The sequence below is a fragment of the Methanogenium marinum genome (assembly GCF_028912405.1).
GTDB lineage: Archaea > Halobacteriota > Methanomicrobia > Methanomicrobiales > Methanomicrobiaceae > Methanogenium > Methanogenium marinum.
This window is the reverse complement of the sequence record NZ_JAKELO010000002.1, coordinates 634,156-864,841: the sequence shown is the minus strand read 5'-3', so window position 1 is coordinate 864,841 and position 230,686 is coordinate 634,156. Positions and strand designations below refer to the sequence as shown.

General features: G+C 48.8%; 193 protein-coding genes, 5 tRNA genes and 1 CRISPR repeat array (2 of these 199 running past the window's edge). Of the genes, 107 read left to right on the top strand and 91 right to left on the bottom strand.

Annotation, left to right across the window (positions count from 1 at the left end):
- Positions 1-500 carry the 3' portion of a hypothetical protein gene (locus L0665_RS04540; RefSeq protein ID WP_274924515.1) on the top strand. 109 nt of this gene lie to the left of the window's left edge, so only the last 500 of its 609 coding nucleotides appear in the window; its start codon lies off the left edge, out of view; its stop codon occupies positions 498-500.
- Between the two features lie 269 nt (positions 501-769).
- On the opposite strand, the gene L0665_RS04535 is transcribed toward L0665_RS04540, so the two are convergent.
- Both L0665_RS04535 and L0665_RS04530 read right to left on the bottom strand, forming a co-directional pair.
- Positions 770-1,240, bottom strand: a complete 471-nt coding sequence (locus L0665_RS04535; RefSeq protein WP_274924514.1) for a hypothetical protein — start codon at positions 1,238-1,240, stop codon at positions 770-772.
- Between the two features lie 78 nt (positions 1,241-1,318).
- Positions 1,319-1,391: transfer RNA gene (locus L0665_RS04530), tRNA-Ile, on the bottom strand.
- Positions 1,392-1,540: 149 nt separating this feature from the next.
- Between L0665_RS04530 and iorA the strand changes: the two genes are divergently transcribed.
- The 3 genes from iorA to L0665_RS04515 all read left to right on the top strand — a co-directional run bounded on the left by iorA (position 1,541) and on the right by L0665_RS04515 (position 5,928).
- Positions 1,541-3,310 carry an indolepyruvate ferredoxin oxidoreductase subunit alpha gene (gene iorA, locus L0665_RS04525; RefSeq protein WP_274924513.1) on the top strand — a complete coding sequence of 590 codons (1,770 nt, stop codon included), beginning with the start codon at positions 1,541-1,543 and terminating at the stop codon, positions 3,308-3,310.
- Positions 3,307-3,888, top strand: a complete 582-nt coding sequence (gene iorB, locus L0665_RS04520; RefSeq protein ID WP_274924512.1) for an indolepyruvate ferredoxin oxidoreductase subunit beta — start codon at positions 3,307-3,309, stop codon at positions 3,886-3,888. Before iorA ends, iorB begins: the two co-directional genes overlap by 4 nt.
- 534 nt (positions 3,889-4,422) lie before the next feature.
- Entirely contained in the window at positions 4,423-5,928 is a 1,506-nt protein-coding gene (locus L0665_RS04515) for an META domain-containing protein (RefSeq protein ID WP_274924511.1), read from the top strand.
- Positions 5,929-5,994: 66 nt separating this feature from the next.
- Here the strand turns inward: L0665_RS04515 and L0665_RS04510 are convergent, their stop codons facing one another.
- The 3 genes from L0665_RS04510 to L0665_RS04500 are packed head-to-tail and all read right to left on the bottom strand — an operon-like array spanning position 5,995 to position 8,449.
- Positions 5,995-6,816, bottom strand: coding sequence for a metal ABC transporter permease (locus L0665_RS04510; protein WP_274924510.1), 822 nt, complete (start codon positions 6,814-6,816; stop codon positions 5,995-5,997).
- Complete coding sequence (locus L0665_RS04505) at positions 6,813-7,601, bottom strand: metal ABC transporter ATP-binding protein (protein WP_274924509.1); 789 nt, start codon at positions 7,599-7,601, stop codon at positions 6,813-6,815. Before L0665_RS04505 ends, L0665_RS04510 begins: the two co-directional genes overlap by 4 nt.
- Positions 7,598-8,449 (bottom strand): metal ABC transporter solute-binding protein, Zn/Mn family, encoded by an 852-nt coding sequence (locus L0665_RS04500; protein ID WP_274924508.1) that lies wholly within the window; start codon positions 8,447-8,449, stop codon positions 7,598-7,600. The genes L0665_RS04505 and L0665_RS04500 overlap by 4 nt, the downstream gene beginning before the upstream one ends.
- A 518-nt stretch (positions 8,450-8,967) precedes the next feature.
- Between L0665_RS04500 and L0665_RS04495 the strand changes: the two genes are divergently transcribed.
- A complete protein-coding gene (locus tag L0665_RS04495; RefSeq protein WP_274924507.1) occupies positions 8,968-10,185 on the top strand; it encodes an MFS transporter in 1,218 nt (405 codons plus the stop codon).
- Positions 10,186-10,355: 170 nt separating this feature from the next.
- Here the strand turns inward: L0665_RS04495 and L0665_RS04490 are convergent, their stop codons facing one another.
- Positions 10,356-11,051: a nitrite/sulfite reductase domain-containing protein gene (locus tag L0665_RS04490; RefSeq protein ID WP_274924506.1), complete on the bottom strand. Its 696-nt coding sequence runs from the start codon at positions 11,049-11,051 to the stop codon at positions 10,356-10,358.
- A gap of 145 nt (positions 11,052-11,196) precedes the next feature.
- Positions 11,197-12,396 (bottom strand): M24 family metallopeptidase, encoded by a 1,200-nt coding sequence (locus tag L0665_RS04485; RefSeq protein WP_274924505.1) that lies wholly within the window; start codon positions 12,394-12,396, stop codon positions 11,197-11,199.
- Positions 12,397-12,695: 299 nt separating this feature from the next.
- Here L0665_RS04485 and L0665_RS04480 point away from each other — a divergent pair, with 299 nt between their 5' ends.
- Entirely contained in the window at positions 12,696-12,857 is a 162-nt protein-coding gene (locus L0665_RS04480) for a rubredoxin (RefSeq protein WP_274924504.1), read from the top strand.
- A gap of 130 nt (positions 12,858-12,987) precedes the next feature.
- On the opposite strand, the gene L0665_RS04475 is transcribed toward L0665_RS04480, so the two are convergent.
- A tRNA-Ser gene (locus tag L0665_RS04475) sits at positions 12,988-13,072 on the bottom strand.
- Between the two features lie 390 nt (positions 13,073-13,462).
- Here L0665_RS04475 and L0665_RS04470 point away from each other — a divergent pair.
- Complete coding sequence (locus L0665_RS04470; RefSeq protein ID WP_274924503.1) at positions 13,463-13,714, top strand: hypothetical protein; 252 nt, start codon at positions 13,463-13,465, stop codon at positions 13,712-13,714.
- Positions 13,715-13,883: 169 nt separating this feature from the next.
- Here L0665_RS04470 and L0665_RS10795 read toward each other — a convergent pair whose 3' ends face one another.
- Positions 13,884-15,743 carry an RNA-guided pseudouridylation complex pseudouridine synthase subunit Cbf5 gene (locus tag L0665_RS10795; protein WP_338036415.1) on the bottom strand — a complete coding sequence of 620 codons (1,860 nt, stop codon included), beginning with the start codon at positions 15,741-15,743 and terminating at the stop codon, positions 13,884-13,886.
- An 83-nt stretch (positions 15,744-15,826) separates the two neighbouring features.
- Between L0665_RS10795 and L0665_RS04455 the strand changes: the two genes are divergently transcribed.
- Positions 15,827-17,035, top strand: a complete 1,209-nt coding sequence (locus L0665_RS04455) for a tripartite tricarboxylate transporter permease (RefSeq protein WP_274924502.1) — start codon at positions 15,827-15,829, stop codon at positions 17,033-17,035.
- 159 nt (positions 17,036-17,194) lie between these two features.
- On the opposite strand, the gene L0665_RS04450 is transcribed toward L0665_RS04455, so the two are convergent.
- Positions 17,195-18,124, bottom strand: coding sequence for a calcium/sodium antiporter (locus L0665_RS04450; protein ID WP_274924501.1), 930 nt, complete (start codon positions 18,122-18,124; stop codon positions 17,195-17,197).
- 109 nt (positions 18,125-18,233) lie between these two features.
- On the opposite strand from L0665_RS04450, the gene L0665_RS04445 reads away from it, so the two are divergent.
- The 3 genes from L0665_RS04445 to L0665_RS04435 are packed head-to-tail and all read left to right on the top strand — an operon-like array spanning position 18,234 to position 20,427.
- Positions 18,234-19,091 (top strand): NOP5/NOP56 family protein, encoded by an 858-nt coding sequence (locus tag L0665_RS04445; protein WP_274924500.1) that lies wholly within the window; start codon positions 18,234-18,236, stop codon positions 19,089-19,091.
- On the top strand, positions 19,088-19,693 hold the full coding sequence (locus L0665_RS04440) for a fibrillarin-like rRNA/tRNA 2'-O-methyltransferase (protein WP_274924499.1): 606 nt from the start codon (positions 19,088-19,090) through the stop codon (positions 19,691-19,693). Before L0665_RS04445 ends, L0665_RS04440 begins: the two co-directional genes overlap by 4 nt.
- Before the next feature lie 23 nt (positions 19,694-19,716).
- A complete protein-coding gene (locus tag L0665_RS04435) occupies positions 19,717-20,427 on the top strand; it encodes a DUF1614 domain-containing protein (RefSeq protein ID WP_274924498.1) in 711 nt (236 codons plus the stop codon).
- 657 nt (positions 20,428-21,084) lie between these two features.
- Here the strand turns inward: L0665_RS04435 and L0665_RS04430 are convergent.
- Positions 21,085-21,157, bottom strand: a tRNA-Gln gene (locus L0665_RS04430).
- A 435-nt stretch (positions 21,158-21,592) separates the two neighbouring features.
- Between L0665_RS04430 and L0665_RS04425 the strand changes: the two genes are divergently transcribed.
- The 7 genes from L0665_RS04425 to L0665_RS04395 all read left to right on the top strand — a co-directional run bounded on the left by L0665_RS04425 (position 21,593) and on the right by L0665_RS04395 (position 42,481).
- Positions 21,593-24,127, top strand: coding sequence for an MEMAR_RS02690 family S-layer glycoprotein (locus L0665_RS04425; RefSeq protein WP_274924497.1), 2,535 nt, complete (start codon positions 21,593-21,595; stop codon positions 24,125-24,127).
- A 188-nt stretch (positions 24,128-24,315) separates the two neighbouring features.
- The gene (locus L0665_RS04420) at positions 24,316-25,854 is read left to right on the top strand and encodes an AMP phosphorylase (protein WP_274924496.1); all 1,539 of its coding nucleotides are present in this window, start codon (positions 24,316-24,318) and stop codon (positions 25,852-25,854) included.
- Positions 25,855-25,880: 26 nt separating this feature from the next.
- A complete protein-coding gene (locus L0665_RS04415; RefSeq protein ID WP_274924495.1) occupies positions 25,881-27,269 on the top strand; it encodes a PEGA domain-containing protein in 1,389 nt (462 codons plus the stop codon).
- A 140-nt stretch (positions 27,270-27,409) separates the two neighbouring features.
- On the top strand, positions 27,410-30,454 hold the full coding sequence (locus L0665_RS04410) for a VWA domain-containing protein (protein ID WP_274924494.1): 3,045 nt from the start codon (positions 27,410-27,412) through the stop codon (positions 30,452-30,454).
- Positions 30,455-31,130: 676 nt separating this feature from the next.
- Complete coding sequence (locus L0665_RS04405) at positions 31,131-34,445, top strand: hypothetical protein (RefSeq protein WP_274924493.1); 3,315 nt, start codon at positions 31,131-31,133, stop codon at positions 34,443-34,445.
- Between the two features lie 994 nt (positions 34,446-35,439).
- The gene (locus L0665_RS04400; protein ID WP_274924492.1) at positions 35,440-38,583 is read left to right on the top strand and encodes a VWA domain-containing protein; all 3,144 of its coding nucleotides are present in this window, start codon (positions 35,440-35,442) and stop codon (positions 38,581-38,583) included.
- A 967-nt stretch (positions 38,584-39,550) separates the two neighbouring features.
- Positions 39,551-42,481 carry a VWA domain-containing protein gene (locus tag L0665_RS04395; protein WP_274924491.1) on the top strand — a complete coding sequence of 977 codons (2,931 nt, stop codon included), beginning with the start codon at positions 39,551-39,553 and terminating at the stop codon, positions 42,479-42,481.
- Between the two features lie 31 nt (positions 42,482-42,512).
- Here the strand turns inward: L0665_RS04395 and L0665_RS04390 are convergent.
- Positions 42,513-42,584: transfer RNA gene (locus L0665_RS04390), tRNA-Arg, on the bottom strand.
- A 125-nt stretch (positions 42,585-42,709) separates the two neighbouring features.
- Here L0665_RS04390 and L0665_RS04385 point away from each other — a divergent pair.
- Entirely contained in the window at positions 42,710-43,135 is a 426-nt protein-coding gene (locus tag L0665_RS04385; protein ID WP_274924490.1) for a dCTP deaminase, read from the top strand.
- A gap of 17 nt (positions 43,136-43,152) precedes the next feature.
- On the opposite strand, the gene L0665_RS04380 is transcribed toward L0665_RS04385, so the two are convergent.
- A complete protein-coding gene (locus L0665_RS04380; protein ID WP_274924489.1) occupies positions 43,153-45,441 on the bottom strand; it encodes a tubulin/FtsZ family protein in 2,289 nt (762 codons plus the stop codon).
- Between the two features lie 284 nt (positions 45,442-45,725).
- Here L0665_RS04380 and L0665_RS04375 point away from each other — a divergent pair, with 284 nt between their 5' ends.
- Both L0665_RS04375 and L0665_RS04370 read left to right on the top strand, forming a co-directional pair.
- Positions 45,726-46,724, top strand: a complete 999-nt coding sequence (locus L0665_RS04375; protein WP_274924488.1) for a 5,10-methylenetetrahydromethanopterin reductase — start codon at positions 45,726-45,728, stop codon at positions 46,722-46,724.
- A 70-nt stretch (positions 46,725-46,794) separates the two neighbouring features.
- Entirely contained in the window at positions 46,795-47,826 is a 1,032-nt protein-coding gene (locus L0665_RS04370) for a galactose-1-phosphate uridylyltransferase (protein ID WP_274924487.1), read from the top strand.
- Positions 47,827-48,088: 262 nt separating this feature from the next.
- Here the strand turns inward: L0665_RS04370 and L0665_RS04365 are convergent, their stop codons facing one another.
- Positions 48,089-48,928, bottom strand: coding sequence for a F420-dependent methylenetetrahydromethanopterin dehydrogenase (locus tag L0665_RS04365; RefSeq protein WP_274924486.1), 840 nt, complete (start codon positions 48,926-48,928; stop codon positions 48,089-48,091).
- A 138-nt stretch (positions 48,929-49,066) separates the two neighbouring features.
- Between L0665_RS04365 and L0665_RS04360 the strand changes: the two genes are divergently transcribed.
- The 28 genes from L0665_RS04360 to cmk all read left to right on the top strand — a co-directional run bounded on the left by L0665_RS04360 (position 49,067) and on the right by cmk (position 64,518).
- Positions 49,067-49,471, top strand: a complete 405-nt coding sequence (locus tag L0665_RS04360) for a Tfx family DNA-binding protein (protein ID WP_274924485.1) — start codon at positions 49,067-49,069, stop codon at positions 49,469-49,471.
- A 573-nt stretch (positions 49,472-50,044) separates the two neighbouring features.
- Entirely contained in the window at positions 50,045-51,001 is a 957-nt protein-coding gene (locus tag L0665_RS04355; RefSeq protein ID WP_274924484.1) for a 50S ribosomal protein L3, read from the top strand.
- 5 nt (positions 51,002-51,006) lie between these two features.
- A complete protein-coding gene (gene rpl4p / locus L0665_RS04350; protein ID WP_274924483.1) occupies positions 51,007-51,753 on the top strand; it encodes a 50S ribosomal protein L4 in 747 nt (248 codons plus the stop codon).
- 1 nt (position 51,754) lies between these two features.
- Entirely contained in the window at positions 51,755-52,003 is a 249-nt protein-coding gene (locus tag L0665_RS04345; protein WP_274924482.1) for a 50S ribosomal protein L23, read from the top strand.
- Positions 52,004-52,014: 11 nt separating this feature from the next.
- Positions 52,015-52,728 carry a 50S ribosomal protein L2 gene (locus tag L0665_RS04340; protein WP_274924481.1) on the top strand — a complete coding sequence of 238 codons (714 nt, stop codon included), beginning with the start codon at positions 52,015-52,017 and terminating at the stop codon, positions 52,726-52,728.
- 16 nt (positions 52,729-52,744) lie between these two features.
- Positions 52,745-53,158, top strand: a complete 414-nt coding sequence (locus L0665_RS04335) for a 30S ribosomal protein S19 (RefSeq protein WP_274924480.1) — start codon at positions 52,745-52,747, stop codon at positions 53,156-53,158.
- A gap of 5 nt (positions 53,159-53,163) precedes the next feature.
- The gene (locus tag L0665_RS04330; RefSeq protein ID WP_274924479.1) at positions 53,164-53,619 is read left to right on the top strand and encodes a 50S ribosomal protein L22; all 456 of its coding nucleotides are present in this window, start codon (positions 53,164-53,166) and stop codon (positions 53,617-53,619) included.
- Positions 53,620-53,622: 3 nt separating this feature from the next.
- A complete protein-coding gene (locus L0665_RS04325; protein ID WP_274924478.1) occupies positions 53,623-54,339 on the top strand; it encodes a 30S ribosomal protein S3 in 717 nt (238 codons plus the stop codon).
- 2 nt (positions 54,340-54,341) lie between these two features.
- The gene (gene rpmC / locus L0665_RS04320; protein ID WP_274924477.1) at positions 54,342-54,545 is read left to right on the top strand and encodes a 50S ribosomal protein L29; all 204 of its coding nucleotides are present in this window, start codon (positions 54,342-54,344) and stop codon (positions 54,543-54,545) included.
- Between the two features lie 31 nt (positions 54,546-54,576).
- Complete coding sequence (locus L0665_RS04315) at positions 54,577-54,852, top strand: ribonuclease P protein component 1 (protein ID WP_274924476.1); 276 nt, start codon at positions 54,577-54,579, stop codon at positions 54,850-54,852.
- A gap of 8 nt (positions 54,853-54,860) precedes the next feature.
- Positions 54,861-55,187 (top strand): 30S ribosomal protein S17, encoded by a 327-nt coding sequence (locus L0665_RS04310; protein WP_274924475.1) that lies wholly within the window; start codon positions 54,861-54,863, stop codon positions 55,185-55,187.
- A complete protein-coding gene (locus tag L0665_RS04305) occupies positions 55,184-55,582 on the top strand; it encodes a 50S ribosomal protein L14 (RefSeq protein WP_274924474.1) in 399 nt (132 codons plus the stop codon). The genes L0665_RS04310 and L0665_RS04305 overlap by 4 nt, the downstream gene beginning before the upstream one ends.
- Positions 55,583-55,594: 12 nt before the next feature.
- The gene (gene rplX / locus L0665_RS04300; RefSeq protein ID WP_274924473.1) at positions 55,595-55,960 is read left to right on the top strand and encodes a 50S ribosomal protein L24; all 366 of its coding nucleotides are present in this window, start codon (positions 55,595-55,597) and stop codon (positions 55,958-55,960) included.
- Entirely contained in the window at positions 55,960-56,688 is a 729-nt protein-coding gene (locus L0665_RS04295) for a 30S ribosomal protein S4e (RefSeq protein WP_274924472.1), read from the top strand. The genes rplX and L0665_RS04295 overlap by 1 nt, the downstream gene beginning before the upstream one ends.
- A complete protein-coding gene (locus L0665_RS04290) occupies positions 56,685-57,191 on the top strand; it encodes a 50S ribosomal protein L5 (RefSeq protein ID WP_274924471.1) in 507 nt (168 codons plus the stop codon). The genes L0665_RS04295 and L0665_RS04290 overlap by 4 nt, the downstream gene beginning before the upstream one ends.
- On the top strand, positions 57,191-57,364 hold the full coding sequence (locus tag L0665_RS04285; RefSeq protein ID WP_062396601.1) for a 30S ribosomal protein S14: 174 nt from the start codon (positions 57,191-57,193) through the stop codon (positions 57,362-57,364). The genes L0665_RS04290 and L0665_RS04285 overlap by 1 nt, the downstream gene beginning before the upstream one ends.
- Before the next feature lie 13 nt (positions 57,365-57,377).
- Entirely contained in the window at positions 57,378-57,770 is a 393-nt protein-coding gene (locus tag L0665_RS04280) for a 30S ribosomal protein S8 (RefSeq protein WP_274924470.1), read from the top strand.
- 10 nt (positions 57,771-57,780) lie between these two features.
- Positions 57,781-58,305 carry a 50S ribosomal protein L6 gene (locus L0665_RS04275; RefSeq protein WP_274924469.1) on the top strand — a complete coding sequence of 175 codons (525 nt, stop codon included), beginning with the start codon at positions 57,781-57,783 and terminating at the stop codon, positions 58,303-58,305.
- 6 nt (positions 58,306-58,311) lie between these two features.
- A complete protein-coding gene (locus L0665_RS04270) occupies positions 58,312-58,794 on the top strand; it encodes a 50S ribosomal protein L32e (RefSeq protein WP_274924468.1) in 483 nt (160 codons plus the stop codon).
- Positions 58,787-59,239, top strand: a complete 453-nt coding sequence (locus tag L0665_RS04265) for a 50S ribosomal protein L19e (protein WP_274924467.1) — start codon at positions 58,787-58,789, stop codon at positions 59,237-59,239. The genes L0665_RS04270 and L0665_RS04265 overlap by 8 nt, the downstream gene beginning before the upstream one ends.
- Positions 59,239-59,766, top strand: coding sequence for a 50S ribosomal protein L18 (locus tag L0665_RS04260; RefSeq protein ID WP_274924466.1), 528 nt, complete (start codon positions 59,239-59,241; stop codon positions 59,764-59,766). The genes L0665_RS04265 and L0665_RS04260 overlap by 1 nt, the downstream gene beginning before the upstream one ends.
- 1 nt (position 59,767) lies before the next feature.
- Complete coding sequence (locus L0665_RS04255; RefSeq protein ID WP_274924465.1) at positions 59,768-60,385, top strand: 30S ribosomal protein S5; 618 nt, start codon at positions 59,768-59,770, stop codon at positions 60,383-60,385.
- Positions 60,385-60,846 (top strand): 50S ribosomal protein L30, encoded by a 462-nt coding sequence (locus L0665_RS04250; protein ID WP_274924464.1) that lies wholly within the window; start codon positions 60,385-60,387, stop codon positions 60,844-60,846. Before L0665_RS04255 ends, L0665_RS04250 begins: the two co-directional genes overlap by 1 nt.
- A gap of 5 nt (positions 60,847-60,851) precedes the next feature.
- Positions 60,852-61,277, top strand: coding sequence for an uL15m family ribosomal protein (locus L0665_RS04245; protein ID WP_274924463.1), 426 nt, complete (start codon positions 60,852-60,854; stop codon positions 61,275-61,277).
- Positions 61,278-61,305: 28 nt separating this feature from the next.
- Positions 61,306-62,739 carry a preprotein translocase subunit SecY gene (gene secY / locus L0665_RS04240; protein WP_274924462.1) on the top strand — a complete coding sequence of 478 codons (1,434 nt, stop codon included), beginning with the start codon at positions 61,306-61,308 and terminating at the stop codon, positions 62,737-62,739.
- Positions 62,740-62,747: 8 nt separating this feature from the next.
- Positions 62,748-63,317: an adenylate kinase gene (locus tag L0665_RS04235; protein WP_274924461.1), complete on the top strand. Its 570-nt coding sequence runs from the start codon at positions 62,748-62,750 to the stop codon at positions 63,315-63,317.
- Positions 63,318-63,367: 50 nt separating this feature from the next.
- Positions 63,368-63,991 (top strand): DUF106 domain-containing protein, encoded by a 624-nt coding sequence (locus L0665_RS04230; protein ID WP_274924460.1) that lies wholly within the window; start codon positions 63,368-63,370, stop codon positions 63,989-63,991.
- Positions 63,991-64,518: a (d)CMP kinase gene (gene cmk, locus L0665_RS04225; RefSeq protein ID WP_274924459.1), complete on the top strand. Its 528-nt coding sequence runs from the start codon at positions 63,991-63,993 to the stop codon at positions 64,516-64,518. Before L0665_RS04230 ends, cmk begins: the two co-directional genes overlap by 1 nt.
- A 168-nt stretch (positions 64,519-64,686) precedes the next feature.
- Here cmk and L0665_RS04220 read toward each other — a convergent pair whose 3' ends face one another.
- The gene (locus L0665_RS04220) at positions 64,687-65,121 is read right to left on the bottom strand and encodes a hypothetical protein (protein ID WP_274924458.1); all 435 of its coding nucleotides are present in this window, start codon (positions 65,119-65,121) and stop codon (positions 64,687-64,689) included.
- Between L0665_RS04220 and L0665_RS04215 the strand changes: the two genes are divergently transcribed.
- On the top strand, positions 65,087-66,826 hold the full coding sequence (locus L0665_RS04215; protein WP_274924457.1) for a PEGA domain-containing protein: 1,740 nt from the start codon (positions 65,087-65,089) through the stop codon (positions 66,824-66,826). The genes L0665_RS04220 and L0665_RS04215 overlap by 35 nt on opposite strands.
- Positions 66,827-67,030: 204 nt before the next feature.
- On the opposite strand, the gene L0665_RS04210 is transcribed toward L0665_RS04215, so the two are convergent.
- On the bottom strand, positions 67,031-67,162 hold the full coding sequence (locus tag L0665_RS04210) for a hypothetical protein (RefSeq protein ID WP_274924456.1): 132 nt from the start codon (positions 67,160-67,162) through the stop codon (positions 67,031-67,033).
- 131 nt (positions 67,163-67,293) lie between these two features.
- On the opposite strand from L0665_RS04210, the gene L0665_RS04205 reads away from it, so the two are divergent.
- Positions 67,294-67,569, top strand: a complete 276-nt coding sequence (locus tag L0665_RS04205) for a hypothetical protein (protein ID WP_274924455.1) — start codon at positions 67,294-67,296, stop codon at positions 67,567-67,569.
- A gap of 350 nt (positions 67,570-67,919) precedes the next feature.
- Here the strand turns inward: L0665_RS04205 and L0665_RS04200 are convergent, their stop codons facing one another.
- The 7 genes from L0665_RS04200 to L0665_RS04170 form a co-directional block, all read right to left on the bottom strand.
- Positions 67,920-68,771, bottom strand: coding sequence for a tetratricopeptide repeat protein (locus tag L0665_RS04200; protein ID WP_274924454.1), 852 nt, complete (start codon positions 68,769-68,771; stop codon positions 67,920-67,922).
- A 416-nt stretch (positions 68,772-69,187) separates the two neighbouring features.
- Positions 69,188-70,894, bottom strand: coding sequence for a coenzyme-B sulfoethylthiotransferase subunit alpha (mcrA, locus tag L0665_RS04195; protein ID WP_274924453.1), 1,707 nt, complete (start codon positions 70,892-70,894; stop codon positions 69,188-69,190).
- A gap of 5 nt (positions 70,895-70,899) precedes the next feature.
- Entirely contained in the window at positions 70,900-71,664 is a 765-nt protein-coding gene (gene mcrG / locus L0665_RS04190; protein WP_274924452.1) for a coenzyme-B sulfoethylthiotransferase subunit gamma, read from the bottom strand.
- A gap of 83 nt (positions 71,665-71,747) precedes the next feature.
- Entirely contained in the window at positions 71,748-72,167 is a 420-nt protein-coding gene (mcrD, locus tag L0665_RS04185; protein WP_274924451.1) for a methyl-coenzyme M reductase operon protein D, read from the bottom strand.
- Positions 72,168-72,232: 65 nt separating this feature from the next.
- On the bottom strand, positions 72,233-73,537 hold the full coding sequence (mcrB, locus tag L0665_RS04180; protein WP_274924450.1) for a coenzyme-B sulfoethylthiotransferase subunit beta: 1,305 nt from the start codon (positions 73,535-73,537) through the stop codon (positions 72,233-72,235).
- A gap of 904 nt (positions 73,538-74,441) precedes the next feature.
- Positions 74,442-75,227 carry an energy-coupling factor transporter transmembrane component T family protein gene (locus L0665_RS04175; protein ID WP_274924449.1) on the bottom strand — a complete coding sequence of 262 codons (786 nt, stop codon included), beginning with the start codon at positions 75,225-75,227 and terminating at the stop codon, positions 74,442-74,444.
- A complete protein-coding gene (locus L0665_RS04170) occupies positions 75,227-77,389 on the bottom strand; it encodes an ABC transporter ATP-binding protein (protein ID WP_338036414.1) in 2,163 nt (720 codons plus the stop codon). The genes L0665_RS04175 and L0665_RS04170 overlap by 1 nt, the downstream gene beginning before the upstream one ends.
- Positions 77,390-77,394: 5 nt before the next feature.
- On the opposite strand from L0665_RS04170, the gene L0665_RS04160 reads away from it, so the two are divergent.
- On the top strand, positions 77,395-77,550 hold the full coding sequence (locus L0665_RS04160) for a hypothetical protein (RefSeq protein ID WP_274924448.1): 156 nt from the start codon (positions 77,395-77,397) through the stop codon (positions 77,548-77,550).
- Between the two features lie 81 nt (positions 77,551-77,631).
- On the opposite strand, the gene L0665_RS04155 is transcribed toward L0665_RS04160, so the two are convergent.
- The 4 genes from L0665_RS04155 to L0665_RS04140 all read right to left on the bottom strand — a co-directional run bounded on the left by L0665_RS04155 (position 77,632) and on the right by L0665_RS04140 (position 80,630).
- Positions 77,632-78,081 (bottom strand): universal stress protein, encoded by a 450-nt coding sequence (locus L0665_RS04155; RefSeq protein WP_274924447.1) that lies wholly within the window; start codon positions 78,079-78,081, stop codon positions 77,632-77,634.
- A gap of 12 nt (positions 78,082-78,093) precedes the next feature.
- Entirely contained in the window at positions 78,094-79,422 is a 1,329-nt protein-coding gene (locus L0665_RS04150; protein ID WP_274924446.1) for an ArsB/NhaD family transporter, read from the bottom strand.
- Between the two features lie 9 nt (positions 79,423-79,431).
- Entirely contained in the window at positions 79,432-79,977 is a 546-nt protein-coding gene (locus tag L0665_RS04145) for a universal stress protein (protein ID WP_274924445.1), read from the bottom strand.
- Positions 79,978-80,087: 110 nt separating this feature from the next.
- Positions 80,088-80,630, bottom strand: coding sequence for an archaemetzincin family Zn-dependent metalloprotease (locus tag L0665_RS04140; RefSeq protein WP_274924444.1), 543 nt, complete (start codon positions 80,628-80,630; stop codon positions 80,088-80,090).
- 17 nt (positions 80,631-80,647) lie between these two features.
- On the opposite strand from L0665_RS04140, the gene L0665_RS04135 reads away from it, so the two are divergent.
- Positions 80,648-81,049 carry a UPF0146 family protein gene (locus L0665_RS04135; RefSeq protein WP_274924443.1) on the top strand — a complete coding sequence of 134 codons (402 nt, stop codon included), beginning with the start codon at positions 80,648-80,650 and terminating at the stop codon, positions 81,047-81,049.
- A 26-nt stretch (positions 81,050-81,075) separates the two neighbouring features.
- On the opposite strand, the gene L0665_RS04130 is transcribed toward L0665_RS04135, so the two are convergent.
- The gene (locus L0665_RS04130) at positions 81,076-82,530 is read right to left on the bottom strand and encodes a replication factor C large subunit (RefSeq protein WP_274924442.1); all 1,455 of its coding nucleotides are present in this window, start codon (positions 82,528-82,530) and stop codon (positions 81,076-81,078) included.
- A gap of 223 nt (positions 82,531-82,753) precedes the next feature.
- On the opposite strand from L0665_RS04130, the gene L0665_RS04125 reads away from it, so the two are divergent.
- The 3 genes from L0665_RS04125 to L0665_RS04115 all read left to right on the top strand — a co-directional run bounded on the left by L0665_RS04125 (position 82,754) and on the right by L0665_RS04115 (position 84,918).
- Complete coding sequence (locus L0665_RS04125; RefSeq protein WP_274925715.1) at positions 82,754-83,749, top strand: methanogenesis marker 2 protein; 996 nt, start codon at positions 82,754-82,756, stop codon at positions 83,747-83,749.
- Positions 83,750-83,764: 15 nt separating this feature from the next.
- Positions 83,765-84,508: a methanogenesis marker protein Mmp4/MtxX gene (gene mtxX, locus L0665_RS04120; RefSeq protein WP_274924441.1), complete on the top strand. Its 744-nt coding sequence runs from the start codon at positions 83,765-83,767 to the stop codon at positions 84,506-84,508.
- A gap of 194 nt (positions 84,509-84,702) precedes the next feature.
- Entirely contained in the window at positions 84,703-84,918 is a 216-nt protein-coding gene (locus tag L0665_RS04115) for a histone family protein (protein ID WP_274924440.1), read from the top strand.
- 90 nt (positions 84,919-85,008) lie between these two features.
- Here L0665_RS04115 and hisB read toward each other — a convergent pair whose 3' ends face one another.
- Genes hisB through L0665_RS04095 form a run of 4 tightly spaced genes read right to left on the bottom strand, consistent with a single transcriptional unit; the run spans position 85,009 to position 88,421 of the window.
- Positions 85,009-85,590, bottom strand: coding sequence for an imidazoleglycerol-phosphate dehydratase HisB (gene hisB / locus L0665_RS04110; RefSeq protein ID WP_274924439.1), 582 nt, complete (start codon positions 85,588-85,590; stop codon positions 85,009-85,011).
- Complete coding sequence (hisA, locus tag L0665_RS04105) at positions 85,587-86,300, bottom strand: 1-(5-phosphoribosyl)-5-[(5-phosphoribosylamino)methylideneamino]imidazole-4-carboxamide isomerase (protein ID WP_274924438.1); 714 nt, start codon at positions 86,298-86,300, stop codon at positions 85,587-85,589. Before hisA ends, hisB begins: the two co-directional genes overlap by 4 nt.
- A gap of 8 nt (positions 86,301-86,308) precedes the next feature.
- Positions 86,309-87,187, bottom strand: coding sequence for an ATP phosphoribosyltransferase (hisG, locus tag L0665_RS04100; RefSeq protein ID WP_274924437.1), 879 nt, complete (start codon positions 87,185-87,187; stop codon positions 86,309-86,311).
- Between the two features lie 25 nt (positions 87,188-87,212).
- On the bottom strand, positions 87,213-88,421 hold the full coding sequence (locus tag L0665_RS04095) for a methionine adenosyltransferase (RefSeq protein ID WP_274924436.1): 1,209 nt from the start codon (positions 88,419-88,421) through the stop codon (positions 87,213-87,215).
- A gap of 514 nt (positions 88,422-88,935) precedes the next feature.
- Between L0665_RS04095 and L0665_RS04090 the strand changes: the two genes are divergently transcribed.
- Positions 88,936-89,124 (top strand): DUF7557 family protein, encoded by a 189-nt coding sequence (locus tag L0665_RS04090; protein ID WP_274924435.1) that lies wholly within the window; start codon positions 88,936-88,938, stop codon positions 89,122-89,124.
- The gene (locus L0665_RS04085) at positions 89,121-89,414 is read left to right on the top strand and encodes a type II toxin-antitoxin system RelE family toxin (protein ID WP_274924434.1); all 294 of its coding nucleotides are present in this window, start codon (positions 89,121-89,123) and stop codon (positions 89,412-89,414) included. The genes L0665_RS04090 and L0665_RS04085 overlap by 4 nt, the downstream gene beginning before the upstream one ends.
- A gap of 223 nt (positions 89,415-89,637) precedes the next feature.
- On the opposite strand, the gene L0665_RS04080 is transcribed toward L0665_RS04085, so the two are convergent.
- The 13 genes from L0665_RS04080 to L0665_RS04020 all read right to left on the bottom strand — a co-directional run bounded on the left by L0665_RS04080 (position 89,638) and on the right by L0665_RS04020 (position 99,867).
- Entirely contained in the window at positions 89,638-90,432 is a 795-nt protein-coding gene (locus L0665_RS04080) for a DNA integrity scanning protein DisA nucleotide-binding domain protein (protein WP_274924433.1), read from the bottom strand.
- Positions 90,429-91,295 (bottom strand): succinate--CoA ligase subunit alpha, encoded by an 867-nt coding sequence (gene sucD / locus L0665_RS04075; protein ID WP_274924432.1) that lies wholly within the window; start codon positions 91,293-91,295, stop codon positions 90,429-90,431. Before sucD ends, L0665_RS04080 begins: the two co-directional genes overlap by 4 nt.
- The gene (locus tag L0665_RS04070; protein ID WP_274924431.1) at positions 91,292-92,383 is read right to left on the bottom strand and encodes a succinate--CoA ligase subunit beta; all 1,092 of its coding nucleotides are present in this window, start codon (positions 92,381-92,383) and stop codon (positions 91,292-91,294) included. The genes sucD and L0665_RS04070 overlap by 4 nt, the downstream gene beginning before the upstream one ends.
- A gap of 24 nt (positions 92,384-92,407) precedes the next feature.
- Positions 92,408-92,938, bottom strand: coding sequence for a 2-oxoacid:ferredoxin oxidoreductase subunit gamma (locus L0665_RS04065; protein WP_274924430.1), 531 nt, complete (start codon positions 92,936-92,938; stop codon positions 92,408-92,410).
- Entirely contained in the window at positions 92,935-93,732 is a 798-nt protein-coding gene (locus tag L0665_RS04060) for a thiamine pyrophosphate-dependent enzyme (RefSeq protein WP_274924429.1), read from the bottom strand. The genes L0665_RS04065 and L0665_RS04060 overlap by 4 nt, the downstream gene beginning before the upstream one ends.
- Positions 93,729-94,832, bottom strand: a complete 1,104-nt coding sequence (locus L0665_RS04055) for a 2-oxoacid:acceptor oxidoreductase subunit alpha (RefSeq protein ID WP_274924428.1) — start codon at positions 94,830-94,832, stop codon at positions 93,729-93,731. Before L0665_RS04055 ends, L0665_RS04060 begins: the two co-directional genes overlap by 4 nt.
- Positions 94,829-95,101, bottom strand: coding sequence for a 4Fe-4S dicluster domain-containing protein (locus L0665_RS04050; RefSeq protein WP_274924427.1), 273 nt, complete (start codon positions 95,099-95,101; stop codon positions 94,829-94,831). The genes L0665_RS04055 and L0665_RS04050 overlap by 4 nt, the downstream gene beginning before the upstream one ends.
- Positions 95,102-95,184: 83 nt before the next feature.
- Positions 95,185-95,721 (bottom strand): FumA C-terminus/TtdB family hydratase beta subunit, encoded by a 537-nt coding sequence (locus L0665_RS04045; protein ID WP_274924426.1) that lies wholly within the window; start codon positions 95,719-95,721, stop codon positions 95,185-95,187.
- Positions 95,718-96,560: a fumarate hydratase gene (locus L0665_RS04040; protein WP_274924425.1), complete on the bottom strand. Its 843-nt coding sequence runs from the start codon at positions 96,558-96,560 to the stop codon at positions 95,718-95,720. The genes L0665_RS04045 and L0665_RS04040 overlap by 4 nt, the downstream gene beginning before the upstream one ends.
- An 89-nt stretch (positions 96,561-96,649) precedes the next feature.
- The gene (locus tag L0665_RS04035) at positions 96,650-97,156 is read right to left on the bottom strand and encodes a 50S ribosomal protein L16 (RefSeq protein ID WP_274924424.1); all 507 of its coding nucleotides are present in this window, start codon (positions 97,154-97,156) and stop codon (positions 96,650-96,652) included.
- A 61-nt stretch (positions 97,157-97,217) separates the two neighbouring features.
- A complete protein-coding gene (locus tag L0665_RS04030; protein WP_274924423.1) occupies positions 97,218-97,979 on the bottom strand; it encodes an ABC transporter ATP-binding protein in 762 nt (253 codons plus the stop codon).
- Between the two features lie 10 nt (positions 97,980-97,989).
- Positions 97,990-98,787, bottom strand: coding sequence for an ABC transporter permease (locus L0665_RS04025; protein WP_274924422.1), 798 nt, complete (start codon positions 98,785-98,787; stop codon positions 97,990-97,992).
- Positions 98,788-98,868: 81 nt separating this feature from the next.
- Entirely contained in the window at positions 98,869-99,867 is a 999-nt protein-coding gene (locus tag L0665_RS04020) for an ABC transporter substrate-binding protein (protein WP_274924421.1), read from the bottom strand.
- Between the two features lie 216 nt (positions 99,868-100,083).
- Here L0665_RS04020 and argH point away from each other — a divergent pair, with 216 nt between their 5' ends.
- The 9 genes from argH (at position 100,084) to L0665_RS03975 (ending at position 108,982) form a co-directional block, all read left to right on the top strand.
- Positions 100,084-101,568, top strand: coding sequence for an argininosuccinate lyase (gene argH, locus L0665_RS04015; RefSeq protein ID WP_274924420.1), 1,485 nt, complete (start codon positions 100,084-100,086; stop codon positions 101,566-101,568).
- The gene (gene gatD / locus L0665_RS04010; protein WP_274925714.1) at positions 101,568-102,797 is read left to right on the top strand and encodes a Glu-tRNA(Gln) amidotransferase subunit GatD; all 1,230 of its coding nucleotides are present in this window, start codon (positions 101,568-101,570) and stop codon (positions 102,795-102,797) included. The genes argH and gatD overlap by 1 nt, the downstream gene beginning before the upstream one ends.
- Entirely contained in the window at positions 102,787-104,622 is a 1,836-nt protein-coding gene (gatE, locus tag L0665_RS04005) for a Glu-tRNA(Gln) amidotransferase subunit GatE (RefSeq protein ID WP_274924419.1), read from the top strand. Before gatD ends, gatE begins: the two co-directional genes overlap by 11 nt.
- A 68-nt stretch (positions 104,623-104,690) precedes the next feature.
- Positions 104,691-104,984 carry a DUF5350 domain-containing protein gene (locus tag L0665_RS04000; protein WP_274924418.1) on the top strand — a complete coding sequence of 98 codons (294 nt, stop codon included), beginning with the start codon at positions 104,691-104,693 and terminating at the stop codon, positions 104,982-104,984.
- A 69-nt stretch (positions 104,985-105,053) separates the two neighbouring features.
- Complete coding sequence (locus tag L0665_RS03995) at positions 105,054-105,410, top strand: hypothetical protein (protein ID WP_274924417.1); 357 nt, start codon at positions 105,054-105,056, stop codon at positions 105,408-105,410.
- On the top strand, positions 105,397-105,924 hold the full coding sequence (locus L0665_RS03990; protein ID WP_274924416.1) for a nitroreductase family protein: 528 nt from the start codon (positions 105,397-105,399) through the stop codon (positions 105,922-105,924). Before L0665_RS03995 ends, L0665_RS03990 begins: the two co-directional genes overlap by 14 nt.
- A 13-nt stretch (positions 105,925-105,937) precedes the next feature.
- The gene (locus L0665_RS03985) at positions 105,938-106,279 is read left to right on the top strand and encodes a DUF555 domain-containing protein (RefSeq protein ID WP_274924415.1); all 342 of its coding nucleotides are present in this window, start codon (positions 105,938-105,940) and stop codon (positions 106,277-106,279) included.
- Positions 106,276-107,169, top strand: a complete 894-nt coding sequence (locus L0665_RS03980) for a carbohydrate kinase family protein (RefSeq protein ID WP_274924414.1) — start codon at positions 106,276-106,278, stop codon at positions 107,167-107,169. The genes L0665_RS03985 and L0665_RS03980 overlap by 4 nt, the downstream gene beginning before the upstream one ends.
- Positions 107,170-107,236: 67 nt before the next feature.
- On the top strand, positions 107,237-108,982 hold the full coding sequence (locus tag L0665_RS03975) for a DUF2070 family protein (protein WP_274924413.1): 1,746 nt from the start codon (positions 107,237-107,239) through the stop codon (positions 108,980-108,982).
- 156 nt (positions 108,983-109,138) lie between these two features.
- Here L0665_RS03975 and L0665_RS03970 read toward each other — a convergent pair whose 3' ends face one another.
- Entirely contained in the window at positions 109,139-110,734 is a 1,596-nt protein-coding gene (locus L0665_RS03970; RefSeq protein ID WP_274924412.1) for a response regulator, read from the bottom strand.
- A 509-nt stretch (positions 110,735-111,243) separates the two neighbouring features.
- Complete coding sequence (locus tag L0665_RS03965) at positions 111,244-111,915, bottom strand: hypothetical protein (RefSeq protein WP_274924411.1); 672 nt, start codon at positions 111,913-111,915, stop codon at positions 111,244-111,246.
- Between the two features lie 225 nt (positions 111,916-112,140).
- Between L0665_RS03965 and L0665_RS03960 the strand changes: the two genes are divergently transcribed.
- The 5 genes from L0665_RS03960 to L0665_RS03945 all read left to right on the top strand — a co-directional run bounded on the left by L0665_RS03960 (position 112,141) and on the right by L0665_RS03945 (position 115,064).
- Positions 112,141-112,776, top strand: coding sequence for an Hsp20/alpha crystallin family protein (locus L0665_RS03960; protein ID WP_274924410.1), 636 nt, complete (start codon positions 112,141-112,143; stop codon positions 112,774-112,776).
- A 319-nt stretch (positions 112,777-113,095) separates the two neighbouring features.
- Positions 113,096-113,180 (top strand) — tRNA-Leu (locus L0665_RS03955).
- 311 nt (positions 113,181-113,491) lie between these two features.
- The gene (locus tag L0665_RS10850; RefSeq protein ID WP_420847045.1) at positions 113,492-113,683 is read left to right on the top strand and encodes a type II toxin-antitoxin system HicA family toxin; all 192 of its coding nucleotides are present in this window, start codon (positions 113,492-113,494) and stop codon (positions 113,681-113,683) included.
- A gap of 355 nt (positions 113,684-114,038) precedes the next feature.
- Positions 114,039-114,680, top strand: a complete 642-nt coding sequence (locus tag L0665_RS03950; RefSeq protein ID WP_274924409.1) for a tetratricopeptide repeat protein — start codon at positions 114,039-114,041, stop codon at positions 114,678-114,680.
- Between the two features lie 198 nt (positions 114,681-114,878).
- Positions 114,879-115,064, top strand: coding sequence for a type II toxin-antitoxin system HicB family antitoxin (locus L0665_RS03945; protein WP_274924408.1), 186 nt, complete (start codon positions 114,879-114,881; stop codon positions 115,062-115,064).
- A gap of 91 nt (positions 115,065-115,155) precedes the next feature.
- Here the strand turns inward: L0665_RS03945 and L0665_RS03940 are convergent, their stop codons facing one another.
- The 4 genes from L0665_RS03940 to L0665_RS03925 form a co-directional block, all read right to left on the bottom strand.
- A complete protein-coding gene (locus L0665_RS03940) occupies positions 115,156-115,767 on the bottom strand; it encodes a BatD family protein (protein WP_274924407.1) in 612 nt (203 codons plus the stop codon).
- A gap of 842 nt (positions 115,768-116,609) precedes the next feature.
- Positions 116,610-117,026, bottom strand: coding sequence for a hypothetical protein (locus tag L0665_RS03935; protein WP_274924406.1), 417 nt, complete (start codon positions 117,024-117,026; stop codon positions 116,610-116,612).
- A gap of 15 nt (positions 117,027-117,041) precedes the next feature.
- Positions 117,042-117,569 carry a helix-turn-helix domain-containing protein gene (locus L0665_RS03930; protein WP_274924405.1) on the bottom strand — a complete coding sequence of 176 codons (528 nt, stop codon included), beginning with the start codon at positions 117,567-117,569 and terminating at the stop codon, positions 117,042-117,044.
- A gap of 134 nt (positions 117,570-117,703) precedes the next feature.
- Entirely contained in the window at positions 117,704-117,988 is a 285-nt protein-coding gene (locus L0665_RS03925; RefSeq protein WP_274924404.1) for a hypothetical protein, read from the bottom strand.
- 881 nt (positions 117,989-118,869) lie between these two features.
- On the opposite strand from L0665_RS03925, the gene L0665_RS03920 reads away from it, so the two are divergent.
- Together L0665_RS03920 and L0665_RS03915 are read left to right on the top strand one after the other, a co-directional pair.
- Positions 118,870-119,109, top strand: coding sequence for a DUF2769 domain-containing protein (locus L0665_RS03920; RefSeq protein ID WP_338036412.1), 240 nt, complete (start codon positions 118,870-118,872; stop codon positions 119,107-119,109).
- 110 nt (positions 119,110-119,219) lie between these two features.
- Positions 119,220-119,366, top strand: coding sequence for a hypothetical protein (locus L0665_RS03915; protein ID WP_274924402.1), 147 nt, complete (start codon positions 119,220-119,222; stop codon positions 119,364-119,366).
- A 37-nt stretch (positions 119,367-119,403) separates the two neighbouring features.
- Here L0665_RS03915 and L0665_RS03910 read toward each other — a convergent pair whose 3' ends face one another.
- The 4 genes from L0665_RS03910 to L0665_RS03895 form a co-directional block, all read right to left on the bottom strand.
- The gene (locus tag L0665_RS03910; RefSeq protein ID WP_274924401.1) at positions 119,404-119,883 is read right to left on the bottom strand and encodes a hypothetical protein; all 480 of its coding nucleotides are present in this window, start codon (positions 119,881-119,883) and stop codon (positions 119,404-119,406) included.
- 501 nt (positions 119,884-120,384) lie between these two features.
- Positions 120,385-120,993, bottom strand: coding sequence for an RloB family protein (locus L0665_RS03905; protein ID WP_274924400.1), 609 nt, complete (start codon positions 120,991-120,993; stop codon positions 120,385-120,387).
- Positions 120,994-120,996: 3 nt separating this feature from the next.
- Positions 120,997-122,256: an AAA family ATPase gene (locus L0665_RS03900; RefSeq protein ID WP_274924399.1), complete on the bottom strand. Its 1,260-nt coding sequence runs from the start codon at positions 122,254-122,256 to the stop codon at positions 120,997-120,999.
- Positions 122,257-122,850: 594 nt separating this feature from the next.
- Positions 122,851-123,354, bottom strand: a complete 504-nt coding sequence (locus L0665_RS03895) for a hypothetical protein (RefSeq protein ID WP_274924398.1) — start codon at positions 123,352-123,354, stop codon at positions 122,851-122,853.
- A 496-nt stretch (positions 123,355-123,850) separates the two neighbouring features.
- On the opposite strand from L0665_RS03895, the gene L0665_RS03890 reads away from it, so the two are divergent.
- Together L0665_RS03890 and L0665_RS03885 are read left to right on the top strand one after the other, a co-directional pair.
- Entirely contained in the window at positions 123,851-124,120 is a 270-nt protein-coding gene (locus L0665_RS03890; protein WP_274924397.1) for a hypothetical protein, read from the top strand.
- Positions 124,121-124,284: 164 nt separating this feature from the next.
- Positions 124,285-124,677 carry a Fic family protein gene (locus L0665_RS03885; protein ID WP_274924396.1) on the top strand — a complete coding sequence of 131 codons (393 nt, stop codon included), beginning with the start codon at positions 124,285-124,287 and terminating at the stop codon, positions 124,675-124,677.
- On the opposite strand, the gene L0665_RS03880 is transcribed toward L0665_RS03885, so the two are convergent.
- Positions 124,674-124,946: a hypothetical protein gene (locus L0665_RS03880; RefSeq protein WP_274924395.1), complete on the bottom strand. Its 273-nt coding sequence runs from the start codon at positions 124,944-124,946 to the stop codon at positions 124,674-124,676. The two genes, L0665_RS03885 and L0665_RS03880, sit on opposite strands and share 4 nt — an antisense overlap.
- 113 nt (positions 124,947-125,059) lie before the next feature.
- Between L0665_RS03880 and L0665_RS03875 the strand changes: the two genes are divergently transcribed.
- Entirely contained in the window at positions 125,060-126,304 is a 1,245-nt protein-coding gene (locus L0665_RS03875; protein WP_274924394.1) for an ORC1-type DNA replication protein, read from the top strand.
- Between the two features lie 44 nt (positions 126,305-126,348).
- Here L0665_RS03875 and L0665_RS03870 read toward each other — a convergent pair whose 3' ends face one another.
- From L0665_RS03870 to L0665_RS03800, 15 genes are all read right to left on the bottom strand, one after another.
- The gene (locus L0665_RS03870) at positions 126,349-129,249 is read right to left on the bottom strand and encodes a hypothetical protein (RefSeq protein WP_274924393.1); all 2,901 of its coding nucleotides are present in this window, start codon (positions 129,247-129,249) and stop codon (positions 126,349-126,351) included.
- Positions 129,246-129,602 carry a hypothetical protein gene (locus L0665_RS03865; RefSeq protein ID WP_274924392.1) on the bottom strand — a complete coding sequence of 119 codons (357 nt, stop codon included), beginning with the start codon at positions 129,600-129,602 and terminating at the stop codon, positions 129,246-129,248. Before L0665_RS03865 ends, L0665_RS03870 begins: the two co-directional genes overlap by 4 nt.
- Positions 129,592-129,990, bottom strand: coding sequence for a hypothetical protein (locus tag L0665_RS03860; RefSeq protein ID WP_274924391.1), 399 nt, complete (start codon positions 129,988-129,990; stop codon positions 129,592-129,594). Before L0665_RS03860 ends, L0665_RS03865 begins: the two co-directional genes overlap by 11 nt.
- Positions 129,978-130,115: a hypothetical protein gene (locus tag L0665_RS03855; protein ID WP_274924390.1), complete on the bottom strand. Its 138-nt coding sequence runs from the start codon at positions 130,113-130,115 to the stop codon at positions 129,978-129,980. Before L0665_RS03855 ends, L0665_RS03860 begins: the two co-directional genes overlap by 13 nt.
- A gap of 555 nt (positions 130,116-130,670) precedes the next feature.
- Positions 130,671-136,004: a CRISPR direct-repeat array (repeat unit 28 nt; unit sequence GGTTCATCCCCACGCTTGTGGGGAACTC).
- Positions 136,005-136,088: 84 nt separating this feature from the next.
- Positions 136,089-136,463: a type I-E CRISPR-associated endoribonuclease Cas2e gene (gene cas2e / locus L0665_RS03850; protein WP_274924389.1), complete on the bottom strand. Its 375-nt coding sequence runs from the start codon at positions 136,461-136,463 to the stop codon at positions 136,089-136,091.
- Positions 136,444-137,361: a type I-E CRISPR-associated endonuclease Cas1e gene (gene cas1e / locus L0665_RS03845; RefSeq protein WP_274924388.1), complete on the bottom strand. Its 918-nt coding sequence runs from the start codon at positions 137,359-137,361 to the stop codon at positions 136,444-136,446. The genes cas2e and cas1e overlap by 20 nt, the downstream gene beginning before the upstream one ends.
- Positions 137,362-137,368: 7 nt before the next feature.
- The gene (gene cas6e / locus L0665_RS03840; RefSeq protein ID WP_274924387.1) at positions 137,369-138,061 is read right to left on the bottom strand and encodes a type I-E CRISPR-associated protein Cas6/Cse3/CasE; all 693 of its coding nucleotides are present in this window, start codon (positions 138,059-138,061) and stop codon (positions 137,369-137,371) included.
- Entirely contained in the window at positions 138,051-138,800 is a 750-nt protein-coding gene (gene cas5e, locus L0665_RS03835; RefSeq protein WP_274924386.1) for a type I-E CRISPR-associated protein Cas5/CasD, read from the bottom strand. Before cas5e ends, cas6e begins: the two co-directional genes overlap by 11 nt.
- Positions 138,793-139,893, bottom strand: a complete 1,101-nt coding sequence (gene cas7e, locus L0665_RS03830) for a type I-E CRISPR-associated protein Cas7/Cse4/CasC (RefSeq protein ID WP_274924385.1) — start codon at positions 139,891-139,893, stop codon at positions 138,793-138,795. The genes cas5e and cas7e overlap by 8 nt, the downstream gene beginning before the upstream one ends.
- Positions 139,894-139,912: 19 nt before the next feature.
- Complete coding sequence (gene casB, locus L0665_RS03825; protein ID WP_274924384.1) at positions 139,913-140,425, bottom strand: type I-E CRISPR-associated protein Cse2/CasB; 513 nt, start codon at positions 140,423-140,425, stop codon at positions 139,913-139,915.
- A 14-nt stretch (positions 140,426-140,439) separates the two neighbouring features.
- Positions 140,440-142,029 carry a type I-E CRISPR-associated protein Cse1/CasA gene (gene casA, locus L0665_RS03820; protein WP_274924383.1) on the bottom strand — a complete coding sequence of 530 codons (1,590 nt, stop codon included), beginning with the start codon at positions 142,027-142,029 and terminating at the stop codon, positions 140,440-140,442.
- A gap of 116 nt (positions 142,030-142,145) precedes the next feature.
- The gene (gene cas3, locus L0665_RS03815) at positions 142,146-144,860 is read right to left on the bottom strand and encodes a CRISPR-associated helicase Cas3' (protein ID WP_274924382.1); all 2,715 of its coding nucleotides are present in this window, start codon (positions 144,858-144,860) and stop codon (positions 142,146-142,148) included.
- Positions 144,861-144,927: 67 nt separating this feature from the next.
- On the bottom strand, positions 144,928-145,530 hold the full coding sequence (locus L0665_RS03810; RefSeq protein WP_274924381.1) for a 3'-5' exonuclease: 603 nt from the start codon (positions 145,528-145,530) through the stop codon (positions 144,928-144,930).
- Positions 145,531-146,002: 472 nt separating this feature from the next.
- Complete coding sequence (locus L0665_RS03805) at positions 146,003-147,169, bottom strand: PDDEXK nuclease domain-containing protein (protein WP_274924380.1); 1,167 nt, start codon at positions 147,167-147,169, stop codon at positions 146,003-146,005.
- A gap of 343 nt (positions 147,170-147,512) precedes the next feature.
- Positions 147,513-148,664, bottom strand: a complete 1,152-nt coding sequence (locus tag L0665_RS03800; RefSeq protein WP_274924379.1) for a Fic family protein — start codon at positions 148,662-148,664, stop codon at positions 147,513-147,515.
- 533 nt (positions 148,665-149,197) lie between these two features.
- On the opposite strand from L0665_RS03800, the gene L0665_RS03795 reads away from it, so the two are divergent.
- A complete protein-coding gene (locus tag L0665_RS03795; RefSeq protein ID WP_274924378.1) occupies positions 149,198-149,905 on the top strand; it encodes an HAD family hydrolase in 708 nt (235 codons plus the stop codon).
- A 568-nt stretch (positions 149,906-150,473) separates the two neighbouring features.
- Here L0665_RS03795 and L0665_RS03790 read toward each other — a convergent pair.
- Positions 150,474-152,156, bottom strand: a complete 1,683-nt coding sequence (locus tag L0665_RS03790; protein ID WP_274924377.1) for a cache domain-containing protein — start codon at positions 152,154-152,156, stop codon at positions 150,474-150,476.
- A 462-nt stretch (positions 152,157-152,618) separates the two neighbouring features.
- On the opposite strand from L0665_RS03790, the gene L0665_RS03785 reads away from it, so the two are divergent.
- The 6 genes from L0665_RS03785 to L0665_RS03765 all read left to right on the top strand — a co-directional run bounded on the left by L0665_RS03785 (position 152,619) and on the right by L0665_RS03765 (position 159,373).
- Positions 152,619-153,326 (top strand): HAD family acid phosphatase, encoded by a 708-nt coding sequence (locus tag L0665_RS03785; RefSeq protein WP_274924376.1) that lies wholly within the window; start codon positions 152,619-152,621, stop codon positions 153,324-153,326.
- 322 nt (positions 153,327-153,648) lie between these two features.
- On the top strand, positions 153,649-153,960 hold the full coding sequence (locus tag L0665_RS10845; protein ID WP_420847044.1) for a nucleotidyltransferase family protein: 312 nt from the start codon (positions 153,649-153,651) through the stop codon (positions 153,958-153,960).
- A gap of 261 nt (positions 153,961-154,221) precedes the next feature.
- The gene (locus tag L0665_RS03780) at positions 154,222-154,911 is read left to right on the top strand and encodes a DUF4956 domain-containing protein (RefSeq protein WP_274924375.1); all 690 of its coding nucleotides are present in this window, start codon (positions 154,222-154,224) and stop codon (positions 154,909-154,911) included.
- A complete protein-coding gene (locus tag L0665_RS03775; RefSeq protein ID WP_274924374.1) occupies positions 154,911-157,583 on the top strand; it encodes a CotH kinase family protein in 2,673 nt (890 codons plus the stop codon). Before L0665_RS03780 ends, L0665_RS03775 begins: the two co-directional genes overlap by 1 nt.
- Positions 157,584-157,604: 21 nt before the next feature.
- Complete coding sequence (locus L0665_RS03770) at positions 157,605-158,681, top strand: metallophosphoesterase family protein (protein WP_274924373.1); 1,077 nt, start codon at positions 157,605-157,607, stop codon at positions 158,679-158,681.
- On the top strand, positions 158,678-159,373 hold the full coding sequence (locus L0665_RS03765) for a VTC domain-containing protein (RefSeq protein ID WP_274924372.1): 696 nt from the start codon (positions 158,678-158,680) through the stop codon (positions 159,371-159,373). The genes L0665_RS03770 and L0665_RS03765 overlap by 4 nt, the downstream gene beginning before the upstream one ends.
- 79 nt (positions 159,374-159,452) lie before the next feature.
- Here the strand turns inward: L0665_RS03765 and L0665_RS03760 are convergent, their stop codons facing one another.
- From L0665_RS03760 to L0665_RS03735, 6 genes are all read right to left on the bottom strand, one after another.
- Positions 159,453-162,923, bottom strand: a complete 3,471-nt coding sequence (locus L0665_RS03760) for a PAS domain S-box protein (RefSeq protein WP_274924371.1) — start codon at positions 162,921-162,923, stop codon at positions 159,453-159,455.
- A gap of 325 nt (positions 162,924-163,248) precedes the next feature.
- A complete protein-coding gene (ablB, locus tag L0665_RS03755; protein WP_274924370.1) occupies positions 163,249-164,142 on the bottom strand; it encodes a putative beta-lysine N-acetyltransferase in 894 nt (297 codons plus the stop codon).
- Positions 164,111-165,424 carry a lysine 2,3-aminomutase gene (gene kamA, locus L0665_RS03750; RefSeq protein WP_274924369.1) on the bottom strand — a complete coding sequence of 438 codons (1,314 nt, stop codon included), beginning with the start codon at positions 165,422-165,424 and terminating at the stop codon, positions 164,111-164,113. The genes ablB and kamA overlap by 32 nt, the downstream gene beginning before the upstream one ends.
- A gap of 709 nt (positions 165,425-166,133) precedes the next feature.
- On the bottom strand, positions 166,134-166,646 hold the full coding sequence (locus L0665_RS03745; RefSeq protein WP_274924368.1) for a putative immunity protein: 513 nt from the start codon (positions 166,644-166,646) through the stop codon (positions 166,134-166,136).
- Between the two features lie 449 nt (positions 166,647-167,095).
- Entirely contained in the window at positions 167,096-168,319 is a 1,224-nt protein-coding gene (locus tag L0665_RS03740; RefSeq protein WP_274924367.1) for an MFS transporter, read from the bottom strand.
- A gap of 167 nt (positions 168,320-168,486) precedes the next feature.
- Positions 168,487-168,990, bottom strand: coding sequence for a MarR family winged helix-turn-helix transcriptional regulator (locus L0665_RS03735; RefSeq protein WP_274924366.1), 504 nt, complete (start codon positions 168,988-168,990; stop codon positions 168,487-168,489).
- Between L0665_RS03735 and L0665_RS03730 the strand changes: the two genes are divergently transcribed.
- The 14 genes from L0665_RS03730 to L0665_RS03665 all read left to right on the top strand — a co-directional run bounded on the left by L0665_RS03730 (position 168,989) and on the right by L0665_RS03665 (position 199,877).
- Entirely contained in the window at positions 168,989-169,159 is a 171-nt protein-coding gene (locus L0665_RS03730) for a hypothetical protein (protein ID WP_274924365.1), read from the top strand. The genes L0665_RS03735 and L0665_RS03730 overlap by 2 nt on opposite strands.
- 267 nt (positions 169,160-169,426) lie before the next feature.
- Positions 169,427-170,233, top strand: a complete 807-nt coding sequence (locus L0665_RS03725; protein ID WP_274924364.1) for a PP2C family protein-serine/threonine phosphatase — start codon at positions 169,427-169,429, stop codon at positions 170,231-170,233.
- Positions 170,234-171,091, top strand: a complete 858-nt coding sequence (locus tag L0665_RS03720) for an FHA domain-containing protein (RefSeq protein WP_274924363.1) — start codon at positions 170,234-170,236, stop codon at positions 171,089-171,091.
- Between the two features lie 18 nt (positions 171,092-171,109).
- Entirely contained in the window at positions 171,110-173,479 is a 2,370-nt protein-coding gene (locus tag L0665_RS03715; protein WP_274924362.1) for a protein kinase domain-containing protein, read from the top strand.
- A 98-nt stretch (positions 173,480-173,577) separates the two neighbouring features.
- Complete coding sequence (locus tag L0665_RS03710) at positions 173,578-174,837, top strand: COG1361 S-layer family protein (RefSeq protein ID WP_274924361.1); 1,260 nt, start codon at positions 173,578-173,580, stop codon at positions 174,835-174,837.
- A 13-nt stretch (positions 174,838-174,850) separates the two neighbouring features.
- Complete coding sequence (locus L0665_RS03705) at positions 174,851-175,525, top strand: ABC transporter ATP-binding protein (protein WP_274924360.1); 675 nt, start codon at positions 174,851-174,853, stop codon at positions 175,523-175,525.
- Complete coding sequence (locus L0665_RS03700) at positions 175,522-176,739, top strand: ABC transporter permease (RefSeq protein WP_274924359.1); 1,218 nt, start codon at positions 175,522-175,524, stop codon at positions 176,737-176,739. The genes L0665_RS03705 and L0665_RS03700 overlap by 4 nt, the downstream gene beginning before the upstream one ends.
- A 796-nt stretch (positions 176,740-177,535) precedes the next feature.
- A complete protein-coding gene (locus L0665_RS03695) occupies positions 177,536-187,702 on the top strand; it encodes a PEGA domain-containing protein (RefSeq protein WP_274924358.1) in 10,167 nt (3,388 codons plus the stop codon).
- Positions 187,703-187,868: 166 nt separating this feature from the next.
- Positions 187,869-188,099 (top strand): type II toxin-antitoxin system HicB family antitoxin, encoded by a 231-nt coding sequence (locus L0665_RS03690; RefSeq protein WP_274924357.1) that lies wholly within the window; start codon positions 187,869-187,871, stop codon positions 188,097-188,099.
- A gap of 626 nt (positions 188,100-188,725) precedes the next feature.
- Positions 188,726-194,299: a PEGA domain-containing protein gene (locus tag L0665_RS03685; RefSeq protein WP_274924356.1), complete on the top strand. Its 5,574-nt coding sequence runs from the start codon at positions 188,726-188,728 to the stop codon at positions 194,297-194,299.
- A 427-nt stretch (positions 194,300-194,726) separates the two neighbouring features.
- Positions 194,727-195,206, top strand: coding sequence for a hypothetical protein (locus L0665_RS03680; RefSeq protein ID WP_274924355.1), 480 nt, complete (start codon positions 194,727-194,729; stop codon positions 195,204-195,206).
- 402 nt (positions 195,207-195,608) lie between these two features.
- Positions 195,609-196,481 (top strand): cupin domain-containing protein, encoded by an 873-nt coding sequence (locus L0665_RS03675; RefSeq protein WP_274924354.1) that lies wholly within the window; start codon positions 195,609-195,611, stop codon positions 196,479-196,481.
- A gap of 532 nt (positions 196,482-197,013) precedes the next feature.
- The gene (locus tag L0665_RS03670) at positions 197,014-198,618 is read left to right on the top strand and encodes a hypothetical protein (RefSeq protein ID WP_274924353.1); all 1,605 of its coding nucleotides are present in this window, start codon (positions 197,014-197,016) and stop codon (positions 198,616-198,618) included.
- A 500-nt stretch (positions 198,619-199,118) separates the two neighbouring features.
- A complete protein-coding gene (locus tag L0665_RS03665; RefSeq protein ID WP_274924352.1) occupies positions 199,119-199,877 on the top strand; it encodes a dienelactone hydrolase family protein in 759 nt (252 codons plus the stop codon).
- 201 nt (positions 199,878-200,078) lie between these two features.
- Here the strand turns inward: L0665_RS03665 and L0665_RS03660 are convergent, their stop codons facing one another.
- From L0665_RS03660 to hcp, 11 genes are all read right to left on the bottom strand, one after another.
- Entirely contained in the window at positions 200,079-201,272 is a 1,194-nt protein-coding gene (locus tag L0665_RS03660; RefSeq protein WP_274924351.1) for an Lcl C-terminal domain-containing protein, read from the bottom strand.
- Between the two features lie 15 nt (positions 201,273-201,287).
- A complete protein-coding gene (locus L0665_RS03655) occupies positions 201,288-202,598 on the bottom strand; it encodes an Lcl C-terminal domain-containing protein (protein ID WP_274924350.1) in 1,311 nt (436 codons plus the stop codon).
- Between the two features lie 597 nt (positions 202,599-203,195).
- Positions 203,196-204,734: an Lcl C-terminal domain-containing protein gene (locus tag L0665_RS03650; RefSeq protein ID WP_274924349.1), complete on the bottom strand. Its 1,539-nt coding sequence runs from the start codon at positions 204,732-204,734 to the stop codon at positions 203,196-203,198.
- Positions 204,731-205,021, bottom strand: coding sequence for a hypothetical protein (locus L0665_RS03645; RefSeq protein ID WP_274924348.1), 291 nt, complete (start codon positions 205,019-205,021; stop codon positions 204,731-204,733). Before L0665_RS03645 ends, L0665_RS03650 begins: the two co-directional genes overlap by 4 nt.
- 436 nt (positions 205,022-205,457) lie before the next feature.
- Positions 205,458-205,964, bottom strand: a complete 507-nt coding sequence (locus L0665_RS03640) for a carbohydrate-binding domain-containing protein (RefSeq protein WP_274924347.1) — start codon at positions 205,962-205,964, stop codon at positions 205,458-205,460.
- A 51-nt stretch (positions 205,965-206,015) separates the two neighbouring features.
- A complete protein-coding gene (locus tag L0665_RS03635) occupies positions 206,016-206,630 on the bottom strand; it encodes a DUF4956 domain-containing protein (RefSeq protein WP_274924346.1) in 615 nt (204 codons plus the stop codon).
- Positions 206,624-207,418, bottom strand: a complete 795-nt coding sequence (locus L0665_RS03630; protein WP_274924345.1) for a polyphosphate polymerase domain-containing protein — start codon at positions 207,416-207,418, stop codon at positions 206,624-206,626. The genes L0665_RS03635 and L0665_RS03630 overlap by 7 nt, the downstream gene beginning before the upstream one ends.
- Positions 207,418-209,298: a CotH kinase family protein gene (locus L0665_RS03625; RefSeq protein WP_274924344.1), complete on the bottom strand. Its 1,881-nt coding sequence runs from the start codon at positions 209,296-209,298 to the stop codon at positions 207,418-207,420. Before L0665_RS03625 ends, L0665_RS03630 begins: the two co-directional genes overlap by 1 nt.
- Before the next feature lie 752 nt (positions 209,299-210,050).
- Positions 210,051-210,446, bottom strand: a complete 396-nt coding sequence (locus L0665_RS03620) for a hypothetical protein (RefSeq protein ID WP_274924343.1) — start codon at positions 210,444-210,446, stop codon at positions 210,051-210,053.
- 82 nt (positions 210,447-210,528) lie between these two features.
- Positions 210,529-212,319 carry a cache domain-containing protein gene (locus L0665_RS03615; protein ID WP_274924342.1) on the bottom strand — a complete coding sequence of 597 codons (1,791 nt, stop codon included), beginning with the start codon at positions 212,317-212,319 and terminating at the stop codon, positions 210,529-210,531.
- 183 nt (positions 212,320-212,502) lie between these two features.
- Entirely contained in the window at positions 212,503-214,122 is a 1,620-nt protein-coding gene (hcp, locus tag L0665_RS03610; RefSeq protein WP_274925713.1) for a hydroxylamine reductase, read from the bottom strand.
- 86 nt (positions 214,123-214,208) lie between these two features.
- On the opposite strand from hcp, the gene L0665_RS03605 reads away from it, so the two are divergent.
- From L0665_RS03605 to uvsE, 3 genes are all read left to right on the top strand, one after another.
- Positions 214,209-214,568 (top strand): winged helix-turn-helix transcriptional regulator, encoded by a 360-nt coding sequence (locus tag L0665_RS03605; protein WP_274924341.1) that lies wholly within the window; start codon positions 214,209-214,211, stop codon positions 214,566-214,568.
- A gap of 323 nt (positions 214,569-214,891) precedes the next feature.
- The gene (locus L0665_RS03600) at positions 214,892-215,293 is read left to right on the top strand and encodes a SpoIIAA family protein (RefSeq protein WP_274924340.1); all 402 of its coding nucleotides are present in this window, start codon (positions 214,892-214,894) and stop codon (positions 215,291-215,293) included.
- A gap of 76 nt (positions 215,294-215,369) precedes the next feature.
- On the top strand, positions 215,370-216,269 hold the full coding sequence (uvsE, locus tag L0665_RS03595) for a UV DNA damage repair endonuclease UvsE (RefSeq protein ID WP_274924339.1): 900 nt from the start codon (positions 215,370-215,372) through the stop codon (positions 216,267-216,269).
- Between the two features lie 37 nt (positions 216,270-216,306).
- On the opposite strand, the gene L0665_RS03590 is transcribed toward uvsE, so the two are convergent.
- Entirely contained in the window at positions 216,307-217,665 is a 1,359-nt protein-coding gene (locus L0665_RS03590) for a deoxyribodipyrimidine photo-lyase (protein ID WP_274924338.1), read from the bottom strand.
- Between the two features lie 652 nt (positions 217,666-218,317).
- Between L0665_RS03590 and L0665_RS03585 the strand changes: the two genes are divergently transcribed.
- The 4 genes from L0665_RS03585 to L0665_RS03570 all read left to right on the top strand — a co-directional run bounded on the left by L0665_RS03585 (position 218,318) and on the right by L0665_RS03570 (position 223,903).
- On the top strand, positions 218,318-219,391 hold the full coding sequence (locus tag L0665_RS03585; RefSeq protein ID WP_274924337.1) for an ABC transporter substrate-binding protein: 1,074 nt from the start codon (positions 218,318-218,320) through the stop codon (positions 219,389-219,391).
- 353 nt (positions 219,392-219,744) lie between these two features.
- Positions 219,745-221,634, top strand: a complete 1,890-nt coding sequence (locus tag L0665_RS03580; protein WP_274924336.1) for a PAS domain-containing protein — start codon at positions 219,745-219,747, stop codon at positions 221,632-221,634.
- A 287-nt stretch (positions 221,635-221,921) separates the two neighbouring features.
- On the top strand, positions 221,922-222,407 hold the full coding sequence (locus L0665_RS03575) for a HEAT repeat domain-containing protein (protein WP_274924335.1): 486 nt from the start codon (positions 221,922-221,924) through the stop codon (positions 222,405-222,407).
- 263 nt (positions 222,408-222,670) lie between these two features.
- Positions 222,671-223,903 (top strand): META domain-containing protein, encoded by a 1,233-nt coding sequence (locus tag L0665_RS03570; protein WP_274924334.1) that lies wholly within the window; start codon positions 222,671-222,673, stop codon positions 223,901-223,903.
- A gap of 193 nt (positions 223,904-224,096) precedes the next feature.
- Here the strand turns inward: L0665_RS03570 and L0665_RS03565 are convergent, their stop codons facing one another.
- Positions 224,097-228,626 carry a PKD domain-containing protein gene (locus L0665_RS03565; RefSeq protein ID WP_274924333.1) on the bottom strand — a complete coding sequence of 1,510 codons (4,530 nt, stop codon included), beginning with the start codon at positions 228,624-228,626 and terminating at the stop codon, positions 224,097-224,099.
- A gap of 503 nt (positions 228,627-229,129) precedes the next feature.
- Between L0665_RS03565 and L0665_RS03560 the strand changes: the two genes are divergently transcribed.
- Together L0665_RS03560 and L0665_RS03555 are read left to right on the top strand one after the other, a co-directional pair.
- Positions 229,130-229,981: a hypothetical protein gene (locus L0665_RS03560; RefSeq protein WP_274924332.1), complete on the top strand. Its 852-nt coding sequence runs from the start codon at positions 229,130-229,132 to the stop codon at positions 229,979-229,981.
- Positions 229,982-230,173: 192 nt separating this feature from the next.
- Positions 230,174-230,686: the 5' portion of a DUF6920 family protein gene (locus tag L0665_RS03555; protein ID WP_274924331.1), read on the top strand. The gene runs 348 nt beyond the window's last position; 513 of the gene's 861 nt are visible here — the first part of the coding sequence; the start codon lies at positions 230,174-230,176; its stop codon lies off the right edge, out of view.

The window sequence follows — 230,686 nt, the reverse complement described above, 5'->3', positions numbered from 1 at the left end:
GTGCTCCTGCGACAGATGGTATTGCTGATCCCGTTCAGCATGTTATGGAAGTTCTTTCAGTTTTTGAAGAGCAGGACATTGACGTAACGGAAATCCGCGCTACGCTTGAATCAGGCGACATGGTCGCGGTCCATGCATTAATGGGTGACCTCTGCGATACAAACTTCTCTGATAGTGATGACGGTCAGCACTTCCAGAGCGTAGATGATATCGTTGATGAGATCTGTGCTGGTGAATATGGCCCTGGCGGGGACCGCCTCGGTGAGAGAAAACGTGTAGAGCAGGTGGGGGGACACATCAGCATGTTTGAAGAACAGGATATTGATGTGACTGCTCTCCGCACCGCCTTTGAATTGGGTGATATGGCTGAAGTCCGCGCACTGATGGCAGATATTCATGATGAGTGTATGTCGGAAGGGACTGTGATCTGCTGTGAAGGAGGGAATATGACAGGTTCCGGACTTAATTCATCTGTCTGTGGAGAAGGATCTGCTAAATAAATGAGCAGAATACCGGTAAATGGTAAAGAGTCAGATACCCTGATAATCCATTATCTTTTGGAAAATACCAGCAGGAGTATACCTGATGTATAGCCCACCTGCCCCCTGCCCAACCCACTGGTATCAGAATATTCTGGTATGACGGAGAGAAATTTCATACGTATCCGTAACCTTGGGTGGATTTTTACACCCCCTTTTTTTAAAGCGTTCAAAATAAAAAACCGGATGAGAAAAAGTTTGACAAAAAAAGGGTGATAATATCAGCCGGATTATTTTTTGATATCAAACATCGGAAACATGGGTTTAAGGAAATCGTCTTCTCCTTTGCCAAGAGCTGAAATTTGGCTTTCATGGCTGAATGCATGCCCGTCGTTGTCTTTCCATGTGATGACAACCCTTGCTTCACGGATCATAGCATCGAGAGAATGGGTATGTTCCTCATCTGCAGGAATTTCAGAAATATCATATTCAATATCGAGCGGAACAACTGCAACATGAATTTGTATGGCACTGGTGTTACCTGAGTTTCTAATAATAATGTTTTTTGCATTCGGGCTGAGCTTTGCTGTCAGCTCGGGAATTTCGCCGATCTTTTTTCCAATCATGGTAAGGTAGGCAGTCATGCCGACGATCAGTATGATCATAACACCGATGCTTGCAAAAAACATCCCGATGATTGCAAGATATACGAAGACTGCAATACCAGCGATGAAGACAGCTGCTATCTGTCGTGTGTCCATACACTGTATTGTGAGGCGCTCCTTATTAAGGAAATGAAATGAACCGGATGACTCTCATCATCAAAAAAATAAAGAATATGGGCCCGGTGCGACTCGAACGCACGACCTCCCGGTTATCAGCCGGGTGCACCACCAACTATGCTACGGGCCCACTCGTAGAATTACCTAATTAGATGGGATAGTGAGGTAATTAAGCGTTTTGTTTTGTTTCCGGAGTCTTGCCCCTGTCTTTGTGAAGTGACTGGTGGCGCAGCGGATCAGAATAGTATAAACCCTGTTTTCTCATACCTTTTGTCAGGTATGAATATTCGATATATGCTGGGGAATGAGGTGATTGCCCAGGCGTGCCTGGAAGCAGAGATTGACTTTGCGAGCGGGTACCCCGGGACTCCTTCATCAGAAGTAATAGACTATCTCCGCCATCAGAAAGACCGTGATTTCTACGTTGAATGGTCAGTAAATGAGAAAGTTGCCTTTGAAAATGCCCTTGCCGCGGCATGGACGGGTATCCGTTCTCTTGTCACGATGAAGCATGTCGGGCTCAATGTGGCAGCAGATCCGCTTCTCACCAGTGCCTACACTGGTGTCACCGGTGGGTTTGTGATTCTCTCTGCTGATGACCCGTATGCCCACAGTTCGCAGAATGAACAGGATAGCAGGCGGTATGCCCTCTTTGCAAAGATTCCGTGCCTGGACCCTGCAAGTGTCCGCGAGGCGCATTCGATGATGAGAGCGGCTTTTGCGATTTCAGAAGAAGTGGGTTTGCCAGTGCTCTTCCGGCCGACAACGCGCATATGCCACTCAAAAAGTGATGTTGAACCGGATGTTCCGGGCACCGGACACCGAATCGGATCCTTTGAGCGCAACCCACAGCAGTATGTGGTAATTCCGAAACATACGCGGGTGCTGCACAAAAAGCTCAACGAAAAACAGCCGGCCATTGCGGAGATGTTCGTTGATAGAGGGTTCAACACTGCAGAGGTGCGCGGAACAACTGCCATCATCAGTGGTGGAATTGCGGCCTCCTATGCAGAAGAATTGATCTCTGACGACGTATCGTTTGCAAAGATCGGTGCCTATCCTATAGATGCTGCATGGCTCAAAGCGTTTGTGGACCAGCATGAGACGGTGCTTGTCATCGAGGAACTTTCGCCGGTAATTGAAGAGGCCGTCCGCATGGCAGCGACAACAACTGTGGTGCACGGAAAGATGGACGGTCACCTTCCGTTTGAAGGTGAACTATCTCCTGCTGCAGTAGCGCAGGCGATGACATCGGCAGGATTCGCTCCCACAAAGACATATCCTGTGGTACCCCCTGAAGAAGGAATCCCTGCCCGCCCACCACTTCTCTGCGCTGGATGTGGACATCGTGCGGTCTTCTATGCGATGAAAAAAGTGTTTAAAGATGGTATCTTCCCGAGTGACATCGGCTGTTATACTCTGGGTATTCAGCTCGGCATGGTGGATACAACCATCTGCATGGGCGCGTCCATCACGGTCGGAAGTGGCATCGCACATTCCGGTGAGATGCGGCCGGTGGTATGCACCATCGGGGACTCGACCTTCCTGCACACCGGTATTCAGGGTCTTTTGAATGCGGTATACAATGGTGCCAATATGACAGTGGTTATTCTCGATAATCGTATCACGGCGATGACCGGCCACCAGCCCAACCCAAATACAGGGGTGACTGCCACCGGGGTTGCCTCTCCTCCGGTTTCTATTGAGGCGATATGCCGTTCAGTTGGCGCACCATGGGTTGAGACGGTCAGTTCCTATGATCTCACCGGTCTAATGCAGGCACTGCAGACCGCAAAGGACCGTGAGGGTGTGAAGGTGATCGTTGCCCGGCAGCCATGTGTGATTGCCGCACGCCGTGAGGGCATCCGCCGAAAACCATATGTGGTAGACCCGGAGATCTGTACCGGCTGTGGACTCTGTGTGAAGTTTGGGTGCCCGGCAATTGAATTCCATGACGGGAAGGCGGTTATTACGAGCCTCTGCAGTGGTTGTTCAGTTTGTGCTGACATCTGTCCCGCGGGGGCAATTCATAAGGGAGGTAAACAATGAAAGAATCCTTTGATGTCCTTATTGTCGGAGTCGGTGGTCAGGGGACCATTCTTGCCTCAAACATACTGGGTGAGGCATGTCTGGTTGCCGGGGTGTCGGTTCGTGGCGCAGAGACACATGGTATGGCACAGCGCGGAGGGTCTGTTGAGACACATATCCGGATCGGCGGTGTCTATGGACCCCTCATTTCGCCGGGTACTGCAGATCTCATCATCTCGTTTGATCTCTTAGAGGCACTCCGGTACCGTCATTTCCTCAAGACTGGTGGTACTATCATCACCAGTGATGCAGTTGTTATACCGACGTCAGCCTTCACTGACGGCGCAGAGGTGCCAACAACAGATGAGATTATGGAACGTCTGGGGGATGTCTCATGTACAGCGATTGATGCGGCTGGTCTCGCTGTTGAGGCCGGCACAATTCTCGCACAGAATGTGGTGATGCTTGGTGCAGCGTCTCACGCGCTGCCGCTGAGTGTTGAGGCACTCAGAGAGGCCATCTCCCGGTGTGTGCCGCCGAAGACAGTTGAAACCAATATCCGGGCTTTTGAACTGGGCCGGGCGTGTTTGGAACAATAATCCTGACTCTTTTTTTATTTCCGGCTCTTTAGAAATGCTGCGAAGCGAAAGAAAACATGTGTATGTGTGTAAACCCAGTCAAATAAATATTGGAAACGGGAACTCCTGCCCCACCGCTGTTTTTTGCAACCCTCTATCCACCCATTTTGACCTCCTCCGTTGGGGAATTGGGAGGCAAAATGGACGTATTTTTTGCTCATCTTAACTGCAGGAAAAACACGGTTGTAATGCCTTTTATTTGCTAAAATGGCGATTTATTGTGGAATACTATGGGGTTGCTATTGTTGGATATTTTTGGGGGACGTATAGGTTGCCTCCGGCTGAGAATATCCCACTCCGGGCTTCTGTGTGGATGTGTTTTACCAAGGTGCAGGCCCTTTGGGGGTAATTTATGCGTTGCTTAGCCAGATGCCGGGATTTTTCCAAAGTGATACGAGTTGTGCACCGCAGTTGCAGGGGTGAACAAACGCACAAACCAGTGTTTACTCGTTTTCACCATAGAATATATATTGTCCGGGTGTGATCTAGGGGCATATGAAAAGAGGTGTAGTGGCTGTGGGGGCAGTTCTCTTTATCCTCGTTGTCTCCTTCTGTTGTGGATGTACACAGGAGCCGGCAACGGGAGGGGGAGATCTGACCGGAACAGTCTGGATGCTGGATGAGTATATGAATATAGATGGGGCCATGGCAGAACCCCTTGCCACAGCACCGGTCACCGCAGAGTTCGCAGATGGGTATGTGAAAGGGTCGTCCGGCTGCAACATGTACAATGCGGCATATGTCACTGACGGGCAGACGATCTCGTTGGATCTGCCGGTGGTGACAGTGATGTATTGTGACGGAACAGGTGTCATGGAGCAGGAGGCTCGCTACCTGTCACTCCTTGGTGCAATAGCCGGATACACCATGTCTGATGAAAAACTCACATTCACTGATTCAGCCGGGCAGGAGATTCTTATTTTCCATGCGGTTGAGACGGAACTGAACGGGACGGAATGGATGCTCACTGGCTACAATAATGGATTGTGGGGCTTTGTATCTGTTGAAGACGGAACCTCTGTCACAGCCACGTTCAGCGAAAGTAATCAGATTTCCGGAAATTCCGGGTGCAACAGTTATTCCGGAACATATACGGTGACCGGCGATGCCATCACAATCGGGCCTCTCGCCATGACTGAGATGTATTGTATGGATCCTGAGGGTGTGATGGATCAGGAGGGTGCGTACCTTGCGGCTGTGCAGGCTGCTGCCTCCTATCGTGTTGATCCGGGTGACCTGACCCTCATGGATGCAGATGGTCTGCGGATGGCAGTATTCAGGCAGTATGTCTCAACACCTCAGGGAGAGGACTGGGAGCTGACCGGGTATAACAATGGTCAGGGGGGTGTGGTTTCCCCTGCAGCGCAGACTACCATCTCGGCATTATTCGGTGAGGATGGGCAGGTGACCGGCAGTGCTGGCTGCAACAATTATTTTGCGTCCTATTCTGTGAGTGGCATGGAGGTATCCATTGGTCCTGTGGGTTCGACAAAGATGTATTGTGAATCACCTGCAGAGACAATGGAACAAGAATCCCGTTACCTTACCCTCTTGGGTGAGGTGGCAACGTTTGAACGGGGGCCAGGGACACTCACCCTGCGGGATGTTGACGGAAGCATTCTTCTGGCCTACGCTGTGGCACAACCCAAAATCACAACAGGTGAATGGCACATGGTCTCGTATCAGGATGCGGACGGGAATGCCGTATCCGCACTGGATAGCACAAACGTGACTGCGATCTTTGGGGTGGATGGTCAGGTGACCGGGGATGCCGGGTGCAACAGCTATTTTGGCTCATATACAAAAGATGGTAATTCTCTCTCAATTGGTCCATTGGGACTTACCCTGATGTATTGTGAAACCCCTGCAGGTGTGATGGATCAGGAGAGCGGGTATCTGGCAGCACTGGAGGGAGCAGTCTCATATCAGGTCAGTGGGAATGACCTGACATTATATGCAGAAGACGGCACAGTGTCTGTCTGGTTTATGCAGGCACCCTGATCGTTCTTCTTTCTCTTTTTTTCAGAGATTCAGATTCTCCGCTGCAGAGCATTCATTGGTTTGTATTCAGGCAGATTCCCTGCGGCTCATTATTCGGCTTTGCAGGGGGAGCGCTCCAAAGTAGACGCACGCACTCACAATCACAATTGTTGCACCGGACGGGATGTCGAAAGCATAGGAGAGCCAGATGCCTGTGGTGGTGAAGACGATGCCGAGAAGAGACGCACCGACAATCAGTTCTTTCATGCTGTGTGAAAAGAGCCGTGCGGTTGCGGCGGGGAGCGTCAGGAGGGCGATGACAAGGATGATTCCCACAATCTGGATGAGCATCACGACCGTGAGGCCGGTCAAAAGCAGGAGGATGACCATGATCCTGTCCGGGTGCAGGTCCATCACTGATGCATACTCTTCGTCAAAAGTGACAGCAACGAGACGGGGATAGAGGATGGCTACGATGCCACAGATGCCTGCGGTAAGAATAGCCATCACGAGGAGTGTCTCGCGGGGGACGAGGAGAATATTCCCAAAGAGGTAGCTGAAGAGATCAGGAGCAAATCCGGGAGTGATGTAGATGAAGAGGATACCTGCCGCCATGCCGGTAGCCCAAACTGCACCCACGAGGGTGTCGAGGTGTTGGTGTGCCTTCATCCGAATCCATGCGGTGGCAGCAGAGGTGCCGAGTGCAACCGCCGCTGCACCCGCAAGCGGGTCAATCCCTAAAAAATACCCCAGACCGATGCCGCCGAATGCCGCATGGGAGATGCCGCCTGCAAGGGCCGCCATGCGTTTGACGACGACAAAACTGCCGATGACACCACAGGCAATGCTTGCAAGGAATCCTGCGATGAGGGCGTTCCGGAAGAATTCAAATCCAAGTGCTTCAATCATTTACGGCCTCCGAATACCCGGTTATCATGGTCCGGGACGACCCGGTGCGGGACGCCATGGGCGATGAGTTCCACCGGGCAGGGATAGGCACCTGCAATCATATCATCGGTTATCTGGTTGTCGTGGTGGGTAAAGAGGCGGCAGTTGACACATGAGATGTTAGTGACATCCGGTGAGAGGGCACTGATGTCGTGGGTGACGAGGACAATGGTCATTGTTTCCCGTAACTGGCTGAGAATATCGTAGAATCGTACTGCTGTCGGGCTGTCCACATAGACGGTTGGTTCATCGAGAAGGAGAACAGAGGGTTTTCCGGCAAGGGCACGGGCAATGATTGCCCGCTGGCGTTCACCACCGGATATGTCATGGATGGGACGGTCTTTCAGGTGGGTTATCTGCATCGTCTCCATGGCCTCTGTTGCGGCATCCGTGTCTTCCTGTGAAAAACGCCGGAACGGACTCGTGAGGTGGCCAAGACGACCGGATATTACCATCTCCTGCACTGAGATCGGGAACTGAAAGTCAAATGTCCGAAACTGGGGCACATAGCCGAGATGTACCCGCATTTCATGTGGAGTGCCGCCCATCACCCTGACTGTGCCGGAATCCGGGCGGATGAGGCCGAGGATTACTTTTAAAAGTGTGGTCTTCCCGCCGCCGTTGGGGCCGATGATCGCATGGAATTCGTGTTCATTGATTGTCAGACTGATGTCTTCCAGGACTAAATGGCCGTTCTGCCCAAGATTTACGTGTTCTACTTCGATAACTGGCGTCTTCGTGCTCATACTGCCCATTTCCTGAATGCATCGGTGACTTCCACCAGATTTTCTGTGTAATTTTCTGCGAGGGGACTGATATAGACAACACTCCCCCCGATTTCATCTGCGATGGCTTCGGCATTACGGGTTGGTGACTCCGGTGATGCAAATATTACCGGGATGCCTGCCTCCTCTGCTGATGTGATGATTGCTTTGAGCGAGGCTGGTGAGGGTTCTTTTCCGTCCTCTTCAACCGATGTCATGTCAAGTTCATACTGGTCGGCATAATATCCCCATGCCGGATGGTAGACAAGCACCGTATTTTTAGCGGTTCCTGCGAAGGTATCTTTAATTCCTTCATCAAGGCTGGCGAGATTTTCATCGTATGTTTTAAACTGTGCCTCAAAATATGCGGCGTCACGAGGTGCATACGCGATATAGGCATCGGCAATATTGCGAGCGATGATGCGTGCGTTTGCGGGTGAAAGCCATACATGGGGGTCATAGCGAATAGTATCGTCTGCTGTTGCGGTGTCCTCTGTTTCTGTGCTTAACAAAGTGATGCCGAGAGATGTATCGACGACCTGCATGTCGCGGTTGACTGAGGTGAGGCTATCCATCCAGGAATCTTCAAATTCGATGCCGGTCCCCACTGCGAGATACAGCGGTGTCTTTGAAAGCGCCCTCAGCTGTCCGGGTGTAGGTTCGTAGGTGTGTGGGCTTGCACCGGGTGGTACCATGACCATGACCTCAACCCGTTTTCCTCCGATTGCTTCTGCAAACTCCTGGTACGGTGGGATGGTGACAGCAACAGAAAGGGGTGCTGAGGAATTAATCTCTCCACCTACAGGCGTAACGGGTACTGTGTCATTCATGCATCCACAGCTGAAAACAGCAGATGCCATGATAATAACAATGAAAAGGATGCCTCTCTGCCACAGATCTTGTGCCCGGACAGAATGCGTTGATATTTTTATTTGTGGTTTCTGCGTGGGAAGGTCCTCCCTGTCTCTTATTCCTGCTTAGTGTACATAAATGGTTTGGTGGTGAGAATGCTGGATTTTTTGTCATCGTGCGCAATGCCCGGCGATGAAGCCCGGAAAGGATGTTCGTTCCTATCCGGATGAGTGATAACTCACCGGTAGCAGAATGATGTGGTGAAAACGCGCGTGTTGCAGGTCTCCTGAGGTGGACAGATGGGGGGTATTGGGCCTGCACCCCGTATGTCGTGTTTTTGTGTGAGATTGTTCTGTGATATGGAATACATGGGTTTTGAGCAGCTTATTTCCTGACAGGGGGAGTTAGAAAAAGAACAGGGATCTGTGGCGGATGTGTTTATGTCCTGTCTGGTTTGTTTCATCCGTATTACCCATTGGTTGATTATCTATGGCGTATGAAATTCTCACTGATGGGTTCTGTTTCTCCTCTTTCAGCAGCAAGCAGGCGGAGAGCATATGCAGTTATCCTTCTCTTTGGTATTGTATCTCTTTTTGGGGATATGATTTATGAAGGGGCACGGAGTGTGGCGGGCCCGTACATCTACATACTTGGCGGAAGTGCATTCGTGGTCGCATTTGTCGCAGGTTTTGGGGAATTTATCGGGTATGGTCTGCGTCTTGTCTCCGGATATATTGCCGACTCCACCCGTCATTATTGGACACTGACCTTTATCGGGTACGGAATGCTTATTGCAGTCCCGTTTCTCGCTCTCGCCGGCTCATGGGAAATTGCCGCTGTTCTTTATATCATTGAACGGATGGGGAAAGGTATCCGGGCACCCGCCAAGGACGCTATTCTCTCCAATGTGACGGTGTCTGTTGGAAGAGGGTGGGGGTTTGCTATTCATGAGGCGATGGATCAGGTGGGGGCCATCACAGGGCCGCTTATTTTTTCTGCAGTATTTTTGATGCAGGGGGATTACCGGGGCGGTTTTGTGCTTCTTGTCGTTCCCTTTGTTCTGATGATGGCTGCACTGTGTATCACCCGGATGAAGGCGCCGGTGCCGGAAGAGATGGAATTGGCGTCAGGCACTTCAGGGCCAATTCTCTCCTCCCGGGCACTGGTGCCTTATGGAATATTTACTGCACTGACGATGGTGGGGTTTGCTGTTTTTCCCCTGATTGCATTTCATTATTCATCAACTGAGATTGTCCCGTATGCCCAGATCCCGCTCTTCTATGCAATAGCGATGGGGGCAGATGCAGTGGTGGCGCTTGTAGCCGGACGGCTGTATGATCGCCACGGGCTCATCATCCTTGGTGTGGCACCAGTTCTGAGTATAATTATTCCCTTCTTTGCTTTTGGCACCTCATATTCCTCGGCCCTTCTGGCAGCTCTCCTCTGGGGTTCTGTCATGGGTATTCAGGAGACGATTCTCAGAGCAGCGGTTGCAGACTACACTGCAGTCTCGAAACGGGGGATGGCGTACGGCATTTTCAATACAATATATGGAGCGTCATGGTTTGCGGGAAGTATTTTTCTTGGCTGGGCCTATGAGATTTCGATTCCGCTTGTCATCGGCTTTATGGCGGTGATGCAGTGCATCGCCCTTCCTGTCTTTTTCTATGCACGGAATGTTCTGGAGACGGGAGTCACAAAGACAGCTATGTGACTGGTATCACTCCATTTTATGGGTGGATGACTGGAGAATGGTGTGTTTTTCACGGGCGGTGATGGGTATAGGTAAATGCGTTGTTCTGATTGTTCTGTGAATGAAAAGGATTCTCCTCCTCTCATTTTTGTGTAAAAAAAGTATCCCGGAAATCAGGCCTGATTTCTGGTCTATTTCAGGTTGAGATCTGCAAGAGGGATATATGGCACCTGTGAGAGCACATCGCTTTCAATTTTTTCCATGCCAATCCGTTCGACAAAACGTGCGGTTCTTTCGCCCGGATTTGCTGTATCCCGGTAATACGTAACAAGTCGTTTCACAAGATCTTTTACTTCATCTGCAGAGAGACCTTTTGCAACAACGTCTCCTATACGTGGCCTTCCGCCGGAGTTGCCACCAAATATGACCGTCCATCCCTTTCCGGTGCCCAACACTCCGATGTCTCTCATGTAACTCTCGCCACAGCACCGTGGACAGCCTGAGACACCCATCTTTAGTTTTGCCGGCAGATGCATATCGAGATGCATCTCCTCAAGTTCAAGTCCGAGACCCAGTGAATCCTGCAGGCCGTATTTGCAAACTGCTGTGCCGGGGCATGCCTGAACATAATGAACACAGGGAGCTGTTGCTTCACCAACGGTCATCCCGAGTTCGTTCCAAATTTTCTCCACATCTTCTTCTTTGATACCAACAAGCACCATCCTCTGACCGGATGTGATCTTAATAATCGGGATTTCGTAGCGCCGCACCACCTTGATGATACTCTCCAGATGTTCCGGACTGACCATTCCTGCAGGTGTACGGGGGATAATTGCATAGGATTGTTTATCGCGCTGGAGGATTGCTCCTCGTGGACCTTCTTCCATTTCATTCACCTTCTGTTCCGGCGCTCTATGCTGCCGTGAATGATCCCGGAATATGGTCGCGGGGTATATAATTGTGGTGGCTCTCCCGGAGATCCCGAAGATATGTGAGGGCAAAAAATGAATGGTGTCTATCTTTGTTGGCCGGTCATTGGAGTGCCACTGGCAGAAGTCCCCTGGTAGTACCGGTGAGGCATCGTCCGCCTGCAGGGGTGACGACAAAGGTGTTCTCTGTTCCCACCATGCCAACACCGGGTATTCCTTTCTTTGGTTCAAGGGCGAATACCATACCTTCCTGGATTGGGTCGTCAAAGCCCCGGGCAATAACCGGTTGTTCGTCAATGAGAAGGCCCACCCCGTGGCCGAGGAAGTTTACACGGCGGTTTCCAAATCCCATGAAATTTTCCTGAAATTCGGGGGAGAGGGATTTGGTGATGGTCTGGTATATTTCTGAAGGGATGGCACCGGGTATGAGCATTGCCGCCATTCTTTCCTGAATTTCGACGCACTGGTAGTGTGCCTCTATAGCGTTGTCCGGGAGGGCCTTCCCGAATACATAATTCATCGTCTTGTCAGTATGATAGCCTTCAACTCCACATCCGGTATCGACAAAGACCAGATCGCCGTCCTCTAATGTTCGTTCCCTGCTGCCAAGCAGCGGGACTGCCGGGCAGAGGCCATAACAGCCTCCCGGGCCGTTGAATGCAGTGGGGTAGAGGCTGCTCTCTCCAAACGCTATCTGCCCCATGACGATCTCGGTGTCAAACATACCAAACCGGACAATTCCGTGGTGTCCTTCTTCAATGAATGCCGGGTAAAGGAGTGAGGCAAACTCAGCTTCGCTCATACCTTTCCTGAGAAGTTCGGGTACCCGTTCTTCCAGCACTTTCTGGTGAATCTTCCCTGCTTTTTCCATCAGGTTAAGTTCATACGGACTTTTCACCGCTCTTACTGCAGCGAGATGGGAATCTGCCGCGAGGATGGTTTTGACCGGGAAATGTTTGCGGAACCGTTCGAGAAGGGCCAGTGGTACAACCTCTGTCTCCAGGTGGAGGGTTATGGGCATAACGGGGAGATCCTGCACTGCGTCACGGTAGCTTTGCATCGGTGCAATTCGTGGGAATTCCGATTCGTCACAGGCCCGTTCATAACTGCTTCTGACCCGGAATACGGGTTCGCTGTTCCGGGGGATGAGGAGCATGCCATCCTGCATGGTTCCTGTGAAGTAGTAGAGGTTGATATTGCTGAATATCACCACACATTCCCAATCTGGCTCTTTTATGTCCATTATGTCTCTGAACCGTATCATTCTCTGGTGCAGTTCAGTGAAGGGGACAGGCGTACTCATGGCTGTAATGTATGGTTTCCCATGAAATAATGGGTGTTGACGTGTAATGCCTGTGCAGATATTACGTATATTTTGTCCTTGGAGGAGGGCGATTTCAGTGAAGTTTTTGTGAGTAATAATTGATTGCAGCAGAACACTGTTTGCCATTTAGTGAGTCAAAATGCTCGTGTTTGTATGATGATTGTTCTGCAGAATGCGATAAGGGGGTGATTCGTTTCCTTTCTGAAATCTTCTGTTTCTTTCTTCTCTTCCTCCCGTTCCTCAGAACATATATATGCTCTGCCGGGCATTTCTGGGTCATGCAGCAGTATAAATGTACGAAATGTGGGTATGTCTATCTCCCGGAATCAGGGGATCATACTCAGGGCATCGCGCCGAATACTCCGTTTGAAGAACTGCCCGACACGTGGGTGTGCCCACGGTGTGGTGCTGAGAAGAAGGCATTTGTTATTATTGTGTAAGGAGGCGCATCAGCCCTTTCCTTTCTCTCTTATGTGGTGTGGGGATATGTCTGAAATACGCCGTATTTTCAAAATTTAATTTAGATGCCAGTGAATTGGGAAACACAAAGTGGACAGAAAAAGACTATTACGCTGAGGGGGAGATTTGAACTCCCGAGGGGAAAGTCCCCACAGGCTTTCCAGGCCTGCGCCCTACCAGACTAGACTACCTCAGCACAGCGTACTGCTGCCTTACTATATTCGGGACAACGTTTCTTAATGCTATGGGTTTTCTACTGATGTATTTCTACCAAAACGAGCCATAGAATGGTTTTTTTTGGAGGGGGCAGCATTGGGTGCGCATATTGTCGTGGGGTACACACTGGATCTGTTTTCCTTTTTTTCTTTCCAGTGGATGGGGTGTTTCATTCATGTCAATTTTGGATAATTTCAACATATGATCTAAAAAATAGCCTGGATTTCACATCAGACGCATTTTTGCTCCGGAAATATGCATCCACACAGAAGCACGTAGCAGGCCTTTCTCAGTTGGAACGGTATCTATCCATCCTCGGTAAATATTTGCGAATGACTGCCTCTTAATAGTCTCTAATAATTCGTTTATTTTGGAAATAAGCGTCATTATGTGCGTATTTTTGATCAAATCAAAAAATAAAAAAAATACGGCAGATTTACGTGTATATTCCCTAAAAAAGGGACTTAAAGAGGGTGGAGAAAGGGTGGAGAAAGGGTGGAGAAAGGGTGGAGAAAGGGTGGAGAAAGGGTGGAGAAAGGGTGGAGAAAGGGTGAGGAAAGGATGGGCAGGAGGTGGATATGCCGGGAGGCACTATCACTGTTTCCGAAATTCAACAGGGTGATTTTCACTTAAAATCACAAAACGTTTGTCTGCTCCATTTTAGTGTATAGATTAAAATATATCATGGATGGCACCGGATTCAATATCTTTGGTAGAATATCTGGCCTGACAAAAATGATAATCCTGAAAAAATGAGTGGGATGTGTTTTGAAAGGGATTTGAACCTGTTTTCAGCGGGTTCCCTTCTTTCGCTGGATTGATTTGCTCCCGCCATATTTGCTCTGTCCCTTTTTCCCGCTTCCCTTCCCCTTGGCTGGTTTATCCACCAGATCCCTTCTCCTGCCGTTTTTGCTGTTATTCAGGTATTCTTTGCTGTTACCCGGACGTTTCTTTGGACCGGGGTGTAACGATTTCTGAATATTGGGTGAGACATTCTTTTTTTCCACTTTTACCTCCCTCTCCTCTGTCCGGGAGGTGGGCGATGCTTTTTTCTTTGGTCTCGGTGCAGGAGGTTTTGTGACCCAGCCTTTTGGATAGGTGCCCGCCTGCATGATGACCATCTTTGGCCGGATGACGATGCCCGTTTCACCGGGGACAATCGTGTCTGAGGGTACTGTAGCAGTGCCGATGCAGACCAGTTCGCCCTGTGCGGTCATCACAGCAACTTCTGAATCTTTTTTGAAGGAATCTGTGGCTGTGACACCTACTCCCGCAAGGGATGCACCGTGACAGAGAGCATCTACCGCGGTGTCACGGATGGTGACAGTTGGGATACCTTCCAGCACTGACTCCGGTGTCCGTATGTATGAGGAGAGTTCTTTTGAGTTTCCGTTCTTTGCCTGTTCTACCGCATCCCGGAGTGCATGCAGGGAACAGCACATGGATTCGTCATATCCTCCTGACCGTATCCGCCGGAGTTCGACCATCTGGCCGCCGGTGCCGATGGCAAACCCGATATGCCGGCAGAGGGACCGGATGTAGGTGCCTGCTTCGCAGCGGACACGGAGGAGCACGTCCCTACCATCGATACCGAGCACGTCTATCTCGTACATCGTCCGGATACGGAGTGCCCGGGCGACGGCACTTTTCAGGGGCGGGCGCTGGTAGTTCTTTCCGACAAATTCTCTCGCTGTCTCCCGGATCTGTTCTTCCGTTGCGTCCCCATGGAGCCGCAGGAGGGCAATGTACTCCTTCTCATGACTAAGAATCACTGGTGCCAGACGGGCAGATCTGCCGATCATGACGAGGAGAACACCGGATACATCCGGGTCGAGTGTCCCGCCATGACCACAGGGCATGCCCAGCATATCCCGAACCCATGCGGCCACTTCGTGGCTGGATGGTCCCCGCGGTTTGTCCACGGCAATGATGCCTCCGCGTGGTATGTCAATACCGAGTTCAGCAGATGTATTTCCATTCTCTTCCAGATAGTGATTCAGTGCCGCAAGAGTCCCCGTCAGCGTTCCGTTCCCGACAACAACGGGTTCTGTTCCGTCCTCTCTCATCCGGTCTGCTGTGATCTCACCTATTGCCATGGGGAGAAGACCATCTTTCTGGTATTTGGCATATGTGTAGGAGTTGGCGCTTGTGAAGAGAATTGCATCTGCATCTGTGGTATCAAGATGTACATTTGTGGGTTCCAGCGAATAGACTGGTAACTCACATGCAAGTCCTCCTGCGTCAGTGATGGCATCCAGAAGGACGGGGTTTGGAACATCAGCGCGGGGGATGCCGATCTTCTTTCCTGCTACCCAGTCCCCGAGATAGGGCACAAAATCCCGTGAATAATGGGATGGGAGAATTTCAGAGGTGATTCCTCCCTCTGCCAGATACTCTGCTGTCTGGGGGCCTATTGCGATGATACGTGCCGCCGTCTTCAGGAGTGGCCCGATGAGACGGGCAGGAAGGGCACTCGTGAAGAAGATGCAGTCATAGGTCTCCTCATTTGCGGCAGTGACAAAGGCCTTCACGGCATCTTCATACATCTGTGCCTTCATGGGAGAGACGATGAGGCATTCATGGCCGAATTCCCGGCAAAGTGGCTGGTCCGAGCCTGCCTTCTCCGGAAGCCTGGTGATTGCAATCTTCATGTTAGTATATGTATGCATCCTGAGGTATCATTGCTTTTTGTGTTTCGGATCTTTTTTCCTTCACTACATACCACAGATTATTTGTGGCAACAGAGATCATCGCAGGTATTCTCATTGGCACGATTCTTGGTACGATAAGTGGCCTCATCCCGGGCATCCATGCCAATACCATGGCAGGTATATTGGTGGCAGCCGAAAGCGGGCTTCTTGCCGTCCTCGGTGCACCGGCAGTGGGCATTGCACTTTTCAGTGCACTCGTGGTTCATACCTTTACTGACTGTGTGCCGAGCACATTTTTTGGTGTACCGGATGCAGATACTGCTATCTCTGTTCTCCCGGCGCATGCCCTCTGTATGCAGGGACACGGGGAAGAAGCTGTTCGCCTCTCTGCTATGGGGAGTGCAGTATCGGTCGTGATGGTGATGCCGCTTTTTGCGGTCTTCATGTTCTTTCTGCCTAGTCTGCAGTCCACTATTGACTGGTGGCTGGGTATCATCCTCATCCTTGTTGCGGGGCTTCTCATACTCAGTTCAGAATCACCAGAATGGTCTGCTGTGGTTTTTCTTCTCTCCGGGATTCTGGGGATATTTGCCTTTCGCTATGCATGGCTTATCTCCCATACCTCCGGTGTTTCGTCTGTCCTGATGCCGCTTTTGACCGGACTGTTTGGTATTTCCGTTCTGCTTCGTGCATCCGGCGGGGTTATGCCAAAGCAGGTGCGTTCCGACCCGTCCACCGGGGCCCGCAGTATTGCCTGGCACGCGGGTATGGGCACTCTCGCAGGTGCTGTGGTCGGATGGTTGCCGGGTCTCTCCAATGCAACGGCAAATGCCCTCCTTTCGCCGCTCTTTCAGGCAGGGAGTGAAGGGAAGGGGTACATCATTGCAACCAGTGCGGCGAACACGGCGAATGCTTTCCTTGGTCTTGCGGCACTCATCGCACTGGGGCGGATGCGAAACGGGGTGATGGTCGTTCTGGACACCATTGGTATGCCCTCCCCTCTGCTCATACTGGCTGGTGGTGTGGCCGCTGCACTCTGTGGTTTTGTTATTACGATTCTCTGCGGGCGGGGTGCACAGTTTCTGGGGGGAATTCCTGTGCGGGCGATGAGCTATATGGTGATAGGTGTGGTCACGGTATTGGCCTTCCTTCTGACAGGGGTATTTGGCATGGTAATTTTGGTGTGTGCCACTCTGGTCGGACTTATCCCGTCCCTCGTCAATGTCAGGCGTGTCACGTGCATGGGTGCAATAATGGTGCCTGTGATTCTCTTTTCCCTCGAGATTCTTTGAAGTGAGCATGAAGCATGCGTTTTTCATTTTTTAGTTTTCCCGTTTTTAGAATAGACCAAGAGAAAGTGAGAGTTGACAAAGTGATTGATTTCGTAAAAATATAGTATGCATGGCTGAAAAGCCTGAAAAAAAATGGTGTGGTTTCAGTTCTTCTGTTTTTTAGTACATGACATAGAGGGCTATTACGTAGGCAAAGTAGGCAACCACAAGAAATGAAGCCCATGCCCGGATAACGTGGGGTTTTCCTTTCACAATCGGGATAACCGCAAGGGAGAAGAGCAGCACAATGATGACATCGGTATATGCGGGAATGGGTATAGGGCGGATGATGGCACCGGTACCGAGGACGAGAAGGAGGTTGAATATATTGCTTCCCATCAGGTTGCCTGCCGAGATGCCAAGATCGCCACGCAGGATGGCAACAAGGGAAGTGGCAAGTTCCGGGAGAGATGTGCCGAACGCAACGATGGTCATGCCGATGACAAACTCGGGGATTCCAAATGCCTCAGCAATGGTGATTGCGCCATCAAGAACCAGCTGGGATCCGATAATGACTGCTACAAGACCGCCTGCGGTCAGCACCCAGTCCATTTTTCCGTGTACTTCAATGCGTTCCACAGGTTCAGTGCCAAGTTTTTTCCATGTAATATAGAGGACGACGCAGAATCCTGCAAGCATTAGTATTCCCGAGAGTCGTGTCAATTCCCCCGTCACTGCCAGCAGAGCAAAGAAGACTGTCGCAGCGATCATGAGTATAGTTTCATTTTCCACCCGGCCTTTGCCGGACGGTCCACTCATGAACATGGCGGGGCTGATGATTGCACAGAGTGCGAGTACAAGGGCGATATTTGCAATATTGCTGCCCAGTACATTGCCGAGTGCAACATCTGAGTTGCCGGAGATGATGGCATTGACACTCACCACAAATTCCGGGAGTGAGGTGCCGAATGCAATGACGGTAAATCCGATGGTGGCTGAGGATACGCCATAGCGTGCCGCAAGGCCGCCTCCTCCTTTCACAAAATAGTCGGCCCCTTTGACAAGGAGTGCCATGCCAAACACAAAAAACAGTACTGCAGCAACGATCATGGATATTCTCCGGTGGAACAGGTATTGCGGTCTGGCCTTAAGCCGGTTTGTGTCAGGGGGCCGTCTTCTCCAACCCCTTTATTAGTGCGGATATGCAATGGTAAGGTAGATGCGCAGCTACTGGTTCGGTGACATTGACGACGGTGTATGTACGCCCGCTCAGGGTGATGAAGACAGAATCCTGGAGCGGTGTGATACGATACGGGGAAAGGTGGATACCGGCTTTGTTCCGGTCTCTGTGAAGGAGGCCTGTGACTGCGGTTTTTTTGCAGATCGCGAGGAGTATCTTGCAAAGCTGCGTAATGTTACTATCCGGGATGCCCGGCGTAAGATTGTCGCGGCGTTCAGTGAAGGTGACGCTGAACTTATTCAGATGGTACGGATGCTCGATGAGATTGATGAGGTGGTTAATCTTCTGACTGAAAAGGCAGTAGAATGGTATCTCGTTAAAAAACCCGGGTTTTCCCGCAAGTACAAGTCATTGAGTGCGAAGCGGATGATTGGTGTGATAAAGAAGGAGAAAGGTCCTCTGGGGCGTATATGTGGTGAGATAGATGCTCTGTCTGATCATCGTGTCGCCCTGATGCATGATGTTTCTAAGCGGACCGATGCGGTGATGCCCAACTGTAGTAATCTTGTAGGGGGTCTTGTGGCAGCACGGTTGATGGAACGTGCCGGCGGACTCTCTGTCCTTGCCGGTATGCCCGCGTCAACGATTCAGGTGCTGGGTGCAGAAGGAGCGCTTTTTTCTCATCTCAGGGCAGGGAGCCCCCCGCCCAAACATGGTATCATCTTCCAGCATCGCCGGGTGCATAATGCTCCCCGCAATGTGAGGGGAAAAGTGTCGCGTGCGGTTGCGGGAAAACTTGCGATTGCAGCGAAGATTGACTATTATCGTGGAGAACTGGATCCGGCATTCATTGAAAAAGCTCAGGAGAGAATTGATACGGTGGGTGAGAAGGAATGAAGGTAATACGTGGGACAATTGTATCGGAGGGAGAAGGCGGTGTCTATGGCGAGCGGATGCTAAATGGATGTCGGGTATGGGATCCTCACCGCAGCAAATTTCCTGCAGCAATTCTCAACGGTGCCCCACTGGATTTGTCATCTGACATGCGGGTGCTGTACCTGGGTGCGGCAAACGGTACGACGGTTTCTCATGTGGCAGATTATGTTGAGACGGTATATGCCGTTGAATTTGCTCCCCGTCCGATGCAGGACCTTATTGAAGTGGCACGCCGCAGATTGAATCTTGTGCCCATTATGGGGGACGCAAACCGCCCGGAGGTTTATGGCTGCTTTGTGGAGGCGGTGGATATGATCTATCAGGATGTGGCACAGCCGAATCAGGCAGATATCCTTCGAAAGAACCTGCCCTTCCTTAAAAAAGGTGGAATAGCGATCCTAATGCTGAAGGCACGGAGTGTGGATGTCCGGAGACCTTCTGAGGAGATTGCAGAAGAGACTCGCATGTCACTTCGTGAGATGGGTCTTACGATCACCTGGTCCGGTACGCTGGATCCATTCCATAAGGACCATACCTGCATGCTCTGTGTAAAAGAGGCATAGGGAAATAAGGGGGCATCCGGAGAATGAGGCAGTATTATTTCAATCCCTTCTCCTTTGTTCTCATCTTTATCCTGATATTGCTGGTTCTGCTTTTTCTTCCGCTGCTCTTCCTTGGGATCATCGGAGGTGCATTCCGAAGTCTTGGATTCTCAGGTGGGGAAATTTTCGTTTTAATTATTGCCTCTGTTATCGGGAGTTTCATCAATATCCCGGTAACGCGGATAGCAGGTGTGCGAAACCGGGCATATCAGTTCAGAGATCGCTTTGGCAGGGCATATGCGATGCATGATGGCCCGGACACTACTGTTGCTGTCAATGTGGGTGGTGTAATAATCCCGCTTTTGGTCGTGCTCTATCTGGTATACTATATACTTTCATCACCAGCCTTCTTCCCGGCACCTTTTGGAGTTATTCTGGGGGGGTGTGCGGGAATTCTCCTTGTGGCAGGTATTACCCATAGTGTGGCAAAGGTTGTTCCCGGGATGGGTATTGCCACTCCCATTTATATTCCTCCGCTCTGTGCTCTTATTTGTGGTATTGTATTATCCTTTGGCGATCCGCTGGCTGCTCCACCCATTGCGTTTGCAAGCGGCACAATGGGCACATTAATTGGTGCAGATCTCTTAAACTGGCGCCATCTGGATAAAATCGGCGCACCGATGGTGAGTATTGGGGGTGCGGGAACGTTTGACGGAATTTTTCTCAGTGGTATTCTGGCAGCGTTTCTGGCGTGAATGGATGATCTCTCGTTTGGGCGGATCTTTTTGGGGTAGTGATCATAATTCCTGGTGGTATTTTTAGTTCCCTGATGAGTGTGTGGATGTCGGGAATATTTTCTCCATTGTGTGTGGCCCTTTGGTTCTGCTCGTTGAAGAATTAAAGGGTGGAGTGAACGTATTTTTTGGTCTCTTTTTCTCTCGAAAAAATATGGTCGCAATGCCTTTTATTTGCTTAAAATTCGATAGATTGTCGATTAATCTGGGGTTTTAATTGAGGTGTTTTTTGGGAGGATGTATAGGCCGTCTCGGCTGAGAACTGGTCACTCCGGGCTTCTGTGTAGGTATATATTTCTGTGGCTCTGGGGGGCATAGTGTGGTATTTGGCCTCTATTTGGCTGCAGATTTCGTAATGTGTTCTAAACTGGTGTTAATCGTAACCTGTCGTTTAAGGGGCAAACAGCACATGTGTTTTTCATCACGGATGATATGGTCTGGTTATGGGCAGATTAGTCTCTGTTTTAATAATGGTCAAAATAAATCCGGTTAATTGATATACTATATTTCCGATCGCAATTATGTCAAAGAATTACTACATAGCTGTAAATTTTATTTATACGTGAAAAAATTTCTACCTGTCACTCCATAGTGCAAGAATGTCGAAAAGAAGAATGATAGTCCGGAGCAGATTCGAACTGCTGTCGCAAGATCCAGGGCCTCGCATGATTGACCGCTACACTACCGGACTGTGCAATACATAGTGTTGCTCTACAGAATAGTATCTTTCAGGTAATTAATTTAACGATTTTGTCGTATGGTGTGGGGTTGTTCATTGGGGAGTGGTTCGTATGTATGTGGTCTGTCTGTTTTTTGGCGCGTAGTTTGGAACGGTTTCGACCATTTATTTCAATGGTCGTTTATCTATCTCCTGATGTGTTGCGGGGTGGATACATTCTGTTCAGATGGTCATTGGTAGTGAAATAACCCTAAAATTTGAGTTTTGGTGGACTATTTCGCCGTCTTATCCATTTCTCAAAAGGGGTTCAACCACAAAGGATATATTAAGTGTTTGTCAAATATTGTGGTATATTCCGTCGTTCGGAGTATGGAGCAAAGTGAATCGTTTTTCGTCTTTTGACGAAATCCCATGCTGTTCCTCAACTTAATCGTATGGAGGCTATGAATGAAAGCAAAAATTAGTGTTATACTCCTTGCCCTTGTAGCATTGGCATTTCTCGCAGTTGCACCAGCAGCAGCAGATTTGACCGTTGTTCCTGCGGGCGGAGTCGTATTTGTTGGTGAGGAAAGCCTCACCCTAACAACCACTGCAGGCGTAACCACTCTTGAGTGGTTTGCAGCAGGTGACGATCCAAAGCTCGCTTCCCCTTCAGCAACCTATACCTTACAGGGTGCTGGAAGTGAAGTTATTGATCCCGCAACGTTCCAGACCCGCACAGGTAACTGGTACGAAGCAGGCAGTCTTGGCGTCGTTGCTATGAACGTCCAGATGCCCTCAATTGATGTGAAGGTATACAATACCGTCACTGGTGAGGACATGACAAACGAGCGCGTCGTTAAGACCGGTACCTCAATGGTTTTCCGTCTTGACAGCAACCTGTATCAGGTAATTAACCAGCGCCCAGCACTTGCGGGCCAGAACACTGATATTAAAGTTGTAGTCGTTGACTCAGAAGGCACTACCTACACTGCACTTGTCGAAAACGCTGGTACAGGCGCAATTAGTGGGCTCACTGGTCTTGTTCCAACAAGCTCTCAGTTCTTCCTGCCTGACTCCACTGCAGCTAGTGGAATTGCTGTTCCTAACTGGGATCTTGAATCAGCACAGTACAAGTCTGGTGTCTACACGTTCTACGCACAGGTTAACCTGAACAATGCAAAGGACAACGTAGGTACTATCACTGGTGTCACCAAGACAGCAGTAAAGACCCTTGACATAGGGAAAGACGATGTAAAGATCGAGTCAAACAAGGACACTGTTGTCCGCAACAACGACTTTGCAATCACCATTTCCGGACGCCCTAACGAGAACTACGTTCTCTGGGTAAAGGGTACCAGCAGTATCAGCGCACCTGACACTGTTCCGTACATCAAAGCAAACCAGAACGGAGTCACCGTTACTTCCGCTCTTGCAGCAGCATACCGGTTCTCCGGAACTGCAGGTGCAACCCCAAATGTCGGAGCTGATGTTTGTGCGGTTCCAGCACCATCTGGTGACTACTTTGCAATGGTTAAGTTATCCAGCTCCGGTACCCGCACTGTTGGTTTCGGCACTGATGACACCACCAAAGACCAGACCTACACCATTCGGACCGACTACTACCAGGCTCCTGTTGGAGCATTCAGCCCAACCTATGACACTGTCAAGGTAAAGGTTGAAAAGGGAGACGTCACAGTTACCGCATCCGGTGACAGTTCATACTACATCGGTGAGGAGATTGTTATCTCCGGAACAAACACTGACAGTGATGACACCTGGCTCTTTATTACCGGTCCAAACCTGAAATCCAAGGGTGCACCAATTACTAACCCGAAGGATGGAGTTGTCACAGGCGGTACGCTTGACAGCAATGTTGCAGCAGGATCATGGGGGTCCGTGACTGTTGAGACAGACGACACCTGGGAATACAAGTGGGGCACTGCAGGTGTAAACCTCGATGCAGGTACATACACTATCTATGCAGTAACCACACCAACCAACAAGGATGACCTTGGCGCAAACAATGCGATCTATTCAACTGCATCCATTGTCATCAAGAAGCCTTTTGTAACAGCAACCACCTCCTCAGCAACAGTTGCCAGAGGCGATGACCTGTATATCACCGGTAATGCAGAGGGAGACCCTACACCCGGTATTGCAATCTGGATTCTTGGTAAGAACTTAGTTAACCGTCAGACTGAGACCGTTGAAGATAACGGAGCATTTGAATACAAGTTCACAGGCACCGATACTCTTGCAGCAGGCCAGTACTTCGTTGTTGTTCAGCACCCGATGTACAATGACCAGTTTGACCTTGATACCGTCGTAGCTGGTGGTGTGACTTACGTCTACCGCCCAGTTCTTGATCCATTTGTCCTTAATCCTCTCTTCATCCTCGAAGGCACTGGTAGTCTTCAGGGATCAGATGCAGCAACCGCACTTGTCGCTGCAATGGACAGCCCGGACATCGATGATACCTACTACAAGCTCACCTTCATGATTGAGGAACCCTGGATCATGATCGATGCAATTGGCGACCAGTATGTCGGCGAGACCTTCACCATCTCCGGTACCACCAACCTTGCAGTTGGCGACAGCCTGATTGTTGAAGCAACCTCTTCCTCATTCAAGCCAACTGACAAGAGTCAGAGTGGTGCATTCTCCGGTTCATCCGGCACTGTCCTTGTTACCGCAGGTGACAAAGACGGCATGAACACCTGGGAATTCGCAGTTGACGCATCTTCATTCACTCCTGACGAGTACATTGTTACCGTTGAGGGAATCGAAGCAGGTCAGACTGCAACCCAGACATTCAATGTTCTGAAGGCAGAGCCAACCGCACAGCCAACCGTAACTCCGGTCGAGACCGCACAGCCAACCGCTACCCCGGTCCCAACCGCAGTTCCTACCCCTGAAGCAACAGCAACACCTGGATTTGGTGTTCTTGTTTCTCTCATTGGCCTTGGCGCTGTAGCAGCTCTCATTGCCCGCAAGGACTAAATTAATCCAAATCTTTTTTTTTGAAGCAGCACTTCAGGTGGCTGTGTCCTTTTCTGATTCTTTTGTGGTATTCTTTGCTCTGAAGGCAGTTCACACTCGCTGCAATCAGGTAGTATTATAATCCTGTCCCTGCAATTCTCTCTTAGTTGAAACTGATGGCAGAGGCGTCTTTCTGTCAGGTGAACGATATGCAGCTTTTAGTACAACGTGTTGATATTGCTGGCCGTGGGGGGGTTATCCATGAAGAGGATGCACGCCGCCTCGGAGTCTTTGACGGTGACCGTCTCCGTGTTATCCATCCGGAAACAGGAAAATCTGCCCCTATGGTCGTTGACATTACGACATCAATCCTTACTTCCGGGACTGTTGCCCTCTACAATGTGACGTGTTCTGATCTGGGTCTCAGTGATGGGGATACGGTTGAGGTGCACACGGCGGTTCCTCCGTCCTCAATTCGGTTTATCCGCAAAAAGATGGACAAAGGCCGTCTCACTGCTGAAGAGATGATGACAATTGTCCGTGATATGGTGAATGAGAACCTTTCTCTGAATGAGATCACCGCATTTGTTACTGCGAGCTACATCAATGGAATGGACCTTGATGAGGTTGAGTCACTCACTCGTGCAATGGTGGAGACTGGTGAACGGATTGAGTTTGCCACCCACCCGGTGGTGGACAAACACTCAATCGGTGGTGTCCCGGGCAACAAGATTACCCTCCTTGTGGTACCCATCATCGCTGCAGCGGGCCTCACCATACCGAAAACGAGTTCCCGTGCTATCACCGGTGCGGGAGGCACAGCAGACTTAATGGAAGTCCTTGCCCCCATCAATTTTAGTGCAGAAGAAGTACAGAAAATGACCAATCAGGCAGGGGGGGTGATTGTGTGGGGCGGCTCGACAAATATTGCACCGGCAGATGATCTCATCATCCGGGTGGAATATCCCTTCAAGATAGACGAACGTGGGCAGATGATCGCAAGTGTCATGGCAAAGAAGTTTGCTGTCGGGGCTGAGATGGTGGTGATAGACATCCCGGTCGGGCCCACAACCAAGGTGCACACCATGCAGGATGCCCGTCGGCTGGCACAGGATTTCATCGAGATAGGCAGTCGTCTGGGCATGCAGGTGGAGTGTGCTGTTACCTATGGAGATTCACCGGTAGGGCGTGCCATCGGACCGAATCTTGAGGTGGCAGAGGCACTCTCTGTTTTGGAAGGGGCAAAAACCCCTAATTCACTCATTGAAAAAAGTGTTGCAATCTCAGGTATTCTGCTTGAGATGGCAGGGAAAGCGCAACGCAACGGGGGAGAAGAAATGGCACGCTCCCTCCTCTCTTCCGGTGCGGCGCTGAAAAAATTCCATGAAATTATCGCAGTTCAGGGTGGTAAATCAGATGTCCATTCGTCAGATATCCTCCCCGGAAAATATTCTGCAGCTATACCATCTCCGGTATCCGGCTATGTGGTCAGCCTCAATAATACCGGCCTTATTACCGTTGCCCGTCTTGCAGGCGCACCGCATGATAAGGGGGCAGGAATCTACTGTAATGCAAAAGTTGGGACACAGCTGAGGAAAGGCGAGACCATTTATACGATATATGCAGAAAGTCAGGAACACCTTGATCGGGCCCTTGAGGAGGCTCGCCGCCTGTATCCGGTGGTGGTGGAGGGGATGCTGCTTGACAGAATCCCCCAGGATTCCATTGAACTCGACCGAATGGACTAAATTATAGTAATATAATATTTTCTTTTATGAACTGGTTCCGCACCGTTTCTGTATTGCTTCTGCTTGGTGCACTCTGTGGTTTCGGGCAGGCCGTCATTCTGACAGTTACCGCAGTAGATGATACATCCGGCAGTCCGATTTCAGGTGTCAAGATATATGTAAACGGGTTATACGAGGGGGAGACAAATTCGGCCGGCCAGTATATATATGAACATGGTCTCGGCGAATCATTCCGTTTGGGTCTGGAGAAGACGGGGTATATTCAATGGCAGTCACTGCTCTCTGAAACACAAACCAGTATCCGTGCGGAGATGTCCCGGCAGGCAACTGTTCTGACGGTTACGGTCTATGATGCAGACACCCTGGAACCTGTTCCTGATGCACTGGTTAAAGTGACCGGAGAGGAGTATGTCAATAGTGTCAACACCGGGAGTGGGGGTGTTGCTTCTTTTAATGTAAAAGCAGGCGCAATCTACAACGTGGAGGTCCGTGCAATCAATTATGATCCTCTCTATAAGACAGTTGAAGTGGAAAATACCGCCAAAGCAGTAGACTATCGTCTCATTCGTGATGATGTATTTATTGTTGAAGTGGAAGATCAGGAGACTGGGGCCCCTCTTTCCGGTGTGGATGTTTATATTGATGGTATCTTCTTTGGTGAAACAAGTGACGAGGGGAAGGTCACTTCATTTGTTGAACGGGAACGGTCTCACACCATCCGGATCACCGGAGACGAATACCTTGCCTATTCAGATGATGTTTATATTGCAAGTGATATGCTGGTGTATAGAGCCGAACTTTCAAAGACTCTCTATCCTGTAACAGTCTCTGTGTATGGTGTTGATAAGATGCCTGTCGGAGGAGCAACAATTCTCATTGATGGCAAAAATTCCGGCACAACGAGTGACTATGGGAGAACGGGCATTGTATACCTTAATGCCGGTCAGCATGAAATCCAGACAGCGAAAGATGGGTTTACCACGGTCTCAAAAACGATAACAGCCGATGATGCACTGCAGGATGTTATCATTGAATTAAATTATGCAGATACTGCCGTTACGATCACGGTGCATGATAGCGAATTTAAGTCGATTTCCGGAGCCAGTGTTTCTGCCAATGATATATATCTTGGTATAACGAAAGCGGATGGCACATTTACAACACCTTTGCAAAGCCATGTGGTCTATCGAATTACCGTCCAGAAGGAGGGGTATACGTCAGGTGAAGTCACTCGGGAAATCCCTCTGGGTGCCACAGAAATAACGCTTGATATTGAGATGAATAAACCTTTTAATCCTCTGTTCTATGTTTTAATTTTTGGTATAATTATTGTGGGAGCAGTATTTTACCTGAAACGGGGAAATGTTTCTCTGAAACGGCGGGGCAAACGTCCTCCCAAAACCCGGCATCTCTGACCCCGTTCTCTCCTTTTTTTCAAAAGTACCATTTTCTCTAGGTTTAAATATATCGTTCTGAAATAGAATAATCAGACTATGTTGTGGGTTACTGATGTGCCCGTTTCCTTTGAGAATCAGTATAGTTGGGGGGGAAATAGATGTGGAATTCATTACGGATTCTGCTGGTGTTTGGAGTTATTGTGGGGATACTTCCAATCGCTGCATCGGCAGGTCCAATTACGGACACGGATATCTCTATCGATTTTATCATCGATGATGGGAATCCTGCAGATTTGCATGATAACAACGGATGGCTTGTCGCAGGGAGCGACATCACGTCGACGATCAATGTAACCTATGTCGGTAGTGGGTCGCCGGATATCCATTTTGTGAGGTTTACCTCAGTTGAGAAGGATACGTATGGTGATGTGGCAGGTGGGTATGACACCGGAGCGCCCTATAGGGCTGTCTTTTTTGCATCAAAGAATACGGCCGGAAATGCACCGATAAAGGTGCAGATCAATTACACCGCAGATGAGATTGATTATGATTATTCCCTGAATATATCTCAGCCGATTGATCATAACACGCCAATGAAGATCCAGAACATCGCATTTGATAGTGAAGTCACCCTTGACACGGCAATGGACATCACAATGACGATGGAGGACGCATATGGCAATACGGTCACCAGTCTCTACGAGGATGCAACCGGTGGCACGCCTGAGGGAGTGACATTCACGACCACATCATATGCGGATTCAGGATTTTATGATGATGGCAGCGGATATGATGCAGGTTCTGTGGATGTGCCTGTCACAGCAGATGGTTCCGTTGTTGCGACATTTAAGACAGGAACTGAAGCCGGACCGAAATATCTGATCCATATCGTGCCGGATGAAGCCCTGAATGACAAATGGCTGACCATTACCGCTCTTGCGGATGGTGCTCCGTATGCAATAACGGTCTCTGTAGATCCAAATCCGAATGTGGACGACCCACCGTATATTCAGGCAGATGGCGAATCCAAATTTTATCTGACATACAACCTGTTTGACCAGTACGGAAACCCGTCCGGAAACCAGACCGTGTATTTTATTGATGATATCATTGGTAATGCGTTTACCCAGCGGACGAACAGTGATGGTCAGATCATGTTCTCCTTCGGTCCTTTTGACTGGATGGGTACATACACTATCCATGCACATGCAGTGGAGAATGTTTCCGTTGCTGTAGATCAGGTGGTCCGTTTTACAAATACCTCCCCTGCAGAGATACTTCTGACGGCAAATCCACAATCAATGCCGTCTGCTGATGTGATAACCGCAACGGGTGCAGATGTCCTTGCGAAAGTTACTGATGAGAGCGGAAATGGCGTTGCAGGAGAAGAGGTCACGTTCTTTATTTTGCCGCCAATTTCAGGATATTCTTCAGCGCAGGTTGATGTCCCGTCCCTTCCTGAACCGTCAAACGCAATTACTGACGGGGATGGTATTGCCATGATACACTTTACCCCCGGGGCTTTTACAACCGACATTAGTGATGTGAATTATAGTGAGACTGCAACAGATTCATGTACGGTTGTGGCTATGTGGGGCGGGAAGACACGAAAGATTGATCTCGAGTGGAAGAACTATCCCTATCTCCGGGTAGAGACTGAGGTTGACCCGGCAACGGTTGAGGTGGGAGATCCTGTGGATGTGACCATCCGGCTGGTGGGTGATGGGTGGGCACTGTATCCTGATCCGATTGATGTGATGCTTTGTGCGGATAGATCCACGAGTATGCTAGATGATAGTCCCAGTCGGATGTCTTCAATGAAAAGTGCGCTGAAAGTCTTTAATAGTGAGATGACGGTGAGGGACCAGGTGGGGCTTGCCTCGTTTGGGAGCGATGCCAGTGTGAATCTTAAATTCTCAGATGATCGGGATGTGGTGAATACTGCTGTTGATAACCTTGTCGCAAACGGAGGGACGTCGATGCGGTATGGGTTGTATCTGGCGATAAAGGAGTTTGTTGGAATTCAACATACTGATGCGGTTAGGGCAGTGATTCTCCTATCAGACGGTGATTACAACTACTATGGTGATCCGCTTAAAAGGGGGTCATACACAGGATTTTGGACATATGACAATAGGATTTATGATTATGCTTGGCTTGGTGATGATTGGAGAACTGATTGCATTGATTACTACAAGTTTAACGATGCTTCTCTGTCTTCAGCTGAACAAAATATGAGTGTGTATGCCATCAACCATAATGTCACAATTTATTCTATTTCGTTTAAAGATGGGATTTCAGGCAATGGGAAAGAAACACTTCGTATTCTCGCGGAGAGCACTGGAGGAAAATACTATCATGCACCAACCGGAGATAAACTAGCGGCGATTTACACCGACATTGCCGGTGAACTCAAAACAGAGGCCGGTGTGGACACAACAATGGATATCCTGTTCCAAAACATTGAACTCAACAATGTGTCCCAGCAGAACGATCCCAATGATCCAATCCTTGAATATGAATACGAGAACGGTGTGTCGACCCTCGTAAAAAGTTGGAATACAACGGGTTCTGAAGAATCACCCAATGTCATTGGCCCCAAGACGCTTGACCAGCGCGACGACTGGGCCGCAAATCAGAGCCTGAACTTTGAGATCGATGAAATTGGTACGATTCGCCTGGGTCAGACCTGGCAGGCGGTATTCAGGCTGAATGTCTCGAAGCCTGGAAATATCAATATATTTGGGGGAGGGTCGTCTATCTTTTTCAATGGCGGTGCCGATTCTCTTGCCCTGCCGAAGACATACATCACTGCAGTGGATAATTTGACTGCGACGGGCATTGACTTTGCTGGTCTGCAGGTCTATAACCTGGTATGCCCTGAGGCAGAGGGTGGTGGGGCGATTGAAAACGAATTGACAATGAACTGGAACCTGAATTACTCCGGTACCAAGACTGCAATGCAGTATCTGTATTACCAGAATCAAGCTGATGGTATTTGGGCTACATTTGGTAACGTAACGAAGGAAGGGCCGGTGAGTATGGTGCCTTATACCCGAACGCTCTATGTTGCCGATTTCCCGTCGGGTGAATATAAACTCAGGATACGTGCCACAGCAGAAGATGCACCGGATTCAGTCATTGAGACACCGTATACGATAGTCATTGGCGAGGGCGGACAGTACTTCATCCGCCTTGAATAATTTTTTTGGAACGATTTTTCCCCGGGTATTGAGCCTGGGTCCCTTGGTTGGTATCTGGGAAGATACTTCTTGTATCTCCCGGGATTGTGTTTTCATTATCTCATGGAGGTTAAATCATGACTTCTTCTATTGTTTTATAAAATCAATTTTTTAATGATAATCGAGTTTTGAGGATAATTATGTAGGGCTGGTTCCTTTGCCAATGATAGACGATATGGTATGGCGAAAGCGAATTGCACCTTTGCACCATCATTATTCCTCTTTTGCAGGGCCATTTGGTGTGTATTATTTCCCTGAAATATTATTGTTATAGGCTTTGTTTTATTGTCTGGACAATATTAGGTATTTTAGGTGAATTGAAGGGTTATAATAAATTAAATGGAGATATGGAACATTAATTCCTCGTTTTATTGTTGATTTAATTCTGGTGGGAGGATATTATTTAATGTGTTATCCGGTTATTTGTCTGAAACCGTGGTTAAATCAGCCCTAAAATGGCTTTCGACATGACTCTGATAAAATATTATTTCTTTGGTCATGGTTATGCGCATTTATAAATATGGTCAATTTAGATACACTATATAAATAGTGCTGTGGCTGCCACATATTAAAATAATGAAGGTTGTTGATGCATGAGTTGCCTTTTCAAAACTAAAGTGAAGGGAGAAAGATAAAAATGAAGAATTCATTACGGATTTTGCTGGTGTTGGCTGTCATTGTAGGTGTGCTTCCAATCCTGGCATCAGCGTATCCCATTAACGATACAGATGTTTCGGTCTGTTTTAAGATTGATGATGGCGATCAGTCAGATTTGCATGCTAAAAACGGGTGGCTTGTTGCAGGCAGTGGCACCACCACATCGACTATCCAGGTCGCTTGTGCCGTCAACATGTCTGTAATTCATTATGTGAGGTTTACCTCACTTGAGAAGGACACTTATGGCGATGTTGTCGGGGATCGAGTGACCACTGCCCCCTATAATATTGTCTTCTCTGCATCAGAGAATGTGGCAGGAGATGCACCGATACAGGTGCAGATCAATTATACCGATATCACAAGTGGCATCGGGAATGACTATTACCGGACTGTGTACCAACGGATTGATCATAATATTCCCCTGAATTTCCAGAATATCTCATTTGAAGGTGAAGTAACTCTTGATGAGGAGATGGACATCACCATGGTGATGGAGGATGCATATGGCAATACGGTAAACAGTCTTTATGAGGATGCAACCGGAGGCACGCCTGAGAGTGTGACCCTCTCAACCACATCGCATGCCGGGTCGGGATTTTATAATGATACTGGATATGGCACAGATGTATTAACTGTACCGGTCAGTGCCGAAGGCTCAGTGGTTGCAACATTTAAAACAGGCACCGAGGCGGGGCCGAAGTACCTGATTCATATTGTGCCGAGTGGAGACGTGCATGATAAATGGCTGACCATCACTGCTCTTGCAAATGGTAAACCGTATGAGATACGAGTCTCTGTCAATCCGAAGGATGGCAATCCGCCGTCTCAGCCTGCGGACGGTGAATCAAAATTTTATCTGACATATAATCTGTTTGACAAGTATGGCAATCCATCCTGCAACCATGCTCTGGACTTCAGTGAAGAGGTCACCGGTCGTACGTTCACCTGGTGGACAAACAGTGACGGAGAGGTAAAGGTTGCTTCTGATATTTTTGGTACCTTTGATACCGCAACCACATTAACGGTTCATGCCGAAGCGAAAGAAAATCCCTTTGTTGCTGTCGATCAGAAGCTTCGTTTCGTCAGTACTGCTCCTGAAGGGATGTATCTGATGGCAAATCCACAGTCTATGGCGTCTGCCGATGCGAGACCTGATATTAAAGCACAAATTCTTGCGAAGGTAACGGATGAAAGCGGAAACGGCGTCCCGGGAGAAGAGGTCAATTTCATATTGTTGATACCGGATGGAGGGTTTTCTGCAGCACAGGAGGTAAGTCCCTCCCTTGATGCTTCGACGGCATTTACAAATGCTGATGGCATTGCTGTGGTGAATTTTACCCCTGGAGAATTTATCCAGGATAGCAGTGATGAAAATTACCTCGCGACTGCATCAGAATCATGTGATATTCTGGCAACGTGGGGCACGAAGTCGCAAAAGATCGATCTCACATGGAGAAATTATCCCTATCTCCGGGTGGAAACTGAGGTCAGTCCGGAAACTGTTGAGGTGGGGGGAGCAGTGGATGCGACCATCCGTCTGACAGGGGATGGGTGGGCACTCTATCCCAGCCCGATAGATGTGATGCTCTGTGCGGACCGTTCGGGAAGTATGCTCGAAGATAATCCTGACCGGATGGTATCAGCAATGGATGCCATGAAAATTTTTAATGGAAAGATGACAGAAGGCAGGGACCGGATCGGGCTGACATCTTTTGGAATAAATGGCAGTGCAGATATCTATGATTATTGGGCTTATTACTGGCCGGGGGATGACAGTAAGGAGAATTATATGTATAATGTGTCAGATGAGTCAGAGTGTGGTAATGGTAATGGTTATGGTCATGGTCATGGTCATGGGTGTGGTAATGGATATTATGAGTACTATAATTCCTCTGAAGATATTGCCTACATCAATGCTCATTACTTGGGCAACGGGAAAACCTATGCTGATTATGCCACACTGGATCTCTGCCTTACCAATGAAATAGATACGGCGAACCAAACGATTAGCCAGTTGGTGCCGATGGGTGGCACACCGATGCGTCATGGGCTGTATTTTGCGATAAATGAGCTCATTGAAAATGGGGATCCAGATGCGGTGAAGGCGATAGTTCTGGTATCAGATGGGGATTACGACACGGGTGGTGACCCGCTTGCCCGTGATGAATCGTTTTCCAAAGGTAATTGTTACCGACATCAGAATGGTTACTGTAACGGTAACTGTTATCGTTGGCGTTGTGGCAGTGACTATCCATGTGATTATTACTACTACGATGATCTCTCATCTGATGACTCGCAGAACTTAAAATGGCAGAACCTGAGTGTGTATGCCAACGATCATGACATCACCATATACTCAATTGCATTTGGGAATGGGCTTACAGAAGATGGCACTGATACTCTCAAGACGCTTGCGACAAGTACTGGCGGACTGTATAAATATGCACCTACGGGTGAGGATCTTGCAGCCATTTATCTCGAAATCGCAGGTGAACTGAGGACCGAAGCCGGTGTGGATACAACCATGGATCTGATGTTCACCGATATTGAACTGAACAATGAGACAGAGGTGAATGGCCCGGATAACCGCATACTGGAGTATCAATCTGTGGATAATTTATCAACCCTGATAAAAAGCTGGAATACTGTGTTGTCTCCTCAGTGGTCTGAAGATTCAGACAATGTGGTGCGTCCCCTGAATTTTTCTGACCAGACTAATGACTGGGAGAATGGCAATCAGAAACTGACTTTTGATGCCACTGAAATCGGCACCATCAATCTGGGGCAGGTCTGGCAGACAAAATTCAGGCTGAATGTGACAAAGCCTGGTAATATTAACATATTCGATAATAGGTCACTTATCACCTTCAATGGTGAAGATACTCTGCCCATTCCAAAGACCTACATCACCGCGGTGCTGAATGCCACCGGTATCGACTTCACCGGGCTGCAGGTCTCTGATCTCGTATGCGTTGAGGTTAAGAATGGCGATGTGATTAGCAGTTCTCTAACGATGGAATGGAACCTGAATTATTCCGGTACAAACAATGTCACACAGAATCTGTATTACCATAAGGTGGGTGACGGTATCTGGACAAACTTTAATAAAATGACCGTCCCCGGGCCGGTACCTGTCAGTTTCCAGACCGGGCAACTCTGTGTGGCTGATTTCCCGCCGGGTGAGTATAAACTCAGGGTGCGTGCTATGGCAGATGATGCACCAGACTCGGTCATTGAGACCTCAGAAACAATAGTCATCGGGCAGGGTGGAGATTTCTTCATCCGTCTTGGATAAATTTTATATGTATTCTCTTTTAGTCGTGCACAGTTTCAGGGAAAACTGAATCCGCACCCCACGTTTTGAAGCCCGGGGGTGTGTCATCTCCCCTGAGTGGTTCCCCCCCTTTTCATCGATAAACGTAAAGGATAATCATTCCGGGGATCCCTTCTCTCGTGCTGTTTTCTTCCTCCCTGTCCTTCTCTTTCTCCCGGGCAGGGAATGGCTGATTTTCGCATAAATCTCTGCATAATGTGATTTTTTCAGATTGAGGGATCAGTACCCGATTGTGTCAGGCAATCCGGTAGTACCGCTTTAGGTATGCACCGAAGGATCGTCCATTGGGTATGTTATAGTCACACACATACCCACGCCACATTACCCATAAGAAATTTATCTCACTAGCAAAAAAGAGGGTGCGCACTGGTTGTATCTCGTAATATTTTGCTCTCTTCGCTGATGGTGCAGACCTTTTTCTGTGCTTTTCGTCATTTTTTGGGTGTGGTATCCTTATCGGCAACGTTTTTGTGGTTTTCTGTTTTCGTATATGTTTTTTTGCATGGGGGATACTCTGTTGCTTTCAAATGTGGTGTGCACTTTTGCAAGACATTTCCGTGCCTTGTGGTGTATATTATTTCCATCCGGAAAAACGGGGAGTGTAGCCCGGTTTTTCCCTAAAAAATATGTGTCTGGGATTCTCTCATAATTGTCTGACTTGTGGCCTGAATTTGAATTAAAAAGTGAAATGTCTTATTTTTGCTTAAAATAGTATTCTATTTTATTATGTATTTAACCAAAAAAACAGGGTTTTTTTCTAATTTGTCTGGGCAAATATCTTCAGATAAATCATGCATGTTTAGCTCCGATATATCATTTATTTCTGTGTTCTTATTTCTGGCAATACTTAAATATGTCGGATATGTATAGGAAACTATAACAATGGATTGTGACGGGTGTCGGGTGTACCTGTTGTCTTTTGTGAAATGCAATAATTTTTGGGGGATAAAAATACATGAAGAATTCTTTATGGATTCTGTTGGTGTTGGGGGTGATTGTGGGTGTGCTTCCAGTCATGGTATCAGCAGATCCAATTACTGATGAGGATGTCTCCATCGAATTTTTCATAGATGATGGGAACCCTGCAGATTTGCATGATGAAAACGGGTGGCTTGTTGCAGGTAGCGGTATCTCTTCGGTGATTCGGGTTGACTATACTGGCAGTGGGTCACCGGATATCAATTTTGTGAGAATTATCTCGCTTGAGGAGGATACATATGGCAAGGTTAAGGGGAAGGATGCGGCAAGTTTGCCCTGTGAAGTTGTCTTCTCTGCATCAAAAAAGGTGGCAGGAAACGCAACGATACAGGTGCATATCAATTACACGGCAGAGGGTATTGGTTATGACTATTACCGGACTGTGTATCAGCCGATTGACCATGCCGCGCCAAAGAAAATCCAGAACCTCGTCTTTGAAGGTGAAGTCACTCTGAACGAGATGATGAATATCACGATGACGATGGTGGATAGATATGGCAATACGGTAAACAGTCTCTATGAGGATGCATTGGGTGTCGTTGGCTCGCCGGAGGGTGTGACCTTTGAGACCACCTCGTATGCAGGTTCCGGATTCTATGATGGCACCGGATATGGTGCAGAGTCGGTGACCATACCGGTCAATGCAGAAGGTTCAGTGGTTGCGACATTTAAGGCAGGCACCGAGGCAGGGCCCAAGTATCTGATTCATGTCGTGCCGGATATATATGTGAATGACAAATGGCTGACCATCACTGCTCTTGCAGATGCCAAACCGTATGCAATTGTAGTCTCTGTCGATCCAAATGTGGTTACCCCGCCGTATATTCCGGCTGATGGTGAATCTAAATTTTACCTGACATACCGTTTGTTTGACAGGTATGGCAATCCGTCCGGTAATCAGACTCTGCATTTCAATGACTCTGTTTTCGAAGATGAATTCATCCGACGGACGAACAGTGATGGCGAGGTAAAGTTCACCTTCGGTCCCTTTGACCGGGTGACTCTCTTCACAATTCATGCTTATGCAGTGGAGAATACCTCTGTCACCGTTGATCAGGAGCTCCGTTTCACCAACACCTCTCCTGAAGATATGCTTCTGACGGCAAACCCGCAGTCAATGCCGTCTGCTGATGTTGAAGCTGGATTTCATGCAGATCTCCTTGCGAAAGTAACCGATGAGAGTGGAAATGGCGTTCCGGGAGAGACAGTCCAGTTCTTTATCACACCTCCGGGTTTGTGGGATGATGCGCAAGAACTGGATCCCTACCTTGATGATACCCCCGGTGTTACTGATGCAATTGCCATAACGGATATTGATGGTGTTGCTACGGTGCACTTTACTCCCGGACGATTTGTTACCAATATCAGTGATGATCATTACAATGCGACTGCATCAGAATCCTGTACGGTTGTGGCACGCTGGGGCACCCCACCCAAAAAGACGAGATCAATTGATCTCGTGTGGAAGAACTATCCCTATCTCCGGGTGGAAACCGAGGTCAATCCGGAAACTGTTCAGGTGGGCGATCCGGTTGAGGTGACCATCCGGCTGATTGGTGATGGCTATGCTCTCTCTCCTGACCCGATCGATGTGATGCTCTGTGTGGACCGGTCGTGGAGTATGACTTATGATTCTCCTGATCGGATGGTATCACTGATGTCTGCCCTGAAGGTATTTAATACAGAGATGACCGAGGGCAGGGATTGGGTCGGGATGACATCGTTTGGAAAAAGGGGTACTATCAATTACGCGAGCGATCCATATATCGTACCCAAAACCTATTCTGATTTAGCTACAATGGATCTTCCACTCACTTCCTTGAACAGGGCTATGGTAAACCAAACGATTGACCATTTGGTTCCAGGAGGTTATACAGGAATGCGTTACGGGCTGTATCTTGCGATAAATGAAATCGTTGGAAAGCCCCGTATCGATGCGGTGCAGGCGGTAATTGTACTCTCTGATGGAGATTACAACAACTATGGAGATCCGCTTGCCCGTGGAACTGGCTATTTATATTCCCCAATATATGTAGGTGATGATGATTCATTATATAAGAGTCCAACCCAATCTCCATTCGGTCACTACTCGTTAGATTATATTAATTTCAGTGAAATTTTAGACGTTGAAGAGCAGAATCTGAGTGTGTATGCTGTCAATCATAACATCACCATCTACTCAATATCGTTTGGGGATGGGCTTACAGATAATGGAATTGATACCCTCAAGACGCTTGCTACAGGTACTGGCGGAAAATACAATCATGCACCCACGGGTGATGACCTGGCAGCCATCTATACCAAAATCGCAGGTGAACTGAAGACCGAGGCCGGTGTGAATACAACCATGGATGTAATGTTCACCAACATTGAACAGAACAATGTATCGGTGGAGAACGACCCCTCAGATCCTATTCTGGAATATGAATATGAAGATGGTATCTCAACCCTGGTAATGAGCTGGAATACCACTGGGTCTCCTCCAGGGTCAGAAGATTTACCCAATATTATGGGCCCCCTGACGTTTGACCAGCGTAATGACTGGAAAGATAACCAAAGCCTGAACTTTAATACCACTGAAATCGGTACCATCCATTTGGGGCAGATCTGGCAGGCGAAATTCAGGCTGAATATTTCAAAACCGGGCAATATCAATATATTTGGCAAAGAATCAGCCATTTTCTTCAATAATGGGGAAGATTTCCTGCTCCTGCCAAAGACCTACATCACTGCAGTGCCCTACCTGAATGCCACCGGTATCAACTTTACCGGTCTGGAGGTCTCTGATCTGACCTGTGTTGAGGCAGAGGGTGGTGACGTGATAGAAAATTACCTGACGATGGAGTGGAACCTGAATTATTCCGGTAACTATACTGCTACCCAGTATCTGTATTACCAGAAGGTGGGTGACGGCATCTGGATCCCTTTTAGTGAAGTACCGGTGACAGGACCTGTGAGTATGCTTTCTCATACTCGAGAGCTCTATGTTGCTGACTTCCCGCCGGGTGAGTATAAACTCAGGGTATGTGCTATGGCACCGGATGCACCGGATTCGGTCGCTGAGACGCTGTGTTCGATAGTCATCGGCCAGGGTGGGCAGTTCTTCATTCGGCTAGAATAATTCAATTGAAATGCAGTATGGTAATATTGGATGGTTTCCGTGTGAATCGAACCCACGTGGGTGCAACGTTCCGGGGAATATATCTCCCCTATGAGTCCCCCCAATCCCCCCAATCCCCCCATACCCACCGGAATAAAAATAGGGTATGATTCTGTTTTACTGCATGGATTTTTCCCATCCGCTTCCATTTCGCATATCTGGCAGGGAATTGTGTTTAGAGTGCCAAAAAAGATACTTTCCATATGATGATATTCCCGCATTTATACCGTTGTACCATAAAAAATTGTATCAGCCATTATAGTATTAAATCTGTATAAAGCAGTGGATTTCTCCATTGGGCTTACATTGGCCTTTTGTCTGTCAGATTCTTGTCTCCCCGGCAAATGGGGGTGACATAGGTGTCGTGAAAGGCCTGCGTTCTCGTTGATTGTGTGTTATTTCATGTGATGGCCATCGTATTTTAGGTCTGATGTGTCATCGGCAACATTTTTGGGGGTATATTTTCAGGTAATGGTTTGGGATTGAGTATATAATACATTCGCCGTTCTGAAATGGATTAAAGATATGTTCTCTCTTTTTGTGGAATAATGAAGTGAATGATTTTCATATGGAATAATTGTTCAGTGGATTTTTTTTATATCCATGATTTATTCTCAGTTTTTCCTGCAATAATTCAATATAATTGGTTTAATGGAGCGTTTAGGTCACAATTGGGATTTTAAAATGATTGATGCAATTTTTGTCTGTGCATTATTTTTCCTGAGTTAGAGAGTATTTTTCGTAGAAATGGAGGGCAAATGTATTCCAAAAATCTCAAAACTATGATCTTCATGAATTAATATTTCTTCCATTCTCCTGTTAGTAGTTATTAAATATTTTGTATAATCATAGGCAAGTATTAATATTGTTGGCAGCCGTTGGGGAGTTTGTCTTTCATGAGAGCAGTATTGATGGGGGGAAAACAAATATGAAAAATTTTTTGTGGATTCTGCTGGTGTTGGGGGGTATTATGGGGGTGCTTCCATTCGTCGTGTCAGCAGCAGATCCAATTATAGATGCGGATGTCAACATCACTTTTAAAATAGATGGTGGAAGTTCTGCAGATTTACATGACGAAAAAGGGTGGCTTGTAGCAGGCAGCGGTGGCACTTCGACGATCAGAGCAAAATATACCGGCAGCGTATCACCGCAGATCAATTATGTGAGATTTAGTACCAATGAAGAGAGTATGTATGGGAGTGTCACGGGATATTATGTGGGTAATTCGCCGTATTACGATGGCGTATTCACCCCATCAAAGAATCGGGCGGGAAATGCAACGATTGATTTGCACATTAATTTCTCGGTAAACGGGATGGGTTATGATTATTACCGGAATATATCTCAGCCGATTGACCATAACACTCCGATGAAGATCCAGAGCATCGCATTTGAAAATGAAGTGACCATTGACAAAACGATGAATATCACAATTGTGATGGAAGATGCATACGGGAATGCGGTGACAAGCCTCTATGAGGATAAATACGGTGGTAAACGGGAAAATGTAACTTTCGAAACCACCGGGTATGCCGGTTCGGGATTTTATGACTGTGATGGATATGATGCAGAGTCAGTGACGGTTCCGGTTAATGCTGAGGGAGCGGTGGTTGCGACATTTAAAGCGGGTACTGAGGCGGGCCCGAAGTATCTGGTACATGTCGTGCCGAATGCACCCGTGGATGATAAATGGCTGACCATTACGGGTATTGCGGATGCTCAACCGTATGGGATGACGGTCACTGTTGTTCCGAATGTGGGCACCCCGCCATCCGTTCCGGCAGATGGTGAATCCAAATTTTATCTGATGTACAATCTTTTTGACCGGTATGGTAATCCGTCGTGCAATCAAGCCGTGAAATTTACGAATAATGCCATTGGTGATGAGTTTACCTGGCGGACGAATGGTAACGGGCAGATCTTTTTGTCCTTTGGTCCTTATGAGACAGTTGCCAACTATACCATCCATGCTGAAGCGGTGGAGAATTTCTCTGTTGCTATTAATCAGTCCATCCGGTTTGCAAGCACCTCTCCCGATGATATGCTCCTGACAGCAAGTCCGCAGTCGATGCCATCCGCTGATGTGCCAAACGCAAAGGGTGCGAATATCTATGCAAAGGTAACGGATGAGTGCGGAAACGGTGTCCCGGGTGAAAATGTTAGTTTTTGGATTGTAGGTGTTTCAGATTCTGAAACAACGCCGGAAGTACCCTCTCTTAATGTCTCATCAGCTGTGACCAACGGAGATGGCATTGCCACAGTGAACTTTACCCCCGGTGCCTTTGAAATCAATGTGTCTGGATATGAATCCTGTACTGTCAATGCTATGTGGGGTGTGAAGTCGAGATCTATTGATCTTGAGTGGAGGAACTATCCCTATCTCCGGGTGGAAACAGAAGTCGACCGGGAAACCTTTGAAGTAGGGAAACCGGTGAATGTGACCGTCCGTCTGATTGGAGATGGCTATGCCCTTTCTCCAGACCCGATTCACGTGATGCTCTGTGCGGACCGATCTGGAAGTATGAATGGAGAAAAGATTGAATCACTGATAAATGCCTTGAAGGTCTTTAATGAAAATATGACTGAGGGTAAGGACTGGGTTGGGATGACCTCGTTTGGGGGCGATGCCACTCTGGATCTTCCCTTCACCACGAACAAGGAAGAGGTGGAGTCCGCGATTGATGCTCTTTGGGCCGATGGAGGCACGCCGATGCGGAAAGGACTGTTTCTTGCGATAAATGAGATTAATACAAAATTCCAGAATGAAGCAGTTAAAGCGGTAATTCTTCTATCGGATGGGAATTACAACACGGGTGGCGACCCGCTTGCAGTACCAGGAGTTTATTATTATAATATCCCAGAAATTACGAATCCAGCAGAGCAGAACCTGAGTGTTTATGCTACTAATCATGGTGTCGCAATTTATTCAATTGGATTTGAAGATGATGGGATTGATGTTCTCCGGGCGCTTGCAAAATATACTGGTGGGAAATACTATTATGCGTCAACCTGTGATGACCTTGCGGGAATTTATACGACCATCGCAGGTGAACTGAAGACTGCGGCCGGGGTCAACACAAAGATGAGCTTAAAGATGTCAAACATTGAGTTAAACAATGTATCACAGCCGAATAGCAAGTCTGATCCAATACTGGAATATGAATACGTGGAAGGTGAATCCACTCTTGTGAAGAGCTGGAATACTGAAGGCTCAGAAGGCTTGCCAAATATTGAATCCGGGCAGACGGTTGACCAGACCGCCCACTGGGATGCGAACCGGTGCCTGAACTTTGATTCTACTACTAATCTCAGCACCATTCAACTGGGCCAAACCTGGCAGGCAAAATTCAGGCTGATTCCAATGAAGCCGGGCAATATAAACATTTTTGGGAACGGATCATCCATCTCCTTCAACGATGCCGCTTCTTTGAACTTGCCAAAGACTTACATCACCGCAGAACCTGACATGAACGCCACTGGCATAAACTTCACTAGTCTCCGGGCCCATGACCTGTTCTGTGAAGAATATGTGGGATATGAAGGTGGCACAATCTGTCCTGCGATAGGAAACGATCTGACGGTGGATTGGAACCTGAGTTATTCAGGGAATGATACCGTTACGCAGTGCCTGTATTATGAGAATATGGATGACGGTTTCTGGACGCAGTTCTGCACCTTTGATGAGACCGTTCCGGCTGAAGAAAAGTCCTATACCAAACAGCTCTATGTTGCTGATTTCCCGCCGGGTGAATATAAAATCAGAGTGCGTGCCACAGCTAAAGATGCGGCGGAATCAGTCGTTGAGACGACTGTGATATCAATTGGAAGGGGTGTGGCTAACTACATCCTCCTAGAATAATCCCTTTTAAATGTAATCCTGAAAAATGAAACGGATCCAGCGGGAATCGAACCCGCGTCCTTGGGTTCGAAGCCCAAGAGGATATCCTCTACCCTATGGATCCACCCATCTTATTCGTGGTAGGGGATGATAATCATTCTGGATTGGACCGTTTATTCTCACTGTTTTCTTCCCCCTGTTTCTCTCCGGCAACAGCAATTTTCCCCTTACAGACACAACCTACATACGATGATTCTCTCAGAGTCAGATATCGGTGAACGAATAGCCTCTGGCAATCTCGTGATAACGCCATACAGCAAAGATTCGCAGCAGCCGGCCTCCTATGACCTGCGTTCAGCAGAAGACTATCTTCTTTCCAAAGGTGAATGCACGCTCGTCGCATCCATGGAACGGGTTGAACTACCCTGTGATGTTGCAGCAACCCTCATGTGCCGGTCATCATTTGGCAGGCGTGGTGTGCTTATCGGTGGCGGGTTCGTGGACCCCGGCTTCCGGGGGCAGCTGACCCTCTGCCTCGTCAACGTCGGTCCGGAGGATATCACCCTCCCCGCGGGTGAGCGGGTGGTACAGATAATCATGCACGAAGTAAAAACAGGAGCGCGGGAGTATGAAGGACGGTATCAGGACAGCAACGGTGCCGTTTCGTGCCGGTAAAATGGTATTGATAAATATTATTTGATCCAGAAGAGGCCGTCATCCGTGTCGTCCTCTTCCGGTTCACTCTCTTTTTCGTATCCGCTTGAAATAGTCCCTTTTTTATAATTTGGCTTTATTTCTGGTTTTTTTGTTTCGGTTTGTGTTTTATTTTTCCGTCGTTCTGCACGAGTGATAAGGTCATCTTTTGGTGCAGGCACTCGTGCGGACATCTTCACATCCCCGTTGAGAAACTCCTTTGTTTTTGGGGTGCCACGGGACAGATGTACTGAACCGCCCGTGAGTGCACTGTCATTCGGGCGTATTTCGGATGACTTTGCTGAGATCTTATTTCCTATGAGTGCATTGTCGTTTGGGCGTATCCCGGATGACTTTACCGAGATCTTATTTCCCATGAGAGCACTGTCGTTTGCTTTTGGTGGGGACGTGACTGAGAATGAACGTCCCATGTAGGCTGAATCATTAGGCCCTTTGACAAATGAAATACTGACATCTTTTCCACCAAAAGATGCATCATTCGGACGTTTATCCTGTTTGCCAAGACTAATTTTCTCTCCTACCAGTGCCGAATCACGGGGACCTTTGTTATCAGATGAGGGGATATCTTTCAGACCGAATATGGAGTCTTTAGGTCCTTTATTTTCTCCTCCGTCTGTCATCCTTGTCATGTCAGCGATATTACGTTCCTGCCGCCCGGGCATTGAGAGTTGTTCATCAGTAGCGTTTTTTTTCCCCTTCCCCTCGACAGAGATCATATTGTCCTTGTTCTGTTCTTTCCTTTTCTCACTGCGTGCCACACCGCCAAGGGTAATCATCCCGTCATTCAGTACCTGTTTGCCATCTTCTGCTGCCATGGTTCCCTCCCAGTTTGCTCTGTTCTGAAGGTCTTCTTCTCTTTCCATAGAAGTATATGGGGGATGTTCTTCCTCGTCCTGCCAGGTGTAATCACCTTCTTCAGATAGTATTTCTGTTTCCCGGTTATGTGGGTATTCGGATTCAGTTGCTTCATCTTCAAAGAGGTCTGTTATGTCAAAGTCATCCTTCTCTTCTTCTCCTGCGCCTGTTTCCGTCTGAACGGATTCAAAAGGTACTGTTGCCTTTTCTCTTTCACCGTTCAAAATGCCATTATTTACTTCATTTTGCTGAAGAAACCTCGTTTCTTCTGCCGCATTTTCCTCTTCATATTGGCGGCGGATTTCGTTCAGCTCGGTTACCCTGGGGATATTTGAGATGCCGGCGAGAACGATGATGATGCCCACAAATCGGGTATTCATCACCGGATAGTCACCAGATCGCATCTCAAGACCTGAGATACTCCGGTCAATCCATTTCCTGACCGTCTGAAATCCTTTCATAGAAAGTTCCTGAGATGGCCCCGCGATGAGGACCAGTGCCTTATCTGCACTGGTGAGATCGCAGGGAACAGAGATTTCCTCATATACTGCACGTTTTGCGAGAGATACGATTCGTGTTGCCCGTTTATGGGACGTTTCAGAGAAGTATGTGTCTGAACGCCATTGGTTGAACCGGTCCTTAAATGAGCTGCGCAGGGGTTCTGTGGCGTATCCGATTGCAACAAGGCCGTTTCCCTTCAGGGTGTTTAAGACCTCACCTGCATCAAGGACAATATCTGCTGCCTCAACCCCTGTTTCGCTAAATTCGCCCGCGCGGAGAAGTAGACCAATCTGACGTGCAATTTTCTCATTCAAGATGGCATAGACATCACGGGGATTGTCCGGAAACACCTTCTGTCTGTATGAACTGGTGATAGTTTCCTTTGCAACACTAAACTGGTCATACTCTGCCTTCAGGCGTTCCTGCCATGTTTCGTTATCAAAGAGAAACACTGCGTCAAGAACGCTTTTTACCCGTTTTAAGTCATCAGAGGCCTTTGAAGAGTGGCGTTTGCCCTCGTTGCGGATTGGAAGAATACATACGCCGAATATTGGTTCAATAAAGGATTTACGCAGTTCCTCTGTGAGTTGCGGGATGGCATCAATGACACTTCCTCCCAGACCGGCAAAGATCATAATGGAGTCGATTTCAAAGTTGTCCATCTTCTGGATGAGATTCATCACCTCTTCCACATTGATGGTGGAGGTTACGTCAAAATGAATCTCAGGATCGAGTGCAGGGAAATGCATTCGTGCATTATCCGGGATATTTGAAAGCTGTCGCAGGCTGTTACCGTCTATGTCGACAGCTATCGCTGAAACACATCCCACTCTGCTTTTCATGTCGTGGTTATACAGAAGATCAACAATCCGCGTGCCCGCCCCACCGAGCCCGATTGCAAGTATTCTCATTATGTATTTCTCCGTATCCTGTACACAAATGTGGGTGCTGCGGGTTATTATGCAGACCCATTGGTACCAGTATATACACTCCTTCTGATGTATGATACGTTCATATAAATAATAAAATCTGTGGATGCTCGCCTCAAATTAACCGGGTTATAAGAGGTAGGTTAATAATTAACCCGCAATTTTGGGTTTTGATGGATGGTGGCATGGGGATGCCGATACGCGCTCAATTAAATGATAACGTATATTAATCTCGATGTGTTATATGAAGTTAAGGTGAAAGACCTATGAGTTATGGTATAGAATTTGTCCCTGGAAATATCACCGTGAAACAGGTGGTAAATTACTGTAAACTTGCAGAGCAGAAAGATATCGACTTTGCATGGATTACGAATCACTACAACAACCGTCACTGCTACCCAACCCTTGCTGCAATTGCAGAAGCAACTGACTCCATTAAGATGGGCCCGGGTATCATGAACACATTTACCGACACACCGGCAGCAATTGCTTCCTTCATGTGCACGTTAAATGAGATCTCTGACGGCCGCGCTGTTCTTGGAATTGGACCTGGTGACCTTTCCACACTCCCTAAGCTTGCAATTGCAGCATCAAAGCCTCTCGGACGTCTGAGAGAAGGTGTCCAGCAGATTAGTGCTCTCTGTGCTGGAGAAGAAGTCAAGAAAACCGGCAACATGGAATTCTTCGACTACGATGGTGCAAAGCTTACTGGTGTTACACTGCCTGCAAAGAAGAAGCAGATCCCTATCTACATTGGTGCACAGGGCCCCAAGATGCTCGGACTTGCCGGTGAAATTGGTCAGGGAGCACTTATCAATGCATCCAACCCGAAGGACTTTGCAGCTGCTATCCCCCTGATCAAAACAGCATGTGATGCAGTTGATGAGAAGAAGTTCAAGAAGTTCGATGTTGGTGCATACACCGCTATGTCCATTGACCAGAGCGAAGCAAAGGCACGCAAAGCAGCAAAGATTGTTGCAGCATTCATCGCAGCAGGTTCACCTGAACCCCTGCTCCAGCGCCACGGCCTTGACCTTGCCAACGTTGGCAAGATCAAAGAGGCACTCGGACGCTTTGACTTCGGTGCAGTCGGCGGCCTCGTCGGCGACGCAGAGATTGATGCATTCACCATTGCAGGTACTCCTGACATGGTTCAGCAGAAGTGCGAAGACCTTACTGCATCTGGTGTTACCCAGATCATCTTCGGATCTCCACTTGGTCCTGACATGACTAACTCTATCCGTCTTCTCGGAAAGTTAATCTGAGACACAGTGGATCAATATCCAAACCATTTTCTTTTTTTTTGACGTTCTCTCAACTGTGCTGGATATTTAGGTGGCAGTGGAACCACTGTTTCTCCGGGATGTGTTCAGTACATATGGGACTGAATGGTTGTCAGAAGATTTCAGAAAGAATAAAACAGTGAATGAGATGAATACATTGTTTCTGGTAGAGGAGTGTGACTCAGAAAATGGCGTATTCCAGTACCGCCGGGACCTTTTGACTGGTTTGCAGTGCCGCATTGCGCCGGAACGGGTCCATCGCAATATTGATGTTCGGTACCGGCCGCACACTTTTCATGATGACGTTCCCTGTGTATTCTGCCCGGAACGGGTTCGTTCTGAGACGCCGGTATTTTTGGATGGTTCCCGTATTATTGTGGGAGAGAGTGTCACTTTCCCGAATCTCTATCCGTTTGCAGAGACGCATGTGGTGACGGTCATTACAGAGGCACACGACCCGGCAGAGATTACAGCCACACAGATTGAAGATGCCCTCTGTGGTCAGATAGCTGCCCTTTCAGGTTGTGATGGGTATGCCTCGTGCAACTGGAACTATCTCCCGTCGTCTGGTGCCAGTATGTTGCATCCGCATATGCAGGGAATGGCGGATACGTTTCCGACATTTCATGCAGGCGTTGTTATTGAACGTTCAGAAGCTTTCAGCCGCAGGGAAGGAAGGGTATACCGGGAATGCCTGATTGAACAGGAGATGGATAGTTCCCGCTATCTTTTTGGTGATGAACTGCCGTTTTTTGCCCATGCTGTCCCTCTGGGTGAAAAGGAGGTGCGTGCATATCTTCCCGTTCGGTGTGCAGGCGAGCTCGAACCGTGGTGCGGTATTCTCGCAGAAGGTATTGAACGGGTGATTTCCCTCTACCGGGGGGCAGGGCACTATGCATTTAATATGTCACTTTTCTTTGACGCAGCCGGACGGCCTGACAAAGGGTTCCGCGCATTTTGTTCTCTCATTGCCCGCATAAATCCCAGTGCTGCGGCAATGAGCGACTCCGCGTTTATGGAGCGGATGCATTTTGAACCCATCGTGATGACCCTTCCTGAAGACCTTGCGGGTTTTTTGCCCTGATGTGTGTTTTTTGAGAGATTGGGGTAGAGTGCTGGCGCTGTCGGGTGGCGCGCACATAAAATCTGCTCTTTTATAATGCTGTGTCTTCCAGAATTGGTTTCCATCCATCTCTGTCTGGAAAAAAGAGTAACTGACAGCTGAATCTTTTTGCATGGCAATCGCCGGTGATTTGTGTCTGTCAACTGCCTGAACGGAACATTTTTCCTGCACTTCTTAATCCTGCAGAATTCTGAATACGTAAGAGAAAAAAAGGTATTTGGGTTTACTCCGGTTTGGAGATCAGGGTTGTCTTGGAGACGATTGTACCGTCTTTCTTGTGTGGCATACGAATGACGCCGTCACAGCCCTTCTCGATCTCACGTGCTTCATCACAGAGAATCGTTGCAGCGCGCATCATTTCGTGTGCTGATGCAACGATTGGAACATAGTTCTCGAATCCCTTGGTCATGAAACATCCCTTTACATTGACCATTGCAACTGCTGCTGCAATCTCAAATGCTGCACGTGCCTTTGCATATGCGTATGGGTTGGAGAACTCGTCTTTGACTGCCTTGTCTGCGGTCATAACGATCTTTGGGAGCTCAATGTCTGCGCCGGACTTGCCTGCTTTAACCTGGTCAATCACTGCATCAAGTGCGATCTGCATCTTGCGGAATGCACCGGTGATGGTGAGGACCTTTACCAGGTTGCCGTTGTAGTCGGACATCTCTGATGGGTCAAGGAATTCACGGCGTGCACCAATCATGGAGTCTGCCTTCTGGATGATGTATCCGAAGTCGCTTGCCTTGAGGTCTGCCCATTCTTTCTTGGTGGTGACATCGTCAGTGATGACGACAACAGGGATTCCTGCTGCTTTCAGTGCTTCGCGTGCACCGGTGGGGCCAGGGAGGACTCCATTTGGTGAGACGACGATTGCGAAGTCTGGCTTGTATGAAATAAGGGTGCTAACAACACGCTCGACATCCTCGACTTCAAGCTTGGTTCCACTTGTTGCCATAAATGTCTGCATGTCTTCACGGTCTGCGCGCTCATCGAGCAGAAGCTCGACCATAACACCGCTTGCGATGTTGCCCAGTTTTGCAACTCCAACTTTAACTACCATAACTAAACCTCTCAAATTTGAGAACATTCTACTATCAGAATGTTCAGTAATAAACATTGTGAATTCCTTCGTTCAACTGTCTGTCTGTTAGGTGGTTAACGAAAACAGTTTAAATTATTGGAATAGATACTGATGTTAATGAAACAAGGTCTTCTTACTGGACGGCAGAGGGAAGTGCTTAGGTACCGGAAACAGGGCCTGACCCAGCAGCAGATAGCAGATATCATCCGAACCTCAAAAGCAAATGTCTGCACCATTGAAAAAGCGGCATATGAGAATATTGAGAAAGCAAAGGAAACGCTTGAATTTCTCTATACACTCGATGCGACTCACCTCTGTACGATAAAGGTAGGGACAGATCTCTTTGATGCCGTCGGCGAAATCTATGGAGAAGCTGAAAAATTGCGGATAAAGGTCCGCTATGATTCCATCAATCTCATCAACCGCCTGAAGGAGGCAAATCCGGGTAAGTTTAAAGGCAGGTTTGTGCGCGAAGATGTTGATGTATATATCAATGAAGATGGAGAGCTTTGTTTTGGGTGAAATTATCTCTATTATTGGTCCCTTTTTTCAATACTTTTATATGTCTATCACAGAAATATTTAGGAAACATATATGATGATCTTTCGGGCAGATAAGGCAGTATTTCTGCGTCCTGTCCGGCGGATCATTGCTATGTGGTGACTTTCCCTGTGGCATGCTGCAGGGGAGGGTCCCGGGATATGGTTGTGTTCATACACACCAGGGTGAAAGACGTAGGATCTGATGGAACCGTAAGGGTGGACGTTTTGTGGAACGAGCCCACATCTGGCGTATTGTTTATGCGCGCAGAAACGGAGTCCGTCAGGATCAATTTGAGAGAATGAGTCTTTCCGGTCCACACCGGAAGAATCTTTCAGATATGTGAAAAGGGCCCAATGCCTGTAAATGGTGACGGATGAGGATCTTCTTAATTCGTATCGCACATTTAGGTATGCATCAATCGGCCCATCAGACCACATCGTTAGCTCAGACCTGAGTTGAAAACCAATTCATTCTCGGAATGTATTCTGTACCGGAATCTCCGGTGCAGGATGAAGCATCAACTGAAAACCAAGATTTAGGATTGATACATCAATGTCCGAGTTAAACAGACCTCGCAGAGGTTCACTTGCATACAGTCCCCGCAAGCGTGCGAAAAGCCAGGTACCGAAATACCATTCCTGGCCGCAGCATGACGGGGAGCCCGTTTTGCAGGGTTTTGCCGGTTACAAGGCGGGCATGACTCACATAGTCATGGTCGATGATCACAATAAGAGCCCTACAGAGGGCAAGGACATCATGGTCCCAGTAACCATCGTTGAAATTCCGGCGATGGTTGTGATCGGCATTCGCCTGTACAGAAAGGATACCTTTGGCAAGCGTGCATACGCTGAAGCCTGGTCAGAAGAAGGTCTGGAAGCACTCCGTGAAGTAGTAGCATCCGGTAAAGTTACCGATGTCTTTGCAATCACAAAGACCCAGCCATCTGTTCTTACCGGTGTGCCAAAGAAGAGCGGCGACACCATGGAAATGCGTGTTGCAGGCGGCAGTATTGAAGATCGTGTTGAGTTTGCAGCATCACTTCTTGGCAATGAAGTTGAGCTTGATTCTGTATTCAAAACAGGCCAGTACATGGATGTCACTGCAATTACCACCGGAAAGGGAACAAATGGTCCGGTCAAACGCTGGGGTATTCAGACCCGGAGTGGAAAACACTCCCGTGGTGGTAAGAAGCGTCATATTGGTAACCTTGGTCCATGGCACCCTCACCACGTCAGGTGGCAGGTTCCACAGATGGGTCAGTTGGGATACCAGCAGCGTACTGAGTTCAACAAACGCCTCTTAAAGGTCGGCAATACCGGTGAGGAAATTAATCCCGCAGGTGGATTTACCAACTATGGTCTTGTCAGAGGCAGATATGTTGCAATTAAGGGCTCAGTCCCTGGTCCATGCAAACGTCTTATCAGAATGCGAGCAGCAGTCAGGCAGAGTGAACATGTCGAGCGCATACCGGCAATCCAGTACGTAAGTGTTGCCAGCAAACAGGGGTGAACTGAATGAAGGCACAGATTTCAACAATTGACGGTGGTTCAGCAGGAGAGATGGAGCTTCCTGCAGTATTTGAAGAGAGCTACCGCCCGGATCTCATTAAAAACGCTGTTCTTGCACTTCAGAGTGAGCGCTACCAGCCACACGGCACTGATCCACGTGCAGGATTCCGCACATCAGCAGAATCCTGGGGTAGTGGCCGTGGTGTTGCACAGCTTCCACGTCTGAAGAACGGATCGCGTGCAGCACGTATTCCACAGTCAGTCGGTGGACGCGCAGCACATCCTCCCAAAGTGGAGAAGAATCTGGTACGGAAGATCAACAAACAGGAAAAGCGCCTTGCTATCCGGTCTGCTATTGCAGCAACCGTAAACGAGGAACTGATCACCGCACGCGGACATCTCTTTGAAGGTGTAGTACCTGTCGTCTTTGACGATGGATTCGAAGCCCTGACCACTGCAAAGGACGTTGTCGCAGCACTCTCTGTTGTAGGTGTATACACCGATATTGAGCGCTCAGCAGCCAGCAAAAAAGTACGTGCAGGCCGTGGAAAGACCCGTGGTCGCCGTTACAAGCAGCGCAAGAGCGTGCTGATTGTCACCAGTGAAACACCTCTCCGTGCAGCAGTCAATCTTGCCGGTGTGGATGTCGTTGCTGTTGATGCACTGAACGCAGAGTTGCTCGCACCTGGCACTCAGGCAGGACGTCTGACTGTCTGGACTGCTGGTGCACTGAAGAAACTGGAGATGATGTGAGATGACAATTAAGACTCCGTTTGTCACAGAAAAAGCATCCATGATGCTCGAGTCTGATGGCAAACTCCAGTTCATTGTCCGCCATACTGCAGACAAAAAGAAGATTGCACGTGCAGTCGAGGAAATGTTTGCCCACGAAGTAACATCTGTTACAACGATGATGACAATGAAAGGACAGAAGAAAGCCATTGTCACATTTGCTGACAAAAAAGCCGGTGAGGAAATACTTTCACGGCTGGGAATCCTCTGAAGGTGGTTTGAATGGGTAAACGCATAATATCCCAGAACCGTGGCCGTGGTGGCCCTACATACCGTGCACCGTCGCACAAATACAAGGCTGAACTCAAGCACCCTGGCACTATCGGTGAGACTGTTGGTGGCGTTGTGATCGATATCGAGCACGACCCTGCCCGGCACGCACCAATTGCCAAGATCGAACTTGATGGCAGCAAAAAGAAGATCTTCATGCTTGTCACCGAAGGTGTGGGCGTTGGCGACAGGATCGAATGGGGTCCTGAAGCTCAGGTGAAGAACGGAAACACCATGTCTCTTGAATTAATCCCTGTCGGTGCCTACGTCTGTAATGTCGAAGCACGCCCAAATGACGGTGGAAAATTCATCCGTGCATCTGGTGTGCAGGCACAGGTTATTGGCAAGGACGAGGGCCGTGTTGGTATCAAGATGCCATCCGGAAAACAAAAATGGTTCAACTCTGACTGTCGTGCAACCATTGGCATTGTCGCCGGTGGTGGACGTAGTGAGAAGCCGTTTGTCAAAGCAGGAAAGAAGTTCCACAAGATGAAATCCCAGGCAGCGAAATGGCCGCGTGTAAAGGGTGTCTGTATGAATGTTATCGATCACCCATTCGGTGGCGGTGGACACCAGCATGTTGGCAGACCAAAGAGTGTTGCCCGTGGTACATCACCTGGACGAAAAGTTGGACATATCGCCTCGAAGAGAACCGGAAGGAAATAGTCGGGAGTGATCAGATATGGCAAAAAAGACACAGAGAAGGTTGCCGAGGCGGAAAGAGGAATTCACCTACCACGGCTACAAAATTGAAGATCTGCAGCAGATGGGCATGAGCGAACTTTTGCCCATTATGCCAGCACGGATTCGCCGCCGGGTCAACCGCGGCCTTTCCCCCGGACATGAGAGCCTGTTGCATGACATCAGAGGTGGCAAAGAGCGTATCCGGACTCACCTCCGTGATATGATCATTCTCCCTGAGATGGTTGGTAAGACAATTGAAATCCACAACGGCAAGAGCTTCCTTGAAGTGGAAATTCAGCCTGAAGCTGTTTTCCACTACCTGGGAGAGTTTGCGCTCACCCGTGGACGTGTGAACCATGGTAGTGCTGGTATCGGTGCAACCCGGTCGAGTAAATTCGTACCCCTGAAGTGATGGAAATGGCAAGAACAGCATATTCTATTAAAACAGAGGGTGAATGCGCCCGCGCAAAGGCAAACGAGCTTCCAATTTCACCAAAGCATTCAATTGAGATTGCCCGTGAAGTCAGAGGAATGAAGACCAAAGATGCAATTGAATTCCTTGAGGATGTTGTTGCATTGAAGCGTGCAGTTCCTTTCCGCCGGTTCAACAGAGATGTTGCACACAAGCGTGGTCTGGATGGCTGGGATGCCGGCCGGTATCCCGTCAAGGCATCTTCATACTTCATCAAACTGATCAAATCAGTTGAGAAGAATGCAGAATACCTTGGTCTTGATACCGAAAATCTCGTGATTGACAAGATTTCCGCAGCCCGCGGCCGCAGACTGAAGGGCATATTCCCCCGTGCAATGGGGCGTGCCACACCAAAATACGCAGAATCCGTCAACATCGAGATTGCAGTGAAGGAGGCCTGAAATATGGGAATCGAGAAGAGATTTGTAGCAGATGGTGTCCGCGAGGCACGTGTTGAAAATTTCCTTGTAAAGGAACTGAAGCGTGCTGGCTACGGTGGTATGGAAATCATCCGTACCCCGCTCGGCACTCAGATCACCATCTATGCTGAAAAACCCGGTATTGTCATTGGAAAGGGTGGAAAGGTTGTTCGCCAGCTGACCGCTGACCTCCAGAATGACTATGGTATCGATTCACCACAGATTGAAGTCCAGCAGGTGGATGAACCAAGTTTCAATGCCCAGATTATGGCAGAGAGACTTGCAAACTCACTTGAACGTGGCTGGTATTTCCGCAAGGCAGGGAACAGTGTTCTCCGCCGTGTGATGGAATCCGGTGCACTTGGCTGTGAGGTTATTCTTTCCGGAAAGGTTACCGGTTCCCGTTCACGTGTCCAGAAGTTTACTGAAGGCCATGTGAAGCACGCAGGTGAACCATCTGTGACTATCGTTGATCATGGATTTGCCCTTGCAGTGAAGAAGCTTGGAACAATTGGTGTCCAGGTCAAGATTATCCCACCAGGAGCACGTCTCCCTGATACCTTTGAAGTGCTTGAACCTCAACCAGAGGTTCCTGAAGAGCCGGTTTATGAAGGTGTGGATATCGATGAAGATATCATTGGTGCAGAGATTGACGCTGAACTCGAAGCAGCCGAGGATGTTCCCGTACAGGAGGAACTCTGATTATGGCTATCTTTCGTGCAGCAGAAGTCGCTGACTTCAGTGATGTTGAACTCCAGGAGCAGCTTGCAAAGCTTAGGCTTGAACTGGTCGAGAGTAACGGAAAAGTGAGTGCAGGAGGCGCACCGGAAAACCCGGGACGCATCTCTGAAATCCGGAGAACAATTGCCCGGATCAGCACTGAGCAGAACAAGCGCCGCAACGCCTGATTCTCTCTTCAGACGCATAAGGAATACATAGATGATCACCGCACAGAATGTCTGCAGGCATGAACTCATCGGGCTCCCCGTACGAGTCCATGCCTCATCAAACCGCACCCAGACCGGTATCACCGGTGTGGTCTGCGGAGAGTCAAAGCAGATGCTCGAAATATGTGCCGGTGATCGTATCCTCCGGGTTGCAAAGAAATTTGCAACCTTTGACCTGCACCTTCCCGATGATACCCGTGTAAGGGTTGATGGGTCGGTGCTGGTTATGCAGCCTGAAAAAAGAATCAGCATGCGAATCAGAAACTGAGGTAAATAATGGCTAAAAACACAGGATTGAACGTCCCCATTCCGGAAAAGGAATGTGATGACGTGAACTGTCCATTTCATGGCACTTTACCGGTGCGCGGCCAGGTGATTACCGGTAAGGTCGTGAGTGACCGAATGCAGGGAACGATAGTAGTCGGACGCGACTATCTGCACTATGTGAAGAAATACAAGCGTTACGAAAAACGCAGTTCACATATTCATGCACATCACTCCCCCTGTATTGATCTCAAAGTAGGCGACATGGTAAAGATTGCCGAATGCCGCCCACTTTCAAAGACCAAGAAATTTGTCGTCGTTGAGGTGATGACAGAATGAAAGCAAAACAATCGCGTACTCCCCGGGCACTTTGTACGGGTAGCCGGCTTGTGTGTGTCGATAATACCGGCGCACGGCAGGTAGAGATTGTTTCTGTAGACCTTTACCACGGTGTACACCGCCGCCAGCCCAAACTGGGTCTTGGTGATGTGGCAACGGTCACGGTCAAAAAAGGCACTCCCGATATGCGTAAAACGCTCGTGAAAGCAGTCGTCATCAGGCAGAAAAAGGAGATCAGGAGAGTTTCCGGTCTTCGTCTCTCATTTGAGGACAACGCAATGGTAGTAGTGAACGAACGCGGAGAACCTAAGGGAACGGAAATAAAAGGCCCTGTTGCACGTGAAGTGGCAGAGCGTTTCCCTAAGATCGGTTCAATGGCGACGATTATTGTCTGAGGTGAAGGAAATATGGTACGTATTGCAAGCACACAACCGCGTAAACAGCGTAAATACCGCTACAATGCACCCCTTCATGCAAGGGGTCGTTTCCTGAATGCTCCGCTTTCAGCAGAACTCCGGAATCAGTACAGCCGCCGCAGCGTCCGTATTGTTACCGGTGATACCGTCCGTGTTATTCGTGGTGACTTTGCAGGCAACGAAGGCGTCGTTGATATGGTGAATCTTGAATATTCCAAGATCATTGTTCACGGTGTTATATCAACAAAGGCAGATGGAACTGAGGTTCCTCGTCCGGTTGATCCATCCAGTGTCTGCATCGTGAAACTGAATCTGAATGACAAACGCCGTGAGGCAAAGCTGGAGGCGAAAAAGTAATGTCGAACCACCTGAAGAGGCTCAACAGCCCGGGTTCATGGCGTATTGCCAAGAAGACGAACACGTTTGTGACAAAGACCATTGCAGGTCCTCACAATGCAAGCGCAATGCCTATGGCAGTGTGGCTGCGTGACCACATGGGAATTGCAGTCACGATGAGAGAGGTCAAGAGAGTCCTCAAAAGTCGTGCAGTTCTCGTGAATGGTGCTGTCTGCACTGACCCCAAGATGGGTGTTGGTGTGTTTGACATCATTGCTCTCCCGTCTGTCGACAAGTACTTCCGCATTCTCCGTGCTAAGCGTGGGGATATTGTCTCTGTTCCAATCACCGCTGAGGCAGCTCAGAGCCGTCTCTGCAAGATTGCAGACAAGACAATTATAAAAGGCGGAAAGATTCAGCTGAATCTCCGCTACGGTGCAAACATTGTCGTTGACACACAGGACTACAAACCGAAGGACTCTCTCGTTCTGTCCCTGATGCCGGAGAACAAATTTGAAATCACTGATCACTTTGCCTTCACAGAGGGCAACACAGCAATGGTCATTGGTGGACGCCACTCCGGAAAAATAGGTAAAATCACACAGATTGATGTAATCCCTGGAAGTATCCCAAACCGTGTCACTCTCGCAGAGGAAGGCACCACTGAGATCTTCGAGACGATTGAGAACTATGTCTTTATGGTTGGACGTGAGGAGTCTGCAATCAGCGAATGGGGGATTGAACAGTGAACCCAATGCAGGGACTCTATGTCGATAAAGTCGTCATCCATATGGGTGTCGGCGAATCTGGTGACAAACTTGTCAAAGCAGAGAATATCGTCAAAGAGATTTCAGGACAGTCCACAATTCGTGCCTTTGCGAAGATGACTCAGCCCGCTTTCGGTGTCCGAAAAGGACAGCCAATCGGATGCCGAGTTACCCTTCGTGGTGCACGTGCAGAGAACTTCGTCCGTACTGCACTTGGAATTGTAGAAAATACTCTTTCAGCATCCCAGTTCGATGCAACCGGCAATTTTTCATTCGGTATTGAAGAACACACTGATTTCCCTAACCAGAGTTACGATCCAATGATCGGTATCTACGGAATGGATGTCAATGTTGTTCTTGAGCGCAAGGGTGTTCGCATTGCGCGAAGGTCAATTCAGAAGAGAAAGCTCCCGACAAAACAGCGTGTAACCAAAGCAGACGCTACGGCATACATGGCTGAAGCATTCAATGTTGAGGTAATCTAATGGCAGAACAGGGAAAGAAATCCGATGCATCACCGAAGAAATTCGGTCGCGGTGCAAATGTGTGTCAGATGTGCGGAAGAAAGCAGGGGCTTGTCCGTCGACACAATATTATGCTCTGCCGTCAGTGCTTCCGGGAAAATGCCGCGAAAATCGGCTTTAAGAAGATGAACTAGGAGGCTGAGGATTATGACACGATTAAATCCGATTGCAGATGCAATGAGCACCATCAAGAATGCCTCCGATGTTGGTAAGACGAGTTGTATCGTTGAACCGGCAAGCAGGCTTCTTGGTTCAATGCTCGGCATCATGAAAGAGAAGGGCTATATTGCAGAATTTGAACTCATTGAAGATGGCCGTGGCGGCCAGTTCAATGTGAAGCTGAACGGAAATATCAACAAATGCGGCGTCATTTCACCGCGATATTCTGTGAAGCTTGTAGAACTTGAAGAATGGGAGACACATTACCTTCCGGCGAAGAACTTTGGTCTTCTGCTTATATCCACGTCGAAAGGCGTGATATCACATGAGCAGGCCAGAGAAGCAGGCGTTGGCGGGGAACTGCTCGGGTATGTTTATTGAGGTGTGTTAAATGCTGAGTGAACGTTCAATTGAGATTCCAGAGGGTGTAACGGCAACAATGGAAGGCACAACCTTCGTTGTTGAGGGCCCAAAAGGAAAACTCACCCGAGATATGCGCTACCCGGGTATTGACATCTCCTGTGACGGGACTGTCTTTACCGCTTCAACTGCATCAACGCGGAAGAAAATTTCTGCAATGGTAGGAACCTATGCAGCTCATGCACGCAACATGTGTGTCGGGGTTACAGAAGGGTATGTATACAAGATGAAAGTGGTCTACAGTCACTTCCCAATCCAGCTCAAGAAGACTACCACAGCTCTTGAGATTGTCAATTTCCTTGGCGAAAAGAAGCCACGGGTTGCACGGATTTCTGAGGGAGTGACCGTTTCAACCGGAAACGACGAAGTCACTGTATCTGGTATCGATAAAGAACTCGTGGGCACCACAGCCGCTCGTATCGAACGGGCTACGCATGTGCGCAATCGTGATCCCCGTGTGTTCCAGGATGGAATATACATCATTGAGAAGGCGTGATCTGATATGGCTGACGAAAAGATGAGACTTATCCGTGCACGTAATGAGAAGCGGGCATCCTTTAAGCGCCAGTGTCTTCACCAAAAGAAGAAACTGGATGATGTATGGAGGCGCCCACGTGGTCTTCAGAGTAAACAGCGGATACAGAAACGTGCAAAGGGACGACACCCAAAATCCGGGTTTGGAGGCCCTGCCGCTGTACGTGGATTCCACCCCAGCGGATATGAAGAAGTGCTTGTATTCAGAGTTGAAGACATTGAAGGACTCAACGTTGAGACGCACGGTATTCGTATTGCAGCAAAAGTTGGCAACAAGAAACGCGAAATCATTCAGGCCAAGGCACTTGAGCTTGGGCTTAAGGTATTCAACCTGAAAGATGCATCCCTGAAGGCTGCTGCAGAAAAGCCTGAGGATGTGGAAGAAGTCGTTGCTGAAGAAGTCGTTGCTGAAGAAGACGTTGTTGAAGAAGAGGTGGCTTCAGATGAGTGACCTTAAAAATCAGCGTCGTATTGCAGCAGCTGTTCTGAAGTGCGGTGTTCACCGTGTCTGGATGGACAGTGAGCGCGAGGATGATATTGAAAATGCCATCTCCCGTGAGGACATGCGTGGCCTTATTGAAGATGGTGCGATTCGTGCAAAGCCGGTTAAAGGCGTAAGCCGTGGCCGTGCACGCATTCTCACTGCAAAGCGTTCCTATGGTCACTGTAAGGGTCATGGACGCAGGAAAGGAGCATCCAATGCACGAACCCCGTCAAAGCGGGTATGGATCAAGAAGATTCGTGCAATCCGACGTGAACTCCGTGTCATGCGTGACGACGGTAGTATCGACGCTACTCTGTACCGCAGAGTATATCGGAAGGCAGCAGGCGGTCAGTACCGCAGTGTGGCACATATGAAAGCACAGCTTGAACAGATTCAGGAGAGGATGAACTAATGGCATCCGGACCACGATATTTTGTCCCGTTCAGAAGAAGACACGAGGGCAAAACTGATTATTACTCCCGGATGCGACTTCTCCTCTCCGAGAAACCACGTATGGTCGTACGCAAGACCAACCGGCAGATCATTGTTCAGTTGGTAGACGCTACACTAGAGGGTGACCTGACACGTGTTGCGGCGTACTCAAATGAACTGGAAGGATACGGTTTTACCGGTTCTACAGGAAACACTCCTGCAGCATATCTCACCGGTATGCTCTTTGCGGTACGTGCACGGAATGCAGGCTATGAAGAGGCAATTCTCGACATTGGTCTGACCCGTTCAACCCCGGGAGGAAAGGTGTTTGGTGCACTGAAAGGCGCTGTTGATGCAGGTCTTGAAGTCCCACACGGTGAGTCGATTCTTCCTGGTGATGACAGGATAAAGGGCGCACACATTGCAGCATATGCACCAGAGCGTGCAGCAGATCTTGTTGCAAATGTGGAACAGGCAGCAGAAGCAATCATGAAGGAGCTGAAATAATATGGCCTATGAACGAGAAGTATGGGTTCCTATCACAGGCCTTGGAAGACAGGTTGCTGCCGGCGATTTTACAAGTCTCAAAGAAGTGCTTGACATCGGCAGACCAATTAAAGAACCAGGAATTGTCGATTATTTCTTCCCTGACCTTGAAGATGAAGTACTCGACATCAACATGGTTCAGAGAATGACCGACAGTGGCCGACGTGTCAAATTCCGTGCTGTTGTTGTTGTGGGAAACCGTGACGGCTACATCGGATATGGACAGGCAAAGGACGCACAGGTTGGCAATGCTATCAAGAAAGCAATTGCCAATGCAAAAATCAATGTCATCTCTGTAAAGCGTGGATGTGGAAGCTGGGAATGTGGCTGCGGTGAAGCGCACTCCATTCCAATGCGTGTCCAGGGGAAGTCTGGCAGTGTGACCATCACACTGATTCCGGCACCTCAGGGTATTGGCCTGGTTACCGGTGACATCGGAAAGAAAGTCCTTGTTCTTGCAGGCATTACCGATGTCTGGACCTCATCATTTGGGCAGACCCGGACAACCATCAACTTTGCAAAGGCGACCTTTGATGCACTGAAAAATTCAAATCTCATCCGGACAGGAGTGATGGATTAATGTATGTTGTAGTGCAGGTGCGCGGTGTTGTTAACTGTAGCAGGGAAATTAAAGATACCCTGAAGATGCTCCGTCTTCACCACGTCAATCACTGTGTCCTCATCCCTGACACTCCGGCATACCTTGGTATGATTCGGAAGGTCAAGGATTATGTGGCATATGGTGAGGCTGACCCGGAAATTCTGGGAACTGTCCTGACCACCCGTGGCAGACTGACCGGAAACATACGTCTGACCGAAGAGTATGTGAAGGAGAATTCGAAGTTTGTGGACATCAACGCGTTTGCAGCTGCACTCTGTGCAGGTGAAGCAACGATTGCTGATGTCCCGGAACTTAAGCCAGTACTCCGGCTCCACCCCCCGCGTAAGGGATACAAGTCCATTAAGCGGACATACCAGCAGGGCGGTGCACTCGGAAACTATGGAAGTGAGATTAATTCACTTCTTTACAGGATGCGGTGAATTAGATGCCAGTAAACAAACGCTCAAAATATCGTGGTTCACGGACGTGCGGTGGCGGGACACACAAGAACCGTCGTGGTGCCGGAAATCGTGGTGGCAGAGGTCGTGCAGGTCATCGTGATCACCGGTTTTCCCATTTCCTTCTCTTAGGGGAAGTCCACAATGGAAAGCATGGGTTTGTGAACAAAAACCCATGCACTGTTGACGCCGTTGATGTCGGGGACATTGACCAGATTGCAGATGCTCTTGTGGCATCAGGGAACGCAGTGATGGATGGAGATACCTTCGTCATCGATGCAGACCAAATCGGTATTGATAAAATACTTGGAGGCGGACAAGTTACCAAGAAGATGAACATCTCCGCTGTGTCATTTACTGACAGAGCCCGACAAAAGATAGAAGAGAACGGTGGCCAGGCACTGGACGCCTGATTCTCTTTTTTTTCAGGGAAATTGTAATATGGGAGCGATGCTGGATCGATTAGAGCCACTGCTGGCAGCAATGCCCGCAGTGAGAAGTCCGGAAGGGCACGTCCACTTTAAAAATAAGTTAATCTGGACTGCTGCAATTCTGATTTTGTATTTTGTACTGACCAATATTCCGGTGTTTGGGCTTGATCCTGGTTCACAGGATATTTTTTCATTCTACCGTGCCCTCTTGGCAGGGGCGAGTGGTTCCATTGCCCATCTGGGTATCGGGCCGATTGTCACTGCATCCATCGTGCTCCAGCTCCTCAAAGGTGCTGATCTTTTAGATTTAGATACCAGTGATGCACGTGGACAGGTCATGTACATGGGCTTACAGAAGCTCCTGATATTTGTCATGATCGTGCTTGAGGCACTACCGAATGTTATCGGTGGATTCCTTTCACCTGACCCGGTCGTTGCAAATGCATTATTTGGCGGAAACCTCGGAGCTGTAACGTTTCTTATCTTCCTGCAGATCTGTATCGGTGGGGTACTGATCTTCTTCATGGATGAGGTCGTTACAAAATGGGGGGTCGGCTCTGGTGTCGGTCTCTTTATCATTGCTGGTGTTTCCCAAGGTCTTGTCAACGGGTTCCTTAACTGGAATGCGGTGCAGGATGCTTACCCTGTCGGGTTCTTCCCACGGCTCTTTGCTGTAATCATGGATGGTGCGCCATTCCTGGAGTACTTTGGCACTGATATGCTCGCTTTGGTTACGACTGTAGTGATATTCCTCGTGATCGTCTATGTAGAGTCGACACGGATTGAGATCCCTCTTGCACACGCGTCTGTACGTGGTGCACGTGGGCGTTTCCCGGTGAAACTTATCTATGCCAGTGTGCTGCCGATGATTCTTGTCCGTGTTCTGCAGGCAAATGTCCAGATGCTGGGTCTGTTCCTGAACAATCTTGGAATTACATTCCTTGGTGAGTATCAGGGAAACAACCCGCTGAACGGAATTATGTATTACCTTGCACCTATCAATGGTCCGTCTGACTGGATGTGGTGGGCCTACGATGTTGGCCATCCAATCTGGCAGATTTTCATTCGGATGGGTCTGGATCTCTTCGTGATGGTGGTCGGTGGCGCAATCTTCGCTCTCTTCTGGGTGAAGACGGCAGGCCTTGACTCGTCTCATGTGGCACGCCAGATTCAGATGAGTGGTATGTCTATCCCCGGATACCGGAGATCAGAGCAGGTTCTTGTTAAGTACCTGGACCGCTACATCCCGCGTGTTACCGTTATTGGTGGTGTCTTTGTTGGTCTCCTCAGTGTGGTGGCGAACTACTTTGGTGTCATTGGAATGGTCGGAGGAACTGGTCTCCTGCTGACAGTCAGTATCGTATACCGGCTGTATGAGGAGGTTGCAAGCGAACAGATCATGGAGATGTACCCGTTCATGCGCGGGTTCTTCGGAAAGGAGTGAAGTGTAGGATGGGTAAAAAAGTAGTAGTTACCGGTGTGCCGGGAGTCGGCAAGACAACTGTCATAGACCAGGTAATATCCGGGCTTGCAGCAGAGGGTGTGGAATACCAAAATATTAATTTTGGGTCCTGCATGTTTGATGTTGCATCAAATCAGGGTATTGTCACAAGTCGTGACGATATGCGAAAGCTCGAACAGGCAAAGCAGCGTGAACTCCAGCGTAATGCAGCTCAGTTCATCGCAAAAACAGAAGGCAATGTCCTTATTGACACCCACTGTACGGTGAAGACCCCCAAGGGTTACCTTGCTGGCCTTCCTGAGTGGGTGCTCAAAGAACTGATGCCTGATATTGTTGTTCTTGTTGAGACAGATGAGGATCAGATTCTGATGCGGCGCCTGGGTGATGAGTCCCGGGTGCGTGACGCTGAAGGGTATCGTGCTCTCTGTGAGCACCAGCAGTTCAACCGTGCAATGGCGGCATCATATGCGATGCTGACCGGGTGTACGGTTAAAATAGTTGTCAATGCTGACAATCTGCTGGATCGTTCAGTAGAAGAACTCAAAGAAATTCTGAGGTGAGGGATATCGCAAAAACCAGCAAACCGGCAAAAAAAGGGGTTATGGGTGGCATGACCTCCTTTTTCATTGTCATGCTGATTGCGATGGGGGCCTATTCAATCCCCCCTGTTCGTGACGCCATTGGATATGGTGCCAATTTTATTTTTGGACCCATGGCAACGATCATCGGTGTTACTGACAATCCCAATCTCTGGGTTATTATGATCCTGATTCTTGCATCGATAACCGGATGCTATTCGTCTCTTCTCCAGAAGTATACCATTGATTATGAGAAGATGCAGGTTGTTCAGGCAAAGATGAAGGATTTCCAGAAGATATACCGTGAAGCACAGCTTTCAGGCGACGAAAAGCAAATGAAAAAGCTCAACGACAAGCGTGCACGGATGATGGAAGAACAGATGCAGATGTCCCAGGAGCAGTTTAAGCCGATGGGATGGATTCTGATTGTAACCGTTCCTATCTTTATCTGGATGCTCTGGACGATAGGGAATCTACAGACATCTTTTGATGCTGGCAGCATTGTTGCAATGCCGACAATTGTTTTCCCGTATCTGGGAGAGATTATAATTAATAAGATAGCCTTCTTCCTCCCTGCGTGGATTCTCTGGTATATGATCTGTTCTATCTGCCTTTCGCAGGTAATCAGGAAAGCCCTTAATATTGGAGGGCTCTGATGCGGATTACGATAAGCGGTCCACCGGGGAGTGGCACCACGTCACTTGCCAAATATTTGGTGAAGAAACACGAGTTCAGTCAGATATCTGCAGGGGAGGTCTTTCGTGGACTCGCTGCAGAGCACGGTGTGAATCTCGCTGACTTTGGGCGCCTTGCAGAAGTTGATGAATCCGTAGACCGGATGATCGATGCCCGTCAGAAGGAAATTGGCGAGGTTCGCGATAATATCATCATCGAGGGGCGCCTTGCGGGGCATATGATCGATAATGCTGATATTCGCATCTGGGTGGCGGCGTCTGTTGAATGCCGGTCTGTGCGCATCTCTGACCGTGAAGGGATCGACCCACAGACAGCAGTTGAACTCACGATTGAACGTGAGGACTGCGAGGCTGGCAGATACCACAAATATTACAATATTGATATCAATGACCTGACACCCTATGACCTTGTGATTAATTCCGAGGTCTGGGGAGTTGAGGATATTGGTGCCATCGTTGATGCGGCTATCGCCGGTATCATGGAATAATTTTCTTCTTCTTTTTTTTTGTTTTGCTTTGCCGGTATTTTTCTGATAACAGGGATCTGTGCTCTGAGTCTGATCCGGGTCATATTGGTAGGGTGGTATCATTCCGGAAGCATGCTATTGTCTGTCTGCACTTTTGGATGCTCTTTTTTCCGCTATAACTAAACGTCATTACCATGAAATGACTAGATGACGATATATGAAAAATACCGCATTTATGTTTTCAATTCTTGTTGTTGCCATGCTGGTAATCCCTGTTGGAGTATTCGGGGCAGAACCGGTTGCGGGCGATGAGACAACCACTCCGGTGCCAACCACAGTGCCAACAACAGCACCTACTACGGTTCCGACAACAGTAGCAACCACGGTGCCGACCACGGTTCCAACTACGGTTCCGACTACGGTTCCGACAACAGTGGCAACCACGGTGCCGACCACGGTGCCGACCACGGTGCCGACCACGGTACCGACAACAGTGGCAACCACGGTACCGACAACAGTGGCAACCACGGTACCGACAACAGTGGCAACCACGGTACCGACAACAGTGGCAACCACGGTACCGACAACAGTGGCAACCACGGTACCGACAACAATACCGGCCACTGCAGAGCCGGGACCACAGATAGGGTGGCTGACTATCATCTCCTCACCTTCCGGAGCAACGGTTACTATTGATGGGAAAGCGGCAGGTGTCACCCCCATCACCGGCAGGGAACTGGGAACCGGTACTCATACCATAGAGGTTACGATGACAGGCTATGAGCGATACACTGCCGAAAAGGATCTCCAGTCCGGCGAGCAGGCTGCCCTTGATGCAACGCTGAAGCTGGTACCCGTAACGGCGGTTCCAACAGCCGTCCCGACTACTCAGGCCACAGCGGTTCCAACAACTGTCCCGACTACCCAGGCCACAGCGGTTCCAACAACTGTCCCGACTACTCAGGCCACAGCAGTTCCAACAGCCGTCCCGACTACCCAGGCAACAGTGGTTCCAACTGCCGTCCCAACGACTCAGGCCACAGCGGTTCCAACAGCTGTTCCGACAACGCATGCACCCGTTGGCTCTGACAAGGGATGGATACGGGTGAACTGCAACGTCGATGGCGCTGCGGTTACCTTTGATACGTCCTCAACAGGAGGTATCATTGCACAGGGGTTCAGTGATACCGAGGTTGGGACTACGAGCACGCCATTCAAGACGTTTACTGTCCAAAAATCAGGGTACCGGACCTTCACCGGCCCGGTGACGTCGTGGCCTGCGAATGACCAGACGGTGAACCTGTATGCCACCCTGAACAGGAATCCCACACCTTCGTATGGAAGTATCAGGGTAATCTCAAGCCCCGCCGGTGCCATAGCAACCATTGACGGCAGCACCTGGCAGTATACTCCCACCACCTTCTCAACATTGAGAGCAGGAACCAGTCATGAGGTTAGTATCACCATGAGTGGGTACCAGTCGTATCACACATCTGCATATGTGACTGCGGGACAGACCGTCACCATAAATGCACGCCTGACCCCTACTCCTCAGGAGACTGGTTCTCTCAATATCAATACGGTACCCACCGGGGCTGACATTTATGTGGACGGCCACTATTTAGCAGAAAGTCCGTTTGTCGTCACCAATCTTGCCCCCGGTTCGCACACCGTACGGCTGCACAAGGCAGGCTATGATGAGTACCTCAGGACTGTCACTGTCAATGCAGGGCAGCAGACACCTGTTACTGTCACATTTACTACCCAGCAATCGACCATGGGGTCCATTGAAGTGGGTTCAACGCCGGGAGGTTCATCTGTCTTCCTTGACGGGAAATATATGGGACAGACTCCGGTGTCGAGCTATTTCGATCTTACGAGTGTCTCGGAAGGTAGTCATACCATCCGCATAACGCATACAGATTACGATGACTACACCCAGACCGTATACGTAAAAGGAGGGAATGTCATGACGGTGAACGCTCAGTTATCTTTTGATGCGCCGTCACCCACGCCGGACACAACCGGACAGCTCATTGTTTCTTCAACCCCGTCCGGTGCTGAACTGTTCCTTGATAATACGTACCGAGGAGTTACTCCGGTGACCCTATCAGACATTCCCGCAGGTTCGCATGTCGTGACGGTTAAACAGACCGGATACACCGATTCCTCTCAGACGGTAACGGTAACCGGAGGCCAGAGCACACCGGTTGTGATAGGTCTTGAAGCTGTTCCCCCGACAACAAAGAGTCCTGCAGCGGCTATTCCCATAGTAGCTGCCTTAGCTATTGTTGGTGCGGTTCTTGCCTTTGGGCGTAGAAAAGACTGAAAATATTTTTCCCCTCCTTCGTTCTCTTTTTGAATTTTTGGCTGCTTTCCCAAATGACACATCAATTCACTCATTGTTCTCCGTTGCATTCCTGAGTGCATATCCCATCGCCATGGCCAAGATGGGTAGCATGAGATACCTGATCCTGATATCCGTAAACCAGGTTCCAGCCGGGAGCTGGAGAGTGGCAGGAGAATTACGATATCAAGTGCCCAGTTGAGATGGTGAGCCAGAGTATGCCAACAGTGATTCCCTCTTTTTCAGGTAGTTCTCATGCACTCCCCTGAACCAGAGAACGAGGAGTGCCGCCCCGACTGCTTCACCTACGACGATCATGATGCTTTTGAAAAGGAAAATATCCAGCTGCGAATAGAGGGGGATGAAAATTGCGAAGGGGACGAACCAGGTGAGGAGTGGGTAGAAAGCAAAGAGTACAGCATAAAGTGCTACAACCCGGCCACTGGAGTATGGGAAGATCTTCAGACCACGGTGAGTGCAGGTACGCCCCACACGGTGAGCGCGAAGGTCACCATTTCAGCTGTTTTGCCCTCTTCACCGAGTCTGCAGCTGTGGTCACATCAACAGAGGCACCTGCCTCTGTGACCACCGAACCCGCAACATCTGCAGATATCCCCACCTTTGGAGATCCCGGGGCAGGCTCCCTCCCATGGATGACCATCCTCGTGGTCTGTATTGTGGTGGGTGTCGTTGCAGGTGGAGTCTACTACCTGAAAAAGGAGTAAATAACTCCCTCTTTTTTTGTCACCCTTTTGTACCCTTTCTGACTCCCCGTATTGGGGAATCGGAGGGTAAACCGAACGTATTTTTCGCTCTTATTTGCTGCCTGGAAAATACGGTTGTAATGCCGTTTATTTCATCAAAAAACGATAGATTATAGACTATTTTGGGGCCGCTATTGGCGGAAATTTTGAGAGGTAGTGTGGGCTGTCTTTGGTTGAGAACGGGCCACTCCAGGCTTTTGTGTGGATACGTTTTTCCAAAACGCAGGCTATATTGGAGGTATTTATGTGGTGCCGAACCCGGGTGCCGGGAGAAAACCGTTTCGGAAAAAAAGGATGGTGATAGTGTCAGATCAATTCTCGTTGGATTGACTCGTCTTGAAGTTTTCCAGTATGTCCTGATACCCGCTCACCGTCTTTTTATAACTGCCCATTATTTTCGTGACGACAAACGGATAGACGAGAGGATCAATCTCAACCGCCTTCTGGTATGCTTCAACCGCCTTTCGGTTTGAATTAACCGCGGAAATGTCTATTCTATTCACAGAAGAGTCACGTTCGGATGGTTTTTTCCCCAGTTCCTTGTACATATCCTTTAACTGGCCCTGATCATACATGGATTTATAGAGATATGCATCTCCAAGACCAATCCAGGCAGCGGTACTTGACGGTTCCAAATCGACTGCTGAATTATAACAGGCAATTGCCTCATCATACCTCTGCAGTTTAATCAGAAGAGCCCCTTTCTCAGAGTAAGACCTCATCAGATCGCTGGTTTCACCAGACTGTGCGTCAGTGGGTGAACAATCGTACATGGTAACAAGCATCTCGTAGGCATCCACAGAATCTCCAAAATTTCCTGCTTTTGCATTCAGTTCTGCAAGTTTCGTCCAGTCCGTTTTGGTTGTCTGAGCGCCTTTGTCTGCCACGAGATTTTTCTGTATCTCTATTGCCGCTTCATATTGTTCAAGGCCGGTCAGTGCATCCACCTTATTTTCCCGTGCCCCGATATTGGAATTATTTGTCTCCAGCACCCAGTCGCTTGCCATAATCGCAAGATCATACTTATTAGTCCCGACGAGGATCTCGGAAAGTCCATTCCCTATCTCTGAGCGCACGTCAGACTGTTCGTAAATTTCGGGAGGAATAAGCACATAGGCAATTGCAAGTATTGCAATAATAATTAAAATAGTCCGGACTTTCATTTAACCCAAATATGTCTGAATTGAACGGTATTTAATGCTCTTTTTTATTTTAAGGCTTTAAATCGTAAATTTCAGGGATTTTGACAAAAATATCCGGTATGAAAGTTGCCAGGGCTGCACTGTTTTTTTTGCCCGGTGAATGGAACGAGTCTCCGAAAAAAATCCCGTATCTGAAAATATGAGCGAATCAGATGGCTTTAGAGATGGTAATAATCAGAACATCCCCATAATGGGTCTCACAATTTTATCAGTCAGAATAGACAATCTGTCACACAAAAAAGACCAAAAAAATAAACCATTCATCTCAATATCGGGGTGTAAAATGGATTTACCCCGATCTCTATTCATGTAAGAAGACCACTATTTTTTGTATTGTTGTTATGCGGGAACGTGCAAAAAAAGTGGAGAAATTTGTTTTATCGTGCAGGAATGACCAGTGAGCGCTCTCCGGCGGGCATGAACTCGCGGACAGCACCACGTGCGAATTCGCGACGTGGGTCAGAGAAGTCAAACTTGAGTGACGGGTCAGCGAAACAGATCTTCACAAGAGGACTGTAACAGAACTCGTCACCACGTCCGTAGTGAGCACCGGAGACAATAGCTGCGTATTCTCCCTGGTGACCGACATTCATGGCGTAGTTTGGATAGTTAGGTCCACGCAGTTCGCCCATGAGACCGCGGTCTGCGTCCATAGCGAGTGAGTTTGCTGAACCACACTGGTCCTGAAGATCGTATCCGAAGAAACCAAGACGTGACCATCCTTCCTTGTGCATAAGCATGGAAAGGTACCATCCGTTCAGACCGGCATTGGAGTTTCCGGTTGAAATGGAACAGGTAAGACCACATGCTGCAGCCATAACACCAGCACGCTGTGAACCACCGAAGTGGTCTTCCATCATGGTTGGGAACTGCTCGTACTGCTCCATTGCATTGAGGTTAACCTCGGTTGCAAGGTCATTGACAATGTCCTGAGTAGGCTCGAGGATCTGGTCAGGTGATGGTGCAGTGTAGTCGAAGTCGTACTTGTCTTTCAGGTAGTCCATACCGTAGTAGGTGAACTCGTCCAGAATGTTATCGGTGTATGCTGCGGTAGCGTACTGGGTGAAACCAACACCACCGGACATGTATGAACCGAGCCAGATCTGGTCGAAGAGCATAACACCAGCACCGACAACCTCAAGGGATGCACGTGCAGGGTCATTGGGGTGTTTGCGGTCTGCCTGAATGATATCGCCAAAGAGACCGAACTTGATTCCACCTGGTTCGTTAGGACCACGTGCACGACGTGCAGGAAGGAGTGAACCCATCTGGACGACGCCAGCGTGCTTTGCTGCATAGGACAGGTCAGCGACTGCTGCTTCACCAGCGCACATTCTGTATGCTGCGATGAAGGACATACCGATCTGCATAGCAGACCATCTGGAGGTTGTTCCACCGTCACAGGTACGGGAGACGATTGTTGGGATGTGGATTGCCTGGTACATCGACTTGCCGACTTCAGCCTTAAGTGACTCTGCCTGCTCTTCTCCGAAGAGTTTGTTAACGTCGATTAAGAACTGTGGCTCGATATCATCGGCCATCTCGTCGTCACCAGTGAATACCTTTACGTAACAGTCATCGACAAGGCCCGGGTGGGTCTCGACCATGTGTTCCTGAACCACTGCTGCACCTGGCATTGCGTGGTTAAGGATGTGGAGGTACTCGTTGATGGTCTCAGGGGTAACTTCCTTTCCGAGACGCTTCTGGAGTGTTGCGTGTGCCATGTCCATACCGACGATAACGGTACGGCGGATGTCATCCCAGAACTGCTGCATTGCAGCGTTGTTCACGAAGTGAAGATCGTCACCCTCACAATATGTGCCGGTTCCGGAGACCTGGTAGCTCATAAGCTGTCTCTGACCCATTGGGATACCGCCAAGGTGGCAGCGTTCCGGGTCGTACATTGAAATGCCACGTTCCTTCTCGATTGCCTCGGCTTCCTTCATGAATTCGCGCTTACGCGGAGACTGACGGACACCGTTGAAGTTGTAGAATGTGGTTTTCTCTGATTCAATATCCTGACCTTTGAACTTCTGGTTCAGTGAATCAAGGAAAAGTTTCTGTGCTCTCTCGATTTTTGCCATTTAAATCACTCTTCTGTTGGCATAAAGCCGTATTTTGTTCTCAGCGTGTGGATGCGCTGGATGTATTCGATGTACTCCTTGTCATCGCGGTATGCGGTTCCAACGAGTGAGTGGAATATTGTGGAGTGTGCCTTGAGCCATTCAGCGTCCATTGGCTTACCAATTTCAACAGCACGGTCAAGTGGGACACCAATCTGGTCTTTTACGTATTTGACAACGCCGTTCTCTGCGAGAACACAGCGCTGAAGTGCATCAAACTGCATTCCGTCTTCTGAAAGACGCAGGGAGTGACCGTGAACGGTTGCACCACGCATGCTGACAAGAGCCGGGTCAAACATCTCAGTCTCAACTAAGAGTTTTGTGTACTGTTCGAGGTCACGCTCACGGCACTCGACAATCTGACGACCGGAAAGTGTACCGGGGTCAATTGCACGGAAGCGGTACATCTCTGCGTAGGTACGCTGGTACGGCTGTGAAGGTGCGTTGAACATTGAGTCTGCAAACTGTACGTATCGGACACGGTCTCCTGCTTTTGCGCCGTCTGTCGGTTTGACAAGCTTGCGCATTGGGCAGTCAGGCTCCTGCTGTTCAGCAAGGGGCGGGTGTGCGGTAGGGTACGCTGATCCCGGTGAGCGGTGACCAAGTACCATTACAATATCTTCATCTGTGATATCGCGGACTTTTTCCAGTTTGTGGTCCGGGTTCATCTGGTTACGCCTGTTCTGAGCGACAACTGATGTACCAGGGCCATACTGTGGTGTGTATGCCATTTATTTTTCACCTGTATTTGTTATTTAAACCTGATTTTTGGTTGAATGATCCGAGCCTTTTGTATTGATTTCCTGTGCAGCCCTTAGTGCTGTATCATGACAGGCACGTCTGTTCGTTTCGGGTCAACAAGACCGATCATTGTCTCGTCTGCATCCGGTCCGTATTTTGCATAGTCCACAAGGGTGGCTTGTGTCTTCATGAATTGCCCAACCTGTAACTGGTATGGGAATTGTGTGAATATCCTGTCGCAAACCGTTCTGATTTCCTCAATAGTGGCCTCGTCTGTAACCTCTATCGTAACCATACCAACCTGAACGCGGAGATCTACATCCGAGCCACCGACAGTGATCGTTTTTCTGTTGGTGTTCGGGTTTGGTTTTCCTCGTGCAGGGCCATATGGCACGGTTTTGGGCAGACCTGGTCCGTTTACCATCAGTCGTCGGATCCCGGGTACACCGACGACTGCGTTGAGAAGACGTTCGGCAGTTTCAGGACCTAACATACGGAGAGGAACAATTCTGCACTGTGGATATCTGGCTTGTGTCATTCGAATCAAAGTTTAATGTTTCAGATTCCGTTTGCGATCTGGTGCATTGGTTTGTTGAACACGTCAATCTGGCCGTAGGTCTCTCCCATAATCTTGGAAGTGCTCTCCGGTGAGAACATCTGTGTACCTGCGTCAAGTGCTGCTGCTGCAACCACACAAGGGATTGCGACACCGTTTGCGTGACGGGTAACGACGTGGTTTCCGTTGAAGATACCTGGACCACCGCCACCATAGATGGAGTGGCTGAAGAAGGAGAATCCGACTGCGGTTCCCATCATACGACCGAAGTCTGCGCTTGGAAGACCGGTCTCGTGTTCAAGAAGGTCGTTGAAGTACAGAAGAGTCGAGGAGACTGCCTGTGCGAAACGTCCTGCACCACAGTTGACGATTGTTGCTGCCATTGAACCTGCGGATGCATATGCATTCCACATCATTGGGTCCTTGGTGTCGTAGAACTGGAAGTAGTCACCCTTCTTTCCTGGGGCGATGACTTTGTCTTCTATTGCGCGCTCAACAAGTGACTGAACAACAGTACCAACGGTTCCTTTCTCACCGTTAGCTTTCACAAGGTCGTAGACCATGTTGTTTGCGTTAAGTCCCTGGTATGCGTAGCAGAGAAGCTGGTTGCGCTCGAATGGGCCGATTGCCATACCCATCTCAAACTCACCAGCGGTTTCGAGGGTAGCTGCCAGTGCTGCACCCTGGAGTGCATTTCTGCCAGTCATCATCACGTAGTGGTTAACGGAGATGTTACGCAGCGCGTAGCCAATACCTTCGTTGTTCTGTGGAATGTTGAGAATGGATGAAACCAGTGCGCCGTTCATGTCCTGAGTGTGTGGGTATCCACCCCAGCATGCTGCCTTGACAGTTGATGCATTGAATGCATTGATGTCAAACTGGTCAACAATAGCGTAGGTTGCTGCAGATGCGACTGCAGTGATTGCTGCATCATAGGTTGCTGCATTGTCCAGGCGCTTCTTTGGAACCTGCACAAGGAGCAGCTTTCCATTGTTGAATTCAAGAATCTCGGTGTCGTCGCCTTCTTCGACCTGGACCATTTCCTTGATCTGTGCGATGAGGGCGTCCTTGTTCTCCATAATTGGGAGGTCAAGTTCACGGCCTTTGATCTTACCTTTGCCAAGCTTTCCTGTCTTGAGGGCGGCTTCAATGCCCCCAAGGTTGACGTTAATCGTTCTCTTTGTCAGATCGATGATCTTGCCGGTTGCAGGGTTGACCAATGGGCTAACCTTGTCGAGTGATACATCACTCTTCAGCAACTTCCCGTCGTCTGAGTAGAGGTCGATTGTTTCTGAATATTTTGCCATATTATTCCGTCCTTTTCACTTTTGCAATTGGGTTAATAGAAATCCACCAGCACTCTCCTGCCGGTATCATAAAGATCTCTACTGCAGGTCCCCGCAGCGAGACTATATGAATTCCATAATAGAGAATATTAAGGTTTCTTAATTTGTATGGGCATTACCGTAAAAAAATATTAACAATTTATGTTTGAAATTTTCAAAATATGATCATTATGCAATTAAATTTGATATTGATCTATAAATTGGCATTATTTTTAATTTTGGTTTTTGCATGATATTTCTATGTTTCGGATTTATTAATCACATAAAATAAGAAAAAAGTAACTTTTCGTATTAATAAATGTTATGCTTAAATGAATGGGGTGAAAAATGTGATGCCTGTGCTTACACCTGTTAATTCCGATTATATTTAGCTGTTTTCAAATTCTGACGGTTAATGGGCCGATTATGGGAAATATGGTGCAATATGGGTCTCATATATATATTGATCGGGTTTATGCTCTCCGTTACGGTGTTGTCAACCGATTGGAACGATGATGCCCCGAAGCCCGCCTTTCCGGGCTTTTTTGTGGGGAAAATGGCCGGAAAATCATATATGAAATGGCTGCCTGTATACATCTTTGAATATTTGTGTTTGCTTTTTTTTGAACAATTTGCAATAGAATGGGTGTGAACTGTCCATGGAAGGTGTACATGCTGTGAATTTCCCCAATATCTGAAAGCCATATTAATCAGTATGGAGCCTTCGGGTGGTTCCATTCATTGTGCTCAGAGGAGGTTTGCGCTATGATTCCGGGGGTAGTTCTTTCTGTAGTTTCTGAAAACAAATCGTATGTTTCACTCAGAATAATCAGATAAATTCCTGAAAAAAAATATACGGACAAATAAAGAGGCAAAAAAAGAAGAGTCAGGCCAGTGTCACCACAGCCCCTGCAATAACAAGGGCTACAATGAGCACTCCCAGCAGATAATCCGGTGTCCCAAAGGGGCGGGTAAGGCCGGGTGTCCGGGCCATTGTCCGCAGTCCCCGCAGATCAATCGTCAGCCCGAGAACATTGGCCTTGCCGAGGGCATTGGAGACCAGAGGGATCATGATGGGGGTCAGTTCCTTTATTTTTCCTTTGACACCTGTTCCGGGATTGTATGCCCGGGCACGCTGAGCCTCCTGGATGCGTTTTCCTTCCAGCTGAAGGCTTGGGATGAACCGGATGGCAATCAGGAGCATCAGAGAGTAGTCAACCGGGAGGTGCATCTTCTGCAGGGCGGTGACAAGATCCCGTGGCTGGGTGGAGATGATCATCAGCTGGAAGGCAAAGAGCATGATAAAGAACCGCAGTGAGAGGACGGCGGCAAAGGTCAGTGCTCCGGTTGTGATAGGTATATGGCCGCCGATGAAGGGGATTGCCATTGGTATCAGGTATCCTATCACATCACCGCTCTGCATGGTAAGAACCGTCAGGATAATCAGCCCGGCACTCAGGAATGCGAGCATCGGCACCTGGGCAATGAGTTCACGACCAAACCGTCCGGCTACGGCAAGGAGGAGTATTAAGAGGATTATTCCGGCGAGCACTAAGGGATTTGTTGAGAGGACGGTGAGTGCGATGACCACCAGAAGGAAGCAGATTTTTGTGAGTGCGTTCATCCGGTGGAATATACCGTCAATTCGTTTGTACTGAAGAATTTCTGCCATTATGCTGCACCTCCGTTGATGCGTGTTCTGTCTGATGTTATCGCTCCGCTATCCATCTGGATGACACGTTGTGCATGCCGTTTTACCATGGACATATCATGGCTGACCATAACCACAGAATGGCCTGCCGCTGAGAGTGACTGGAGGATTCCCATGATACGGTCTGCCTCTTCCGGGTCAAGGCCGGTTGTCGGTTCGTCAAGGATGATGACATCCGGTTTCATGGCCACCACGCAGGCAATGGCGAGTCGTTGTCGTTCACCTCTGCTCATCGCACGGGGGAACTGGGAAGACCGTCCGCCGAGTCCCACCATGGTAAGCACGTCTTTGATGCGTGCCTGTGCATCTGACGGGTCGATACCGATGTTCTTCATTCCGAACTGCATCTCTTTTTCAACCGTGTCTTCAAAGAGCATGGTGTCAGGGTTCTGGAATACTAGTCCTGCCTTCTGTGCGAGGCGGGTGACACGTTCGTCTGCAGCATTCATTCCGCAGACCGTCACCGTCCCGGATGTCGGGCGTAAGAGGCCGTTGAAGTGTTTGACAAGCGTCGTCTTCCCGGAGCCGTTCTCACCAATGATGGCAACCAGTTCGCCGGGATAGATATCAAGGCTGACACCGGTGAGAGCGTGTGCCTCCCCGTAGGAGTGGACCAGATTGTGCACTCCCACCCGTGGTTCGCCCTGTCGTGCAATCGCTGTGGTGTCCACCATATCTCCGGGTATTTCGGTTTCATCGGTATAGGTGGCGAAGAATTCCTTTGCAGTCTCGTCTTTTGCCAGGCGGCCATCTCTGATGGTGATGACGCGGTCGGCGATGGATTCAAGTTCACGGGGTTTCTGTTCCACCACGATGATGGTCTTGCCCGCGTCTTTGAGTTTGGTGAGAATGGCAACGATGCTTTCTGTTGCCATGGTGTCCAGTTCTGCTGTAGCCTCATCCAGAATCAGGCATTCTGTACCGGATGCAAGGGTGGCGGCAAGGGATACCCGCTGCTTCTGGCCGCCTGAGAGAGTATGGGGCGGACGGTACCTGAGGCCGGTGAGGTTGGTGAAGGCAAGCATATCTTCCAGCCGTTTTTGGACATCTTCAGGTTCAAGGCCCCGGTTTTCCAGACCGGAAAGGACCTCTTCTTCAACGGTGGTAAATATCAGCTGTGCATCTGCATCGTCAAAGACGACACCGATTTTCCGTCCGATGTCTCCCATATCCTCATAGCCATTCACATCGCGTCCGAATATCGAAAGGGTGCCATCCATTTTTCCTTCGTATTCATGGCAGAGGATGCCTGCTGCTGCAAGACAGAAGGTGGTCTTTCCCGCTCCGGTGGTGCCGTTCACAAGGACGCACTCTCCCTGTGGAATGGTAAGGGTGATGTCGGTGAGTGCAGGTTTTGTTCCCTGAGGATAGGTATAGGAGAAGTCGGTGAACCGGAATGCGGGTGTTTCCGGGTCACCGGATTCATCCGCCATCATCTCCTGGCGCACTTCCCTGTCCTCTCCTTTTGCGCCCCGCATCAGAATCTTTGAAGACGGGATGTAGAGCACCTGTGCAATGACAGCGTTTGCAATGGCGGTGAGGATGATGACGGGTGATACCAGGATGATGAAGGAACTTACCGTAAACCCTTCTCCGGGTGCAGAGATGAATCCTGCTGCAATAACGATGATGCTCACGATAATGAAGGAGAATCCGCTTACCAGCGTGGCACCGAACGTGGCAACAGTGGGTGCGACAGGGATGTGTTTTCGTGTCGCTGAATACAGGGCCATGCAGACCAGTGCTCCCAGTGGTTCTGATATGAGGTTTGCGGGCGGGAATATGGAGTGGCTGATAAGAGCAGAGATGATACCCGCCACAATACCGATACCGATGGTGTCCCGGACATTCGGGCGGATGAGGATTATTGCAAGACAATACAGTGCGATTATAGGGTTTGAGACGATTGCGGTGGGAATAATATTGAGCACATACCGGAGAATGGCGCCAATCGCAAGGAGAATCCCCACTATGGCGATGTCACGGGATTTTATGGGAACCTCCTCCTGTATCTTATCTGGCTGTTCTTTGTGAGTAAGGATGTGATAATCATTAATGCATATGTTTGTGCATTGGTGGTTATATGTGTGTTGTAATGGGCTGGTGTATGGATGGTGAGTCATAGTTCATGGCCATCGCTGTATTGTATCGATATACGAAACGATTCTGGTCAAAGACCATCGCAGAAGGGGTATTTCGACCGGGAGAACTGATTCTGTTTTTTTCTCCTGTATCTGATGAAGAGCAGGGGAGGGGTGCCTCTTCCCTGCCGCCATTCCCCTGATGTGATGGTTCAAAGGATAATTTCCGGTATATTACCCTCACGATTCTGTAAAGTGAAAAAAAAGAGACAGGAAAAAAAATATCAGCGTGCCATGAAAATAGGCACCTCTAATTCACCCAAAAGTTTTGGGAAGAGACTGCTTCCGCCGGATCTTGGGTTTCTTCCGTATCCGCCCATTACAATCAGGCTGTATCCACCATCTTCCACTTCTTTGAGTATTTCTTTTGCTACTGCCCCTTCGACAATCTTTGATTCTGTCTGGATGCCTTTCCGGTTAAAGAAGAGAAGGAGCTGAGCCATCTCATCATTGATGTTTTTGCGTAGGTCCCGCCAGATCTGAGATTCATAGTTCTCAATTCTGCTGCACATATTTGACTGGGTGCAGAAATTGAATGCCATTGACTTTGAATCCCGTTTGTCAAGAACGGAGAATAAGACAACCTCCGCTTTCTTCTCCTGTGCAATCCGGAGTGCATAGAGCGCTCCTTTGTGGCTCCACATGGAGCCGTCCAGTAATACCAGTATCTTCATTGTTTCCATCTCCTAAAGCATTCCGAACATGGCATAGAGCATCGCAAGGCCAACGCTGACGGTGACCACCAGTGTGAGCATTCCTATTTTCAGGAACTGCATAAATGAAATATTCACTCCTTCCCGTGCTGCAACCCCGAGCACCACCACGTTTGCTGATGCAGCAATGGCGGTTCCGTTTCCACCCATGCAGGCACCCAGGGAGAGCGCCCACCAGAGTGGATAGACGTCCATCGTGGCACTCATGTCATGAATGAGAGGAATAAGTGCTGCGGTAAGGGGGATGTTGTCCACAACCGCCGAGGCAAAGGCCGAGAACCAGGCGATAACAAACATCGCCTCAAATTGGTTTGAGACCATGCTGATCATGTACTGGGAGACCATCTCGATTATTCCGGTGTTGACCAGTGCACCAACGATGACAAAGAGCCCTGCGAAGAAGAAGAGGGCTGTCCACTCAATCTTCTCAAATATTTCGTCCGGCTGCACCCTGCTCCAGATGAGGATGATGGCAGCGCCGATGAGGGCGACTTCCGCCGGTTCAAGGGCGAGGGTGGGGTCGACAAACGGGAATATAACGTTCAGGTAGACACCGATTGAACTGTGGATGAAGAAGAGGACGACCACAAGAAGAATGACAGTGACTGCCTTTTTGAAGAGCTTTCTGTCTGTTATCGCACCCTGTTCATCCAGACTGTTGATGGTCTTTGTAATGATTCCCTTTTCTTCTTTTGTCACCTTCATCGATCTGCCGTAGACGGCGAGGAAGATGATGAGTACAAGCACCATGTCGACTGCTGCAATCGGTCCCATGATTGTGATGAATTCATTGAATGACAGGCCTGCAGATGATGCGATCATGATGTTTGGCGGGTCACCGATGAGGGTTCCTGCACCACCCACGTTGGATGAAATGATCTCAGCGAGGAGGAATGGCACCGGATTTAAGTCCATCAGTTTGGTGATGTAGAGCAGCATCGGTGTCAAAAGCAGTACGGTTGTGACATTGTCCAGAAAGGCACTGACGATTGCTGTCACAATCGAGAACAGTATGAGCACCATAATGGGGCTGCCTTTGGCCAACTTCGCGGTACGAATTGCGATATACTCAAAGAGTCCGCTCTGCCGCGCTACATTGATGATGATCATCATTCCCATTAAGAGGAAAATGGTGCCAAAATCGATGTGCTCCAGCATTGAATCCCAGGGGACAATCCCCAGAAATACGACCACCGCGGCGCCTGCCATTGCGGCAACAGCACGATGGATACGCTCATCGATGATGAGGATATATGTCGCAATGAATACGACAAGTGCAATGAGCTGTATAGTTGTTAACATTTCATCACTTCAGAATATAATCGCCGGTTGTGCCAGTGACTGTGCCAAAAGGATGGCATCTCCGCTCACATCACAGGAATCGGGATGATTGCTTGCATAGCATTTTGGAAGAACGATCATGTCAAAGTCTGTTGCCAGTTTCAGGACGTCCTGGCGCTTGTTCCCCAGAAGCATGCGGCGTTTGCACGGTATGCCGCGTGATTCAAAGCAGTTTTCGTAGTCATCCAGAAGGTGTGTCCCATACTCCTCTTTTTTCCGGAGAAATTCATCACCTGCGTCTTTATCCAGTGAGTCCATGATGATCTCGTGGATCTGTGCATCGGTGATATAGAGCATGGTGACGGTGGCGTTTTCGTATACTGAAAGCAGTTCACAGATGGATTCTGAAATTTCTGTGACTGAAAAGTCAAGCGGAAGCAGGATACTTTTGATCTCGTGAGGTCGCAACTCTTCTTCAGAGAGAATATATTCACTATATTCTTTCTGGATTGCCTCGTATTTGGAGCCGACCAAATCTTTGAATTTGCGCTTGATGACTCCCTCGTAATATGGCATTTTTCTTCTCCTCTGGCTATAACCTATGACGAACTGAAAGGTTATATTGGTAATTCTCTCCTGAGATAAATAAGCCTGTTGTTTCTATAGCAACAACATCCAGAAAAGAATTAAAAATATCTCTTTGCCGCTTTCAGTTTCCTCTGACATGCCGGACAGAGAGTTTTTCGTTTCCGGTCGAGTTCATCCAGGGTTGACGGACAGAACATGATGCATTCACTGTTTCTGCAGTGGTCGAGACCGAGCATATGGCAGAATTCGTGGCTGCCTTCCTTCACCACACGATCAATAGTGTCATACATGTCACTTTTTCGCTGGTAATACTGGTTGTTCAGACGTGTTGTTGAGACAATGCCTGCACGTATTGAGGGGCGGGCCAGACCAAAAACAAAATCGCGCCCCGGAATATAGAGGTCTTTTCCGACGATAATGAGGATATAATCACCAATGCCATATTTGCGGGTATAAATGTCCTGCATGCCGGTAAGTATGTGTGATGCATTATACTGGCCGCGTGCACCGTCAAATCCACGCAGCATGACCGGATTTTCCTGAAGTTCAACATGTGTACCCAGAATTGCCCCGATAGCCTGTGCCACAGGGATCTGGAGGCCCTGCGGTGACGTTGAATCCCAAAATATAAGGAAACTCATCCGAAATACCATTGTCAATGGGGAACTATAAGCATATTGAAGAGTGTTTTTCCCGTTATATCATCGGAAATTACCAATCCGCCGCAGAAGTCGGGGTTGGCAGGAATTTCACGGTAGCAGAACGCATTGCCTGTGCGGGTGTGGCAGTCCGGACAACAGATATTTTCCCGCAGCAACCACCGGCGGGAGTTCCCTTTTTTCGGGATGATGTGTGCACACCCGATCTCACCCGGTACCATGACACTGAACTCATCTATGCGGTCAGGCCGGGTATTGAGATGGTTCCCTGTATTATTGCGCTTGCACGGTCGGTGAACGCGGACTGCATCATCTATCATCTGGGAAATGAGATATATGAGCGCGGCGGCCGGATCATTGACTGCGGTGTTGTGCTCCACCAGTATTATTCACGGACCTGAGACCTGAATACAGGGAAAAAAAGAATTTAAAACCCGTCAAAGAGGGTTTTTTGTGACCGGTCGGGTATGGGTTCCGGTTTTGAGGCGGGTTCCTGTGGTGGTTTTGGTACTGCTTTTGGTGGTTCTTCCCGGAACTCTTCCTGTGACTCTTTTGGCTCCGGGGCTGAGGGGAGCACGTTTTTTTGTGCTTCAAGTGCTGCCTTCTGCGCCTTTGTCAGTTTTTTCCGGACAAATCCCTGTTCTTCCTCGCGGCGTTCTTTTGTCAGGTCTTTGATGATTTCAGCAGCCTTCTTCTTATCCCCGATAAAAAATTCAAGTTCATCTTTATCGAAGTGCAGAACACGGGCATACTCTTCAGGGTCAGCTTCGATGAGCTTGGTTATGGGGGTAAAAAAATCCTCGCGGAGTGCGTTTCCGGGAATGTGGTAACTTTCTCCGAGTTTTCCCATGATGCCGCTTCTGAGGTTCTTCTGTTTCCTTCCGGTGCCCATCTTGCGCCAGCGGCCGGGTGGCATGATGCGTGCATGGATACCCTTTCCTCCCGCTGCCTCGGCAGGCCCCATGACCATCAGGGCAGATGCATATTTCCAGAGCGTGTAATACTGGCGGCGGTAGGTGCGGCCGATGAACCGGTCTGCTGTCGCAAGTGTCTGGTAGGCGTACGCCTTCTCCTCTGTGCCCGAAAGAGTGGACATTGACTCCTCAATCCACTGTTCGATGGTGTCGGGAGTGCCGTCCACCTCACGTGCATAGCGGAGCATGGTGTCATCGTCTGCACCGGAATGAATTGCCTTGATGAGTTCAAATATTGACGTCCGTTCATCTTTCTGCGAAGTATGCACATCCCCGCTGCCGACATGGTCGGCGCCGATTGCGGCAGCCTGAATACTATTGATGGCGGAGCGCAGATCTCCCCCGGAATTATCTGCTATGTGCTGCAGTGCCGCGGTGTCACAGTCCACCCCTTCTGACGCGCAGATATAGCGCAGGTGAGAGGCGACCGTTTTGGCAAGAATGGTCCTGAACGGGATGGTATCACAAAGGCCACGGATAGACTGGTCAAGTCCGTAAAGGTCGTTTGCAATGAGGATGATGGGCTGGCGGGAGGAACGGATGACGTCTGCTATTGCACGAGCACCACCACGGTCGGAATTTCCGTGGATATTATCTGCCTCGTCGAAGATGATGAGGCGCCGTCCGGTGCCGGTGAGGCTTGCGGTGGTGCTGCCGGCTCCTGCTATTCTCTCAATTATCCCCTTTGTACGCTGGTCACTGGCGTTGAGTTCAATGACCTCCCATTCCATGTCACGGGCAAGAGCATGGGCTGCGGTTGTCTTTCCGATTCCCGGTTTTCCGTAGAGAACAAGCGGCCTCGCGCCGGTATGCCAGGTCTTTCCCCACTCTGCGATCTGACGGATTGCCTGGCCATTGCCGATGATATCCTGCAGACGCTGTGGTCTGTACTGTGCAGCCCAGTCCATTGGTATATTCTCTGTGTCTGAATGGTGAAAAATACAGTGGTACAGGTTTGGGATGACTGAGAAATTCCTCTCTTCTCTTCGGCGTTGTTTCGCTCGTATTTTTGGAATGAATATGTTTTATCTGCAGTAAACAGCAGGGCTTCGTCATTGCACTGTTATCCGGGGGAGATATGCATATTATTAACTAAACAGACGGTAATGTTTTGATCAAAGATGGTGTTAAATTGTGGTAGAATGTTCCACAGATGAGATTGCCGCAGCTGTGCGCGATTATGATGGCGTCACACGCAAGCGAGCAATTGGAGAAATAATTAATTCACTCCGTATTGTAACACCAAACGTGCCGGTCTCCTTCGGGGATGATGCAGCACTAATACAGAACGGAGATACCGGCCTTCTTCTGGCAGCCGATGGTATATGGAGTCGTCTTCTGGATGCAGATCCGTACTGGGCAGGTTTTTGCGCAGTGCTTGTCAATGTCCATGATATTGCCGCGATGGGTGGTATTCCTCTTGCTGTGGTAGATATCATGTCTGTCAAAGATGCGGTGGTATGTCATGAAGTGCTGAGAGGCATGTATGAAGCGTCTGCGAAATTCTGCGTTCCGGTGGTGGGAGGACATCTTCATCCGGATGCAGAGATGAATGTGGTCGATGTCGCGATCCTTGGTACGGTGAATCCCGCCGATGCAATATATTCTCATACTGCACAGGTGGGTAACCGGGTTGTCGCAGCAATTGATCTTCATGGGCGGATTCACCCGTCCTGTGCTATGAACTGGGATTCTGCCACTCTTCGGACGGCAGAAGAGGTGCGTGCACAGATAAATGTGATGCATACCCTTGGGGAACGGCACCTCGTTACCGGTGGCAAAGATATCAGCAACCCTGGTGTCATCGGCACGCTGGGTATGCTGCTTGAGACCAGCAGGAAAGGTGCAGAAGTCTGTCTTGATGACATTCCACGGCCCGATCTTGATGAACTGGGTATCACCTTTGAACACTGGGTTCGCATGTATCCCGGAATGGGATTTATCTGCTCTGTCCCCGTTGAATCGGTGGATACGGTCATCGGTCTTTTCACCGGTGTCGGGATGGCTGCAGCAGATATCGGGGTGGTGACCGATTCGCAGAAACTTATCATACGCCACGGTGATGATGAGTCTACGGTCTTTGACCTAAAGAAGCAGGGGATCATGGGGATCCCCATGGTCGATTAAGGAGGGATACTTTCGATGCTCATCGGGATAGGTGCCGGGAATGATCCGGAATCTGTCCGAACAACCCTGGAGAGGTTTTCAGGAACCATTCCCCTCCGCTGTTTTACGCATCCTCGTAATCGGGATGTATTTTCCGAATTTGATGTGGTGTATGACCCTGTACCGGAGGAAGCACTGGTGCGGGCGCTCTTCTCCGGTGAAATTGATGCGGCCATCCGTGGCAGTCTGCCATCCAGTTCAACACTGGCAGTATTGAAACGGGTTGCAGGTGTCCCTCGCCTGGAACGTATTGCCTTTCTTGAAACGGCAGGGGGTATTCGGTTTCTTCTGGCACCGGTCGGGGTGGATGAAGGATGGACGGTTGATGAGAAGGTGTCACTTCTTACGCAGGCACAGAGGATGGCACCTGCCTTTGGGGTGACCAGCCGTGCTGCAGTTCTCTCCGGTGGGCGTTGTGGTGATGTGGGACGCCATCCGGTGGTGGACAGAACCATTGCGGATGCAGAGGAGGTGGCAGCCCGTACCGGTTGTGACAATGCAGAGATTCTGATTGAGGATGCCGTCCGTTCCCACGGGGTAATTATTGCCCCGGATGGTATATCCGGGAACCTTATTTTTCGTACATTATGCCTCCTTGGAGAGGGAATTGCCCATGGTGCTCCGGTGGCAAATATCGATAGAATTTTTGTCGATACTTCGCGCGCCTCTTCAAATTATTCGAAATCGGTATTCATTGCCAATTCATTGTGCAAAAAATAAATGGGGATTGTTGCACAATCAAAAATGAATTATATGCTCAATTAATCATTATTTTGATCCCTCTCCAATTTACTCTCTGGGTTTAAAATATCCTGATAATACTCCTGATTGTTGATTTTAGATGGCATATTACCCCGAATCTACAGAAAGTTTATATATTGACTTGTCGATTTTCTTTCTGAGGTGTATTATATATGGCGAATGATCTACCTATTGCTGCAGTCGTGAGGATTGCAAAAAACAACGGTGCTGAGAGAGTTGGCAGCGATGCTGCACAGGCAATCGCAGACGCTTCCCAGGAGTACATTGCAGAGCTGACCCGAGAAGCAAGCAAGTACGCTAAGCACGCAGGCCGGAAGACTATCAAGAAAGAAGATGTAGACCTTGCGGTCAACGAACTGAACATCTAAACATCTTTCTTTGAAAAGTATGTTTCATAAAACGGTGCCTGAAACATCTGTTTCACGCTCGTTTTTGGGAATATAAAAAAAAAGTAAAATTCAGATTGTCCCTTTTGTACTTGGAATCTCGGTTCGCCCGGGTGTTACGGCCGCAGCGATTGAGAATGCTACACCGAATGTTTTGAAGAGTGCTTCACAGATGTGGTGATCGTTTCTGCCCTCAGCTTTTATGTGTGCAGTGATACCTGCTTTGATACAGAGCGTGTAGAAGAAGTGCTCAAATATATCTGCGGGAATCGGCCCGAGCCCGTTTGATGAAAACGCTGCATCATACACGAGATAGCCACGTCCCCCGAGATCCAGTGTGACAACAGCGATTGCTTCGTCCATCGGCACTGCCATGTGAGCAAATCGTCGGATGCCACGTTTCTCCCCCAGCGCTTTTGCGAGAGCCTCTCCAAGGACAATTGCCGTATCCTCGATGGTATGGTGGCAGTCAATTTCCAGGTCTCCTGTTGCAGTCACTATCAGACTGAACCTGCCATGGCGTGCACAGGATTCAAGCATGTGGTCAAAGAACGGGATGCCGGTCTCGACTGCAATCTTTCCTTCGGTATCAAGATCCACTGTCACAGAGATTGCGGTCTCGTTTGTTTTCCGTGTTACTTCTGCCTGTCTCATCTCTCTGCCTCTTCGATTGCTTCTTTCAGGGTGATAGTGCCCCTGTACAGGGCTGAACCAAGTACAATGGCCTCCACACCTATCTCGCGCATTATACGCACGTCCTGTGGTGTTGTGATGCCTCCTGAGGCTACGACAGGAATCTTCACTGCCTCTCTCAGGCGCCGCACCGGTTCTTCTGCGATACCGTTGCACAATCCCTCCACATCAACATTGGTGAAGAGAAGCGATCCTGCACCCCGTTCTTCGAATGCACGGGCCATGGTGATGAAGTCGCCGGCGGTCTTTTCCCACCCGCGAACAACGACATTGCCGCCGCGGGCATCCACACCCGCCATCACCGCCTCCTTTCCGTATTCGTCTGCTATCTCGGTGATGGCCTCAGGGCGGTCGACAGCAAGGGTGCCGATGATCACCCGTGTGACACCGGCGTTAAGCCAGCCGGCTGCATCTGCTGTGCTCCGGATACCGCCCCCAAGTTGTATCTCAGCACCGGTGGTCTGGATGATCTCTTTTATGAGACTGACGTTTTTCTCTGCAGCACCGAAGGCTCCGTCCAGGTTGATCACATGGAGGGCACGAGCGCCTTCCTGAAGCCACTCCTGTGCCCGTGAGACCGGATTTCCATACGATACTCTGTTCTTCCGGTTGCCCTGCACCAACTGCACACAGGTACCGTCTAAAATGTCCACTGCGGGAAATACTTTCATGGTATTTTTCACCGAATGAGCCGGTCAATCGGCATGACAAGAATATCCCGTGCACCGGCATTTCGCAGGCGGGTAATAAGCTGGTATACCCGTTCTTCATCAACCACTGCATGCACCGCAACGAGACTTTCATCTGATGCGACGTCCATCACCGTTGGTCCGCCCAGACCCGGCAGCACCTCTTTCACTTCACTGAGTGAGTCCCGGTTCACATTCATCATCAGGTAGCACTTGCCGCGGGCCGAGATTACACTCTCCAGTGCGAGGGTGATTTCATCAATCTTCCCCCGCCTGTGCTGCATTGCATCATTGTTCCCGATGAGAATGGTCGTTGAATGGAGAATTTCTTCGAGAACCATGAGATGATTCGTCTTCAGGGTCGTGCCTGAACTGGACAAATCCACGATTGCATCGGCGACACCGAGATAGGGCGTTGCTTCGCAGGCGCCGCTGACGGGAAAGAGACTTACCGGTATTCCGCGTTCCCGGAAGAACTCCTCTGTTGTATGCGGGAATTCGGTTGCAATGCGTTTGCCGGCAAGGTCTTTTGCTGTCCGGATACCCGAATCCTCCGGTGCTGCAAGCACAAGCGTGGCACTGCCCATCTTCAGGTCCAGTATCTCGGTGACCGATGCTCCCCGTTCACGGACCATGTCGCGGCCGGTAATCCCAAGGTCTGCAGCACCGTTTGCCACATATTCGGGAATGTCTATCGGCCGTGCAAAGAGCACTTCAACAGCCGGGTCACATGTCGGTGCGATGAGCTTACGGCTGGATGAACTATGGAGATGGAGTCCTCCTTTTTCCAGAAGGTCAATAATCGGGTCTGATATGCGTCCTTTGTTTGGGATGGCAAGCCGTATGTGCTCGTGTGTCTCGTCTGTCATAAGCTTCGTTTCTGTTTGGGTTGTTTTAGAAGGTCTTCATCTCACCGCGGATGACCCGCTCGGTGATTGAGGTGATGTCTGCAAGACCTGCATCGATAATCTCTTCGATACCGCGGCTGATGGCGGCTTCATCTGCCCCTTTTGCTGCCACAAACTGGGCACCTGCGACGAGCGGCTGGTCAATCGGCCGTCCGATCTGTGAGAGCAGTCTGATATAGAGGTCCTCAATGCCGTCAAGTTCCTGTGCACACTGCTGCGCGAGTTCGGTGGAGAGGAGGTTGTAGATTTTGCCGATATGGTTAATCGGGTTCTTTCCGCTGGTGGCTTCCATGCTCATCGGGCGGTGCGGGGTGATAAGACCGTTTGCACGGTTGCCCCGGCCAACAGATCCATCGTCTCCCATCTCAGCAGACGTACCGGTGACGGTCAAAAAGATGGCATCCTTCTTCTCGTAGTTGTCGCCGGTGTTGATATCCACGGTTACCCGGCGGTCAGTAATTCCGGAGGCGACTTTCTGCACCTCTTCCCCGACCCGGGTGACTGCCTCTTTGTAGTCGTTCATGTCAGCACAGAAACGGTCAACCATCGGCACACAGAGAGTGAGGTTCATCTCTTCTTCCTGGCGCAGACCCATAATCTTGATGTCTGTTCCGATGACCTTGTTTTTTGGCCGGTATACCTCGTCAAGGTGGTTACTCACGGCAAGGATGACATTCTCAAGGTCAGAGAATGGTGCATGACCCACTCCGAATGAGGTGTCGTTTGCATACGGAAGGTGTTTTTTCTCGCATGCACGGAAGACATCACGGAGATCTGATGAACCGGTTCCCATGCGGCAGTCAACGATGACGTCTTTGTTCATGTCCAGGAATTCCAGCGTGTTGGAGAGATAATTTCGTGCAGCTTCGAGTGCTATGGCATCGGTGGGTATCGTCACGCCGTCAAAGGTCTTTGTTGCACGTCCGGTAAGAAGCACATACATGGGACGTGTGACGCAACCGCCGCCAAATTTCGGGAGTGACTCCCCGGCAACGATCTCGCCCTGGTCGGTGTTGTGGTGAAGCACAGCGCCACATTCGTCCAGGTATGCCCGTGAAAGAGCCTGTGATATCGATTCTGCGATACCATCTGCAAGGCTGTCAGGGTGGCCGATACATTTGCGTTCTGCGAGTTCCAGTTTCTGTCTGTTCAGGGGCAATTCGTTGAGTTTTTCAACTGCAATATTTCGTACCATCGATATTCACGAACTCCAAATAGATAATAAGAAGGTGGGTTCTTTATCAGATAAGAATTTCCTTTGAGGTAAATAATTACTCTGGGTAATTGTCCGTTACAAAAAAGGGGACTCTTTCTTCATTTGTGGACAAATACAGTCTCACGAAACTGTCGGACAAACGGTCTCGCTGCACTGCAGGATTATCGACACAAAGGTGATCCGGATTGGGAGTGATATGTACTGGTATCATTCTCGTCAGTCAGACTCCCCTCCTGCTAATCATCCTGTTAATTATTCCTTTTGGACTGCTCCATCCTTCACTGCATACACACTATATCCACAATCCTGAGGTCAGAGGGGCGGTGGGATACAATAATCGTTGTCCGGTCTGCTGAGAGATCCTGTAAAAACGAATTATTTCCTCAAAGATTCCTGTTTGCAAAACAGTATGGAGACAGGGTGATGTAAAAATCTGCAACGAAGAATTTGCATCCGGAAAAAATTAATTATTTCTCAGTTCAACTATAGTTCTATGACATCTATTTCTGTTAAAGCGGAAACAAAAGACCTTTTAAAACAGATCGGAAGTAAAGGAGAGACATATGATGATATTGTCATGCGGCTTGTAAAGTCTCACTGTATTCAGATACGTAATAAGGAATACCGGGAAATCTTTGAAAATGAGAAATTCACAGAGATTGACTGGGATGACTATGTATGACATACCACCTGAAAGTTTCAAACAGATTCAAAAGAGAATTGAAAAAACTTGATAAAACGGACATTTTGAAGGTTAAGAATGCTCTTGATAATCTTTTAGAGGATCCTTTTACCGAAAATCATGATGTGATTCCAATAGTTGATCATAAAGAACCTCCAATGTACAGGATGAGGGTTGGCAATTACAGAATAATATACGTTGTAACAGGTGATGACATTAAAGCCGGATTAATTTTCGACAGAAAGAAAGGATATAAAAGATATCTCCCGTTTGAGCAATACTTCAGTTAATAGATGCAATACTAAATTCCCTGTTTTTTAGATACCATTCGTCAATAAAAAACCGTAAAATAATATCAATTGATGTAATAATCAATTTCTGATGGAATGAATAATGATTTGTTGACAAATCAGCAGCCGGAATGAATGACAATTAATACCCATTTATTTCCCACTCAATTCTTAGTGAGCCTTTCCTAAACGTAAAATGAATCTGAACCGGGAACAAAAAAAATTAGTTTTTAATCCGGACATCAGACCGGACGGTGAGCCAGCATTCACCGTTTCTAAATACACGAACCATCCCACCGCTTTCAGAGATAGTGACTCCGATTGCAGGGATGATGCGGGTGAGGGATGCGGTGGCACGGTGTCTTCCTCCCATACCATGAGGAAGAGTCAGGTCATCACCTTTGACATCGATATACCGGCCGGCTGCCTGGATGGATCCGGTGGTGTCCACCACAAAGACACCGTCCAGCTGAGCGAATTCCTTCACACTTTCCCAGTTTGTCCGGTCGGTGATATCGCGTACCTCTTTTATGTGCCCCTGATACGGGTTGATGATGGCCGAGTGGGAGTGGTTGTAAATCTCCTCGGTGTTGCCGATGATAAACGCAGTGCCGATTGAACGGCCCTCACGCCCTTCAACTGCAATTTCAAGGGCAAGCTGGAGGACCGCTGTCATCACGCCCCGTGGTACCAGGTCATCGAATTCCCTGACACTGATAAACTCCTTTTCCTGGTTGATGTCATAGACTAAGATGGCATATGGAAAGACACCGATAACATTTCCGAATTCATACTTTTGGGAGATATATATCTGAACTGCTGCATCGTGCAGATGCCGCTCGGAAATTTCCAGGATGTCGTGCATGGTAAGGTCACGCAGGACATCGAGCTGAAGGTCCTGCACCCATATGACCGGGATGTCGCAGGTGAAATCCATCGGATCAATAAAGGAGACGATTGCTTTTGCACTGACCTCTTCTGCGAGTGCCGCTGCTGCCTTCAGCATCGTCTGGCTCATAGAAGCTCCCGCACGAGTGCCGGAATATCAGAAGGCTTCCCTGCAACCGGGATGCCAAGTTTTCTGAGGCGTGCAATCTTTGACACCGCATCTCCCTCTCCGCCTTCAATGATGGCGCCTGCATGACCCATGCGTTTCTCCGGCGGTGCAGAGATGCCTGCGATGTAGGTGACAAGGGGAAGATCTGTTGAGGTTGCCCCTTCCTCTTCGAGGTTTCCGCCCACTTCACCTATCAGGACAACGGCCTTTGTCTGTGCGTCTGCTTCAAACCGTTCGAGCACATCGGTGAAGGTCTGGCCAATAACCGGGTCACCGCCGATGCCGACGACGGTTGACTGCCCGATGCCGGCCCGTGTGAGTTCGTTGATGACTTCATAGGTGAGCGTTCCGCTGCGTGAGATTATTCCCACATTGCCGGGCATCGCGAGGTGTGGTGGCATGATGCCGAGTTTCAGTTCGCCGGGGGAGAGGGTGCCGGGACAGTTTGGCCCGATAACCGTGCACCCTTCCATCCGGGCAAAGGCAAGCGCCCGCATGGTGTCGTGCACCGGGATGCCTTCGGTGATTGCGGTGATGAGTTCAATACCGGCACTTGCTGCCTCCATGATGGAGTCTCCTGCAGCAAATCCGGGCACAAAGAGAACCGAGGTTGATGCATCGTTTTCTGCCATTGCTTCACGGACGCTGTTATAGACCGGGACGCCATGCACCTTCTGGCCGCCTTTGCCGGGGGTGACGCCTGCGACAACTCCACGTCCACCGGTCTCCTTTGCGTACTGGTTCATCAGATTGATATGGAATGCACCCTGGTTGCCGGTTGCCCCCTGAACAATAATGCCGGTCGTATGGTCACCGTATATCATGCTGCTGCCTCCTTCACTGCCTGTTTCACAACATCTTCCATCGTGTCAAGCATCTGGTAGCCGTTTTTGGCAAGGAGTGCTTTGCCCTCCTCTTCGTTCGTCCCTGCAAGGCGGGTGATGACGTGCTGGTCGATACCCGCATCGATGATGCCTTTTGCCACCTCATCGCACCGGGTGATACCCCCGAGGAGGTTCACCACGATGACTTTGACATCCGGCATGCCTGCCACCAGACGGACGGCCTTCATGACCCGTTCGCGTCCGGCACCGCCACCGACATCGAGGAAGTTTGCCGCTTTGCCATCGTAGTGCTGGATAAGATCAAGAGTGGACATGGTGAGGCCCGCACCGTTTCCGATGACGCCTATTGAACCCTCCAGTTCGACATAGGAGAACCCGTTCTCCTCTGCTTCGCGTTCCCGTGGGGTCAGGTCACGGTTTGCCGTAATTCCCTGACGTATCAGGGCATTGTCATCGATGATGAGTTTTGCGTCTGCGGCAAAGACCCCTCTCGATGTCGTCACGAGGGGGTTAATCTCTGCGAGGAGAGCATCTGATGCACAGAATGCCTTGTAGAGATTGTTTATGACAGGCCCGAGTTCTTTTGGTGCGGTCCCCAGTATCTGGCGCATTAAAAAGCCCGGAACTTCAGAGAGCAGTGGTGAGAATCCGACCCGCCGGAGGGCTTCCGGTCCTCCGGTACGTGCGGTCTCCTCGATATCGACACCGCCCGTCTCTGCAAAGAGAATCATGGGCTGGCGTGTTGTCCGGTCGATGGAAATGCTCACGTAGTATTCGTGATCAATCGGAAGTTTCTCTTCCACAAGGATGGCCTTCGGGATGAGACCCTTGATAGGGAAGGAAAAGAGATGTCTGGCGGCCTCGACTGCATCTGCCTTCTGCGTGACAATGATGCCGCCTGCCTTTCCCCGTCCTCCTACGTCCACCTGTGATTTTACCACGACTTCGTCCGTGAATCCGTTCAGGTGACGCCGGAGTTCGTCCGGGCTTTTGATTACCACACCTTCGGGGATTGGGATTCCGTTATTTCTGAATATCTCTTTTGCTTCAAATTCAAGGAGTTTCATCCGTTATTTCCTCAGTATATATCTTTATTTCTTTCTTCCGAGTTCAAATCCACGGTGGAGAGCCCTGAGGTTCAGGTCCTCGGTTCCTTTTGGGACACTGTCAAGGACTGCCCGTTCGATGGCATCTTCTGAGACCACACCGGTTGCAGCGACAAGGGCACCGAGCATAACAATATTTGCAACGATGACCCGGCCAAGGTTCTCTTTTGCCTCTGTTGTCGCAGGGATTTCTATGCAGGTGCACTCCGGTCGGGAGAGCACCAGTTCTGAATCAACCAGCATGAGGGCATCATCCGGTACGTCTGACCCGTATTTATCAAATCCCTGCTGGGACATTATAACATAGATATCAGGTGAGGTGACCTTCGGGTACAGAATCGGTTCGTCGTCAATGACATCCGCACTCATCGATGCACCGCCCCGTGCCTCCGGCCCGTAGACCTGTGTCTGCACCGCGTACTTATTCCCGTAGAGGGCCGCTGCCCGTCCGAGAATAACCGCTGAGAGAATAACTCCCTGTCCGCCGAATCCGGAGAAGAGAACTTCGTGCCTCATCTCTTTACCCCCATTGCCGGGCGCTGCCGGTGGATAAATTCACCGACCGTGAAAAAGTCCTCGGGGATGCTTTTTCCTTCCGCCTCCATCCGGCGGGCTTTCTGGAGGAGGATGGAATGCGTACGCATCCACTCCACCATATCGGTCACTGTACGGAGTTTGTTTCTCCTGCCGTATGCAGTCGGGCATTGCACCATTGCCTCAATAAAGGAGAGCCCTTCGGTGGAGAGACCGGTCTCGATTGCCTTGGTGAGTTCTTTTGTGTGATAGGATGTCCATCGTGCCACGTGGTTTGCCCCGGCTGCAACGGCAAGACCTGCAAGGTCAAAGGTGGGTTCCGTTGCCCCGTAAGGGGTGGTGGTGGAAATTTTCCCTACCGGCGTGCAGGGGCTTCCCTGTCCGCCGGTCATGCCATAGATCATATTGTTCATGCAGATGACGGTCATGTCGATGTTACGCCTGCATGCATGAATGAAGTGGTTGCCGCCAATGGCAGAGAGGTCACCGTCTCCGGTGAATACCACGACATTGAGATCAGGGTTGGCCATCTTCACACCGGTTGCAAACGTCAGTGCTCTCCCATGGGTGGTATGGAGGGAGTCGGTGGTGATGTATCCCGGTGCACGGGAGGAACAGCCGATGCCGGAGATGAAGATGGTGTCGTCAATTTCCCACTGCATGGTGTCCACCGCTTTGATGGCACAGTTCATCACGGTGCCGTTGCCACATCCTGTGCAGAATATGTGCGGGAGGCGGTCTTCCCGATACCACTTTTCAAAGACACGGGTACTCATTTCTCTGCCTCCACTGCGCGATAGAGTTCATCCGGTGTGTGAATATGGCCACCAATCTTCGGCATGGAAACGACCTTCTCGCCGGTTGTATGGCGGGCCACTTCGCGTACCATCTGGCCCAGGTTCAGTTCGGGTACGATGAAGGTCTTTGCATTGGGAAAGAGTTTCATAGTGTCCTCCGGGAAGGGCCAGACGATCCTCAGGTTCAGGTGGCCGATCTCCTCATTCGGGTGGTCATGCAGCACCTGCCGGACCGTGCGGGCACAGGGGCCGTAGGTGATAAAGACTGTTTCTGCATCGGTATTGACTGCATCATAATCGGCTATCTCGTGACGTTTTGATTCCACCTTGTTATAGAGCCGTTTCACCAGTTTTTCGTGGACGTCCGGGTCTGTTGTATCCGGATATCCGCGTTCGTCGTGCGTGAGCCCGGTGACATGCACCCGGTGGCCACTCCCGAACTGTGCAAAACCGGGGACACCGTCTTCATCTGCCTCGAAGGGGAGTTTTCCTTCTTCCAGTGGTTTTCTTGGCACGATGTCGATCTTTTCCGGGATGACAATCTTCTCCCGCATATGGCCGATAGTCTCATCCGACATCACAAAGGTGGGGACGCGGAACCGGTCGGCGAGATTGAATGCCTTCGCCGTAAGTTCATACATCTCCTGCACGGTTGATGGTACAACGGCAATCGTTGCCATATCTCCGTGAGAACCGAATCGGCACTGCATCATGTCACCCTGTGCAGACATCGTTGGCTGACCGGTTGAGGGGCCGCCCCGCTGGATATTAACGACAACGCAGGGAGTCTCGGTCATCACCGCATAGCCGATATTCTCCATCATAAGGGAGAAACCCGGCCCGGATGTGGCGGTCATGGCACGGGCACCCGTCCACGATGCACCAATGATAGACCCCATGCTCGCAAGCTCATCCTCCATCTGGATAAAGGTGCCTCCGGTTTTCGGAAGTTTCAGTGCCATCAGTTCTGCAATCTCGGTTGACGGAGTAATCGGATACCCGCCAAAGAAATTACATCCTGCGGCAAGTGCTCCCTCGCAGCATGCCCTGTTACCCTGCATGAATTCTATTTTGCTCAAAACTCAATCACCACGCTCTCTTCTGAATAGGGATCTTCTTCGACCCAGTAAATTGCCTGGTCCGGGCAGATCATCTGGCATGCACCGCATAACTGCCTTCCGTAGAGATGGCGCAGACGGCAGTTTGTGCATCGTTGTGGCCGGTCAAGGATCGGGACAATAATGCCCCGTTCATTAAGTTTCCTGCCTTCCTGGAATATATTGTATGGGCAGACAGTGGTGCAGAGATTACACCCCTTGCACCGCTGTTCATCGATCTTCAGTTTCATCCGGCACGTCCTGTTTATATATTGTTCCAATACTTTACTAAAGGTATCGACAGTCGCATCTGATGGTCTAAAAAGAGGAGAAATCAGAATATTTTATGAAATATTTTATCTGAGCGCATACGGACGTCACGGAAGAGGTCATTTCCTTCTGCATCGATTGCTACGGTCAGGGGGAGTTCTCTGCATTCTATGGCCCAGACGGCTTCCGGCATTCCCAAATCTTCGAAAAATACGCCTTTCAGGGTCATCCGTGATGCCGCCAAAGCTGCACATCCGCCGGTGAAGGCAAGATACACGCCTCTGCCCCGCAGTTCTTCCCGTACGATATCGCCCATGCCGCCTTTGCCGATGAGTGCCCGCACGCCTGCATCAAAGAGGAACCCGGAGAGTTCGTTCATTCGTGCACTGGTTGTGGGGCCGGCAGCAATGATTTTATTGTCCTTTACCACCGGTCCGCAGTGGTAGACAACCGCCCCTTTTGGGTCAAAGGGAATGCCCTCCTCCTGCATGCGCAGGTGGGCTTCATCGCGGGCGGTATAAATCATCCCTGAGAGGGTGACCCGTTCGCCTGCTTTGAGTGTGAGAACTTCGTCTCCCAGGGGTGTGGAGAGGTTTTTCATGGATAGTTCACCTCAACCGTGGCACGCCGTGCGGCCCAGCACTGAACATTGAGTGCGACAGGGAGGGACGCGGTATGACACCCTCCCTCACGTATCCGGACGCCAAGGCAGGTGGTCTTTCCTCCCAGACCCATTGGGCCGATGCCAAGGGCGTTTACGGCATCATATATTTCCTGTTCAAGTATGTTCATCTCGCCAAGGGGGCGGAGGAGTGCTTCTTTTGCAAGCGCTGTAGCCCCGTCTGCGGTGGAGCCGATGCCTATCCCCAGGATAACGGGTGGGCATGGTTTTCCCCCGGCATGGAGAACCATCTCGGTGATGAACTGCGCTATTTTTCCCGTCTCGGATGGCAGAAACATCTTCAGGGCAGAAACATTCTCTGAACCGGCACCTTTTGGGAGCACGGTGAGGGTGAATGTCTCCCCCGGTGTGATATGCACTGCAGGCATTCCCATGCCGCAGTTGTCGCCGGTATTCTCCCGTGTGAACGGGGAGACAACGTTGGGGCGGAGGGGAATCTCTGTTGTTGCCTGCCGTACGCCGTCCTGCACGCCTTCGGTGATAGCGTCAGTGAACGGGACGTCCGGCGGGATGGTGATATAGATGACAGGGACGCCGGTGTCCTGGCATATCGGGACATTCCGTTCCTCTGCGGTTTTGATATTTTCAAAAATGGCTTCCAGTTCACTTCTTGCAACCGGGTTGTCTTCTGCGGCATATGCTGCACGAAGTGCTGCTTTCACATCGTCCGGGAGGTGAATCTCTGCCTCTCTCAGTGCAGCGGTGGTTGCCTCATGGACAGCAGTGCGCAGTCTCTCATGATCTGTTAATTCGGGCATAAATATTTCCCCATTCTGTATATCTGTTGAGATGTGAACGGTGATAATTGAAAAAAGTATATACCCCCTATGGGGTAATATTCGGCAGATTAGTTCTGCTTTTCAACGATGATTCTACCAGGAGACGGAAGCTTGTAGATACCGTGCTTCATGATCTCCTTCACCTTATCAGCGTTTGCCTCTGTGGTGTAACAGGTGAAGATCTTCTGGTTTACTTCAACACGTGCTGCACTGCCCACTGGCTTACCGAATGCCGATCTCATACCCTGTGAGACACGGTCAGCACCGGCACCGGTTGCCTGCTTGTTCTCACGGAGAATGTGGTGCGGGTAGGTGCGCAGTTTGAGGTGAAAATTCATTCTGCCAATATCCTTGACAAGCTTCCTGTTAATATTAATACGGGCTGCTTCCATTGCGGTATGGCGAATCTGACATTTCTCATCGACGGTAATTGAGACAGCAACCGGGAAATCGGCCTGCAGATTGCCCATATCGTACTGCACAACTTTGCTCCCGGGGACACCGCCCATATATTTTCGGCGAGTGTATGCCCTCTTTTTAACCGATCTGTACATTACTGCTGGTTTTCGGACCATTGCTTATATCTCCTCTATGAATAAATGCGCTATAAAAAATGGAAATATATCCATATATACCTTACCGAATGATTGCGCTCTTTTCCATCGATTCCAGGATGTGTTTACGAAACTCTGCAAATTTTGGTGCGGTACGGTCACGCATGCGGGGGAGATCAACGGATATGACCTCTTCAATTTTACCGGGCCGTGGACTCAAAATAACGATTTTATCCGCAAGAAACACGGCTTCGTCCACGCTGTGCGTCACAAATATGATGGTTTTCTGAGTCTCTGCCCAGATCTCCAGGAGTTCGCGCTGCATCACATTTCTTGTCTGTGCGTCCAGTGCGCCGAAGGGTTCGTCCATCAACAGAACCTTCGGATCATTTGCAAGTGCCCGTGCAATGGCGACACGCTGGCGCATACCCCCTGAGAGTTCGTGCGGATAGGCATCTCTGAACTGTTCGAGATGGATGATTTTCAGGTATTTCTCCGCCATCTGTCGGCGTTCTGCCTTTGGGATGCCCTGCATCTCCAGGCTGAATGCGATGTTGTCGATGACGCTCTTCCATGGGAAGAGGGAATATTCCTGAAATACCATGCCGCGATCGGTATCCGTCCCTTCAACAGGCACTCCGTCGAGGAGGATGGCACCCTCTGTGGTGGTCTCAAGCCCTGCAATGATACGTAACAGGGTCGTCTTTCCGCACCCGGATGCACCGACGATACAGATGAACTGCTTCTCTTCGATCTCCAGGTTCACGTCTTTGAGGGCGATGGTAGGTTCTCCTTCATCGCGTGCAAAGAGCTTCGTTACATGCTGAACTGATACAACTGACATGTGGTATGTGTCACTCCATATTGTTCTGCCAGCGGACAGTCTGTTTGTTCACATAATGCCGGAAGAGGATGTCAATTATAATGCCGATGACGCCTAAGACCAGCATATAGACAACAACGCTGTCCATCTGGTGCAGGTTGTAATAGGTCCAGAGGTTCTTTCCCAGTCCGTATTTGCCGGTGCCTGCTCCGAATATTTCAGCTCCTACAAGACACATCCATCCGATACCCATAGAGACACGGATGCCTGCGGTGATCTCGGGGATTGCTGAGGGGAATCCAATCTTTCTGATAAGAGAGGTATTCTTCGTGCACCCGAGCACCTTCCCTGCTTCAATGAATACCTTCGGCACATTGCGAAATCCGGTGTAGGTATTGATGATGATGGGGAAGACAGCACCGATAAAGATGATGAATCCTGCGGCGGCATGCGTGAGGCCAAACCAGATGATGGCAAACGGGATCCACGCCAGGGGTGGTATGGGACGGATTATTTCGACAATCGGGTTCAGTGCGATGTCGAGGTCACGGAACCATCCCATGCAGATTCCTGTCGGAATGCCGATGATGAGTGACGCTGCCATGCCGATTGCAAAGTGATACAGACTCACCGCAATGTCTTCAGGGAGGGTGCCCCGCGAACCGAACATGTCGGTCATAAAAGCGGCAACAACTTCGGTGAAACTGGGCAGTTTAAACGTGTTTCCGACTACGTAGACGGCAACAATCTGCCATATGATGATGACCGCCGCAACTGAGGCGAGCGGGATCAGGATGTTTCGGTAGGTGTTTCTTTTTGTTGTACGCATTGGTGAGTTCTCCACGGTGCGTGCCGGGTAATAGATCTCCCGGTCTGTTCTCATGAATTGTGCAGGCAGGGAAAAAAAAGGTTAGGCTCCTGTTACCTTCTGGTAGAAGGACAGGTCAAAGATTTCATCTTCGGTGAGCGGGTGGTCGATGTAGCCAAGATCTGCCTGAACTGTGGTGTAATCAACAACAGATGTGATGATGGTGGATGGGTCTGTTATCCAGCGTCCGTCCCATGTGGCAAACGAATCCTGGATGACTGCTATGTCAACCTTGTTCATGTCGTAGTATATCTGTGCTGCCTCGTCCTGGTTTGCGATGGCATAATCCGTCGCTTTGATGTGGGTCTTTATAATCTGCTCCACCATGTCCGGGTGGTTGCGGATGAGGTCGCCTGAGACAACGAGAACACAGCATGCATGGTTGGCTTCCATCTCACCGGAGTGGACAGCAATATATCCGTTTCCTTCAGCGACGATGGTGGCAGGGGCGGGGTGCGGCAGGAATACTGCGTCAACTGCACCTTCTGAGATGGCAACGGTTGCGTCACCCGGGCCCATTGGGCGGATGTCTACGTCGGTGTCGGGGTTAATGCCGTTTGTCTGGAGCCAGTCACGCAGGAGGGTATCCTGAATGGTGCCCGGTGGGAATGTGGCGATGGTGAGCCCTTTCATGTCTTCTGGGCTGGTGTAGGTGAATTCGGGCCGGATAACAAGATCAGATCCGTTCACCTGCACGGCAGCGACGATTTTTGCGTCAAGGCCGGTTGCAAGCGCTGAAATAACAGGTGCTGCGCCCACATATGCGACATCGATGTCGCCTGAGAGCATGGACTGCATCTCAGGTGCGCCGGTTGGGAATTTGTGGTCTTCAATAGAGGTTATACCGAATGATGCGAGATCCTCTGTCCACCATCCCTTCTCCTTTGCAATCATGTATGCAATCTGGTGGGTTGACGGCTGGTAGCCGAAGGAGAGGGTATCTTTCTCAGTTTCTGTAGTGCCAGTGTCAGTGCAGCCCGCCACAAGCAGTACTGCTGCAATGGCACAAATTGCCAGGATGAAGAGTCCTTTTGATTTCATAGTATGTTCTCCTAATGTATGATTGAACATATGATGTTTTTTTACCAATTATTAAATATATTCCATTCTCGTCAATAATCTGGACATATATGTCTAATTGTGCTACAAATTAGACATTATTTGGGTTGTTGTTTATCTGGTGGGGGCACATTTCCCGAAAATGCATTGCTTTAACATTTTTCGTTTCGTATACATTAGGCAGGAGTAAACTGAAATATGTCGAGCGATCCGGTGAGGAGGGGGCGGCTTACGGGCGGACGGCCCGCTGAAGTGGCTGCCTTCCTCTCGTCAATGGATGCAGATCGGTGGATTGCTGATGCTGATATCAGGGTGGATGTAGCCCATCTCCTGATGCTGGACCGTCAGGGGATCATCGAACGGGAAGCATCATCAGCGGTCATGGCCGCACTGCTTGGAATGTATGAAAACGGTGTCCCGGAGACGGTCTTTGATGACGAGTACGAAGATGTGCACGCCGGAATTGAAGCATGTCTTATCGCTGCGTCAGGGATGGATAAGGGCGGACGGCTTCACATGGGGCGGTCCCGGAATGACGAGGTGGCAACCTGCATCCGTATCCGTCTGCGTGAAGAACTGCTCTCACATCTGGAGGGGTTAGCAAATCTCCGTGCCGCACTTCTGGAGCAGGCGGCAAATCACACGGAGACGGTGATGCCGGGATTTACCCATCTCCAGCATGCCCAGCCCACGACACTCGGGCATTACCTTATGGCCTATGAACAGGCACTCTCCCGCGACTTTGAGCGTCTGGTTGATGCCTATATCAGGGTGAACCGGTCCCCTCTCGGTGCGGCGGCGTTTGCCTCCACCGGCTACCCGATTGACCGTGAGATGACAGCGGAACTCCTTGGGTTTACTGACCTCATGCTCAATACGATGGATGCGGTATCTGCCCGCGACTTTGTGATTGAGACAGCTTCCGCATGTACGATTCTCATGTCCACCCTCTCCCGGATGGCAGAGGAGATTGTGCTCTGGAGTTCCTCCTTTGTGCGGTTTGTCACACTGGACGATGCATACTGCTCAACCAGTTCGATTATGCCACAGAAGAAGAACCCGGACACTGCAGAGATCATGCGGGGCAAAAGCGGTGTTGTGGCGGGAGCCTTCACGGCAGCGTTCACAGCGGTGAAGGGACTTCCGATGAGCTATAACCGTGACCTGCAGGACGTGACTCCCTCCCTCTGGCGGGCAGTGTCTGAGTCCGGTGCCTGTGTCGGTATCGCCTGTGGTATCATCAGCACTGCCACCTTCAATACAGACCGGATGCGTGAAGAGGCAGGCCGGGGCTTTTCAACGGCCACCGAGCTTGCGGATGTACTCGTACGGGAATTTGGTCTGCCGTTCAGGGAGGCTCACAATATTATCGGCCGTGCTATCAGGAGCGGTGTCATTGATCTTATCGTTCTTGAAGCAGCAGCACAGGAACTCTCCGGCATCTCCCTTGTGGAGCGTGGCCTTACTGAGGAGCGAATAAAAGAGGCGCTGGATGTGGATGTCAGTGTGCGGATGCGCAGTGCACCCGGCGGTCCGGCACCGGAGACGGTGGCAGGAGCAATCACAATGCGGAACCTCGCCCTCGAAGAGGACCGGATATGGGTCCGTTCAGAACAGAAACGTCTGCAGGATGCAGAAGATACAATGATCCGGGAAGCACGGAAACTGGTTGATAAAATATGATGGAATCGGGAACGCAGGTTGTCTGCAGATATGCAGGTACAGACCTTGCAGGTACATACATTACTGACCGCGACGGAATGGCGGTCATTAAACTGATCAGTGGATACAATATCGGTGTTGACCCAACATGCCTGACCGTGGTCGCACCGGCAGAGATAACAGAGGGAGTGGGAATGGTCGTTGAACAGGACACCACCCTCCCACAGCTTTCAATCATCTCCACCGGGGGAACGATTGCGAGCCGCGTGGATTACCGGACAGGTGCGGTGACAAGTCAGTTTACGGCCGATGACATCATGCGTGCGATTCCCGGTCTTGCGGATATCGCTCAGTTCCGCTCAGAGGTGCTCGCAACGATTCTCTCAGAGAATATGACGCCTGCTATCTGGCAGACCCTTGCAACAAGCATCTGCAACGAGATTAAAAACGGTGCCGAAGGAGTCATGGTGACCCACGGGACTGATACACTGGCCTACTCCGCTGCCGCAGTCTCCTTTATGCTCGACACACCGGTGCCGGTGGTCTTTGTCGGGTCCCAGCGGTCTGCTGACCGGCCGTCCAGTGACAATGTGATGAACGGCCTTGCGAGTGCTGCTGCGGCAACCTCAGACCTTGGTGAGGTGACAGTCGTCATGCATTCGTCCACCAATGACGACACCTGTGCCATCCACCGGGGAACGCGGGTACGTAAGATGCACACCTCGCGGCGTGACGCCTTCCAGAGTATTGGTATGGCGCCGGTGGGGTCGGTTGCCTATCCGTCCCTTGATGTGACGCTCTCAAAGGATGCGGTGCGCAGGCGGCCGGACACCGAGCCGGTGCTTTCCGCCCGTCTCGAGGAGAAGGTCGGGCTTGTCACGTTCTATCCCGGTATGAACCCGGACGTGATTCATGCGTTTGATGGATACCGCGGCCTTGTTGTCTCCGGCACCGGCCTGGGGCATACCTCAGTTCCGGTGATTGAGGCGCTGCGTTCGTTAACGGATGCAGGGACGGTTGTGGTGATGACCTCCCAGTGTCTCAACGGCCGCGTATGTGACCGTGTCTATGACACCGGGCGAGACCTTCTCGCGGCAGGTGTTGTAGAGGGTGAGGATATGCTGCCTGAAGTGGCCTACGTCAAACTGATGTGGGTTCTCGGGCAGACGACAGATACCGAAGAAGCGGCCCGCCTGATGGCAACGCCTCTTCGTGGTGAGTTTGGGAGGTGTTCATACAATGGATTTTGATTATGCAGCACTGGGCCTGAAGGCAGGCATTGAAATTCATCAGCAGCTCGACACGGCAGAGAAACTCTTCTGCCACTGTCCGACCGTCCTGCGGGATGTGGAAGAGCACACCGGTGAGTTCTTCCGCTATCTCAGGGCGACGGTATCCGAGATGGGTGAAATTGACCGGGCCGCCCGTGAGGAGATGATGGTCATGCGCCCGTTCTCCTACTACGCGTATGATACCACCTGCCTTGTGGAAAACGACGAAGAACCGCCCGCACCCCTGAACCCCGAGGCGCTGGCGTTGTCTCTGACCATTGCAAAGATGATGGGCATGACACCGGTCGAACAGGTGCATGTGATGCGCAAACTGGTCATCGACGGCTCGAATACGAGTGGGTTCCAGCGGACCGGTCTTGTGGCACTCAACGGTTCGCTTCCGACAGGGGAGCGGATTGAATCCATCTGCCTTGAAGAGGAGGCAGCCCAGCGGATTGAGGGTGACTCGTTCTCCCTTGACCGTCTGGGTATTCCTCTGGCTGAAATTACCACCGCCCCTGATATGCATACGCCGGAAGCGGTGCATGATGTTGCGGCCTACATCGGGATGCTGCTGCGTTCGACGATGAAGGTGAAACGTGGCATCGGCACCATCCGGCAGGATGTGAATATCTCTATCCGTGAGGGTTCCCGTGTTGAACTGAAAGGGGTACAGGAACTCCGGCTCATTGAAGAAGTGGTCCGCCGTGAGGTGCAGCGTCAGGTGAGTCTCGTTGCCATCCGGGATGAACTTCTTGCACGGGGTGCCTCGGTGGATGAGGAATCTCATGATGTGACCGCTCTCTTTAAGGATACGGGTTCATCCATCCTGAAGCGGGCAAAAGTGATTCGTGCAGTCTGTCTCCGTGGATTCAACGGTCTTGTCGGCTGTGAGATTCAGCCCGGCCGACGTCTGGGAAGTGAGATGTCCGACTATGCAAAGAAATGCGGTGTGGGAGGACTCTTTCACACCGATGAACTGCCTGCATACGGCGTCACCGAAGATGAGGTTGCCTCGCTGAAGGAAGCGGTGGGTGCAGGGCCAAATGACTGTGTCATCCTTGTCGCGGACACAAAGAAGCGGGTCACCTGTGCGATTGAGCAGATCAAACGGCGTGCAGAGATGGCCCGCGAAGGTGTGCCTGAGGAGACCAGGAAGATGCTTGAGGAGGGCAGTTCAGCATATATGCGGCCCCTCCCTGGTGCTGCACGGATGTATCCGGAGACGGATGTGTTGCCGGTTGTGGTGACAGATGCGTATTATGACGCTCTCCTGCTCCCGGAACTCCTGACGGAGAAGGCAGACCGGTATGTGCGGGATATGGGACTGGACGCATCCCTTGCCCGCCAGATGGTCTACTCCAGGTTGTGTGGACTCTTCGAGGAAGCTGTCAGCCGGGGTGTGAAGTCCTCTCTTGCAGCGCACACCATTTTGGGAACCCTGAAGGAACTCTCCCGTGATGGTGCTGATGTTTCTGCAGTGCCGGGTGAAGCGCTCACTGATCTTCTTGTGCGCGTGGAGACAGGAACGGTTGCGAAGGAAGCCATCCCGCCGGTTATCCGTGCCCTCTCGGAAGGGGTGGATATTGATGCTGCTATCAGCACCGTCGCACCGTCTGTCAGCAGGGAAGAGGTGCGTGCAACCATCTGCGCTGCTATTGCAGATCGTGAAGCGTTTGTCCGTGAACAGGGCATGCGTGCGGTTGGGCCCCTGATGGGGGTTGTGATGAAAGAACTTCGCGGACGGGCAGACGGCAAAGTTATATCTGAATTGTTGAAAGAGGAAGTGGGAAAGGTAGTCTGAGGGGGGGGTCACCCCTCTCTCGGTTACATTTATCCGTTTCCCTGTGTTAATTAGTAAGGAGTTGTTCTATGGGAAAAACTGGTACCACAAAATGGACGCAAATTAAAAGCGTATCGGGTCAGGTCAGACTTGTCCCGGGAAAGGAGACAAATTATAAGAAACCCGGTCCAAACCAGCGGTTTAAAACTGGAAACCAGCTTAAGAAAGCACTGAAGGCATCACAGGATGATGGCCGCAGGGGTGGACGCAGTGGAGGACGCGGTGGACGTAATGCACGTGGCCGTGGCAGAGGGCCTGAGAATGATCCTCGCTTCCGCAGGAGAATTCGCCGCTCCCCGGCTTCCATTAAAGGCTCCAAATAGATAATATTGATAGTGGGGTGATAGGATTACCCCTCCCATTTTTATATGAGTTTATCGGTAGGTTTTGTGATGAATGCAAAAGAAGCAGTTGCAGAGTATCAATTTTCTGAGCGGTCAAAGTCCGAACTTATCGCCGCATCACAAATTGTTGCAACGCTGTATGATTATAAAGGGGCAGAGAAAGTCGCTGCAAAACGCGTGACGACGAACTTTCTGGAACTCTTCCGGTCGAATCTTATGCTTGGATTCAATGTGACGAAGAACATAAATTTCCAGAAGGCAGCAGACTGTGTGAGTGAGGCAATCTCCCGTATTGAGTCAGACAATTTCGCTGAGGCATCCCAGAAGCTTGGTGATGCAGTAAGCTTTACCACGACTCCCGCACAGGAAGCATGGGAGTTCCTTTCTAACAATGAATTCATCTGAGTTTTTCGGATTTTTACGGACACGTTCATCTGTCCGTGAGTATTCGGACGAAGAACTCACATCTGAAGAGATAGCAGCAGTCCTCCTTACGGTGGAACGGGCTCCTTCTGCGGGCAACCGCGAGGCGTGGGATGTTGTTACAGTAACAGATGTGAGTGTCAGGGAAGGTCTCTCTGACGCGGCGTTTCAGCAGCAGCACCTGATTCAGGCACCCTGTGTCTTTGTCGTGTGTGCGAATTATGTGCGTTCGATGTCACAGTATGGGGAAAGAGGCATTCTCTATGCGGTGCAGGACGCAACGATTGCAGCGACATATATGATGCTTGGTGCACATGCGGCAGGTCTTCAGACCTGCTGGACGGGTGCCTTTGATGAAGAAGCGGTTCGTGAAGCACTGGCACTTCCTGAGCATATCCGTCCGCTGGTTCTGCTTGCGGCAGGAAAAGGTCATCTGCCACCGTCAAACGCCGGCAGGATGCCCATCGGCGAGCACGTACACGAAAATATCTGGTAAGAGGTAAGAAACAATGAGTGATTATCACGTTATACTGGAATCCGGATGGGTTATTCGCGATGTGGATACCCTTGACGATGCCATTGGCATTGCAATATCCGAGGCTGGAAAACGGCTGAACCCGAAGGCCAAGTTTGTTGAGATTGAGATAGGACAGGCAATATGCCCGTTCTGTGAAGAAGAACTGAATAATGCCCTTATTGTGGCAAATATTGCACTTGTGGGGCTGACGCTTGAGATGAAGGTCTTTAAGGCAGAGTCTGAAGCACATGCAGAACGTATTGCAAAATCTATTGTCGGCGACGCACTGCGTGACATTCCGCTGAAGGTTCTCGAGGTTGAACTGATAAAATGATCTCAGTTGTGGGTCACACCACCACTGATCATCTCTTTACGGTTCCTGAACTGATTGCAAAGAACCATTCTACATTTATTACTGCACACAAGGTCCTCTACGGCGGCGGTGCAGCAAATATTGCAGCAGGCATTGCCACATTGGGCGGTGTTGCAGAACTGGTAACAGCAGTCGGCGGCGATTTTGCCGGGAGCGAGTATGATCACTGGCTGACAAAGCTCGGGGTGCTGCGACGGTTTATTGTAAAACCGGATATGCACTCTTCGACCTGTTATCTCTTCAATGACGGGACGGATGATCAGGTCACCTACTTTGAGTGGGGGGCATCAGAAGCACTCAACGATGCTGAAGCGCCGACTCTGGACCGTGTGCATCTTGCACCCTCTGAACCGGATTTCTGTGTCCGTGTTGCAGAGAAGGCGTCCTGGGTATCGTTTGATCCGGGGCAGGACCTGGTGCGGTTCTCCCGTGATCAGATTGCCCAGATTCTGAAGCGAACAGATCTCCTGTTTGTGAACCGTCACGAGGCTGAAGGCATCTGTGCAATCGGCGGGTTCTCCCGTGAAGCACTGATTGCGATGGTGCCGCGGGTGATTATCACCATGTCCGGTGAAGGAAGTCTCCTGTATCAGGACGGAGAAGAGGTGCATGTGCCGGCAATACCGGTGACGCTCGCTGATCCGACGGGTGCAGGCGACGCATTCCGTGCCGGTTTTCTGACGGCGGAAAAACGGGGGTACGACCCGGTGACGGCAGTTGAAATTGGCACAACAGCGGCTTCGTTTGTGGTGGAAAAAGCGGGGTGCCAGACAAATCTCGCCGACTGGGAACGGATGGCGGCACGTTACCGGACGCACTTTGGGGAACTCTCGTCTGTTCCTCTGCCCTGAAAATATATCATATCCCATATATAGACACTGATCAAATCTAGGTAGATACTCTCCGGGGATGAAGAATTTGACAGAAAAAGGTGGAAATTCTACACTGGAGGACCTCTCCCGGTACATTTTTGCAGCGCCTGCATGGCCGCGTTCGGTTGCAATTATGATTCTTTTGGGGATTGTTATTGACGGGGCGGGTTTCATTGGCGGGCGGAATTACCTGTTGGTATTCGGATTTCTGGGATATGTGATTCCCGCACTTTTTGCGTTTGTTGTAACAAAACCTCTGGTTGAATTCTTTGGCGGGAAGATTACGTGGAACCGTTCGGCCCTCCTCTCGATGTCCTGTATGGTCTTCCAGGTAATTGTAAGTTTTTTGCTGTTATTTCTGCCGTATCCGAATCTTTACCCCGTGGTCTTTGCGGTGGCACTTGGTGTGGTCTTTGCGACCCGGCTGATTGTGCTCGCCGCCATCGCTGATTACCGGATGAAACGGATGGTGCCTGCGGCGGCCCTCCAGAGCATTGCGGCGGCAGCGGCAGGAGCGTTCTATTTCGGGATAGATTTCCTGTATTTTGTCCTTGCGTTGCACCTGCTCTTCGGGTGCGGAGTGCTGCTCTTCCTCTGGCTGGTGGAACGCCCCCTGAAAAAGAATTTCCGTATCAGCGCCCTGCATTTCATCAATGCGTTCATTGCCCACAATACGGACGGCGACAAGGCACTGGATGATTTCTTTATGGAGATAGGTGAGGATGTCTATGTCCAGCAGGCATCTATTTTCTTTTCCCGTGAGGGGCGGGGGGATATCACGTTTACGGTGCCAAACCTGCATCCGGGCCCGATGGGAGAAATAGGTGGTGCGAATCTCCCGAAACTGCTTCATGATATGATTGGCCCGGACACGTTTGTCGCCCATGGGTGTGCGACGCATGACTTCAATCTGGTATCGGAGAGTGAAGTCACCCTGATGGCGGATGCGGTGAAGGCATCCCGGTGTGATGCGGTTTTTGTTCCGAAAGCGACGCCATCAAAACGGTATACCTGCGGGACGGTTGATATCTGTGCACAGGGGTTTGGTGACACTCTGCTTCTGGTCGCGACCCGTTCGCCTGAGATGACTGAAGACCTTGAATATGCCATCGGCCTTGCGGTGATGGCGGAGTGTCGGGGCCATTACCGGCATGTTGCCTTTGTGGACGCCCACAACTGCATGGTGGATGTCACAGAACCGATCGTTGCCGGATCGCTGACTGCGTATGAATACTGGAAGGCAGCAGAGGAAGCATCGGTTGAATGTGCGAAGGTGCCTCTGTCTTCTTTTGAAGCAGGTTCGGGCTACCGGAAAGTGCCCTTTTCCCGTGAGGAAGGGTTTGGCGATCTGGGGATTATGGCACTTGTCATCCGTGTAGAAGGGCAGGTGACGGCCTACGTGCTCTTTGACGGCAATAATGTGGAGCACGGAACCCGTGAGGTGCTGAGGAACCATCTGCTGACGCTGGTGGATGAGTGTGAGATTATGACCACCGATTCCCATGTGGTGAATATGCTCTCCGGCAGGAATCCGGTGGGCTACCGTGTTACGGCTGAGGAGATTGTCCCGTATGCAGAGGATGCGGTCCGGGCGGCGATGGCCGATCTTGCACCGGCAGAGGCGGCGGGCGGCACCGGCTGGGTGGAAGGGGTGACAGTCTTCGGGTCAAACCGTATCTCACAACTTGCGAGCACGGTGAATGCGATGCTCACCTTTGTTGCCCCGCTGGGTCTGGCGATTCTGCTGTTTGCGTTCCTGCTCTCGGTTGTGGCGTATCTGGTGCTGCTGTAGGGATTTTTCCTGTGGGGGGGCAAATGCAGATTCGTGCCTGAACGCTCTCCCGATATTTATCGGGTTGAATCAGTGATATTTGAAAAAAACAGCCCTGCCAGAATGCGAATATCAAGATCGTTTTTTCTGTATGGATGGTATCAAAAAAAGAGGGTTTTATTTTGTATCCGGGATCTGGTATGCCCCGTGCGGCACCGTGATCTCAAATCGTGCCCCATTGCCGGGCTCTCCCGTCTCATGGGTAGTGATGCCGGTGATCGACAGGATCTCTCTTGTGAGGAACAATCCCATGCCGGTATTCTTCCCGAAGCCCCGCTCGAAGATCTTCTCCTTTTCCTCAGGAATAATGCCATGCCCGTTATCTTCGCACACGAGGATCAGATTGCCATTGCGTTCCTCAGCTAAAAACTGTATCGTCGTGATCTTCCCGCCATACCGGACAGCGTTATCCATCAGGTTGTAAAAAACCCTGGCTATCAGTGGGTCAGCGAATACTGTTGCATCGGCAGGGAGATCGTTTTTTACCATTACCTCTCCAAGCGGTGCCTGTTTTGCTGCAGTATCAACGAGTGTGCGGCAGTCCTGCCATGTGGGGGCATTTACCCCGATCCTCTCGTATTCTTTCGTGAACTCGATCATGGAAGAGATATGCTCTGCAGCAGTTGCTATCTCCTGAAAATATGTGTTGGATGAGGTATCGGGCTGCATGTTTTCGAGCATGGAACGAAACTTCATTTCGCTCGTGCGGAGTGCTTCCCGGTCATGGACAATGGCATTCGTAGAATATACTCTCCAGAGGCCGTTTGCCAGGATATTACTCAGGGTAATTATGAGGGATTGGTTCTGAATTTCATGTCCCTGTCGAAAACCGAAGGTGACCCCTCCGTAGAGATTTCCCTCCCTGACCAGCTCGTAGATGGAGATTGTTTGAACCCCGAGGATTTTTTCAATCGCAGTGCAGACCGTTTTCGGCAGAGTACCTCGAGAAATAGCATGTATTCCGCCATCCAGTTTATGAAGTTCCGGTTCTGTGGGCATCGTGTTTTTGTATGCATTGATTACCGCAATCGGTACTTTTAAGGATTCCGGGGCAGCATGGGCCAGTTTGCCGATCTGTTCAAGATGGGGGCCGAACCCTATGAGGGAATGTATCACGACTGCATTCTCATCCGGGTCCCACTTGGACAGCATCAGGTAATTCGCCCCGGATCTGCTGAATACGACATTCCCAAAATAGTCGAGGATTTCAGCGATTGTGCCTGCATTCAGGAGAACCTGGGAAAACTCTGAGATTACTTTCTCTTCCTCAAGCTTTTTCCTCATCTCTTCGTTTAATCGCACTAAATCCTGTTCTGCTAGTTTTTGTGCTTCTTCTGCCTTCTTTCGGGATATGGCATGATCCAGTATGTGGACAAGCTGAGTGAACTGGGATTTTGGCTCTCCTCCCTTCTGGAGATAAGAATTTGCACCGGAATTTAAGGCCTCAATGACAATCTCTTCACGGCCTTTACCGGTAAACAGGATAAATGGCACATCACTCGTTTTCCTGAGGTGTTTTAAGAAGGCGATGCCATCCATCCCTGGCATCTGGTAATCAGAAATTATTGCATCATATTTTTTTGTTTCAAGCACTTCAAGGGCAATTTTGGCAGAAATCACTGTGTCAACAGAAAAATCACCAATTTTCTCGATAAATATCTTTCCCAGATCGAGTAGGGATTCCTCGTCATCAACATACAGGATAGCATACACGGTATCGCGACCTTAAATAGTACTGAACGAACTTCCTATATAAGCATTTATCATTCGCAAAAACATGATTGAATTCCTTTTTACGGTAATTTTAAAAAAAGCTATTCGTAATGCGCCTGATTGTTGTTTTTAAACCAAATTTCATTTGGAAACAGTAAAAAAGGACTGGGACGGGTCCTCTTTTATGGTTCATTTAAGGTAAATAGGATTGCCGCACCCTGTTCGGGGTGTCCCTGAACCCGTTTGTCAGCCCAGACCTTACCTCCGTAGGTTTTGACGAGTATCCTGACGATATATACAGCCCCGGCCCGTACCTTCCGGGTGTGGATAAATTCTTAATAAAATGGACAAGTATCGGAAATTTCAGTTCATGGTTTTTTTCGGGCGGTATCGGTTAACGGGATCTCAATTATACCTTCAGATATATTTGTGACACGTATCAGGATATCAACGTCCTGACTGTGGCGTATCCGGTGCTGTTGTAACAGGCGGATATTCTCTCTTTTTTTTCAGCCGAGCCAATATCCCGGGGTAATTTTTTCGATGAGATACGTGACGGAGCAGTGGGTGATGCCTGACGGCGTTTTTGGTTCATCGGTCTGGGGGAGACACGGCGGATATCCGTTTGCCGTCTCCTGCAGGGTTCGTATGTATGGTGTCTCACTGAATGTGGGTATGAAAAGCGCCCGGGCATCGGGCATGGATTCCCGTATGAAGATGACGGGGATATCTTTGATTCCCATGTGTCTTGCTTCTCTGTCAATCACGGCATATATTTCGTCCCTTGTTTTTGGAACGGTGTCCGCCTCTTTCCAGATGCCGACACAGATGGTTCCCAAGAGATCGTATCCATAGAGGATGACCGGGCCTTTGGGGAAAAAATACTCCGTCATCTCCTCGCGGGTATTGGTGATGATCTGCTCATTTTCGTCCTGCCAGTGCCTCCGGGGCTGTTCATGGGGGGTGGTTTCAATGATGCCCACCCTGGTGACGGTCCCGTCCGTATGGAATACCGGAACATTTCCGTATCCGGCGATGAGACGGTCGGTATAGCATGATGATACCAGATCATAGGGGTTCTCATTCATCCGGTACGCGGAAACGGTGCCAAAGAGGCCGCATGCGAAGCAGAGTATGAGCAGTGCGGGTATCAGGAGAATACAAACGGTGTTTTTATTCATCTCATCTCTCTCCGGCAAAGGTCAGGTGCCTGCGTACGGCCATGAATATTTAGTTCTTTATGGTGAAGCAGGATATATCTTGTGTCCGGGATGAAGTGGTGGATACCGCTGTCTGTACGATGAAAAATCCGTCCTCCTTTCCCCCATTGTTTTTTTTTCTGAATCGGTTTGAGGGAGCGCTCCCGGTTTGGCAAATGCTGTGTATCTTTGATATTTGTGTAAAATATGGGTGTTGTCACGGTATTTGTGCGGGTGATCAAATCCTTTAAATATTTTGTCGGGCATGATCGGGGTATCTTTGCTCTATCCGGACAGTGCCGGGTAAGCAGGAGAGGTGTTGTAAACATGTTGCGAAGACCCTACAGATGGTCAGTCTATGACGAGTTTGAGGAGATGAGGCAGCAGATGGACCAGCTCATGAACTGGATGTCATCTCCTTCTCCATCGTCCCCCCTCGCTCTGGTTGAGGAGGAACACCGGCCGGAGATTGTGCCCCTCTTCCGGGAAGGGGGATTGGGCGGATTCCAGGTGGATGTAACTCAGGATGAGAATGAGGTGATTGTCGCGGCAGACATGATGCCGGGGATTGAAAAGGAGAATATCTCGATGGAGTTAATCTCTCCCCGGGCGCTTCAGATTACCTGTGAGCGCAAAGAAGAACGTGAAGAGAGAAAAGGAGAGGAAGGGGAGGCAGGACGTTTTTACCTTCACGAGAGGAAGTATGGATCGATTTCCCGTGTGGTACCTCTGCCAAAAGCGGTCAATCCTGAGGGTGCGAAGGCTTCCTTCAGGAATGGTGTCCTTGAAGTCAGGCTTCCGGTGAGTTCTCTTGAGTTGCACCGGCAGATTGCGATCGAGTGATGAGGGAGGGTGTCTGCTGAATGGTGGTGGGGATATGACCCCCCTGACCCATTCATCAGAGATTGAAGGAAGTCATCGTTTTGCACCTTTTTCCCCGTTTCACTCCACCACATTTTTAGCCCAGAAAAACAATGTATACTATCTAGTTCTCTGTGATGGAGTGCACTGGACGCATTGAAACAAATTCTCCGGACGAAAGAGGCAGATGGCCGGTGTTTCCATAGGAGGCACGGGGGATTTGCTGGTGGGCCGGTATCCGGAATTTCGGTCTCCGTTTAGGGCCCGGATTTGGGTTCGGTTTCCGTTTCGGTTTTTCTGTGCGAGGGTAGCCAAGCCTGGCCAAAGGCGCTGGACTTAAGATCCAGTTACGCAGGTATTCAAGGGTTCGAATCCCTTCCCTCGCATTTTATTTTGGTTTTAATCGTTTTGTGGTGGGGGTGAATCTATCACGGTTTACGTGATTTCTTTGAACATGCCCTGCTGTTTTTTTGGCAGGATCCATGGCACTGGGCTGCCTTCTTTCCCGGAGATGTGCCAACACTCATGGAACGAACAGAAGAGGCAGCTGAACTGTGTGTTAGCGAATTAAATGAGATTACCGCACCTGGAATTCATTGGACTGCAACAGATAGATGGTATGGTTTGAGTGGGTGCCATGTGGTGGGTGATATGCAATGGGTGATATGCAGCGTATTCCCCACAACCACCCGTAAATATCTGTAAAACACTTGAAAAACCCGGTTCTGTCCAATCACGACAGAAAGGGAGTCATATTTTTTACCGTCACCCGGACGGGCGGACCACCATTGTTCCATTCCACAAAGGAGAGGACATCTCAAAAGGTCCCGGTGCAAAAATCATCCGGGATTGTGAGGTCTCACAAGAAGCATTTTTTGAGGCAGTATGATAACATATACAGCCCCGGGGACCCCTGCTGAAACACGAGGGATACACACAAACCAGCCATACGGGAAGGATCGTAGAGAACCAAAGGATCAGTGCCCCTTCCTGTGTTTATTTCCCTCCATTCCCTTCGACATCCATTCACACGGATACATGCTCTTCTTCCTGCAAAGCAGCTCACCCCCACGTTTCAGCCATTCGACGGACGCCGTTCGAAACGTTTCAATCCACCAGTTATGCACATTTTTGGAGAGAGGAGAGAGATGATGAGAGAGATGGTGAGGGGGATACATTTTTGACCATACCACTCAGTTTATCTGCACCATCGTTGAGAAAATAGCTATCCGGAGTGATAGTGCATGGTGACGATAACAGTCAGTGAATATTTCGAAGAGGGCGGTGCGGATGAATATGCGACACTTCGTGTGGAGTCGGATGCCTTCTGCCCGGATTTCACAGCGGTTCTGGCCGAAATCCGGTCTGAGACACAATGGGTCACGGTCGTCCCCGCAGGCGATGACGCCATCTCTGTGCGTATTGCAGCGTCGAAAATCCGCTCGCCACGGGTGAGACAGGAGCTCGAAGGGATCATCACATCCCTGTCCAGGCGTGAGGAGAGCCAGCGACGATCGGGCGAGTCTGTCCACGAGAACAACCGGGTGCTCGACCATCTGGTGATATCCCTGAGTGATGACGGGACGGACAGGGCAGACAGAACGGATAGAACAGACAGGAAGGACGGAAAGGACGACATCTCTGTGGTATCCCGGATGATGAGCAGCGGGGCCGAAGTCCCGAAGGGCCACAAGTGGTATGACACGGCCATCGCGAAAAACCCGAATGACGCAATGGCCTGGAACGCAAAAGGCGAGGCGATGGCTGCGGCCGGACGCACGAGTGAGGCAAAGGAATGCTTCACCCTTGCTGTGGAGATTGACCCGGCGTATACGGACGCGAAGTATAACCTGAACCATGTGGGGGGGATGGGAAGGGTTGGGTAAACAGGGACTGGTCACCGGTCACTGCACGGGACTTCCGAGGATCCCCGCCGGGAGGATATCCATTCATCACCTTGCATTTCACGAATAAAAGCACGAATACGTAATAATGCGCACGAAAGACCAATACATCCACCCAAAACACAGCACTGCCCGCCACCTTCCGAATACGTATCATCTCCGCAGGTACATATGCAGATTATGAAGACAGCCCGCAGATTTACGGTCATCATTGAACAGGATGAAGATGGCATATATGTGGCTGAAATTCCTCAGATTCCCGGATGCCACACCCAGGCAGGAGATGTGCCAACACTCATGGAACGAACAGAAGAGGCAGCTGAACTGTGTGTCTTGAACCATGTGAGGGATCGGGTAAGTATGTGATACTATCTCTATCCGGGAAACAATGAGAATAGATCTCTATACAGGCCTTTGAGGGCAAAAGAGAGGGTAATGAAATAAAAATTTAAAATAATTATGGTCTCTTCATCAGGATGGCCATCATGGTTATGATCCCGATAATTGCGGCAATTCCTTCAAAACCCGGTGATTCTGTTGCAATAGGCTCATCGGTTGGCTCATCAGTTGGTTCATCGGTTACTGGTGCCACCACCTCGACCCATGGATTCGTTGAACTGATTGTCTGATAGGTGCCGTTCTGGTCCGCGAACCGGGCGGTGGCCGCGTCCAGGGTGAATATTCCGGCATTTGTTGACTGGGCGGTGTACTGAATCCCTATGGTCTCTCCGGGTTCGAGTGCTGAATACGCGGCCTGTGTCTCTCCCCTTCTCAATTCAAAGTTTGCTGGGACGGTATCGACGATTTCAATGTCTGAGAGTGCGGTCTGACCGCTGTTTCTGATGATCACCGTGATGGTGACTATTTGATTCTGGTTGATGGTTTGGGGATTAACCGATTTGCTCAGGACGGCGCCAACCAGTGGTTGTGTTTCTGAGGGGGGAGGAGTGGCAATTGAGTTGATTTCATCCGATGGTTCATAGGGAATGCTTTGTTCCTCAGCTGCGGCACACGGATACACAAATAATGCAACCAAAAGAATCGATAAAAGAATACTTATTTTTTTCATACGTCATCCTCATTGGGAGTCGTATCTGCTGAAGAATTGAATTATGGTAGCATTACGGATGGAGATTTGATTTGGTGATTTGATCAATTGATGATCATGATTTATGATGCATCATTTGATGATTTGATGATTTGGTGATTTGATCAATTGATGATCATGATTTATGATGCATCATTTGATGATTTGATGATTTGGTGACTTATTACTGACTCCGGTAATATATGGTAGGAATATCAGGCGATATAATTTGTGTCTTGAAGTTTTTCCACGCAGTTATCTGTGATTGACTCGTAGGTTCGTTCATGCACTGTTTATGATGATTTTGCAATTGTTCCAACCATTCAGAGTATGATACCTCCAGAAACTCCTATATTTGACTTATGTAACCGCAGGGAAGTGTCATATAAAATTCCTGAATGAGTGAATAAAGTAAGTTTTCATGGATAACAAAGTGTGTAGTGTAATTGTTTAATATCCTTTTTTAAAGAAATGGGTGTTATTCTGGATTTACTTCTCAAATATTGGACTTTTATCTGTATTCATTCATATTTGGATCTTGATTCTGTTTATAGAATGAAATGTGGTGGATTCGGGATGACGATTGCATAAATCACATATCAAACAAGCCTGCAGCCCGGAAACATGCATCCACACAGACGGGCGGAGGGTGTCAAAGCCGTCCGTTCCTTTATTCGGCAAGGACGCATCAATAGAGCCATGCCAATTTAGGCATGGAAACAGCCCCCTTTGAACTGCCAAACGCAAAAATCGCGCATTTTACTCTCATCTCAGTTCGAAAACCACAAAAAAAGTGTAATTCAGTCCTATCGTATATTATCTCTCTAAAAATTCAGGAGGCCCTTTTCCCGTAAATAGTTGCCCGGGCCTGTGAGTGAGTACATTGTTGTCAGGATTTGTTCCAGCGGCACGAGGATGGACGTTTCAGATTCAAATGCATCTGCAAGCATTCGCAGACCGTCCTGAATCCGTTCGAAATGAACTGGCTCAAGTTTTACTGTAGAATCTCCTGAACGGACGCGTTTGAAACGATCCATGATCCCGTTGTATGCAGTATTTAAGATGCAATCTGCCATGAGATAATCCTCAGTGAATGAGTACCTAAATGTCCGACTGGTAATCCCATATGCAGCAGAAAAATAGTATATCTTCTTCTCAACACTCTCTTCTTTTCTCATGGCCACCTCTATGCGCCGCAATTCTGTGACCAGCTCTTTTCTGAAGAAATCATCTTTTGACATGCAGTTATACATCCTCTATTGGTATATTCGATTGAAATTTGTTTCAGACTCACTTGCCGTTGCACAAGGTGGGACAGAAAGCCATGAGTCAGCCCCATTGTTTTCACAACAATATCCCTGAGAAAATTCAGGATTGGAAAGGCCCTGATCCTGCCCGTTTGAAAAACGTGCCCATACATCTTCTGTCGATGATTCGGGGGTTACCGGGACATTTCGTGCAGTGTGCTGATGGACATAGGTACGTATTTCCTGGATTTTTTCTTCACCAAGCATACGTTCAATCAATGAATTGTTCATACTGTCAATTGACTGAACTATTGGGGAATCTGGATTTATTGAGTATTGTGATATCCTGGTGTTGCTGGCATTCAGGATGCCCCATTCTACAAACTTCCTGACAACCTTGCCTGTCGTAACACGACTGACTCCTGCCTCTTCGGACAATTCAGTAACATTAAATTCAATCCCCTCAAGAGGCAGCAGGAATTCAAGGAGTCGCATTTCACAGGTATTACCAAATACCCCTTCAAAAGGTCTGGCCACTTTTCACATCTCCAAAGGTTCAATAAATTAGTTAATTTGATATCTACATAACCGGTCCATACGTTGGAAAACCGGTATGAAGTGAATAATAGTATTGTCACATGTGATAAAAATATTTTGCATTGCATCACTAGCTAATGAAATCCTTTTATGAATCCATGTTCCTGCAATGCCAATACAGCCATTGGAATATTTGATATATAATATTTTACTTCCTTCTTTTTGATTGTAGTAATATACCCCTCATTGTGCAATTTCTTAATTGCATCTTTTAGTGTGAGATATTCACGCCCTGGAAACTTTTTCCCATATAAATTTTTGAGTTTTTGAGAATGATATCCCTTATCTGAGCTTAAATTTCTGTTTTTATAAAATATATTCAGGATGAACAGCATTTCTTCAGAAAGTTCGTCTGACATGAGAGTCAATAGAAAATTGGAAAAAATACTATAAATAGATGTTAGCATGTGACCTGAATATAAAGTAAATCTATATTAAGGCAGTAAATAGTAAATAAAAATCAAATTGGCAGCTATATCATACTTAATTCGGATATATCTAATTATAAACGGGAGCACATTCAGAATGATTATTGTGCGACTTAAATGAGTGAATATTGTGGAATTTAAATACCGGGAATTTATGATAGAGGAATTACATGCAGAATATATGGGGGTGCCGGAGTGGTGCAAGAGCAAAAAAACGTCATCTCAGTCTTCTCAGAAATTCATCATGGGTGCGACCTGCTAAATACTAATTTGATATAATTTAGTATTTCATGAGTATTTCAATCGTGATCGAGGGTAATGGAAAGTTCCCTGATTTTTGTGGTTGGGTCAGATGACCTCCCATGCTGTATCACCCGGTATCCGGATGGTTCCGTTTCATGTTTTTCGGAATCAGAAATCGAATTCATTACCCCCTCAAGAGTGTGCGAGAGCATACAAATATTATTCAACATAATTTTTTGTTGCACAATGTATTACGAACTGTAATTTATTCATTATTTGTCTCATCAGATATACCATTGTTCATCTCAGCCGAAACGCATGAATCCGGTTCTTTTTACCCTTACGACTGGATGGGGGAATGTCGCTTTAAAAAGAATGTACTCTCCCTGAAGGGTGAAAAATACCTGCGCAGGTTAACCCTGAAGGCCTGCCTGGTAATCATTATCCATACGCTCTGTGATGGGAAAATGGCAAAAATAATGTTTGAAAATTTCAGGCCGTGGAAATCCTTATAATATACAAAAGATATATCCTGCCCCGTACTGGTATGATAGAATTGGGGGGTAGACATGGCACTAAATATTACTACATTGGAGGAGGTGCTCGGCATGTGTATTTGCATGACGTGTCCGAGCTGGGTCAATTGCGGAGAGAAGGGTGGATACTGTGCTGCTGCGATTGGAAAGAGTACATGCATCCATGAGGAAAAAGGGTGTCTCTGTCGCAGTTGCCCGGCATTCAAAAATGCAGGATTGAAACACACCGGTTTTTGCACAAAAGGTTCCGAAAATGAGCAATTAAAGATGTGATGCCCTGTCGGATATTTAAGGGTACTACCATTTTGTCCGGGACAATATTCATTTTAACGTGCATTTCTCATTTGTTCTCTCTCTAAGTTAAAAAAAAACGGGGCGTTTGGATGTCATTTCGGGCATACTACGTTTCGCAGACACTCACCAGCTGTACTTTCGAATGGTTCACCGCTGCCCGGTCACCGCAGACATCACACCTTCCGGGTGACACTGATGGCCGGCGAAAGGGCGTATGGCCAAAGGATATCGGGTAAGGCCAGAATGGAACCGGGCCCCCCCTTTTGTTCACCGTTATACTTCCTTCGATGCTTTCAGATAGCGCACAATATTCGATCGCACACTGCATTTCCCTAATTCGGGACATATGTCGGAAATGACAATCAGTCCCTGTGATGGCACAATTCCCCAGAAAACAAATGCACCTGATAGTACGCTGCCGCCCATGCCGACCATATAGAGCGGTTCAGTTATTATTTCACGGTTTTCATCATAGAAACGGGCATGGATTCCCTCACCCTTGCGCCACATGCCAAACAGTTGCCGAAGAGTAAGCGCTGAGCTGGACCGGGTATACGCACTCCCAACCATGGCCGTTGAAAATTGTTCATCCAGAATGGGGTCTTCAAGGTTTTCGGTAAACACATCCCAGTGATCGAGGATAAAGGAAAGGTCCCTGATTTTTGTGGTTGGGTCAGATGATCCCCCATGCTGTATCACCCGGTATTTTGATGGTTCCGTTTCATGTTTTTCGGAATCAGAAATCGAATTCATTATTCCCTAATAGTGTGCGAGACTATAATAATATTACCCAAAATAATGTTTTGTTGTGCAATATATCACCTTTGGTAATATATCCTTCTTTGTCTTACCAGATGTATCATCAAATGTATCATTGTTCATCTCAGCTGTAATCGTCTGAATCCGGTTTTTTTGCCCTGCGGCATTCAATAACCGGCTGAAAAAACCCGCTGACATAGAGCCTGGTTTGGCATCCTGCCAATGGAGTAGTTTATGGCCCGAAAATTTCCAAAAAAAGGGGATAATTGAAAGTTCGGTTAAATTTGTGGGTAAAATGCACGTTCAATTTTATGAATGCCAGTGTCATCTGAAATCTAAGCCCAAAAATGAGGAGAATTTTGGGAAATATTTTTTCAAATACCTGGAACTGCCAAATTCTATTTTTCACTGTAATTTGAGGAATTTGAGTGAAGTGGAAACCTTAGGCTGAATGGATGTATTGGAATCAATTCGGGTTAGACTGAATTGATTCGTTTAGATTGCATTGATGTATGATACCAGTTTATCCACATTCGTGTAGGGGTTAACAGAAACACCGTACAAATCCTCCACCCCTTCATTTTCATGAAACTGTCTGAGCCTTTCTGCATGTGAAATCGCATTCATCTCCCTGCTCTTCAGAGATGGATATATTCTTTCAACATTAGGTTTTTCGTAACCTCTTTCATACTCTCTTAATTTTTTAATCGGCTCTTTATTTTGCAGACTTCCCTGGTGGTAATCATAATGTAACAGGAACCAAAATTCAAAGTCAGGATTGGATATGATCAGATCCATTTTACCCGGCTTTTCTTTCAACGCCTTTTTGATGTCCAAATCAGCTGCACAGTCCATATCAATGACGCAAAAAATTCTGTCGTTTTGTTTTATGGTCCACCCTTTTTTTTGGAGATATCTTTTGGCATACGTAACGATTCCTGCAGCACTCTTTTGGTTTGCATGGACGGGTTCTATTTTGATATTTCTGTTTTCATTCAGATCTAATTTCTTGCATCTGAAGTAGTTGATTTCTGTTTGGCCATCGCTGAAGATTACCACCAGAGGTCTTAATGGAATATTTTTGGACTTTCTTACTCTTCCCATCCTCTAGATCCTCCCGTCAAAGATATCGGGAAGACCTCCATAACGTCCGGTAAAATATCCCTTCTCAATAGATTTGTCAACTCTGTCTTCATAATCAAAGAGGGAATAGAGATTTGTATTCTTATTTTTCTTATTCTTCTCCGTAAACCAGATCTGTTCCCTTCGAAAGAAATCCGATGCAAGTATCCGGGTATTATGCGTCGTTACAATGAGTTGAGAATTTGCAATATTGTTGTTTTCATCATGGAATATTTTCAGAAGATACATAATCAGATCCGGATGAAGTCTGGTATCAAACTCGTCAATTACGAGAATACGCTGATGGTTTTCAAGTGCATCCAGAATGATTCCCAGCATATTGAAAAAGACGTTCGTTCCGGCAGATTCAAACTCTTCAAATTCTTTTATGATATTCGTTCCGTCATCTCTTTTATGCACACTCTTAAGCTCGGTTCTGACAATTTTCCCCTCACTCAAAGGTTTACCTGTCTGTTTCTCAATTAATTGTACAATATTATCCGGGATCTCTGATTTATCCATCTTGATTACATTTCCTGAGACGTCAGATATATCAAAATCAGCGTATTTCAAAATAGTAAGTACTTTTTCTTTGTTCTCAACAGATTTATTCATATATTCGATGGTATATGTATCTTCGATCTCAGATATCCGCCCAAAATAGTTCAGGTTAATATTGAACCACTCAAAGACCTCTCCAAATGGTTTGTACTCATTGTTGGCCTTGGACAAAAAGAGCACATTCTCTCCTGTGTGCTTAAAAAGTCCCATTAATTCATCTTCATCGACAAAGGCCTCTAACGTGTCCCTGTTGCGTTTGTAAATGAATTTTTGGTCTTTCCTTTTAATGTAGCTCAATTCTTCTGAAATGATTTCGTTTGCATTGTACGAAAAGGAATACCGGTATTCAGTCCTGCCACTGATAAAATTGATCTCAAATAATGTGGGTTTCGCCTCGTATTCTGCAATGAGAACAAACGGAAAATATGGGAGTTTGTCCCCGCGATTGAGATTTTTTGATGATAATACCAGAAATTTGATCAGATCGAGTGCCCGGATCTGATTGGTCTTTCCTGAGGCATTTGCGCCATATATAATACAACTTTTCAGGAGTTTTGTGATGCCAGGAATTCCCTTCACTTTAATGAGATTATATGCCTTTTTCCTCTCTTTTGAGGTTAACATGCTAAGTGTTGTTTTCTCAGCGACAGAACGGAAATTTTCAACACTGTATTCTATAAGCATACATTGTATACCTCTCCTGAATGATATATATGTTTTGATTCTACGAAATTTTCGTAGAATATATTATCTGGTTAGGGGGTAACATATGTGACCTACGTTTGCCACTTCATTCAAATTTCTCAAATTGTGGCGAAATAGAATTTGACAGTTACAAATTTTTGGAAAAATAATCCCAAAATACATATAATTGTTCCCACAAATGCGTCCATATAGTCCCTTAAACGCACCTAATGACTGGAAAAACACATCCACACAGACGCCCGGAGCGGGCCTTACTCACCCGGAGACATGCTGCACATCCTCCCAAAATGTAGACGAATGAAACCTGTTCTATAGACCACAGTAATTCGTAATTTTGGCAAATACACTGCATTACAGTCGTATTTCCCTGCACCAAAAAGGGGCATAAAAAAACGCTCAGTTTCCACCTTATTTCCCGCAATACTGGTTCAAAACAGGGGGGAGGCAATACCCCTGTTTCTGGTATTTGCCCTAGTGTCTCAGGAGATGTCCGGAGGTTCCATGAACGGAATGAAAATCAAAAAATTTGGGAGAACCCAGCTGAGTTCAGTTCAGCCAGGTTCATCCCGAGGTTCAGCCGAGTTCCGGCTTCCCGTCGGCCCATGTCTCAACCGCTTCCCGGATAGCATCGTCCGTATAGGAGGAGATGCGGACCTTGGTGCGGGAGATCGTCACATAGTAGGTCTCGCTGTTCGCGTCGTGGCACTTCAGTTTGCAGGAGAAGGTGTCCTTTGCGTTGTCACGGGACTGGGTTCCGCCAATAGCGGTGGCAAGATCGTCGTCTGCCATCACATGGCTGGCAGCGGTCCCGAATGCCGTGACCGTTGCGACCTGGATGGAGACATCGCCTATGGTGTCGGCTTCGAGGTTTTCGTATATGACCTTTGCATCATACGCTTCTTTGGAACGTACAACCGGGTCAATGGTCACCCCACTCTCGACGTACGAGGTACAGCCGAAGGGGTTGGTGTCGATGATGTCCTGCACGAGGGCATCGAAGATGGTGATATTTGCGATGGGGACGAGAAGGTCCCGCACCGCACTCTTGGTGTTGGTTGTCTGGATAAAGTCAGCCATTTTTGGCACTTCCTGCCAGCCGGTTCCCGGGGTTCGACTGACATATAAACATATTACTTCAGGTAATGTAAGTCTGCCTTTACAGAGGACCAAAATAAAATATTTTCCCATTATTTATGGAAAAAAACGGATGCTCCAGCCGCAAAATTGAGTGGGCGCAGATGGAAAATCCGGGTGGAAAATTCTCATGGAAAAAAGCAATTTTTCACCGTTTTTCAAACAGAGTGACACACCATTATGTCATATAATTTATCTGAAACAAAAATTGAGGATTAAATGTCGTGTAAATTTGCATGCAGAACGAACGCCGGATACTCCCCTGCCAGGAACATATTCTCCCGTATTCGTACCGAAAAAAGGAAGGAATTTTCCTCATCTCTGTATCCCTCTTTCACGGGTGGCAGGCACTGCCGAATAAATCTCATAAATTATTACTGTAAGTAATGCTTATCCCCCCTGAAAACATACCATACGGTACACAACAATGGGGATGATAATGATGAACATGACAGATGATCTGACAACGGAAATCATCGATATGAATACGAAGATCACCGAGACGCACCGCGATGTCAGGTGGATATGCCGGACGCTCGGGGAGATGAAAATGACAGATGCAGACTTCGAGGCCCGCATCCGAGATATGGAGGGGTGGCGGGCTGAGAGGGCCGGGGCAGAGAAGCGGACCGGTGGGCTTGTCGCGGGTTTGAGTGGGATTGTGGGAGCCCTTGCGGCGTGGGTGGTGCAGTGGCTGGGGGTGGGGTGAAGGATGGAACGTAAGAATGCCAGCATACCTGAAAAACAATTAACTGAATATTCAAATTGGAGGAATTTATCTGAATAATGATATAGGGCCATGAAATCCACCCTTCACTCAGCTAAATGCCATTTATTATCTATACTCAAAATAATGGATGAATAGTATCACGAATGTATTCCCTTACCGTTCAGAAGATTATTGAAATTCAGAGCTGGCTCATTCTTCAAAGCGTTCAGCAGGAAGACCACGGAATGGCTGGTCTCATACTCACTCCCGGAACACTTGAAAATCTTGTTTATTATGGGAATAATCTTCAGAATCCGCATGAAAGAGCAGCATGGATGCTTCATGGAATTGCAACACGTCATCCGTTTTATCAGGGGAATAAGAGAACAGCGCTTGCAGTGGCTGAGATGATTTTGATACTTAGTCCTGAGAATATGATAATCACTGCTGAAGATGATGCAATTTACCTATTTGTAATGGGGATTGCACGGTATTCGTATTCAATAGAAGACGTACAAGACTGGCTCATTCAAAATAGTGGAAATCTGGATGATTAGTCAGAGGCCAGACGTTCATAGGCCCGCCTGTGCTTATCCATTGAAAGTTCCATGGCTGCCTTTTCAATTTCAGACAGACCATCCTGTTCTTCTGACTTCATATAAGCATCAGCCTGAATTGGCGGAATTGGTTTTCCAACCGTAGATGAATCAGTGGATTCGAATGTCCCCGTGTTTGCAGCTTGGGACGCTGAACTGTTGGAACGGTATGGGCCAGGTGATTTCATCATCCCCTCTTCTTTATCTGAATCAATCACTCTTGAACACATGTTCATACCCTCCTTATTCATTTACGATAGCTTTCCAGCCTTGAGGGATAGGAGTTACGTTCATATTAATGTTCAGATCAGGCATGTGCACCCCGCCCATCCAAATAATGTTTATGAACCCTAATCCAGATTCCCTGTCAGGCCCGGGAATCAGAAAAGACTTCTCCTTTCACTTTCACCCCGCCCGGTCAACCAATATCATCCCCTCATCCAAACCCCTCAACATGTCGCATCACTACCTCATGAACCACCAGACACTCATCCGCGACGCTGAGGTCTTTGAATTCAATTATACACCTGACACAATCAAATACCGCGACCAGGAACTCCGGCAGCTCGCAGCAGCACTCAGTCCTGCCCTTCAGGGGGGAAGCCCCATCAACGCCAACCTCCGCGGGCCGCCCGGAACCGGGAAGACCACCTGCGTACGAAGGATCTTCAAAGAACTGGAGGAGACTATGACAGGCGTGATGACCGTTATTATCAACTGCGAAAGTGTGAACACCCCTTTTCGTGTCTTTACCGCCATTTTCAGGCGGCTCTTCGGTTATCAACCCTGCCTCTCCGGCATTGCTATTCAGCGGCTCACGGACCCCATCGCAGAGGAACTCATGAAACGGAAGATGGTTCTCATCGTCTGTCTTGATGACGCACATTACCTCACCCATAACGACCAGCTCGACCGTATCATTCGTTCCCTCGCCCGGATGTACGAAAACTATCCGGGCGTGAAGATTGGCATCGTCACCACCATCTGCGACTATACCCTTTGCCCCGCAATGGTCCACGTCCGGTCGGCCTACTCCGTCTGGCAGCCCATGGAGATCCCTTTCTCCCACTACCAGCGCAGGGAGGTGCGAACTATCCTGCAGGATCGCATCCGAATGGGTCTCTACCCCGGCGTGGTTCCATCCATTGTCCTCGGCCGCATCGTCGCCCTCACCGTGAAGGAAGGCGACCTCCGGCTCGGCATTGATCTTCTGAAGCATGCCGCCATCATCGCCGAAACGGATGCCCGGACGGTGGTAACAGAGGGGGATGTCACGAAGGCATATGATCTCGCCTGCGACATCCGCCAGACCAATCTCCTGCGTGCACTGAAACCAAACGAAGAGAGGCTGCTCTCCCATATTGCAATGATGAAACGGGAATGTCCGGCTGTGCCCCTTACCACCGGCGCACTCTATCACTCATTCAAAGCGAGCCGGAAGGTCCCCTATTCGTCCTTTTATTTCTGGCTTCGGCGACTCTATGAACTCCGGTTCATCGACCTGCATCAGCGGACCGTACGGGGGAACTCACGGGAGGTTGAGCTCCGGATTGAGCCAAAAGCGATGTACGAAATGTGCATATCATAAAAAAGAGCGTGAATTTTTCAGAATAATTATCCCGCTTTCTTTTATCATACCACCCCTTCACTCTTATTCCACTCCCGGACAAGCCGGGCATAACATTTCTCACATATCGCCGCCCGCTGTGCTTTTGACTGATACACTGCCCGCCCGTCACCACAGAGCGTGCAGTGCCCCAGAGAGACAGGCGAATGCTCAAAGTCCCGGTGATCGAGAATGCCGGGGAGGGGTGGTGTGGTTCCTGCCTGTCTTGTTTTCATCTTTTCAACCGTTTTCATCTCTTTACAATTTGATTTACATCCAAACAGATGGAGATGCATTGTTTTTTCTGGAATTGCCTGGCTATATGCCGTTTTGTCGGGTTCATTTTCATCACCACCAATATCAGAGACACACCCACTCCCGGACACCGGGGAAACAGGATTGTCGAATGATACTGGATTTGTATGAAAACATCCCGTACTATCTGTACATATATCTATACTACTATCTCTTTTAGAAGAATGAACGTCAGTATCTCCGCCATTTATCTTTTCATTTTTTGCCTTTTCTGTACGAAAACGTGATGAAAAGATGAAAACGTCATCTCCCCTGTCATCGCCGTCATCGCGATTATCATCATCAGAATTTCCATCCGTATCGTCGGGCTCCAGCCAGACATCCGACTGTCTCATCCAATCCCGGTATATGGCCACATCAAAGGAGAAATATTTCTCACGCCGTTTGATCTCCATTCCACTGAGCATCTCTGCCACTGTCGCATCAATGAAACTTACCGCAGGACATTTGTCAAGGATACCGGCGTAGGTTGCCCTTTTGGTGGTATAGCCATGAAGCAGCCGATACGTCGGTTGATACGAAAAGCCAAGGGCGTCCTGGAGCTGATGGATAGTAAAAACCTCCAAATTCATCTTCGCTATAGACTGAAGTGCCGCCGCTTCGTTTTTGGTCAGCTTCGTCTCCTGACCGCCCCCATCACCATTGATGGCAGTAAAGAGCTTCCGGGCATAGGCAAAGTCATCATGGGTGGCGATGAGTGTCCCGTCCGCATCCGTCTCCCGCTGGAAAAAGTGCAGCAGGGCGTGGCACTTAATCAAATCAAAGAGCATCGCCGGATTGCGCCGGTTCTGGATAGTGGAAAACGAGATGCGTTCTGCAAACGGAATTTTCACCCTCCTGACAGCACTTTTTAGTATCTCCCACATCGCCCGGCAGACATACACATCCGTATCATCAGTGGCAGAGCACAGAACACCGGTTTCGGATTTCTTCAGATGGTCAAGCACCGCCCTGTCCTGAGCTGCCGAGTCATCAATCCAGACCGTCAGCATCCGGTTCATCACCTGATCATCACCAATGCTCTCCACTTTTGCGAGCCACCAGACACAGCGTTCAGGTATGGTGCATACTTTCAGTTGGCGTTCGCGGGTGAGCGTCCGGTGCACTATGGGCTCCCGGAAGTTCGCCGTCGCCGACTTCAGAAGTTCCTGCATATCATCAGAGAGACCGATGTCATCGAAGAGGAGAACGGTGCCTGGCCGGAGGTCATCGTCATAGAAGAGTGCTTTATCCGATAATGTGCCTTTAATCCGGTATTCTTCAGGGAGGAGGTGGCCCATCGCATTGCAGGCATGTGTCTTGCCTTTGCCGGAGTTTCCGGAGATAGAGACGTGCAGCCCTGCGGTGTTTTCGACTGACTGGGAGGCAACGGACATCGCGAGACACTCGGCAACAGTCTGGTCACCGACGTGCTCCCGGTGGAAGACATCAAGGAGAAAGGCAAGGGGATCGCCTGTCTCAAGAATTTCCATGGCTCGTTTCCGGTGCTCCTCTGCATCTACAGCAGTGTCCGGAATGGGAGAGACGGGGGAGGGGTCATCTGTCGTGACCTCTTCATTGGTTGATGTATCCGTTCCTTTGGTTCCGGACCTTTTCTTCCCCCCGATCCTCTCTGGTTCATACATCCCCCGAAACTCCTGCCACCGTTGCGTCCCGCCGCCGCATGAGTCGTGATGGCATCCGGCAAAGAGGGCGCCGTTTGCAAACTGGATGGCAAACGCCCCGTCGGTGTGGGCGGTGGAGAAGGGACATTCGGCAAGGGAGAAGAGTGTGCCACCCTGCCAGGGCCGTTCGGTTTTAACAGCGATGGTGTTGTGGTCAAGCCACCACCGGAGGTCAAATGAACCCCGCCGCCGGCCTTTATCCACCTTTGGGGCAGACCGGGGAATACAATCGGCAAGGTCCCGGAGCATGTCATTCGGCACGACCTCAGGCTCTTTTGGGGCGGTGATAATCCGTGCCATCCGGTGGGGCCGCTCTGTGGTGTTGTCTCCCTTGCAGGCGGTCGTCCCGTAGCATTTCCAGATGCGGGCGGCGTTGAAGTTCGCGGTGTCGCAGTGGACTGTTTCGTCGGAGAAGAAGGCATCGAGGACCGCGAGGCACGCTTTTACGAGTTTGGTGGCTTCGTCGTCATTGGGGAGGTCTATTGCGTAGAGGAGATGTGCCCCGTTCCCGGAGTCCGCCGTGACCGGGGCGGGGAAGCCCTTCCCGGTGAGCCAGCGGGTGATCTCCTCTGCTCGTTTTAACGCGGCGATGTGCTCTTCTTCTGAGGCAGATACCCCGCTCGGCCGGACGGGGTCGAGGTCGATGGGGAACCACCGGCGGCGGACGATGTCCTTGTCTGCCGTGGTGGTGTCCGTCCGGGAGAGCCGCTGTTTGATGCGGTTCGCCCGCCGGGAGAGGAGCACCGGGTTCACTTCATTCAGGGTGACATACACCCCGTGGACATCGTTATAATTGTCAATCGCCGCCGCCCGGTCTGCCATCACATCGAAGTCGGTGAAGTAGCCGCTGTGCACCCCGCCGTCGCCCAGGGCCCGGAGTTCGACAACGGTGCCGTTGGAAAAGAGGAGAGAGAGGGCCCGTCTGATCTCTTCGGTGTCTGCGGTCATGCAAGGCCCCCTGCGAAGTCCGGCATGGTGGGGAAGAGCGGTGCAGAAACCGCATCCCCGCGGGCCACCTGCTGGAAGCTGGTGAAGGGTATCGTGAAGTAGCCCGCACGGGTCACGATAAGGATCGCCCGGCCGGAGGCGTGGACGGTGATGTGGCCGTCGATTACGGTGGTAATGAATACGGCGCCGTTGGAAGAGATGCCATCTTCTTCAATCCGGGTGAGGGGGATGCTCTGTCCATAGAAGAGCAGGGCGTGAATATCATCCCGGCCAAGGTAGTAGGTCTCCTCCGCGATGGTGACGGTGAGGGTTTCACCTCTCCCCTGGGCAAGCGTGCCGGGTTCAGGCTGCATCTTTGTCACCTGCTGTATCTGCCTTCTCTGTTTTCTTTGCTTTCCCTGCCTTCTCTGCCTTCTCTGTTTTCTTTGCTTTCTCTGCCTTCTCTACCTCATCTGCCTTCTTCCCCTGGGAACTGATCCGGGTCAGGGAAATCACATAGGCATGATGATGGGTCCGCCGGACGGTGATCCCGGCGATGTTCCCGCCGTGTGCGTGGATCTCTGAGGATATGGTCTGCGGGACAAGGTAGATGGGAATAGGGCCTGCGTGGAAGGTCTTGTCTGCAGCGTCCGTGGATTTTATATTTCCTGACGCTGATTGTTCATCGGCAGTTCCGTACATTCCACTGGTAGTGCGGGGGATTGTTGTGGGGCTGCCTTTTTGTTTTCCTACCGGTTGCATGCCTGCATCTCCCTATTGGGCTGATTCTGCCGGGTGTTCTTTCCTTCTGCATTCCATTTCTTCCAGACGAGCTTTGCAAGCGGGTCCGGGATGTGGTTGAGAACTTCCTGTTCTATTTCTCTCATGGAGATTTGCTCCTGTACACAAGTTTGTGCACAGAATGGGATTTGATGGTTTGATAGATAAAGAAAAGGTGTGCGTGTTGGAAGTATTCAAGGAATATATAAAGTGAATGGTCTCGCGTAACTATTTTCAGATTATTGAACTGTGTTCATGTTTCTGAGTTGCAGAAGAGTGGTTACCTCCCACATGGAACCGCGATGAACCGCGATGAACCTGATTTTGTTTCACGGAACATTTACCTGGATATTGTACACTCTTTCAATACAACTCGGATGATACCCAGGATATTTTGAGCAAATTTTCGCTTCGATACAGAAGACGATTTTGAGAATTTGAGAATTTGAGAATTTGAGGATTTGAGGATTTGAGGATTTGAGGATTTGAGATTTTAAGGATAATCTGGCGTGAGATTTATTTGCACGTTATGTGTTTTCCGGAATGCTGTGTCTAAAAGAAGTCCAGATCATTCGGGAATTTGGGGTATACCGTATGTGGGTTTATCGTCGCGTGTGCGTGGGGAACTCACTGGTATACACTTTGCAGTGTTCTTGTATCCAGGTTCATCCCCACGCTTGTGGGGAACTCTGTCCCGGATAATGAGACACTGCAGAGGACTGAGGTTCATCCCCACGCTTGTGGGGAACTCGAGTATATGACAGCAAAAACAGACATGAAGGGAGGTTCATCCCCACGCTTGTGGGGAACTCTAAGAGAGCCTGATTGGGATAAATATAGGAGTAGGTTCATCCCCACGCTTGTGGGGAACTCATTCTTTACCACAATATTCGCAGATTCTTTTTAGGTTCATCCCCACGCTTGTGGGGAACTCCTCTTTACATAACATCGCTGTTTTATGCTCATAGGTTCATCCCCACGCTTGTGGGGAACTCCATCTCCGGTCTCGTTTCCGGCGGGATCATCTAGGTTCATCCCCACGCTTGTGGGGAACTCAGAGATCCGGAGACCAAAAAAAGAACATGATGAGGTTCATCCCCACGCTTGTGGGGAACTCCGTCATACACAGGAGAGGTTGAACATCTGACCAGGTTCATCCCCACGCTTGTGGGGAACTCTCTTCCTGTGTTCATAGGCATCAGCCGCCGCGAGGTTCATCCCCACGCTTGTGGGGAACTCCATTTCGCTCCATCATCACAATCAACATATACAGGTTCATCCCCACGCTTGTGGGGAACTCTTAATTTTATTTTTTCATTACATTTTTATTGTAGGTTCATCCCCACGCTTGTGGGGAACTCTTTGCTGAGCACGGCACCGTCGTATGCTTCCGCGGTTCATCCCCACGCTTGTGGGGAACTCCGGCTAATTTCTCTTGAGGTAAAAGTGGACGGAGGTTCATCCCCACGCTTGTGGGGAACTCTACAACAAAACATGATGCATATCCAGTTTTCAAGGTTCATCCCCACGCTTGTGGGGAACTCTCTATGCGCCTCTGTGGTGTGGCTGTGTTGTCAGGTTCATCCCCACGCTTGTGGGGAACTCTGAGTCGCAAGAACCGAAACTTCACCGGATGTAGGTTCATCCCCACGCTTGTGGGGAACTCGGAGATGTAGTCCACCGGATACCGCCATCAGCAGGTTCATCCCCACGCTTGTGGGGAACTCTAAACTAGCAGGGACAACTCAGGCAAGTATATAGGTTCATCCCCACGCTTGTGGGGAACTCCACTTCCAGTGGATGATCCTAAGTCTGCCTACAGGTTCATCCCCACGCTTGTGGGGAACTCCTCAGCACGATCAAAAACGATTTGTCAGATTTAGGTTCATCCCCACGCTTGTGGGGAACTCAGCGCGTGCGCGTCATCCTGCTTGACAACTAAAGGTTCATCCCCACGCTTGTGGGGAACTCGCACAGTCTACCGCAGACGGTAAGATTGTTACCGGTTCATCCCCACGCTTGTGGGGAACTCCCTGCCGTTGTCGTTCCACCAAACCCTCTTTCGGGTTCATCCCCACGCTTGTGGGGAACTCCCCCCGCCCATGTGACTGCCTGCCGTGTATAACGGTTCATCCCCACGCTTGTGGGGAACTCTTCAGATGTAGATTGTCTGTTTATTGCGTCTGAGGTTCATCCCCACGCTTGTGGGGAACTCATGGTGCAACTGCTCCCGCCATACTGGATATGAGGTTCATCCCCACGCTTGTGGGGAACTCAGGTTGAGATTCATGCCGCCAAATTTGAATCCAGGTTCATCCCCACGCTTGTGGGGAACTCATATAATTCAGATGTAGATTGTCTTTTTATTGCGGTTCATCCCCACGCTTGTGGGGAACTCCACTTCCAGTGGATGATCCTAAGTCTGCCTACAGGTTCATCCCCACGCTTGTGGGGAACTCTAACGTCTTCGAATCGTCAGCCGCCTTTAGAATGGTTCATCCCCACGCTTGTGGGGAACTCCTGATAGATTGCGTCTGTGATCTGTGACTTAAAGGTTCATCCCCACGCTTGTGGGGAACTCAGTTTGACCACCAGCCGGTTTTACGTTGTGCCAGGTTCATCCCCACGCTTGTGGGGAACTCAATGCAGTTCACCTCTGGATCATATGGCCTGCAGGTTCATCCCCACGCTTGTGGGGAACTCTAACAAAAATGGAACTAAAACAATTTAACTTGAGGTTCATCCCCACGCTTGTGGGGAACTCGAGTCATCAAAATATACTCTGTTAGTAGTCAAAGGTTCATCCCCACGCTTGTGGGGAACTCACAACGTATACAACAGCAGAACGGTTGAAACCAGGTTCATCCCCACGCTTGTGGGGAACTCATCAAAAACATCTTCAGTTGTTAGCCGTCACTAGGTTCATCCCCACGCTTGTGGGGAACTCCCTGCAGTTCTTTGATATTATTCTCCATATCAAGGTTCATCCCCACGCTTGTGGGGAACTCCTGTTGTATACGTTGTTGTATGCATCCTGTGCCGGTTCATCCCCACGCTTGTGGGGAACTCTATACCCGAGTATCGCAACAACGATTGTAATAAGGTTCATCCCCACGCTTGTGGGGAACTCGAGAATCCGGGCGAGCACTTGCACGCGATACCGGTTCATCCCCACGCTTGTGGGGAACTCTTTAAAGCACCTCATGCCGGGTATACTTCCCACGGTTCATCCCCACGCTTGTGGGGAACTCAGGGGTGAGGGGGGCAAAATTCATTATAATCGCGGTTCATCCCCACGCTTGTGGGGAACTCCAGGTTGCCCACCGCTCTGCAGATGCCCGATAAGGTTCATCCCCACGCTTGTGGGGAACTCTATCGGCTGGCCGTGTGAACGTGCTATATGGTAGGTTCATCCCCACGCTTGTGGGGAACTCGAAGAGTATCCAGACGAAAGTATGCTTGGTGTGGGTTCATCCCCACGCTTGTGGGGAACTCTCATAACAGATCATATCAGGATCACCCAAGTCAGGTTCATCCCCACGCTTGTGGGGAACTCGACAACGGTATGCTCTACGAAGGGGATAAACGGGGTTCATCCCCACGCTTGTGGGGAACTCCGGCAAACTGCAGAGGGGTGAACTATGAAACTAGGTTCATCCCCACGCTTGTGGGGAACTCGCACCTTCTACAAAATGCCATTATTTATACTCCGGTTCATCCCCACGCTTGTGGGGAACTCAGAATTAGAGAGACGAAAAACGAAAGAGTCGAAGGTTCATCCCCACGCTTGTGGGGAACTCCACCTTAAAAACGTCCTTCTCCACGATCCAAACGGTTCATCCCCACGCTTGTGGGGAACTCGATGCATGGCACATAACAAAAAGGAATCTTGTAGGTTCATCCCCACGCTTGTGGGGAACTCGGAGGGTGCGGGCATGCAGGCGGTGTGGGAAGAGGTTCATCCCCACGCTTGTGGGGAACTCGCGTGCAGGGGTGATTAGTGTAATCTGTGATGAGGTTCATCCCCACGCTTGTGGGGAACTCGACCATCAAAACCAAAAGTATCCGCCCATATAAGGTTCATCCCCACGCTTGTGGGGAACTCTCCAGCACGGTATTATAGTCCACTACAAGTCCAGGTTCATCCCCACGCTTGTGGGGAACTCGATCAAGTCATCTTTATCGTGCTGAAATGTAAAGGTTCATCCCCACGCTTGTGGGGAACTCTTATCTTTATTTTTGCATTGTAATTAACAGCGAGGTTCATCCCCACGCTTGTGGGGAACTCGCCTATGAACACAGGAAGAGGTGTGAAGATGATGGTTCATCCCCACGCTTGTGGGGAACTCGTGCGGGAAGAAGTAACCAGTGAGCCAATCTCAGGTTCATCCCCACGCTTGTGGGGAACTCAGCGTCGAACGATGGCAGGATCGGATCTTTGACGGTTCATCCCCACGCTTGTGGGGAACTCATCCGCGCCAATCTTGCGCGGGTTTGTTCTGTAGGTTCATCCCCACGCTTGTGGGGAACTCTGCGGGGTGCTTTCCGGGTTGCTTTCTTGAGCAGGTTCATCCCCACGCTTGTGGGGAACTCTCTCATAGGCGACGGGGGCTTTGGCGGCGCGGCGGTTCATCCCCACGCTTGTGGGGAACTCAATAACACCTCCCTGTCTTTATCATCCCAGTTAGGTTCATCCCCACGCTTGTGGGGAACTCCTCTCTTGAGTTGGTTTACTCAATACGGTTTAAGGTTCATCCCCACGCTTGTGGGGAACTCAGACATAAGGCACGGGTGAGTATCAATAGATCAGGTTCATCCCCACGCTTGTGGGGAACTCCACATTTAATGTCATTTCTTTTCACCTCCTTTAGGTTCATCCCCACGCTTGTGGGGAACTCGTCACGTTCTTGATGTTCGTCCCGACATCGGTAGGTTCATCCCCACGCTTGTGGGGAACTCTCAATAATATTAATATCTGCGGCGATGTCAGTGGGTTCATCCCCACGCTTGTGGGGAACTCCCAGACCATGCACGGGTTAAGCTACTAATAGTAGGTTCATCCCCACGCTTGTGGGGAACTCTGCCTTTTGTCGTAACTGTAGGCGTGTAATACAGGTTCATCCCCACGCTTGTGGGGAACTCGTGACATTCGGAATCTGTAATCTTTACCGTTAAGGTTCATCCCCACGCTTGTGGGGAACTCAATATAGTGATCTCCGCAATGAACGAAGTACCAGGTTCATCCCCACGCTTGTGGGGAACTCAAGCATTAGAGGGAACCACCCAAGAAACAACCAGGTTCATCCCCACGCTTGTGGGGAACTCTCAATTAATCCGTTCAACATATCCACCGCGGAAGGTTCATCCCCACGCTTGTGGGGAACTCTAAAAAGACGTATAGTATCCAGTGTGTGGATTAGGTTCATCCCCACGCTTGTGGGGAACTCATTTAGCGGATATTGCTGGGTTTGTTTGGTATAGGTTCATCCCCACGCTTGTGGGGAACTCGTTGTCCTCGTCGTTCATCAGGTATACTGTTTCGGTTCATCCCCACGCTTGTGGGGAACTCCTTCTTCCACGTGATACTCTTTCGGCTGTTCGTGGTTCATCCCCACGCTTGTGGGGAACTCCGTGCCCTGAAAAGTAATCACATGCAAACTGGCGGTTCATCCCCACGCTTGTGGGGAACTCATCTTATATACGCGGTTAGGTGATGCGCCGTTAGGTTCATCCCCACGCTTGTGGGGAACTCAAATAATTTTGTTTTTCCTTCAACATTCATCCAGGTTCATCCCCACGCTTGTGGGGAACTCCACCAGGTACACGGTTTGAGACACAGAACACCAGGTTCATCCCCACGCTTGTGGGGAACTCTCCGCTGTTGCAGGTCTGAGTGAATGGAAGAATGGTTCATCCCCACGCTTGTGGGGAACTCGCTCGGGGTTAAAGGATATGATGAGGATAAAGAGGTTCATCCCCACGCTTGTGGGGAACTCTCTCTAACTTATATAGTATGAACTTACTTCAGATTTTCTGTCTGGAAAAACAATCCGAAGTAATACATATTGTCATATATGTACCTATTTTTCATACAAAAATTCTCCACCGTACTTACGACTAAACAGATCAATCTTCGTACCGGGATGTATCTCTCCTACAGGTTCACCTGATTCTTCCATGGGGAGAAATGAGATAAACTTCACCCCGTCACCCCTGTCCCAGGGAATCCTTCGGTCTTTCCCTATTGTTTCAAAATCATACCCTGAATCCGTATTGGTGGACCATGCAAGAACTGCATTCCCGTCCCCGATGCCATCAGTCACCTGTTTCCAGATCATCTCACGGATACGGGCTGAATATCTGCCGACATACACACCGGCTTTCACCTCAAGAAGCCAGACCGCAAGCCTCCCCCTGAGACGGTGGGGAGCATTTTCAGTTACGATAACCAACATCGCCAATCCCTTTCCGGTCCTTCAATGCAGCGGGCTGGGCATCAGCAGGAATTCCCGGAGGGGTAAGCCCACCTGCCGCAAGCACATCATCAATCGTGGGAATAATGCGTTTTAACAGTCGTGTCTCCCGAAACATATCCCGGCACCGGTGGCGTACTGCCATCTCGATATTATCCGGATTTTCTGCAGCAACGGCAAATGCTGCAGGAACAACGGTTTCAAACTTAAAAAGATCGGCAACATCATAGACAAAAGAGCGGGCATTCCCGGAATGCAGGAACCCAATTGCCGGTGCATACCCTGCTGCAAGTATTGCAGCCTCACTAATTCCATACAGGCAGGCATTCGCCGCACTCAGACAGCGATTGGAGTGATCTCCCTCTTCCCAGTCGTCCGGGTTATACCTCCGCCCTTTCCACACCACCCCATGGGACTGTGCAAGTCGCTTATAAATTTCTTTTACGCGTACACCCTCCATCCCCCGCAACTGATCAATGGACAGATACGAAGGATATGAACCCTCAAACCGCATTGCAAACATCTTATGGACAACTTTTCTTCTCGCATCTTCATCCAGAGCGAGCTGTGCCTGATACAAAAGTCTCTCTGCACGTGCTCCGCCCGGCTGTCCCGCAGAATACAGACGTACACCAGCTTCACCCACCCAGACCAACAGACACCCGACACGGGCCGAAAGCACAACGGCGGCATGGGAAACCCGTGATCCCGGTTCAAGCATCAGGCAGGCGATGCCACCCACAGGGATCTGTGTCCGCACACCGTTCTTATCCACAAGGACAAATGCCCCGTCAATAACATCAAGCAGGCCCTTTTCAAGAAAAGCAAGAGATGTACGGTCTTTTATCGGAATGGGGCGGAGGGGAGGAAGATCCATCATGATCTCCTCACACCGGCTTCACGAGAAGCAGACCACATCCAAACCCTTTCGATGGACCGATTCCTTCCATAAGTGTCTGATGCATCCTTTCCGGATCTGTCACCTCTAAAATTCCATCAAAATCCATTGTTGAGATGCTAATCAGGTGTTTCCCCTTCTTTTTCATAAATTTCTGTTGCAGATACCCTCCCGCAATAAATTCCTCGGGAAAAAGCACAAATCCATGATCTTCAGACCGGGATGCCAGCCATTCATAACCTTCATTCTGCACAATATGCTGTGAATCAGGCCACTCATTTCCGGGGATACCTTCCTCACGCAACTGTATTTTCCTGTCCATCACCACATCATGGCGTTTGTGAACCTGTTTCCCATCCTTCCCCTCAATCCAGCGTGTTCGTATCGGGTTTGCCCGAAGACTGAACCTCAGGTGCTGTCCTTCAGAGAGAACAGGTGAATATTCCTTTGTTAAAACATCCCACATGCCGAGTCTGTCATTTGGTTCTCTGGATGAAACAGAGATAAAAGACGGAAGTCCGGTTCCATACTCCTGACGATATAGAAAATCACGTTTTCTGTCAGGACCATCAGAAAAGAGATCCCAGACCCTGTGGTGCGACTGATACGCACTCCCCAGTCCCGACCAGAAAATCGGATCTTCACTTGCACGCGGAAGAAGTGATATTTTACTAAAGTACATCTCCATCCTCCGTTTTCAGATACCCCATCTCTTCTATTCGTTCCATAAACTGCCACGGCTTGTGAGAATACGGTTCATCACGACGATGAACAGATTGTTTTGCTTCGATTCCGGTTACATCTCCGCTGCTCCAGAATACCCGGATTTTCCGGTTCTCTTTCAGCCCCGGCAGATTATCTGCAGAACCGGAAAATTCGTTCCTCAGTGCTTCACCGGCATCGGTGGCATCCACGAGAACCGGCCGCATCGGAAGAGACAGAACGCAGGATTTTCTTCCCAGATATGGCACAAAACGGGGTGACGCAAGTGCAGACTGAATCTCAGAAAGAGTATATGGGCATTCTTCTGTACGTCTCCACATACAAACGAGATATTTGGCATCACACCGGTAATCTCTGGATGAAAGAATCGTTGAAAGCCCATCTCGCGGGCCTGACAATTCATCCTTACGGGTTGCATAAAGGCGCCTGTGTTTTCCTTTCCCTGACGGAGGGACTGCTGTTGTATGGTAATCACGGAGCAGAGTTCCTGAAGATTCTACCGCAATTGCTAATGCATACGATGCAGCAATACGCTTCAGTGTTTCTGCATCCTCTCTTCTCACCCCCAGCGACGCAGCGATTAGCCCCAGAATTGCTGAACGGGAGGGATGATCTGATGACGGACGAAATTCTCCCACAGCAGTCTCACCCCATGAGGCCATCGGGCCATACAGGTGAAATACCAGATAATCAGTCATTGTGATCAGCTACGAATGAAAGTACTCCATCCAGCGATCCCTCTCCCGTGAAGGCGTTCATTTCAACGAACCCGTCACAGCAGGCACCATATACGGCATCCATATTATTCCGGGTATCTTTTAACCCCTGAATGGAATGTGCCAGGAAATCTCCCTTGTTCACCGGATTCAGGAACGCTGCGGAGAGGGAGCGTGGCTGCTGGTCACCGGTCTCTGCAAGGATGTAGGACGCATATGCCCGTGATGCATAACTGTTCTGTTTTCCTGATGGTGGAACTTTTGCGGCTGCTTCAACAAGCGCTTTAATTGCACGGGAAGTAAGTTCAGCATCACCTCCCAGATTTTCCTTCAGGAGTTCATTGTTGATACAGATATACTGATAAAATACCCCTGCGCCAAACTCTGCCTGGCCGACGTGCCCTGCACCGGAAGACTCGTCGCCCCGGTTCAGATCATCAACCGCCGTGAAGTAGTCATCTTCCACTACACAGTCATGAACCGTAATCGCATGAGCCACCTGCACGGCAGCCTCACAGTTGAATTTCGGCTTTGAGGCAAGCATCCGCCCAAACATTGCGATATCAACTGCTGAATTTTCAGACCGCAGAAGTTCCAGATCGGCGTCTGTCGGCCCGGTGCCGTTTGCCGCACATGACTGTATGAGTTCATCAATGGCCCGAATTTCTTCGGGACTGATATGGGCGAGCTGTTCAATCTTCAGGGATTTATCTCCGGACTGAGGTTTCCCAAAGACTTTTGCAATATTTTCACTCCATTCCTGTGCTTTTTTCTCACCAACAGGAGTGAATTTAGGTGCTGTTTCTTTTTCGTCTATCAGGGCAGAGAAGGGGATGCCGGTTGTAAATGACTTCATTGCAAACTCGCCCATCTCCTTTGTCCGGATACCAATATTCCCTGCGAGGGATTCATAAAAGATATCAGACGTTCTCCACGCCCGTTTCAGACTCTGCGATGAGATGCGCAGCCGTTCTTTTCCTCCCATACGGGCGGTCTTTGGTCTCCCCAGGTCGTCACGGTTCAGATTGGAAGGCGGATACGATACTAACATATGGATTTGTGTAAATCTCTTCATTTTTTTCACCTCATTTATATTATGCTTCAGTGGCCGGAGCTTTCTCATAGTATGAAAGTGCCCAGTTTTTCTTCGTATATTCATTCCAGTGATAGGCGCTGTCTGCAAGATCACTCAGATTTGCCGTCCTTCCCATAAGATGGACGGTTCGCATCAGTGCCATATACTCCTCATCCGGGGTGTTGACTTTTAACAGACGGCGGAACCGGAGTCCACTCACTTTTGAGGGGCCTCCCTTGTCTTTTGATCTTGCCATCTGTTCCGCACATGTACCCGATTTTTCATCGGAATCCAGATGGGAAACAACACCGGCAACCACTGCCAGTTGTTGGTTATTGACATACCATTTGTCCAGAAGAGGCAGACGAAGGCGATGATATGCAGGGACCATAATTACTTCTGCCGGACTCCTGCATCGCCTGAGCATTGCACGATCTCCCCTCGAACGGTCCAGATCAGACCACCATTTTCGGAGAATCTGCTCTTCCTCTGAACCTTTGGTAAATTTCAGATAATTCTTTTTTTCACTCATGGATAATTCCTCATCTACGCCTCGATTAATTGCAATGATGCACGAATGCCCTTTTTACTGTAGAACTTTCTGGCCAGACCCCTCCGGGCACGGGCAATCCGTCCTGGATTTGCTTCACCAATCCGGAGAGCGAGGGAATACTCGTCAAAAAGGGCGAATACTTCATCACGCAGTGCATTAAACCACGCCTGATTCGGGCCCCCTTCTTCAGATAATCCGTCATATCCTTTTTCGGGGAGAATCTGCTCCGCTGACATAAGAGCATCGTAGAAGTCAGATTCTGTGTCCTGCCAGAACCGTGATGAGATGACCGAGAAATTACCCTTTGCATCACCTGGATTGGAAAAGAGAGCCGCTTTTATTTGACCAATGGTGATGCCTGAAGCATAGGACGCACTGTCGACAAATGCCGCTGCCGCCTGTTCAAATTCCGGACGAATATTATCTTCAATGTCAAAAATCGGCATCGTGCCTTCATAGTAGCATCTGGCTTTCGCCTTATCCATATCATACCCGGATGACCAGACACGGTAGGATTTGCTGCCATTCATCTTTGACACAAATTTATGTTTTTTGGTAAGGAAATGTGTCACAGCAGGCGCCGGTTCTTTCTGAAAATCTTTTCCGGCAGATGGCTGCATAATAGTCGTCCAGTAGCGGTATGGAATGCCGCCCGGCTGGACATGCTGGCATGAACTTTCCTGCTTTTTTGTGTCTGTGTTTATGGGGGTCAGGGTGTGGTGCCAGAACCCGTAGTTCATCCCTTTGGCTTTTGTCACAAAACCGGTCACAGACTGGTCTGACTCCGAGCCGCAGAGATCACAAGTTCCTCCTTTACCAAATTCCAGCCGGATTCTCCGGGGCATGCCCCAGAACATATGGCAGGGATGCATCATGGATGGGCTCACAACAAGCTTTGCCCGGCTCTCATCCCACGGCTCCAGCCACGGGAAGATTGCCTCCGGCTCGGTTTTTGAGATGTCTCCGTAACTGCCCATCTCAGATGGAGGAAGGACATTCAGCCAGATGGTCTGCCAGAGGGTATCTCCCCGGACGACAGTTGAGAGAGGTCCTCCTCCCCTGAGTCCGACACGGTGGCCCGCCCCGCCAAACGAGGCATGTGTCTGATAGGTATACAGAGCCGCTGCTGCGCATGCCGGGCAGAGATTTGTTATTCCACCTCTCTTCAAAAAGTGATCCGTATTGTTTTTCTCCGCATTTTGACCTGGCATTTCCAGGAACAGGCGGGATATCGGAAGAACGGCCCCTTCAAGGCTCTGTTCCTGTAGGAAGAGGGGTTCGCTGGTATCAGGGCCAAGAGCAAATGCCGGTTCATATTGCCGGAAAGCATCTTTGAGGTCTTCTGGAGTGGGAGGATTCTGATACAGACGTCTCCATTCTTTTTCATTATCGGTAGCAATCGTAGCCTGTGCTAATCCGATAAGAAACTGTACAAGTGACCCCGTGAAATCAGGACGCACTGCCTGAACGGATATAACAGGGTTGTCTTCATAGCTCCCGGTTATGGCATACGGAGGAATTGATTCAACCGTTCCATCCGCACGCATCACCGGAATCCATGGACTATCCAGTAATTGATACATTTATTCACCTTTCTATAGTGAAAACTCCTGTTTTATCAACTATATACCTTTTCTTTAGTTAAAAATTTAAAAATATATGATTTATTTTGTAATCTCACTGTGATGGGGAAAAATCATTATTTACAGAATACAATGCCAGTTTCATGTGAGTAGCGGACCTCGATGCATCTTTGGCTTTGATTATAAATTTTGGCTTTAAATGTTCCTTCATCTTCAATAAATGGAAGTATTTCATACCATTTTGCCTGATGGGGGAGTGATGTGCGGAAATGTTCAATGGAAGATGCCAGTTCTCCTTCACATTCAGGAATTTTTGCTATGGTTCTGACTGATACGGAGATTGTACTTTTTTCCCAGTCATCAGGATAACTTCCTGCAAGTGGAGTAATTGATGAACCATCCCAAAGAACAAGGATATACGAACGCACCGGTTCTCCGAGTCGGGTTGGAGTTACTGTCTCATCCATCCAGTTCATCTTCCATGAGTAGCCGGAAAATACCGGCAGGGTGTTATTCAGTGCGATGGAAATGTCACCAAAATCCTTTCCCAGTGCTTCAATTTCTTTGTTTTGGAGACTTTCAGGGACTGATTCCTGGACTTCGGGGCTATAGACAGATTCTATGAGCATACGTGCATCTGCAGGGAGGGAAATATCGGTATTTTCACAGAGTGTCTTTGCCGTCAGCCATAACTGGCCATGGTGGGGATAGACATATGCTCCGATGGGGAACAGTTTTGTGTACCAGTCCTTTGTCATCTGTTTTGGGTCCGGCATAAGCACAAATAGTTCGGGGATTTTGTCATTCTGATGAAATTCAGCGTGTCTGTGCATGCGTCCGGCTCTCTGTATTACTGAGTCAATCGGAGCCAGATCGCTGATGAGGCAGTCAAAATCGAGATCAAGGGATTGTTCTATGACCTGTGTGGCTATAACAACCATGCCCTTTCTTCTCTTTTCGTTGAATGGTTTCCCAAAGCGGGAAAGAATCTCAGTTTCGATTCGTTCCCGGTCAGCGGCAATAAAGCGTGCATGGAAGAGGAGCACATGGTCACTATCAACAGATTTCCGGATGTGCTGATAGGATTCAACAGCGTCAGATACCGTGTTGCGGACCCAGCATACACATTTTCCGGAACGTGCTTTTTCGAGAATGACGGCATGTACATCCTGAATTTCTGAGAGGGGTGTTATCCGGTAATGAAGGTGTCTTTCTGTATCCTGAACGGGAACTATTTCATGATTACCATCCCCTGCACAGAGGGTAATGAGTGGGTATTCCGCTGATTGCAGAGGGGTGAATGTCTGGTGTCCAAGCCCTTCACAAAATGCTTTAGCAAGATCATTTCGTATCTGTATGGGAAGTGTTGCTGAGAGAAGAATGACACTCCCGCCAAGTGCAGCCTGAAACCGCAGCAGACCCATCAGAATGGTATGCATATAGGTGTCATACGAATGGACTTCGTCGACGATGAGTACGTGCGTTGCAAGACCCAAAAGACGAAGAGACTGATGCCGGGACGGGAGGGCTGCCATGAGTGCCTGATCCACTGTTCCCACCCCGACGGTTGCAAGGAGCGATTTTTTCCGGTTGTCTGCAATCCAGGCTGAACATTCAGCGGGTGGATAATCATTATTGGTGATTTCTTTAGGTGTTCCTGTATCTTTTCCTTCCGGCCCGATATGGACCATTCGTCTGAATCCCGGAGACAGTTTTCTGCTACCGTGGGAAAGGACAAGCCATGGGTGTGCATCATCTGTATACAATTTTCGATATGCAGACTCCATCCGCTCATACATGCTGTTAGCCGTTGCCGTCGTGGGGAGGGCAAAGAAGAATCCGTCAGCGTCACCACGGGCAAGGAGACGGTGTGTTGCTGTGATTGCCGCTTCCGTTTTGCCGCTGCCAGTCTGGTCTTCAATGATCATGAGCAGGGGGCCTTTGGGGAGAGCCATGGTTTCGGTCAGGTGCTGAATCGGGCGGGGGGTGCCATATGAAAATAGTTTTTTTACCCCTAAGGGTGCTGATGGTGTCTGTGGAAGAATCCCGGCGGCCCGCACTGCATCTTCTGCCTGTGGGAGTGCATATGTTTTCCAGTATTCTTCCAGTGGCATTTCGGTGGCATTGTGGGCGAACATATCCCCTGACGCAATCCAGTCGCAGAGGATTGTCAGGCCAGCGAGAAGCCAGGAACCCCTTTTGGTAGCGGAAAGCAACTCTTCTGAATATGGAACTTTCTGAAGAGGATCTTTAAAAAAGAGTTGAAAACAGTCATATGAGAAATCGAGTGCTGCTTCTGTTTCTTCTTGTGAGAAGAGTGAGGATATGGCAATCCTTTGTCCGGCGAGGGGTTGGGTTGGTGATCCATGGTGGCCGGAAATGGGTTGGAACCATGCCTCCCAGATGTCCTGCCAGTCAAATTCGTCTGCATCATCGGTATCAAACGGGAACCATTCTTCCTCTAGTACAGTCTCCCAAAGTGATTCGGTGATAAAGGCCGTTCCCATTGCATCGTGACGGATGCCGGGAAGATATGGTTTGCCGGTTTTACCGGGATTCAGGATAGTAAAGGTTTCCCGTGATAGGGACTGGAATCTGCCGGAGAATTTACCCAGGTCGTGGAGGGCGACACTGAATTGTATGAGGTTTGAGATCTGTTCGGTTCCTGATGGAAACAGGGACGCAAATCTTTCTCTTAGATACTGATTATTTTCAAGAATTACATTGGCAACCGCCGCTGCATCCAGACAATGATACACCAGCAGATGATAGGGGTCAGCAGATTGTTCGTCTCGGGATGTTTTTCCCCAAAATGGATAATATGGTTTCATGGGGGGTGAGGGGGGATTCATAAATGTTTGTTAGGGAGACAGTGTATAAATTTTGGGAATTGCGTGTTCATCTGCCAAAGGCACCATTTTCCGGAAAGGTATCTGATTTTGCAAGTATCCAGGCACACCGGGCGCAGGATATGGCATCCGGCAATGCACGGTGCGATGTCGGGGGAACGGTACCAAAGATTGCTTTATGGAGATTTATCAGGGAGATGGTTTTTTTCTGTGGGCGGTTTGTGTTTCTTTTTCTATACCTAACACCGGCCTTCATGGTGCAGAAGAGGTATGCCTTGCTGAGCGGGTCAGGAATTCCAAGACGGCTGCATTCGTCAGCGATGATGGTTTTATCAAAGGACATATTGTGCGCAATGACACAGTCTGAGGTTTTGACAGCGTCAGAAAATGCTGATATTGCGTCCCGTGCCGGTATTCCGGATGTGCAGAGCATTTCATCAGTTATTCCGGTTAATTCTGTGATTTTGTCGGGAACAAGCATTCTTACCGGTTTTATGAGATATTGCCATGTTTCAGCATCATGGGAAGAGAAGGTGCCCTTTACCCATGCAATCTCAATGAGCCGTGTATTTTCATTTCCGGCAAGCCCTGTGGTCTCTGTGTCAAATGCAAGAAATGTACAGAGATGTGCCTGTGATTCATCTTCCTGCATAGGTATGCCTTGGTATATGTGACCAAAAACATTGTCCACTATTTATCAGGCGGAATATCGTTTATTCCCGGACTTTGTTCCCACATCCGGGAGAATGTTCATCCCCACATGTGTGGGGAACTTGCCTCCAGGAACGTGTTTCCTGTGTCATTGTTAGGTTCATCCCCACGCCTGTGGGGAACTCTCATATGCTATCTCAAAGGATGGTTTAGAATCAGGTTCATCCCCACGCCTGTGGGGAACTCTTGTCGGTGAGCGGTTTGGCTGCGGTTGAAACCGGTTCATCCCCACAGCCTGTGGGGAACTTGTATACATTACGCAGCAGTGGGTTAAGAGATACGGTTCATCCCCACGCCTGTGGGGAACTCGAAATATATGTCCATAAAAATGGGTATGAAGCAGGTTCATCCCCAAGCCTGTGGGGAATTCTGAAACAGTGGAGACCCACATTTCTTCTCTTCCCACCCTTCTTTCATTCCTCAAGCCTCCTCAGCTCTTCTTCAATCTGTTCGACCGTCGGGAAACTGTCCTTCAGGTCGTCGGGGAGGGAGTGGACCAGCTCATACTCTGATACCCCGATGGGCTTTCGGATATCGCTTAAGGCGTACTCGACCACGAGAGCGTCATGGTTCTTGCAGAGAAGGATGCCGACTGTCGGGTCGTCTTGTTCCGTCTTCAGCTGCATATCCACCGCTTTCAGATAGAAGTTGAGCTTTCCCGCGTACTCAGGCTCAAAATCTCCGGTCTTCAGCTCGATGACCACATAGCAGTGCAGCCGGGTATGGTAAAAGAGCAGGTCGAGGAAAAAGTCCCGCTCTCCAACGGTGAGCACCCGCTGCTTCCCGACGTAGGCAAAGCCTGACCCCAGCTCCAGCAGGAACTGCGTAATATGCTTGATTAATCCTTTTTCCAGTTCTCTCTCGGTATATTCCGGGGAGAGGGACAGGAAATCAAACGTGTAGGGGTCTTTGATTATTTGCTGTGCCAGGTCAGACTGCGGTGCGGGAAGGGTTAGAGAGAAGTTGGAAATTGCCTTCCCGTCGCGTCCGTAGAGACCGCTTTCAATCTGGTGCGTTAAAATATTCCTGCTCCAGTTGTTCTCTATCGTTTTTCTGACATAGAAGAGGGCTTCGTCTACTGAGCTGCACTTTGAAATGATCACCCGGTTGTGCCCCCACGGGATCTGTGTCAAAAGTGGCACAGCCTGTGCCACTTTTTGGTCTCCGGCAGCGGCAGATAGAACACCTGGCTCAATTCGGTCACAGGCTGTGACTGAATTTGATACGTCGTCACCGTAAAACTGGTACCACCGGCGGATAAACCGAAGGTTCGTCTCGGAAAATCCCTTCATCTCCGGAAATTCCTTCATTAAATCACGGCTCAGCCGGGCCAGAAAACTGCTTCCCCATTTGGCGGACTGCTGTTTTTCAACAATCTCTGAACCCAGCTGCCAGTAGAACTCCAAAAGTGCCGTGTTCACCGAGACGGCCGCTTTCAGCTGTGCCTGACGCAGTCTCGCCTTGATATCAGCAAGCCATACGGCATACTCTTTGCCCGACAGAACAGACGGGGACGACCTCTCATCCCCTGTCATAACAAACCCTTCATCGACTTCAAAACGGCATCTCCGAATCTGCATTCTTTTTCATATAATGGAGTTATCTTTTGCGAAAACAGGTTTCTTCCAGTCAGCATATGATATATACTGAGAATCTTCCTGCATGTCCCATCCATATCAACCCTCTCAATCTGATAGTCAGGTTTTATGAAATTCACCGACTGTTTTCTTCCCGGTCCGTTAGTGCCTCAATTCCTGTGCTGTAAGAAGGATGACATAACTCAGCAAACATTTCTTCCCCTGATATCCCTGATCAGTTGAAACTGGCATTTCCCTCGCCATAAGTCTTGCGTGTTCACCATAGGCCGGAGCCGGGGGAATATCCATTTTGGGTTATACGCATTCTCTCAGACTCCCCTCCCCTTCACATCTCCTCATTCTCGTGCAACGCAAAATATCTCTCAAGTGCCCGCCGGGAGGTGTGCCACGTATATTCAATCTTAACCGCGTCAAGCACCCCCAGTTCTGCCCGGTGATTCAGATATTCCGGTGAAACCGATGAACACAGTGAATAGAGTGATTCCAATGATTCCAATGATTCTGATGATGCCGATGATGCCGATGATGCCGGTGAACACAATGAATCTGTGGAATCCTCTGAACCTTTAGAATCTTCTCCAATCCCCTTTCCAACCCTCTCCACAATATCTTCCCCAATCTCCTTTCCAATCCTCTTTCCAACACTCTCATCAATCTCTTCTCCAATCCTCTCCGCAATATCCTCCATCGGCATCAGCTCATCCTCCCCGCCATATGCCGCAAGAGAGAGAGTCAGGCTTTCGTCCACTGCTTTTGCAATGTAATCGGATAACGGGCCAATTTCACCGGCATTCGCTGGTTTTATGAGCTGTGTGTATCGTTTCCGGCTTTCTCTCTTTATCAAAACCGGGGGATAGGAATGTTCTATTAAATACAGACAGGTAAGGAGGCGCCCAACTCTCCCATTCCCTTCCGTGAACGGATGAATGTCACAAAACTGGTGATAAAAATAGGCCGCTGTCTCTATGGGGGACAGTTTACTGTTCTGCACCGTTGTTAACAGCCTGTTCATCAGCTTCATTACCTCCGTCCAGGCAGGGTGGGCCTTTGCAGCACTGGCACCTTTGGCCCCGGTGATTTTGATATTTGTCCTCCGGTATTTGCTGGAACTATCAGGATCTGCGTTCGTAACAACCTCATGAATCCCCTGAATCATGGCATGGCTCATCGGAGTCCCCTCTCCTGCCAGTCTCTCCATCTGTTCAAAAGCCGTTGCTGTATTCATCGCTTCACAATGCTCCTGAGGGGATTTTTCTTTGATTGTTTCTCCTTCGGTTACGATTGATTGTGTCTCGGAGAGCGTGAGGGAACTACCTGCAATCGCATTGGAATAATACGTATGCAGCAGCTTCAGCTCTTCATGCAGTTTTTGGGTGTCATCCTCGGAAAGAGGAGGCATAGAAGAAGAGAGCTCCCTTTTTTCTTCGATGCGAAGCAGAATCTCTGCCGGTATTGTATTGGTATCGGTATGGGCCATGTGGTAAATTATCTGATACCACGAAATAAAGTCTGTTGCAATTGGGAAGAGAGTGTACCTTTTTATTCAGACACGGATTCTGTTCAGAGATGGATTTTATTCGGACACGGATTATGTTCAGACACGGATTTAATTCAGACATGGATACTGTTCAGAGATGGATTTTATCCAGACACGAATTTTATCCAGACATGGATTTTATTCAGACACGGATTTTATTCAGACACGGATACCTGTGGGAAACAATTCATTTTCGTCCTGTCAGGATAGTACCGGCCGGTTGCGTCCTTTAGAACAAAATAAACCGGTACCAGAGGTCAGAAAGAGGCATGGAAAAATGGGTAAAGGGCACTGTTCCTGTCATTTCGTTTCATTTTCTGATTGAACGAATTCAAAGAAAAGACCCGTTTTTGTCATTGCAGCTCCTGGGGAGACGAAATAGTATTCAATGCCTGTAGAGGTGTGAGGCATTCCGGTTTCTGAAAATCGAATGATATCAAAAATATAATACCTCTCCCATCGAATGTATAATAATGTCTAAAAAGTATGTCAGAATGGCAGCTATCCTCCTGGGAGCGGCCTTTCTGTTGATTTTCAGTGCCGGGTGCACTACCACCGGTGATGATGTGATAGTGGATACATCACCAGCTGAGCCCTATACGACTATCAGTGTGAGTGAGATTGCAGAGAGCCTAAAGGATAAAGGCCCCATCACCGCCGGGTTAGATCTGGACGGTACGGCTTTCTTCACAGAATCACTCTACTATTACGCACTGAGTAATATCGATGGCCCGAATGGCACGAACATGTATGGTGACGATCCGTTGCATAACTCTGAATTTATATCCTCGGTCAATAATGAGTTTGTAGGGCAGTATATCCCAAAAAATGCCGCAATAGATGTCATTGAAATGCACGTGGAACGTGGTGACAATGTGATATTCATTACCAAGAAAACCAGTTCTCCTGAGGAGAGAATATCTGAATATATCGGCGTATTATTCGACATCGAGAATCCGTATGTGATCTTCACCAACGAATCCTCAAAGACACCATACATAAATGAGGAGAATGTCTCTGTCTACTACGGAGACTCAGATGGTGACATAACAGACTCCATGTCAGCAGATGCCTGCACACCATACCGGTTTTTGCGAAACGATATCACTCTGGACTGCTATAATTCAAGCTATAATCCGGGACAGTATGGCGAGAGTGTGATAGAGAATTCAGATTACTGATACTCTCCCGTTCTTTTTTTTCCATCCGGGTTTTTGTGTATTCGTGGTGAAAAATACGAATTACCCGTCACTGCAGCCAATCGTTTCACTTGTCAAGGAGAAACTGATGGGAAGGTATCAGATAGATTTTTTGTCAAAATTCCGGTATGAATAGACATTCAGACTCATTTCAGAAAATATCTGCACAACACCAAAAATGGGAGTTCACTCTATTCGGATGCCAAAGAAAGAGAGTAAGGAATTATCACATGTGGCCGTATCCTCCGGAATCCCTGACGCCATGAACATACGAAAAAAGGGAATCAATAATTTCGCATAATGCCGGGGAAAATACTTTTCTCTCCTTATTTTTGGCTCGTATGCCCGTGGAGAGGAAAATACCGTATTCTGAAATTGATGCACGTATTGTGCGAAAAAAGAGTTTCGGGATTTCGGGACGCTCCTCTATAACAAAATCAATCCTCATGTCAGAATGGATGAGGAAAGGTCGTCATTTTTGAAGGGTGCTCTATGAAAACCGAAATCAGCGTTTTAGAAAAAAGAAATAAAAAGAGTGCGTATCCGCACCTCACAGATTTTGGGTATACATTCCTGAGCCGACAAACCATTCGTCACTGACAGGTTCAACGTAGCAGAGCTTGAGCCCGGTATCGCCGGTATCAGGATTTAAGTATTCAACATAGACAAATCCACCACCGTTCTTTGCAGCGGATATTTCCAGTGGGATTATTTTTACCCCGTATGTGTCAGCATAATCAAACCTGTTTATGCCGATGAATTCCGGCTGGAAGGGAAGGGCAAGGGTGTTCCCTTCGTAGTCGTATGCAAAAATATAGCTGCCTCCGTCTGCAAAGGTCTGGTTCAGATCGTTGAAGTCAGAAACTGCTTTTTTGCGGCCAGTTTCCTGTGCATAATCACGGGCAGCCTTCACACGCTGTACCAGTTCGTCCTTTTCGGTAACACTAAATTCTGCAGGAAGTTCCGGAAGATAAATACCTGAACCGACAAACCATTCGTCATCAACCGGCACTACATACGAGAGTTTGAACTCCTCTTTGTAGTCGTCTTTGGGATTCGGGTAGATATAATACAGTGAACCGCCGCCATTCTTTGCAACAACGGTTGCGGCATCAATAAACAAAACGCCGTTTGAATCCGGAACTCCAAGACGGCTCGTTCCCAAAAGCTCCTTTTGGTAGGGAAGAGAGATTACTGTCTCATCATTTTCATACGCGAAAATGTAGAGTTCTCCGTCGATGAATTCCCCGTTTACGTCATTGAACTCTTTTAATGCAGCTTCTTTTCCGTTTTCCTGTGCATATTCTGCGGCACTTTCAACAAAGGCCGTGAGTATTTCATAACGGGAGTCAGTCGCGTCCATACCTTCTGTAGGAACAACTGTCGTTTCACCTTCGCTTGCATCATCGGAGTAGGTTACAACAACTCTCCACTCCGCACCGTCAATTCCGGCGGTCTCCCAGACTGCTTTTTTTGTGACATTCTGGTTCCAGTTTTTGTCTGAGAATAGGTATTCATCTGAACCGGACGGCTCTGTTACAATGCGGGTTAACACCGCCTGAAGAACGGGGTCGCTGTACATCGGGTTAGATAAGAGATTGTTGCCGATTTCTTCCTTTTTGGTGTCGTATATTAATGTACCGTCTGTCTGCGAAACCCAGACATCATATGGTGTACCTTCCTGTATCGGCAGAATCTGCCTTCCCAGGAATGTTTCCGGAGAGTATGTGATATCAGTATACCCAAGATACTCATCTGATTCTGAAAATACCGGATAGCTCTGTGATATTCCGATGAATCCTTCAGCCATTGTGAAGACATCGCTGACTATCGGTGTCTGCTCTGTGTTTGCAGTCTGCACCTGCGACTGCCAGCTCAAATCATCGCCTATTATGTCTGCATAATTTTGAGGAACCGCTGTTACAACAACACCTTCCTTTGAGATGACAAGGGAGGATTGTGCCCACGGATAGTTCAGCAGGTTTTCGGAGAGGGTTTTTTCAGCCGCATCTCCGCTCAGTCCATTTTCTGAGAGGGCAAGGGAATTGTTATAAATTCCTGATTTGACATCGTTCAGACCGCTGTCAATGGATGTTGTCAAATCATCTGCGACAGCTTCCATCTGAACCTGTGTGTCGTCTGTCTGTGTTGTGCTCTCCTGGGTGGTGCATCCCGAAAATACGACGAATGCGGCCAGAAAGAGAACTACCATACCAATAAGAATTTTTTTCATAAGACTGTTTTCACCTGTACATTATTTTTGCCGAATATTTTGAGAGAAAGAATAAATCCTGTCTGATTCAGGTATATAAATTTGACAGATATAAGATTAGCTAAACGTGAGCGGCAAAAAAGGAGGGGAAAAATAAAAGGGGGTGTTTATACAGAATATCCCGCGTATTTCGTTCGAAGAAGTGGCCGGCACATGCCTTTGCATTATTGGTTTTATAATCCGGTTCTGCAGAGAAAGCAGCCGGATAAATCCTAAATATGTTCCACCACCCGGCCGGTAACGGTGCCGGATGCCAAAGCTGCGATATCGAAATGAATGAAGGCGAATATGGGACCTGTTTTTGCACAGGGATTTTGAAATTATATCCCCCACCTTTGCCGGTATGGATAGGTGAAATTCAGTTGTCTATTAAAAAAAAGAAGAGAATCAAAAATATAATATTAATGCCATCTAATTAACACTATGAATAAAATGAGTGTTCGGACGATAGCCATTCTCCTGGGAGTAGCAGTTCTGTTTATGTTTAGTGCCGGGTGCACCACTACTCCTGATGATACCAGCGTGGATACGAAACAGGACCAGTCATATACCACTATCAGTGTGAGTGAGATTGCAGAGAGTCTGGCAGACAAGGGCCCCATTACTGCAGGACTGGACCTGGATAGTACAACCTTCTACACCGATTCGGCCTATTACTACGGAATGACGAATATTGACGGCCCGAATGGCACCAACATCTTCGGCGATGACCCGGAAAATAACTCTGCGTACACCCACGCAATCAACAATGAGTTTGTGGGCTACTATATGCCTAAATTTGCTGCAGTAGATATCGTCAATATGCACCAGGAACGGGGCGACACCGTGATATTCATCACCAAAAAGCACAGCTCTCCGGATGAAAGAATATCAGATTATATTAGTGTATTATTCGGCATCGATGATCCGACGGTCATCTTTACCAACGGAACGACAAAGACGCCTGCCATCAATGCAGAGAATGTCTCTGTCTACTACGGAGACTCGGATGGTGACATCACCGACTCCAACGCAGCAAATAACTGCACACCATACCGGTTCCTGCGAAATAAGATGACCCTGCAATACAATGATCTGAATTACAGCCTGGGAGAGTTTGGCGAGAGTGTGGTAGAGAATTCAGATATCTGATATTCTCCCGTTCTTTTTTTTTCCATCCGGGTTTTTGTGTATTCGTGGTGAGAAATATGAATTAGCCGTCACTGCATCCGATTGTTTCACTTGTCAAAGGAGAAACTGATGGGATGGTAGATAGACTCTCTGTCAAAATATCGGTAAAATAAATGTTTCTGCCTTTTCTGAAAGTATCCACACAATACAAAAAAAGAGCTATTTTATTATATTCGGATTGCCAAAGGAAGAGATTAAGGAATTATCATGTGTGGTCATATCCTCCGGAATCTCTGACACCATGGACATACGAAAAAAGGTACGCGAAGATTTCGCATAATGCCTGGAAAAATACTTTGCTGTCCTTATTTTTGGCTCGTATGCTCGCGGAGAGGAAAAACAGTATTCTGATATTGATGTCTGTATTGTGCGAAAAGAATACTGGGATTCCGGGACGCTCCTCTATGATGAAATCTATCAGGCACTGGAAAAGCAGGTGCCAATGTGTTATTCGCTCTTTGGAAGACGCCTCACAAAGTTCTGCAATCGGGGACTGATTAGAATGTTCTGGCCTCATATCCGGGGAAATACCCGGCTGATCCTGATGCACTATAACACAGAGATAATTATATATATATTTAATTGTCCTGTCTGAACGGTTAAGATGCCGATTTTTCCAACCAGGCACCGAAAGGGCGACACCAAATAACCCCTTCTCCTTCGTTTTGCTCCCTGAACCAGCCAGGTATGACATCCTTCATAAACGTTCGCCATTCCTTCATCTGTATGATACACTGCAGCATTGTCTCCACAGAGATCACACGTGCCCAAAGAAACAGTGGACTGCCGAAATGTCTGTGTACAATATTATTAAATACTAGGGGTGATATGCCCTATATAATTATTTAGGTGAAATATGGATCCAGCAATACTTTCATTTGATGAATTCTTAGCAACGCAAAGTTACCATCTCCCTGTAGGTGATTTTTTAATCAACCTGATAATTGCCGGATTGTTGGCATTTCTTCTGTCATATACCTATGTCCACTATGGGACAGCTCTTTCAAACCGGAAGATGTTTGCACGAAACTTCGTTTTGATGGCAATGACAACGATGTTTATAATAACAGTTGTCAAATCCTCTCTGGCCTTATCCCTGGGTCTTGTTGGTGCACTCTCTATTGTCCGGTTTCGAACCGCCATTAAAGAACCAGAAGAACTGGCATATCTCTTTTTAACAATTGCAATAGGGCTTGGTCTTGGTGCTGATCAACGGGTAATCACAACAATTGCAATTCTTGTCATAATTGGCCTGATAATTATCCGGAAAAAATATATTCATACACCAAAGTATGATCAAAATCTTCATCTGACAATAGCCAGTTACAGTCCTGATAAAATTGCATTGGGTCAAATTGTTTCTGTACTTGATAAGCATTGTTCAACGGTTAATTTAAAACGGTTTGATGAATCAGGTGAAGTTCTTGAGGCAACATTTTTTGTGAAATTTAATAGTTTCAATGATGTTGAAAACACAAAAAATGAATTGAATTCCTTATCAAAATCGGTAAAAATTACCTTCCTTGATTCACAGGGGACATACTGATGAAAATAAAGGGTAATGATAATTCACCCTCAAAATATGATTATAAGACCTTTATTCTCAATTTTTTGAGAAGTGAGAAAGTAATTATATGTGTATTATTTATGGTATTGAATGTGGGCGTTCTGTTCGGACTATTCTTTGGAGAATTTTGTGGACCAATCGACAATGTGTCACCAACGGTAAAAAAATTTGCACAAAATACTCTATACTCTGTAGGAATAAATCAGATGCAATTAGTGGGAATTATTCAGGAAAATTATAAGATTCCTTTAAATTATTATGATGGACAAACATCAAATCCAGAAACGTTATTCATCGATATAAAAAACAATGATTTTCAGAAACTGGCCTATAAAAGAGAAGTAGCCCTTGAGAATGGAATTTTAGTTTCATCTGATGATGACTACGTACCAGCAACAATCAATACCGGAAACACATCAGTTGATGTGAAACTACGCCTGAAAGGTGATTGGACAGACCATTTAAAAGGAGATAAATGGTCATTCCGGGTAAAAGTCAAAGGTGATAATACCCTCTTTGGAATGAAGGCATTCTCATTACAGGACCCGGTAACACGTAATTATCTGTACGAATGGATATTCCAACAGGCTATTGAAAAAGAAGACATCATATCACCACGTTATTCTTTTGTTGATGTAACAATTAATGGAAAGGAGAATGGGATTTATGCTCTAGAAGAATTTTTTGACAAAAGGCTCATTGAAAATAATGAGTTAAGAGAAGGACCGATAGTACGGTTTAATGAGGATTTAGTATGGGAAGGCAGAATTGAGGAAAACCCATTGCCAGAAGAATCATATTATGCCAGTGATATTGATTCATTTCAAACAACTGATATTATTGATGATCCAGTAAATTATGCAAACTATATTAAAGCAAAAGATCTGTTGGAATCCTTCCGGAGAGGAAATCTTACAACAAGTGCAGTGTTTGATACTGAAAAACTTGCGAAATATTTTGCATTATCAGATATTTTTGGAGGACAACATGGACACTGCTTCCATAATTACAGATTTTACTATAATCCAATAACATCAAAACTTGAGCCAATTGGTTTTGATAGCAATTCTGGTAACCAAATTGTTGATATCCTGGGGGTTATGGAGGTCGAATTATATAGGTATACTTATTTTTTTAAGGATCCAATATTTTATGCAGAATATGTGAAACAACTTGAAACATATTCAGATGAAACGTATTTAATTACATTCTTTGATGAAATTGACGGAGAACTGCAGAGTTCTCTTAATATAATCTATAAAGACAATCCATTATATCATTTCTCAAATTTACCATATTATAGCAATCAGATATTTATCAATAAAAAATTAAATCCAATCAAAGGCCTGAATGCCTACTATAACAATAATGACAACAATTCGCAGAATAATACTCTCATTCTGAAAGTTGGCAATATTCAGACCATGCCAATAGAGATCATTGATCTGAAGTACGGTGATTCAACAATCTTCACCCCGAAGAATGCAACAATCTTCTGGGGCAAAATTACAAATGAACCTGTTCAGTATGAAAATGTTGAATTTATTCTTCCAGCCGATTTTATGTGGAATGATGAATTTATCTCAGAAGTCAGCCTAAACTACCGGTTGCTTGGCCACAGCCGTGTAAGAAATGAATCAGTGTTCCCATGGCCATATTTGTCAGAGGATTTTCCGTCAAACGATCTCATGCGACAGACTCCAAATTATGATGACTGTGAATTTCTCTCAATAGATGAGAAAACAAAGACTATTGTTGTACAACCAGGCACTTGGGAAATCAATCACAATGTCATTATCCCTGAAGATTATTCAGTCATATGTTATGGAGACATTCCAACGAAACTGGATCTTAGGAATGGTGCAATCATCCTTTCGTATTCTCCAATCCAGTTTATTGGAAGTGAGGATTATCCCATTTTCATCACCTCATCAGATTCTTCCGGGCAGGGAATTGTAGTACTGGACACAGACGAACGTTCGCGACTGGAATATGTCCGTTTCAGCAATTTGTCTGCTCCGTCACAGGATGGATGGCAATTGAGTGGCTCAGTTACCTTCTATAATTCAGATGTCGATATTGAAAATTGTGTATTTTCAGATAACAAATATGGAGACGACATGGTAGACCTTGTGCGGTCTGAATACTCAGTCAAAAATTCACTATTTCAGAATATATATTCGGATGCAATTGATGACGACTTTGGAAAAGGAAATATTTCCCAGACTTCGTTTGTCGGTTGTGGAAATGATGCACTTGATTTTTCGGGATCATATACTGATATAAATAATTGTTATATGAAAGAAACCGGTGATAAAGCAGTGAGTGGAGGGGAGGGAAGCCATATTTCTGTCAATGATATTGTTATTGAAGATTGCAATGTCGGGATTGCAAGTAAGGATCAATCGGTTATAACAATTGAAAATCTTCAGATATCATCTTGTGTTATTGGATTTACCGCCTACCAGAAAAAATCTGAATTTGGTCCCAGTGAGATTTTTGCATCAAATGTGGAAATGACGGATGTAACAATACCCTCACTCATTGAAATTGATTCACAATTAACGTTGAACGGGGATCTGATTTCAGGAACGGAAAAAGATGTGTATGCCAATTACTACGACGGTGAGGCAACTATTGAAACATATTAAGAATATTATGGTGTGAAATATATGCAAAAAACACTCAAAATATTGATTATATTACTAATGATCCCAGTGATATTTCAACCATGCATGGGATTCGGAGATTTAAACATTACCTCCCCAATAAATGGCAAAATACTTGAATTTGATGAAAAAACAAATGGGTATTCATTTTTGGTCATAGGTCATGCCTATGGTGCACCATATTCGCCCTCTGTTTATCCTTCTTCTTCTCTTTTAGCAAAAATTGATTTAATTAATCAGAATAATGCATCGTTTATAGTATTGACTGGAGATAATTTTCGGAACGCGGATAATACAAATATTGAAAATTTTATTGGTTCATTTTCCTCAAAAATAAACATCCCAATATTTAATTCAGCAGGAAATCATGATTTAACAAATCGGTCATTGTATGAAAAATATTTTGGGATAACGTATTACCGTTTTTGCTATGGTTCAGATTATTACATAATTTTAGATAGTGAAAAAAATCATGGTGAAATCATTGGTGATCAACTTGAATTTTTGAGAAATTCTTTAAATGAGATTTCAGGATCAGATAATGTTAACAATGTATTTATTTTTTCCCACAAATTGATATGGACAGTTAAAAATCCAGAATTTCAAATAGTATATAATAATTTGAATTCTCAAGGGGGTTATGCAAATAGTGACAATTTCATTTCTTGTTTAAAGCCAGAATTGGTAAATATATCAGAAAATAAGCAAATATATTTGATTTCAGGAGATATCGGAAGAAAACAGAGTTATCCTATTTTTTATCACAAAGATGACAATATCACATACATTGCAACCGGATTGGGAGACACAATAAACGACGCAATACTAAAATTTACGGTATTACAGGATGGCAAAGTAAATGTTCAACCAATTTCATTAACAGGCAATGACCTTTCAAATATTGATACCTTTGGAATAGAATTCTGGGAGAATCACTTTCTCGACATTTCCAATACTGAAACAATTTCAGCAAGAATTCTTAGGATAATTAACAATCTATATTTCAAATTGGGAATATTGTTCACAATTTGTATTCTCGGAGTATTTTTTATTTTTATTTGGAGGTATCGAAAATTATGATACAAAATCTTCTTCAGATTTCTGATTTTAGATACGAACGGAAATCATTTATCAGTTCACTAAGCAGGCATGAAATAGAGGCTTTCGTGAAGAGTCATCCAGCGATGTTTATTGAGGCGTATTCACCAAGATATGTGAATAACATCTATTTAGATACACCCAATATGGACCATTATTTTGCAAATGTTGATGGTATCAGTAATCGCCTGAAAGTGAGAATTCGATGGTATGGCAATTTATTCGGTCTTGTGGAAAAGCCAGTAATGGAGTTGAAAATTAAGAAAGGAATGTTGGGGGGAAAACGAAATTATCCACTCCCATCTTTTACCCTAAATCAGGAATTATCCCGTACAGATATGAGGGAATCACTGGAGGGCGCTTCACTACCCGAGAATCTGAATGAATATGTAAAATCATTGAATTTTGCTCTTCTCAATCGATATTACCGGAAATATCTTGTTTCTGCAGATACAAAATTCCGCATTACTCTTGACAATAATCTGGAATATTACTGTATACATCCTAATAATAATTATTTTTCCAATAAAATGGTTGATACTGAAAATATGGTATTTGAATTGAAATACAATGAGAAAGAAGACAATGCTGCTGAAAATATTATGAACCAATTTCCTCTAAGAATCACGAAAAATTCAAAATATGTTTCCGGGATTGATGAGATGGCATTTTGAAAATAATACTCCATAATAACCCAATTTGGCCATTACAGTAATAATTACCCATAAATAGTCTTATATTTCTGATTTTTCGTCACTCCCCAAACCGGAACAATCCCTTTGGAATATGAATCACAAATCGTGCACCTTTCCCTTCCTCACCCGTTTCCTGTATCGAGAGACCGGTAATGGAGAGAATTTCCCTTGAAAGGAACAGACCCAGGCCCGTATGCTTATAATATTCCCGTCTGAAGATTTTCTCCTTTACGTCATCCGGAATGCCCGCTCCGTCATCTTCACAGATGAGATCCATCTGGTCATCTGACCGGGCAAACGAGAAGGTAATTGTTGTAATCGTATCCCCGTGCTTTACCGCATTATCAAGCAGATTGTAAATGACCTTGGCAAACAGAGGATCAGCATATATCTCCAGATTGCCGACGTTATTTGCCAACAAAATCTTTTGGAATGAGAGATTACGATAATTCTCATCGATTATTCTGCCCACGTGATACCATTCGGGAGCCTGCTCTCCCAGATCCTGGTAATCCCTGGTAAAGAGAATTTGTCGTTCAATTGTCTCAATGGCACCCGACACAATTTTTGCGTATTTCTCTTCCCCGCTTCCCGGTGGGAAAAACCCATCCATCTCCAGAATTTCCATGTATCCCTCTGCAACCGTCACCTGGTTCAGGATGTCATGGCGGGTAATACTGCCGAGGAGATTGAGTTTTTTATTGACTTCCTTTAAAGCAGTTTCAGCCTTCTTCCGTTCCGTGATATTCCGTGATACATTGGCAAGGTGCATTGGTTCGCCTGTTTCAGGATCTTTGATGATAAAGGTCATCGCATGAACATCAACCTCTTCACCTGTTTTGCCATTCAGGTACTGGAGGTCTCCTTCCCATGACCCCTTCTTTCTTAGTCCGGCAAAAATATGGGAGTGGAGTATTTCGTTCTGGGAATCGGAAAGAAAATCCATGATTTTATAATTTGAAATATCATCTTTATCAATTCCAATCATTCTTGCCCCGGCTTCGTTTATGAAAGAAATCGCTCCGTCATAATCTGCGAGGGCAATGAACTCTCCTGAATGCTGTACGATTGATGCCAGTTTTCGGATCTCTTTTTCTGCATTCTTTGTCTTGGTGATATCAATGCCCATTCCAAGGATATAGGGAATATTGTCGATTATCTTCCTGCGTGCGGAAAAGAGGATCGGAATCGTTCTGCCGTCTTTGGTAACAATAGCCGCTTCGATATCGGTATACCCTTCTGAAAAAGCCTTTTTGAGAGCATTGGCAATTGTGTCCTTATAGCGTTTATCAATGAACTCCAGAGGTATCATTTCTGAAATTTCATCCCCGGAATATCCTGTCAGGGTTTCAAGATTTTTATTCCAGCGGACAAACCGGCCGGTTGAATCAAACATGTAAAACATCCCGGGCAGACTGTCCAGAATATATTCAACATTGGCTTTTTCCCTAGCGAGGGCTTCTTCGGCCTCTTTTCTGTCGGTGATGTCCTGAAGGGATATGAGAATTCTGCCCAGAGAGTGTTCATATCCGGGAGCAACAACCATCCTGATAATGACAGATATTTCCTTACCTGAAAATGTATTATGGCTGCTTTCATCTTTATACTGAAGTCCTCCGTGTGCGAGGATTATCAGCTCTTCCCGAAAGGTTTTCAGGGATTTTGGGGTGAAAATATTTGGAAGGCTACTGATCATATCTTCTTTATTTTTTGCCTCCAGCAAATCCAGTGTTGCCTCATTTACATCCAGTATTTTGAGCATACCTGCAAAACGGGTCACCTCTTCCGGGTGTTCTTCAAAATATCTGCGGAAATCGGTGATGCCGGATTCTTTCAGCTGTTCAAACGATTCTGACCCCAGAGAAAAATCCTCCTCAAAAAGAGCAATAGGGGATGATTCAAACAGTTGCTGGTATCGTGACCGACTTATATGAAGGGCTTCTTCAGCTTGTTTACGGGTGGTGATATCGATAATGATGCCCTGATAGTGGGTGATATCTCCGTTTTTGTTACGGCGTGTGTGGATGAAATTTTCAATCCAGTATTCCTTGTTATCTTTGCCGGATATCCTGTACGTCTGGATGAATTCATCTACATTATGGGAACTGCTATATGCTAATTCAGCAGTTACCCTTTCCCGGTCATCCGGGTGAATAATTGAGCCGAAAATAACCCTGCCGGAAAGAAAGTCCTCACGGGTATATCCAAATTGTGAGATATTTGTACTGACCTTCAGAACGGGCCAGGTTTCCTCTGCTTTCCAGAGGAATACAATTGCCGGGCTTATGTTGATGATATCTACCAGTTCTTCCTGTTCATGGAGAAGGTCAATAATACGCTGCTGTGCCTTTTTTCTCTCTGTGATGTCCCTTCCGATTACCTGTATCCCTCTGAATGTGTTGTTTACGATGACTGGAGCTCCCGATATCTCAATTAACGCAAAAGTGCCATCTTTTCTTTTCAGATGAATTTCCAGTTCCAGTTTATCTCCTGTTTTCTGTCTCTTTAACCCTTCTTCAATCAATTGAGATTCTTCAGGATACACAAATTCCTGATGCCCTTTTCCTAACAGATCGTCCGGAACATATCCCAGAATTCTCGTAACTGAGGGAGAGATATAGGTAATTAATCCCTCAGTATCCGTTGAAAATATAATATCAGAGCTTCGTTCTGCAATTCCCCTGAATTTCTCTTCGCTCTCTCTGAGAGCGTTTTCCACATTTTTCAGGGATGTTATATTTGTTATTGACTCAATTGCGCCGGTTATATTCCCCGCACGGTCATGTATCAGGGATACGTTCGCCCTGACATAGTATTTCTGTCCGTTAATTTCTATAAGGGTGGATTCAATGGAGATGGTAGTGTCTGTTCTTTGCAAAACCCTGTATCCAAGCGTATTGAGTTCTTCGTCAGTAATTTCTAAAAAATTGATAAGTGTGGGCTTGCGCTGACCGTAAAAGGGTATTGAATATTCATAATCTCCTTTGCCAAGGATATCTGCTGCATTTACACCGGTTAAATCTTCGATTGCCTTATTCCAGGCGATTACTCTGCCTTCGGTGTCTATTGCAAACGTGGGATCCGGTATATGTGCGATAATCCCTGATGACTGAATTTTATCGGTCCTGAATGTCTCTTTTCGTCTCTTTTTATCAAGAACCGATCTAACCTTATTCTGTATCTGTTCAGTCAGATATGGCCGGTCTGAAGCAGGCAGAACCGTACATTCAAATCCCCTGAATACGGTATCAAGGACATTCTGTTCATCATCTTTTCCAACGATGACAATCAGAGGGGCGTCATTCTTTTTTTCGTCGATTGCTTCAATCAGTTCCGTACCGGATAATTCTCTGGTGGTGTATTGGCTGATAACAAGGTCATACGTATTTTTTTCAAGGAACGTGAGTGCATTTTTTCCTGACTGTACAGTATCAATATGGCAGTCAGGGTTCAGTTCCCTGATTCTCTCCGCAATTATTTTTGCTGTTTGCTTCTCGCTGATTATAAGGACAGTGAGAGGGGAATCCATAGTAACAGTCTGAGTCGTTGGGAAGATTAAATAATTACCTGTCTCTCTGCCATACCGGGAACAGGAAAGTGGTGCAGGGATGAACAGCAGTTTCATCTGAATGGGGGAGCTGTGTACAAAATGAGGTGCAATAATGCACTGTAACATAAGATAAGACCATTTAACCGCTTCCTGAGAAAGGTGGAATCCGGGTGTTTTTCTCCCCGGCATATCCAGTTCTAATCATTTCCATCCGGGTTTTGAGAGCGTTTGTTCAGTGAGAGGAATGTATGTGCTCAGAGGATGACGGGCGTCCGATCACCTTTTTCCCCTGTACATCGTCTCCTCAGATATTCTGGTGAAGGGCCGTTTCTTTCCCGCCGAGAGATTTGTACCACACATTCATGCTCTCGAAGGCTCCGCAGATATTTGTATTATTAACCAGTGTTCCGCCGAACCGGTATCCGGCACGGGCAAAGGTGATATTGATTGGATAGAAGGCCGCCCGTGCGATGGTAAACACGGTCACTATCCCGGAGCGTCGCATCCTCCCCTCCATTGCTGCCAGAAGGGCCGGGCAGAGCCCCATTCCCCGGTATGCAGAGTCTGTTGCAAAGTCGGTCATCTCCGCATTCCTGCCGGATACATCCACCTCCGCTGACGAGGCTGCCACCACCCGGTTGCCTGACCGGGCGACAAAATACCGGATACCTTCGTCCATCGTCTCCCGGAGATATGCAGGGTCGTGGATGGGGAACGGATAGGTCTCAAAGACGTTCCCATACAGCTCCGCCAATGCGTCCACATCCTTCCTGTCTGCTTCATCAATCACAAAATTGGATGCTGCAATGCTGTTCCCGCAGGGTTCCGTCCGTGACTTCGCAGACCTGAGCACCTCTGCGGTGAGAGGCGCTGCATCACCGGGGTCTGCCCGTGAGGGTTCGGGGTATCGTGCAAGAAACCAGCCATCCTCCATCCCGCCGAACATCCCCGGAACATGGGCTTCAACCTGGTATCCGGCAGCACAAAACCGTTCTTTGGCAGATGCGGGGACTTTGGCAAAGAGTTTTGAGTAGGTGTACTGCTCTGCCAGTTCCTCGATGGCCGGGATGATAGTGTCAGTATCTTCAGAACCAAGTTTCATCAGGTAGACACGGTCATTGCAGGGACCGTGCTGAACAACTGAAGAGCCAAGATGGGTGACGGTATCACTCGTCATTGCGCCGGTCAACCCGTTCATTATCCTGAGGAATCAGCATATAGGTGTCATAGTAGTCGGAGAGCAGCCGTTCGATGCCGACCCCTTTCGACTCGTTGGCGTCATCCAGTTTCAGCTGCAGTGTGCACGCCTCACAGTTTCGGTCGCAGTAGACCTGTTTATAGTTGTCCGGTTCACGATAGGTGGAGATGACCCCTTCGTAGTTTCGCAGCACCACCTTGTTCGTTGACCATGAGATGATGTAATTGGGCATCACCGGAATCTTACCGCCTCCGCCAGGGGCGTCGATGACATAGGTAGGTACTGCAAACCCGCTCGTATGTCCGATGAGACTCTCGATAATCTCGATACCTTTTCCAACAGGGGTGCGGAAGTGAGCAAGCCCTTCTGACAGGTCACACTGGTAGAGATAGTAGGGGCGGACCCTTTCCTGAACGAGCTTCTGCACGAGGCGCTTCATAATCCGGGGGCAGTCATTGACACCGGCTAAAAGCACTGTCTGGTTGCCAAGGGGGATACCCGCATCGGCGAGTTTTCTGAGTGCCTCTCGTGATGAAGCGGTTATTTCCCGCGGGTGATTGAAGTGCGTATTGAGGTAGAGGGGGTGGTGTTTTTTGAGCATCCCGACAAGCTCGTTGGTGATGCGATAGGGAAGGACCACCGGGACACGGCTTCCTATCCGGATGATCTCGACATGAGGAATGGCCTGCAGCTCAGTAAGAATCCAGTCAAGATACGCATCGGGCAGCATGAGAGGGTCGCCTCCTGAGAGCAGAACGTCCCGGATGGCAGGAGTTCTGGCAATATAGTCAAGGCCCTCGCGGATGGCAGCCTTGTCCGGGATGGAGTCGATATCTCCGACTTTTCGTTTCCGGGTGCAGTGGCGGCAGTACATCGCACATACATTACTGACCAGGAACAGCACCCGGTCAGGATACCGGTGGGTGATGCAGGCAGCGGGGCTGTCCGTATCTTCTGCAAGGGGATCAGACATGTCACATTCTTCGATGATGAGTTCGGACTCAGAAGGGAAGGCCTGCATGAAGATGGGATCGTTTTCATAATCGTCTGCTTCGATGAGGGAGAGGTAGTACGGTGTGATGCAGAAGGGGAATTTTGCAATGGTCTCCTCAATCTTTGCCCGTTTTTCCGGGGAAAACTGGATGTCAAGCAGACGTTCAACGGTAGCGATGTCTTTTATGGCGTGACGGGTCTGCCATTGCCAGTTTTTCCATTGAAGACGCTGTGATGTGGGATCAATTTTTGCAGCCATCTGCTGCTGATTGGATGAATAGATTGTCATACGATCAAAAACCAGGGGGGGCGAAATAGTCATGCGGTTAATAATCCGGATGGAGTGAAACATGCCAGAGATGAGAAATCCGGATGGAACGAAATAATCCTGAGATGATAAATCAAGAGGAATTTGCTCTGCCATGTATCTCTCTTGTTCACCCTTTATATGTGTTGGGGGAAAATCGGGATATTTGGGTTTAAATCCTTTAAATAGCTTCAAATGTGGCTTATTTTGATTTGTGTCGTCGGTTGGCGTATAGAAGGGTGTGGTGTCGAAATATTCGATATTCATCCGTTTTTTGGCAAACCGTTCCATTTTGGGGCCTAATTAGGTGGTGCCTTTCTAATACAGTAATGTTATGTGCAGGGAACGGGCATCGGGTATGGAGACGTCCTTCAAACCCTGTTACACGAACAGATATGCTGCAGAATTTCGCCCGATAAGCCTAATATCCGGGTTTTTTTCTGATATTTTATTCTTCCGGAGGTTGTATGCCGGGGAGGGGCGCACACATACAGTATGTACACGAGGGGGCAAAAAAAACTGCATTACGCCTCTACGCCTCTGGAGAACATATCTGAATGGACAAAAAAAACAGTGCGGTGAAAATCAGGAGCAGGGATGACCGAAATGTTCACCCTCCCGTCTTTTGGGTTCGGTGGTATCCACTCTGATCAGGGGATGATATTTCTCTGTCACACATCGTCTCTCCCCTTCATTTATGTTCATCACTTTCTGGTGCAGCACGTTTAGATGTCTCACGGCTGTTTAAGAGCTCGCGTAAATGCTGGTATTGCCAGTCCCGTTCACGGGCTACGGCGGCATCGGCCTCAGAGGGGCTTTCGGCCCGGTAAATCGCCTGTAAAGCATACGTTGCAGCAGCAAGAGAATGAGTGGGGACATGTGCCGTTGCTACTGCCTGACCCGCGGCACGGGCAGCAGAACGGGCCGCATTATCCTTACCCACCTCGCGGGCAGCCGCATGAGCATCAAGCGACGCTTTGCGTATATCTTCCATGCTGAAAATCCCTGTATTGATCCAATTCCGGAGCGTATCGAGAGCCTTTCCGGGCCGGTTATCGAGTGGAAATTGTATCTCAAAGTATGGTATCACGCGTTCAACACAGTCAATGGCCCAGATGGCTAATGTCTGATGATCCGTTTCCCTCACAAGCTCTGCCATCGGTTCATCCTTGTGGGCACGTGAAAATGGGGATTCTTCTTTCATATTCTCATTCCTTTACCGGGAATTTTTCCTTGTTCTGAATTTTATCACCTGCTCAAACCGATTCGCACCTGCTTTGTGCCCGTGAGTCTGTGACCGTAAGAAAGGGGGCTTATTGATCTATTTATCATTTGTTCTGATTTAAATATTCAGTGTCATATCTCATATCTCTGAGGAGGGTTATGTTCCTGGTGACAATGATAAAAATTGATGCAACAGGGTGGAGAGAGGCAGTATCCCTGTTTTTTTCTGATTCGTTCAGGCTTCATCATCAGTGATGCACCAGCCCTCACCTGACATATGCACCCGAACTTAATTCACCTGCTGAAAAACTGGCTCAATTCAGGAGAACTGCAAAAATCCTGTTTGAAATCTGAAAAAATACCCCTGACCAGAAAAAAAGAATATTTCGTCCGTATCAACGGACGTCAAAACCACCGTAGCCTCCCGGCTTAGGAATCCACGGGGTTTTTTCCAGATTTGGCCAGAACCTTTGGGCCGATTGCAAAAAATGCAAAGACCGCGGCAAGTACAATGCTGTAGAGTCCGCTATAGACAAACAATGCCCCGTATGATCCGCCAAAATCAATCAGTGGCTGTGCCACGAAACCTGACATAAACTGGCCCAGATAGAGAAACATCGAAAACAGGCCAAATGCTGTGCCGTAGCGGTGTACCGGGGATAAATCGCCGAGCCAGCCTATAAGCATTGTAATAATAAATCCCATGCCTATGCCGGTCAGAATCAGGCCACCAATTAAAAATGCCAGATCCGGCATTGTGCCGATGATAAGAGCTCCAATCGCCATGAGAGAAAAACCGAGTGCAAGAATTATTTGTCTGCTAAACCGGGCGTTGAACCGGCTGCAGGAAAGAGCGCTGAATCCCTGCGAAAAACCGGCAATTCCCAGAAGAACCCCGCTGATAATGGTCGACGTAATGCCTGACGCCTGCAGGAGATACGGGAGTTTTGTTGGTATCATGTAGAATATGAGCATCACGCTGAAGGTTGCAAGGTAAATAAGAGCGATATGTCCCCAGTGAATGGATGATACGGATGCATTTTCGAATTCTGTGCCCGTCTTCTGGGAACTCCTCTCAATCTGTTCCGGTTCTTTCATGGTCCAGAGAATGCCTGGTATGAAGAGCAGGGCGATGAGGTAAATGTAAAATGCCGCTCTCCAGTCAATAGAGGCGAGATACCCTCCGGAGGTTTCAAGCACAATTGCTCCGATGCCCATCCCCGCCGTCTGATAGCCAATCACCTTTGCCCGTTCCGGGCCTGTGTAATAGGCTGCTATCAGTGCGTTTGTGGTTGTCATGATGCCTGCTATCGCAACACCCAGCATGGCCCTGCCGACAAGGATCATCTCCAGCGAACTGAGATATACACCGGATGATCCAAAGAGTGCAAAGAAGGCGAGAGATATCATGAGGGGCTTCACCTTTCCCACCCGGTCGCAGATAATGCCGATGCACCATCCGGTCAGAACAATTGCGAGTGGCGGGAGGGTGATTATCATCGCGATAACACTTTCGGGGTATGTGGAGAAGGTGGCGCTTATCCCCGGAAGGGAGGGTGCAACTGCTGCCCCTCCCATCATGGTCATCATAGAGGAAAGAAGGAGAAATAAGATTCTTCCCCGATTTTTACCTGCAGTATCTCCGTTTTTCATGTGCTGAGCAAAAGTATTCATTGTTGGTTCTGTTTACTCCGTGTTATCTGGTGGTTTCCCGGATATTCTGTCCCTCAGATACTCATACGCTGATGGGGAAGGAACTGATTATTTTCATATGTGAAATTGCTGATGTGGCAGGGAAGAGTGTCGTACCACAGCTCTCCTTACCGGTGTTCTGTGCCAAATTCACTCCCGTTGTCCGCGTCTCCACGGGCAATGTCGCGGCTTTGCACAGCCATTTTTTGAAAAATTGCATGGAGATTGCGGCGTTCCTCTTCAGAGAGGCCGGAGAGAACTCTCTTGTCCCAATCCCGGTCGGTGGCAAAGACCCGCGGAACAGCAGCCTCCCCACGGGCGGTCAGAAAGAGACGCAGCTTCCGCCGGTTGTCCGGGTCGGGAGTGCGGGTGATAAGACCGTGTTCCTCCATCCGCCTGGCAGCCCGGGCGACCGTTCCTTTGTCGATGATATAATAGGCTGCAAGGTCGTCCTGCGTGATACCCGGTTCACGGGAAATTCGCATGAAAAAGGGAATCTGTCCCGTTTTCAGGCCGGGTGCTATCGCCTGTCCATCCATGTGGATGCTGTACATGCGGTGGACGATTGAGATGAGTCCTGCGAGCGGAATGTCATCAGGGATGGTGTAATGTGGGGGGGCGTTCTGAGGCATGAAATGGTATAATTATGTTGGGAGTGGTATGGCATTATTTGTTGCATTTGCAACCGTTGGCAGTGCAATAATTGTGGGCGGTGTTTCTCTCCGGTTCGTTCTGTCATATGAGAATAAATTGGGTGTTCTGTGGTCAAATACTCCGGAATCCCTGACATCAGGGACATAATAATATGGGTATGCGAAGATTTCGCATAATGCCTGTCCCTCCGGTCACAACGAGGGCAGGTGTCCAATGCCAGTGGACAATACTGTCCATTACGAATGGACAAATCCATCCAGTAGTAACAGAGATCAGGTATTTTTCCGGTATAAGAGAATACATCTGAGGAAAAAGAGCCCCTCCTGTCCCTCAGGTGAACACGAATGAAGAGTATAGCACCCCCACCAAATCCGGCCACTGTAGAACCACTACCATTTCCCACATTTATTACTGGTGAAGACCATACTTCTTTCAATACGAGTCGGAGAGATGAGATCAGACACAGGAACCCGTGAACAATTTGAATATCATGCCATCTCCGTTGCCGGTGTACGACCGGTCAATGAGGACGCATGGTGCATTGCCCCGGTGGATGGGGGGCTGGCCTGTGCCGTTGCTGATGGAATAGGTGGTCATGAAGCAGGGGACGTAGCATCAGCCCTTGCCATCCGCATATTCAGGGAAACGATACAGGAGGCAGGCCTCACCGCAGGCGATCCCGAAACGGCAGCAGCAATCCTGAAACAGGCTCACACTCTCGCCCACGAAGCCATCCGGGAACAGGCAACCGGAAACCGCTCGGGGATGGGGACGACGTTCGTCTCCGCCTGCTTCGGGAACGGGATGGTCAGCCTGTGTAATACGGGAGATTCCCGCTGCACGCTCATACGTGCAGGAACTGTCTGTTCCCTCACAAAGGACCACTCATTCGTGCAGAGTCTGGTTGACCGTGAGGTTATCACGCAGGAAGAGGCCCTCACCCATCCGATGAAACATATCATCACCCACTCACTGGGGGCAGACTTTGCTGCCGACTGCACCTCCCACCGACTCCTGGCCGGTGACACACTGGTGCTCTCATCAGACGGCCTGCATGACTATGTCACACAGGAGACAATGTGTATGGCAGGAGAAGCGCTGACTGCAGAAGAATCGGCATCCTTCCTTATGGAAGCGGCTGCTAAAACATCGAACGATAATATCACCCTCATTGTTGTCAGGGTGCACGGCAAAACAATACCCCAGGAAGAATGTGATTAAATGAATGATCCAGACGATTATGCCAATGCAAAGACGGTGATGATGACCGAGGATATGGACTACTATGAGGACCTCTCAAAATACCTCAATGTGCTCTCAAACCCCGTACGACTTCACATCCTCAAGATAATTGAAAACACCCCGAAAGATGCCAGCGAGATCGCCGCCGGGATTGGCACTTCTTATGTGAATACCAAGAAACATCTCGAAAAGATGCTCACCGCAGGCATCATCACCAAAGAGGCAGGGTTCGGGCGGGCCACTTCCCGCGGGTCACTTCCGGTCTGGAAATATTCCACCCGCCCCGGCGGTATCGAGGAGATTATCCGTAACCTCGGGTTATTCTCGAACTTAGACATCGATATTAAGGGAAGCGAGCTGGCAGGAAAGGTTGAAGAAGCCCGGCGGATGGTCTCCCGTGAATATGCAGGAGAATCGCCCGTTATCTTTGTTCTCGGCGGGCCAGCGGACGGGCAGACTATCCCTCTCCTGGAAGATGTGACACGCATCGGCCGGGAGGAGAAACGCCTTGGCCCGCTCATGGAAGGGGAGGAAGTCACCGCAGTTCAGTATGCCCCTCCGGGAACACTCACCGGGGATGCTGCCATTGTTGTCCACCGGGATTTTGACCTCGTCACCCGCATATCCCGGCCACACGCGGAAATTCTCCGGAAGGAAGGGGGCTGGTTTCTCACCGACCGGGGGAGCACCGGGGGTACCTATCTGAATGACAACCAGTGCGAAGCGAACACTGAGGTGCGGCTGATGGCAGGCGATATTATCGATCTTGCCCGTGGCCCCCGTGGAGTCCGGTTCCTTTTCATTGTCGCAGAAGTGCAGGATGCAGCAGATAAATAAGAGAAGAGACGGGTGCCTATGAACAACAGACGTGACGATTGGAACAGAGAAAACCAGACCACCAGAAGCAGCCGCTCTGTACACGTAATCTTCGTCACCATTCTGCTCGTTGCAGGATTGTTCTGCATGACGGCGAGTGCTGCCACTCTCTCCGTCGGCGGGGATGGGTACCCCACTATTTCAGAAGCGCTTGCCATGGTCATGCCGGGAGACACCGTTCTTGTTGAGAGCGGCACCTATTATGAATCCCTCACCATCAGTGTTCCGGTGACCGTCACCGGTGTGGATACCGGCGGTGGATTACCGGTCATCGTGGCAGCAGATGCTGATACAGCCATTCTCATGGAGTCAGGGGGGATTACCCTCGAAGAAGTGGTAATTTCCGGGTCAGTCCCCTGCGGCATCTTCGTGCGTGGGGACAATACGGTGATAACAGGAACCACCATTGCCACCACCTATCCCGGAATGAGCATCGGCATCTGCATCTATGATGCAGACCGGACCCTCGTTACCGGCAACACTATTGAGGGTCAGCGTATCGGAATTCAGGTCCGTGAATCGGATGGAACCGCGGTTTATTTCAATGAAATTGACTGCGTTACCGGTGCTGTTTCGTCTTCCCCGGAGACTTCATGGACATCGCCGGTGACCACCTACGAATATGAGGGAACCTCATTTGAGGGGCAGGTGGGTAACAGCTGGAGCGGGTATGAAGGGACCGATGCCAGCGGCAATGGAATCGGAGACGAACCGTTTCTTATCCAGTCGCCTTCCCCGGATCAGCTCCGGGCATGGGATGAAGAAAACGGGCGTGTTTCCATCGATCGCAAACCATTTGACATGATGGGAGAACTCACCGGTGTCGTCATTGTGGAGGATGCGGCCCCCCTGACTGCAGGCATTGATGCATATACCGTAACTGTTACCCCGGAAATGCAGGATGATGCACCGGGACAGGGTCTGCGGCCTGATGGGACGGCCGGGCCCTTTTCCTTCCCCCGGGAACAGGAAGATTTCCTCTGGCCGCTATTTGCCTTTCTGGTGTCCCTCGCTGTTGCAGGTCTGCTCACGGTTGCTGACCGGCGTGCCCGGCATGCGAGTGTCCTGAACCGGAGCGGGCATACCATGTCCGTCCTGATTGTCGGGTACACCATCCTTGTGGTTCTGTGCAGTTCGGCGATGTTTCTCTCAGGTTTCCAGTCCATTATGGTTCTGGGGACGATGCCGGGCATCAGTCCGGTCATGGTCGGGCTGGCATTTCTCTCGGTGGCAGGAGTCATTCTTGCTTCATCCACCGCAACGGAACAGTCTCCCCGGTATCTCCTCGGTGCCTACCTCATCGTGGCAGGTATTGCAGCGGTCATTTCAGCTGCCCTGCTCCTGGCGGGTCTGGGGAATCCGGGTGTTCCTGGCGGTTTTTTACCCCTCGTGCTCTGTCCTGCCGCCGTCCTTCTCGGGCTCTATCACCGCTCCTGTTTCATCACCCCTCATGTGTCGGGGGACACAGACGAGCGGACCCGTATTGCTCACGTTGGTGATGATCCCTTCGATGAGACCCATATCATGGACACACAGCTGCGTGATGTCTACTTCCCCGCCACCCTTTCAGACCGCTACCGCGATGTGTCGTTCATTGGAAAAGGCGGGATCGCACGGGTCTTCCGTGCAGTGAGACGGGAAGACGGGGCGGTTGTGGCAGTCAAGGTTCCTATCAGCTTTGATGAGACAACGGGCCGCATCTTCTTAAAAGAGATGAAACTCTGGGAAGGGCTTTCCCACCCGAACATCGTCCGCATCTGCTCGGTCAATATCCTGCCGGTGCCCTTTGTTGAGATGGAGTATGTATCCCGTTCGCTTGCCGGCGTAACTCCTCCCCTCCCACCTGCAGAAGCAGCGGGGATTATCAACGATATTGTCCGTGGCCTCATATATGCCCACGAACACGACATCATCCATCGTGACATCAAGCCGCACAACATCCTCCTCACTGAGGACAATACCGCCAAAATAACCGACTGGGGTCTTGGGAAAGTGATGGGCGACGGGCATGAGTCCTCTGTCGTGGGTTTCTCGATTCAGTATGCGGCCCCGGAACAGATTGCCCCCCGCCGCTTCGGGGATGCGGATACCCGAACAGACATCTATCAGACGGGAATTGTTTTCTATGAACTCCTGACCGGCCGCCGTCCGTTTGATGATGGCGGGCTGGTGGAGATGACAGATGCTATTCTCGGGGAGGCACCCACCCTTCCTTCATCCCGCGTCCCTGCCGCAGCACCGTGGGATGACATTGTGATGCGCTGCATTGCAAAAGAGAAGAAAGACAGATATCCCTCCGCTGAAGCGCTTGCAGAGGCGCTCTTCACGGTTTCGGATGATCATCTGTGAAACCTCACGGTTACATGCTTCTCCTCTCCCTATTTTCTTCATATATACCTGTTTGAGTGAGATTGTTCTGTTGTATACCAATACGGAGACATACAGATATGAATTACAAAATAGGTATTGCACTTCTGATTCTTGTGGCGTTCTGCGGCATTGCAGCCGCTGCTGATGATTCAGATGCTGCATCCCAGATATCCGTCACCGGGATTACCCAGTCGCCTGAGACACTGATGCCGGGCGATCAGGGATTTATCACGGTAACAATAACGAACTCCGGCGATGAAAGCGCCTCAATTGACCGTGCGAAGCTCTACACGAATGACCTCGTTGTCGTCAATGACAATGCCTACGAAGTCGTCGGTGACATCGGTGGGAAGAATTCCATGGAATTTTCCTTCATGGTGGAGGCAGGGCTCACTGAAGGAATCTTCTACCCGTCCTTCTACCTTGACTTTGGATCCGCAGGGTCGCTACGTACCTCCATCCCGGTGATTGTGGAGGACAGCACGCCGCAGGTATCACTCCTGAATGTTCCGGAGACATTTACCGAAGGTAAGACTGAGGATATCACCGTCCGTGTGGGCAACCCCCGTGATGGTGAATTGAGCGCTATCACGATTACGCCTGTCACTGACGGGATAAAGAGTGACCAGACGAGTTACTTTGTGGGCGACCTTGCGAAAGACAAATCCGCAGAAGTCCCCTTTGCCATTACCCCGGAAGAAGAGGGTGACCTGACCTTTGTCGTGGACTACCGAAACGGCGTCAATGAACACAGCACCACGGTTTCCATTCCCATGACCTTCGGGACAGACAAGACCAGTGCGGCTCTCGTGGTAAACGAGGTTGAGGTAAGTTCGTCCGGTGCAACGTACACCGTATCAGGTGATGTGACAAACGCCGGGCTTGAAGAGGCATACTCTGTTATGGTAACCGTGGGAGACCCGGGAACGCCTACCAGCCCAAACCCTGTTGCGGTCATAGGTGCTCTTGAACCGGACGACTTCTCCGGGTTTGAGGTAACCTATACCAGGCAGGGTTCAGGAGATGTGCCGGTTCTGGTCACCTACAAGGACGAGGACGGGAACATCTATGAAGAAGAGTTCTCCGTCACCAGCACCAGCACCAGCGTCAGTTCAGCAGATGGCGAGAGTGGCGCCCCTGCAGAACGGAGTAACGACGGTGGGCCGGGTGGCGACAGAAGTATGTTTGGCTCCATGGGCAGTGGCTTTGCACAGATTCCCGTGATTCCCATCATCCTTGGAATATTCATCATTGTAGGCGGTCTTGTTGCATGGAGAAAGGGATTCCTTGCACGGGCACGTGACAGCATCCGGGCCCGTCTGCACAAAGAGAAGTGAGAGGGACTATATAATGGACTCCACACCGGTTATTGCACTCGTTGATGTGCGCAAAATATACCCCCTCCTCTCCGGGGATGTCCATGCACTCGACGGCGTCTCTCTTCGAATAGAGAAAGGAGAGTTCGTTGCCATCATGGGCCCGTCCGGGTCAGGGAAATCGACCCTGATGAACCAGATTGGCTGCCTGGACGTCCCCACCTCTGGCACAGTCCGCATCGAAGGACAGGATATCGGCCTACTCAGTGACTTTGACCTGACGGCACTCCGGAGGGACTCGATTGGATACATATTTCAGAAATTCAACCTGATTCCCCTCCTGACGGCCTACGAGAATGTCGAGTACCCGCTGGTCCTCAAGGACCGGACGTATGACACATCCGGCCGGGTGCAGGCCCTCCTTGATTCGGTGGGCATCGACGCCGCACTGGCCGCACACCGTCCGGCGGAACTTTCCGGCGGTCAGCAGCAGCGGGTGGCGGTCGCACGGGCGCTCGTGAACGAACCGGCGATTCTCCTCTGTGACGAACCGACGGGGAACCTTGACTCGAAGACCAGCACCCAAATAATGGAGATGCTCGCCCGGCTCAACCGGGAGGGGCGGACCGTTATCATGGTGACCCACGATGAGTCGACAGCAAAGTACGCCGACCGCACCATCCGGATACAGGACGGGAGGATAGCATGAAAAAACCCGATATTATATTCCAGCTCTCGGTGCGCAGCGTTCGCCTGAACCTCCTGCGGTCAGTCTTAGCGGCCCTTGGAATTGTGATAGGCGTCGTTGCAATTGCATCCATCGGCATGATCTCGGCGAATATGACCCTCTCTGTCACTGAAGAGCTCTCGGCAACGGCAAATATCCTTGTGGTAACAGCTGACAGTGGCGGCGGTGGCGGCGAGCCTGGCCCAGGCAGCGGAGGAAGCAGTAGTGATGACGATGAAGATTACCTGACCAGTGATCAGTTCGACGATATACGAAAGGCCGCGGGTTCCTCGTTTGTCTATTATCTCTACTCGGAGAGCGATCGTATCGAGACGGGTGACAGCAGCGGCCACGCAACTATCTATGCGATGGAAGATGAGGCAATGACGGAGATCCTCACCCTTACGGAAGGGAGTTTCCCATCGACCACATCACAGGTTGTCATCGGGCCGGACTTAGTCGAACGCTACGGCATCGAAGTCGGGAGCAAGGTTTCGATTGGCGATGAGGACGATGACGAGGGTGAGACAACCGTCCGTGTGACAGGCATTCTCGAAGAACGTGGTATGTCGATGGACATCAACTCGGACAGTGCCATCATCACGACAGAGAAGTTCTTTACCGGCCGTTACGACGGGGAGGATGAGTATTCCCAGGTGAATGTGGTTGTCGATGACATTGATGAGATTGATACCGTCAAAGAGAGTATTGAAGATTCCCTGAATAAGAAGGAAAATGAAGTCAAGGTGGAGGATTCCAGCCGGATGCTTGACTCGATATCTTCGACACTGGGGACCATTACGAGCTTTGCCCTTGCGATTGCAGGCATCTCGCTTCTTGTGGCGGCCGTCTCCATCTTCAATGTGATGATGATGTCTGTGACAGAGCGTATCCGTGAGATAGGAATTCTCCGCAGTATCGGGACGCAGAAGAACGAAATCCTCAGGATGTTCGTCTATGAAGCGGCCATCATCGGCGTTGTCGGGGCGGGCATCGGGGCCATTCTGTCCCTTATCATTGGCTATGTGGTCGTCTTCGGGATGGTCGGCACGACCGAGTATTTCTTCGCATGGGACAGTATCATAAACGTCCCCGAAGGAATGATCATTGGTGCCGTTATCTGTGTCGTGTCAGGTGTCTACCCGGCATGGCGGGCATCGAAACTCGACCCGATTGATGCACTGAGAGCGGAATAGGTCTGTCTGCGATTCTCCTCTCTTTTTTTGGGAGGGATGCCCGCATGCAGGGGAACTGGTCTGTCGATGCCGGCACCGGATTCCTGCATGATGGCCTATTCGCTGAATAATAATTACCCCACCATTTTTGAAAGGCAAAGAGATTATTTTTAAGACCATACCTTCCCTCGCCCCTGTGTCAGCAATGAGCGGGGAAGCCCCCTTTCTACACTAATCCCATCAGTACATACTCATATTAGTATTATGTTTTGGAAGACAACCGGTTCCCTGGCCACACATCACAGAACCGGTCCTTTTTTATAGGTTTCCGGGTGGGATGGAATTGATTTCCATTCAAAATATTTTCTGCCTGCTCTTTTATCTGAAAATCCCTGTCCTGCACCCGTTCCACAGAGGCGTTTATTGTTTTAGAGCATGCTGTGTGCCTGTTTTTGTTTTTATTTCTGAATAACGGAGATATTAATGAAATATTGTTGTTTGAATGGATTATCCTGGCAGAATGGTGTTATAAAAGATAAAATGGTAATTTTGAAATAGTTACTGTTATGGGACATAAAAATATTATATATTTAATGATCCTGGGTCTGCCATTCAATAAGAGCCATTTATCTTAACAATTGCTTCATCAGAAAAAAAGTTCTCTCTTTTTTCTTTTGATTGCAGTTTTTATTATTTTTTCAGTGGTGTATGGCAGTTCCTGTCTCGGCCACCGCTGAATATGGTGTCTTCGATGGTGGGATTTCTTTTTGGTGATCATTTTTTGGAATCCTGTATTGGGTGAAAGAAGATGCAAAATATGGATAATAGTATAGTTAATAAAATAGTTTACGGGCGTGGTTTTTCGGGCCACGGTACCGCTAAGATTCTTTTTGCAGCAGTATTTGTTGCAATGGTTGTTTTGACTGGTGTTGCGAGTGCTGGTTCTTCTCTTTATAGCGGTGGTGCCGGTACATCCGATGATCCGTATCAGATAAGCAACAGCACTGATATTAAAGATCTGTCCACGGACTCCGCCAACTGGGACAAATATTTTATCGTGACGAATGATATCGATCTTGCCGGAGATAATCCCACAACAACGATTGGTAATTATAGTGTTCATTATTACTCTCAATATTTTTCTGGCACTTTTGACGGTCAGGGACATACGATACGCAATTTCAGGTTATCTCTTGAGGGTTATTATGTCGGTCTCTTTGGCTATGTCAATTCGGATGGAGAGATCCGTAATTTAAACGTTGAAACGGATGCCGATGGGATATCTGGCAAAAGTTATGTTGGTGTGGTTGTTGGTCGTAATGAGTATGGCTCCTTAACGAATTGTTCTGCAACAGGCAGCGCCACTGCCACTGCTAATAGTTATGTCGGCGGTCTTGTTGGTTATAATAATTATGGCACACTAACGAATTGTTCTGCAACAGGCAGCGCCACTGCCACTGCTAATAGTTATGCCGGTGGTCTTGTTGGTTGTAATAATTATGGCACACTAACGAATTGTTCTGCAACGGGCAATGCCACTGCTATGTATTATGCCGGCGGTCTTGTTGGTTATAATACTGGCTCCTTAGAGAATTGTTCTGCCACGGGCAGTGCCACTGCTACTGCTACGTATGCCGGCGGTCTTGTTGGTTATAATACTGGCTCCTTAGAGAATTGTTCTGCCACGGGCAGTGCCACTGCTCGTAGTGGTAATGTCGGCGGTCTTGTTGGTTTTAGTACTGGTTCCTTAACGAATTGTTCTGCCACGGGCAGTGCCACTGCTCGTAATGATTATGTCGGCGGTCTTGTTGGTTATAGTACTGGCTCCTTAACGAATTGTTCTGCAACGGGCGCTGCCGCTATCACTTTTACTGGTGATTATGCCGGCGGTCTTGTTGGTTATAATACTGGCTCCTTAACGAATTGTTGTGCAACGGGTGATGTAACTGCTATCGATTATAATGCCGGCGGTCTTGTTGGTTATAGTACTGGCTCCTTAACGAATTGTTCTGCCACGGGCAGTGCCACTGCTTGTGCTGTTGTCGGCGGTCTTGTTGGACGGAATCAACCTGGTGGCTCCTTAACGAATTGTTCTGCCACGGGCAATGTCACTGCTAGATTGGGTAATGCCGGCGGTCTTGTTGGTGGGAATTTTGGGGGCACCTTAACGAAATGTTCTGCCACGGGCAATGCCTATGCTGTTAATGGTGATTCTGCCGGCGGTCTTGCTGGTCATAATGATGGCACCATAATAGACTGTTCTGCAACGGGGAATGCCACTGCTGAAGATTATTATGTCGGCGGTCTTGTTGGTTATAATACTGGCCCTTTAACGAATTGTTCTGCAACAGGCACTGCCTATGTTGCTAATGGTAATTCTGCCGGCGGTCTTGTTGGTTTTAATTGGTATTCTGAAGCCAGAATAACGAATTGTTATGCAACAGGCAGTGCCACTGCTACTGGTGATTATGCCGGCGGTCTTGTTGGTTGGAATTATGGTAGCTACATAACGAATTGTTATGCAACGGGCGATGCCACTGCTACATTGGGTAGTGCCGGCGGTCTTGTTGGTAAAAATGAAGATAATAGTGATGTTGGCGGCTACATAACGGACTGTTATGCAACAGGTGATGCCGATGCTGGTTCTGGTGGTGCCGGCGGTCTTGTTGGTTATAATGCTGGCGGCTCCTTAGAGAATTGTTATGCAACGGGGAACGCCACTGCTACTGGTGATTGTGCCGGCGGTCTTGTTGGTAGGTCTTCTGGCTCCATAACGAATTGTTCTGCAACGGGCAATGCCGCCGCTACTGGTGATTGTGCCGGCGGTCTTGTTGGTAAGACTTCTGGCTCCTTAAATAATTGTTATGCAACAGGTACTGCCACTGCTACTGGTGATTATGCCGGCGGTCTTGTTGGTCATAGTGATGACGACTTCATAACGAATTGTTATGCAACAGGCACTGCCACTGCTAGTAATTATGCCGGCGGTCTTGCTGGTTATAATGATGGCCAAATAACGAATTGTTATGCAACAGGCAGTGCCACTGCTAGTAATTATGCCGGCGGTCTTGTTGGTTATAATGATGGCTACATAACGGATTGTTATGCAACGGGGGACGCCTCTGCTACTGGTTCTTATGCCGGCGGTCTTGTTGGTAAGAATGATTACCGTCTAATGAACTGTTATGCAACAGGCACTGCCACTGCTAGTAATTATGCCGGCGGTGTTGTTGGTAATATTGGTACTATGGGCATGCCAACGAACTGTTATCGCTACACTAATGGTGACAATTCGTACGGTACTCTGATCACTGATATTACGAAATTTAAGGACTATGATTTCTTAACCGGATCAGACTTAGATAATGGTCTAAAATGGGATACAGGAATAATCAGCATGGATGCTGACTCTTCAAAAACATGGAGAGTATCTGTGTATAATGCTCAATACCCGTTCTTCCAATGGCAATCGTTTGAAAATGGAACATTTGAGGTACACTCAAGCCCGGCAGGTGCGACAATCTACCTGAACGGAGAATCTACCGGAGAGAGTACAAATTATACCTTCCTAAGTCAACCTGTTGGTGATTATACTATCACTGTTGCCGAAAAAGGCTATCTCACCCCGGATGCGCAGACCGTCACCCTCACGAATGCCGGTCTGAGTGATCCCGTTACGTTTTCCCTGACACCCATTGTTCACCCGATGGTCTGGAGTGTCTCGCATATTGCAGGCTCCGGGAACTATACGGATGTGTCTGCCATTCCTGAAATCGGAGATGGTGATACCATCCAGATCTGGGGAACTGAGGGTCACACCTACGAAGGCGGGTTCACCATCGATGCGGCGGATGTAACGATAGAGCAGTGGGACGGATCACCCGTCCGGCCGCTCCTGACGAATACCTTACAGAATGCTCCGGCCATAAACATCGCCGCAGGCAATGTCACCCTGCAGGGACTCAACATATCGGAGAACACATATGCCGGTGCCGGTGCCGGGGTTCATGCAGAGGGTACTATAAGTACACATCTTCAGGGACTCACCATCACCGACTGTGTCTTTGCTGGAAATGAAGTGTCCAGTGCTGGTAGTGAAGATGCCGGTGGTGCGGTGTTTATCGCCTGGGTTGACAACTGCAGAATCACGGACACAACCTTTGAGAATAACATCGCAGGAGAACATGGTGGCGCGATGTATGCCTCCAAATCCGTGAATCTTCTCCTGACGGATTCAGTATGTAGGGACAACTCGGCATCATATCGCGGTGGTGGAGTGTATTTCCGTGAATGCCCGGCTCCTGTCCTGACCCGTATGACCTTTGAAAATAACACGGCAACTGATACCGATGATTCTGCGAAAGGTGGTGCGTTGTCAACCTATGATACAGACAATGTCGTTGTGACAGACTCGACATTTGCGAATAACACCGCGTATAATGGTGGGGGTTGCCTCTTCCAACTCTCAGATAATCTACAGATCTCCAATACGACCTATACCGGCAACACCGTATTGCATGAAGGTGGCGGGTGCTATCTTCTGGACTCCGATGATGTGGAATTTGTCAATATCACTGCAGGCACCAGCACCGGGGACGACTTCTCTGCAACTACCCTCTCCACCGGTGTCAGCTTCACAAATCTCACATTATGTGATGATGAGGTGAGCACATCTGTGACCTTCACCTTCGAGGGCGCCATGCAGATCGCGGGCACCCATGTCACACCCCCTGCCAACCCGGCGGGATATGAAAACATCAGCCACTTCGTGGATGTCACCGCACCGGGCTGGATGCTTTTGAATGTCAGCTATATCGATGCTGATGTTGCCGGGCTCAATGAATCGTCGCTTACCATGTGGAAAACCACTGGAGATGGATGGGGCGAAGTCGCCGGCACTAATGGGGTGAACACGGCAGAAAAGTATGTTTTTGCAAATCTGACCGGAATTGATGAGATGCATACCGTTGCCCCGTTTGCAAATGTGATGGGAGAACTCCGGATCACCTCCGCTCCGTCCGGTGGATGGATCTGGATTGACGGCGTGAACCGCTCGGTGCAGACGAATGCTTCTGTTTCGGGTATTTTCCCCGATGTCAATCACAATGTGACGGTGGTGCTTGATGACTATTATCCCGGAATCAATGAATCAGTGAATGTATCGCAGTGCGGGACAACTCCGGTCTTCTTCGACCTTGTTTACCAGACGGGTGATTTGCAGATCAACTCAACGCCTGCCGGAGCGACCATCTTCCTGAATGAGGTTGCAACAGGTAATTTCACGAACTTCACCTTTGACAATAAACCGATAGGTGAGTACAACGTGACGGTTGTGAAGCCTGGCTATGACACTAAGACTGCTACTGTCACTCTCACAAATGCGACGACTGGACTTGTTGACTTCACTCTCGTGCAGCAGGTCGGTATATTACAGGTGAATTCCACTCCGACGAACGCGAGCATCTACCTGAATGAGGTTGCAACGGGTGAATCTACGAACTTCACCTTCGACAACCAGCCGATAGGCGAATACAACGTTACTGTTGTGAAGCCTGGGTATGACACTAAGACTGCGACTGTCACCCTCACAAATGCGACCACCGAACTTGTTGACTTCACTCTCGTGCAGCAGGTCGGTATATTACAGGTGAATTCCACTCCGACGAATGCAAGCATCTACCTGAATGAAGTTGCGACTGGTAATTTCACGAACTTCACCTTTGCCAATAAGCCGATAGGTGAGTACAACGTTACTGTTGTGAAGCCTGGGTATGACACTCAGACTGAGACTGTCACCCTTACGAATGCCACGACAAAACAGGTTGATTTCACTCTTGAGCAGCAGGTCGGTATATTACAGGTGAATTCCACTCCGACGAATGCAAGCATCTACCTGAATGAGGTTGCAACGGGCGAATCTACGAATTTCACCTTTGACAATAAGCCGATAGGTGAGTACAACGTTACTGTTGTGAAGCCTGGCTATGGCACAAAGACTGAGACTGTCACCCTTACGAATGCCGTGACAAAACAGGTTGATTTCAGTCTTGTGCAGCAGACTGGTATATTACAGGTGAACTCGAATCCAACGAACGCGAGCATCTACCTGAATGAGGTTGCAACGGGTGAATGTACGAATTTCACCTTTGACAATAAGCCGATAGGTGAGTACAACGTTACTGTTGTGAAGCCTGACTATGGCACAAAGACTGAGACTGTCACCCTTACGAATGCCGTGACAAAACAGGTTGATTTCAGTCTTGTGCAGCAGACTGGTATATTACAGGTGAACTCGAATCCAACGAACGCGAGCATCTACCTGAACGAGGTTGCAACGGGTGAATCTACGAACTTCACCTTCGACAACCAGTCAGTTGGCGATTACAACGTGACGGTGGTGAAGTCTGGCTACGGCACAAAGACTGAGACTGTCACCCTTACGAATGCCACGACAAAACAGGTTGATTTCACTCTTGAGCAGCAGGTCGGTATATTACAGGTGAATTCCACTCCGACGAATGCAAGCATCTACCTGAATGAGGTTGCAACGGGCGAATCTACGAACTTCACCTTTGACAACCAGCCTGTTGGCGAGTACAACGTGACGGTGGTGAAGTCTGGCTACGGCACAATGACTGAGACTGTCACCCTTACGAATGCCGTGACAAAACAGGTTGATTTCAGTCTTGAGCAGCAGACCGGTATATTACAGGTCAATTCAACACCTGCAGATGCCACCATCTACCTGAATGGGGTTGCAACGGGTGAATCTACGAACTTCACCTTTGACAACCAGCCTGTTGGCGAGTACAACGTGACGGTGGTGAAGTCTGGCTACGGCACAATGACTGAGACTGTCACCCTTACGAATGCCGTGACAAAACAGGTTGATTTCAGTCTTGAGCAGCAGACCGGTATATTACAGGTCAATTCAACACCTGCAGATGCCACCATCTACCTGAATGGGGTTGCAACGGGTGAATCTACGAACTTCACTTTTGACAACCAGCCTGTTGGCGAGTACAACGTGACGGTGGTGAAGTCTGGCTACGGCACAATGACTGAGACTGTCACCCTTACGAATGCCACGACAAAACAGGTTGATTTCAGTCTTGAGCAGCAGACCGGTATATTACAGGTGAATTCAACACCTGCAGATGCCACCATCTACCTGAACGGCATTTCGAGTGGTTTCACGAATACAACCCTGAACGATCTTGCCACCGGGACCTACAATGTTACCGTTGTCCTTGAGGGCTACGAGACTGCTATCAATGATTCGGTCACAGTCACAAACGCTGTGACAACTCCCGTCTTCTTCGACCTTGTTCACCAGACGGGTGGCCTGAAGGTCAATTCAACACCTGCAGATGCCAGCATCTGGCTTGATGGCGAAAACACCGGAAAGTTCACCAACACAACCCTTACCAATATACCCACCGGAACGCACGATATCACCGTGGAAAAATCCGGGTATCTTACTCCGGCCAACAAAAGTGTAATGGTGGAGAAAGGGGAGACTGCGGAGATTTCATTCGTGTTTGGGCATGAAAGCGGCAGTATTCAGGTTACGAGCACTCCCGCAGATGCCACCATCTGGCTTGACGGGGAGAATACCGGAGAGTTCACAAACACCACACTGGGGAATGTCCCCATCGGAATACACACTATAACAGTGGAGAAAACAGGATTTCTTACTCCTGTCACCAGAAGCATAACGGTGGAAAAAGACGAAGTCACCGATGTCTCCTTCACCCTGACACAACAGGCAGGAAGTATCAGTGTCACCTCATCACCGGAAGAGGCCTGGATCTGGCTTGACGGCGGAAATACCACTGTCCTGACAAACACCACTCTCCCCACAATTCCCGTCGGCAGTCATGACATCCGGTTGGTAAAATCGCTGTATTATAACACCACCATCCAGAGTGTCATCGTGTCAGAAAATCAGACGGCAGATGTCTCCTTCACTCTGACTCCCGTTGGTTCAGAACCGGTTGCGTCATTCACTGCCACACCGCTCTCGGGCGATGCACCGCTTCAGGTAACCTTCACTGACACCTCTACCGGCAGTCCGGATGTCTGGAACTGGTCGTTTGGTGACGGAAACTATTCAGAAGTACAGAATCCCGTGCACACATACACCAACGAAGGTGCATATGATGTCAGCCTGACAACCGGCAACGCATATGGCACCGGCTCCGTGACAACGAAAGATTATATCGTCGTCAGTGGCACACCCGCAATCCGGCTCAGTGCCCCATCCGGCAGAATCCCTGCTAATGATACTGCAGAATTCCCGATAACTGCCGATGGTCTTGATGGTATTACCGAACTGAGCTTTACCATCGCATATGACCCGGCGTTCATTACCGTTGAGGATATCGCACCGGCATCTCTCACCGTGAGTGCAGATTTCACAAAGACTATTGACAACGCAAACGGTCTTGTCACCATTGGTATCACTGATGACATAGGCATCACCGCTGATTCTGCCTCTCCGGTGGCAGACATCACCTTCCGGGCAACGGAGAGCATTTCAGGACTTAGGGAAACTGCGAAACTGACCATCACGGACGCACATGCAGAAAATGCAGGTATTGAATGCCCGGTCGTCCGCAATGACGGTGCCATCGATGTCGAAGCCCGCACCGTGATTGGGGCACCCAATGGCACCCTGCCTGTTGAATCCTCCAAATACCTGACTGTCAGTGCATCCGCCCTCAATGACGTGAAAAACCTCTCCTTCATCATGGAGTTTAACCGGACGGTTATGTCAGTGACTGATGTCCGGGCAAATGGCACCATCTCCGGATTATTGGTTGACTCCGTTATCAAAAATGAAAATGGCTGGCTCAAAGTCAGTGCAACAGCCCCGGACACGATAACCGGAATTGAATCCATCCCGCTCGTTGACATCAACGTGCATTCCAACGGACTGCCCGGTGAATATGAGATCCGGTTGGTAAACCCCTGCTGGACACGGGACAACGCAACCTATCGTTTCGATGATCTGAAACCCGGATATATATCCATCACACCGGTTCATGCTTCCCTCACGGATGATCAACCGGTCACCGTTGCGAACATGACCTTCGACGATGACACGCAGGAAGTGTCTATCAATCTCGCAGAAAATCAGAATGCCACCATCACCGGTGACAACACGACCATTATCGTCCGGAACCCTGGCATTGATATCACCATCCAGACCGGAGGACTGCAGAATGTATCCTCTGAATGGACCGGTGAATGCACCGGTGCAGAGATTGGAAACATCTCCGGCTCCGCTGACCTTGGTGGTGATGTGGGTAATGTTTCCACTGGTATCAGTGCCGATATATCCGGGGGGCTCTCTGCCCTGATGAATCCGGATACCGGTCTTGACGTCACCATCACCCGTGGTGCGGTGAATGAGACCATGGGCCGGGCCTTCCAGCTTGGTGTTCTGGACCAGATGGGTGCAGAACTCGAAGAAGTGGCCTACACCATGGAGATCAATAAATCCGCGTTCGGCGGCATCACGGTCACCGATGCGGTCATTGTGATGAGTGCACCAGAATTGTATGTGAATGCCTGGGGCGGTGCGGACGATTTCACGATTATGAGCATGGCTCACGACGGCAGCGTCACGATGCTTGAAACGACCTACACCTATGCAGATGGGGTATACACCTTTACGGCCCTCTCGCCGGACGGTTTCTCATTCAAGGCACTGGTTTCATTCAGCGTGAATGAAGCACCTCTGGCTACATTCTCTGCTGTCCCGGTAGCAGGCATGGCCCCGCTCCCGGTGCAGTTCTACGATTATTCCAGTGGTCGCCCTGATTCATGGGCCTGGGACTTTGGTGACGGAGAGACATCAACAGAGCAGAATCCGGTACATACCTACACCACAACTGGTGTGTATGACGTTGCCCTGACGGTTACGAATGTGGTGGGTGAGGATACCACAGAAGAGGTAGGATACATCACTACCACCAACCCGATGGCCGTCGACTTCACGGCAACACCGGTCACGGGATACGCACCGTTTGCGGTCACGTTCACTGACGAGACCACCGAGAGTCCGTCCGCATGGCTCTGGGAATTCGGCGATGGAGAGACGTCTGTCGAGCAGAACCCGGTGCACACCTATCAGAGTGTGGGAGTATACACCGTCTCCCTCACAGCGACGAATGCGTATGGCAGCAAAACTGCGGAGAAAGAGCGCTTTGTCACTGTTTCTTATCCGGATGATGGCGGAGACAGTGATGATTCTACACCGTTTGTTGCACCAAAGCCTACACCAACACCAACACCAACACCAACACCGGTTCCGACAACGAGCATACCTACCCCGGAGTCGACGGTGACAACACCATCGACACCGGCAGTGGCAAACCCCAATGAGTTTATTGGAACAGCCCTGCTTCCGGTGGGTCCTGACGGTGCAACACAAAGGCCAGTGACAATCCGGGCGGATGACACCTCCGGATACCTTACCATCGATGCCGGTGTCACCGCACGGGATGCCTCAGGCATTCTGCAGGAAAACATCAGCATTGTTGCAGTGCCGGTCACAGCAATCCCGTCGCCCGGAACCATCGGGCTAATTGAACACTCACGGGCATTGTATGCCTACTCCTGCACGCCTGAGGGAGTGTCCTTCACCCCGGCAATAACCCTGACATTTACTCTTTCCGAGGAGGAGTGGGATGTTTATGGAGATGAAGCACAGGCTGCATGGTTCAACACCACGTCCGGTGAGTGGGAGGTTATTGCAGGTGTGGCGGATGCAGATGCGAGGACAATTACGATTCAGATCAGTCACTTCAGCACCTATGCACTCTTTGCAGAAGTAGTGCCGGAAGTGCCTCTGCCTGATATGACCGGAATACCTGCCGGGTCATCAGGCGGTTCCTCCCTCTGGCTCTGGGGTCTCCTTCTTGTCGCACTTGTTGCGGTAGGTGGTCTCCTCATCAGTAGGAGACAGAACAAATAGGGACGAATAAACTCCCGATGTGATACCATCGGGTTCATTCCCTCTTTTTTTGAAGTGTCCTTTTTTTATGAACATAAGTATGTGCTGCTCTTCTGCATGCGAACTGTCCCACAGACTGCCTCTCTTACCCGTACCTTAACGTGTTCATACGGGGAGAAACAATTCAATGAGATTACGTGTCATTCTGGAACCAAGTGTTGAAGGTGGGTATACCGTTGTTGTACCAGCACTTCCTGGCTGCATCAGTGAGGGGGATACGCGTGAAGAAGCCTTAGAAAATATCAGGGAAGCTATTGCGCTCTATCTGGAACCAATCGAAGATGATGGGATTTTCAGTGATGCGTCCGAGCAGGTTGAGAAATTGCGGTATGACAAAAATTCCCGGCATCAATTTTGATACACTAATCACTGCACTTCAAAGGGATGGCTCCCCTTCCCCACCAATCCCATTAATACATCCTCTTAATAGAATTCTGTTCTGGAAGAGACAACCGGTTCCCTGGCCACACATCGCAGAACCGGTCCATTTATATAGGTTTCCGGGTGGATTGGAATTGATTTCCATCCAAATTATTCACCGCCTGTTTATCCCTGAAACCTCCGTCCCTGACCCTTTTCACAGAGATGCTCATTCATTTTTTTGAGCATACTGATTGCCTGTTTTCGTTTTTTATTTCTGAATAATGGAGATATTGGTGAAATATCGTTCATTGAATGGATTATCCGGGGAGAGTGGTGTGTTAATAGATATAACGGTAATTTTGTAACAGGTATTATTATGGGATCGAAAAAGTATTATATGCTTAATGATTATGAGCCTGCCATTCAATGAGTATCATTTATCGTTACAACTGCTCCATCAGAAAAAGTGCTCTCTCTTTATTCTGTTGATTGCAGTATCCAATTATTTTTCAGTGGTGCGGCAGTTCCTGTCCCGGCCACCACTGAATATGGTGTCTTCGATAGCAGGCTTTCTTTTTGGTGATCATTTTTTGGTATCCTGTATTGGGTGTGTGAACAAAAATGCAGAATTTTGATGAGAGTATCGTTCATAAAATAGTTTACGGACATGGTTTTTCGGGCCACGGTACCGCTAAGATTCTTTTTGCAGCAGTATTTGTTGCAATGGTTGTTTTGATTGGTGTTGCGAGTGCTGGGACTTCTTTTTATAGCGGTGGTAACGGCACACCCGGTGATCCGTATCAGATACATACCAGCTCTGATATCAGATATCTGTCCACTCACTCCGGCAACTGGAGCGAATCTTTTATCGTGACGGATGATATCGATCTTGATTCTGGGGGGAGTCCCACAGCAACGATTGGTAATTTCAGTATCACGTTCGCCGGCACTTTTGACGGTAAGGGGTATACGATACGCAATTTCAACTTATCTATAGCTGGTGATTATGTAGGTCTCTTTGGCATTGTCGGTAAGGGTGGAAATATCCGTAATTTAAACGTTGAAACGGATGCCAATGGGGTACATGGGCAAAGCAGAGTTGGTGTGATTGTTGGTTGGAATTTAGGCTCCTTAACGAATTGTTCTGCAACAGGGAATGTAACTGCTACTGGTACAATGGCTGGCGGTCTTGCTGGTCTTAATTATGATACTTTAACGAATTGTTATGCAACGGGCAATGTAACTGCTGCTGGTGATAATGCCGGCGGTCTTGTTGGTTCTAATGATGGTGGCTCTGTAACGAACTGTTCTGCAACGGGTGATGTAACTGCTACCGGTTCTGCTGTCGGCGGTCTTGCTGGTAGTAATTCTGGTTCTTTAACGAATTGTTATGCAACGGGTGATGTAACTACTACCGGTTCTGCTGCCGGCGGTCTTGCTGGTGACAATGGTGGTTCCATAATGGACTGTTATGCAACGGGCAGTGCCACTGCTGCTGATGATTCTGCCGGTGGTCTTGTTGGTTGGAATTCTGGCTCCGTAACGAACTGTTATGCAACGGGCAGTGCCACTGCTGGTGGTTTTGCCGGCGGTCTTGTTGGTCATGATGGTGGTTCCATTACGAACTGTTATGCAACGGGCAGTGCCACTGCTGCTGATTTTGCCGGCGGTCTTGTTGGTCATGATGGTGGTTCCATAACGAACTGTTACCGTTACACTGGTGGAGATATTGATTCTGGTATTCTGATCACTGATATTACAAAATTTAAGGACATTCGTTTTTTAACCGGAACTGACTCAAATAACGGTCTTAGCTGGGACACAGGAGATATCAGCACGGATGCTGACTCTTCAAAAATATGGAGAGTATCTGAATATAACGTTCAGTACCCGATCTTCCAGTGGCAGTCGTTTGAAAACGGAACACTTCTGGTAGAATCAAGCCCGGAAGGTGCGACCATCTCATTTAATGGATTCTCGACCGGAGAGGTAACAAACCATCCTTTCACGGGTGAATCTGTCGGGGTCTACAATGTCACGGTTGTGAAAGAGGGGTATGATTCCGCGAGCCGGACTGTCACCCTGACCAAAGATAAGACCGAAGATGTGAGTTTCACGCTGGTTCAGCATGTTGGAACATTACATATAAATTCCACTCCGTCGGGAGCGAGTGTCTATCTTAACGGGACTGGCACGGGTGCATTCACGAATGCCACCCTCTCCGGCCAACCTGTCGGCGTCTACAATGTGACGGTTCTGAAAGATGGGTATGATTCCGCGAGCCGGATTGTCACCCTTACCAAAGATGATACCGAAGATGTGAATTTCACGCTGGTTCAGCAGTTTGGAACATTACAGATTAATTCCACTCCGTCGGGAGCGAGTGTTTATCTGAATGGCACTGACACCAGTAAACTCACAAATGTCACCCTCACGGGCAAACCTGTTGGAACTTACAATGTGACAGTTACACTGGTTGGCTACGATTCTGCCAGCCGGACAGTCACCCTCACAAAAGACGAAACCGAAGATGTGAGTTTCCTCCTTGAACACCAGGTGGGAACCCTCAATGTGAACTCAGTTCCTGAAGGAGCAAGCGTTTACCTGAATGGCACTGATACCGGTTCCCTCACGAATTTCACCTTCGATGACAAACCCGTTGGAACTTACAATGTGACAGTTACACTGGCTGGCTACGATTCTGCCAGCCGGACAGTCATCCTCACAAAAGACGAAACCGAAGATGTGAGTTTCCTCCTTGAACACCAGGTGGGAACCCTCAATGTGAACTCAGTTCCTGAAGGAGCAAGCGTTTACCTGAATGGCACTGATACCGGTTCCCTCACGAATTTCACCTTCGATGACAAACCTGTTGGAACTTACAATGTGACAGTTGCACTGGCTGGCTACGATTCTGCGAGCCGGACAGTCATCCTCACAAAAGACGAAACCGAAGATGTAAGTTTCCTCCTTGAACAGCAGTTTGGAACACTCAATGTGAATTCATTTCCTGAAGGAGCAAGCGTTTACCTGAATGGCACTGACACCAGTAAACTGACAAACGTCACCTTCGATGACAAACCTGTTGGAACTTACAATGTGACAGTTGCACTGGCTGGCTACGATTCTGCGAGCCGGACAGTCACCTTGTCCAAAGACGAAACCGAAGATGTAAGTTTCCTCCTTGAACACCAGGTGGGAACTATCAATGTGAACTCAGTTCCTGAAGGAGCAAACGTTTACCTGAATGGCACTGACACCGGTTCCCTCACGAATGTCACCTTCGATGACAAACCTGTTGGAACTTACAATGTGACAGTTGCACTGGCTGGCTACGATTCCGCGAGCCGGACTGTCACCCTTACCAAAGATGAAACAGAAGATGTGAGTTTCACACTGGTTTGTGAGGTTGGAACATTACAGATAAATTCCACTCCGTCGGGAGCGAGTGTCTATCTTAACGGGAATGCCACTGGTGCATTCACGAACGTGACTCTTTCCGGCAAACCTGTCGGGGTCTACAATGTGACGGTTGTGAAAGATGGTTACGATTCTGCGAGCCGGACTGTCACCCTTACCAAAGATGAAACAGAAGTTGTGAGTTTCACGCTGGTTCAGCAGGTTGGAACATTACAGATAAATTCCACTCCTTCGGGAGCGAGTGTGTATCTGAATGGGACTGCAACTGGTGACCTCACGAACGTGACTCTTTCCGGCAAACCTGTCGGTGTTTACAATGTCACGGTTCTGAAATACGGGTATGATTCCGCGAGCCGGATTGTCACCCTTACCAAAGATAATACCGAAGATGTGAATTTCACGCTGGTTCGTGAGGTTGGGACATTACAGATTAATTCCACTCCGTCGGGAGCGAGTGTCTATCTTAACGGAGTCTCAACCGGAGATGTAACAAACCACACCTTCACGGGTGAATCTGTCGGTGACTATAATGTTACCGTTGAACTGGCAGGATATGATTCTCTCTCTAAAGATGTTACCCTGGCAGACGGCGAAACGAAAACTGTTGGGTTTATCTTTTCAGAGTCTAGCGGTGGCGATGGTGATGGCACATCAGGAAACCCGTATCAGATACATAACAGCTCTGATATCAGATATCTGTCCACTCACTCCGGCGACTGGGACAAACATTTTATCGTGACGAATGATATCGATCTTGCCGAAGGTGGCAGTCCCACAGTAACGATTGGTAATCTTAGTAATACGTTCACCGGCACTTTTGACGGTCAGGGGTATACGATACGCAATTTCGAATTATCCGTAGGTTCAGGAGAAGTCGGTCTCTTTGGCGTTGTCGGTTCGGGTGGAAATATCCGTAATTTAAACGTTGAAACGGATGCCAATGGGGTACATGGGGATGCCAATGTTGGTGTGATTGTTGGTGAGAATAGGGGCTCTTTAACGAACTGTTATGCAACAGGGAATGTAACTGCTGTTGATTATGCCGGCGGTCTTGTTGGTCAGAATTCTGGTGGCACCATAACGAATTGTTATGCAACGGGGAACGCCACTGCTGGTAATAATGCCGGCGGTCTTGTTGGTTATAATAATGGCTCCATAACGAACTGTTATGCAACGGGCAGTGCGACTGCAGATAGGTATGCCGGCGGTCTTGTTGGTTATAATAATGGCTCCATAACGAACTGTTATGCAACGGGCAGTGCGACTGCAGATAGGTATGCCGGCGGTCTTGTTGGTCAGAATTATATGGGCACTATAACGAACTGTTATGCAACGGGCAGTGCGACTGCAGATAGGTATGCCGGCGGTCTTGTTGGTTATAATAATGGCTCCATAACGAACTGTTATGCAACGGGGAATGTAACTGCTGCTGTTAATCATGCCGGCGGTCTTTTTGGCTTAAATCGTGGTGGCACCATAACGAACTGTTACCGTTACACTGGTGGAAAGTATGGAAATCAGATCACTGATATTACAAAATTTAAGGACTATAGTTTTTTAACCGGACCAGAAGGTAACGGTCTTAGCTGGGACACGGAAATAATCAGCACGAATGCCAACTCTTCAAAAATATGGAAAGTATCTGAATATAATATTCAGTACCCGATCTTCCAGTGGTCGTTTGAAAACGGAACACTTCAAGTAGAATCAAACCCGGTAGGTGTGACCATCTACCTGAACGGAGTCTCAACCGGAGAGGTAACAAACCATGCCTTCACGGGTGAATCTGTTGGTGTCTACAATGTGACGGTTGTGAAAGATGGTTCTCATTCTGCGAGCCGGACTGTTACCCTGGCGAAAGACGAAGTCACCTATGTCTCCTTCTTATTATGTAATTCTATAGATGGCGGAGACAGTGATGATTCGGCACTGCCTTTGGCACCAAAGACGGCCATACCTATCCCGGAGTCGGTTGTGACACCACCATCGCCATTCGCAGTGGCAAATCCCAATGTGTTTAACGGAACCGCCCGGCTTCCGGTGGGTCCTGACGGTGTTGTTAATAGTACGGTGATAATTCGGGCGGGTGATAATCTGGCATACCTCACCATTGGTGCCGGTGTGGTGGCACGGGACGCCTCAGGCATTCCGCTTGAAAATGTCAGTATTGTCCTGGTTCCTGTCGGAATGATCCCGTCATTAGAATCCCCCGGGGGAAGTGGCCTTGGGGAAAGTGGATTTGCCGGGGGAAGTGGCCCTGAGGGAAGTGGGTTTGCCGGGGGAAGTGGCCCTGGGGGAAGTGGGTTTGCCGGGGGAAGTGGCCCTGGGGGAAGTGGGTTTGCCGGGGGAAGTGGCCCTGGGGAAAGTGGATTCGCCGGGGGAAGTGGGTCCCTGCTGGTGCTCCGTGCCGTCAACTGCACACCTGATGGATCGACCTTCACCCCGGCAATTAACCTGACATTCCCTCTTACCGAGGAGGAGTGGGATCTCTATGGAGATGGTGCACAGGCTGCATGTTTCAACATCACAAGCGGTAAGTGGGAGTTTCTCCCAGTAGCGCCGAATGCCAGCAGCCAAGAATTAACGATTCCGGCTGGTCACTTCAGCACCTATGCACTCTTTGCAGAAGCGGTGCCGGAAGTGGCTCTTCCGACAGATACCGCCGGAATACCTGTGGGGTCATCAGGCGGTTCTTCGCTCTGGCTCTGGGGTGTCCTTTGTGTCGCAGTTGTTGCGGTAGGTGGTCTCCTCATCAGCAGGAAACAGAACAAATAGGGATGAATAAACTCCCGATGTGATACCATCGGGTTCATTCCCTCTTTTTTTTAAAGTGTGCTTTTTTTATGAACGTGGGTATGTGCTGCTCTTTCCCCCCCACTCTTATCGCACCCATCCGGGTGGTATGGTCAGGAAAATGCCTGCATTCTAAAATTTCCCGAACACCCGCTTTTTTTCTTTGTTCTTATTCCCGAACCTTTCGTCAAGTGGCTCCCGTCGCAGAATAGTTTGTTCTTCCATTGCCCACAGCGGCCACAGAGTCAACTGCCAGATAACACCACCCGAAAATACCATGCAACCGTGTGGTTTATTCAAATAATCTCTGCCATTCTTCGCATTTATCCCTCAACCGGTGAACCGTATGAACAGAGGCCGGGACGATACATCCCTGCCTGAAATGGATATACGAAAAGGAGTTCCCGTTATGGAAAAAAGTAAAAAAATAATGGCTGTCATAGCAGGTCTTGCTGTGGTCTGCATAATCCTTACCTGTGGCTGCACCACACAGTCTGCAACGACTGAAAGTACAGGATCTTCTGGTGTACCCTCTCCCAGTGAGGAGATAACTTTTGACGCACCTGCTGAACCACCTGTTGAGAAACCTGATGACATACTCAATAACGCACCTGCTGAAATGCCCGCAGATGAAGCCGGAATCGGTGCCTCCCCGCAGGGCGGCATGCCGCCGGGGGATATGTCTGAGATGACCACGGAAGAGATTCTGGCACAGCTCGAAATGATGCAGGCGGACGGCATCGACACCACTGACGCCGAAACAGCCCTTGAAGACGGTGATCTGGATGCTGTCATGGCATTCATGGAAGCAAACCGACCTGCAGATGAAGGCATGCCTGCAGATGGAGGCCCGGGAGGCCAGATGGGTGGCGCCCCTCCCGGAATGTGAAAAATATCGAATGATTTTGTGAAACGAATCATATCCTCCTCCCCCTGTGTCAATACCTCCTTGGGTGACCGGGACCGTTTCCACCTAATCTCATTCAATAGATTGATTTCAGAATACCATTTTTACGATATTTGTTCCTGTGGCCACACACCACAGGACCTATGCTTTTGGATAAGATTTTTAGAATATGATTTTTAGAACATGATTTTGACATGGCAGGGCGGGAACTATTTTCCCAAAATATATCTGGTGCCTGCCATTTCCTCCGCCGCCGGGGCTCTTTTCCATCAGTTCATTAAGAAGGTAACCGCGTCTTGGTGAGCGGGATATTTCCTGATTTCTTCAGCGTAGAGGCCGGTGGCAAATAACTGAATTTATTTCCATTCCTGCAAATATATCTCAATGCACAGGTTTGTCAGTCTTATCCTGATATCCACACTCACCATCCTCTCTGCCGGATGTCTCACTGATAATCCATTCTCGGCAGCGGATGGAAATATATGTCTCTTAACACCGGGGGAAGGTTTTCCCATCTATGGTGGAGAGGGGGACTATTCCGTATTTGCCTGCGATGAAATGCCGGGGATCCCGGCAAACTACACCTTCGGTTCTGTTACTATCCTGCCGGGCAATGCAACATCCCCACACCGGTTGACGGGGAGTTCAGAGTTTGTCTGTGTGATTGGAGGGGAGGCAGAGATCAGGTGTGGCAATACAACGGTGACCGCCCGTGAAGGTGAGGTGGTGATTCTGCCGGACGGTGTGCTGCAGTCGATTGCTGCCATCGGCGATGCTGAACTCCGCTATATTGACGTGATTCAGCCGCCCTTTTCCGAAGTGAATCATGTGACAGGGGCTGACCTTGCAACAATTCCCGCACTCCCGGACGGTGTCCCGATTGTCATTCCGGACCCGAGGGGAGGAATCGAGTGGAATATCGGGTCTGACATGATGATTTATACCATCGCAAATCCTGTCTTAATGCCGAAGAAGAATATGCTGATAGACTACAGTGTTGCATACGCAGAACTCCTCCCGGGGGGTTCGGCGGATACCAACTGTCTCACAGGGGCATCTGAACTTATATACGTTATTGAAGGTGAGATTGCGGTGTTCTCGCCTGAGGGATATGTGATCCGTGTTCCCGCCGGACGTGCTGCATGGATTGCCCCCGATCAGGCGAAGGGATACCGGAATGTTGGAGAAGTGGATGCGACCATGCTGAGTTTTGTTGATCCGCCATGGACGCTGGATATGATAGTTGCGGTGGAATAAATCAGCTCTTATTTTCCTGAACTGTTTTTTTTCTATTTGCACCCATGGCCCTTTCCTGCGGCATGTGATAGGTCATTCATAAATAAGCAGGATTTATTTTGTCCCGTGGTATATACGGGAACAACAGATTTGGAATATCTGCGGGGTGATATTGTTTGAGGGAAAAATAGAGATTTATTGTGACTCTGAAAAAGGGAGGATTATCTCTTTCCCTTTGATCCTACAGTCTGTCCATCCTTGCTGCCGGTTTTGTCGGCACTGGACTGGTTACGGGATGCGCCCTTCTGGTTTTTGTCTGACTTCTTTGCCATCATTCACCTCCTTGCTGCTATACTAATATATGAAAAAGAGAATGATAAACCCCGTCAAAGGGTTAGGTGTTATAGGCATTGGTCGACGCGTTGAGTTGTTTTCTGTAGAGTTGACGCGTTGGGTAATGACAGATTTGGTCGATGCTTTCCGTGGTTATTATCCATTACATTGATGGCATCTGAACGGGTATTTTCATAGATACAGCAAGGACTACCAGACTATGGAACCGGAAGAGATGACGAGGCAGAAATGGGAGGTGTTGTGGTATTTTGTGGTGAACACAGGAGCATCCACAAACCCCCATTTGCAGAAGGGATGTGGTGTCAGATATCCGACAGGATCAGGGGAATGCCGCTTCTATTCGTATCCGTCCAGGATCCATGAAGATTTTGGAACGTCTTACATTTCGCATGAAAAGACGTCAATCTCAAAGGACTGGGCAGGGAAGATATGTGAAGATCTCTGTGCACTCGGGATACTTGGGTCTGAAATGATCAGGGCGCCGCGGCAGAGCGGAAAGACTCCCCATTACTATCTGTTGGAAGGGTATGAGCCGTACCTTCTGATTATGAAATATTTATTCCGGATGGTCAGGGATCCCGGGATGCAGCGGGTGCTGATGAACGCGTATGTCATTGAGCACACAGATGCAGGGCTGGTCAGATATATTCTCTCCCAAAAAGGGGTTGAGATTCAGCGGAGTATCCCGCTCTGTGACTGGGAGACATATGAAGCGCCGAAGGTCTTCGAACAGTATTTCCGCACAGAATGTCTGAATGACAGTGCTCCACCATGCACCTTTGCGGCATATATTTTTGAGCAGTCATCCTGTACCCCGATGGTATCACTCAGGCTCCCGGTGTTTCCGGATGGCCTCTCTGATGAAGAGCGGATGGCAGTGATTACATCTCGTAACCAACAGATGTTTGAGCGACATTCCTGGCTGAAGCGATACCGGAGTGGAATCCGCGAACATTATGGGCGGTTTGAGTATCAGCACTGGATTCTTCCCATTCTTGCCCTTATACGGGCATCACCTGCTGCCCTTGAAGATTTTCTCTTCGGTGACTGGGAACCGTATTCAGGTTCTCTGGCCTATCCGCTCTTCACCCTCATGTTTACGGCTGTCCGTGATCTTGCGCTGGTACGGGATGTGGAGCATGACCCGATGGTAGAGATGATCCGTTTCCACCCGGAACATGTGGTATCTCATGATGACGGGGGTCTGGCCCTCTTAGAGATTGATCTGGAGAACGGGTGGACAGTCTGCTATGATGGGGCGTTCACGACGGACCAGCGTCCTGTCGACATTAGTGACGGTGATGCTATACGGCCGGCTCTGGAGACAAATTATTCATTCCGGTCATGGGTGACGATCCCGGTGTCCGGGCCGGGGGAGGTCTTGTTTTCGCCGGAAGACCTGCCTATAGTGCTGCGTTTTCTCCGGTATCTGAGGGACACCCGGACACTGGCGGCCCGGGATATTCTGGAACGGCTTTCAAACCGGGTGCAGAACATCATTACCATCCCCGGTGATGGTGATGTTCCGGCTGATTCCCGGATTGGGCGGGCAATTCTCCGGGATCTAAACGAAATACTCCTTTCTGACGATCTCTATGCAAATGAGAACTTCCCTGATCTGCACCTGACGAAGGAGGGGGAGAGACTGGTTTGTCCGGTCTCCTCCTCTTCGTCCCGGGCGTTGATGGGTGATGCAAAGACAATCACATGGGCACATTTTAACCGGGAGATGCTTGAGCGGGTGTTTCCCGGCGTGATGCCGAAGAGGGAACGGCCGGAGGGGGAGATGCAGTATTTTGTATAATATCCCCGGTTATATTCCTCTGTTCTGGTTAACGTTGTTGGAAGAGATATATTGTATCTGAAATGCTGACTCTTCCGAATCAGAGGGGTCGGACCAATTCATTTTTGATGTAGATGCTTTTTGTCGATGGTTTCATTCCGTTCAATTCAATGGTCGGTTTTGCTATCAGAATTGGGGAAAAAGGTGTTGATGGTTCCTGAGGAATGGGCATCTGTCTTCACGTGTTCTTTCCTGATAATGATGTGCGCATATCGTGTCACAAAGATGCCTGTTCCTGTGTAAATCAAAGATTAAATGAACTATGAAAAGAGTTTATCCCCGGATTTTCATCCGGCATGTACTCCCTCTCATCCAGAACCACCGGAATGACGGTTTTTTCACTGATAGTTTTGCAGTATGTTTTCTTTGTCTCAATAATCAGAGCAGAAAATGGGTATCTCCGTCACAAGATATATATCCGGAGACAAAGAATGAGGACGCATCCCCCCTTGGAGGGAAATATGAAATATATCATTATTTTTGGCACAATTGTGCTTTTGGCCTGCATAGCTGGCTGCGTTGATTCCAATGGAACTGCCAATGGCGCCATGCCGGAAGGTGCATCGATGAATATCACCAGCGGTGGTCAGAGTTTCCCCGCCTATTTTGCGGCACCGGGGGGTAGTGGGCCATATCCGGGTGTGGTGCTGATACATTCGTTCAACGGACTCGAACCCGGATATGAGAGTCTGGTGGAACAGTTTGCAGCGGAGGGATTTGTGGTCATCGCCCCTGAATGGCAGACGTTTGAAAAATCCCCGTCAGACGATGTGGTTGAGATGCTTATCCGTGATTCTGTTGCCTATCTTGGTACCCGAAGTGATGTAGATATGGCCCGTCTCGGTCTGACCGGGTTCTGCGCCGGTGGCCGGTATACCATGCTGTTTTTGCCGCAGATTGAAGAGTTTAAGTCTGGTGTTGCCTGGTATGGGTTCCCGTATTACGGCGGATTCAACAACGAAACTCTTCCCGCCAGTCTTGTAGGGGATATCGCTGACCCTCTCCTTATCATTCATGGGACACGTGACACACCGAGTCCTGTTGCTGACATCTACCGGTATGTGACTGAACTCGATGAGGCGGATGCATACTTTGAACTAAAGGTCTACCAGGGTGAACTGCATGGGTTTATGATTGTAGACGGGATGCTCTCGGAGAGTTTTGTTGCACAGGATGCATACCGGGAGATGGTGAGTTTCTTTACCCGGACTTTGGGGTGATCTGCTTACCAGTCATCATTGGTTTCCAAAAAAAGTCAGAAGATGACTGTTAATCACTCCTTTTTTCCTGTGTTTTGGTTTTGGTTTTGGTTCATTTAGGAGAGGAGAATAAAGAGATTTCATGGTTTTTCTCCTCCTCATTTTCGTTCGTTCAGAAGCTGGATTTGATTGGTATTTCCAGACTGTGCGAATAAATTTTCATCATCCCCGCACGCAGAGGACGTAGTTGTAATAGCGTTCGCCACCTTCGCCTAACGGGCCGTCCTCAACTTTGGTGTCGAATCTCACGGCACCGGCCCCGTGGAAGTCAGCGCCGTCATTGCCAACCGACGATCCAAAGGCCACATACCAGGCGTAATAATACTCCGGACTGTTTTTGCCAAAGTAGGCGCTGGTACTGGTCCAGTAGTAACCGTAGTCAGGGGTGTAGTCTGTTGTTCCTGATGGGAGTTCTGTTATCTCAAAGAAGTCTGTATCAATTGCAGGGCCTACATTTGCCGCATCACTGGCGCTGGGTGCGTGCGTGTAGTCGACGATACTCTGGAGCTCTTTTACATTGGGCAGGCGCCAGTCGTCATACCCGGCCAGCGTCATATTTTCGGCATATGTAAGGGCGTTATCCCAGTCCATACCGGTGCCGCTGCCGGTATTTTGCCACATAAGGCCCGTTGCACTGTCAGTAACCGTGCCGTCGCCATTGTCTGTGAAATCATTCACACCGTATATGTCTCCACGAACGGCCCGGACATAGTTACCCATGCGGCCGGAGACTTTTGCCGGATATGCTTTGATATGCCCTGTGCCGTGATTAACACCGAACGCTGCATCTGAGCCGCCCTCTACTGTTGTGCCGACATATTTTTCAGTCCAGTACTGTTCATCCTTGCTGACGCTCCCTGTTTCGGCCAGGTCAAAGTATGTCGTGTCCAGATAGGGCCACCCTTCAGAGAAATCGCTGATGGAAAAGAGCTCTTTTGTTGTGGGCATACGCCAGTCGTCGTATCCGCCCAGTTCCAGGGATTCACAGTATTCATATGCTTCTTCATAGCTCAGGCCGGAGGTATCAGGTGTCTTCTGCCATGTCAGTCCGGTGACTTCGTCATAGACAGTAAGGCTGTCACTGCTTACCGTGTATGACGGCTGGTTGCCTGAAAACTGTGCGTCCTGACCGTAGAATGCCTGTCCTTCCTCCGGACAGGTGATCTCGTCTTCGTTATTGTAACAATTTACCTGGCCGGTATCGACGATGGGGTAGAGTTCCATCACGCCGGACGTTGCCTCAGGTGAAGCTGTTGTCTCTGTTTCTCCCGTCTCTGTCTGTGTCGTGCAGCCGGCAAAAAGAGCGGTGATTGCGATCACCGCTATAATTCCAATGGTGAGTATCTGTTTTTTCATGTGTTTCTCCTTTCATCACCGCACGAGGCGGACAAAGTTATCAATCCTGATGGCATCACCCTGGGGGCCATTCCCTTCGGGATAGTCTGATGCGTTTCCTGCTTTTAAATCGCTCTTTTGTGCTCCTGCGCCGTGAACATCCTGCCAAACGCCTTCCATATATCCCATCGACCTGCCGAAAGAGACATAGGATGCAGCGCTGCCAATTCCGTTCGATGATGCATGTGTTGTTGAAGACCAGAAGTACGGGTAATCTGATTCTCCTGCCTCGTTTGTAATCCCGGTGCATTCAAATACCGGGTCAATTGCAGCAGAGTCCGAGGTGTCAGGAGAGCGTGTATAGTCAACGATACTCTGCAGTTCCTTGACATTCGGGAGACGCCAGTCGCTGTATCCGAGGTAATTCTCCGCGTTCTTTGCCTGCACCCATGCGAGAGCCTCCTCCCAGTTCACACCGGTGCCGCTGTCAGACTGTGACCACATAAGGTCGGTTGCACTGTCAGTGACCGTGCCGTCACCGTTATCTGAGAAGTCGTTTATCCCGTAATCCTGATTGCCCCTGACACAGGTGACGAAGAATGTCTTCTCCCTGCCACCGGGCATGGAAAAGCCATACCCTTTGATTCTGCCATCGGCAAAATTCACCCCGAAGAGTAAACTGTCCTCATATACATACAGAGTGTCTGATGCGTACTGCGAGTCAATGATGCGCTCGCCTGCATCCGTGTCTCCATATGCGAAACTGAAATAATCGGTGTCAATAAATGGAGTCAGGTCCGAGGCCAAAACCCCTTCGCTGGGATCAGTCCCGCTAAACATAATCAGTGAATATTGTTCCTTTATGGTCGGGAGGCGCCAGTCACTGTATCCGCCATACTTTTCTGCATTGAGTGTGCCCGGACGTTCCTGTGCTTCGGAGAATGTGAGTTTATCGTCCGGAAGGATTTCACCATCGCGATTGGTGTCAGGAGTTTTCTGCCAGGTCAGTCCTGTTACTTCGTCATAGACCGTAAGGCCGTCATCTGAAATGGTGTATGCCGGCTGATTGCCTGAAAACTGTGCGTCCTCTCCATAGAATGCCTCCCCTTCAGCGGGGCAGTCCATTACTTCTTCGTTGTTGTAACAGTTCACCTGGCCGGTGTCAACAATCGGGTATGAGACAGCCCTTGTTGTTGTGGCCGGTGTGCCTGTGCTTTCAGTAACCGGTGTGGGTGTCTCCTCTCCGGAAACTGCACCGGAGTCATCTGTCTGTGATACACATCCGGCAAAGAGGACCATGATGGCCATTGCCGCAATGAGTGCAATAATCCCTTTAAGATATTTCATCTGTTTCTTCTCCGTATAGAGCCGTTTATTTTCGATGTTCTATAAATTTTGGATGAATTAATTGTATCGGTGCCAATTATTCAGGGTTTATTCTGATAAGGCTTGTCAGTGCTACGGTAGCACAGAGATCGGGGATTATCCGGAAGATTTTGGTATGTCCGGGAAATCTACAAAAGGGAGATGATAATCGGGTTTGATATGACAGCATAGACGCCAGGGGCAGAGATTACTGCAATTAGTCCGGGGGTTATGGATTCTTAATCTTCCTGTATATCTCTGTGTGAATGGCAAAGAGCAGGATTGTGAGGCCGAAATTTTTAAATGATACCAGTATTTTCAGGTTATATTCTCTTCATCAGCCGTTATTTTTCATGATTTTTCCGGCCTGTCTTTCATCTTCATGTGGCACTTCCGGCCGGAATTACAACCTCTGAAATAATAATCAAAAAAAGGATGCTGTCATTTTTTATCCGGCCGTTCTTTCCTGAGTCTATTTTCCCTCTTCCTCAGTCCGGACTCCTTTCACGAGAATGGTATAAAGAGAGTGAGAGTCCGGAATGAACCCCGGGATTTTCTCATTCATTTATTTTGATAATTCTATTTCTGCTCTTCTACTGCGGAGGTTTCCAGTGCGTCCAGTAGCTCTGCTTCCGTGACGCCAAGGGCAACAGCTGCGGCGGCAAAATCAGGGGTAATCTGGCCGGGTTCTCCCATTGCGGCCAGAAGTGCATCTTCTGTCACTCCTAACTGTTCCGCAGCGGCAGCCATGTCGGGCATTTCCTGCTCATCTCCGGAACCATTGCCTCTGTTTCCCATGCCTGTGTCGCCTTCCTCAAATACAACAACCCGATCAGTATTGATGGTGGTTGGATCTCCATCCGGCGTTTCGGTCACATCACCACCGCGTACCAGGCGCACATAGTGGTAAAAAACCTCAATACCCGAACCATCGGAGACCTCTTCTGCTTTTGTGTCAAAAACAACTGCGCCTGCACCATGCAGGTCGTAGCCGTCCATGTCCGGGCAATAGCCGGAAGCAAGAGTCCAGGCATATGTGTAGCCGGGCTCGTAATCTGATTCTACGGTGTCGCCAGCCTCTTCATGATATGCTTCAACATAGGGATTGGACGTACTCGACCAGTAAAACGGATACGTGGTCTGCGTGCCTATCTCCTCACCAGTGTCAGGATCATACACTACATTCGTGAGCTCTGTAAGATGGAACACGCCTGAATCTGTGGCCGGGAAGACACCGGAGTAATCCGCAATGCTCTGCAATTCCTTGATATTGGGCAGACGCCAGTCATCGTAACCGGCAGTTGTGGCTCTTTCGGCATATGCAAGAGCCGCCTCCCAGTTTATTGCCTCGCCGTTGTCGTCCTGCGACCATATCAGACCGGTGGCTTCATCGGTTACGGTGCCATCGCCGTTGTCAACAAAGTCGTTAATGCCGTAGGTTGTAACACCGCGGACAGCCCGTACGAATCTGTTCCCGCTCATCGCTTTGATGTGTCCGGTCCAGTCGTTGACAATCCATGCGGGATTACCTTCCACCTGCTGGTTTTGATATTCGCTTACGACCAGGTAGGGATTACTCGTCCATGAATGATGCTGAGCCATTTCTGAACCATCACCAACCAGGTAAAAGTAGTCGGTATCGACCCATGGCCAGCCCTGTGAAAAGTCCCGTATTGACCACAACTCTTTCACCGTAGGCAGGCGCCAGTCGTCATAGCCAGCGAGTTCCAGGTCTTCGCAGTATTTCCCTGCATCTTCCCAGCTCATCGATGCGTCTGACACGTCCTGTGCCCAGATAAGACCCGTCACATCGTCGGTGACGGTGCCGTCCCCGTTGTCGGTGTAGCTGGGAGTAATTCCTGTGTATTGTGCATCCTGTCCGTAAAACGCAACACCCTCCGCAGGGCCGTCTATGAGTTCGCTATTGCTGTAGCAGGTACCCTGGTTTGTATCAACAATCGGGTATGATAGTCCTGTTGCCGCTGTGATGCTCCCGGTACCCGGTTCAGCAGTTGCCTGCCCACTACCTGTGTCATCTGTCTGCGATACACATCCGGCAAAGAGGGCCATGATGGCCATTGCCGCAATAAGTGCAATAATTCCTGTGTGATATTTCATATGCTTCTCCTCTGTTTTGCGTTGCAGGTTGCAGTGTGGATTAGTACATTTAGGGGTTTAATTATTTCGAAGTCAATTCTATATTGCTGATTTTGATGAAAATAATCCGTGCCGCTGAAGAGTATCAGGGAATATTGTTCCCTGACTGAGGGCAGACCACCAGTCGCTGTATATCCCCCGTAGTTTTCTGGATTGAGTGTGGGGGGGAGCTCTTGTAGGGTTGCTGATGCCGTCTTCCCGGTATCCGTCTGTATCGTACATCCGGCAAACAGGGCGGTGATAATCATCACCACAAAGATTCAGATGGGAAGTGATAGTTTTTTCATGGCGTTCTTCCGTGTCCTCTTTATCCGGCTGCCCGTTTCACCCGTTCATCTGTTTTCTTTGGTTTTGAAGTGCAGAGAGACTCAGGGAGCAGTATTGAGGTTTTAAAGACGCCGTGGGACAATAATGTTTGCTGCATGCCTGCACCGGGTGAGAGAGAGATCTCATTTTGGTGTGTGATATTTTTGATAGATGTCCATATCAGAGGTTTTGGCTCAGTTTAAGAGGGAGGGGGGAATATTCCCTTTCCCTGCCGTTTGTTCTTTCCCGGCATATGGGACAAAATATTGTATCGTGTGTCCCTCTTATCGTGACCTTTTGCCGGGGAATCCGCCGCCGAAAGCACCTGCAGTGGATGATCCCGCGTATGGTACGACACCTGAGATATTGTAACGCTCGTTACCCTGGAGCCGGGAGTATATGTTCCACCGGAGTATACAGGCCGTATGTGGCCGTACCGGTTGAACTTCCTCCTGAGTATACATCATACGGTATTCCCTCTTTTAGTTCAGATGAACAGAACACAACTGACTGATATGCCTTGGTCGGGACAACGGTGAGAATCTCTTCTCCGTCTTCGGTATCTACGCATATCTGCCCGTCATTCAGGGTTCCGTATATGTTGTATATTCCGGCAGATGTAATGGTGATAGTCGTGCCGTTAACCGTTGCACCGCTGCCGTCGAAGGCGATTGAATCGCCTTCCAGAATAACAGGGGATATCTCAGTCCCGTTCGTGCCCGAATCCAGATCATATGCATCATATTCAGCGGAAACCGGAATGTAGGGGGTTTCTGAATAAACCCGGAAATCAGAACCCGTTTGAGCATATGCAGTCATTGAGGTCTCTGAACAGATTGTGTTGAATATGGTGCCAACGGTAACAATGAGCATAATTGACAGCATTATACCCACTAGTATTGCAATGATATTTTTCATAGCAATGTATCATTTCCATTATTTTCTTTGGATTCGTGGTCCTGATTTGTCTGGTTCTTCCCGATAGTAGATTCGTCCATTCACCGTATCACGCAGATAATCGATCTTGCCAATCTCAAAGCGTACGACATCAAGGCCGGTTCTCTCCCGGATATCAGCGAGCATTTCTTCCCTGTTATCCGGATGCACCAGATCAATTTTTTCGTACACAATATCTCTGCTGCGCATCTGGCTGGTAAATCCCCAGCCTTTCTCAAGAGCCCAAATGACTCCGGTGATAAGCACATTGGTGAGGACCATCTCTTCATACTGGCCGCTGCTGATAAGTATCGAGTTCAGGACGGGGAGAGCGACCATGAGAAAGAGATACGTCATCTCATGAATCGGGACCGTCTCTGTTCTGTAGCGCAGCACCGAGAAGAGGGCAAACAGCCCGAAACCGGCCCCGATGGAGAGTTCAATGCTGGTGAAAAGCCCCATTATGAAGTATATCACCGTGTTGAAGGCGAGGAACGTGAAGAGGTAGGTGTGCTCACTCTGCCGCGGGAAGTAGACGAAGCGTATGATGATGAACGCAAACAGGAAATTAATGAAGAACCCCAGGACAAAGATGAGATTTGTATCACTCAGCATGTGCTGTTCCCTCCTCTGGAGAGTTTATCGAGGAGAAGCAGGTTTTTCTTGAAACGGTTATGCTTCACTTCTGTTTTGGTAAGAGATATTCCGGTGCAGTACTTTGAAAAGCTCGTATTTCTAATTCCCATTGTATGCAGCACCGCACCCGCAGGGGACTCACGCAGCGGGCAGTTGTGTTTTATCTCTCCCACAACAACATCCGGATAGGAATATTCACATTCATCGGTGTGGAATGAGAGGTTTACGTCAAACGTGATGCGCTCAGGATGGTTCCGTGCGACAAGGGCGACTCTCGTGTAGTCGGTCGTAAGAACCGGGTGGAATGCCCGGTAGTCATACGGAAACGCGGATGTAAGGAATGCCTCCGGGGTTGGTTCTGATAATGCCGCGTCATTTGCCACCTGGATACGCTTCTTTGTTGTGCGCCCGGTGTTCCATTTCTCCTTGATTTCAAGATAGGAATCCCCTGATGAGAGGTAGTGCCGGACCCGCAGTTTGAAACGGTTTGCCTTTCCGTTGTGGTGCTGGAGATAGGTCAGGAATGAATCGGTATCATAATATTCGGTTGAATACCCGCTCATTCTGGAATTGTTCACTTCAAGCACCCGGTATGAACCGGAAAGGGAGGTGAGAAGTTCAGAGAACTGGTCCCGTGTCATCAGGAATTTTCGCTCCTTTCTGTTGAGAAGCTGGGCATCTGAGTTCTTCAGTTCTTCAAGGGTAATTCCTTCAAATCGTTCGAGCTCTGCCGGGAGACTGCAAAGAGCGGTGTGGGATGTCTTCATTATGAAGACCCCCCTGTCTGTGTGGAAAGATACGTCATTACCGCATCATACCGGCTATTTACATGTTCGATGAGCTCACTCTCGGAGGCATCAAACTCTGCCGTGCTCTTCAGATTGGTATATCCATCCGTTTCTCCCTCTGCTCCGGTGACATAGGGGCTGATGAGATCGTGGTTAAACTGGTAGACTTCTTCCATTGCTTCCGGTTCAAAGACCGTTGTGACAACGTCTTCAAGGTCATCCTGGTACATCTCATGATACACGGGGTCGTCCATCAGGTAGCGAATAAGAGGCCAGGAATCGTCAACCTCATCCAGACTAAGCGAGAGTGGTGTTCCCATCTGGCCACCGCCGTTCTGCATCCTGCCGTTATTCTCTGTTTCTTCTAATGGCGGGGCCATCCGCTGACCGCCCATGACTCCATCCTCTTCCATGAGAGGCATGGTGTCCTCACCCTCAGCCCATTCAGGCGGCTGCATATCTCCTCCGAAATCCGGGATGCCGGTCGTTGTCTGCCCGTCATTCTCTGTCTCTCCTAATGGCGGGGCCATCCGCTGACCGCCCATGACTCCATCCTCTTCCATGAGAGGCATGGTGTCCTCACCCTCAGCCCATTCAGGCGGCTGCATATCTCCTCCGAAATCCGGGATGCCGGTCATTGTCTGCCCGTCAATCGGCCTTTCCATTGGTTGCCCGCCTGCGGTATCTGCATTCTTTCCTGCAGAGATTGCCTCGTTGTTGTCCCAGGGAATCCAGGTAATTGTCCCGTCCGATGGACTGGTGTAGAGATAGTAATTCTTGCTCGCGATTCCATAGGAGTCCCAGTTCTGGATTGCGGTATTCACGGCGAGCCATTGGATGAATCCGTCAACGTTGAAGACCTCCTCCAGATTTTCTCTCCATTCTTCGGGGTCTGTTGTCCGTGTGTCGTCATTGAGAACGGTATACAATGCCTCCACATCACTCCAGTTCCCATCGTCTTCGTTTGTCTTCTTCTCGAAACATTCAGTGTCAAAGGTGCCTTCTGCAAATGTTGCTCCGGTTCCCTCGGGCTTGTACACATTTCCGGAATCGTCAGTAAAGGCAGTCTCAATAAGGGTATCTTCAACACTCTCGATCATGGTATACAGGCCAAAGTATACCGGCCCCTCTCCGTAATCGACATACACCCGGTAAAACGCCGTGTCAGGTGCGGCAACTCCTGCATCACTGAATATTTCCGGGGCGATTTTATCCCTCATCAGTGATTCGTCCCCGTATCCGCTCTTCAGGTTCAGTTCGTCAAATCCATAGAATCGCTGATTTTTGATGTCGGGATTTTCATCTTCGAATTTATCAAAATTCAGTTTCAGTGAAATTTTATACGAACCGTCCGTCCAGGTATTTCCCAGGGTTGACTGCCCCTTGAACCGGATGCCGACATCGGTCCATTCTGTATCGTTAAAGATGATGTCTGAAGGAACGGTGACCGGAGTAAAATCAAAGTCTTCCCCTGGATTGCCTCCACCTCCGCCTCTCATTGCTCTGGCCTGTTCTGTCGTTGATCCGCCAAATTCTCCGAATTCTGCTGACATATCATCAAGCATAATCTGCCAGTTTTCCGGCGTTATGTCAATGGTTATTTCATTCACCTCGTCATCGGGGAATACGACAGAATAGTTTGGGTCTGCGTCGTTTCCGTGCGTTTCTTCTGTCCAGTCTGCTGACCGGTTTACTCCGGTGGTACCCTGGGGTGTTTCATCGGTGTCTCCGACAGTGGTGCATCCGCATGCAAGCAGGCATAACACCGTGCAGGTGCACGCCGCTAAAACGGATAATAGCCGTTTTTTCCTGCCATTTTTATCCGTTGATTTTTTGATTTTCTGTATTGGTATGTTCATAGTGTGTTCCTCTGGTATTCCGGCATCGCCGTTTCCGGGGAGTATTTCACCACAGAAAAATGGTGGAATTTCCTGGAATTGAGCCGGTTTTTGGTTGAAAATGATTGTCCGACAGATTTGTCATTCCGTTGATTATGCATCCACATCTCAGTCGGATGACTTTGCCTCGTTAATTGTTTAAAAAAGGCTGAGATGTTGGATATGCGAATCATCGGTATTTTCCCTGAATGAGTTTCCGGAGTCATCCCACGGTTTGTTCAGATGTCGTTGTGGGTAACTGGTGAAATAAAGGAGGTATGGGATATTTTCCGGCATACCGGAATATTCCTGATTCCCGGGAAAGGACATCTGCTTTTGGGGGGATTGGTTCTGGCTTGGTGTGGTATTATGATCATCATGAACATCAGCAGGTTTTTTCCCAGGTGGGTGCTATCAGGGATTTTTGGTATACTCAGGTATTGGTATTTCACCATTCATCTGATGCCCGCAGAGTCTGAATGTAGGGTAAATCCCTGTCAAAATCTTCGGGACACCAATCCGGAGCCCCTTTCGGGGCCTGACATTTTTCTGTCTTTGAATACATCTTCACTCGGTTGATCACTCCTCTCTCGTTGTCGGGTGTGGGACCGGCTGCCTGAGGCGCCCCCAGCTCCCTTTCCATACATCAGTCCGGTGGGGTATAAATGATCAAAATAGGTATTTTTGCATAGAATAACCAGAGAGTTGCATACATCAGAAAATGTGCGTCAATCCTACCCGCCTGAACCGGATATCCTGACCACATCCGCGATGGTAAGGGTCCGGATATTCTCCCCTTCAAAAACAATGACTTCTCCTTTGAGTGTGCAGAATGCGTCGCCTGGCGTGACGGTGACAATCAGTCCTTTTTCTTCTTCCCAGACTGACAGGTGTGCCGGACAAACGATGCCGTTTATCAGTAACGGTCTCTTTTCTTCTGGTGAATCACGTATTTTTGTGCCGGAAAAAACGGGTTGTGGCATAATGTCTGTCAGGGCAGTTGTGAGTGCCTTCCTTCCCTGCTCGTATTCTGCATCGACGATGAAGCATCCTCCACCACTGTTTGCGAGAGCGGCGATCACCCGGGCAAGATCCGAGGGATGTGCCGGGATGGGGATTGACATGTCCATTGAGAGATACATGGACAGGAGGGTGAATATATTTTTCCCGATGGTCCCGGGTTTGTGTGATAAAAAAGAGATGGTATGTTTCTCAGACGCCTGCCGGGGAACTCTCATCCACAATAACGGAGACTGGAATCCCGGCACCTATCCACCAGTCATCGTCTACCGGGAGGATGTAGTCAAGACGCTGTCCTTCTCCCTGTGGGGTGTAGATGAGGTAACCGCCGCCGTTCTCGGCCATTTTTGCTCCATCGGTGACATATGGGACGCCATACTCGCCGATACTGTCGGTGAGGTCGGTGCCTTCTGCATCAGGGCGGGTGGAGCCTGCCAGAAGAATGCCGTCCTTTGAAAAGGCATAGACCGGATGGGGGGTGTCAGCAAAGTATCCGGCCGGGTCACGGAAGGTGGTGAGTGCTGCATCCTTCCCCATACTCTGTGCATAATCCTGTGCTTCTTTGACAAATCCGGTCAGGCCGGTGATGACGGGAAGAGGATCGCCGGTCGCGGGGTCCACAAGATCTGCAAGATAGACACCTGAACCTACCCACCAGTCGTCCCCCGCCTTTTTTACATACCCGAGTTTGGGTGAAAGCGTGAAGTTGTCGGCCGGGTCCTGGTACATGAACAAGAAGTATCCATCGCCCTCTGCCGCTGTATCACAGAGTCCCTTCACGAGAAGGAGGCCGTTTGGGTCGGTGGCGTTCAGCCGTGATGTTCCGACCTTCTGGGGGTGAATGGGGTGGGCGAGTGTTACCCCGTTGAAGTCCTCGACATAGAGGTAGAGGTTTCCATCTACAAATGCGCCGTTTTTGTCACCGAAGTCCGTGAGGGCCTGTTCTTTTCCTACGGTATCGGCGTGGTCACAGGCTCCCGTCACAAAGTCCACCACATCGGCAAGAGTTCTTCCTTTGGGAGATTCGGTTGTGGATTCATCATCTCCAAAGATGTCACTGATATATAGGCCTGATCCAACCCACCAGTTGTCATCCACTGGCAGAACATAGCCGAGTTTCAGTTCAGATGCTCCGCCTTTTGCCGGGTTTTCCCAGCCGAAAACAACAAATCCTCCGCCATTTATAGCGGTCTCTGCACAGGTCTGGATGACCGGTACACCATATGGGCCAACATATCCGGAAAGGTCAGTCCCAATCATTCCCGGTGCAAGATATGGGTGGGCAACAAGGGTGCCATTGTAGTCGTAGGCATAGAGATAGAGGTTTCCGTCGGTAAAGAGACCGTCCTGTTTATCTATCTCTGTAAGTGCGGCAGGAGTGCCGTTCTCATGGGCGTAGGTGACCGCTGATTCGGTAAGGGCGGTCATTTCTGCGATTTTTGCGGGCAGAACACCTGTTGTGGCGTCGGTGTAGTCAGAGAGATAGATGCCTGAGCCTACCCACCAGGTGTCGTCCACCTGCTCGACATATCCCAGTTTAACCTCGTAGAGATTTTTCATATCTTCATCAATATTCAGTTCCTCTCCGGGTGTTGGGTACATGTAGACGATGTATCCGCTTCCGTCCTGTGCGGCGTCACTCGCTGCCTCAACAAAGTGGAGACCGTTTGCTGTGGTCCAGTTCGTCCGGTCAGTTCCTACCTTATCAGGTTGGAAGGGATGGGCGATGAGGGTGCCATTGAAGTCATAGGCATAGATGTAGAGGTTCTCTTTTACATATGGCCCGTTTGGATCAGAAAATGCCGCAAGTGCCTCGTCTTTATCGACGGTTTTGGCATACGTTGCTGCGGTATGGACATATTCTTCCAGCTGGTCCCCGGTAATTGCTGTTGAGGGGGGCTCTTCTGCGGTTATGCACCCTGCGCAACAGAGCATGACGGTAATGGCGGTGATTGTTATGAAGAGAGAAAAGGACCGTTTCATGCAATAAAATTGATTTGATGAGGTTTGAGGCTTTTCAATATGTCCTTTCTCTCCGGAAAGTCACTGTCCATGCATCCGCTCAGTAATTTCGGTGCGGGAAAAAAGATATTTTGGAGGGATTGGGTGCATTTGAGGTTATTTCTGTTCGTCCTCTTTGTATTAGCGGTGTGGAGGGGACTGGTTTTACGCCATCAGCTTCAGGTCTTCTTCGACTGTGGTGTTTGCCCGGATGCCGAAGTTTTCAACGAGCACATTCAGGACAGCGGGTGAGATGAACGCGGGGAGCTTTGGCCCGAGGGTGATGTTTTGCACTCCGAGGTGCAGGAGGGAGAGAAGCACAAGGACGGCCTTCTGTTCATACCATGCGATGTTGTATGACACCGGCAGGCTGTTCAGATCGGTTTCGAAGGCTTCTGCAAGTGCCTGTGCAATGAGGACAAGCGAGTAGCAGTCATTGCACTGTCCTGCATCGATGACACGGGGAATGCCGCCGATAGTGCCGAGGTCAAGGTTGTTGTAACGGTACTTGGCACATCCGGCGGTGAGGATAACAACATCCTTCGGGAGTGCCTTTGCAAATTCTGTATAGTATTCCCGTTCCTTCTGACGTCCGTCACAGCCGGCCATGACCACAAACTTCCTTATTTGGCCCTGTTTGACTGCATCAACGACAGCATCTGCGATGGAGAGCACTGCATGATGGGCGCATCCGATGGTGAGTGTATCCGTGTAGCCGTCTGCCTTCACACTGATATCCGTTGGAGGAGTGCAGGTCTTTGCATGGGCAATCAGGGCTGAGAAGTCTTTCATTCCTTCTTTTGCCTCGGGGATGTGGGTGACACCGGTAAATCCGGTGGGCCCGGTGGTGTACACGCGGTCAATGTATGATTCTGCGGGTGGGACGAGGCAGTTTGTTGTCACAAGGATGGGGCCGTTGAAGCTTTCGAACTCCTTCTTCTGGTGTGGCCATGAACCGCCGTAGTTGCCGATGAGGTGCGGGTATTTCTTCAGCACCGGGTAGGCGTGTGCCGGGAGCATCTCCCCGTGGGTGTATACGTCCACACCGGTGCCTTCGGTCTGGATGAGGAGTTCATCGAGGTCTTTTAAATCGTGGCCGGTGATAAGAATACCGGGATTCGTGCCGGGGGCGGTGGCAACCGGTGTGATCTCGGGGTTGCCATATGCGGTAGTGTTTGCGGTGTCGAGATTTTCGAGCACTTTCACACCGATTTCACCGCATTTCAGGACTATTGCAACCATTTCATCGACGGAGAGGTCGGTGAGTGTTGACGCGAGCGCTTCTTCCATAAACCGGGTGACACCGTCATTCTGGTAGCCGAGGGCAACAACGTGATAGTAGTAGGCACCGACGCCTTTCAGCCCGTAGACGAGCAGTTCACGCAGGGACCGGACGTCCTCGTTTTCGGTTGCGAGGACACCGGTTTCGGTGCCTTTCTGAATGGCATCAGCAATTGTTTTCGGTCTCCATGTGCAGGCATCGTGGGTGCAGCCCTCCGTGGGAAGTGAGTCGCGGATGGCAATTGCGTCTGTAATAAGCCCGTAGAGGCGCTCATTGTCAAAGTTCACGTTAGTGAGTGCGGCAAAGAGGGACTCTGCGATGAGGGGCCCTGCTGCCTGGTTATCTTTGCCTGTTTTTCGTGCTTCGATATTTCTCAGGGACAATCCCTTGATGCTATATATAAGGCAGTCCTGGAGTGCTGCAGTTGACTCTTCCTTGCCGCAGACGCCCTTCACGGTGCATCCGCATCCCTTTGCGGCTTCTTCACATTGATAACAGAACATTGTCTTTGTCTCCATTGTATATTTTTGATACAAGCTATCTATTTGATACTTAGTTATAAATACCAGAGAGTTTCTCATAATATACCATGCATCCGGACTGCACGGTCTATAAGACGGCACAATATCTGACGAAAAAATGGGCTCTTCTGGTGCTCTTTGAACTCTATAAGGGAGATGACTATACAAGACGATTCTCTGAATTAAAGGATTCTCTTGGAGTAATTACGTCAAAAGTTCTTTCCCAGCGGTTGCGGGAACTCGAAGAGGAAGGGCTTGTGGGGAGACGGGTTGATGCCGAGCACTTCCCGATAAAAAGTGAGTATTTCCTCACCGAGGCGGGACTTGGCCTGATTGATGTCATAAAACATCTCAAGCAGTGGGCACTGACCTATAAGATTGACAACATCGACTGCCAGTGTCAGAATTGCCGGGACTGTATACTATGATTGTCCGTGTTTCCGGTTCTACTGGAATTGAAAATGACCATTCACCATTCTGAATATTTTTTATGTGCAGGTAAACCGGTTCCGGGAATCGGGACTGCACGATGCCGTTGATACCCTGTGGGGCAAATCTTTTAATAATTCTGATTACATTTTACCCCGTATCAAATCTTTCTGCATTACAGAGGTATGGAAGAAGAGGGTACTGTCTGAGTAGTAAGAATACCCCCTCGTAGGTGGGTATAAAGTGGACGGTGGTGTCTGTATATCCTTTTCCGGACCTCTCACGCAGTCTGCCAGTACCTTTGGATGAGGGGTGAAGATAAATGATCGAATTACTGCCTGAAAGCCGTGGATGTCTGGTTGGATTCCAGTTCGTCGGCGAAATAACGAGTGAAGATTATACTGAGGATTTCATGCCGGCACTGCGGCGTGCGATTGAAAATTTTGGAGTGGTCCGTCTGTTTGTTGATATCTCCGATCTTCAGAGTGAGGGTGTCGGGGCAATGGACGATGACGTGAGGGGGGATTCACGAGTACTGTATATCGAGCGTCAGGCCATCGTTGGTGATGAGGAATGGGAGAGAAAACTGAACTATGTGGACCATTTCTTCATCTTCCCGAACAGTGATCTCCGTTTCTTCCGGAAAAACTGTGAGCAGGATGCATGGGACTGGATCCGCGAAGGAATGCCACAGATAAGAAGGATGCAGGCGGCGTTTCAATAATCCTGCAATTCCGGTGAACCGGAGCGGCTATCCGGGGTGAGGCACGAGCATTCCTCTGACTATCTGAGGGTGGACAATGAAAATAGGGTATCCATGTATCAACCAGTCGCTCCCCTGCCGGAGCAGCCGGACATTCCGTCTCCGTTCATACTCCGATGAGCGGCTGCTTACAACCGTGGAAGGAAACCTCCACTGCCTCGGTGAAATTCTTCGTTACAATACCTCTAACGGAATTCTTTTCTTCCGTATCACTTCAGATCTCGTTCCTTTCGCTTCCCACCCTGTCTGCACGGCCGACTGGCAGGAGAACTTCCGGGAGCATTTCTCCGCTCTTGGGACTTTTATTCGTGATAACGGGATGCGGATATCGATGCACCCGGACCAGTTTATTCTCCTCAATGCAAAAGATCCGGACATCCTTGATCGGAGCATAGCAGAACTTGCCTATCATGCTGAGGTTCTGGATCTCCTTGGTCTTGATATGTCTGCAAAAATTCAGCTCCATGTCGGCGGCGTCTACGGCGACCGGGAAGCGAGCATCGTCCGGTTCATTGACCGATACCTTTGCCTCGACGAATTGATTCTTCGTCGTCTTGTGATAGAGAATGATGACCACCGGTACACGGCCAGAGATTGTCTTCGTGTCCATGCAGAAACGGGGATACCGGTCATCTTCGATACGTTGCATCACCGGGTGAATTCCGTATCCAATGAACCGGTGGTGGAAATATATCCGGACGTTGCCGCAACGTGGGACCCACGTGATGGCATCCCGATGGTCGATTACAGCACGCAGGACCCGGACGGCCGGCCGGGAAAGCATGCGGCAACGATTGATATTCCGGATTTTCTTGGGTTTACCGAAGATATTCGTTCCTTTGACGTTGATATTATGCTTGAGATAAAGGATAAGGAGATGAGTGCTCTAAAGGCCATTGCGGCACTGGAATCTGACACACGTCTCGTCCGGCGGTGAGAGCGCCTGTCTCTCTTTCACCAGTCTGTGCCGGGAATTATCCTTCTGTGTATTGGTCAGCAAACCGGGCCGCATACCGGTCGGCATCGAACTTTCGGCGGAGTCCATCGGCGTTCATGTAGCGCACCTTCCCGAATACCGACCGCTCTTTCCATGCCCGATCGTGCTTACCGAAACACCATGCAATGCCGGCATAACTGTTCGGGTCACGTCCGTCCAGTTCATAGCGGTTGTTCAGAGTGAGGAGAGTATGATACGCCTCATCAGGCGTTCGTGACCATTCGATGACCTTTTTTCCCCAGTACATTCGCATATAACCGTGCATCTTGCCGGTCACGCACATCTCATTTTGTGCGGCGTTCCAGTATGGGTCATGGGTCTTTGCCTCCTCCAGTTCCCGGAGCGAATATTCGTATTCCCGCAGGTCGCCCGTGTGTTCTGCAAGTGTCTTTTTGGCCCAGTCGGGGAGGCATGCGGGAGATGCGTAATCAGGATTGTAGTGCACAAAGTTCATCGAGAGTTCCCGGCGGACAATCATCTCCTCCAGATATGCAGCCGCGTTTTCCCCGTTCCCGACCCCATTCCCTCCTGCCGCCCTGACCCGAAGTGCGACTTCGAGAGGGGAAATTTGCCCGAAGTGGAGATAGGGACTCAAACAGGAGAGGGCATCTGCGTTCGGGTCATTACGTTCTTCTGCATAGCGGCTGATTTTCTTCTTCATAAACAGATCGAGGAGGCGGTGGGCTTCGGAGAGTCCCCCGGTGAATGTGGCAGGTCCGGCGTCGTCAAGTGGGTTGAGATAACGGATAATTTCATCGGGATTGCCTAAAGGGAGTGATGTATACTCCTCTGTTCTCACCCCGACCTTCACCTCCGGTGACGGTGACTGCGCAGGAAAGTGGTCAAGGTGAGGGGTGATCCTCCGCCTGAAAGTCGCTGCCGACCATTCCTCTTTTCCGGATGCAATCTCAACCGGAACGATGACATCGCCTTCGACCTCGATGAACGGCACATCCAGTCGTTCGGCGAGGAGGGCACGTTCTTCTTTTTGCCCACGAAGATATCCCTTGTCGGTGACTACCATAGACGCATCCTCCGCAAGAGCGGTCACCACTTCATGAGGTGGGCCGTTTTTGAGCAGAAAGGGGATGCCCTGTTTTGCCAGTAGCTGTCGGGTTTCGAGAAGTCCTTCCAGCATGAACCTGAGGTGACGACTCTCTCGTCCCTCTCCCTTTGGGTCAAGGCAAAAACAGACGAAGAGGGGTTTTTTGAGCTGGTTTGCTTCACGGATTGCCGCATCCAGCGCCGGATTTCCCCGGGCCCGCTGGGAGGCTTGCATCCAGTAGAGGACATGGTCCCCCTGCCTGGTAGTATCGTGCGTGAGACGGCGTTCCATGAGGTATTCTCAGGTGGGAAGAAGATATAAGCGCTGGGGAGGATGGTGGTGTGAGGGGTGCAGATACTGGTGGTACCGCTAATATGTGTGCCTTCCCTCTGGGGGTGAGGGTTTATGTCCTCGTTTTCTCGTCTAAAATGCCTTGGATTGGGTATTTTTCCGGTCGTTTTTGATTGCCTGAGATTGAGCTAATAATATGCAATTTTACTGGAAATAAATGATTTTCCGCGACCGTTGTTGGCCCGGTACCGGAGCATTTTTTCAAAGGATGTATTGGTCCACCGAACGGGATATCTGGTCGTATGGAGCGCCTGTGGCGGTCATCATTCAGTCAGTTTTCACGAAAATCAGGTATTTAGTGATTGTTTATCTACAGCATAGGTCTGTTTGCACGCTGTTGTCTGTCACTGCCACATTGGTGGACATGAATATTCAGGTGAAGCTGAATGTGGAGATATCTGCGGAATGAATTTAGATAAAGGAGTTTCCTTCTGTCTCAATATTCCTGAGAAAGTGGATGGCGTGGGATGATCTAAATCAAATAAAAACAGTTAACATTTTCAAATATGTACGAAATATATTGGACTGATCCCGTGGAATTTCATACAGAATAGGATGTTCATTCATGTTCATCCGTTACAGAGCGTTTTGCATGACCCGACTAATAAATATTCTTGGTATTGGCCTCCTTCTTATTGCCTGTGTAATGGGTGCCGCATGCACCACACAGTCCGCACCACTGGAGGAGTCCCCTGGTAGTATAGAGACCGTAGATATGCTTGAACAGACTGTGGCCGTCCCGGTTCCTGCTGACATTGATGGTGTTCTCTCCACAGCACCGCATGTGAGTATGATCATTTACATGATCGCACCGGACACGCTCCTTGGATGGAACTTCCCACCGGAAGATGAATACATATCTGAAAAGTATGCAGCCCTCCCCAATGTCGGCGGCTGGTATGGAAACATAGCAGGCAACTATGAGAGTTTCATCGCAATGAATCCGGATGTGGTCTTTGAAGGGTTCAATTCGAAAGGAGATCCAGCGGCATCCATCGAAGAGCGGCAGGCGAACATGGGTAAAATCCCCGTCGTTGGTGTGGAGAACACCATTGACGCCCTTGCATATGATGCACCCATAACCTACGTCGGAAGTGTCCTTTGGGCAGAAGAGGAGGCAGCTTCACTCAATGAATTCTATGCACGGGTGCTTGCACTCACTGAAGAAGCGACCGGCACCATTCCCGATGACGAGAAACGAACCGTCTACTATGCAAACGGCCCCACCGGCCTGAAAACCTCTCCATCAGGATCTCAGCACAGCCAGCTCATTGATATCTGCAACGGGGTAAATGTCGCTGAGTGCCCGACAAAGGCTGTGATGGGTCAGACCGAGGTGTCAATGGAACAGGTTGTGGAATGGAATCCGGATGTCATCGTCTGTGATGACAAAGGTTTCTATGACGGTGTCTATGACGACCCAAAGTGGGAATCTGTCACAGCGGTGAAAAACAGTGATGTGCACTACATCCCGTCGTCACCTTATTGCTGGTTTGACGCCCCGCCCAGCACAAACACCATCATCGGCATCCCATGGGTTGCCACTGTCATCTATCCCGACCAGTGCGGTAATATCGATATGGCGAGCCTGACGAAGGAGTTCTATGCGAAATTCTATCACTATGACCTGACCGATGACGAGGTTCAGCAGTTGCTGAACCCCTGAACACTCGTTTTCTGATTTTGTTTTGAATTTTTGAGATGTCTGCGATAGAAAATGGTCTTGTTTTTTTTCATGAATTTGATCACTCTCTGAGTCCTGAAAGTGGCCGTGTTTTTACGACATCCGCCTTCTCCAGCCACCCACGACGGGCCACCGCGATATCCAACTCCAGATTCCTGTGATGGTTGGTACGGAGAGAATCAGTCCCGATTTCATTGCCTCATTCCAACGATATCTTATATATCGGATGCCCTTAATCCTGGTCACGTTGGCATGTGGAATGCAGTTCCTGCCAATATTATCTCCATATTGGCATATGTTATTTATATGGTGGTAACCCAAGACAGCCCTTTATCATGGAACAGGAACATGGTTCCAATGACCGTATCCTGAAAAATCTACGATTCCACCCAAAGGGAATGACCATCACAGAGATTTCAAAACAGACCCATCTCACCCGGAATTCTGTCTCAAAACATCTCGAAGTGTTGCGGATAGGAGGTCATGTTGATATGCGTGTTGTTGGGAATGCGAAGGTCTATTCGCTCGCACAGCGTGTCCCGATGTCGGCATTTCTCTGTTTCACGAGAAACCTGATTGTGGTTCTCGACAGGTATGGCACTATCGTGCAAATAAACGAGCAGTTCCTTAATTTCGCTGGATTGAAGAAAGATGAAATTGTCGGGGAGAATATCCGTGATGTATCAATTCCCATTGTTTCAGAGGCGAAAATGATAGCGCTCATTGAGAGTGTAGAAAAGGAACAGTTCGCAACTGATGTCAGGTATACGCATAATAATGTGGATTTTTTCTATCAGATGCAGGTGATACCTACGGTTTTTGAGGATGGTGGACAGGGCCATACCATTGTTCTGGAAGACATCACTGATAAAAGACGGTACATGTGGAACATGGAGTTCCTCGCAAGAACAGCAATGGAGTTTGTGGCCATCCCGAAGGAAACAGATATCTATCAGCGCATTGCTGAATTAATCCTCGAATTTGTCCCCGAAGGGCAGGTATTTGTCAGTTCCTACGATGAAACAAGGCAAAAATATGTAATTCGTGCAGTTATGGATCAGGATTTTCGTGACTCACTCATAGCTATTTCCGGGCGGGATATAGTTGGTATGGAGATTTCTCTTGATGAGGTATTTTCCTCGCCTTTTTTCGAAAACTATGGTGAAATGAAGAGTGGAATCCGTGAAATCTATCTGTCTGAAAAATCTGCTGATGGCTCGCTCTCATTTTATGACTTTGCCTTTCAGCAGATACCCGAAAAGATCTGTGAAGAGATAGCAGTTACATGGAATATTGGGAAAGCATATATGGCCTTTCTCACATGGAATGAAGAGCTCTTTGGCGATGTTGGGATATTACTGTCGGCAGATGGTAAAATTGATAGCACCAAGGCACTTGATTCCTTTATCAGGCTGGCATCTATTGCGATTAGTAAACGGATGACTGAAGAACAGCTCCGCCGGAGCAACAGGAGATTCAGGGAAGTGGTGGAATATTCTCCGTTCCCTGCTGCAATCATTGATTCTGATGGGAGGTATACCTTCATTAACCAGAAATTCACTGAAATTTTCGGGTACACATTAGCTGATATACCCACCGGCAGGAAATGGTTTGAAAAAGCCTTTCCTGATCCGGAAATGCGGAAAAAAGTGATTAAAACCTGGGAGGCGGATCTTAAAAATGCCGGTGTCAGTCAGGTCCGTCCGCGGACGTTTCCGGTAATGTGCAAAAACGGTGAGATGAAGATAATCCAGTTTTGGCCGGTGCAACTCTGTGAAAATGTACAATACATCACGTATGAGGATATTTCCGAATTAAGGCAGGTGCATCAGATTATTCTTTCTGAAATTGCTGAACTGATGGATGTAAGAGAAGATCTATGGATCAGGAATCAGGCACTTGCCTCTTTGGAAACAGCCATTGCAATTGTGGATATGAATGGGCTTTTGAAATATGTAAATCCGGCATTTGTGTCTCTGTGGGGTTATGATTCTCCGGAAGAAGTCAGAGGTACATTTATTTCAGATTTTCTGGGAAGCGGTGCGGCTGCAATGGATTTTGTTCCGATGCTGGATCAGAATGAACAATGGTCAGGTCTAATGACAGGATTCAGGAAAAATAAGTCCCCGTTTACCGTGCAGGTGCATGTCACCGGAATTGCTGATACAGAAGGTCAGGTGGTGGGTTTGATGGTATCCTTTTCTGGAGAGGTTTTGCTTACATAGGGGGAAACTGTGTCATTCTTTTTCTCTTTTGTATATGTTCATCCCGATTTTGTGAGAATTGATGAGCAATATACTTCGAATGAATGAATGAATGAATGTACCGCTGGATGTTACGAATGCCTGCACACATGTCAGAGTGATGTGAATTATTTTTTGTGCCCTGCTAAAAATTGTAATATAGATATGTATGCGTAGCAGAATTGCGATACCATTCTGCATGCATTTTTGCTTTGTAAATTATTATTTAAACCGGGTTCCATATGGCTGATTGTAGGGAGGAGGAAGAGATGTCTGAAGAAGTTCAGAAAGAAACCGGGAACCGTGTCTCCCAACTGACGGATGTACTGTTGGGAAATGACACCTATCGCAGCCTGCAGGCAATGGATTCCCTGAGTGAAATAGGAATGCCCGCAGTTGCACCCCTGATGGAACTGCTTACAACCGGGAATAACAATGTCCGCTGGAGGTCAGCAATGGCACTGGCACGAGTGGGCACGCACTCAGTTGAACCGCTCATTGAAGTTGCAACCACCAGGGATGAATCAATCAGAAACCCTGCAATATGGGCGCTTGCTGAGATTGGAACCCCCAAGGCGGTTGAACCGTTAGTCAGTATAATGCAGAAGGAGGAGTCTGAATGCTGCCGCATTCTGACTGCTGCAGCGCTTCTCAAGATCAATGATCCTGCCGGTATTGACGCGGTGAACCGGGAGTACGAACGGTTCGGTGAGGAATTCCGTGGCAGAGTGACAGAAGCCTTCGTCGGGTCCTGATGGAATTATTTCAATACTTTTTTGCAGGTATTAGCCCGTCATCAATCTGCATGGGGATTATCTGATTTTGACCATTGGTATTCTGTCTGTTCCTGTTCTTCATTTCAGGTGACAACTGTGGTTTCATTCAATGCCCTGTGGTTGTTTTGGTGAATAAATGGGGCCATTGTGGCATTATTTTTAAAAATAAGTCGGTTTTTGACTTCCAATTTATTCGTAGTCAAAGGTTTGCTTATCTATTCTCATTGACAATTAGATTGTGTATGGCAATGAAAACCGACCGGAAAACAGGCATTTCAATTCTGATTGGAACCGCTCTTGTGCTGGGAATATGCCTATTCTCTGCCGGGTGCCTTTCCACATCCCCCGACACGGATGGTGGGGCCCTTGATGGAACAGATACCAAAACTGACCGTGCACCGCTACTAAACGGAACCGACTGGCAACTTAAATCCTATGGCAACGGGACAAATGAAATGGTATCTGTCATCGAAGGCTCGGAAATTACCCTGACGTTCGATGAAGATGGTGGTATCGCAGGCTCTGCCGGTGTTAACCGATATTTCGCATCCTATGAAGCGAGGGGCGATGCTCTCTCATTCGGACTCATCGGGAGCACCATGATGGCTGGCCCTGAAGATGCAATGATGCAGGAGAGCAAATATCTGAAACTGCTCAACGAAACCGCTTCATTCACAATTGAGGATGATGAACTAAAACTCTATGATTCAGACGGAACTGTCCTTCTCGTCTTTGAGAAAATTCCGCCAGTCACCGCTGAATCCCTGAAGGGTAAGGAATGGGTGCTTACCTCATACAACAATGGCAATGAAGCAATCGTCTCCGTCATCGCAGGGACGGAAATAACCCTTGACTTCGATGAAGAAGGGCGTATCGCAGGCTCTGCCGGTGTTAACCGATATTTCGCATCCTATGAAGCGGGTGGCGATGCACTTACATTTGGTGTGACCGGGAGCACCATGATGGCGGGCCCTGAAGATGCAATGATGCAGGAGACGACCTACCTGAAACTGCTCAATGAAACTGCCTCATTCAGTGGTGTTGGAGATGAACTGAAACTCTACGATTCAGACAAAACCGTCCTGCTGGTCTTTAAAAGGGCCGTGCCACCGGCATCGGAGTCCCTGACCGGAACCACATGGGTGCTTGACTCGTACAACAATGACAATGAAGCAATCGTCTCTGTCATCGCAGGAACAAAAGTCACCCTGACCCTTGATGAAGACGGTGGAATCGCAGGCTCTGCAGGGTGCAACAATTACTTCGCATCCTACGAAACCGATGGCGATGCACTCACCTTTGGACCGGTTGGTTCAACAGAGATGTTCTGTGATGAACCTGAAGGGACAATGGCGCAGGAGACGATTTACCTGAAACTCCTGAACACGGCAGCAGGCTACGAAATTGAGGGAGACACTCTGGCCGTGCAGGACTCAACAGATACGACCATTCTGACATTCACCGCAGCAGAGTAAGAATTCGGGACACAAACCAAATTTACATCCGCATATTTTTTTTGATTTTGACAAAGCGCAACCGGAACATGAATCGTTGTGGTCATCTGATTATTTGCAGAGCAGATGCTTGTTTCGCATATTAATCAGGAACGGCGAATCTGTTTGAGGGTATGAGATTCTGAAAAAAAGGAAATTTTGGTTGTTTCTGGAATCACTTTCTCTTCAGATAGAAAGCGAGGCTCATACCAATTGCCGGAATAACAACAAAAAACGGTGCAGGCGTTGGTTGTGACGTGGGTTCACTTCCCGTCTCTTTTGGTGCTGGTGTCACCTGTGGCGTGATTTCTTCTGCCACAGATAACGTGCCATCCGTGTCAGAAATGCCTGATGGGTCATTACCAACAATTGCAAGCCATCCGAATCCCGGTGCTTCTGTATCTGAGAAAATGTATTCATCATTCTCACCAGTTACGTTAACCAAAAGGTCATTCCATTTGCCGGACTGCTCGTTATAATACAGCATGCCGGGTACAGCATTGTTTGCTTCAAGCCATTGTTTTGGCATTCTGAATGTGTAAACAATCTTTGAGAGATCAGTTACTTCCGCCTTGTAGAGTTTTGCGAAGTCGTATTCATAGACTGAGGCATTGAGTTCAATATCCTGTGGAATACTAAATTTCTTCTCAACGGTTACCATAAATTCAGAGATTCCTTTAGAAGGCCAGATGGTAACGTCTGTAAATGCGGTGTTGTCCAGACTGACGGATGCCTGTTCTCCTGCCGTCAGATCAAGTATCAGGCCAACGCCGGTATTGGATTTACTACCTCCGCTCCCGGAAGATACGGACGGAGATGCTGCCGGTGGCACGGAAACCATACCATACACGGAAAATCCATCGGTGGTTACCTGGAATATGGAATTTTCACCCGAAATTCCTACAAATGTCGGTGTATACGAAACGCTTGTTCCATCATCCAGCCAGCGTATGATTCGTACACAATCATTTCCGCCGATTGAATTTACCCATGAAGTCTTCGCTGAGAAGTTGATTGTGGCTTCCTGAATGGATGAATAATTTGTGAATCCTGATTTTGTGAAGTACACGGTGTATGCAATTTCATCCATTTCAGGGCATGCAAGGGTGAAGGCATTGTGTGCGTCATCAGCGATGTCTTTACTGATACTGGTCTCGATTCTGGCCTCACTCTGGTAGTCACCCATGGTGACGGAAAAATCAACTGCTGCTGTACCGATATCGCCACCAATGGTCGCATTGACCGCAGGTGGAATCATGGTGACGCGGGTTATATTTCCGGTATAATTCCCGTTCTGGTATACGGGTGCATCTTCTGTCTCGATTTTCAGAAGAGTCATGTCTGATTTTACAACAGTAAGTACATTGTCCGGCATGCCTGCATCACCACCGGAATCTCGTAACCGTGACTCATTTACGAGAATTTGCTGACTGCCTCCGTTCATTGTGATTACTGCGCCCGGTATGTTGAGTGCAGATGTTTCATCAGCGATTTTTTCCGGCACCTGCTGGATGATTGTTATTATTGTTGATACACTCTGTTCTCCCACACCATCCAATGACAGCGTAAGTACAACGGTGTATTCGGTATCAGGCGTAACATAGGTGTGATTAATATTCACTGATGTGACGTCTCCAAATGTTGAAGAGGTATAGGGAGCGGTGCCGTCACCAAAATCAAGTGAGAGGTAATCGGGGTGTCCTTCCCATCCGGCGATGAACATGATGTCCTGGTTTGCCGGTGTGAGCTGTGGAGGAATTAATACAGGGCTTGCAAATTCTCCGTCAACGGCAATTTCACTTTCATCAGCAATGTTAATTGGGGGGACGGTTGTCTGTGAGTTGATGTTCCCCAAAGGGTCTTCTGCATGCTGGGACACTATCGATTCAACATTGAGCTGAGGTGTACTCAGACCGGGTTCAACAATATATGAGCCGGACAATTCGTCGTAAATTCCCAACTCGATGATTTCGAGATTATTGGTCCCAATACAAGTGACATAAACATGGTTGCCGGAAACGGACACTCCAATGGGCTCGTACATCTGTTCACTGGAAAGAGAAGCCGCTTCCATCGGATGTGCCAGATCGGAGATGTCGATGATTTCAAAGGTATCAGAATACATGCAGGCAACATAGGCATAATCACCGCTTACAGAAACACCAAATGCACCTTCCAGATTCTCATTTGAAATAGATCCTGCTTCCTCCGGGTTTGCAGGATCAGAGATATTAATGATTGCAAGAGTGCCGGTTTCCATGGATGTGACATACGCATAATCGCCACTGACGAATGCACAAGATGCACCCTCTACATTTTCAGTTGAATAATTTCCTGCTTCCACAGGATTTTCCGGATGGGATATGTCTATGATCGCAAGCACACCTGCATCATAAGAAGGGACATATGCATAATCGCCATCTACAAAGACGTCATATGAGTCAGACAAATTGTCATTTGAAATGAATCCTGCTTCAACAGGGTTTGCCGGATCAAAGATGTCAATCACCTCAAGGGTATTCCCTCCCCAGGATGTAACATATGCATAATTGCCGCTGACAAAAACACCGGTTGCACCCTCTAAATTGCTACTGGTAAAAGAACCAACTTCTGCAGGACTTGCGGGATTGGAGACATCAATTATCTCAAGATAATTGGATTCTGATCCGGTTACATATGCATAGTCTCCGCTGACATACACACCAAACGCACCATTTAGTCTTTCGTTTGAAATGGAACCTTTTCTCAACGGATTTTCCGGATTCGAGATGTCAATGATTGTCAGAGTATTTCCATACATTGATGTAACATACGCATGATCACCATCGACAAAGACTCCGGCAGGGCCTCTGAGGGTATCGCCTGAAATACGGCCGACAGAAACCGGGTTTATTTCAGAGAATGAGAGGGTTTCAAGGGTTATTTCAGAATCGGTGTTCAGGGAAAGTGTCACACTGCTGCCAGATTTGAGTTCTTCGTTGTATTTGGCGGTTATATCAATGGTTGAGCCGATTCCATACTCACCGTCCGGTGATGTGGAGGTGAAGGACAATAGTTCAGGGGGAATTATATCAACGATGGTAAATCCACCTACACTCTCCCCTGTTTTTCCGTCCGGGTTTGTAACGACAACGATCATGTCACCGCCCCTGGCGTCAGTGAGGTCGAACGTACAGCTGATGTGAGTTCCGAACTCATCGACAAAATCATCGACAACGACATCCGTTCCGGATATTTCTGTCCCGTCACTACGCACCAATGTAACCGTGGCATCTGAATCAAAATAGGTGCCTTCAATTTCGGCTATAACCGTCCCGGTGTTCTCCCCGGATGACGGGGTGACTGAGGTGATAACCGGGGATGCCGTGACAGCGATATATGAAAATTTTGTTAATGCGGAGATAGATTCGCCGTCTGATATGGATAATGTGACATCATACATTCCCTCTTTTGAATATGTGTGTGTGGGATTTTGCTCGTGTGATGGTGGTGTCCGGTCACCGAAATCCCATTCCCATGATGTTATTGCGCTTGAATCCGGTTGAATATCTTCAGTCGTAATGTATTCGGTCGTACATTCAGCGGTTCCGGCATCACAGGAAGGGTCTGCTTTTAATGTATTCACGGCATCTGATGCAGCCATGGCATCTGCAGAACTGCTGATTGTCGGCCTCTCGGTGGTAATCCTGTTTATAGGGGTTACTGCCTTTGATGTTCCGTCATATTCAAGCACTTCCCAGTATGAATCATCACCAAGAGGTGACTGAGGAGCATAATAGGTGCCTGTGCAAACTAAGTCCTCTGTCCAGTCTGAATGCTGGTAGACAGTGACGGTTGCACCGGCCGTTGTCCAGTTTCCCGAACCACTGAACCAGTGGATCGTATACCGGTATGTACCCGGAGAACTCCGGTTGATTGTCATCGTTTCAGGGCCGAAAGAAGATGTGTCATCAACATCAAGCTGTGCATAGGGGACTTCTGTGAGGGACCCTTTGTTTCCATAATATACCTTATATGCCGACCCATCGATTTCAGGTGTCAATAGCCAGCTATCAAGGTCAGAGGGATTTTCTCCCCACGTTAAAACGGCCGTAAATTCATAGTCTTTTCCTGCGGGCATGAGGACAGGATTCACGAAAACTGTGCTTCCTTCTGAGCACTCAATATTGTAGACGAGATCAATATATCCGTCCAGAGTGACAGAGAGTTCCTGTGAACTGGCAGAAGACATATCAAAAAAACTGACATCCAGAGGCGTGTCGCCGGTTAACGGTGTTCCCGTAAATTCTACGGACATTCTTCCGGTGGAGATATTTGTGATGGTGAATTCACCGTTCATATCGGAAGATGCATTTATTCCTCCGACAGAAATGAGCGCACCTTCCAATGCGTATCCGGTCGTTGCATCTACAATTTTCCCGGTTACATTGAAGGTTGCCACAGGTTCGTTCCAATCGATAATTGCAGAAACGGTCGTATTTGCATTAATCGGAAGTGTTGTATTAATAACTGCATCGGCATCCGGCACCTCCGGTTCACTCACTGGTGACGTATTCACTGCGCCATTTACTGTGATGTTGCATTCGATGAATTCTTCAGCACTACTCCCTGCATCAGGGTAATCCTCATATCCGGCAACAGGGAGTATTAAACCCCCGAATATCACTGTTATGAGCAATAAAATTATAATTCCCGTCTTTGACATATTTAATCACGCACCGTTCTGAATATTTCTATCCGAATCTTTTATAATTTGGAAATCCTGTCCGATATAGTTTATTATGGGTGTAGGGGCATTTTCCGGTCATTTTATCCGGATTAAATCGAATTTAGAATTTATTTATATTAATCAAATATTTGTGTTGATTTAATACTGCTAACTTATGTTTCAGGAATCTCGATTATTTCCGTAAAGTGCATGATAATTGGCTATGAAGAATTCTCATGTATGACGAATTCTGAAAGGAGTGGCCATAAAATCGCTGCTTCGCTTGTACGTGACGAAACATAGGACGAAAAACAGCAATCACATTATCAACGAAAAAGCGAATGAGGGTCACATTTAACGAAATCAGGACGGCAGGTGTGTTCTCGTAGTTACCGTAATTCTGATACATCGGGACATGCTGTGCAACAGATTCGAAAAATTCCTGGTCTGAAATAAGATATGAAAATAATTATCGCTCCTCTCAGATAAGATAACTGATTATGGTGGATCTTCTGAATATAGTGGGGAAAATAATCATTGCGGTATTTGTTCTGATTGTTTTTCTCATACTTGTCTTTGCAGCCATCATAGGATATATTGGCATCTCCGCTGCTGAAGACAAACAACCGGTTTATGACTACAGCCTGACTCTTTCCACATCCGGGCCGATTGACAATGTCACTCTTCTGATTCCGGTTCCTTCGTATTACAATGCGGATACCGGACAGAATGAAACGGTCATCAATATGTCCCGTGTCAGTTTCAATAACTTTGACCGGGACGGAAACATATCTGCGGAAATAGAGCAGGTAAACGGGATTCCCATGCTGAATATATCAGCTGACCGAATTGACCCAATATACAAAAATTATATTGAACCGATTGCGATTATGCCGGGGCAAAACGAGTCCGAACTACCCCACCCGACCCGCGTATATTCCAACCGGTATTCAGAAGATACACCTGTCCTTGTGGCAATGGAGATTCATATGTATGAAACCGATGTCGGGCATGAGATAGATACCAAATCGCCAGTGGGCAAAGAGCCGCTCTTCATGCCCTACCGGATTCTGGAAAATTTCAGTCGTTCAGACGGGGGGATGACTGATGGCTACTATCTGAGCGAAGGCGCTTTCGGATCTTTCATTGAGGTGCCGTTCATTCTCTCATATACTGCCGGTGATGATAATGTCCTCATCATCTCCTCTGAATTTGAGGGGTCAAACCAGTGGTGGGTACTTGGCTGGCGGAGGAATGTATACCGGGAGAACATATACCCTGAGTTCACCGGGGAGGCTGAAGGGACATACTGGGTGAAGGGTGTTCTGGTGACGGGTGAGGGTGTTTACTAAATCCGTCGGTGCAAAAAATAAGGTTTGAAAATATCAAAAGATTAGATAACCCATCTGCTTCACTCATATTTTATGCATCGATATCTGAAGTTCGGCAGAACACCCTTTTATCCATCATACTATATGTCCTCTGAATAAATGTCCTCCATCGTGTTCGTGCAACGATTGTGAATATTTAGGGGGTTCTGGGGTGTGTCACACGTTACTATATTATTTTTTATTGCAAGTATCATCATCATTTTATTCGTCATAGTGGTTGCATTTTGCAGCCTTTCCTTTCAGAGGAATGTGGGGGATGAGATTTCAGACCTCTCCCAGCGTGCAAAAGAGACAAAAACAGAATCACTTTCGGGCGAGAGAATCGATTTCCTCCCGGAACCTGTTCAGAGATATGTCCGGTATTCACTGCCTGAAGGAGCAGAGCCTGTCCGTTTTGCAAGAATGAAACAGACCGGAGAGTTCAGGACAGACCCTGCAGGTGTATGGATGCCGGTTGAAGCCGAACAATACTTTTCTGCTGGTTTTCCTGCATTTATCTGGCATGCGAAAATTCAGTTTTGGTCCCTGTTCTGGATCGATGTCAGGGATAAATATGATGGAGGGGAGGGGAATATGCTGGTAAAAATCTTCTCAACGATACCTGTTGCCGATGCAAAGGGTCCGGAGATAGATGTCTCAAGCCTTCACAGATATATTGGCGAGATG

Excerpts from the sequence above, each read along its gene's own strand:
- L0665_RS04535 (WP_274924514.1), bottom strand. The coding sequence starts at position 1,240 with ATGGACACACGACAGATAGCAGCTGTCTTCATCGCTGGTATTGCAGTC.
- L0665_RS03900 (WP_274924399.1), bottom strand. The coding sequence starts at position 122,256 with ATGCTTATAGAATACAGTGTTGAAAATTTCCGTTCTGTCGCTGAGAAA.
- L0665_RS03765 (WP_274924372.1), top strand. The coding sequence starts at position 158,678 with ATGATACAAAATCTTCTTCAGATTTCTGATTTTAGATACGAACGGAAA.
- sucD (WP_274924432.1), bottom strand. The coding sequence starts at position 91,295 with ATGATATACGGTGACCATACGACCGGCATTATTGTTCAGGGGGCAACC.
- L0665_RS03600 (WP_274924340.1), top strand. The coding sequence starts at position 214,892 with ATGATCGAATTACTGCCTGAAAGCCGTGGATGTCTGGTTGGATTCCAG.
- L0665_RS03790 (WP_274924377.1), bottom strand. The coding sequence starts at position 152,156 with ATGAAAAAAATTCTTATTGGTATGGTAGTTCTCTTTCTGGCCGCATTC.
- L0665_RS03560 (WP_274924332.1), top strand. The coding sequence starts at position 229,130 with ATGGTGGATCTTCTGAATATAGTGGGGAAAATAATCATTGCGGTATTT.
- casA (WP_274924383.1), bottom strand. The coding sequence starts at position 142,029 with ATGTATCAATTACTGGATAGTCCATGGATTCCGGTGATGCGTGCGGAT.
- L0665_RS03720 (WP_274924363.1), top strand. The coding sequence starts at position 170,234 with ATGAATGATCCAGACGATTATGCCAATGCAAAGACGGTGATGATGACC.
- L0665_RS04260 (WP_274924466.1), top strand. The coding sequence starts at position 59,239 with ATGGCATCCGGACCACGATATTTTGTCCCGTTCAGAAGAAGACACGAG.
- L0665_RS04420 (WP_274924496.1), top strand. The coding sequence starts at position 24,316 with ATGCAGCTTTTAGTACAACGTGTTGATATTGCTGGCCGTGGGGGGGTT.
- L0665_RS03910 (WP_274924401.1), bottom strand. The coding sequence starts at position 119,883 with ATGAATTCGATTTCTGATTCCGAAAAACATGAAACGGAACCATCAAAA.
- L0665_RS04410 (WP_274924494.1), top strand. The coding sequence starts at position 27,410 with ATGTGGAATTCATTACGGATTCTGCTGGTGTTTGGAGTTATTGTGGGG.
- L0665_RS04415 (WP_274924495.1), top strand. The coding sequence starts at position 25,881 with ATGAACTGGTTCCGCACCGTTTCTGTATTGCTTCTGCTTGGTGCACTC.
- L0665_RS04135 (WP_274924443.1), top strand. The coding sequence starts at position 80,648 with ATGGGGAACTATAAGCATATTGAAGAGTGTTTTTCCCGTTATATCATC.
- L0665_RS03565 (WP_274924333.1), bottom strand. The coding sequence starts at position 228,626 with ATGTCAAAGACGGGAATTATAATTTTATTGCTCATAACAGTGATATTC.
- cas3 (WP_274924382.1), bottom strand. The coding sequence starts at position 144,860 with ATGAAACCATATTATCCATTTTGGGGAAAAACATCCCGAGACGAACAA.
- L0665_RS03635 (WP_274924346.1), bottom strand. The coding sequence starts at position 206,630 with ATGCTGAGTGATACAAATCTCATCTTTGTCCTGGGGTTCTTCATTAAT.
- L0665_RS04140 (WP_274924444.1), bottom strand. The coding sequence starts at position 80,630 with ATGAGTTTCCTTATATTTTGGGATTCAACGTCACCGCAGGGCCTCCAG.
- L0665_RS04250 (WP_274924464.1), top strand. The coding sequence starts at position 60,385 with ATGTATGTTGTAGTGCAGGTGCGCGGTGTTGTTAACTGTAGCAGGGAA.
- L0665_RS03770 (WP_274924373.1), top strand. The coding sequence starts at position 157,605 with ATGCAAAAAACACTCAAAATATTGATTATATTACTAATGATCCCAGTG.
- L0665_RS04000 (WP_274924418.1), top strand. The coding sequence starts at position 104,691 with ATGGGAAAAACTGGTACCACAAAATGGACGCAAATTAAAAGCGTATCG.
- L0665_RS04020 (WP_274924421.1), bottom strand. The coding sequence starts at position 99,867 with ATGAAATCAAAAGGACTCTTCATCCTGGCAATTTGTGCCATTGCAGCA.
- cas2e (WP_274924389.1), bottom strand. The coding sequence starts at position 136,463 with ATGTTGGTTATCGTAACTGAAAATGCTCCCCACCGTCTCAGGGGGAGG.
- cas7e (WP_274924385.1), bottom strand. The coding sequence starts at position 139,893 with ATGAAGAGATTTACACAAATCCATATGTTAGTATCGTATCCGCCTTCC.
- mcrB (WP_274924450.1), bottom strand. The coding sequence starts at position 73,537 with ATGGCAAAATATTCAGAAACAATCGACCTCTACTCAGACGACGGGAAG.
- L0665_RS03735 (WP_274924366.1), bottom strand. The coding sequence starts at position 168,990 with ATGCCTCAGAACGCCCCCCCACATTACACCATCCCTGATGACATTCCG.
- L0665_RS03995 (WP_274924417.1), top strand. The coding sequence starts at position 105,054 with ATGAATGCAAAAGAAGCAGTTGCAGAGTATCAATTTTCTGAGCGGTCA.
- L0665_RS04050 (WP_274924427.1), bottom strand. The coding sequence starts at position 95,101 with ATGAAACTGAAGATCGATGAACAGCGGTGCAAGGGGTGTAATCTCTGC.
- L0665_RS04355 (WP_274924484.1), top strand. The coding sequence starts at position 50,045 with ATGTCCGAGTTAAACAGACCTCGCAGAGGTTCACTTGCATACAGTCCC.
- L0665_RS04230 (WP_274924460.1), top strand. The coding sequence starts at position 63,368 with ATGACCTCCTTTTTCATTGTCATGCTGATTGCGATGGGGGCCTATTCA.
- L0665_RS03625 (WP_274924344.1), bottom strand. The coding sequence starts at position 209,298 with ATGAACATACCAATACAGAAAATCAAAAAATCAACGGATAAAAATGGC.
- hisB (WP_274924439.1), bottom strand. The coding sequence starts at position 85,590 with ATGAGACAGGCAGAAGTAACACGGAAAACAAACGAGACCGCAATCTCT.
- L0665_RS03590 (WP_274924338.1), bottom strand. The coding sequence starts at position 217,665 with ATGGAACGCCGTCTCACGCACGATACTACCAGGCAGGGGGACCATGTC.
- L0665_RS03940 (WP_274924407.1), bottom strand. The coding sequence starts at position 115,767 with ATGAAAAAAATAAGTATTCTTTTATCGATTCTTTTGGTTGCATTATTT.
- L0665_RS04205 (WP_274924455.1), top strand. The coding sequence starts at position 67,294 with ATGGGAAGATCTTCAGACCACGGTGAGTGCAGGTACGCCCCACACGGT.
- L0665_RS04115 (WP_274924440.1), top strand. The coding sequence starts at position 84,703 with ATGGCGAATGATCTACCTATTGCTGCAGTCGTGAGGATTGCAAAAAAC.
- L0665_RS04170 (WP_338036414.1), bottom strand. The coding sequence starts at position 77,389 with ATGACTCACCATCCATACACCAGCCCATTACAACACACATATAACCAC.
- L0665_RS04495 (WP_274924507.1), top strand. The coding sequence starts at position 8,968 with ATGAAATTCTCACTGATGGGTTCTGTTTCTCCTCTTTCAGCAGCAAGC.
- mcrA (WP_274924453.1), bottom strand. The coding sequence starts at position 70,894 with ATGGCAAAAATCGAGAGAGCACAGAAACTTTTCCTTGATTCACTGAAC.
- L0665_RS03805 (WP_274924380.1), bottom strand. The coding sequence starts at position 147,169 with ATGCAGATTCGGAGATGCCGTTTTGAAGTCGATGAAGGGTTTGTTATG.
- L0665_RS03700 (WP_274924359.1), top strand. The coding sequence starts at position 175,522 with ATGAAAAAACCCGATATTATATTCCAGCTCTCGGTGCGCAGCGTTCGC.
- L0665_RS03810 (WP_274924381.1), bottom strand. The coding sequence starts at position 145,530 with ATGCAGGAAGATGAATCACAGGCACATCTCTGTACATTTCTTGCATTT.
- L0665_RS03905 (WP_274924400.1), bottom strand. The coding sequence starts at position 120,993 with ATGGGAAGAGTAAGAAAGTCCAAAAATATTCCATTAAGACCTCTGGTG.
- L0665_RS03860 (WP_274924391.1), bottom strand. The coding sequence starts at position 129,990 with ATGCAACCGGTAGGAAAACAAAAAGGCAGCCCCACAACAATCCCCCGC.
- L0665_RS03695 (WP_274924358.1), top strand. The coding sequence starts at position 177,536 with ATGGATAATAGTATAGTTAATAAAATAGTTTACGGGCGTGGTTTTTCG.
- L0665_RS04285 (WP_062396601.1), top strand. The coding sequence starts at position 57,191 with ATGGCAGAACAGGGAAAGAAATCCGATGCATCACCGAAGAAATTCGGT.
- L0665_RS04295 (WP_274924472.1), top strand. The coding sequence starts at position 55,960 with ATGTCGAACCACCTGAAGAGGCTCAACAGCCCGGGTTCATGGCGTATT.
- L0665_RS04445 (WP_274924500.1), top strand. The coding sequence starts at position 18,234 with ATGCGCAGCTACTGGTTCGGTGACATTGACGACGGTGTATGTACGCCC.
- L0665_RS03865 (WP_274924392.1), bottom strand. The coding sequence starts at position 129,602 with ATGCAGCCTGAACCCGGCACGCTTGCCCAGGGGAGAGGTGAAACCCTC.
- L0665_RS04425 (WP_274924497.1), top strand. The coding sequence starts at position 21,593 with ATGAAAGCAAAAATTAGTGTTATACTCCTTGCCCTTGTAGCATTGGCA.
- mcrD (WP_274924451.1), bottom strand. The coding sequence starts at position 72,167 with ATGTTAGGTCCTGAAACTGCCGAACGTCTTCTCAACGCAGTCGTCGGT.
- L0665_RS04095 (WP_274924436.1), bottom strand. The coding sequence starts at position 88,421 with ATGGTACGAAATATTGCAGTTGAAAAACTCAACGAATTGCCCCTGAAC.
- L0665_RS03680 (WP_274924355.1), top strand. The coding sequence starts at position 194,727 with ATGGAAAAAAGTAAAAAAATAATGGCTGTCATAGCAGGTCTTGCTGTG.
- L0665_RS04450 (WP_274924501.1), bottom strand. The coding sequence starts at position 18,124 with ATGATCGTTGCTGCAGTACTGTTTTTTGTGTTTGGCATGGCACTCCTT.
- L0665_RS04315 (WP_274924476.1), top strand. The coding sequence starts at position 54,577 with ATGATCACCGCACAGAATGTCTGCAGGCATGAACTCATCGGGCTCCCC.
- L0665_RS04130 (WP_274924442.1), bottom strand. The coding sequence starts at position 82,530 with ATGGACTGGGCTGCACAGTACAGACCACAGCGTCTGCAGGATATCATC.
- L0665_RS03890 (WP_274924397.1), top strand. The coding sequence starts at position 123,851 with ATGATGAACATGACAGATGATCTGACAACGGAAATCATCGATATGAAT.
- L0665_RS03580 (WP_274924336.1), top strand. The coding sequence starts at position 219,745 with ATGGAACAGGAACATGGTTCCAATGACCGTATCCTGAAAAATCTACGA.
- rpmC (WP_274924477.1), top strand. The coding sequence starts at position 54,342 with ATGGCTATCTTTCGTGCAGCAGAAGTCGCTGACTTCAGTGATGTTGAA.
- ablB (WP_274924370.1), bottom strand. The coding sequence starts at position 164,142 with ATGAACGGGTTGACCGGCGCAATGACGAGTGATACCGTCACCCATCTT.
- L0665_RS04345 (WP_274924482.1), top strand. The coding sequence starts at position 51,755 with ATGACAATTAAGACTCCGTTTGTCACAGAAAAAGCATCCATGATGCTC.
- L0665_RS03665 (WP_274924352.1), top strand. The coding sequence starts at position 199,119 with ATGAAATATATCATTATTTTTGGCACAATTGTGCTTTTGGCCTGCATA.
- L0665_RS03615 (WP_274924342.1), bottom strand. The coding sequence starts at position 212,319 with ATGAAACGGTCCTTTTCTCTCTTCATAACAATCACCGCCATTACCGTC.
- rpl4p (WP_274924483.1), top strand. The coding sequence starts at position 51,007 with ATGAAGGCACAGATTTCAACAATTGACGGTGGTTCAGCAGGAGAGATG.
- cas6e (WP_274924387.1), bottom strand. The coding sequence starts at position 138,061 with ATGTACTTTAGTAAAATATCACTTCTTCCGCGTGCAAGTGAAGATCCG.
- L0665_RS03670 (WP_274924353.1), top strand. The coding sequence starts at position 197,014 with ATGGAACCGGAAGAGATGACGAGGCAGAAATGGGAGGTGTTGTGGTAT.
- L0665_RS03915 (WP_274924402.1), top strand. The coding sequence starts at position 119,220 with ATGTCATTTCGGGCATACTACGTTTCGCAGACACTCACCAGCTGTACT.
- L0665_RS03870 (WP_274924393.1), bottom strand. The coding sequence starts at position 129,249 with ATGACCGCAGACACCGAAGAGATCAGACGGGCCCTCTCTCTCCTCTTT.
- L0665_RS03875 (WP_274924394.1), top strand. The coding sequence starts at position 125,060 with ATGAACCCTAATCCAGATTCCCTGTCAGGCCCGGGAATCAGAAAAGAC.
- L0665_RS03705 (WP_274924360.1), top strand. The coding sequence starts at position 174,851 with ATGGACTCCACACCGGTTATTGCACTCGTTGATGTGCGCAAAATATAC.
- L0665_RS04500 (WP_274924508.1), bottom strand. The coding sequence starts at position 8,449 with ATGAATGACACAGTACCCGTTACGCCTGTAGGTGGAGAGATTAATTCC.
- L0665_RS04155 (WP_274924447.1), bottom strand. The coding sequence starts at position 78,081 with ATGAAGATACTGGTATTACTGGACGGCTCCATGTGGAGCCACAAAGGA.
- L0665_RS03585 (WP_274924337.1), top strand. The coding sequence starts at position 218,318 with ATGACCCGACTAATAAATATTCTTGGTATTGGCCTCCTTCTTATTGCC.
- L0665_RS04385 (WP_274924490.1), top strand. The coding sequence starts at position 42,710 with ATGATTCTCTCAGAGTCAGATATCGGTGAACGAATAGCCTCTGGCAAT.
- L0665_RS03990 (WP_274924416.1), top strand. The coding sequence starts at position 105,397 with ATGAATTCATCTGAGTTTTTCGGATTTTTACGGACACGTTCATCTGTC.
- L0665_RS03630 (WP_274924345.1), bottom strand. The coding sequence starts at position 207,418 with ATGAAGACATCCCACACCGCTCTTTGCAGTCTCCCGGCAGAGCTCGAA.
- L0665_RS04045 (WP_274924426.1), bottom strand. The coding sequence starts at position 95,721 with ATGAAAAACCTCTCCACACCCCTGGGAGACGAAGTTCTCACACTCAAA.
- L0665_RS03960 (WP_274924410.1), top strand. The coding sequence starts at position 112,141 with ATGGGTGTTGTCACGGTATTTGTGCGGGTGATCAAATCCTTTAAATAT.
- L0665_RS03640 (WP_274924347.1), bottom strand. The coding sequence starts at position 205,964 with ATGCTGTCAATTATGCTCATTGTTACCGTTGGCACCATATTCAACACA.
- L0665_RS03775 (WP_274924374.1), top strand. The coding sequence starts at position 154,911 with ATGAAAATAAAGGGTAATGATAATTCACCCTCAAAATATGATTATAAG.
- L0665_RS10795 (WP_338036415.1), bottom strand. The coding sequence starts at position 15,743 with ATGAAGATTGCAATCACCAGGCTTCCGGAGAAGGCAGGCTCGGACCAG.
- casB (WP_274924384.1), bottom strand. The coding sequence starts at position 140,425 with ATGAGTGAAAAAAAGAATTATCTGAAATTTACCAAAGGTTCAGAGGAA.
- L0665_RS03945 (WP_274924408.1), top strand. The coding sequence starts at position 114,879 with ATGAAGACAGCCCGCAGATTTACGGTCATCATTGAACAGGATGAAGAT.
- L0665_RS03740 (WP_274924367.1), bottom strand. The coding sequence starts at position 168,319 with ATGAAAAACGGAGATACTGCAGGTAAAAATCGGGGAAGAATCTTATTT.
- L0665_RS03570 (WP_274924334.1), top strand. The coding sequence starts at position 222,671 with ATGGCAATGAAAACCGACCGGAAAACAGGCATTTCAATTCTGATTGGA.
- L0665_RS03715 (WP_274924362.1), top strand. The coding sequence starts at position 171,110 with ATGAACAACAGACGTGACGATTGGAACAGAGAAAACCAGACCACCAGA.
- L0665_RS04210 (WP_274924456.1), bottom strand. The coding sequence starts at position 67,162 with ATGATCGTCGTAGGTGAAGCAGTCGGGGCGGCACTCCTCGTTCTCTGG.
- L0665_RS03965 (WP_274924411.1), bottom strand. The coding sequence starts at position 111,915 with ATGAATAAAAACACCGTTTGTATTCTCCTGATACCCGCACTGCTCATA.
- L0665_RS04090 (WP_274924435.1), top strand. The coding sequence starts at position 88,936 with ATGACATCTATTTCTGTTAAAGCGGAAACAAAAGACCTTTTAAAACAG.
- L0665_RS03575 (WP_274924335.1), top strand. The coding sequence starts at position 221,922 with ATGTCTGAAGAAGTTCAGAAAGAAACCGGGAACCGTGTCTCCCAACTG.
- L0665_RS04145 (WP_274924445.1), bottom strand. The coding sequence starts at position 79,977 with ATGCCATATTACGAGGGAGTCATCAAGCGCAAATTCAAAGATTTGGTC.
- iorB (WP_274924512.1), top strand. The coding sequence starts at position 3,307 with ATGAAAGAATCCTTTGATGTCCTTATTGTCGGAGTCGGTGGTCAGGGG.
- L0665_RS04335 (WP_274924480.1), top strand. The coding sequence starts at position 52,745 with ATGGCAAAAAAGACACAGAGAAGGTTGCCGAGGCGGAAAGAGGAATTC.
- rplX (WP_274924473.1), top strand. The coding sequence starts at position 55,595 with ATGGTACGTATTGCAAGCACACAACCGCGTAAACAGCGTAAATACCGC.
- L0665_RS03885 (WP_274924396.1), top strand. The coding sequence starts at position 124,285 with ATGTATTCCCTTACCGTTCAGAAGATTATTGAAATTCAGAGCTGGCTC.
- L0665_RS03675 (WP_274924354.1), top strand. The coding sequence starts at position 195,609 with ATGCACAGGTTTGTCAGTCTTATCCTGATATCCACACTCACCATCCTC.
- L0665_RS04480 (WP_274924504.1), top strand. The coding sequence starts at position 12,696 with ATGCAGCAGTATAAATGTACGAAATGTGGGTATGTCTATCTCCCGGAA.
- L0665_RS04405 (WP_274924493.1), top strand. The coding sequence starts at position 31,131 with ATGAAGAATTCATTACGGATTTTGCTGGTGTTGGCTGTCATTGTAGGT.
- L0665_RS04360 (WP_274924485.1), top strand. The coding sequence starts at position 49,067 with ATGAAACAAGGTCTTCTTACTGGACGGCAGAGGGAAGTGCTTAGGTAC.
- L0665_RS03655 (WP_274924350.1), bottom strand. The coding sequence starts at position 202,598 with ATGAAATATCTTAAAGGGATTATTGCACTCATTGCGGCAATGGCCATC.
- cas1e (WP_274924388.1), bottom strand. The coding sequence starts at position 137,361 with ATGATGGATCTTCCTCCCCTCCGCCCCATTCCGATAAAAGACCGTACA.
- cas5e (WP_274924386.1), bottom strand. The coding sequence starts at position 138,800 with ATGACTGATTATCTGGTATTTCACCTGTATGGCCCGATGGCCTCATGG.
- L0665_RS03925 (WP_274924404.1), bottom strand. The coding sequence starts at position 117,988 with ATGTCAGACGAACTTTCTGAAGAAATGCTGTTCATCCTGAATATATTT.
- mcrG (WP_274924452.1), bottom strand. The coding sequence starts at position 71,664 with ATGGCATACACACCACAGTATGGCCCTGGTACATCAGTTGTCGCTCAG.
- cmk (WP_274924459.1), top strand. The coding sequence starts at position 63,991 with ATGCGGATTACGATAAGCGGTCCACCGGGGAGTGGCACCACGTCACTT.
- L0665_RS04515 (WP_274924511.1), top strand. The coding sequence starts at position 4,423 with ATGAAAAGAGGTGTAGTGGCTGTGGGGGCAGTTCTCTTTATCCTCGTT.
- L0665_RS03785 (WP_274924376.1), top strand. The coding sequence starts at position 152,619 with ATGAATAAAATGAGTGTTCGGACGATAGCCATTCTCCTGGGAGTAGCA.
- argH (WP_274924420.1), top strand. The coding sequence starts at position 100,084 with ATGTCGAGCGATCCGGTGAGGAGGGGGCGGCTTACGGGCGGACGGCCC.
- L0665_RS04440 (WP_274924499.1), top strand. The coding sequence starts at position 19,088 with ATGAAGGTAATACGTGGGACAATTGTATCGGAGGGAGAAGGCGGTGTC.
- L0665_RS04395 (WP_274924491.1), top strand. The coding sequence starts at position 39,551 with ATGAAAAATTTTTTGTGGATTCTGCTGGTGTTGGGGGGTATTATGGGG.
- mtxX (WP_274924441.1), top strand. The coding sequence starts at position 83,765 with ATGCTCATCGGGATAGGTGCCGGGAATGATCCGGAATCTGTCCGAACA.
- L0665_RS04150 (WP_274924446.1), bottom strand. The coding sequence starts at position 79,422 with ATGTTAACAACTATACAGCTCATTGCACTTGTCGTATTCATTGCGACA.
- L0665_RS04280 (WP_274924470.1), top strand. The coding sequence starts at position 57,378 with ATGACACGATTAAATCCGATTGCAGATGCAATGAGCACCATCAAGAAT.
- L0665_RS04510 (WP_274924510.1), bottom strand. The coding sequence starts at position 6,816 with ATGATTGAAGCACTTGGATTTGAATTCTTCCGGAACGCCCTCATCGCA.
- L0665_RS04265 (WP_274924467.1), top strand. The coding sequence starts at position 58,787 with ATGAGTGACCTTAAAAATCAGCGTCGTATTGCAGCAGCTGTTCTGAAG.
- L0665_RS04305 (WP_274924474.1), top strand. The coding sequence starts at position 55,184 with ATGAAAGCAAAACAATCGCGTACTCCCCGGGCACTTTGTACGGGTAGC.
- L0665_RS04235 (WP_274924461.1), top strand. The coding sequence starts at position 62,748 with ATGGGTAAAAAAGTAGTAGTTACCGGTGTGCCGGGAGTCGGCAAGACA.
- L0665_RS04070 (WP_274924431.1), bottom strand. The coding sequence starts at position 92,383 with ATGAAACTCCTTGAATTTGAAGCAAAAGAGATATTCAGAAATAACGGA.
- L0665_RS04160 (WP_274924448.1), top strand. The coding sequence starts at position 77,395 with ATGGCCATCGCTGTATTGTATCGATATACGAAACGATTCTGGTCAAAG.
- L0665_RS04035 (WP_274924424.1), bottom strand. The coding sequence starts at position 97,156 with ATGGTCCGAAAACCAGCAGTAATGTACAGATCGGTTAAAAAGAGGGCA.
- L0665_RS03645 (WP_274924348.1), bottom strand. The coding sequence starts at position 205,021 with ATGATTATCACCGCCCTGTTTGCCGGATGTACGATACAGACGGATACC.
- L0665_RS04375 (WP_274924488.1), top strand. The coding sequence starts at position 45,726 with ATGAGTTATGGTATAGAATTTGTCCCTGGAAATATCACCGTGAAACAG.
- L0665_RS04490 (WP_274924506.1), bottom strand. The coding sequence starts at position 11,051 with ATGGAAGAAGGTCCACGAGGAGCAATCCTCCAGCGCGATAAACAATCC.
- L0665_RS03650 (WP_274924349.1), bottom strand. The coding sequence starts at position 204,734 with ATGAAATATCACACAGGAATTATTGCACTTATTGCGGCAATGGCCATC.
- L0665_RS03745 (WP_274924368.1), bottom strand. The coding sequence starts at position 166,646 with ATGAAAGAAGAATCCCCATTTTCACGTGCCCACAAGGATGAACCGATG.
- L0665_RS03730 (WP_274924365.1), top strand. The coding sequence starts at position 168,989 with ATGAAATGGTATAATTATGTTGGGAGTGGTATGGCATTATTTGTTGCA.
- L0665_RS04085 (WP_274924434.1), top strand. The coding sequence starts at position 89,121 with ATGACATACCACCTGAAAGTTTCAAACAGATTCAAAAGAGAATTGAAA.
- L0665_RS03855 (WP_274924390.1), bottom strand. The coding sequence starts at position 130,115 with ATGAGAGAAATAGAACAGGAAGTTCTCAACCACATCCCGGACCCGCTT.
- L0665_RS03620 (WP_274924343.1), bottom strand. The coding sequence starts at position 210,446 with ATGGACATGTCAATCCCCATCCCGGCACATCCCTCGGATCTTGCCCGG.
- L0665_RS03690 (WP_274924357.1), top strand. The coding sequence starts at position 187,869 with ATGAGATTACGTGTCATTCTGGAACCAAGTGTTGAAGGTGGGTATACC.
- L0665_RS04270 (WP_274924468.1), top strand. The coding sequence starts at position 58,312 with ATGGCTGACGAAAAGATGAGACTTATCCGTGCACGTAATGAGAAGCGG.
- L0665_RS04275 (WP_274924469.1), top strand. The coding sequence starts at position 57,781 with ATGCTGAGTGAACGTTCAATTGAGATTCCAGAGGGTGTAACGGCAACA.
- L0665_RS03710 (WP_274924361.1), top strand. The coding sequence starts at position 173,578 with ATGAATTACAAAATAGGTATTGCACTTCTGATTCTTGTGGCGTTCTGC.
- L0665_RS03895 (WP_274924398.1), bottom strand. The coding sequence starts at position 123,354 with ATGGCTGACTTTATCCAGACAACCAACACCAAGAGTGCGGTGCGGGAC.
- L0665_RS04200 (WP_274924454.1), bottom strand. The coding sequence starts at position 68,771 with ATGAAAGTCCGGACTATTTTAATTATTATTGCAATACTTGCAATTGCC.
- L0665_RS03800 (WP_274924379.1), bottom strand. The coding sequence starts at position 148,664 with ATGGCCCATACCGATACCAATACAATACCGGCAGAGATTCTGCTTCGC.
- L0665_RS04025 (WP_274924422.1), bottom strand. The coding sequence starts at position 98,787 with ATGCGTACAACAAAAAGAAACACCTACCGAAACATCCTGATCCCGCTC.
- L0665_RS03950 (WP_274924409.1), top strand. The coding sequence starts at position 114,039 with ATGGTGACGATAACAGTCAGTGAATATTTCGAAGAGGGCGGTGCGGAT.
- iorA (WP_274924513.1), top strand. The coding sequence starts at position 1,541 with ATGAATATTCGATATATGCTGGGGAATGAGGTGATTGCCCAGGCGTGC.
- L0665_RS03660 (WP_274924351.1), bottom strand. The coding sequence starts at position 201,272 with ATGAAAAAACAGATACTCACCATTGGAATTATAGCGGTGATCGCAATC.
- hisA (WP_274924438.1), bottom strand. The coding sequence starts at position 86,300 with ATGAAAGTATTTCCCGCAGTGGACATTTTAGACGGTACCTGTGTGCAG.
- gatD (WP_274925714.1), top strand. The coding sequence starts at position 101,568 with ATGGAATCGGGAACGCAGGTTGTCTGCAGATATGCAGGTACAGACCTT.
- L0665_RS03605 (WP_274924341.1), top strand. The coding sequence starts at position 214,209 with ATGCATCCGGACTGCACGGTCTATAAGACGGCACAATATCTGACGAAA.
- L0665_RS04365 (WP_274924486.1), bottom strand. The coding sequence starts at position 48,928 with ATGGTAGTTAAAGTTGGAGTTGCAAAACTGGGCAACATCGCAAGCGGT.
- L0665_RS03760 (WP_274924371.1), bottom strand. The coding sequence starts at position 162,923 with ATGGATTCCCCTCTCACTGTCCTTATAATCAGCGAGAAGCAAACAGCA.
- L0665_RS03780 (WP_274924375.1), top strand. The coding sequence starts at position 154,222 with ATGGATCCAGCAATACTTTCATTTGATGAATTCTTAGCAACGCAAAGT.
- secY (WP_274924462.1), top strand. The coding sequence starts at position 61,306 with ATGGGAGCGATGCTGGATCGATTAGAGCCACTGCTGGCAGCAATGCCC.
- kamA (WP_274924369.1), bottom strand. The coding sequence starts at position 165,424 with ATGACAATCTATTCATCCAATCAGCAGCAGATGGCTGCAAAAATTGAT.
- L0665_RS04060 (WP_274924429.1), bottom strand. The coding sequence starts at position 93,732 with ATGAGTACCCGTGTCTTTGAAAAGTGGTATCGGGAAGACCGCCTCCCG.
- L0665_RS04325 (WP_274924478.1), top strand. The coding sequence starts at position 53,623 with ATGGGAATCGAGAAGAGATTTGTAGCAGATGGTGTCCGCGAGGCACGT.
- uvsE (WP_274924339.1), top strand. The coding sequence starts at position 215,370 with ATGAAAATAGGGTATCCATGTATCAACCAGTCGCTCCCCTGCCGGAGC.
- L0665_RS03795 (WP_274924378.1), top strand. The coding sequence starts at position 149,198 with ATGTCTAAAAAGTATGTCAGAATGGCAGCTATCCTCCTGGGAGCGGCC.
- L0665_RS04175 (WP_274924449.1), bottom strand. The coding sequence starts at position 75,227 with ATGGCAGAAATTCTTCAGTACAAACGAATTGACGGTATATTCCACCGG.
- L0665_RS04310 (WP_274924475.1), top strand. The coding sequence starts at position 54,861 with ATGGCTAAAAACACAGGATTGAACGTCCCCATTCCGGAAAAGGAATGT.
- L0665_RS04340 (WP_274924481.1), top strand. The coding sequence starts at position 52,015 with ATGGGTAAACGCATAATATCCCAGAACCGTGGCCGTGGTGGCCCTACA.
- L0665_RS04030 (WP_274924423.1), bottom strand. The coding sequence starts at position 97,979 with ATGTCAGTTGTATCAGTTCAGCATGTAACGAAGCTCTTTGCACGCGAT.
- L0665_RS04080 (WP_274924433.1), bottom strand. The coding sequence starts at position 90,432 with ATGAGCCAGACGATGCTGAAGGCAGCAGCGGCACTCGCAGAAGAGGTC.
- gatE (WP_274924419.1), top strand. The coding sequence starts at position 102,787 with ATGGATTTTGATTATGCAGCACTGGGCCTGAAGGCAGGCATTGAAATT.
- L0665_RS04255 (WP_274924465.1), top strand. The coding sequence starts at position 59,768 with ATGGCCTATGAACGAGAAGTATGGGTTCCTATCACAGGCCTTGGAAGA.
- hisG (WP_274924437.1), bottom strand. The coding sequence starts at position 87,187 with ATGACAGACGAGACACACGAGCACATACGGCTTGCCATCCCAAACAAA.
- L0665_RS04245 (WP_274924463.1), top strand. The coding sequence starts at position 60,852 with ATGCCAGTAAACAAACGCTCAAAATATCGTGGTTCACGGACGTGCGGT.
- L0665_RS04330 (WP_274924479.1), top strand. The coding sequence starts at position 53,164 with ATGGCAAGAACAGCATATTCTATTAAAACAGAGGGTGAATGCGCCCGC.
- L0665_RS04505 (WP_274924509.1), bottom strand. The coding sequence starts at position 7,601 with ATGAGCACGAAGACGCCAGTTATCGAAGTAGAACACGTAAATCTTGGG.
- L0665_RS03685 (WP_274924356.1), top strand. The coding sequence starts at position 188,726 with ATGCAGAATTTTGATGAGAGTATCGTTCATAAAATAGTTTACGGACAT.
- L0665_RS03935 (WP_274924406.1), bottom strand. The coding sequence starts at position 117,026 with ATGTCAAAAGATGATTTCTTCAGAAAAGAGCTGGTCACAGAATTGCGG.
- L0665_RS04400 (WP_274924492.1), top strand. The coding sequence starts at position 35,440 with ATGAAGAATTCTTTATGGATTCTGTTGGTGTTGGGGGTGATTGTGGGT.
- L0665_RS04380 (WP_274924489.1), bottom strand. The coding sequence starts at position 45,441 with ATGAGAATACTTGCAATCGGGCTCGGTGGGGCGGGCACGCGGATTGTT.
- L0665_RS03880 (WP_274924395.1), bottom strand. The coding sequence starts at position 124,946 with ATGTGTTCAAGAGTGATTGATTCAGATAAAGAAGAGGGGATGATGAAA.
- L0665_RS03920 (WP_338036412.1), top strand. The coding sequence starts at position 118,870 with ATGGCACTAAATATTACTACATTGGAGGAGGTGCTCGGCATGTGTATT.
- L0665_RS04485 (WP_274924505.1), bottom strand. The coding sequence starts at position 12,396 with ATGAGTACGCCTGTCCCCTTCACTGAACTGCACCAGAGAATGATACGG.
- L0665_RS04435 (WP_274924498.1), top strand. The coding sequence starts at position 19,717 with ATGAGGCAGTATTATTTCAATCCCTTCTCCTTTGTTCTCATCTTTATC.
- L0665_RS04040 (WP_274924425.1), bottom strand. The coding sequence starts at position 96,560 with ATGCCCGAATTAACAGATCATGAGAGACTGCGCACTGCTGTCCATGAG.
- L0665_RS03985 (WP_274924415.1), top strand. The coding sequence starts at position 105,938 with ATGAGTGATTATCACGTTATACTGGAATCCGGATGGGTTATTCGCGAT.
- L0665_RS03980 (WP_274924414.1), top strand. The coding sequence starts at position 106,276 with ATGATCTCAGTTGTGGGTCACACCACCACTGATCATCTCTTTACGGTT.
- hcp (WP_274925713.1), bottom strand. The coding sequence starts at position 214,122 with ATGTTCTGTTATCAATGTGAAGAAGCCGCAAAGGGATGCGGATGCACC.
- L0665_RS04065 (WP_274924430.1), bottom strand. The coding sequence starts at position 92,938 with ATGAGGCACGAAGTTCTCTTCTCCGGATTCGGCGGACAGGGAGTTATT.